The 230686-nt window shown below is 63.0% G+C and carries 201 protein-coding genes (1 of these 201 running past the window's edge); 88 read left to right on the forward strand and 113 right to left on the reverse strand.

Features of this window, described 5'->3' with window-relative positions:
• The 6 genes from Q5Z11_RS16960 to Q5Z11_RS16985 form a co-directional block, all read right to left on the reverse strand.
• Positions 1-526: the 5' portion of a DUF2242 domain-containing protein gene (locus Q5Z11_RS16960; protein WP_303747480.1), read on the reverse strand. 23 nt of this gene lie to the left of the window's left edge; only the first 526 of its 549 coding nucleotides appear in the window; its start codon is at positions 524-526; its stop codon lies beyond the left edge, outside the window.
• Positions 527-650: 124 nt separating this feature from the next.
• Positions 651-2822 carry a carboxy terminal-processing peptidase gene (locus Q5Z11_RS16965; protein WP_303747481.1) on the reverse strand — a complete coding sequence of 724 codons (2172 nt, stop codon included), beginning with the start codon at positions 2820-2822 and terminating at the stop codon, positions 651-653.
• Between the two features lie 207 nt (positions 2823-3029).
• Positions 3030-4040 (reverse strand): lipoyl synthase, encoded by a 1011-nt coding sequence (gene lipA / locus Q5Z11_RS16970; protein ID WP_303747482.1) that lies wholly within the window; start codon positions 4038-4040, stop codon positions 3030-3032.
• A 16-nt stretch (positions 4041-4056) separates the two neighbouring features.
• Positions 4057-4758 (reverse strand): lipoyl(octanoyl) transferase LipB, encoded by a 702-nt coding sequence (gene lipB, locus Q5Z11_RS16975; RefSeq protein ID WP_303747483.1) that lies wholly within the window; start codon positions 4756-4758, stop codon positions 4057-4059.
• Complete coding sequence (locus Q5Z11_RS16980) at positions 4746-5024, reverse strand: DUF493 family protein (protein WP_303747484.1); 279 nt, start codon at positions 5022-5024, stop codon at positions 4746-4748. Before Q5Z11_RS16980 ends, lipB begins: the two co-directional genes overlap by 13 nt.
• A gap of 342 nt (positions 5025-5366) precedes the next feature.
• Positions 5367-6344: a CsgG/HfaB family protein gene (locus Q5Z11_RS16985; RefSeq protein WP_303747485.1), complete on the reverse strand. Its 978-nt coding sequence runs from the start codon at positions 6342-6344 to the stop codon at positions 5367-5369.
• Positions 6345-7129: 785 nt separating this feature from the next.
• On the opposite strand from Q5Z11_RS16985, the gene Q5Z11_RS16990 reads away from it, so the two are divergent.
• On the forward strand, positions 7130-8179 hold the full coding sequence (locus Q5Z11_RS16990) for a lipid A deacylase LpxR family protein (protein WP_303747486.1): 1050 nt from the start codon (positions 7130-7132) through the stop codon (positions 8177-8179).
• A 1030-nt stretch (positions 8180-9209) separates the two neighbouring features.
• Here the strand turns inward: Q5Z11_RS16990 and Q5Z11_RS16995 are convergent.
• From Q5Z11_RS16995 to Q5Z11_RS17030, 8 genes are all read right to left on the reverse strand, one after another.
• Positions 9210-10424, reverse strand: a complete 1215-nt coding sequence (locus tag Q5Z11_RS16995; RefSeq protein ID WP_303747487.1) for a D-alanyl-D-alanine carboxypeptidase family protein — start codon at positions 10422-10424, stop codon at positions 9210-9212.
• 92 nt (positions 10425-10516) lie between these two features.
• Complete coding sequence (locus Q5Z11_RS17000) at positions 10517-11824, reverse strand: septal ring lytic transglycosylase RlpA family protein (protein WP_303747488.1); 1308 nt, start codon at positions 11822-11824, stop codon at positions 10517-10519.
• Positions 11821-12957, reverse strand: a complete 1137-nt coding sequence (mltB, locus tag Q5Z11_RS17005) for a lytic murein transglycosylase B (RefSeq protein WP_303747489.1) — start codon at positions 12955-12957, stop codon at positions 11821-11823. Before mltB ends, Q5Z11_RS17000 begins: the two co-directional genes overlap by 4 nt.
• Positions 12958-13425: 468 nt before the next feature.
• Complete coding sequence (rodA, locus tag Q5Z11_RS17010) at positions 13426-14532, reverse strand: rod shape-determining protein RodA (RefSeq protein WP_303747490.1); 1107 nt, start codon at positions 14530-14532, stop codon at positions 13426-13428.
• The gene (gene mrdA, locus Q5Z11_RS17015; protein WP_303747491.1) at positions 14529-16625 is read right to left on the reverse strand and encodes a penicillin-binding protein 2; all 2097 of its coding nucleotides are present in this window, start codon (positions 16623-16625) and stop codon (positions 14529-14531) included. The genes rodA and mrdA overlap by 4 nt, the downstream gene beginning before the upstream one ends.
• 3 nt (positions 16626-16628) lie before the next feature.
• Positions 16629-17114, reverse strand: a complete 486-nt coding sequence (mreD, locus tag Q5Z11_RS17020; RefSeq protein WP_303747492.1) for a rod shape-determining protein MreD — start codon at positions 17112-17114, stop codon at positions 16629-16631.
• A complete protein-coding gene (mreC, locus tag Q5Z11_RS17025) occupies positions 17111-18235 on the reverse strand; it encodes a rod shape-determining protein MreC (protein ID WP_303747493.1) in 1125 nt (374 codons plus the stop codon). The genes mreD and mreC overlap by 4 nt, the downstream gene beginning before the upstream one ends.
• 154 nt (positions 18236-18389) lie before the next feature.
• The gene (locus Q5Z11_RS17030; protein ID WP_005419402.1) at positions 18390-19436 is read right to left on the reverse strand and encodes a rod shape-determining protein; all 1047 of its coding nucleotides are present in this window, start codon (positions 19434-19436) and stop codon (positions 18390-18392) included.
• Positions 19437-19711: 275 nt separating this feature from the next.
• Here Q5Z11_RS17030 and Q5Z11_RS17035 point away from each other — a divergent pair, with 275 nt between their 5' ends.
• Positions 19712-20644 (forward strand): carbohydrate kinase family protein, encoded by a 933-nt coding sequence (locus Q5Z11_RS17035; protein WP_303747494.1) that lies wholly within the window; start codon positions 19712-19714, stop codon positions 20642-20644.
• 235 nt (positions 20645-20879) lie between these two features.
• On the opposite strand, the gene Q5Z11_RS17040 is transcribed toward Q5Z11_RS17035, so the two are convergent.
• The 3 genes from Q5Z11_RS17040 to Q5Z11_RS17050 all read right to left on the reverse strand — a co-directional run bounded on the left by Q5Z11_RS17040 (position 20880) and on the right by Q5Z11_RS17050 (position 23388).
• Positions 20880-21449: an HAD family hydrolase gene (locus Q5Z11_RS17040; RefSeq protein ID WP_303750076.1), complete on the reverse strand. Its 570-nt coding sequence runs from the start codon at positions 21447-21449 to the stop codon at positions 20880-20882.
• Positions 21450-21514: 65 nt separating this feature from the next.
• Positions 21515-22249, reverse strand: coding sequence for a hypothetical protein (locus Q5Z11_RS17045; RefSeq protein ID WP_303747495.1), 735 nt, complete (start codon positions 22247-22249; stop codon positions 21515-21517).
• Between the two features lie 101 nt (positions 22250-22350).
• A complete protein-coding gene (locus Q5Z11_RS17050; protein ID WP_405051617.1) occupies positions 22351-23388 on the reverse strand; it encodes an MBL fold metallo-hydrolase in 1038 nt (345 codons plus the stop codon).
• Positions 23389-23520: 132 nt separating this feature from the next.
• Here Q5Z11_RS17050 and Q5Z11_RS17055 point away from each other — a divergent pair, with 132 nt between their 5' ends.
• Together Q5Z11_RS17055 and Q5Z11_RS17060 are read left to right on the forward strand one after the other, a co-directional pair.
• Positions 23521-24144, forward strand: a complete 624-nt coding sequence (locus tag Q5Z11_RS17055; RefSeq protein WP_303747497.1) for a TetR/AcrR family transcriptional regulator — start codon at positions 23521-23523, stop codon at positions 24142-24144.
• 165 nt (positions 24145-24309) lie between these two features.
• The gene (locus Q5Z11_RS17060; RefSeq protein ID WP_303747498.1) at positions 24310-25623 is read left to right on the forward strand and encodes an acetamidase/formamidase family protein; all 1314 of its coding nucleotides are present in this window, start codon (positions 24310-24312) and stop codon (positions 25621-25623) included.
• Between the two features lie 285 nt (positions 25624-25908).
• Here Q5Z11_RS17060 and Q5Z11_RS17065 read toward each other — a convergent pair whose 3' ends face one another.
• From Q5Z11_RS17065 to ubiE, 3 genes are all read right to left on the reverse strand, one after another.
• Positions 25909-27861, reverse strand: a complete 1953-nt coding sequence (locus Q5Z11_RS17065) for a M1 family metallopeptidase (RefSeq protein WP_303747499.1) — start codon at positions 27859-27861, stop codon at positions 25909-25911.
• A gap of 182 nt (positions 27862-28043) precedes the next feature.
• A complete protein-coding gene (locus Q5Z11_RS17070; protein WP_303747500.1) occupies positions 28044-28289 on the reverse strand; it encodes a hypothetical protein in 246 nt (81 codons plus the stop codon).
• A 37-nt stretch (positions 28290-28326) separates the two neighbouring features.
• Positions 28327-29091 (reverse strand): bifunctional demethylmenaquinone methyltransferase/2-methoxy-6-polyprenyl-1,4-benzoquinol methylase UbiE, encoded by a 765-nt coding sequence (gene ubiE, locus Q5Z11_RS17075; RefSeq protein ID WP_303747501.1) that lies wholly within the window; start codon positions 29089-29091, stop codon positions 28327-28329.
• 92 nt (positions 29092-29183) lie between these two features.
• Between ubiE and Q5Z11_RS17080 the strand changes: the two genes are divergently transcribed.
• Entirely contained in the window at positions 29184-29636 is a 453-nt protein-coding gene (locus Q5Z11_RS17080; RefSeq protein WP_303747502.1) for a nucleoside deaminase, read from the forward strand.
• Between the two features lie 862 nt (positions 29637-30498).
• On the opposite strand, the gene smeE is transcribed toward Q5Z11_RS17080, so the two are convergent.
• Together smeE and Q5Z11_RS17095 are read right to left on the reverse strand one after the other, a co-directional pair.
• The gene (gene smeE, locus Q5Z11_RS17090) at positions 30499-33645 is read right to left on the reverse strand and encodes a multidrug efflux RND transporter permease subunit SmeE (protein ID WP_303747504.1); all 3147 of its coding nucleotides are present in this window, start codon (positions 33643-33645) and stop codon (positions 30499-30501) included.
• A 12-nt stretch (positions 33646-33657) separates the two neighbouring features.
• Positions 33658-34842 carry an efflux RND transporter periplasmic adaptor subunit gene (locus tag Q5Z11_RS17095; protein WP_303747505.1) on the reverse strand — a complete coding sequence of 395 codons (1185 nt, stop codon included), beginning with the start codon at positions 34840-34842 and terminating at the stop codon, positions 33658-33660.
• Between the two features lie 224 nt (positions 34843-35066).
• Between Q5Z11_RS17095 and Q5Z11_RS17100 the strand changes: the two genes are divergently transcribed.
• Positions 35067-35741 (forward strand): TetR family transcriptional regulator, encoded by a 675-nt coding sequence (locus Q5Z11_RS17100; RefSeq protein ID WP_303747506.1) that lies wholly within the window; start codon positions 35067-35069, stop codon positions 35739-35741.
• 281 nt (positions 35742-36022) lie between these two features.
• Here the strand turns inward: Q5Z11_RS17100 and hslU are convergent, their stop codons facing one another.
• The 6 genes from hslU to Q5Z11_RS17130 all read right to left on the reverse strand — a co-directional run bounded on the left by hslU (position 36023) and on the right by Q5Z11_RS17130 (position 40671).
• Positions 36023-37399, reverse strand: a complete 1377-nt coding sequence (gene hslU, locus Q5Z11_RS17105; RefSeq protein WP_303747507.1) for an ATP-dependent protease ATPase subunit HslU — start codon at positions 37397-37399, stop codon at positions 36023-36025.
• Between the two features lie 29 nt (positions 37400-37428).
• Positions 37429-37980 (reverse strand): ATP-dependent protease subunit HslV, encoded by a 552-nt coding sequence (gene hslV, locus Q5Z11_RS17110; RefSeq protein WP_055772387.1) that lies wholly within the window; start codon positions 37978-37980, stop codon positions 37429-37431.
• Positions 37981-38230: 250 nt separating this feature from the next.
• Entirely contained in the window at positions 38231-38512 is a 282-nt protein-coding gene (locus Q5Z11_RS17115) for a DUF3079 domain-containing protein (protein WP_303747508.1), read from the reverse strand.
• A 198-nt stretch (positions 38513-38710) separates the two neighbouring features.
• Positions 38711-39379 (reverse strand): vWA domain-containing protein, encoded by a 669-nt coding sequence (locus Q5Z11_RS17120; RefSeq protein ID WP_303747509.1) that lies wholly within the window; start codon positions 39377-39379, stop codon positions 38711-38713.
• Between the two features lie 220 nt (positions 39380-39599).
• Positions 39600-40046 carry a DUF1203 domain-containing protein gene (locus Q5Z11_RS17125; protein WP_345783895.1) on the reverse strand — a complete coding sequence of 149 codons (447 nt, stop codon included), beginning with the start codon at positions 40044-40046 and terminating at the stop codon, positions 39600-39602.
• A 154-nt stretch (positions 40047-40200) separates the two neighbouring features.
• Positions 40201-40671 (reverse strand): VOC family protein, encoded by a 471-nt coding sequence (locus tag Q5Z11_RS17130; RefSeq protein WP_303747511.1) that lies wholly within the window; start codon positions 40669-40671, stop codon positions 40201-40203.
• A 394-nt stretch (positions 40672-41065) separates the two neighbouring features.
• Between Q5Z11_RS17130 and Q5Z11_RS17135 the strand changes: the two genes are divergently transcribed.
• The 4 genes from Q5Z11_RS17135 (at position 41066) to Q5Z11_RS17150 (ending at position 45829) form a co-directional block, all read left to right on the forward strand.
• A complete protein-coding gene (locus Q5Z11_RS17135) occupies positions 41066-42520 on the forward strand; it encodes a serine hydrolase domain-containing protein (RefSeq protein WP_303747512.1) in 1455 nt (484 codons plus the stop codon).
• Between the two features lie 149 nt (positions 42521-42669).
• On the forward strand, positions 42670-43575 hold the full coding sequence (locus Q5Z11_RS17140; RefSeq protein WP_303747513.1) for a LysR family transcriptional regulator: 906 nt from the start codon (positions 42670-42672) through the stop codon (positions 43573-43575).
• Positions 43576-43807: 232 nt separating this feature from the next.
• A complete protein-coding gene (locus Q5Z11_RS17145; protein WP_303747514.1) occupies positions 43808-44821 on the forward strand; it encodes a cyclase family protein in 1014 nt (337 codons plus the stop codon).
• Positions 44822-45001: 180 nt separating this feature from the next.
• Entirely contained in the window at positions 45002-45829 is an 828-nt protein-coding gene (locus Q5Z11_RS17150) for a restriction endonuclease (RefSeq protein WP_303747515.1), read from the forward strand.
• Between the two features lie 42 nt (positions 45830-45871).
• Here the strand turns inward: Q5Z11_RS17150 and Q5Z11_RS17155 are convergent, their stop codons facing one another.
• The 5 genes from Q5Z11_RS17155 to Q5Z11_RS17175 all read right to left on the reverse strand — a co-directional run bounded on the left by Q5Z11_RS17155 (position 45872) and on the right by Q5Z11_RS17175 (position 51664).
• Positions 45872-46660: a hypothetical protein gene (locus Q5Z11_RS17155; RefSeq protein ID WP_303747516.1), complete on the reverse strand. Its 789-nt coding sequence runs from the start codon at positions 46658-46660 to the stop codon at positions 45872-45874.
• A gap of 15 nt (positions 46661-46675) precedes the next feature.
• Entirely contained in the window at positions 46676-46984 is a 309-nt protein-coding gene (locus Q5Z11_RS17160) for a hypothetical protein (RefSeq protein WP_303747517.1), read from the reverse strand.
• A gap of 72 nt (positions 46985-47056) precedes the next feature.
• Positions 47057-47578, reverse strand: coding sequence for a hypothetical protein (locus Q5Z11_RS17165; protein WP_303747518.1), 522 nt, complete (start codon positions 47576-47578; stop codon positions 47057-47059).
• Entirely contained in the window at positions 47568-48848 is a 1281-nt protein-coding gene (locus tag Q5Z11_RS17170; RefSeq protein WP_303747519.1) for a hypothetical protein, read from the reverse strand. Before Q5Z11_RS17170 ends, Q5Z11_RS17165 begins: the two co-directional genes overlap by 11 nt.
• Before the next feature lie 86 nt (positions 48849-48934).
• Positions 48935-51664: a type VI secretion system Vgr family protein gene (locus Q5Z11_RS17175; RefSeq protein WP_303747520.1), complete on the reverse strand. Its 2730-nt coding sequence runs from the start codon at positions 51662-51664 to the stop codon at positions 48935-48937.
• A 545-nt stretch (positions 51665-52209) separates the two neighbouring features.
• Between Q5Z11_RS17175 and Q5Z11_RS17180 the strand changes: the two genes are divergently transcribed.
• Positions 52210-52794, forward strand: a complete 585-nt coding sequence (locus tag Q5Z11_RS17180) for a hypothetical protein (RefSeq protein WP_303747521.1) — start codon at positions 52210-52212, stop codon at positions 52792-52794.
• Between the two features lie 33 nt (positions 52795-52827).
• Here Q5Z11_RS17180 and Q5Z11_RS17185 read toward each other — a convergent pair whose 3' ends face one another.
• Entirely contained in the window at positions 52828-54066 is a 1239-nt protein-coding gene (locus Q5Z11_RS17185) for a nuclear transport factor 2 family protein (RefSeq protein WP_303747522.1), read from the reverse strand.
• 94 nt (positions 54067-54160) lie between these two features.
• On the reverse strand, positions 54161-55204 hold the full coding sequence (locus Q5Z11_RS17190; protein WP_303747523.1) for a helix-turn-helix domain-containing protein: 1044 nt from the start codon (positions 55202-55204) through the stop codon (positions 54161-54163).
• A gap of 846 nt (positions 55205-56050) precedes the next feature.
• On the opposite strand from Q5Z11_RS17190, the gene Q5Z11_RS17195 reads away from it, so the two are divergent.
• Together Q5Z11_RS17195 and Q5Z11_RS17200 are read left to right on the forward strand one after the other, a co-directional pair.
• Entirely contained in the window at positions 56051-57064 is a 1014-nt protein-coding gene (locus Q5Z11_RS17195; RefSeq protein ID WP_303747524.1) for an SIR2 family protein, read from the forward strand.
• A 9-nt stretch (positions 57065-57073) separates the two neighbouring features.
• Complete coding sequence (locus Q5Z11_RS17200) at positions 57074-58801, forward strand: ATP-binding protein (protein ID WP_303747525.1); 1728 nt, start codon at positions 57074-57076, stop codon at positions 58799-58801.
• Between the two features lie 288 nt (positions 58802-59089).
• Here Q5Z11_RS17200 and xerC read toward each other — a convergent pair whose 3' ends face one another.
• The 6 genes from xerC to Q5Z11_RS17230 are packed head-to-tail and all read right to left on the reverse strand — an operon-like array spanning position 59090 to position 64347.
• The gene (gene xerC, locus Q5Z11_RS17205) at positions 59090-59968 is read right to left on the reverse strand and encodes a tyrosine recombinase XerC (protein WP_303747526.1); all 879 of its coding nucleotides are present in this window, start codon (positions 59966-59968) and stop codon (positions 59090-59092) included.
• Between the two features lie 16 nt (positions 59969-59984).
• The gene (locus Q5Z11_RS17210; protein ID WP_303747527.1) at positions 59985-60662 is read right to left on the reverse strand and encodes a DUF484 family protein; all 678 of its coding nucleotides are present in this window, start codon (positions 60660-60662) and stop codon (positions 59985-59987) included.
• Positions 60659-61510 (reverse strand): diaminopimelate epimerase, encoded by an 852-nt coding sequence (gene dapF, locus Q5Z11_RS17215; protein ID WP_303747528.1) that lies wholly within the window; start codon positions 61508-61510, stop codon positions 60659-60661. Before dapF ends, Q5Z11_RS17210 begins: the two co-directional genes overlap by 4 nt.
• Complete coding sequence (gene lptM / locus Q5Z11_RS17220) at positions 61503-61748, reverse strand: LPS translocon maturation chaperone LptM (protein ID WP_303747529.1); 246 nt, start codon at positions 61746-61748, stop codon at positions 61503-61505. The genes dapF and lptM overlap by 8 nt, the downstream gene beginning before the upstream one ends.
• Before the next feature lie 52 nt (positions 61749-61800).
• Positions 61801-62220 (reverse strand): YbaN family protein, encoded by a 420-nt coding sequence (locus Q5Z11_RS17225; protein WP_303747530.1) that lies wholly within the window; start codon positions 62218-62220, stop codon positions 61801-61803.
• Positions 62221-62238: 18 nt separating this feature from the next.
• On the reverse strand, positions 62239-64347 hold the full coding sequence (locus tag Q5Z11_RS17230; protein WP_303747531.1) for a S9 family peptidase: 2109 nt from the start codon (positions 64345-64347) through the stop codon (positions 62239-62241).
• A gap of 103 nt (positions 64348-64450) precedes the next feature.
• Between Q5Z11_RS17230 and Q5Z11_RS17235 the strand changes: the two genes are divergently transcribed.
• The gene (locus Q5Z11_RS17235; protein ID WP_303747532.1) at positions 64451-65653 is read left to right on the forward strand and encodes a pyridoxal phosphate-dependent aminotransferase; all 1203 of its coding nucleotides are present in this window, start codon (positions 64451-64453) and stop codon (positions 65651-65653) included.
• A gap of 628 nt (positions 65654-66281) precedes the next feature.
• Here Q5Z11_RS17235 and Q5Z11_RS17240 read toward each other — a convergent pair.
• Positions 66282-68381 carry a prolyl oligopeptidase family serine peptidase gene (locus tag Q5Z11_RS17240; protein ID WP_303747533.1) on the reverse strand — a complete coding sequence of 700 codons (2100 nt, stop codon included), beginning with the start codon at positions 68379-68381 and terminating at the stop codon, positions 66282-66284.
• A 68-nt stretch (positions 68382-68449) separates the two neighbouring features.
• Positions 68450-68767, reverse strand: a complete 318-nt coding sequence (locus tag Q5Z11_RS17245; RefSeq protein WP_303747534.1) for a hypothetical protein — start codon at positions 68765-68767, stop codon at positions 68450-68452.
• A 136-nt stretch (positions 68768-68903) separates the two neighbouring features.
• Here Q5Z11_RS17245 and Q5Z11_RS17250 point away from each other — a divergent pair, with 136 nt between their 5' ends.
• Complete coding sequence (locus Q5Z11_RS17250) at positions 68904-69503, forward strand: lipocalin family protein (RefSeq protein ID WP_303750077.1); 600 nt, start codon at positions 68904-68906, stop codon at positions 69501-69503.
• A 205-nt stretch (positions 69504-69708) separates the two neighbouring features.
• On the opposite strand, the gene Q5Z11_RS17255 is transcribed toward Q5Z11_RS17250, so the two are convergent.
• From Q5Z11_RS17255 to Q5Z11_RS17270, 4 genes are all read right to left on the reverse strand, one after another.
• Complete coding sequence (locus Q5Z11_RS17255) at positions 69709-70086, reverse strand: SH3 domain-containing protein (RefSeq protein WP_303747535.1); 378 nt, start codon at positions 70084-70086, stop codon at positions 69709-69711.
• A gap of 88 nt (positions 70087-70174) precedes the next feature.
• Entirely contained in the window at positions 70175-70831 is a 657-nt protein-coding gene (locus Q5Z11_RS17260) for a histidine phosphatase family protein (RefSeq protein WP_303747536.1), read from the reverse strand.
• A complete protein-coding gene (locus tag Q5Z11_RS17265) occupies positions 70831-72861 on the reverse strand; it encodes a M3 family metallopeptidase (protein WP_303747537.1) in 2031 nt (676 codons plus the stop codon). The genes Q5Z11_RS17260 and Q5Z11_RS17265 overlap by 1 nt, the downstream gene beginning before the upstream one ends.
• Positions 72862-72895: 34 nt before the next feature.
• Entirely contained in the window at positions 72896-74017 is a 1122-nt protein-coding gene (locus tag Q5Z11_RS17270) for a PLP-dependent cysteine synthase family protein (protein WP_303747538.1), read from the reverse strand.
• Positions 74018-74361: 344 nt separating this feature from the next.
• Here Q5Z11_RS17270 and Q5Z11_RS17275 point away from each other — a divergent pair, with 344 nt between their 5' ends.
• The 5 genes from Q5Z11_RS17275 (at position 74362) to Q5Z11_RS17295 (ending at position 78734) form a co-directional block, all read left to right on the forward strand.
• Positions 74362-74733: a hypothetical protein gene (locus Q5Z11_RS17275; protein WP_303747539.1), complete on the forward strand. Its 372-nt coding sequence runs from the start codon at positions 74362-74364 to the stop codon at positions 74731-74733.
• 120 nt (positions 74734-74853) lie between these two features.
• Positions 74854-76656, forward strand: a complete 1803-nt coding sequence (locus Q5Z11_RS17280; protein ID WP_303747540.1) for a copper resistance system multicopper oxidase — start codon at positions 74854-74856, stop codon at positions 76654-76656.
• Positions 76653-77774 carry a copper resistance protein B gene (locus tag Q5Z11_RS17285; protein ID WP_303747541.1) on the forward strand — a complete coding sequence of 374 codons (1122 nt, stop codon included), beginning with the start codon at positions 76653-76655 and terminating at the stop codon, positions 77772-77774. The genes Q5Z11_RS17280 and Q5Z11_RS17285 overlap by 4 nt, the downstream gene beginning before the upstream one ends.
• Before the next feature lie 61 nt (positions 77775-77835).
• The gene (locus Q5Z11_RS17290) at positions 77836-78135 is read left to right on the forward strand and encodes an EF-hand domain-containing protein (protein ID WP_303747542.1); all 300 of its coding nucleotides are present in this window, start codon (positions 77836-77838) and stop codon (positions 78133-78135) included.
• 59 nt (positions 78136-78194) lie between these two features.
• Positions 78195-78734 carry a DUF411 domain-containing protein gene (locus tag Q5Z11_RS17295; RefSeq protein ID WP_303747543.1) on the forward strand — a complete coding sequence of 180 codons (540 nt, stop codon included), beginning with the start codon at positions 78195-78197 and terminating at the stop codon, positions 78732-78734.
• A gap of 355 nt (positions 78735-79089) precedes the next feature.
• On the opposite strand, the gene Q5Z11_RS17300 is transcribed toward Q5Z11_RS17295, so the two are convergent.
• The 4 genes from Q5Z11_RS17300 to Q5Z11_RS17315 form a co-directional block, all read right to left on the reverse strand.
• On the reverse strand, positions 79090-80904 hold the full coding sequence (locus Q5Z11_RS17300) for a 2Fe-2S iron-sulfur cluster-binding protein (protein ID WP_303747544.1): 1815 nt from the start codon (positions 80902-80904) through the stop codon (positions 79090-79092).
• Positions 80901-81593, reverse strand: a complete 693-nt coding sequence (locus Q5Z11_RS17305) for a PepSY domain-containing protein (protein ID WP_303747545.1) — start codon at positions 81591-81593, stop codon at positions 80901-80903. Before Q5Z11_RS17305 ends, Q5Z11_RS17300 begins: the two co-directional genes overlap by 4 nt.
• 57 nt (positions 81594-81650) lie before the next feature.
• On the reverse strand, positions 81651-84365 hold the full coding sequence (locus Q5Z11_RS17310) for a TonB-dependent receptor (protein WP_303747546.1): 2715 nt from the start codon (positions 84363-84365) through the stop codon (positions 81651-81653).
• A gap of 96 nt (positions 84366-84461) precedes the next feature.
• Positions 84462-84899 (reverse strand): CopL family metal-binding regulatory protein, encoded by a 438-nt coding sequence (locus Q5Z11_RS17315; RefSeq protein ID WP_303747547.1) that lies wholly within the window; start codon positions 84897-84899, stop codon positions 84462-84464.
• Between the two features lie 391 nt (positions 84900-85290).
• Here Q5Z11_RS17315 and gloA point away from each other — a divergent pair, with 391 nt between their 5' ends.
• Complete coding sequence (gene gloA, locus Q5Z11_RS17320) at positions 85291-85818, forward strand: lactoylglutathione lyase (RefSeq protein ID WP_303747548.1); 528 nt, start codon at positions 85291-85293, stop codon at positions 85816-85818.
• A 78-nt stretch (positions 85819-85896) separates the two neighbouring features.
• Here gloA and Q5Z11_RS17325 read toward each other — a convergent pair whose 3' ends face one another.
• From Q5Z11_RS17325 to glmS, 11 genes are all read right to left on the reverse strand, one after another.
• Positions 85897-87240, reverse strand: coding sequence for a M16 family metallopeptidase (locus Q5Z11_RS17325; RefSeq protein ID WP_303747549.1), 1344 nt, complete (start codon positions 87238-87240; stop codon positions 85897-85899).
• The gene (locus tag Q5Z11_RS17330) at positions 87237-88592 is read right to left on the reverse strand and encodes a M16 family metallopeptidase (protein ID WP_303747550.1); all 1356 of its coding nucleotides are present in this window, start codon (positions 88590-88592) and stop codon (positions 87237-87239) included. Before Q5Z11_RS17330 ends, Q5Z11_RS17325 begins: the two co-directional genes overlap by 4 nt.
• Before the next feature lie 55 nt (positions 88593-88647).
• Entirely contained in the window at positions 88648-90768 is a 2121-nt protein-coding gene (locus Q5Z11_RS17335) for a protein-disulfide reductase DsbD family protein (RefSeq protein WP_303747551.1), read from the reverse strand.
• Positions 90752-92011 carry a TlpA disulfide reductase family protein gene (locus Q5Z11_RS17340; protein WP_303747552.1) on the reverse strand — a complete coding sequence of 420 codons (1260 nt, stop codon included), beginning with the start codon at positions 92009-92011 and terminating at the stop codon, positions 90752-90754. Before Q5Z11_RS17340 ends, Q5Z11_RS17335 begins: the two co-directional genes overlap by 17 nt.
• Positions 92012-92089: 78 nt before the next feature.
• A complete protein-coding gene (locus Q5Z11_RS17345) occupies positions 92090-95254 on the reverse strand; it encodes a TonB-dependent receptor (protein WP_303747553.1) in 3165 nt (1054 codons plus the stop codon).
• A gap of 149 nt (positions 95255-95403) precedes the next feature.
• Complete coding sequence (locus Q5Z11_RS17350; protein WP_303747554.1) at positions 95404-96540, reverse strand: FecR family protein; 1137 nt, start codon at positions 96538-96540, stop codon at positions 95404-95406.
• Between the two features lie 40 nt (positions 96541-96580).
• On the reverse strand, positions 96581-97099 hold the full coding sequence (locus Q5Z11_RS17355) for an RNA polymerase sigma factor (protein ID WP_303747555.1): 519 nt from the start codon (positions 97097-97099) through the stop codon (positions 96581-96583).
• 237 nt (positions 97100-97336) lie between these two features.
• On the reverse strand, positions 97337-100720 hold the full coding sequence (locus Q5Z11_RS17360; protein ID WP_303747556.1) for an autotransporter domain-containing protein: 3384 nt from the start codon (positions 100718-100720) through the stop codon (positions 97337-97339).
• Positions 100618-103962, reverse strand: a complete 3345-nt coding sequence (locus Q5Z11_RS17365; protein WP_303747557.1) for a DUF4347 domain-containing protein — start codon at positions 103960-103962, stop codon at positions 100618-100620. The genes Q5Z11_RS17360 and Q5Z11_RS17365 overlap by 103 nt, the downstream gene beginning before the upstream one ends.
• Positions 103959-104816: a sulfotransferase family protein gene (locus Q5Z11_RS17370; RefSeq protein ID WP_303747558.1), complete on the reverse strand. Its 858-nt coding sequence runs from the start codon at positions 104814-104816 to the stop codon at positions 103959-103961. The genes Q5Z11_RS17365 and Q5Z11_RS17370 overlap by 4 nt, the downstream gene beginning before the upstream one ends.
• Positions 104817-105222: 406 nt before the next feature.
• Entirely contained in the window at positions 105223-107055 is a 1833-nt protein-coding gene (gene glmS / locus Q5Z11_RS17375; protein ID WP_303747559.1) for a glutamine--fructose-6-phosphate transaminase (isomerizing), read from the reverse strand.
• A 215-nt stretch (positions 107056-107270) separates the two neighbouring features.
• On the opposite strand from glmS, the gene Q5Z11_RS17380 reads away from it, so the two are divergent.
• The 13 genes from Q5Z11_RS17380 to Q5Z11_RS17440 all read left to right on the forward strand — a co-directional run bounded on the left by Q5Z11_RS17380 (position 107271) and on the right by Q5Z11_RS17440 (position 123126).
• Entirely contained in the window at positions 107271-108539 is a 1269-nt protein-coding gene (locus Q5Z11_RS17380; protein ID WP_303747560.1) for an efflux RND transporter periplasmic adaptor subunit, read from the forward strand.
• Between the two features lie 169 nt (positions 108540-108708).
• On the forward strand, positions 108709-109434 hold the full coding sequence (locus Q5Z11_RS17385; protein ID WP_296247631.1) for an ABC transporter ATP-binding protein: 726 nt from the start codon (positions 108709-108711) through the stop codon (positions 109432-109434).
• 8 nt (positions 109435-109442) lie between these two features.
• Positions 109443-110774, forward strand: a complete 1332-nt coding sequence (locus Q5Z11_RS17390) for an ABC transporter permease (RefSeq protein WP_345783896.1) — start codon at positions 109443-109445, stop codon at positions 110772-110774.
• 3 nt (positions 110775-110777) lie between these two features.
• Positions 110778-112001, forward strand: a complete 1224-nt coding sequence (locus tag Q5Z11_RS17395; RefSeq protein ID WP_345783897.1) for an ABC transporter permease — start codon at positions 110778-110780, stop codon at positions 111999-112001.
• 17 nt (positions 112002-112018) lie between these two features.
• The gene (locus Q5Z11_RS17400; protein WP_303747561.1) at positions 112019-113323 is read left to right on the forward strand and encodes an ABC transporter permease; all 1305 of its coding nucleotides are present in this window, start codon (positions 112019-112021) and stop codon (positions 113321-113323) included.
• Between the two features lie 128 nt (positions 113324-113451).
• A complete protein-coding gene (locus tag Q5Z11_RS17405) occupies positions 113452-114675 on the forward strand; it encodes an ABC transporter permease (protein WP_296247626.1) in 1224 nt (407 codons plus the stop codon).
• Between the two features lie 22 nt (positions 114676-114697).
• Positions 114698-116008 (forward strand): ABC transporter permease, encoded by a 1311-nt coding sequence (locus Q5Z11_RS17410; RefSeq protein ID WP_303747562.1) that lies wholly within the window; start codon positions 114698-114700, stop codon positions 116006-116008.
• Positions 116009-116069: 61 nt separating this feature from the next.
• Complete coding sequence (locus Q5Z11_RS17415) at positions 116070-117287, forward strand: ABC transporter permease (RefSeq protein ID WP_303747563.1); 1218 nt, start codon at positions 116070-116072, stop codon at positions 117285-117287.
• Between the two features lie 30 nt (positions 117288-117317).
• Positions 117318-117809, forward strand: coding sequence for a nuclear transport factor 2 family protein (locus tag Q5Z11_RS17420; protein WP_303747564.1), 492 nt, complete (start codon positions 117318-117320; stop codon positions 117807-117809).
• Positions 117806-119137, forward strand: a complete 1332-nt coding sequence (locus tag Q5Z11_RS17425) for an ABC transporter permease (RefSeq protein WP_303747565.1) — start codon at positions 117806-117808, stop codon at positions 119135-119137. Before Q5Z11_RS17420 ends, Q5Z11_RS17425 begins: the two co-directional genes overlap by 4 nt.
• Before the next feature lie 13 nt (positions 119138-119150).
• Entirely contained in the window at positions 119151-120371 is a 1221-nt protein-coding gene (locus Q5Z11_RS17430) for an ABC transporter permease (protein WP_303747566.1), read from the forward strand.
• Positions 120372-120425: 54 nt separating this feature from the next.
• On the forward strand, positions 120426-121763 hold the full coding sequence (locus tag Q5Z11_RS17435) for a sigma-54-dependent transcriptional regulator (protein ID WP_303747567.1): 1338 nt from the start codon (positions 120426-120428) through the stop codon (positions 121761-121763).
• Between the two features lie 10 nt (positions 121764-121773).
• A complete protein-coding gene (locus Q5Z11_RS17440) occupies positions 121774-123126 on the forward strand; it encodes a sensor histidine kinase (RefSeq protein ID WP_303747568.1) in 1353 nt (450 codons plus the stop codon).
• A 146-nt stretch (positions 123127-123272) separates the two neighbouring features.
• Here Q5Z11_RS17440 and Q5Z11_RS17445 read toward each other — a convergent pair whose 3' ends face one another.
• Together Q5Z11_RS17445 and glmU are read right to left on the reverse strand one after the other, a co-directional pair.
• Positions 123273-123767, reverse strand: coding sequence for a GNAT family N-acetyltransferase (locus Q5Z11_RS17445; RefSeq protein ID WP_303747569.1), 495 nt, complete (start codon positions 123765-123767; stop codon positions 123273-123275).
• A 7-nt stretch (positions 123768-123774) separates the two neighbouring features.
• Entirely contained in the window at positions 123775-125142 is a 1368-nt protein-coding gene (glmU, locus tag Q5Z11_RS17450; protein ID WP_303747570.1) for a bifunctional UDP-N-acetylglucosamine diphosphorylase/glucosamine-1-phosphate N-acetyltransferase GlmU, read from the reverse strand.
• Between the two features lie 82 nt (positions 125143-125224).
• Between glmU and Q5Z11_RS17455 the strand changes: the two genes are divergently transcribed.
• Complete coding sequence (locus Q5Z11_RS17455) at positions 125225-125608, forward strand: GtrA family protein (RefSeq protein ID WP_303747571.1); 384 nt, start codon at positions 125225-125227, stop codon at positions 125606-125608.
• Positions 125609-125619: 11 nt separating this feature from the next.
• On the opposite strand, the gene Q5Z11_RS17460 is transcribed toward Q5Z11_RS17455, so the two are convergent.
• The 10 genes from Q5Z11_RS17460 to Q5Z11_RS17505 all read right to left on the reverse strand — a co-directional run bounded on the left by Q5Z11_RS17460 (position 125620) and on the right by Q5Z11_RS17505 (position 135069).
• Positions 125620-127827 (reverse strand): hypothetical protein, encoded by a 2208-nt coding sequence (locus Q5Z11_RS17460; protein ID WP_303747572.1) that lies wholly within the window; start codon positions 127825-127827, stop codon positions 125620-125622.
• A 79-nt stretch (positions 127828-127906) separates the two neighbouring features.
• Positions 127907-128329, reverse strand: coding sequence for a F0F1 ATP synthase subunit epsilon (locus tag Q5Z11_RS17465; protein WP_062167007.1), 423 nt, complete (start codon positions 128327-128329; stop codon positions 127907-127909).
• An 83-nt stretch (positions 128330-128412) separates the two neighbouring features.
• Positions 128413-129819, reverse strand: coding sequence for a F0F1 ATP synthase subunit beta (gene atpD / locus Q5Z11_RS17470; protein WP_282272807.1), 1407 nt, complete (start codon positions 129817-129819; stop codon positions 128413-128415).
• Between the two features lie 38 nt (positions 129820-129857).
• Positions 129858-130721, reverse strand: a complete 864-nt coding sequence (atpG, locus tag Q5Z11_RS17475) for a F0F1 ATP synthase subunit gamma (protein ID WP_057626866.1) — start codon at positions 130719-130721, stop codon at positions 129858-129860.
• A 77-nt stretch (positions 130722-130798) separates the two neighbouring features.
• Positions 130799-132346 carry a F0F1 ATP synthase subunit alpha gene (gene atpA / locus Q5Z11_RS17480; RefSeq protein WP_282272809.1) on the reverse strand — a complete coding sequence of 516 codons (1548 nt, stop codon included), beginning with the start codon at positions 132344-132346 and terminating at the stop codon, positions 130799-130801.
• Between the two features lie 44 nt (positions 132347-132390).
• Positions 132391-132918 carry a F0F1 ATP synthase subunit delta gene (locus tag Q5Z11_RS17485; protein WP_293715042.1) on the reverse strand — a complete coding sequence of 176 codons (528 nt, stop codon included), beginning with the start codon at positions 132916-132918 and terminating at the stop codon, positions 132391-132393.
• Between the two features lie 3 nt (positions 132919-132921).
• The gene (locus Q5Z11_RS17490) at positions 132922-133392 is read right to left on the reverse strand and encodes a F0F1 ATP synthase subunit B (protein WP_282272812.1); all 471 of its coding nucleotides are present in this window, start codon (positions 133390-133392) and stop codon (positions 132922-132924) included.
• Positions 133393-133503: 111 nt separating this feature from the next.
• The gene (atpE, locus tag Q5Z11_RS17495) at positions 133504-133806 is read right to left on the reverse strand and encodes a F0F1 ATP synthase subunit C (protein ID WP_054661978.1); all 303 of its coding nucleotides are present in this window, start codon (positions 133804-133806) and stop codon (positions 133504-133506) included.
• Between the two features lie 75 nt (positions 133807-133881).
• Complete coding sequence (gene atpB, locus Q5Z11_RS17500; protein ID WP_282273293.1) at positions 133882-134679, reverse strand: F0F1 ATP synthase subunit A; 798 nt, start codon at positions 134677-134679, stop codon at positions 133882-133884.
• A gap of 24 nt (positions 134680-134703) precedes the next feature.
• Complete coding sequence (locus Q5Z11_RS17505) at positions 134704-135069, reverse strand: hypothetical protein (protein WP_211263663.1); 366 nt, start codon at positions 135067-135069, stop codon at positions 134704-134706.
• A gap of 429 nt (positions 135070-135498) precedes the next feature.
• Here Q5Z11_RS17505 and Q5Z11_RS17510 point away from each other — a divergent pair, with 429 nt between their 5' ends.
• The gene (locus Q5Z11_RS17510; protein ID WP_303747573.1) at positions 135499-136323 is read left to right on the forward strand and encodes a hypothetical protein; all 825 of its coding nucleotides are present in this window, start codon (positions 135499-135501) and stop codon (positions 136321-136323) included.
• A 202-nt stretch (positions 136324-136525) separates the two neighbouring features.
• Here the strand turns inward: Q5Z11_RS17510 and lpdA are convergent, their stop codons facing one another.
• From lpdA to Q5Z11_RS17530, 4 genes are all read right to left on the reverse strand, one after another.
• Positions 136526-138676: a dihydrolipoyl dehydrogenase gene (gene lpdA / locus Q5Z11_RS17515; RefSeq protein ID WP_303747574.1), complete on the reverse strand. Its 2151-nt coding sequence runs from the start codon at positions 138674-138676 to the stop codon at positions 136526-136528.
• 17 nt (positions 138677-138693) lie between these two features.
• The gene (locus Q5Z11_RS17520; protein WP_303747575.1) at positions 138694-139341 is read right to left on the reverse strand and encodes a hypothetical protein; all 648 of its coding nucleotides are present in this window, start codon (positions 139339-139341) and stop codon (positions 138694-138696) included.
• 5 nt (positions 139342-139346) lie between these two features.
• Positions 139347-140723 (reverse strand): dihydrolipoyllysine-residue acetyltransferase, encoded by a 1377-nt coding sequence (locus tag Q5Z11_RS17525; RefSeq protein WP_303747576.1) that lies wholly within the window; start codon positions 140721-140723, stop codon positions 139347-139349.
• Positions 140724-140902: 179 nt separating this feature from the next.
• The gene (locus tag Q5Z11_RS17530) at positions 140903-141466 is read right to left on the reverse strand and encodes a DNA-deoxyinosine glycosylase (protein ID WP_303747577.1); all 564 of its coding nucleotides are present in this window, start codon (positions 141464-141466) and stop codon (positions 140903-140905) included.
• A gap of 200 nt (positions 141467-141666) precedes the next feature.
• On the opposite strand from Q5Z11_RS17530, the gene Q5Z11_RS17535 reads away from it, so the two are divergent.
• On the forward strand, positions 141667-142305 hold the full coding sequence (locus Q5Z11_RS17535) for an OmpW/AlkL family protein (RefSeq protein WP_303747578.1): 639 nt from the start codon (positions 141667-141669) through the stop codon (positions 142303-142305).
• Between the two features lie 169 nt (positions 142306-142474).
• Here the strand turns inward: Q5Z11_RS17535 and Q5Z11_RS17540 are convergent, their stop codons facing one another.
• From Q5Z11_RS17540 to Q5Z11_RS17565, 6 genes are all read right to left on the reverse strand, one after another.
• Entirely contained in the window at positions 142475-143239 is a 765-nt protein-coding gene (locus Q5Z11_RS17540) for a YiiX/YebB-like N1pC/P60 family cysteine hydrolase (RefSeq protein ID WP_303747579.1), read from the reverse strand.
• 64 nt (positions 143240-143303) lie between these two features.
• Positions 143304-143867: a DUF1453 domain-containing protein gene (locus Q5Z11_RS17545; protein ID WP_303747580.1), complete on the reverse strand. Its 564-nt coding sequence runs from the start codon at positions 143865-143867 to the stop codon at positions 143304-143306.
• Positions 143868-144181: 314 nt separating this feature from the next.
• Positions 144182-144976, reverse strand: coding sequence for a MetQ/NlpA family ABC transporter substrate-binding protein (locus Q5Z11_RS17550; protein ID WP_303747581.1), 795 nt, complete (start codon positions 144974-144976; stop codon positions 144182-144184).
• Positions 144977-145059: 83 nt separating this feature from the next.
• A complete protein-coding gene (locus tag Q5Z11_RS17555) occupies positions 145060-145752 on the reverse strand; it encodes a methionine ABC transporter permease (RefSeq protein WP_303747582.1) in 693 nt (230 codons plus the stop codon).
• Positions 145749-146756: a methionine ABC transporter ATP-binding protein gene (locus tag Q5Z11_RS17560; protein ID WP_303747583.1), complete on the reverse strand. Its 1008-nt coding sequence runs from the start codon at positions 146754-146756 to the stop codon at positions 145749-145751. The genes Q5Z11_RS17555 and Q5Z11_RS17560 overlap by 4 nt, the downstream gene beginning before the upstream one ends.
• A 296-nt stretch (positions 146757-147052) precedes the next feature.
• Positions 147053-147949 carry a DMT family transporter gene (locus tag Q5Z11_RS17565; RefSeq protein WP_303747584.1) on the reverse strand — a complete coding sequence of 299 codons (897 nt, stop codon included), beginning with the start codon at positions 147947-147949 and terminating at the stop codon, positions 147053-147055.
• Between the two features lie 92 nt (positions 147950-148041).
• Between Q5Z11_RS17565 and Q5Z11_RS17570 the strand changes: the two genes are divergently transcribed.
• From Q5Z11_RS17570 to Q5Z11_RS17590, 5 genes are all read left to right on the forward strand, one after another.
• Positions 148042-149160, forward strand: a complete 1119-nt coding sequence (locus Q5Z11_RS17570) for a serine hydrolase domain-containing protein (RefSeq protein ID WP_303747585.1) — start codon at positions 148042-148044, stop codon at positions 149158-149160.
• A gap of 82 nt (positions 149161-149242) precedes the next feature.
• Positions 149243-150124 (forward strand): DUF2145 domain-containing protein, encoded by an 882-nt coding sequence (locus tag Q5Z11_RS17575; RefSeq protein ID WP_303747586.1) that lies wholly within the window; start codon positions 149243-149245, stop codon positions 150122-150124.
• Positions 150121-150642: a hypothetical protein gene (locus tag Q5Z11_RS17580; RefSeq protein ID WP_303747587.1), complete on the forward strand. Its 522-nt coding sequence runs from the start codon at positions 150121-150123 to the stop codon at positions 150640-150642. Before Q5Z11_RS17575 ends, Q5Z11_RS17580 begins: the two co-directional genes overlap by 4 nt.
• 30 nt (positions 150643-150672) lie before the next feature.
• Complete coding sequence (locus Q5Z11_RS17585; RefSeq protein WP_303747588.1) at positions 150673-151173, forward strand: hypothetical protein; 501 nt, start codon at positions 150673-150675, stop codon at positions 151171-151173.
• 486 nt (positions 151174-151659) lie between these two features.
• The gene (locus Q5Z11_RS17590; RefSeq protein ID WP_303747589.1) at positions 151660-152223 is read left to right on the forward strand and encodes a queuosine precursor transporter; all 564 of its coding nucleotides are present in this window, start codon (positions 151660-151662) and stop codon (positions 152221-152223) included.
• A gap of 39 nt (positions 152224-152262) precedes the next feature.
• On the opposite strand, the gene glnE is transcribed toward Q5Z11_RS17590, so the two are convergent.
• Positions 152263-155088, reverse strand: coding sequence for a bifunctional [glutamate--ammonia ligase]-adenylyl-L-tyrosine phosphorylase/[glutamate--ammonia-ligase] adenylyltransferase (gene glnE, locus Q5Z11_RS17595; protein WP_303747590.1), 2826 nt, complete (start codon positions 155086-155088; stop codon positions 152263-152265).
• A gap of 281 nt (positions 155089-155369) precedes the next feature.
• Here glnE and Q5Z11_RS17600 point away from each other — a divergent pair, with 281 nt between their 5' ends.
• Positions 155370-156884: an acetyl-CoA hydrolase/transferase family protein gene (locus Q5Z11_RS17600; protein ID WP_303747591.1), complete on the forward strand. Its 1515-nt coding sequence runs from the start codon at positions 155370-155372 to the stop codon at positions 156882-156884.
• A 678-nt stretch (positions 156885-157562) separates the two neighbouring features.
• Here the strand turns inward: Q5Z11_RS17600 and Q5Z11_RS17605 are convergent.
• The 4 genes from Q5Z11_RS17605 to Q5Z11_RS17620 form a co-directional block, all read right to left on the reverse strand.
• Positions 157563-157898, reverse strand: coding sequence for a YegP family protein (locus tag Q5Z11_RS17605; RefSeq protein ID WP_303747592.1), 336 nt, complete (start codon positions 157896-157898; stop codon positions 157563-157565).
• 129 nt (positions 157899-158027) lie between these two features.
• A complete protein-coding gene (locus Q5Z11_RS17610) occupies positions 158028-158285 on the reverse strand; it encodes a GIY-YIG nuclease family protein (RefSeq protein WP_303747593.1) in 258 nt (85 codons plus the stop codon).
• Positions 158286-158306: 21 nt separating this feature from the next.
• Complete coding sequence (locus Q5Z11_RS17615) at positions 158307-158780, reverse strand: hypothetical protein (protein WP_303747594.1); 474 nt, start codon at positions 158778-158780, stop codon at positions 158307-158309.
• A 121-nt stretch (positions 158781-158901) separates the two neighbouring features.
• Positions 158902-159975 carry a 3-deoxy-7-phosphoheptulonate synthase gene (locus Q5Z11_RS17620; protein WP_303747595.1) on the reverse strand — a complete coding sequence of 358 codons (1074 nt, stop codon included), beginning with the start codon at positions 159973-159975 and terminating at the stop codon, positions 158902-158904.
• 527 nt (positions 159976-160502) lie between these two features.
• Here Q5Z11_RS17620 and trxC point away from each other — a divergent pair.
• Complete coding sequence (gene trxC, locus Q5Z11_RS17625) at positions 160503-160949, forward strand: thioredoxin TrxC (RefSeq protein WP_303747596.1); 447 nt, start codon at positions 160503-160505, stop codon at positions 160947-160949.
• A 444-nt stretch (positions 160950-161393) separates the two neighbouring features.
• Here trxC and groL read toward each other — a convergent pair whose 3' ends face one another.
• Entirely contained in the window at positions 161394-163040 is a 1647-nt protein-coding gene (gene groL / locus Q5Z11_RS17630; protein ID WP_303747597.1) for a chaperonin GroEL, read from the reverse strand.
• Positions 163041-163124: 84 nt separating this feature from the next.
• Positions 163125-163412: a co-chaperone GroES gene (locus Q5Z11_RS17635; RefSeq protein ID WP_057626824.1), complete on the reverse strand. Its 288-nt coding sequence runs from the start codon at positions 163410-163412 to the stop codon at positions 163125-163127.
• 434 nt (positions 163413-163846) lie between these two features.
• Between Q5Z11_RS17635 and Q5Z11_RS17640 the strand changes: the two genes are divergently transcribed.
• Positions 163847-164386 carry a hypothetical protein gene (locus Q5Z11_RS17640; protein WP_303747598.1) on the forward strand — a complete coding sequence of 180 codons (540 nt, stop codon included), beginning with the start codon at positions 163847-163849 and terminating at the stop codon, positions 164384-164386.
• Positions 164387-164559: 173 nt separating this feature from the next.
• On the opposite strand, the gene Q5Z11_RS17645 is transcribed toward Q5Z11_RS17640, so the two are convergent.
• The 5 genes from Q5Z11_RS17645 to Q5Z11_RS17665 are packed head-to-tail and all read right to left on the reverse strand — an operon-like array spanning position 164560 to position 168862.
• Positions 164560-166818 carry a hypothetical protein gene (locus Q5Z11_RS17645; protein WP_303747599.1) on the reverse strand — a complete coding sequence of 753 codons (2259 nt, stop codon included), beginning with the start codon at positions 166816-166818 and terminating at the stop codon, positions 164560-164562.
• Between the two features lie 20 nt (positions 166819-166838).
• Positions 166839-167540 (reverse strand): hypothetical protein, encoded by a 702-nt coding sequence (locus Q5Z11_RS17650; protein ID WP_303747600.1) that lies wholly within the window; start codon positions 167538-167540, stop codon positions 166839-166841.
• A gap of 2 nt (positions 167541-167542) precedes the next feature.
• Entirely contained in the window at positions 167543-167962 is a 420-nt protein-coding gene (locus Q5Z11_RS17655; protein ID WP_303747601.1) for a hypothetical protein, read from the reverse strand.
• On the reverse strand, positions 167946-168446 hold the full coding sequence (locus Q5Z11_RS17660) for a pilus assembly FimT family protein (RefSeq protein WP_303747602.1): 501 nt from the start codon (positions 168444-168446) through the stop codon (positions 167946-167948). The genes Q5Z11_RS17655 and Q5Z11_RS17660 overlap by 17 nt, the downstream gene beginning before the upstream one ends.
• The gene (locus Q5Z11_RS17665; protein WP_303747603.1) at positions 168443-168862 is read right to left on the reverse strand and encodes a type IV pilin protein; all 420 of its coding nucleotides are present in this window, start codon (positions 168860-168862) and stop codon (positions 168443-168445) included. Before Q5Z11_RS17665 ends, Q5Z11_RS17660 begins: the two co-directional genes overlap by 4 nt.
• A 187-nt stretch (positions 168863-169049) precedes the next feature.
• Here Q5Z11_RS17665 and cutA point away from each other — a divergent pair, with 187 nt between their 5' ends.
• The 3 genes from cutA to Q5Z11_RS17680 are packed head-to-tail and all read left to right on the forward strand — an operon-like array spanning position 169050 to position 172321.
• A complete protein-coding gene (cutA, locus tag Q5Z11_RS17670; RefSeq protein ID WP_303747604.1) occupies positions 169050-169373 on the forward strand; it encodes a divalent-cation tolerance protein CutA in 324 nt (107 codons plus the stop codon).
• Positions 169374-169376: 3 nt separating this feature from the next.
• Complete coding sequence (locus tag Q5Z11_RS17675; RefSeq protein ID WP_303747605.1) at positions 169377-171731, forward strand: protein-disulfide reductase DsbD family protein; 2355 nt, start codon at positions 169377-169379, stop codon at positions 171729-171731.
• Positions 171731-172321: a TlpA family protein disulfide reductase gene (locus tag Q5Z11_RS17680; protein ID WP_303747606.1), complete on the forward strand. Its 591-nt coding sequence runs from the start codon at positions 171731-171733 to the stop codon at positions 172319-172321. The genes Q5Z11_RS17675 and Q5Z11_RS17680 overlap by 1 nt, the downstream gene beginning before the upstream one ends.
• A gap of 484 nt (positions 172322-172805) precedes the next feature.
• Here Q5Z11_RS17680 and Q5Z11_RS17685 read toward each other — a convergent pair whose 3' ends face one another.
• The 12 genes from Q5Z11_RS17685 to Q5Z11_RS17740 form a co-directional block, all read right to left on the reverse strand.
• On the reverse strand, positions 172806-174368 hold the full coding sequence (locus tag Q5Z11_RS17685) for a sodium/sugar symporter (protein ID WP_303747607.1): 1563 nt from the start codon (positions 174366-174368) through the stop codon (positions 172806-172808).
• 119 nt (positions 174369-174487) lie between these two features.
• On the reverse strand, positions 174488-177064 hold the full coding sequence (locus Q5Z11_RS17690) for a glycoside hydrolase family 3 protein (RefSeq protein WP_303747608.1): 2577 nt from the start codon (positions 177062-177064) through the stop codon (positions 174488-174490).
• 2 nt (positions 177065-177066) lie between these two features.
• On the reverse strand, positions 177067-178476 hold the full coding sequence (locus Q5Z11_RS17695; protein ID WP_303747609.1) for a sugar porter family MFS transporter: 1410 nt from the start codon (positions 178474-178476) through the stop codon (positions 177067-177069).
• A 41-nt stretch (positions 178477-178517) separates the two neighbouring features.
• Positions 178518-179852 carry a xylose isomerase gene (gene xylA, locus Q5Z11_RS17700; RefSeq protein ID WP_303747610.1) on the reverse strand — a complete coding sequence of 445 codons (1335 nt, stop codon included), beginning with the start codon at positions 179850-179852 and terminating at the stop codon, positions 178518-178520.
• 38 nt (positions 179853-179890) lie between these two features.
• A complete protein-coding gene (gene xylB, locus Q5Z11_RS17705) occupies positions 179891-181384 on the reverse strand; it encodes a xylulokinase (RefSeq protein WP_303747611.1) in 1494 nt (497 codons plus the stop codon).
• Positions 181385-181412: 28 nt separating this feature from the next.
• Positions 181413-183794, reverse strand: a complete 2382-nt coding sequence (locus Q5Z11_RS17710; protein WP_405051706.1) for a glycoside hydrolase family 95 protein — start codon at positions 183792-183794, stop codon at positions 181413-181415.
• 97 nt (positions 183795-183891) lie between these two features.
• Complete coding sequence (locus tag Q5Z11_RS17715) at positions 183892-186762, reverse strand: TIM-barrel domain-containing protein (protein ID WP_303747612.1); 2871 nt, start codon at positions 186760-186762, stop codon at positions 183892-183894.
• A 52-nt stretch (positions 186763-186814) separates the two neighbouring features.
• Positions 186815-188506 carry a DUF5597 domain-containing protein gene (locus Q5Z11_RS17720; protein ID WP_303747613.1) on the reverse strand — a complete coding sequence of 564 codons (1692 nt, stop codon included), beginning with the start codon at positions 188504-188506 and terminating at the stop codon, positions 186815-186817.
• A 38-nt stretch (positions 188507-188544) separates the two neighbouring features.
• Positions 188545-190380: a sialate O-acetylesterase gene (locus tag Q5Z11_RS17725; protein WP_303750081.1), complete on the reverse strand. Its 1836-nt coding sequence runs from the start codon at positions 190378-190380 to the stop codon at positions 188545-188547.
• A gap of 83 nt (positions 190381-190463) precedes the next feature.
• The gene (locus Q5Z11_RS17730; protein ID WP_303747614.1) at positions 190464-192737 is read right to left on the reverse strand and encodes a sialidase family protein; all 2274 of its coding nucleotides are present in this window, start codon (positions 192735-192737) and stop codon (positions 190464-190466) included.
• Positions 192738-192765: 28 nt separating this feature from the next.
• Positions 192766-195702, reverse strand: coding sequence for a TonB-dependent receptor (locus Q5Z11_RS17735; protein WP_303747615.1), 2937 nt, complete (start codon positions 195700-195702; stop codon positions 192766-192768).
• A 306-nt stretch (positions 195703-196008) separates the two neighbouring features.
• Positions 196009-196962: a LysR substrate-binding domain-containing protein gene (locus Q5Z11_RS17740; RefSeq protein ID WP_303747616.1), complete on the reverse strand. Its 954-nt coding sequence runs from the start codon at positions 196960-196962 to the stop codon at positions 196009-196011.
• Positions 196963-197207: 245 nt separating this feature from the next.
• Between Q5Z11_RS17740 and Q5Z11_RS17745 the strand changes: the two genes are divergently transcribed.
• Genes Q5Z11_RS17745 through Q5Z11_RS17765 form a run of 5 tightly spaced genes read left to right on the forward strand, consistent with a single transcriptional unit; the run spans position 197208 to position 201522 of the window.
• Positions 197208-197942 carry an SDR family oxidoreductase gene (locus Q5Z11_RS17745; protein ID WP_303747617.1) on the forward strand — a complete coding sequence of 245 codons (735 nt, stop codon included), beginning with the start codon at positions 197208-197210 and terminating at the stop codon, positions 197940-197942.
• Position 197943: 1 nt separating this feature from the next.
• A complete protein-coding gene (locus Q5Z11_RS17750) occupies positions 197944-198561 on the forward strand; it encodes a 2-dehydro-3-deoxy-6-phosphogalactonate aldolase (RefSeq protein ID WP_303747618.1) in 618 nt (205 codons plus the stop codon).
• Entirely contained in the window at positions 198558-199709 is a 1152-nt protein-coding gene (dgoD, locus tag Q5Z11_RS17755) for a galactonate dehydratase (RefSeq protein WP_303747619.1), read from the forward strand. The genes Q5Z11_RS17750 and dgoD overlap by 4 nt, the downstream gene beginning before the upstream one ends.
• On the forward strand, positions 199703-200617 hold the full coding sequence (locus tag Q5Z11_RS17760) for an SMP-30/gluconolactonase/LRE family protein (RefSeq protein WP_303747620.1): 915 nt from the start codon (positions 199703-199705) through the stop codon (positions 200615-200617). Before dgoD ends, Q5Z11_RS17760 begins: the two co-directional genes overlap by 7 nt.
• On the forward strand, positions 200614-201522 hold the full coding sequence (locus tag Q5Z11_RS17765) for a 2-dehydro-3-deoxygalactonokinase (RefSeq protein ID WP_303747621.1): 909 nt from the start codon (positions 200614-200616) through the stop codon (positions 201520-201522). Before Q5Z11_RS17760 ends, Q5Z11_RS17765 begins: the two co-directional genes overlap by 4 nt.
• A gap of 187 nt (positions 201523-201709) precedes the next feature.
• Here Q5Z11_RS17765 and Q5Z11_RS17770 read toward each other — a convergent pair whose 3' ends face one another.
• The 3 genes from Q5Z11_RS17770 to Q5Z11_RS17780 form a co-directional block, all read right to left on the reverse strand.
• Entirely contained in the window at positions 201710-202090 is a 381-nt protein-coding gene (locus tag Q5Z11_RS17770) for a hypothetical protein (protein ID WP_303747622.1), read from the reverse strand.
• Positions 202091-202215: 125 nt separating this feature from the next.
• A complete protein-coding gene (locus tag Q5Z11_RS17775; RefSeq protein WP_303747623.1) occupies positions 202216-202407 on the reverse strand; it encodes a hypothetical protein in 192 nt (63 codons plus the stop codon).
• A 2-nt stretch (positions 202408-202409) separates the two neighbouring features.
• Positions 202410-203921: an FAD-dependent oxidoreductase gene (locus Q5Z11_RS17780; RefSeq protein WP_303747624.1), complete on the reverse strand. Its 1512-nt coding sequence runs from the start codon at positions 203919-203921 to the stop codon at positions 202410-202412.
• Positions 203922-204029: 108 nt separating this feature from the next.
• Here Q5Z11_RS17780 and Q5Z11_RS17785 point away from each other — a divergent pair, with 108 nt between their 5' ends.
• The 29 genes from Q5Z11_RS17785 (at position 204030) to Q5Z11_RS17920 (ending at position 223309) form a co-directional block, all read left to right on the forward strand.
• On the forward strand, positions 204030-204953 hold the full coding sequence (locus tag Q5Z11_RS17785; protein WP_303747625.1) for a LysR family transcriptional regulator: 924 nt from the start codon (positions 204030-204032) through the stop codon (positions 204951-204953).
• Positions 204954-205609: 656 nt separating this feature from the next.
• Positions 205610-205858, forward strand: coding sequence for a hypothetical protein (locus Q5Z11_RS17790; protein ID WP_303747626.1), 249 nt, complete (start codon positions 205610-205612; stop codon positions 205856-205858).
• Between the two features lie 96 nt (positions 205859-205954).
• A complete protein-coding gene (locus Q5Z11_RS17795) occupies positions 205955-206305 on the forward strand; it encodes a hypothetical protein (protein WP_303747627.1) in 351 nt (116 codons plus the stop codon).
• A gap of 350 nt (positions 206306-206655) precedes the next feature.
• On the forward strand, positions 206656-207204 hold the full coding sequence (locus Q5Z11_RS17800) for an MltR family transcriptional regulator (protein ID WP_303747628.1): 549 nt from the start codon (positions 206656-206658) through the stop codon (positions 207202-207204).
• An 85-nt stretch (positions 207205-207289) separates the two neighbouring features.
• Positions 207290-207880 (forward strand): hypothetical protein, encoded by a 591-nt coding sequence (locus Q5Z11_RS17805; RefSeq protein ID WP_303747629.1) that lies wholly within the window; start codon positions 207290-207292, stop codon positions 207878-207880.
• Between the two features lie 405 nt (positions 207881-208285).
• Positions 208286-208495, forward strand: a complete 210-nt coding sequence (locus Q5Z11_RS17810; RefSeq protein WP_303747630.1) for a hypothetical protein — start codon at positions 208286-208288, stop codon at positions 208493-208495.
• Positions 208496-208715: 220 nt separating this feature from the next.
• Positions 208716-209000, forward strand: a complete 285-nt coding sequence (locus Q5Z11_RS17815; protein ID WP_303747631.1) for a hypothetical protein — start codon at positions 208716-208718, stop codon at positions 208998-209000.
• Between the two features lie 441 nt (positions 209001-209441).
• Positions 209442-209915 (forward strand): hypothetical protein, encoded by a 474-nt coding sequence (locus Q5Z11_RS17820; RefSeq protein WP_303747632.1) that lies wholly within the window; start codon positions 209442-209444, stop codon positions 209913-209915.
• A 333-nt stretch (positions 209916-210248) separates the two neighbouring features.
• Entirely contained in the window at positions 210249-210575 is a 327-nt protein-coding gene (locus Q5Z11_RS17825; protein WP_303747633.1) for a hypothetical protein, read from the forward strand.
• 213 nt (positions 210576-210788) lie between these two features.
• Positions 210789-211913: a serine hydrolase domain-containing protein gene (locus tag Q5Z11_RS17830; protein WP_303747634.1), complete on the forward strand. Its 1125-nt coding sequence runs from the start codon at positions 210789-210791 to the stop codon at positions 211911-211913.
• 222 nt (positions 211914-212135) lie between these two features.
• Positions 212136-212309 (forward strand): hypothetical protein, encoded by a 174-nt coding sequence (locus tag Q5Z11_RS17835; protein WP_303747635.1) that lies wholly within the window; start codon positions 212136-212138, stop codon positions 212307-212309.
• A 113-nt stretch (positions 212310-212422) separates the two neighbouring features.
• Positions 212423-212704, forward strand: coding sequence for a hypothetical protein (locus Q5Z11_RS17840; RefSeq protein ID WP_303747636.1), 282 nt, complete (start codon positions 212423-212425; stop codon positions 212702-212704).
• Positions 212705-212980: 276 nt separating this feature from the next.
• A complete protein-coding gene (locus tag Q5Z11_RS20760) occupies positions 212981-213151 on the forward strand; it encodes a DUF6334 family protein (protein WP_405051618.1) in 171 nt (56 codons plus the stop codon).
• 321 nt (positions 213152-213472) lie between these two features.
• Positions 213473-213820, forward strand: a complete 348-nt coding sequence (locus tag Q5Z11_RS17845; RefSeq protein ID WP_303747637.1) for a hypothetical protein — start codon at positions 213473-213475, stop codon at positions 213818-213820.
• 60 nt (positions 213821-213880) lie between these two features.
• Positions 213881-214309 carry a hypothetical protein gene (locus Q5Z11_RS17850; RefSeq protein WP_303747638.1) on the forward strand — a complete coding sequence of 143 codons (429 nt, stop codon included), beginning with the start codon at positions 213881-213883 and terminating at the stop codon, positions 214307-214309.
• 110 nt (positions 214310-214419) lie between these two features.
• Entirely contained in the window at positions 214420-214722 is a 303-nt protein-coding gene (locus Q5Z11_RS17855) for a hypothetical protein (protein ID WP_303747639.1), read from the forward strand.
• A 748-nt stretch (positions 214723-215470) separates the two neighbouring features.
• Positions 215471-216088 (forward strand): DUF7822 domain-containing protein, encoded by a 618-nt coding sequence (locus Q5Z11_RS17860; protein WP_303747640.1) that lies wholly within the window; start codon positions 215471-215473, stop codon positions 216086-216088.
• A 282-nt stretch (positions 216089-216370) separates the two neighbouring features.
• Positions 216371-216724 carry a hypothetical protein gene (locus Q5Z11_RS17865; protein WP_303747641.1) on the forward strand — a complete coding sequence of 118 codons (354 nt, stop codon included), beginning with the start codon at positions 216371-216373 and terminating at the stop codon, positions 216722-216724.
• A 77-nt stretch (positions 216725-216801) separates the two neighbouring features.
• Positions 216802-217629, forward strand: coding sequence for a S1 family peptidase (locus tag Q5Z11_RS17870; protein ID WP_303747642.1), 828 nt, complete (start codon positions 216802-216804; stop codon positions 217627-217629).
• A 167-nt stretch (positions 217630-217796) separates the two neighbouring features.
• On the forward strand, positions 217797-218174 hold the full coding sequence (locus Q5Z11_RS17875; protein ID WP_303747643.1) for a DUF4124 domain-containing protein: 378 nt from the start codon (positions 217797-217799) through the stop codon (positions 218172-218174).
• Between the two features lie 204 nt (positions 218175-218378).
• A complete protein-coding gene (locus Q5Z11_RS17880) occupies positions 218379-218879 on the forward strand; it encodes a hypothetical protein (RefSeq protein ID WP_303747644.1) in 501 nt (166 codons plus the stop codon).
• Between the two features lie 85 nt (positions 218880-218964).
• A complete protein-coding gene (locus tag Q5Z11_RS17885) occupies positions 218965-219471 on the forward strand; it encodes a GNAT family N-acetyltransferase (protein WP_303750082.1) in 507 nt (168 codons plus the stop codon).
• Positions 219472-219685: 214 nt separating this feature from the next.
• Positions 219686-220084 (forward strand): hypothetical protein, encoded by a 399-nt coding sequence (locus Q5Z11_RS17890; protein WP_303747645.1) that lies wholly within the window; start codon positions 219686-219688, stop codon positions 220082-220084.
• A 74-nt stretch (positions 220085-220158) separates the two neighbouring features.
• Positions 220159-220548 (forward strand): lysozyme inhibitor LprI family protein, encoded by a 390-nt coding sequence (locus Q5Z11_RS17895; RefSeq protein ID WP_303747646.1) that lies wholly within the window; start codon positions 220159-220161, stop codon positions 220546-220548.
• A gap of 202 nt (positions 220549-220750) precedes the next feature.
• On the forward strand, positions 220751-221020 hold the full coding sequence (locus Q5Z11_RS17900) for a DUF2798 domain-containing protein (protein ID WP_303747647.1): 270 nt from the start codon (positions 220751-220753) through the stop codon (positions 221018-221020).
• 135 nt (positions 221021-221155) lie between these two features.
• Entirely contained in the window at positions 221156-221539 is a 384-nt protein-coding gene (locus Q5Z11_RS17905) for a YbjQ family protein (protein ID WP_303747648.1), read from the forward strand.
• Between the two features lie 112 nt (positions 221540-221651).
• Positions 221652-222071 carry a hypothetical protein gene (locus Q5Z11_RS17910; protein ID WP_303747649.1) on the forward strand — a complete coding sequence of 140 codons (420 nt, stop codon included), beginning with the start codon at positions 221652-221654 and terminating at the stop codon, positions 222069-222071.
• A 27-nt stretch (positions 222072-222098) separates the two neighbouring features.
• Positions 222099-222431 (forward strand): low molecular weight protein tyrosine phosphatase family protein, encoded by a 333-nt coding sequence (locus Q5Z11_RS17915; RefSeq protein WP_303747650.1) that lies wholly within the window; start codon positions 222099-222101, stop codon positions 222429-222431.
• Between the two features lie 215 nt (positions 222432-222646).
• Positions 222647-223309 (forward strand): Pr6Pr family membrane protein, encoded by a 663-nt coding sequence (locus tag Q5Z11_RS17920; protein ID WP_303747651.1) that lies wholly within the window; start codon positions 222647-222649, stop codon positions 223307-223309.
• A gap of 35 nt (positions 223310-223344) precedes the next feature.
• Here Q5Z11_RS17920 and Q5Z11_RS17925 read toward each other — a convergent pair whose 3' ends face one another.
• Complete coding sequence (locus tag Q5Z11_RS17925; RefSeq protein ID WP_303747652.1) at positions 223345-224019, reverse strand: DUF2306 domain-containing protein; 675 nt, start codon at positions 224017-224019, stop codon at positions 223345-223347.
• A 283-nt stretch (positions 224020-224302) separates the two neighbouring features.
• Here Q5Z11_RS17925 and Q5Z11_RS17930 point away from each other — a divergent pair, with 283 nt between their 5' ends.
• The 4 genes from Q5Z11_RS17930 to Q5Z11_RS17945 all read left to right on the forward strand — a co-directional run bounded on the left by Q5Z11_RS17930 (position 224303) and on the right by Q5Z11_RS17945 (position 228919).
• Complete coding sequence (locus tag Q5Z11_RS17930; protein ID WP_303747653.1) at positions 224303-226495, forward strand: TonB-dependent siderophore receptor; 2193 nt, start codon at positions 224303-224305, stop codon at positions 226493-226495.
• A gap of 119 nt (positions 226496-226614) precedes the next feature.
• Positions 226615-226929, forward strand: a complete 315-nt coding sequence (locus Q5Z11_RS17935; RefSeq protein ID WP_303747654.1) for an iron uptake protein — start codon at positions 226615-226617, stop codon at positions 226927-226929.
• Positions 226930-226941: 12 nt separating this feature from the next.
• On the forward strand, positions 226942-228603 hold the full coding sequence (locus Q5Z11_RS17940) for a PepSY-associated TM helix domain-containing protein (RefSeq protein WP_303747655.1): 1662 nt from the start codon (positions 226942-226944) through the stop codon (positions 228601-228603).
• Entirely contained in the window at positions 228596-228919 is a 324-nt protein-coding gene (locus Q5Z11_RS17945; RefSeq protein ID WP_303747656.1) for a DUF3325 domain-containing protein, read from the forward strand. The genes Q5Z11_RS17940 and Q5Z11_RS17945 overlap by 8 nt, the downstream gene beginning before the upstream one ends.
• Before the next feature lie 50 nt (positions 228920-228969).
• Here the strand turns inward: Q5Z11_RS17945 and Q5Z11_RS17950 are convergent, their stop codons facing one another.
• Positions 228970-229872: a LysR substrate-binding domain-containing protein gene (locus tag Q5Z11_RS17950; protein ID WP_303747657.1), complete on the reverse strand. Its 903-nt coding sequence runs from the start codon at positions 229870-229872 to the stop codon at positions 228970-228972.
• A gap of 98 nt (positions 229873-229970) precedes the next feature.
• On the opposite strand from Q5Z11_RS17950, the gene Q5Z11_RS17955 reads away from it, so the two are divergent.
• Together Q5Z11_RS17955 and Q5Z11_RS17960 are read left to right on the forward strand one after the other, a co-directional pair.
• Positions 229971-230180, forward strand: coding sequence for a hypothetical protein (locus Q5Z11_RS17955; protein ID WP_303747658.1), 210 nt, complete (start codon positions 229971-229973; stop codon positions 230178-230180).
• A gap of 71 nt (positions 230181-230251) precedes the next feature.
• A complete protein-coding gene (locus tag Q5Z11_RS17960; protein ID WP_303747659.1) occupies positions 230252-230575 on the forward strand; it encodes a hypothetical protein in 324 nt (107 codons plus the stop codon).
• Positions 230576-230686 lie beyond the last annotated feature (111 nt).

Here is a 230686-nt window from a genome sequence, read left to right on the forward strand (position 1 = left end):
CCGGCGGTGCCGCCTGCTCCACGTAGTACTGCAGGCGGCCGAAGAAATTGCGGTAGAACTGCGCGTCCTGCACGGTGCTGCTGGCAACCCGCACCAGCGAGTCGTCGTTGCTGCCGAACGGCAGCGACACCGAACCCAGCGCACCGACGCCGACGCTGGCCGAGGTGGGCGACTTCTTCAGCGCGTAACGGTCCTGCACCGCACTGACGAACACCTGCGCCTTGCCTGCACCCTGCGCCGCGCAGGACACCCGCAGCACCAGTTGCTCGTGTACCTCGTCCTTGGGCTGGAAGTTCTTGTTGCCTTCCACATTGCTGGCATCGGCGCGGGTGATCGCATAGCCCTGGCCGAGCAGTGCGCGGCGGGCAGCTTCGCAGGCCTGTGCCGGTGCAGCATCGATGCTGCGCGTATAGGTGTCGCCGGAATCGAAGGATTCGCGCAGCAGGGTGCTGTCGGCGGCTTTGCCGCCGCAACCAGCCAGCAGCAGGCTCACGCCACTCAGCGCATGCAGCAGATGTCGGCGCATGGGCACCTCCACAGTCAGCGTAGGCCCACAGCATAACGCCGCCAACGTAGGGCTACGTTGACGGCGTTGAATGCGTGCACAAGCTGTTGTCGCTGCGCTCAGCCCGGCTGTGCGCTGCGCGGTGTCAGTCGGCCCAGCGGCCCGGGCCGGTGGACTGCGGCAGCACCTGTGCCGACAGCGGACGGTCCTTTTCCAGCACGTTGAGGGCGTCGGCGAGGATCGATGCCGATTCCTTCAATAGCGGATCCGGACGCTTCTCGGCAGCCTTCTCGCGGGCGGCATCCTTGACGATGTCGCGCTCGTTGCCGGTCAGGCCGTCGTCGTTGCTGTCCTCGGCCAGCGGATCCAGCGGCAGGCCCAGGTCCTTGCGGATCTGCTGGCGCTGCTTGCGCTGTGCTTCCTGCTTGTCACGCTCGGTGCGGCGCTCGGCCTCATTGAGCGAGACGTACTTCTTGGCAGCCTCGGTGCGGAACTGCTGCACGTCCTCTTCCCACCACTGGAACTCACGGTCGGCGCGGATGCGCGTGGCGTGCAGGGTTTCCAGACGCGGCACGATCGGTGCGAAGTTGCCGTACTGGGTGTGCGGCACGGCAGCGATGCGGGTCCACGGCAACGCGTTGTCGTAGGTGCTCTCGCCAAACTCGCTGGCATCGACGCTGGCCGGGAAGGCCAGGTCCGGCACCACACCCTTGTGCTGGGTGCTGGAGCCGCTGACGCGGAAGAACTGGGCGATGGTCAGCTTGACCTGGCCAAAGCGTTCCTTCTCGCTGGCCGGCCAACGGTCCAACGGAACCACGTTCTGCACGGTGCCCTTGCCGAAGGTGGTTTCACCGATCACCAGGCCACGACCGTAGTCCTGGATGGCGCCAGCGAAAATCTCCGAGGCCGAGGCCGAACCACGGTTGATCAGCACTGCCAGTGGACCGTCCCAGGCCACGGCCGGGTTGCGGTCGCTGTTGACGGTGACACGGCCGCCGGACTCACGCACCTGCACCACCGGGCCCTGCTCGATGAACAGACCGGTCAACTCGATGGCTTCGTCCAGCGAACCGCCACCGTTGTTGCGCAGGTCCAGCACCACGCCGTCGATCTTGTCGGCCTTGAAGCCGGCCAGCAGCTTGGCCACGTCGCGGGTGGCGGAGGCGTAGTCGGCGGCATTGCGGCGACGGCCTTCGAAGTCCTGGTAGAAGGTCGGCAGCTTGACCACACCGATGCGGCGCTCCTGCTCGCCACCGACGCCCGGGATGGTCATGGTCTCGCCCTTGGCGGCCTGCTCGGACAGGCGGATCTTCTGCCGGGTCAGGGTCAGCATGCGGTGCTTGCCGTCCACGCCTTCGGCGGCCGGGATGTACTCCAGGCGCACCTGGGTGTCCTTGGCGCCACGGATCTTGCCGACCACATCATCGATGCGCCAGCCGATCACGTCCTCGACCGGACCGGAACGGCCCTGGCCAACGCCGACGATGCGATCACCGGCCTTGAGCGTGCCGTCCATCGCCACCGGGCCACCCGGCACGACTTCACGGATTACCACCATGTCGTCCTGGCGCTGCAGCTGGGCACCAATGCCCTCCAGCGACAGCGACATGGCCTGGTTGAAGTTCTCGGCCGTGCGCGGGGTGAAGTAATCGGTGTGCGGGTCGACGGCACTGGTGTAGGCGTTCATGTAGAACGAGAACACGTCCTCGCCCTTCAGCTCATTGATGGTCTTGAGCAGCGTGTCGTAACGCTTGTCCAGGGTCTTGCGGATGTCGGCGGCCGGCTTGCCGGCCAGCTTCAGCCGCAGCCAGTCGTTCTTGACCGACTTGCGCCACAGCTCGTCCAGCTCGGTGCTGGTCGCCCACGGCACGTCCTTGCGGTCGTAGTTGAAGCGTTCTTCAACGGTGAAATCCGGCTCCTGGCGCAGCAGGCGGCGGGCATAGGCCACGCGCTCACTAACACGCTGGCGGTACACCGCGAACACCTGGTAGGCAGGGTCCAATTCGCCGGAACGGATGGCATCGCCGGTCCGCGCGGCCAAGGGCGCGAAACGATCCACGTCCTCCTTGGTGAAGAACTGTTTGCCGCTGTCCAGCGACTCCAGGTAACGCTTGAACACGTCCTGCGAGGTCGCCGCGTCCAGCTGGCGCGGGCGGTAGGCGTAACGGCTGTCCGAAAGCAGGCCGTAGACCAGCTTGGAGGTGGTGGCCTGGTCGAGTGTCGCTGCCGAGGGCAAGGCCGAATCGGCGCGCGCCAGCAAGGCGGCGGGAGCGGTCAGCGCGAAGGCCAGCAGGAAAACGGGAACTCGGTAGTTCATCAAAGTACTCGTGGCACCGAATGTTGTGGGGAGACTGCGGGCAAGTACGACATGCCGACAGTGCCGAAAGTTTCGGCACTTGTCACCTTGCTCAGCTCCAGAGTAATCGCCGGCCCGTAGCAGTTTGTGAATCGCTGCGGTGGCGCCACTCGAATTGACGCGATCCCGGCTGCGGCGAAGGGCCGCAGCGGGATGTCAGGCTGTTGTTCAGACAGCGACGCCGGCACCAGCGGCCTGCTGGTCGGCATGGTAGGACGAACGCACCATCGGGCCGGAGGCGACGTGGGTGAAGCCCAGCTCGTAGCCGTAGTCCTCGAACGCCTTGTATTCCTCGGGCGTCCAGTAACGCAGCACCGGGTGGTGGTGGGCGGTCGGCTGCAGGTACTGGCCGATGGTCACCATTTCCACGTCGTGTGCGCGCAGGTCACGCAGGGTCGCCTGCACCTGCTCGAAGGTCTCGCCCAGGCCGAGCATGATGCCGGACTTGGTCGGCACGTTCGGGTGCTGTGCCTTGAAGTTCTTCAACAGGGTCAGCGACCACTGGTAATCCGCGCCCGGACGCACGTTGCGGTACAGGTCCGGCACGGTTTCGATGTTGTGGTTGAACACGTCCGGCGGGTTCTGCGCGAGGATTTCCAGCGCGCGCTCCATGCGGCCCTTGCCACGGAAGTCCGGGGTCAGCACTTCGATGCGGGTGCCGGGCGACTTGGCGCGGATGGCGCTGATGCAATCGACGAAGTGCTGGGCACCGCCGTCACGCAGGTCATCGCGGTCGACGCTGGTCACCACCACGTACTTCAGGCCCATGTCGGCCACGGTCTGGCCGAGGCTGGCCGGTTCGTTGGCATCCGGCGGCTTGGGCCGGCCGTGGGCAACGTCGCAGAACGAGCAGCGGCGGGTGCAGACTTCACCGAGGATCATGAAGGTCGCGGTGCCATGGCCGAAGCACTCGTGGATGTTCGGGCAGCTGGCTTCCTCGCACACCGTCACCAGGCGGTTCTCACGCAGCTTGGCCTTGAGGTTGGCCACGGCATTGCCCGAAGGAATGCGCACGCGGATCCACGAAGGCTTGCGCAGCACCGGCGCGTCGGCGAACTGCACCGGCGAGCGGTTGATCTTGTCACCGCCAAGCTGTTTGACACCGGCCTGCAACGGCGCGGACGGAATGTCGCCCTGCACGACCTGCAGGGGGATGGAGCGCGTGGTGGTTTCAGTCATGGCGTTATCAGCGGTCTCAGAGCCGCGTAGTCAGATCGGGCAGTTCGGGCGTCGGCTGCAAGGCCAGGCCGAACTGCTGGGCCAGATGGGACAGCAGCACCGACTTGACCGCTTCGATGCCCGAAGGACCGCCCAAGTCTAGCACCGAGGTCACCTGCATCCCGGCGTAACCGCAGGGGTTGATGCGGTGGAAGGGTTCCAGGTCCAGCGACACATTGAACGCCAGCCCGTGGAAACTGCAGCCGCGGCGCACGCGGATGCCGAGCGCGGCGATCTTGGCGCCGCCGACGTAGACACCGGGCGCGCCGTCCATGCGTTCAGCACCGATGTTCCATTCATCCAGCGTATCGATGATGGCCTGCTCGATCCGGCACACGTAATCACGCACACCGATGCCGAGCCGGCGCAGGTCCAGCAGCGGATAGACCACGATCTGCCCCGGCCCGTGATAGGTCACCTGGCCGCCACGGTCCACATGCAGCACCGGGATATCACCGGCCGCGAGCACGTGCTCGGGCTTGCCGGCCTGGCCCAGGGTGAACACCGGGTCATGCTCGACCACCCACAGTTCATCGGCGGTGGCGTCGCCACGGCTATCGGTGAACTGCTGCATGGCGTGCCAGACGGGCTCATAGCCCTGCCGGCCAAGATCGCGCAGCACTGCCGGACGCAGCGCCTTGCGCGGCGTCTCCACAGCACAGGTGGTTACAGCGTCCACTTCACTTCCGGATGCTCACGCATCGCCGTGTGGGCGGCGTCGTACTGCTCACGGCTGTCGGCCTTGAAGGCGATGCGCACCGAGACGTACTTGCCGTTGGAGGACTGTTTCCAGCTGATGCGCTCTTCCAGCACCTCGATACCGGCGCTTTGCAGCAGCTTGGGCAGCTCCGCCTCCAGACCGATGTTGGCCGCGCCCATGGCGCTGAGCTCAAAGGTGCCGGGGAACTGGAAGCCGTGTTCAGGGTTGTCGGACTTGATTTCCATGCCGCCATTATCGGGGCGAACGCCCACAAACCCAAGGCCACAGCCGAATTACAGCCTTCTACAGGCGCACGGTAGTGCCGAGCCATGCTCGGCAGAGGCTTTACCAGCAAAACCCATCTGTAGTGCCGAGCTATGCTCGGCAGAGGCTTTACCGGCAAAACCCATCTGTAGTGCCGAGCCATGCTCGGCAGAGGCTTTACCGGCAAAACCCATCTGTAGTGCCGAGCCATGCTCGGCAGAAGCTTTACCGGGCAAGCCCCTGCCGAGCATGGCTCGGCACTACAGCCCGGCAGAAACCAGAAAGGCCGCTTGCGCGGCCCTTCTGCGGGATAAACCCGGAACTTACTTGGACAGCTGCAGCAGGGTGGACGACACCCAACCGCGGTTACCCAGCTCGTCCTCGACTTCCCACATCACGCCTTCCTTGGTGCCGGTCGGGTACAGCATCATGCCGGCGTCCAGGGTGCGGACCGGTGCGCCGGTACCGCGCGCGTTGGCCAGCAGGCGACCTGCACGGGTCACCGTCACGGCCTGCTGTGCATTCGCGGCAGAAGCGTTGTCCGGCAGACCGCCCAGCTGGGCGATGATGTCGGTATAGGCCTGCAGGTAGGCCATGGTGATTACCTGGCCGATTTCGGTGTTGGCATAACCGCCAACGCCGGCTGCGCCCAGGCCGCTGCCGCCGAACAGGCCGCCGCCAGCACCGAAGCCCATGTCGCTCTTGCGGGCCGAACCCTCAGAGATGGCGACCTGCTCCGACGAACGCACGTCGGTCACGGTCAGCACCACGTCAGCGGTCTTGCTGGTGAAGTTCAAGCCACCCACCAGTGCACCGGCACGGCCACCGATCAGGCCGCCGAGCAGGCCACCAATGGCATTGCCACCGGCGTTGCTGTTCTGCGAGACCAGATCCGGAATCATCACGTAGTCAGCGGCCTTGATCTGGCCCTTGCCGACGTTGGAACGACCACGCAGGTCGCCGCTGGCTGCCAGTTCACGCTCGAACTGACCTGCGGCCATACCGGCGCCACGGTCGACCAGGGTGAAGCAGCGCGAACGGCTGACGAAGGCCTTGATCAGGCGCGACGGCGCCGGCAGCTGCTGGCCGGTCCACCAGTTGGTGGAGTCTTCCGGTTCGATCACCGACAAGGTACCGATCGGGCGCTGGCAGGTCGGGATCTGCGCGGCAGCCTGCTGGCGCTGTTGCTGCGCCTGGGTGCCCTTGGCCTTGAATGCAGCATGGGCCGGCTGGCTGCTGACAGCCGCAGCAATACCCAGAGTGATGACCGCTGCGGTGAGCGGCGAAAAAACGTTACGCATCTGATACTTCCCCATTAACCTGCACCTTACGAGGTGCGTTCCATTGGCTTAGAGACCTTGCGGTAAGACTCTGTCCCTGATGTTACCTAGCAGACGAGCACGGTCCGGTCCGCCGGAATCCTAACCCAGACCGGCGTCAGGATGCATGACGTTTTTTGTGAGGCGGCTCCCTTTATGGGGACTGAAGCCGCCCCTGCATCGGCATATCTGCCTGCAAAAAGGCGCTCAGGCGACCTTGGTCGGCACCGTTTCATTGCTACTGGCAATGCGCAAACCATTCTGCCGTGCCAGCCACCAGGGGCTTCTTTAGCGCAAAGAACCCCTACACATGCCCATTCAGGCCCGCCCAGGGAGGCGCACACCGCCGGCGAGGCACAGGGCCATGGACAAGCACCGGAAGCCGCGCCGGCTTTCGACTGAAGACAGGACTGGAGGCATGAACGCCAACGATGACGCCGTCCTGTCTGTATGACAGCGCGTCATCGCAGCGCATGCCCACCAACAACCTGCCATCCCAACGCTGACTGTCTCACCTGGGAAAACCTCCATCCCGCCAGACCGGTGAAAGCCAGGCGTGGAAAGCGGCGACAATGACGAGCGCAGTTGAACGCACCGCGCGCGTATCCGAAGCCCCCCCAGCGAAGATCCCGCACCTGGTCTGGTGCGCGCAAACGCCCACGAAAAGCCACCGTCACACCCACAACAATCTGTCCGCTCGATAGCGATATGCCGACCTGTAACGGATCACTAAGCTGCATGTCACTCTGCCGGCGAGGAGTCCGTACATGAAAAGAGGCACCCGACTGCTGTTGCTGATGGCAGGCAGCCTTGCAATCACCCCCGCCTGGGCAGCGCAACAGTGCGCACAAAGTGCCCTGAGCGATCATCCGCCTGCGATCAATTTCCGCGTCGACAACGACTTGCTCGGTGGCGCACAGCAGGACCAGGGATACACCAATGGCGCGATGTTCACGCTGGTCTCGCCAAACCTGCAGGATTACACCGACGACCCCTGCCTGCCGCGCCTCGCGCGTTGGATGAACGGTCACCTGGAGCGCCTGCATCCCGGCGAATTCCAACAGCAGAACATGATTTTCAGCTTCGGCCAGGGCTTGTACACGCCGACCGACAGCACCCGCAGCGACCTGATCGAAGATGACCGTCCGTATGCGGCGGTGTTGATGGTCAACTTCGGCTACAACGCGCGTAACGGCAACCACCTGCGCACCACCCAGTTGGCACTGGGAATGATTGGCCCATCCGCGCAGGGAAAGCAGGTGCAGGACGCTGTGCACAGCGTTCTTGGCGACGAGAAATTCATGGGCTGGGATAACCAGTTGCACGACGAACCGGTGTTCAAGCTTCTGCATGAGCGCATGCAACGCTGGCCTGCCGACGGCAATGCTGGAGGTTGGGGTTGGGATGCGATCAGCCACTGGGGTGGTGCCATCGGCAACCTGGCTACGTACGCGAATGTTGGTGGCGAAGTACGTTTCGGCTGGAAACTGCCTGACGACTTCGGCAGCTCGCCGATGCGTCCGGCCGGCGAAAACACCGCCCCCACCCGCCGCGGCCGCGCCGAAGGCTGGTCCAGCCATCTGTTCCTCACCAGCGATGCGCGTTGGGTAGTGCGCGACATCACCCTGGACGGCAACACCTTCCGCAACAGCCACAGCGTGGACAAGCGCCCGTTTGTAGGCGACATCGGTTATGGCGTTGCAGTGATGCGTGGCAAGTGGAAATTCGCGCTGGCGCGTTACCACCGCACCCGCGAGTTCGACGGGCAGAAAGAGACGCCGGTATTCGGCAGTTTCACCATCAGCCGCACGCTCTGATTGCAGCTGCCGGCGCAGCGCAGTTGCTGCGTTCTGTAGAAAGAGAAAAGCGCAAAAGCGCCCTCACCCCAACCCCTCTCCCGCACGCGGGAGAGGGGCTAGCAATGCGTCGGCTGCCAGTGCACTAGCCCCTCTCCCGCGTGCGGGAGAGGGGTTGGGGTGAGGGCGCTTTTGCTCCGGCTTTTGCTCCGGCTTTTGCTCCGGCTTCGGCTTCGGCTTTTGCTCCGGCTTCGGCTTCGGCTTTTGCTCTTCAGCTTTTGACTTACCGGGTCCCCTTCCGCAGCGACGGAGCTGGCAGACAAGACCCCGAACGGGGCGACGCACATGGATGTGCGTCGTTTTTCGACGAGACATGGATGTCTCGTCGAAAAATCCTGCCAGCGGAGTGGACCCGCGTCGCGTCGCGACGTGGGCGCGTAGGCAGGGTGTGCTTTCTTTGGGCCACCTTTCTTTGCACAAGCAAAGAAAGGTGTGCTCGCGCGCCGAAGGCGGGCGAAAGCCCTTGATCTTGATCTTGATCCTGATCTTGGTTGCGGTTGCGGTTGCGGTTGGAGCAAGAGCAAGAGCAAGAGCTTTCACTCCCCTTCGGGGAGCGAGTTACTTTTCTTTGCTTGTGCAAAGAAAAGATAACCAAAAGAAAGCACACCCTGCCTACGCGCCCACGTCGCTACGCGACGCGGGTTCACTCCGCCAGCGGGATTTTTCGACACGACATCCCTGTCGTGGCGAAAAACGACGTGCATCCATGCACGTCGCCCTTCGGGTTCTTCCCACTGGCTCCGTCGCTGCGGAAGGGGCCCGGTGGGTCAACGTCAAAGGCCGAAGCAACGACAACAGCAAAAGCTACCCCTTCCCGGCCCTCCCCTTGCCTGCGGCAAAGGGAGGGGGCGAAGCTGCAATCGGCGAGGGTGGGAGCGGAGCTGCGCCACTCTGTAGACAAAACAAAAGCGGCGTTGCTGCGTCCCATCGACCTGGATTCCAGTCGACAGAACACCGCAACGCCGCTCGGCTTTTCAGCCGATGAAAGCCCTTACTCGGACTTCCACCACATCATGAAGGCATCCCACAGACGCTTGAAGAAACCGCCCTCTTCCACCGCCTGCACAGCCACCAACGGCGCCTCGGCAACTACCTTGCCGTCCAGCGACACCTTGACCGTACCAATCTGCTGACCTGCAGTGATCGGCGCCACCAACTCCTTCGGCACGTCCATCGACGGCTTCAGATCGTTGTAACGGCCGCGCGGCACGCTCACCAACATCGGCTGCGCCACGCCCAACTGCACCTCATCGGCTGCGCCCTTCCACACATGCTGCGTGGTCACCGCCTTGCCCGGCTCATACATGCGATGGGTTTCGAAGAAACGGAAACCCCAATTCAACAACGCCAGGCTGTCGTCAGCACGCTGCTTCTCCGATGCACCGCCCATCAACACCGCCACCAGACGCTGGTCACCGCGCTGCGCCGAGCTCAGCAGGCAGTAGCCGGCAGCCGAGGTGTGGCCGGTCTTGATGCCGTCCACGCTCTGGTCACGCCACAACAGCAGGTTGCGGTTCGGCTGGGTGATCTTGCCTACCGTGAATTCCTTGATCTTGTTGTACGCATAGGTCTCCGGGTAATCACGCACGAAGGCGCGGCCCAGCAACGCCAGATCGTAGGCGCTGGACTGGTGACCCTCGGCGTTCAGGCCGTGTGCGTTGACGAAGTGCGAATCCTTCATGCCGATCTTGGCGGCGTAGCTGTTCATCAACGCCGCAAACGCTTCCTGACTGCCTGCGGCATGTTCGGCCAGCGCGATGGCCGCGTCGTTGCCGGACTGGATCGCCATGCCCTTTTCCATGTCTTCCAGACGCGCGGTCTGGTTGACCGGGAAGCCGCTGTAGCTGCCGTCGGTGCCTGCGCCGCCTTCGCGCCAGGCGCGCTCGCTCATCATCACCTGGTCGTCCGGCTTGATCTTGCCGGTCTTCATTTCCGCGGCAAGCACGTAGGAGGTCATCACCTTGGTGATGCTGGCCGGCGGCAGCGGCGTGTGGATGTTCTCGCCCGCCAGCACCTGGCCGGTGGCGTAATCCATCAGCACCCATGCCGTGGCCGTGGTCGGGACCGGTGCCGGCGGCGTTGCCACCTGTGCCGGAGCGGCAGCTGCGGCCGGCGCGGGGGTCGGCGTCGGGGTGGGTGTCTGGGCGGAGGCCAGACCCACGACGAGCGTGGTGGCCAGTGCAGCGGCGGCAAAGCGGAATTTCATCGGACAGGGGCCCTGATGGACGAGGAAGGAAAATTCGGGGAGTCATTGTAGGGCGACACCTGCCAGCTGGCGGCACCCCGGTATGGCTGGGGTTAATCGCGAACCACTTGCGGCAGGCCAAATCCAAGACCGGCAATGCGGCCGGCAAGTTCCGTGGCACTGCTGCTGTCGCTGGCCGGCACACGCAGGCGCCACAGGGTACGGCCACCACTGACGATGTCACTGAGGCTGGCCCCGACAATACCCGCCGACGTCAGCTGGCCCAAGGCCCGCGCAGCATTGTCGCGGCTGGAGAAACTGGCAACCTGCAGCAGGATAGCCCCCAGCGCGCGCGAAGCGGGGTCAGGCTGGGCCGAGGGCACGGCTTTGGGAACCGACGCTGCACCGCCCGCAACGCCCGGCGGCGGGGTGAACTGCAGCAATTCCGACGATGCCGGCAGCGCCTGAACGCTCACCGGCCCCGATGAAGTGGTGGCGGCGCTGGTGGTGGCTGGACGACCGGTGGCGACACGCACGCCGTTGTCCTTCATCCAGGTCTCGAAATGGTCGGCATTGCCAGCAACCGGACGTGCCGGTGCGCTCGGCAGCTTCTCCACCAGCTGGTCCATGCGACTGGGGCTGGCCGCTGCGGGCCGCGTTGCCGGTACAGCCGCGGCAACCGTCGCAGCCGCCCGTTCACGTCGGGCGCGACGGCTGTCGCCGGAGGCCTGCAGGTTTTCGCTGCCGGGGGTCAGTCCATGCACTTCTACCCGGCCGGTGCCGCGCTGGGTGATGCCCAGCCGCACTGCGGCGGCGTAGCTGAGATCGATGACGCGGCCTTCGTGGAACGGACCGCGATCGTTGACGCGCACGATCACCGATTCACCGTTGTCCAGGTTGGTCACCCGCGCGAAGCTCGGCAGCGGCAAGGTCTTGTGCGCGGCGGTGAAGGCGTACATGTCGTACACCTCACGGTTGGAGGTGAGGCGGCCGTGGAACTTCTGCCCGTAGTACGAGGCGGTGCCCTGTTCCACGTAGTTATCGACACGGTCCATGATCTGGTACTGCTTGCCCAGCACCGTATACGGCGAGCGATTGCCAACAGCCGAGCGCGCCTCGTTGGTCACCACCGGCTCGGGAATGCAGTCCACGTTGGGTATGTAGCTCGGCGTGGAGTCACTTACACCGGGCTTGTACAGGCCGCCAGCGGTGTAATTGCCACGGGTGGACAGGTCTTCCTGCGCCTTCGCATAAGGTGAGCCCTCCGGGCATTCACCGCGCGCACCGCCACGCCCGTGTACCACCGTTGCCGGCCGCGATGCCGAGCTCGCACCCGCACCGGGTGCCGACTTCTTGGGGGCGCTGCTGCAGGCGGCCAGCCCGAGCACGATCAACGCAGGGACCAGCCACTTGATGTTCATGCCGGGGGAAGCTCCTTGCCGGCGATGGCCTGGGACAGCTGGAACACGGCCATCGCGTACATTTTGGAGATGTTGTAACGGGTGATTGCGTAGTAGTTCTGGAAGCCCAGCCAGTACTGCTTGCCGTCACTGCCTTCCAGCGTTACCGGGGTGGCCTTGGCGTTCACCGCACGCACCGGCGTGATCGGCTGGTAACCGCGCGCAGCCAACTCGGTGACGGTGTAGGTCGGGGTCCAATCGGTGGGATTGAACTCCTCGAAGCCGGCCTGCAGCGTCGCCGGTACCGCCACGGTGCCGCCGCGGATCCAGCCACCCTTCTTGACGAAGTAATTGGCAATGGACGAGAACACGTCGTCATAGCTGTTGAACAGGTCACGGCGGCCATCGCCATTGCCGTCCACGGCGAAGTCCAGGTAGCTGGACGGCATGAACTGGCCCATGCCCATCGCACCGGCGTAACTGCCCTTGAGCGAGGTGATGTCGAGCTTTTCCAGTGCGCTCAGTTCGAACAGCTTGGCCAGCTCATCACGGAAGAACAGTTCGCGGCGCACTTCGCGCTCGAGCTTGGCCGGGTCGCCGCTGCGCGGGTACTTGAAGGCCAGTGTGTACAGCGCATCCAGCACGCGGTGGTTGCCGGCATTGCGGCCGTAGCTGGTCTCAACACCAATGATGGAAACGATCACCTCGGCCGGCACGCCGGTGCGTTCCTGCACCCGCATCAGCTCATCGCGATGCTGCGCCAGGAAGGCGCGGCCACCATCGATGCGGGCCTGGGTGATGAACATCGGCCGGTATTCGTTCCACGGCTTGACCCGCTCAGCCGGACGCGACATCGCGGCAATGATCGGCTCGCGGATCTGCGCCTGGGCCAGGGTGGCTTCGATATAGGCCGGATCAATGCGGTATTTGGCCGCCGTATCACGCACGAAATTGGCGCGGGCGATTTCGAACGGCACTGGCGTCAGGTCGACCGGCGGCAACGCAGCCTTGGCCTCGGGTACGGCTTCGGCGGGGCCGGTGCTCGGCTTGACCGGAGTTTCCGCCGGGGCCGGCAGGGGTGTAGGAGTCTTCGGCTGGGTTGCGCAGGCAACCATGCCAAGGGTGAGGCAGCAAACCAGGGCGCGTCTAATCATCGGGCGAGATTAGCAGGTCAAAGATGAATTTCCCGCAATAACACCATGAAACACAACAAGATTGAAGTAGAAAATACGCTTCGGCAGACGCCGCTATTGACCATGTTGGCCAAGCGCTTTCGATGAATGGGCGACGCAATGCAGCTGCGCGTGGAACGGCGCGAGCGCTGCGCAACGAGATCGGGCCCTGCAGCCAGCAGGAAAATGGAGCGCCGGTCATCTCCCCATCCCGCTGAGATGACCGACACTCGCGTCAGCGTCCGGAGGACCCGGGACGACGGCTCCCCCCGTCTTCCCGCCAGATGCCAACCTGCCAATCGCCCCATACGGCGAGCTGGCAATCACAGCGCTGACTGCGCGCCGGTGACGGGGCGTAGTGTGAAGGCTTGGTTAAGCCAGGTGTTTGATCTGGATCAAAGCTCGCAACATTGGCGCGGATCAATACGCGATCCGCGCAACAGCATTGCGTCAGCCGCCATGCACCGGCCGGTGCGCGCGCACCGCCATCACCAGGCCGAAGCCCGCCAGCAAGGACACCGCCGAGGTGCCGCCGTAACTGATCAGCGGCATCGGCACACCCACTACCGGCAGCAGGCCGGAGATCATGCCGCCGTTGACCAGGATGTAGACGAAGAACGCCAGGCCGGTGGCACCGGCCAGCAACCGCGAATAGGTATCGCGCGAATCCACCGCTATCCACAGGCAGCGCCCGATCACGAATAGGTATAGCGCCAGCACCAGGGCCACGCCGACCCAGCCGTATTCTTCGCTGAGCACCGAGAACGCGAAGTCGGTGGTCTGCTCGGGAATGAAGTTCAGGTGCGACTGCGAGCCCAGCCCCCAGCCCTTGCCGGTGAAGCCGCCGGAGCCAATGGCGATCTTGGACTGGATGATGTTCCAGCCCGCACCCAGCGCATCGCTCTCCGGGTCCAGGAACATCATGATGCGGTCCTTCTGGTAGGGCCGCAGCAGCCAGAACCAGGCAACCGGTGCGGCCGCGGCAACGCCACCCACGCCCACGCCCACCCACCACCAGGGCAAGCCGGCCAGCAGCAGCACGAAGGCACCGCTGGCGGCGATCAGCACGCCGGTACCGAAGTCCGGCTGCAGCATCACCAGCCCGGTCGGCACACCGATGATCACCGCTGCCACCAGCACCACCGGAATGCGCGGCGGCAAGGGCATTCGATTGAGATACCAGGCCACCATCATCGGCAGGCTGACCTTCAACAGCTCGGCCGGTTGCAGGTAGAACAGGCCAAGATTCAACCATTGCCGTCCGTATTTGCCGGTGCCGAGCACGAACACCGCCAGCAGCGGCAGCATTGAGAACGCGTAGATCATCGGCGTCCATGCACGGATGCGCAGGATCGACACCCGCGCAATCGCCCACATCGCCACCAGGCCCACTGCAAAGCGAGCGCCCTGCGCCATCACCAGGCCGCTGCCACCCGCACTGTCCAGCACCGACAGGCCAATGCCCATCAAGGCAAGCAAGGCAAACAGCAGCGGCCAATCCAGGCCGCGACTGAGCCGCTGGCCCATCTCCAAGGCCCAGCGCAGGAAATCCCTCATCGACGTGCCTCCGTTGGCGTTGCTGCCGGCGCGGCGGGACGCGCGCTTGCCGGTGCAACCCCGGGCAGCGCCTCTGGCGCTGGCTGCGGCGGCACACCCGGCAGCGGCGCCGGAGCGCCCACCATGATCGGCAGATCGGCGAACTGCGGCGCCACCTGCTCACCGCGTGCACGCCAGCTGGCATCTTCGGTATCAAACGTGGTCACGCCTACCGCCACCGTGCCGCGCTCGGCATCCAGCGGTTGCAGGCCTTCGGGCATCACCCCGAGCAACCAGGCATCAAACACCTTGCGTGCGATCGGCGCGGCGGCCGAACCACCGTAACCGCCACCTTCCACCGCGATGGCAATTGCGATCACCGGCTCCTCGGCAGGCGCAAAACCCACGAACAGCGCGCGGTGACGCAGGTGCATCGGCAGGCTGCGCGGATTCAACGCGGCCGTGCCCTTGCGGCTGATGACCTGCGCGGTGCCGGTCTTGCCGGCCATGTGGTACTGCGCACCGGCGGCCACACGCCAGCCACTGCCGCCGGGCTGCATGGTACCCATCATGCCCTCGCGCACTGCCTGCACATTGGCCGGATTGGGACTGATCGGCCTGCTCGCCGGCTGTGGCGTTGGTGCCCAGTCGTGGTCGAAGCCGGCGCGCTGCTCCATCACCAGATGCGGCGTACGCAGCTGGCCGGTGGCCAGACCACCAACACCGCGCACGAGCTGCAGCGGCGTCACCTTCCACAGCCCCTGGCCGATGCTGGCATTGACCGTGTCACCCGGATACCAGCGCTCCTTGTTGGCTTTGAGCTTGGCCGCCGGTGACGGCAGGATGCCGCCGATCTCACCGGCCAGATCGATGCCGGTTGGCTGGCCGAAGCCATAGCGGTTGCCCATGTAGTCGTCATAGCGCTCGATGCCCATGTCGATACCGAGCTGGTAGTAATAGGTATTGACCGACTGCGAGATGGATTTGCGCAGGTCGGTCCAGCCATGGCCGCCACGGTTGGCGTCACCCCAGCCACGGCTGACGCCGGGCAGGTAGAACATGCCGCGCGACAGGATCTTGTCTTCGGGTCGGCGCAGGCCGCTGTCCAGGCCAGCCAGGCCAAGGAAGGGCTTTACTGTCGAACCCGGTGCCACACCGCCCAGCACCAATCGATTGAACTGCGGCCGCGAGGGGTTCTCGTTGAGCGCCTTGAAGTCGGCATGGGAAATGCCGTTGACGAACAGATTGGGGTCGAACGACGGCAGGCTGACCATGGCCAGGATCTCGCCAGTGCGCGGATCGATCGCCACCGCCGAGCCTTCCTGCTCACCGAACGCCGCCACCATCGCGCGTTGCAGGTCAGCGTCGATCGACAGGCGCAGATCGGTGCCCGACTGCGCCGGCACCCGCCCAACCGTGCGGATCGCACGGCCCTGCACATTGGTCTCGACCTGCTCGTAGCCGATCTTGCCGCGCAGCTGGGTTTCGTAGAAACGCTCCAGCCCCGACTTGCCGATGTGGGTCAGCGCCGCATTGCCCTCGCCCAGCTCTTCCAGGTCCTTGTCATCGACACGGCCGACGTAGCCGATGATGTGGCCGAACAGATCGCCGTAGGGGTAACGCCGGGTCAGATAGGGTTCGAGCTCCACACCCGGGTAACGCCAGCGGTCCACCGCGAAGCGTGCCATCTCGTCGTCGCTGACCCGCAGTTTCAGCGTCACCGGCATGAAGCCGCGACGCGCCTTGCGTGATTGCTTGAAGCGCTCGATATCTTCCTCGCTGAGCGCGAAGATCTTCTGCAACCCGGCAAGAGTGGCGTCCATGTCCTGGACCTTGTCGGCGGTGACATCCAGGCGGAAGGCCGGCACGTTCTCCGCCAGCAGGCGGCCGTTGCGGTCGTAGATCAGGCCGCGCCCAGGCACCACCGGCCGCGCCTTGATGCGGTTGGCCTCGGAACGGGTGGCGTAGATATCGTGGTCCAGCACCTGCAGCTTGAAGTACCAGCCGGCGAGGAAACCCAGGGTCAGCAAAACACCGAGGAAGCCAATCGCGGCACGACGCCGGAACTGCTCGGCCTCGGCGTGCGGATTCTTGTTCTGGCGGCGCGAAGCCATGCGTCAGCGCCCGCGCTTGCCCAGTCGTACCGCGTCCAGCAGCACATACAGCGGCAACCACAGGGCCATGCCCAGCAGCGGCGCCACCCAGTAGCTCCACGGCAGCAAGGGCTCACCCACCAGCAGGTGGATGGCGGCATCGATCACGCGGTCGTTGAACAGCAGGCCGCCCATCGCCAAGGCCTGCTGGGATAGCGGGAAGAAGCGGATGCGGGCACGGAAGCGCTGCAGGATGAAGGCCATCATCACCAGCCGCAGTGCCTGCTCACCGAGAATTCCGCCAAACATCACATCGGCCAGCAAGCCGATGCAGAAGGCAAAGCCCAGCCCGACCTTGTCCGGGGTTTCGATCACCCAATAGGCCAGCACCAGCGCCAGCCAATACGGGCGCGCCGGCTGCAGCAGTTCCGGCAACGGGATCAGGGTCAGCAACAGGGCCAGCACGAAACTGACCGGCATTACCCAGCCCTTGGTGCGCAGACGACTCATGGGCGCACCTGCGGCGGGGTCGGGTTATCAGTGGTGACAGGCGCTGCCGGGCTGGTGGATTCGCTGGTTGGCGCCGTCGGCGCAGCTACGGCGGGCACCTGCCCTTCGGCAGCTGCCGGCACACTGGCAGCGGGCTGCGTTGCAGCCGGAGCCGTCTGGCTGGCTGCAGCATCCGTGGCGGGAACCACCGCGGCACCCATGCGATTGGCCGGTGCCGCTGGCGGGCCACCCGCCGTCGCATCCAGCGCGGGATCAACTGCAGTGCTGTCAGGCAACTGCGGCAGCGGCGGCACCGAGCGCAGCAACAACACGTTGCGGCCGCGGTCCAGCTTGGCCGCCGGTTCCAGCTCGCCGACCAGGAAGGCGTGGGTATCGTCCGGGCGCAGCTTGAGGATCTTGCCGACCGGGAAGCCGGCCGGGAAACGCCCACCGAGGCCGGAAGTGACGATCTCATCGCCGACTTCCACGCCAGCGCTGAGCGGAATATCACGAAGCTCCAGGCGGTCGCCACGGCCGTAGACAATCAGCCGTACGCCATTGCGCGCCACCGCCACCGGCACCGCGTGGTCCGGGTCGGTCAGCAGCAGCACGGTCGAATGCGCGGGCGTCACCGCTATCACCTGGCCCATCAGGCCACCGGCGTCGATCACCGCCTGGCCGACATGCACGCCGGCACTGCTGCCCGAATCCAGTACCAGTCGTTGTTTGACCGGGTCCAGGTCGATATCGAGGATGGGGGCCAGCTGTACGTCCAGGCCATTGCGTTCGGCCACGTTGAGCAGCTCGCGCAGCTGCGCGTTGTCCAAGGCAGCCGTCTGCAGGCGGGTCAACCGCGCGTTGGCGACCAGCAATTGGTTGCGCAGCTCGCGGTTCTCGCTGACCAGCTGGGTGTGGCTGGCGGCATTGTCCTTTACCGAGGCCCCAACCCGGCCCGGCACACCGGCCAAGGCCCAGATCGGCTGCACCAGCACATTGGCCTGGGCGCGCAGACGCGACATCCAGCCGCCCTGGTCGTCGAGCACGATCAAGGTGATGGCCAAGGCCAGGTACGCCAGCAGACGCAGCGTGCTGGCGGCGTCTCCCTGACGGGAGGCTACGGGAGGACCGGCGTAAGGGGGCACGGCAGAAGACTGGGAAGGATGGATCGGGAATGAAGAACGGAAACGGCGTGGCTTGCGTCACGCCGAGTGGTCGGGGAAACGAGTGCTGGGCAGTGGATCAAGATGCAGGAAGCCCTGCCCCATTCCCGATTCCCCATTCTCCATTCCCTCCGACTTATTCCGGCGCGAAGAACTCGTTGCCGTGCATGTCCACCAGCTCCAGCGCACGACCGCCACCGCGGGCCACACAGGTCAACGGGTCATCGGCCACCTGCACGTGCAGGCCGGTTTCCTCGGAGATAAGGCGATCCAGGTCGCGCAGCAGGGCGCCACCACCGGTCAGCACGATGCCGCGCTCGGCGACGTCGGCGCACAGTTCCGGCGGGGTCTGCTCCAGGGCCAGCTTGACCGCCGAGACGATGCCCGACAGCGGCTCGTGCAGGGCTTCCAGCACCTCGTTGGAGCTGATCTTGATCATCTTCGGCACGCCCTCGGCGAGGTTGCGGCCGGAGATTTCCATCTCGATCACTTCTGCCTGCGGGTAGGCGCAGCCCAGCTCCACCTTGATGCGCTCGGCGGTGGCTTCACCGATCAGCATGCCGTGGTTGCGGCGCACGTAATTGGTGATGGATTCGTCGAAGCGGTCGCCGCCGATGCGCACCGAGGCCGAATATACAATGCCGTTCAGCGAGATGACCGCAACTTCGGTGGTACCACCGCCGATATCGATGACCATCGAACCGCGCGCCTCGGTGACCGGCATGCCGGCACCGATCGCAGCAGCCATCGGCTCTTCGATCAGGAACACATCACGCGCACCGGCCTCCTCGGCCGATTCCTTGATGGCGCGACGCTCGACCTGGGTGGAGCCGGCCGGCACGCAGACCAGCACGCGCGGACTCGGGCGCAGCACGCGCGACTTGTGCACCTTCTTGATGAAATGCTTGAGCATCGCCTCGGTATAGGTGAAGTCGGCGATGACGCCGTCCTTCATCGGGCGGATGGTGGTGATATGGCCCGGGGTACGGCCAAGCATCTGCTTGGCCTCTGCGCCGACGGCAGCCACCGAACGGGTGCCACCGATGGCACGGTCCTGGCGCACGGCCACGACCGATGGCTCGTTCAGCACGATTCCCTGGCCGCGCACATAGATAAGGGTGTTGGCCGTGCCCAGGTCAATGGACAGGTCATTGGAGAACATGCCGCGCAGCTTCTTGAACATCTGGGGAGTGATCCTGACGGGTGCCGTGCCCACGCCGGTTGGCGAAAAAATGGGCAGAAAATGAGGGCAGTTAGCCTATCAACCCACCCCCGCCCGAGCAAGGAAAATCCTAGTGAATTCTGGGCTTTCGACCACTCCGGGCAGCTGCGGTACATCCTTGCTTCTGGCCGTGGGCCGTCGCAGCCGGTAACCTTACCCACTTTGGCGCGCAGTCGCGCCGGGTTGCCTGCGCGTGCGCGGTGGCCTTTTCCCTTTTACGTATAGGCCTGTACGCAATGTCCGCTTTGATCTGTGGTTCCCTTGCCTTTGACACCATCATGGTGTTCCCGGACCAGTTCAAGAACCACATCCTGCCGGACAAGGTGCACATCCTGAATGTGTCGTTCCTGGTCCCGCGCATGCGCCGCGAGCTGGGCGGCTGCGCCGGCAACATCGCCTACAACCTGAAGCTGCTGGGCGGCAGCCCGATCCCGATGGGCACCGTGGGCCAGGACTTCGGCCCGTACCGCGAGCACTTCGAGCGCATGGGCATCGACCTGAGCCAGGTGCGGGTGCTGGAAGACATGTTCACCCCGCAGTGCTTCATCACCACCGACCACGACAACAACCAGATCACCGCCTTCCACCCGGGCGCGATGATGCGTTCGCATGAGAACCACGTGCGCGACGTGCCGGGCGTCACTTTCGGCATCGTGGCCCCGGACGGCCGCGAAGGCATGATCCAGAACGCGGCCGAGTTCGTGGAATGCGGCATTCCCTTCATCTTCGACCCGGGCCAGGCGCTGCCGCTGTTCAACGGCCCCGAGCTGCGCGAGTTCATCGAGCAGGCCGACTACGTGGTCGTCAACGACTACGAATCCAACCTGCTGCAGGAACGCACCGGCTGGAACGAGAAGGACATCGTCGCCCGGACCAAGGCCTACATCACCACCCAGGGCCCGCGTGGCGCCATCATCCACACCCCGGAAAAGAGCTTCGACATCCCGCCGGCGCACGAGCGCCGCGTGGTCGACCCGACCGGTTGTGGCGACGCCTTCCGCGCCGGCCTGATCTACGGCATCGAGAAGGGCATGGATTGGCTGACCGTCGGCCGCATGAGCAACCTGATGGGCGCGCTCAAGGTTGAACACCCGGGCACGCAGAACCAGCGCTTCGACTTCGCCGAGTTCAACGACCAGTTCAAACAGCAATTCGGCTACGGCCTCTAAGAAAAAACGGCGCCTCGGCGCCGTTTTTTTTAACTGTAGTGCCGAGCTAGGCTCGGCAGAAGCCTTACCGGCAAGCCGCAGGCCGCATGACATCTGTAGGAGCGGCGTAAGCCGCGAAGCTGGTGATGCTGGATTACAGGCGAATTCGGCAATCTGATGGTGCGCGAGCTTCGCGGCTTACGCCGCTCCTACAAGAGGGTTTGCTGGTGACGCCCCAGCCGAGCATGGCTCGGCCCTACCCGGATTTTGCGGCCTGCCACTGCTGCAGCAACTGCACACAATCACGCAGCTGCCACTGCGCCATGCCCGGCCACGGATCATCCGGCACATTGATCAGGATGCCCGGCACCCCCGCCGCCTTTGCCGTGGCCAGGTCGTAGTAATGATCCCCGACCATCCGCATCTGCGCAGGCAACACCTGCCAGCGCTCGGCAAAGAACTGCAACCCAGCCGGTGACGGCTTGGGCTCCACTTCCCAGCGGCCGATGATTTCTTCGACGGCAAAGCACTCCGCCACGCCGATCGCCGCCAAGGTCACTTCCGCCAACTCGCGCGCATTGCGGGTAAGGATGCCCAGCCGGCAACCATCGGCATGCAGCGCGCGGATCAAGGCCACCGCTCCCGGCGCTGCGACCGATGCCTCGGCCAGCTCCCGCTCGTGCTGCATCAGCCAAGCGTGACTGTCAGCGGCCTGCTGCGCGGGAAGGCTGGCCAGATGATCGAGGATGTCCGCATCCGCAGGAATCTGCAGCTCGCGCCGGATCAATTCAAAGTCATGCACCGGCTCGGTCAGGGTGCCGTCCATGTCGAACACCCAATGACGGCTGGCGGCGACGTCGGACCGCCCCGCCACATCAGCGAGCACCTGGATCAATCCCAGTTCGGCATCTGGCTGCCGTCCAACCCGCCAACCTCGAACACCGCCTTGCGGGTGCCGCCGGCCTGCACCGGGAACTCGATCTCGATCACCGTGGCCTTGCGTGCCTGCCGCCACAGACCGCGGTTGTCATCAATGAACATGGCGATGGCCTCGTCGGTATCCGGGCGATGCGCAGCCATGTTGCGGGCCGGTGCACCATCGACGCTGACCTTGACCTGGCAGGCGCGGTAGCAGGCTTTGGCGAAGTCGCTGGACTGCAGCACCAGATAGGCGTGGCGCTTCCATTCCGGGTGATCGCGGAACACCAGGTTCACCTGCTTGGCGCCGGTGCTGTCCACTTCCACACGGTCCTTGCTGTAGATCGCCGCCGAACGCTGGGTACCGCCCTTGACCGGCACCTGGTTGTAATTCCACAGGGCCTGCATGCGGCGCAGCTCACTGGCTGCAGCGGCCTTTTCGCGGACCTCGGCAAAGCCCGGCTCGATGCGCTTGGCGGTCTCCGAATCCGGGAACTGATCGAGCAATGCAGCGCCATGGATGCGCGCCTTCTCCCAATCGGTGGCGGTGATCGCAGCGTCGTACAGCTTGCCGATGCCTTCAGCGTCGGCTTCGCGCTTGGCGCGCTCCTGCGCGGCGGCGGCCTCCTGCTGCTGGCGTTCGGCCTCCGGGTTGCTGCAGGCGGCCAGGGCAAAGGCGCAGAGCGCGCCGAGGATCAGTGGTTTCATCAAACAGCTCCGGTGAACATGGCGCCGAATCGGCGCGCGATGGGCTTCACTTTAGAGCATGTTGGGGATTGCGGATTGGCTTTGGCGCCATGCCACCAGTATCACTCCCCGCCCATCCGCCACCAATGCGTGGAAGGCGCCGGCGCACGGATATCCAGACGCTCACCCATCTGCGGCGCGGTCAGCAGCACGCCCTGCTCCGCCGCCAGTGCGGTGATCCGCTCGAACGGCTCGGTCCACGCATGCAGGGCCAGGTCGAACGTGCCGTTGTGGATCGGCATCATCACCTTGCCGCGCACATCCAGGTGCGCCTGCAGGCTCTGCTCCGGCTGCATGTGCACGCCGGGCCACTGTTCGTCGTAAGCACCGGTCTCGACCATCGCCAGGTCGAACGGACCGTAACGCTCGCCGATCTTCGCAAAGCCATCGAAGTAACCACTGTCGCCACTGAAGAAGATCCGCGTGCGACCGGTATCGATCACCCACGATGCCCACAAGGTGCGATTGCCGTCGGACAAGCCGCGACCGGAGAAGTGCTGCGCGGGTGTCGCCGCGATTTTCAGGCCTTCAATCCGCGTTTCCTGCCACCAGTCGAGCTGGGTAATCTTCTCCTGCGGCACGCCCCAGGCCAGCAGACGATCACCCACGCCCAGCGCGGTGACGAAGTGCCGCACCTTCGGTGCCAACGCCAATACCGCGTCATGGTCGAGATGATCGTAGTGGTCGTGGGAAATGATGACGCCGGTGATCTCGGGCAACTCGTCGATCGACAGCGGCGGCGCATGGAAGCGCTTCGGCCCCATGAACGAGAACGGCGACACCCGCTCGGAGAACACCGGATCGGTCAACCAGAAGTGTCCGTCCAGCTTCATCAGCATGGTCGAATGGCCCAGCCGCCACAGGCTGTCGTCGGGCGCGTCCAGCAAGGCCTGACGGGTCAAGGCCTGCACCGGGATCGCCACCTGCGGCGTGGCATCTGCCGGCTTGTCGAACAGGAAGCGCCACCACACCTTCACGCCACGCACGAAACCAAGCGGGGCCTGCTTGGCCACGTTGTGGAAACGCCCCTCGCCGTATTGCGGCGACTGGTCATAGGAAGCGGCGGGATGCGCACCGCAGGTCAGCAGGCCAATGGACATGGCAATCAGCACCGTAATGAGGAGGAGGAAACGAGGCAGGCGACGCTTCATGGCTGGGATTGCCGTTAAAAGTACACTGACGAGTCTACTTCCATTTCAAGGAAAGTAAACTGAACGGTGTAAAATGAGCGGATGACCGACTCCAAGCGCCCGCTCCGCCTGACCGACCGCAAACGCGAGGCCATCCTGCGCGCGGCAGTGGCCGAGTTCCGCGAGCTGGGCTTTGCCGGCACCAGCATGGACCGCGTCGCCGCCACCGCCGAGGTATCCAAGCGCACGGTCTACAACCACTTCGCCAGCAAGGACGAGCTGTTCACCGCCATCCTCTGGCAGCTGTGGGAAGCGAGCCAGTCGCTGGACGCCCTCGCCTACGATCCGGCCCAGCCACTGCGCGAGCAGTTGCTGGCCTTCGTCGCGCAGAAGCTGCGTCTGCTCAGCGACGCCAGCTTCATCGACCTGTCGCGGGTGGCCATGGCCGAGCTGGTGCATGCGCCGGAACGGGCGCGGGCGATGATGGACAAGCTGGCCGAGAAGGAGGAAGGCCTGACCACCTGGATACGCGCGGCACAGGCCGACCACCGCCTGCGCGACGACATCACCCCGGCCGAGGCCGCCCACCAGCTGCAGGGCATGGTCAAGGCATTCGCGTTCTGGCCACAGATCGCGATGGGCGCTGCGCCCTTGGATGACAGCGCCCAGCAACGGGTGATGCACGACTGCGTGGACATGTTCCTGGCGGTACGCGCCACGCCCTGAGTACGGCGCGGAGCCAGTCCGGCAGCCTGCCGCGGGGATCATCGCCCGGCTGCACGAACGACCGGAGTGACTACAGATGTAGTTACCTTTGACACTGCGGCAGCAAGGCTGCCATTCGTACACTCCGCGAACACGCCCATCGGGCCCTTCGCAGACACACGCAACGTGCGCACTTCACTGAAATGGTCTTCGCTGTTGTTGTCCGTACTGCCGCTCCACGCCCTCGCCGCCGAGCAATGGATCCTGGCCACCGATCTATGGGGCAACAGCGCCAAGCAGACCTTGAATCTGGACGTAAAAGGCGTGCGTGTCAGCGGGACACTGGGCGGTGATCCGATCAGCGGTACGTTGAACGGCAAGCAGCTGAAGTTCACCGCCACTGGCAGCGACGGTCAGGTCTATCACTACGACGGCCGCATCGACGGCAACCGCATGCAGGGCCGCAGCGACGAGCCGGACACCAACAACCGCAGCGCGCGTGCAGCACACGATTTCAGCGCGTGGCGGGTACCGGCACAGCCGGACAAGGCACCGCGCCTGCACGACTTCACGCCCAACGATTACTCCAATACCTTCAGCGCCGAGCGCGCCCCCGCATTGGTGATCTGGCCGGGCGACTCGGTGCGGACCAAGACCCTGGATTCCGGCGGTATCGACGAGCACGGCATCACCCGCGCACTGTTCGGCAACCCGCAGGTCGGACCGTTCTTCGTCGCCGGTGCCGAGCCCGGCGACACCCTGGCGATCACCATCAGCTCGCTGAAACTCAACCGCGACTACGCCGACAGCCTCGACGGCATCGTCGGCCGCCTGAAGACACCGCGCATCGCCACCGAAACCGCGACGCTTGGCAAGCCGGTCCGCTGGGAACTGGACCGCGTACGCGGCATGGCCCGCCCGCAAGGCGCCAGCGGCGCATTGAAGAACTTCGAGATCCCGGTCAAGCCGATGCTCGGCGGCCTCGCCGTTGCGCCGGGCTTCGGCTACCCGCCGTTCTCCACCGGCGACACCAGCGACTTCGGTGGCAACATGGATTTCAACGCCGTGGTCGAAGGCAACACGGTGTACCTGGAGGTGCAGCAGCCCGGCGCATTGCTGTATGTCGGCGATGGCCACGCGCTGCAGGGCGACGGCGAGACCAGCCAATGGGCGTTGGAGACATCGCTGGACGTGGTGCTGAAAGTTGAACTGATCAAGAAGCAGTCCATCGCCACGCCGCGCGTGGAATCGCCTACGCAGATCATGACCCTGGGCCAGGCCGGTTCGAGTGACGACGCGCTGCGGCTGGCGACGTCAGGGATGCTGCAGTGGCTGCGCCAGTCCTATGGCCTGGATATGTCGCAGGCAACGCAGGTGCTGGGCGTGGCAGTGCAGTACAACGTGGTCAATCTTGCTGGGCGTAGCGTTGGTGTGGCGGCGAAGATTGATAAGTCGGTGTTGAAGGGATTGCCGGTCGCTGCGGCAAAGAGCGGCAAATGAGGGCTGCGGTCGAAATCTGATTGCGGCTACGGCGCAGGAAGCCGACACGCCCGGGAGAGTCGTACAACCTGCTCAACACCGCCGCCATGTAGTGCCGAGCCATGCTCGGCAGAGGCCTTACCGGTAACGCCCAGCCGAGCATGGCTCGGCTCTACAAAAAGGCACCGCGCGAAGGATTCCGGGTGCGCTGCGCCTGCTCCGGATGCGAAGCCCTCAAACCTGGAGCAGCACAAAAACAAACGGCGAGCCGAAGCTCGCCGTTTGGATTGAAGCCAACTGAGCCAATTACTGCTTCGGCGCAGCTTCCTGCTTCGGTGCAGCTTCCGCCTTGGCGATCATGTCTTCCACCGAGGCGGTGGTGATCGGGTGGTAGCCCGGCTTGGCCTTGGCGAACACTTCCTTGGCGAAGGCCAGACCTTCCGGCGTCTTCAGCAGTTCAGCGTAGATCGGCAGCACCAGCTTGCGGCGGCCAACGGTCTGGATGAACTCGCCAGCAGCGGCCTGTGCATCGGTGTAGCCGCTGCGGATTGCCAGCGGGTACCAACGCATCGCGATTTCGCCGTTCGGGGTACCGGTGAAGTGATAACCCTTGTCCAGCACAGCCAGCTTCTCAATCGGCTGGGTAGCACCCAGACCATCGATGAAGCGCACCCATTCCTGGGTGTTCCACTCGCGGGTCACCTGGTTGCTCGGCAGCGCACTGCTGCCCAGGAAGGCGATGCGTGCAGTGTCGACCACGGCGAAGTTGCGCGAACGGGCCTTGCTGGCGAAGGCCGGGATGCCCGGCTCTTCCAGCCATGCCTTCAGCTCGGCCTCGGTGACCGCGGTCGGGTTCTTCGGCAGCAGGTTCTTCGTCATGTACTCGACGAACTGGTCGGTATTCGCGCTCTGGAAAGCATGGTCGTTGAACCAGCCACGCAGGAACGGATCAAACACCGCGCGACCAAAACGCTGCTCCAGGAACTGCAGGAACCACGCGCCCTTGACGTAGGCGACATTGCTCAGCGCTTCGTCCGGGTCACGCTCGTTGAGCGGCGGCAGTGCCAGCGCCTGGTCGGCCGGGCTCATGTCCTTCACTTCGTTGAGCAGATCGGTCTGGTCGATCTCGCGCTCCATCTCGGCCATCTCGGCGCCATACAGCGCCTCGGTGATGCGGCCCTGCACGTAGGTGGTGAAACCTTCGTTGAGCCAGATGTCCTTCCAGCTGGCGTTGGTCACCAGGTTGCCGGACCAGCTATGTGCCAGTTCGTGCGCGACCAGCGACACCAGCGACTTGTCGCCAACGATGACGGTCGGGGTAGCGAAGGTCAGGCGCGGGTTTTCCATGCCACCGAACGGGAACGACGGCGGCAGCACCAGCATGTCGTAACGGCCCCAGCGGTATTCGCCGTACAGGTTCTCGGCGGCACCGATCATCTTCTCGGTGTCCTCGAATTCCTTGGCGGCCTTGTTGACCATGGCCGGTTCAGCCCACACGCCGGAGCGCTCGGAGATCGGCTCGAACACCAGGTCACCGGCGGCGATGGCCAGCAGGTAGGACGGGATCGGCTGCGGCATCTTGAAGGCGTAATCGCCATCACGTGCAGCCTTCGGGTCATTGTCGGCGCTCATCAGCACCATCACGTCCGGGCGGCTGGTGACATGCGCGCTATAGGTGAAACGGACGCTCGGGGTGTCCTGCAGCGGCACCCATGAACGTGCGTGGATCGCCTGCGACTGGCTGAACATGAAGGGCAGCTTCTTGCCCTCGGTCATCGACGGCTCCAGCCACTGCAGGCCGGAGGCGGTCGGTGCGGTGTGGTAGGTGATGCGCACCGAGGTCGGCTGGGCCGGGGTTTCGATGCTCAGCTTGCTGCCGAACACCTTGTCAGCCGGCGCCAGCGCGAACTGCAGCGGCGTGGCTGCGCCGTCGGCAGCAACAGCCTCGACCTTCTCGACGCTCAGCTCGCGGGTGTCCAGCAGCAGCTGCTTGGCCGCCTTGTCCTTCCACTCCAGCGTGTAGGTGGCGGTACCGCCGATCTGCTTGGCGTCGAAATCGACCTTCAGATCCAGCGCCAGGTCCTTGATGACGACCTTGTCCGGTTCAGCGTAGGAGCTTTCATCGTGGCTGCGGCTGACGGTATTCACGGCGGCGGCGGGCTTCTGGGCGACGGGATCGGCGGTGGGGGCAGCGGGTTCTTTGGCACAGCCGGCGACAAGCGCCACGGCCAGGGGCAGCATCAGGAACGAAGAACGCATTGATCTGGAACCGGTTCAGGGGATAACCGCTGATTTTAAACCCGAAAGGCCGTGGCGGTTGCGGCGATGCGGCAAGCGGTACCCCGCGGGCTTTGCGGAAACTGCCGGATTGCGTGAATCAGCTCCCGCTCGAGGGCCAAGGTAGTGCCGAGCCATGCTCGGCAGGAGCTTTACCGGCTAGATCAAAAGCGCCCCTCATCCCAACCCTTCTCCCGCAAGCGGGAGAAGGGCCAAGGCAAAAGCTGGAGAACCAACCCCTCCCCTTGGCCTGCGGCCAAAGGGAGGGGGCAAAGGCGTAGTGCCGAGCCACGCTCGGCAGGGGCTTTACTGACAAAAGCAAAGGCAATGGCAAAAGCAAAAGCAAAGGCAAAGGCAAAGGCAAAGGCAAAGATCAACAGCATCACCCAACCTACAAAAAAGGCGGCCAATGGCCGCCTTTTCCTCAACACACCCAGCAAGCAAGCCTCAAAGCTTGTAACCCGAGTGAATCGAAACAATACCCGCGCTCAGGTTCTTGTAATGGCAACGGCCAAAACCCGCCTCCGTCATCATCGCCTTCAGCTCTTCCTGCGGCGGGTGCTTGCGGATGCTCTCGGCCAGGTACTGGTAGCTGTCGGCGTCACCGCGGGCGAACAGCTTGCCCAGCTTCGGCAGCACCTTGAACGAATGGAAATCGTAGACAGGCTTGAACCAGTCCACGGTCACTTCCGAGAACTCCAGCACGCGCGCCTGCCCGCCCACCTTCAGCACGCGGTACATCTCACGCAGCGCGGCTTCCTTGTCGGTCACATTGCGCAGGCCGAAGGAGATCGTCACCAGGTCGAAGCTCTGGTCCGGGAACGGCAGGGCCTCCGCGTTGAGCTGCACCCACTCGAAGCCCGATACCTGGCCGCGGTTGGTCAGACGGTCACGCCCCACCGACAACATGCCGGCGTTGATGTCGCCCAGCACCACGCTGCCCTCGGCGCCGATGCGCTCCTTCAGCAGCACCGCGATGTCACCGGTACCACCGGCCAGATCCAGCACGCGGTCGCCCGGCTTTACCTGCGCAGTGGCTACGAAGTAGCGCTTCCACAGCCGATGAATACCCAGGCTCATCAGGTCGTTCATCAGGTCGTAGTTGTCGGCCACGGAAGTGAACACCTGGCCGACAAGCTTCTGCTTGTCCTTGGCCGGTACATCGCGGAAGCCGAAGTGGGTGGTGCCGGTCTTGTAGGGGGATTCGCTCATGGCTGCGATTATCGCACCGACAGCCCGATTGCGCCGCCAGCAGGCTGAATCCGGCCGCTATGATGATCGCCACAGCACCACAAGGACCTTGCATGATCACCACCCCGGACTACCGCGCCCTGCTTGAAACCGCCATCGCCGAGGCCCGCCAGGGCCTGGCCGAAGGCGGCATCCCGATTGGCGCGGCGCTGTACCACAACGATGGCCGCCTGCTTGGCTGCGGCCACAACCGGCGCATCCAGGAGGGCGACCCGTCCATCCATGGCGAAACCGATGCCTTCCGCAAGGCTGGCCGCCAGCGCGGCTACCGCAACACCATCATGGTCACCACCCTGGCCCCGTGCTGGTACTGCAGTGGCCTGGTTCGCCAGTTCAATATCGGCACCGTGGTGGTGGGTGAATCGGTCAGTTTCCCCGGTGGAATCGACTGGTTGCGCGAAAACGGCGTGAACGTCATCGACCTGAATGACGCCAGCTGCATCGAGATGATGGGCCGCTATATCGCCGAGAACCCGGATGTCTGGAATGAAGATATCGGCGAATAACGTGACGTTATCTGAACAAATTCCCATTAATCTCATCGGTAAATTAGACGCTGTAGCCAGATCGTAAGAAAAACAGCGTTATGCTCGGGGTACAGGGGCACTGCCATCGAGGTGAAGCGATGTATACAACGCCCATCCAACACAGCAGTCGCCAATCCCTCCAGCGTGCTGGGGAGCAATTGCGACAGCAGTACGCACAACATCGCTGCTCGGCCCCGTTCTGGGATGCCTACCAACAGGTTCAACGTGAACTGGTAGCGGCATATCCGGAACACCAGGCCGAGCTCTGCAACCGCCTTGCGGTATTTGCCCAACGTCTGGGCGCGGTTGAGAAGGCTCAGTTACTTGAGCTGGCGGTTACCGAAGCATAGAAAAACCGGGCCTGGCCCGGTTTTTTTTGCTCCGATTCCGGTAGTGCCGAGCCATGCTCGGCAGGGGCTTCACCGGCAACCCATCAGGTTTGTAGGAGCGGCGTAAGCCGCGAAGCTGGCATCGCTGAAATGACCAGGTTATGGGTCACCTGACGAATCCCCGGCTTTGCAGCTTGTGCTGCCTGTTTTCGCTTGGAAAGCCTCTGCCGAGCATGGCTCGGCACTACGCCACTGCCTTTGGCCGAGCGCTTCTTGCCCCCTCCCTTTTGCGTAGCAAAGGGGAGGGGTTGGCTTTTGGGCTTTTCAGGCCCAGAGCTGCCCTCACCCCAACCCCCGCTCCGCGCCCCGGCCCTTGCGCTGGCGCAAGTTCGTTCAACAGGGGCACAAAACGATGGTCGGTAAACGCCCCTCTTTCACCCCGCAAGCGGGAGAGGGGCTGAAAAAACAAAAGGCGCCTTTCGGCGCCTTTTGCTTGCAACATCCCTGCCCTGTTACTGCTGCGGCAGGTCGCCGTTTTTGGCCAGCTGCTTGCGGTTGAACAAGCGCTGCACCACCACGAAGAACAGCGGGATGAAGAACAGGCCGAGCAAGGTGCCAACCACCATGCCGCCCAGCACGCCGGTACCGATGGCGCGCTGTGCACCCGAACCCGCGCCGGAGGCGATCGCCAGCGGCAACACGCCCAGGCCGAAGGCCAGCGAGGTCATGATGATCGGACGCAGACGGTCGCGGACCGCATGCATCGTCGCTTCGATCACGCCCGCACCCTTCTCCAGATGCTCCTTGGCGAACTCGACGATCAGGATCGCGTTCTTCGACGTCAAACCCACGGTGGTCAACATCGCCACCTGGAAGTACACGTCGCGCTCCATGCCGCGCATGGTGTTGGCCAGCACCGCACCGAGAATACCCAGCGGGGCAACCATCAGCACCGCGGTCGGCACGCTCCAGCTTTCATACAGCGCAGCCAGGCACAGGAACACGATCAGCAGCGACAGCGTGTACAGCAGCGGCGTCTGCGAACCGGCTTCGCGCTCCTGGTAGGACACGGCCGTCCACTCGATGCTGAAACCGGCCGGCAGCTGCTTGGCCAGCTTTTCCACTTCCAGCATGGCGTCGCCCGAGGCTACGCCCGGTGCGGCTTCGCCCTGGATTTCCAGTGCGGAGACACCGTTGTAACGCTCCAGACGCGGCGAGCCGTAATCCCAGCGCTGGCTGGCGAAGGCCGAGAACGGCACCATCTCGCCGGAGGTGTTCTTCACCGTCCACAGGTTGAAGTCTTCCGGGTTCATGCGGAAGCCGTCATCGGCCTGCACGTAGACGCGCTTGACGCGACCACGGTCGATGAAGTCATCGACGTAGCTCGAACCCCAGGCGGTGGCCAGCGTGCTGTTGATGGTGTCCAGCGACAGACCATGCGCACCGGCCTTGGCCACGTCGATGTCCAGACGCAGCTGCGGGGTATCGTCCAGACCGTTCGGGCGGACGTTGGCCAGCAGCTTGCTTTCACCTGCCATGCCCAGCAACTGGTTGCGTGCATTGACCAGCGCATCATGGCCAGCGCCGCTGTTGTCCTTCAGGAAGAAGGTGTAACCCGAGGCGATACCCAGCTCCGGCATGGCCGGCGGCGGGAAGGCGAAGATGAAGGCGTCCTTGATCTGGCCGAGTGCTGCCATCGCGCGGCCGGTGATCGGCCCGACGCCCTGGTCGGCACTGCGCTCGCTCCAGTCCTTGAGCTTGACGAAGGCCATGCCCGAGTTCTGGCCCATGCCGGAGAAGCTGAAGCCCTGCACCGAGAACACCGATTCAACCGCGTCCTTCTCGTTCTTCAGGAAGTGGTCTTCCAGCTTGTAGATCGACTCCAGGGTACGTTCCTGGGTAGCGCCAACCGGTGCGTTGACCAGCGCCATCAGGATGCCTTGGTCTTCATTGGGCAGGAACGAGCTGGGCAGGCGCACGAACAGCAGCCCCATCACCACCGCCAATGCCAGGAACACCGCCATGAAACGGCCCGGGCGATTGAGGATGCCGCGCACGCCACGCTGGTAGGTACCACTGGTGCGGTCGAAGCCGTTGTTGAACCAGTTGAAGAAGCGGCCCGAGATGCCCTTGTGGGCAACGTGGTGCTCGCCCTTCTTCAACGGCTTGAGCATGGTGGCGCACAGTGCCGGAGTCAGCACGATGGCGACCAGCACCGACAAGGCCATCGCCGAAACAATGGTCGCCGAGAACTGTCGGTAGATGACGCCGGTGGAGCCGCTCATGAAGGCCATCGGCACGAACACCGCCGACAGCACCAGGCCGATGCCGACCAGCGCGCCGGTGATCTGGCTCATCGACTTGCGGGTGGCTTCCAGCGGCGACAGTCCTTCCTCGGACATGATGCGCTCGACGTTCTCCACCACCACGATGGCGTCATCGACCAATAGACCGATCGCCAGCACCATCGCGAACATGGTCAGCATGTTGATGGAGAAACCCAGCACCGCGAGGATGCCGAAGGTACCCAGCAACACCACCGGCACGGCGATGGTCGGGATCAGGGTGGCGCGGAAGTTCTGCAGGAACAGGTACATCACCACGAACACCAGCACGATGGCCTCGAGCAGGGTCTTGACCACGCCCTTGATCGACACGCGCACGAACGGGGTGGTGTCGTACGGAATCACCGCCTTCATGCCGGCCGGGAAGTTGGCCTTCAGTTCGTCCAGGGTCTTGCTCACGCCTTCGGCGGTTTCCAGCGCGTTGGCGCCAGTTGCCAGGGTGATGGCCAGGCCGGAGGCCGGCTTGCCGTTGTAGCGGGTAACGAAGTCGTAGGTTTCAGCACCCAGCTCGACGCGGGCAACATCGCCCAGCTTCAAGGTGGAACCGTCACTTTCGGTGCGCACCACGATGTTGCGGAACTGTTCCGGCGTCTGCAGGCGGTCCTGCGCATTGATGGTGGCGTTGAGCTGCTGGCCCTTGATGGCCGGTGCACCACCCAACTGGCCCACGGCGACCTGCGCGTTCTGCGCCTTGACCGCGGCGGTGACCTCGTCAACCGAGACCTTGTAGGTCTGCAGCTTGGTCGGGTCCAGCCAGATACGCATGGCGTACTTGCCACCGAACACCTGGATCGAGCCCACACCCGGCACGCGGCTCAGCGGATCAACGATGTTGGAGCCGACGTAGTCGGAGATGTCGTTCTCATCCATGCTGCCGTCTTCGGAGACGAAGCCCAGCACGTTGAGGAAGCCCGAGCTCGACTTGGCAACGTTGATGCCCTGGCGCTGCACTTCCTGCGGCAACAAGGGCATCGCCAGCTGCAGCTTGTTCTGCACCTGCACCTGGGCGATGTCGGAGTTGGTGCCGCTCTCGAAGGTCAGGGTGATGCTGGCCTGGCCATTGGAGGAGCTGTTGGAAGAGAAGTACATCAGGCCGTCCAGGCCCTTCATGTTCTGCTCGATGATCTGCGTCACCGAGTCCTCGACCACCTTGGCCGACGCGCCCGGGTAGCTGGCGGAAATGGACACCGCAGGCGGCGCGACCTCTGGATACATCGAGATCGGCAGCTTGAGCATTGCCAGCGCGCCGGCAAGCATGATGATGATGGCGATGACCCACGCGAAGATGGGCCTGTCGATAAAGAAGCGTGCCATGTAGTTCTCCGCTTACTGCTTTTCAGCCGGCGCCGCGGCGGGCGCGGCAGCTGGCTTGGCGGCTTCGGCACCCTTCTCGGTGGCCTGCACCGGCATCCCCGGGCCAATCTTCTGCAGGCCTTCGACAATGACCTTGTCGCCAGCCTTCAGACCGTCCTCGACCAGCCACTTGTCGCCGATGGTGCGGCTGACCTTGACCGGGCGAACAGCGACCTTGCCTTCGGCATCGACCACCATCGCCGAGGTGTCACCCTTGGGATCGCGTGCAATACCCTGCATCGGCACCAGCAGCGCATTCGGACGCACGCCACTGCCCAGCACCGCACGCACGAACATGCCCGGCATCAGCACCTGGTCCGGATTCTCGACGCGCACGCGCATGGCGTAGCTGCCGGTGGCCGGATCAACGCTGACTTCGGAGAACTCCAGCTTGCCCTTGTGGGCAAAGGTGCTGCCGTCTTCCAGCACGATGTCGACCGGCAGCTCGGAGGCGCCCTCCAGGCGACCGGCGGCCAGTTCACGGCGCAGCTGCAGCAGCTCGGCCGAGGACTGGGTGACGTCGATATAGATCGGGTCCAGCTGGTTGATGGTGGCCAGCGGATCGGCCTGGCCGGCACTGACCAGCGCGCCCTGGGTGACCGAGGACTTGCCGATCTGGCCGCTGATCGGCGCGGTGATGCGGGCATAGCCCAGCGTCACGTTGGCCGCATCCAGCGATGCGCGGGCGGCCAGCACGTCGGCCTCGGCCTGCTTCCAGGCGGCCTGGGCGTTTTCGTCATCCTGCACACTGATCACCCGCGACTTGACCAGCTCGCTGCTGCGGCGCGCCGCCAGGCGAGCGGCACTGGCAGTGGCCTCGGCACGGGCCAGCTGGGCACGGGCGCTGTTGGCCTGGGCGCGGTAAGCGGCGTCATCCAGCTGGTACAGCGCATCGCCGGCCTTGACCACGCTGCCTTCGGTGAACAGGCGCTTGGCGACGATGCCGCTGACCTGCGGGCGCACTTCGGCGACCTGGTAGCCATTGGCACGGCCGGCCAGTTCGCGGGTCAGGGTGACGGTTTCCGGCTTCAAGGTGACCACGGTGACCTGGCCCGGGCCGCCCTGCTGCGGCTGCTCACCGCCGCCCTTGCAGGCAACGAGCGCGACGGTTAGTGCGAGGGAAAGCGCGACGAGACGGCAGCTGCTGATTCGAGACATGGGAGAGGCTCAATAAGGAAAAGTAGCGCCCGAGGACGGGAAAAGATGCCGTAGAAGCCGACGCAATCTGTAGTACATACGTTACGGGTACAACCGCACCGCCTGCTACTGCCACGTACAGCCTCGCCATCCTGTCAGGCAAGCTGCGGAAATATACATACATGCACGCATGTTTGTAAACGGCTACAATTCAGGTCGGTTTCATCCAGCACCTGCGCAACGCAATGGCCAGAAAAACCAAAGAAGAGGCAGCAGCCACCCGCGAAGGCATCCTTGATGCGGCCTTGGCGTGCTTCCACGAGCACGGCGTTGCCGGCACCTCGCTGGCGGCCATCGGCGAGCGCGCGGGCTATTCGCGTGGCGCGGTGTACTGGCACTTCAAGAACAAGACCGAAGTGCTGGAAGCGATGATCAACCGCGAGCGTGTGCCCTTCATCAAGCGCCTGCGCCAGACCTACTCGCCCCACCGCAATACCCCCATCCTGGACCTGCGTTCGGCGATGCTGGTGTCGCTGAGCGAGCTGGCCAACGATCCACAACTGCGCGACATGATGGAGATCATGTTGCGCAACGACCTGTCCACCGAAAGCGTGGCAATGCAGCAGCTGCAGCACGACAGCGTCGAGGAAGAGATGGCGATTTTCCGCCGCGCCTTTGAACGCGCGCGCGAGCTGGGCCAGCTTCGTGATGGAGTGGATACCGCCACAAGCGCGCGCATCCTGCACGCTGGCCTGACCGGCGTGCTGTACAGCGCCATGCTCGAGCCGACCCAGTTCGACCTGCAACGCGACAGCCGCGAGATGCTGGACGCGCTGATGGCGCACTACGTGAAGCCCGGTGTATTCGAACCCGGCGCAGATCCCACGCCGTTGCCACCACCAGACCCAGAAGAAGAATAAGCAAGCCCGTAGTGCCGAGCCATGCTCGGCAGAGGCCTTACCAGCCAAACTTGCAGAAGCCGTCGTTCCCTGTAGGAGCGGCGTAAGCCGCGAAGCAAGCGAAGGCAAAAGCACCCCTCCCAACCCTCCCCTTGCCTGCGGCAAAGGGAGGGCTAAGCGCAGCTCCGGTAGTGCCGAGCCATGCTCGGCAGGGGCATCACTCGCAATAACACCAACCAAAGCGCACAAAAAAACGGCGACACAATCGTGTCGCCGTCTTCAATTTCATCCGAACCCGCTAATCACAAAATATAGCGACTCAGATCCGGGTCCTTCACCAACTCACCCAGGTGCTTGTCCACATACGCCGGGTCAATCGCAATACTGTCGCCATCACGATCCGGTGCCTCATAGCTCAACGAATCCAGCAAGCGCTCCAACACCGTGTGCAACCTACGCGCACCAATATTCTCCTGCCGCTCGTTGACCTGGAACGCGATCTCCGCCAACCGATCCACCGCCTCGGCAGTGAAATTGACCTTGACGCCCTCGGTCGCCAACAAGGCTTCGTACTGCTTGGTCAGCGCCGCCTTCGGCTCGGTGAGAATGCGCACGAAATCATTCTTGCTCAGCGCTCCCAGCTCCACGCGGATCGGGAAACGGCCCTGCAGCTCGGGAATCAGATCGCTCGGCTTGGCCAGATGGAACGCACCGGAAGCAATGAACAGGATGTGGTCAGTCTTCACCGTGCCGTACTTTGTCGACACATTCGAGCCTTCCACCAGCGGCAGCAGGTCACGCTGCACGCCTTCGCGTGACACATCACCACCCGACGAACCGGCATCGCTACGCTTGGCAACCTTGTCGATCTCGTCGATAAAAACGATGCCATGCTGCTCACAGGCTTCAACCGCAGCCGTGCGGATATCGTCTTCGTTGACCAGCTTGCCAGCCTCTTCCTCGACCAACAGCGGGCGCGCGGCCTTGATGCTCAACGTGCGCTTGTTCGACTTGGCGCTGCCGAGATTGGCGAACATCGACTTCAGCTGCTGACCCATTTCCTCCATGCCAGGCGGGGTCATGATGTCCATGCTGACGTTGGCGGCGACGTCCAGTTCGATCTCGCGCTCGTCCAGCTCGCCGGCGCGCAGCATGCGGCGGAACTTGATGCGGGTTTCATTATCGGCAGCCGACGGCTCATTGCGCGCCGCTTCCGGATCAAAGCCAATGCCGACGCTGCGACGCGGCAGCAAGGCATCAAGAATGCGGTCCTCAGCTTTCTCTTCGGCCTGCGTGCGCACGCGCACCTTGGCCTGCTCGCGGTACAACTTGACCGCGGTATCGGCCAAGTCACGGATGATCTGCTCCACGTCCTTGCCGACGTAGCCGACCTCGGTGAAGCGGGTGGCTTCCACCTTGACGAACGGCGCATTGGCCAGCGTGGCCAGGCGGCGTGCGATTTCGGTCTTACCGACGCCGGTGGGACCGATCATCAGGATGTTCTTCGGCATCACTTCGTTGCGCAGCTCGACGGGCAGCTGCATGCGCCGCCAGCGGTTGCGCAGGGCGATGGCGACTGCACGCTTGGCGTCGTGCTGGCCGACGATATGACGGTCCAGCTCCTGCACGATTTCGCGCGGGGTCATGGTGGCGGAGGAAACTTCGATCTTGTGGCTCATGGGGTGCTCGCGATTGATGGCCGGAGAGCTCAGAGCTCTTCCACCACGACGTTGGTATTGGTGTAGATGCAGATACCGCCGGCGATGTTGATCGCCTCGGTGGCCACGCCACGTGCATCCAGATCGGTGTGCTTGAGCAGTGCGCGCGCCGCGCTGAGCGCGTAGGAACCACCGGAACCAATCGCGATGATGCCGTCTTCCGGCTCGATCACATCGCCGGTGCCGCTGATTATCAGCGAGGTTTCGCGGTCGGCAACCGCCAGCAGCGCCTCGAGCTTGCCGTAGCGGCGATCGGTGCGCCAATCCTTGGCCAGCTCCACCGCAGCGCGAGTCAGCTGGCCGTGCTTCTCAAGCTTGGCTTCAAACAATTCGAACAAGGTGAAGGCATCAGCGGCTGCACCGGCAAAACCGGCCAGCACCTGGCCATCACGGCCAAGCCGACGCACCTTGCGCGCATTGCCCTTCATCACCGTATGACCCAGGGTGACCTGACCATCGCCAGCAATCGCCACATGCTCGCCGCGACGCACGCAGCAGATGGTGGTGGCATGAAAAACATTCGGGTTCTGACTGGGGTCCATACGGCCTCCGGGATACTGTTCTCCGGTAATGGGGCCGGTCATCGCCGTGATCAAGTCTCCCCCCGCCAGCGACAGCCACCATTCAGAAAACCGACACCACATGTAGCGCCGAGCCATGCTCGGCAAAGGCCTTCCAAGCAATCCAACCGACCACCTTGTAGGAGCGGCGTGAGCCGCGAAGCTGGTGGTTTGTCAGGTTGCGGGTGTGTTTGTGAATCCGTTGGTCGCGGTTTCGCGGCTCACGCCGCTCCTACAACTTCTTCTCCAGCGCGGCCCTTCCCGGCCGCCCCGGCTCCGGCTCGATCCCCCACGCCAGATACCAATCCTCGCCCTGCAGCTCCGCCGGATGCTGCGTGCGCCCTGAACCATTGCCGCAGGCCAGCGCATCGGTCGCGCAATACTTGTCGCAGCCCCAGCAGATCCGCTCAGGATGTTTTGGATTCAACGGAAATGGCTTTGCCATCGCAGAACTCTCCACTCCAGGAGAGCAACCATGCGCCGCCAAGGCAATGCCCACCTTGATGTAAATCAAGCAACCCCAAGCGCGGTAGTGCCGAGCCATGCTCGGCAGAGGCCTTCCCAACAAACCCACCGCCCCCGCTTTTGTAGGAGCGGCGTAAGCCGCGAAGCCAAGAATCCTCCCGGCTACGGGCCGCAGGTCATTTCACCAATCTCAGCTTCGCGGCTCACGCCGTTCCCACAAAAAAGGGCAGGCAAGCTCGCCTCCGCACTACCTTGCCGCCCAGCCATCCGCGGATGTCGGGTTGCTCAACGGAACCGTATCGCCCGGCGCCGAAGCAACAACCGCGCGCATGGAACGGGATAACCAGCTGAAAAGCTCCGGAAACTGCAGTCCCTTCAACGTAAGCGGCGCACGCACCGATATCTGTCGCAGCGCATCCATCTCCGCACCTTCCATACCAACCGCGAAGAACTGGAAGTCCTTGTTGGCCTCACCTTCCCTCACCAGCTCAGCTGCGTGCTTGACGCTATCACTGGGCGCACCCGCGCTGATCAGGAACACCCATGGCCGGTAATAACTGAGACCTCTGCTTGTATACGCATCCTTGCGCTGGCGAATCAGTTCCAGGCCCTGTTCGATCGCTGCACCAAGCGGGGCACCAGCAGTACTGACAAGGAACGGCGGATAAAAACTCTCGGCGGCCACGAAATCAATGGCTGTCCGTACCGGGCCGTAAGTAACAATAGCTATATCAACGCGTTTCGCCGCCTCGGGATCGGCGTACAAAGCCTGCTTGAACTGCATCAGCCCAGCGTTGAGCATATCGATTCGCTGCCGCCCCATCGCTTCCGATGTATCCAGCAGCAACAAGCATGCACAACGGCTTTCCTGCGCGCCGGCAGAACCACCAGCCTCGTGCCCAGATCCAAAGCTCATAACGGAATCTCCATATTCGTAGCTTCAGTCTATTCGCAAAACCCCGCCCTGTAGTGCCGAGCCATGCTCGGCAGAAGCCTTCCAGGCAATCCAACAGCCACCCTGTAGGAGCGGCGTAAGCCGCGAAACCACCGCACCTACAGATCGCGCAAACACCCGCAACCTGACGAACCATCTGCTTCGCGGCTTACGCCGCTCCCACAAACTGCAGCCGGGTTCACTACACCCGGTCCGCCCTACACGCAAAACAACCATAACGTGCAAAATGCAGATGCACATACGCCACAGCAGCATCATCGAATACATCTTGCAGCCACTCGCCAACGTCTCTTCCATCGCAGACCTCGGCAAACGTGATCCGATCCTCCACGCTGTACGCCCGCAATGACATCAGCCGACGCTGCACCTGCGACGGCACATCATTGACCTGCAGTTCCGCACGCCCCACACCGCGCCGGACAAAGATCGGCCCACTCGCCCGGTACGGCGAATCGGCCGGTTGATGCTGGAAGGAAAGCAGCAACAGTTCCTCTCCCACCATCGCATCAGCAAGGCTGACCCGGCAGGGAAATCCTGAAGCCTCGGTAGCAGTGACGCGGGCAATCTGCCGCGCAGCAAGCGCGGCATCATCAAGCTGGAAAAGATCGGCGAACAGTGCGGGATTCAAACCGCTCAACAGGAAGGGGGACATGCGGCACTCCATGGATCAGGGAACCGCAACATCACACTCTCCGCAGGCTACTGCTCGCCATGATCAGACGCAGCATTCAATCGCCGGCAATAAGAATTCCATCGTCAATCGCTGCCGCCTGGCCCCTCCCCTACCGGCGCCCGCCGCTCACTCGGCTACCCGCTGCCCCAAGCTCCTGGGCGAGCCCGATCAGGATGCCCTCAACACCACGGATGTAGCACAGCCGATAGGTGTTCTCGTAGTTGACCACCTCATCGACCACCGACGCCCCCAGCTTCTTGAGCCGCTCAAGCGTGTCATCTATGTCCTCCACCGCGAACATGACGCGCAGGTAGCCCAGGGAATTCACCGGTGCTGCACGGTGATCGGATGCAATCGTCGGGGTATCGAACCTGGACAGCTCCAGCCTGCTGTGGCCATCGGGCGTGCACATCATCGCGATCTCGACACGCTGGTCGCGTAGGCCAGTAACCCGCCCGGCCCACTCACCTTCGATCGGCATGCGCCCCTCAAGCACCAGCCCCAGTTCGAGGAAGAACGCTATGGCGCCATCCAGATCCGCGACCACGATACCCACGTTGTCCATGCGCTTGACAGTCATGCGTGCTCCTCGGCTGCAGAAACCAGACGATGCGCAGCACAGAGGCTGCGAATTTGCGCGAGCCTACACCCTGAGCAGTGAAGCCAAGGCACTCCTGCCCACGGCGTCAGCAAGCAGGGACAGCAGCTTGCCGCCGTGACCAAAGCGGCAGCGGGGCCACGGCCGCTTCCCCAGCGCGGCGGCCACGCAAGTTCATCCGCAACAACGCCGCCCGCTCCCCATCCACGTCGCTTTGCACTTGCCAAGGGCCCTGCCCTCAACTAATCCTCGACACCAGATCCCAACCTCCAACGAGCCACTGACGATGCACCACGCAGCTACTGCCCCAAGCCCGCCGTCTGGCCGCGCCCGCAGCCTCCAGGTCCGCCATGTTGTAGCTGCGCTCGCGCTATTGTTGTTTGCACCCTGCACCTTGGCGCGCGCGCCGGCTGATGCGGCACCGGGGCAGGACAGCGCGCCGGAGGTTCAGGCCCGCATCGCCCGGGTCGAACAAACCCTTCTCACACCCGTCGTGGTCAAAGACGCCCCGATCCAGGCCATGCGCCTGAGCGAGCGCATGGCATTCCACAAGGTTCCCGCGGTCAGCATCGCCGTCATCAACAACGGGCGCGTCGAGTGGGCCCGCGCCTATGGCGAGCTCGATACCGGCAAGCACACACCCGCCCAAGCTGGCTCGCTGTTCCAGGCCGGGTCGATCAGCAAGTCGGTCAGCGCCATGGCCGCACTGCGGCTGGTCGAGCAGGGCAAGCTATCGCTCGACGTCGATGCGAACACGCAGCTCCACGGCTGGCAGGTACCCGCCAACCAGTTCACCCGGCAAAGCCCCGTCACGCTACGCAGGCTGCTCAACCATAGCGCCGGCATGACCGTGCATGGCTTCCATGGCTACGCACCGGACAAGCCGGTCCCCTCGCTGCTGCAGGTACTGGAAGGGCAAGCGCCGGCAAATTCGGACCCAGTCAGAGTCGAGTCCACACCCGGCAGCATTTGGAAGTATTCCGGTGGCGGCTACAGCGTGGCTCAGCTGATGATGATCGAGGCAGGCAAGCAGCCCTTCCCTGAGCTGCTGCAAGCGCTCGTCCTTGATCCGCTGGAAATGCACGACAGCACGTTCGCGCTGACGCTTCCGCCTGCATGGCAAACGCGGGCTGCGACCGCGTATCACAGCGATGGCGTCGCGGTGGTCGGCAACTGGCACTTGTATCCGGAATCGGCCGCCGCCGCGCTATGGACAACGCCTGCCGATCTGGCCAGGTTCGTAATCGATATCCAGCGTGCGCAAAACGGAACGTCGGGCAAGGTACTTTCCAGCGCCATGACCAGCACCATGCTTCGCCCCGAACTGGGCGACTACGGCTTGGGCTTGTTCATCAACAAGGTGGGCGAAGGCATCCGCTTCGGGCACTCCGGTGGCACCGATGGATTCCGCGCACAGGTCTATGGCTACACCCACACCGGGCAAGGTGTAGTGGTGATGACCAACAGCGACAACGGCGGCAGCTTGATTGACGAGATAGTGGCCAGCGTTGCCACTGTATACGGCTGGCCAGACCTCAAGCCCGTCGAGAAGGCCGCCATTGCCGCCGATCCCGCAGCCAATGCCGCCGTCGCCGGCGCCTACCAGTTGCTGGGCACGCCAGCGCATGTCACCGCCGAAGGCGACCGCCTGTACTTCCAGAGCGACCTGTTCGGGGCCGCTCGCATGGAGCTGCTTGCACAATCCAAGAGCAGGTTCTTCATGACGGCCAGTGACATGACGGTCGACTTCCAGCTGGGAGCCGACAACAAGGCCAGCGGCTTCTCCTTGCAACGAGGCGGCAGCACCTATGAAGCGACGCGACAGGAGTAGGACTACGCTGGCGGAACGTCGATCGCGAGCACTGCTGCCCGGTCGTATCGGCATCACGCAGGACTGTTGAAAGAAATCCCTGCAGCCTTCAAACCTGACTCTGACCCCGGTTTTCTTTACCCTGTGCGCGTTCTGTCGTGAGGCTTGCCGTGGATTCCTTCAACCTGATGCGTGCCTTCCGGCGGATTGTCGAGCGTGCCAGCCTGGCGCGTGCGGCCGAGGACCTTGGTATGTCGGCGGCGGGCTTGAGCAAGCAGCTGCGTGCGCTGGAAGCGCATCTGGGCGTGGTGCTGCTGCAGCGGACCACCCGCCGCATGAGCTTGACCGATACCGGCCAGGCCTATTACCTGGAGTGCTGCCGCCTGCTCGATGAGCTGGATGCGCTGGAACGCGGCATCGCCCAGCAGAGCGGCGAGGTCAGCGGACGGCTGCGGGTCAATGCACCGTTGTCGTTCGCGTTGAGCACGCTGTCGCCGTTGCTGCCACGGTTCCTGGCAGCGCACCCGCAGCTGGCATTGGACCTGGTGATGGAAGACCGGGTGGTGGACGCCGTGGGCGAAGGCTTTGATGTCTCGCTGCGGATACGCGCCGAGTTGCACGACTCCAGCCTGGTCGCACGCCGCCTGGCCTCCTTGCAGCAAGTGCTGTGCGCTGCGCCCGCCTATCTTCAACAGCATCCAGCGCCGACCACGGTGGCGCAGCTGGGCGAGCACGCATTGCTGGCCTATAGCCTGTCCGATTCGCCCGGCAGCTGGCCGCTGCACGGCCCCGATGGGCAGGTGACGGTAACCCAGCCGACCCGCGTCAGCGCCAACAACAGCCTGCTGCTGCGCGAGCTGCTGGTGGCCGGCACCGGCATCGGCGCACTGCCTTCCTTCCTGGCCGCACCCGCCTTGGCCAGCGGCCAGCTGCAGCAGGTGCTGCCGGATCATCACTACCCGCAGCGCATCGTCTACGCGGTCTACCCGACCCAACGCCACCTGCAGCCCAAGGTGCGCGCCTTCATCGACTTCCTGCACGACGCCCTGCCCCGCTGCGCCGGCCTGGATTGCTGACGTCCAGCGAATACTGAGCTGCCCGGCAGCCGCTGTTTCGCGCTGCGGCAGCTACCTAAGCTGCGTTCTCCCGCTGAGCCGGGCCTGATGTCAGTGCGCTGCCCTTACCAGCAACGCGACCGACAGCCGACGCATTGCGCGCGGCGACCCTGCTGCAAAACGGAGACCCGTGCACGCCACCGCGTGCCTGTTGCGACGCCATCGCGTCGTTCCCCGCACAGAGCTTTCCCCGATGAGTATCCGCAAACTCACTACCGCACTCGGCCTGCTGCTGGCCGCCACCGCACTGCCCTCGGCGGCCCACCCTTCAGCCACGGCCGAGTCACTCCGCTCCGGCCAGCAGGTCGGCGTCAGCCCCTGGGGCCCGAACGACGAGATCGGCCGGCTCAACCTGATCACCGAAGCATCACGCGCGGCGATCCTGTCGCGGGTGAGCGGCGGCAAGGTCTACGACCTGGCCACCGATTACTACGTCGGCATGCCGAGCTGGCAGGACGCCGGCGATCCGCATTACCAGTTCTGGATGACCCACACGCCGCAGGGCACGGTGATCGATGACCCGATGGGCGTGGGCGAAACAATGAACATCACCCGTAGCTACACCGGCACCGCGTTCTCGATGTACAGCCACACCGGCACGCATATCGACGCGCTCAATCACTTCGGCATCCACGGCAAGATCTGGAACGGCTTCGAGGCCAGCAAACACCTCGGTGATCGCGGCTGGAAGGTCACCGGCATCGAGAAGTTCCCACCGCTGGTTGCCCGCGGCATCCTGATCGACATCGCCGGCGCCAAGGGCGTGGACATGCTGCCAGACAGCTACCGCGTCACCCGCCAGGACCTGCAGGATGCACTGCGCCGGCAGAAGGTCAGCCTGCAGCAAGGCGACATCGTGCTGATCCGCACCGGACGCATGCAGCTCTTCAACCAACCCAAGGCCTATATGGCCAACCCGCCGGGCATGGGCCTGGATGCCGCACGCTTCCTGGTCGAGGACGGCGGCGCGATGATCGTGGGCGCCGACAACCTCAGCTTCGAGACCTTCCCCTCGGAAGTGGCCGACGACTACGTCCCGCTGCACACCTACCTGCTGGCCCAGCAAGGCGCACCGATCATCGAGCTGATCGCGCTGGACGAACTGGCCCGCGACAAGGTCTACGAGTTCGCCTTCATCGGCGGCCCACTGAAGATCCGCGGCGGTGACGCAGCCCCGCTACGCCCGATAGCGTTGCCAGTCCGATAACGCCCCGCCGCATTTGTAGGAGCGGCGTAAGCCGCGAAGCAAGAACACCACCAGCGCAACCAGCTGCCAAACACCCAACACAACAAGCTTCGCGCCTTACACCGCACTCCTACAAATCGACCAATCTGCTGACAACACCCAACCCAAGCGCTAAGTTGCCCTCTGGAACAGGGGGTTCGCATGGGACGCAGAACAAGACAATCTCCTATCGGCACATTGGCAACCATGCCGTGGCCAGTAGGCATCCTCGCAGGGATCATCGGCTTCATCCTGGTGCGCTACGGCATCCAATGGTTCCTGTCCCTTCAAGGCGGCATGCTGGCGCAAGCCTTTGCCCAACAATCCAGTCCTGTCTTCGCGCCGCTGGCATGGATGCTGCTCGGCATCTGCTGGATCGCGGCCCTGGCCTCCTACCTCAATGCCCGCAAACGTCGCCGCTTCCTGGACACACGCACCACGCTCGAAAGCCTGGCGGCCGGCGGCTGGCGCCAGTTCGAGCAGCTGGTAGGCGAAGCATTCCGCCGCCAGGGCTACGCGGTGGAAGAAACCGGACTAGGCGGTCCCGATGGCGGCATCGACCTCATCCTGCGCAAGGACGGCCGGCGCACGCTGGTGCAATGCAAACAGTGGAAGCGCCAACAGGTTGGCGTCAGCGTGGTGCGCGAGATGGCAGGGCTTCTTGCCCACCATCGAGCGCAGGCGGTGAAGATCATCTGCATCGGCAGCTATACCTCGGACGCGGAGGCATTCGCCAGAGGAAAGCCCATTGAACTGATCGGTGGAGAGCAGCTGCTGGAGATGATCCAGGCCGCGCAGCAGACGGATGCGCCACGGCGTCAGCCAGATCAACGTAACGAGCCGACATGGACACAGCCGCCAGCGGACACCTCCCCGCAACGCCAAGCATGCCCACGTTGTGGAAGTGCTCTCGTGCAGCGGACCAATAGACGCACCGGCGAGGGCTTCCTTGGATGCAGCCAGTTCCCAAGATGCAGAGGCAGCAGCTAAGGGCTGCAGCTTCCACTGTTGCCACGAAGCCACGAGTGACCATCAACCGATCCGTGGAGCGGCCTGGTCACTGGCCCACAGCCAGAAGGTGCTTCCCCAATCACTGCCCGCGATTTCAGGGAACAATTCTCCCTGTTTGAAATAGCGGCGCGAGCCTTGCGCAGGCGTATACCACCACCCGCTAACAGGTACCGCCTTTCCGGCAGGCACGCGCTCCGGGCGAAGATCAATGTTCGAGGCGCCGGAGTACGTGCCATCGATCTCCTCAAACTCGTCTTCGACCGCCTCTACGAAATACCATTCGCTTGGGCGATCTTCAAAGCATTCCGAGGCCACGAAGGAATTGGCGATATGGGCCTTATCTGCAGTTATGTACGACCAGTCGTAGGGGGTCATCCCGCGATTTCTATCCAGTATCTCGTACAGCCTCGCACTGTCTCCCCAAAGGCCGGCCCAGCCAATTTTCTGGACAACGCTTCGACCGAACTCGTTGAGGCTACTGGCTCCTATCAACTCGCCGCGGCCTCCCGTCCACGCAAACTGCAAAGCGCCATACGGATCTTCCTTCGGCACGTAAACGCCCGTACGCGGCGGAGGCTGATCCGTGAAAGCGACGATATCCTTGCTTACGCGGAACCGTGGAATCATGTGAGCGTCCACAAGTCCTTCATTCCAAACTATCCAGAACCAGAAGTCGTCCAGAGGGCTAAGCCTCCCCGCAACCGAGCTAATAAGACCGGCGTAGCTGAAAACCGAGACAGCTTCGTCCTTGAAAGCACTCTCCTGATCAGGAGTAGCCCAAGTCATGTGATGGCCGTACTCATCAAGCATTCGACCGCACTGGTTCTAACCCGCAGTCCTATACACTTCATTGGCCCTGAGTGCGATGGCTTCTAAAACACCCTCTCGAAACTCGATCAATGCAGGAAAGGCATGGGTCGAAAAGTGAGCGGCAGTGTCTAGCTGTTGCCAGTTCGCCACTGCCAACCCTAGCGAATCGAAAGGTGTTCGCTCATCTAGGAAACCGTTAGCCATGGCAATGAGCCTGTCGATCCTTCGCAGCAAGCCCAGTAGGTACTCATTCGAGGTGAAGTGATAAAGCAGGGTAGCTTGCCGCTTATGCCACGGATTGAGTCCAAAATTAATCGTAGACATGCACTTCTGCCTAGCTATCTAACCCCAAACTAAAATTTCTATGGCCCAAAAACTGAGGACGAAAGCACGCAATTAGTCACATTGATTCCTAGCGCCCCGCACCTGCCAACCATCACCGGTAACATGCAAATCCAGCTGGAGCGTGCATACATCATTGCTAACTTGAAGTATCGCTGCATCAGATTTTGAAATAGAAATCTTTACAAATTCCGCATAGAAACCAGAGGAGACGATCAGCTGCGCCATGTCGTCGGGCGATGCGATAACCGCCTCCCTGTCGAGCGGTCCCTCTTGGGCAGGAAAGCTCTCTGCAACGTAACTGATCGGCGAGATGATGAACTTCTTCATTTCCCTCTGATCCTCTTCGATTGCTCCGCGTGGACACGTCGCCAAGGAAGCCAGTGCCCACAAAGCTTCAGGATTGGAAGCGCTTGAGAATATCTCAGATTTAAGATTGTCTCGCGCCTGCGCCAAACAAGGTGTATCTACTGAATATTCATGCACCGAATCATGCGAAGGCGACGCATGACAGCCTTGCACTGAGAGCATCAGCATTGCAGCGACAACAACAAGTATAGCAATATTATTTTTCATCTAGATCCAATGCTGACACATGTAGATGATGCCGGTGAGTTGTATCCGTGCTGGCCCTTATCCAAGGATCAGCCTTGAAGCCACTGAGATTCTTGGAGTCACCAAACACAAACCCTTCAAATGCTAAATAGAGGGCAGATCTACTACGATTATTCTCATGCACATGGAATTTTCGAATTTCCTGACCCTGAGCTGTGCGATCATCAAAGTCATCGACAAAGACAACATCTAACGCTATACCCATTCGATGCAGTATCGATCCAAGCATCGGACGCCATGTACTGCTTAAGGTCAGCTCATCAACACCAGATTTCCACGCGGCCTCGATAACTCCCTTGTATGTAACGGGATTAGTGCGCCTTAGAACGTCACCTACAGTCACTGACTTACCTGCTCCCGTAGCGTTCGCAAATGCGCCCGCAGCATATCTGAGACGTATATTTACCACTGGCAAGTCGATATAGCATGCGTATTCACTATTACGAGAACCCGTAAGGCCGCGAACGTCTCCGTTGTATATTGGAGCCAGGACACGAGTCCAATCGGTGACGATTAACGACTCAGTGTCGCCTATGCGAGTGGGCCTCTGGTCCACCGGATAGGGAGATGTCTGGCCCCAAGGAGTTGGTCGTGGCGCTCCTGTGGTTGTTGCGGGAAAAGCAGCCGGAGCTTGCGGAGGCTCGATACGACTCCGCCCTCTATCCTCAGCATAAGGGCGCTGGATAGTTGTCGCTTCACAAAGGCGCCGAACGTCATCGAGGGTAAAAGCGTATGAAAAGCTCTTCCACACATCTCCTGTCAAGTAACCGATATGAGATTCATCTGCTAATTTAGTGGTTCCACCCTGCGAGTTTACTGGGTAATTGACTGATGTTGCGGCGGCAAGTTGCAGCCGATCCAGTCGCTTTTGGGGTAACTCGTGGATGATGATGAGCGTAGTTCCTACGCTATTCAACGCAGTTCTAAATAGAGGAGTGTGCCTTCTGTTTCTGAAGGCATCGTTACCAAGATAGATCTCGATCTCCTCGACATCAACAGGAACAGTTACTTCAACCGTATTAAATGGCGAGGCTCCAAGTCGGGAGAATGACGAACCTTTCGGTGTAGCGTGCAGGATCCGCGCAGCATCCCCAGATGCGGTGATGGCGTATGGAAGATTCTTTAAGTTGCTCGCACTTCCGGTAACGATTAGATCATTCCGATCACCGCCTGGCGCAGAAGCATCCAATGGAGCGGCTATAAATCGAAATTGGGCACGACGGGTTCCCACCCTTGCGGAAACCTGTTGCGTGTGATCGGTTGTAGCTGTCGCTCGAGACAAGGGTTCGCCCCGACTTCCATTCACAGCTGCCATGGTCAGCACTCCTTGCAATTTTCGATCTTAAAACCATCTTCCACCGGGGCCAGGAAGTCAGGGTAAAGTTCATAAGCTTCCCCTTTTTTTCCGAAAATTCTCTCGGTTTCACCTTTCTGATTGGTCGTCCCACGCGCCTCGCTCCCTGAGCCTCCCACTACTACATAAGAGAAATTTGGGATCGGACTTCCATACTCATCCTCGACAACAAACTGAACGCTAAACATGCCCGTCAGAACATTTGTCAAAGCATCGATAGGGAGATGCGGCAATTTGGTGGTGGTCGCGTTCCCTATCAGGAACCTATGATCCCCAGCCTTGACCTTGAACTCCCCCAAACAGCTGAACGCGATATCACCGTCCTCCAGCGTGACGGAGCTACTACCCGCCTGCAGCACGATCTTGTTCTTCGCAAGTACGTCGATACGGCTGTCAGTGGCAGTGATGGTGATCGCTTGTTCCGCCAGCACTTCCAGCTCCCCATCGTGCGCCTGCAGACTTACCGGGCCGTTGGCGGCAATCACGCGCACCGGGCCGCTTTGCGCGAACAGCGAAACTTGTCCGCCGGAGACGGTGGCGATGGTTTCGCCACTACTGGTGTGCAGGTCTTGTTGTACGGTGAGTTGCAGATTCTGACCGGCGTAGGCGATTGCGCTCGCTGTCGTGGTCCATGCGATGTGATTGGGGGCTTCGACCAGCAGCATTGGCTTGGCGAAACGCTCAACCGGCTCATCGCCAGGGTTGCGGCCATCGGAGGGTTTGAACGGCGATTGCCCGTTGACCTCACCTTCGAAGCGGCCATCGGCGTTGGGATCGGCCAGCTCGCGCAGCATGCCGGTGCTCTGCCATGCCGATAGTCCGGGCACTTGCTGTTGCTGCAACGTCTGCTGCATCTGCTCCAGGCTGCGCTCGGCGCCTTTGAGTTGGGCGACGACTTCGGCGTTGTCCATCACGGTGGATGCGGCGTGCTGTTGGGTGCTGGCTGACAGCAGTAGGCCTTCGCCTGCATGCACATTGCTCCAGCCCTGCGTTGCCAGCTCGAAGCCTTCGCCGCGCAGCGCGCCGCGTGCTTTGTTCTGGTGCTGGATCAGGTAGCCAAGCTCCAGTCGGCTATCGGCCAGCGAGCTGTGCAGGCGCGTACGCAGCTGGCCGGGCGTGTCATCAATCACCCATTGCTGGGTGCCGCTGCCGTCGTGTGCTTCGGTGTGCAGGCCGCTGAGCACGCCGGGGTGCTGGGCCTGCGCATCGATACCGCCGCCAAACGGCGGTTCGACTTCGCCGTTGTAGAGCTGGCCGGTTATGCGCGGCTGGTCGATATCGCCGTGCAGGAATTCCACCAGCACTTCGCTGCCGATACGCGGCAGAAATGCAGTGCCCCAGTTTGGCCCGGCTACCCATTCGACAACCGGCACCCAGCTGCCGCTGGTCTGGTCGCCGGGCGCGTGCCCGGGCTGGCTGCTGCCGGTGTCACTCAGGCCGCCCGGATTTGGCGCACTGCCGCGCTGCCAGTTGAACTGGATGCGCACTTGATGGTCGCGATTGGGGCTGAGCGCGGCGTTGGCAACGCCAACCACCCGCGCAGTCTGTGGACCGTGCAGGCTGGGCTTTTCTTGCGGCAGCGCTCGAACTGCGACCGAAGCATCGGTAGCGAGGAACTTGTTGCGGTAGCCGCCGCGCTCCAGCTCATTGTGGCCCAGCAGCTCGGCAATACCGCTTTCCAGATTGTTGACCGCCGCGTGGTGCACCACCAGCAGCTGGAAAGCCTGCGCTTCATGCTGTGGATGCTGGACAAGGCTGAAGCGACTGCCAGCTGCCAATCGGCGCTCACTGCCGCTACCGCTGTACAGCACCTGCGACACCCGAAGCGCATCCAGCCGTGCCTGCGCTTCACTTTGCGCCCAGCTCGATTCGGCGAAGCGGCCAGCGCGTGGCTGCACATAGACCTCAAGTGCAGGCAGATCATCGGTTGTGGCAGTGGCCTGCGCTGAGACGGCTTTGATCTGCTCGCTGTGCCAGCTAGCAACCGTGCTGCTGTTGGACACCAGCTGCTGACGCTCGGAAAATGCGCTGATGCCATCGGCGGATTCAGTTGCGGCAACGCGATGAAAGCGCACCGAGCCTGTATCAGGAAGTTCCGCCTGCGGCCCAAACACCACCAACGTGTGTGCACCCTCGCCGCCTTGCATCTGCTCGATGCGCCAAGCCAAGCCCGCCTCGGCAAGCAGGCGCGTCACGAATTCCCAGTCGGTCTCCCGGTACTGTGTGGTGATCGGCCGGCGCGGCAGCGCTTCAACATCGAAGCGATACGCGGCTTGCGGGTAATCGGCAAAAATCCGCTCGCAGATGCCGCGAATGTCCACGTCCTGGAAGATCACAGCGTTGCGGCGCAGGCGAAGCAAGGCGGTCCAAGGTTCAAGCACCAGTTGGTAACGGGCCAAACCACCATCGCTGCCGAGCTGTGCGACTTCCGTACACAAGCCATGCCATTGCCGCAGCGAGCCATCAGCTGCCCGCAGTTGCAAAGTCAGCGCCTGCTCGAGCCAAGCATCGATGTCCAGAAAGGCATCAGTGGAGAGGCAGTCGATCCGCAGGCGATGGTCGCCACAAACGCTCTCCTGTCCCTCAAAGCGTTCCACTACCAGGCCGTCATGCGGCCCCTGCAGTTGGATCAAACGATTGCGGTGCGACAGCGACGCCAATGAGGCGAGCAGTGCCGAGTTTCGGATATCCATATCGACTGACTCATAGCTAGGGCGAGATGCACGCGATGCCTCCAGTCATCGCGAGCGCGGACCGATTAAGCCATAGCGCATAGCTGATATTACCTTGGCACCGCATTTTTGAGACCTTTCTCGTGAAATCTGTCAGTACCGCTGTCAGCCACTTGTCTCGCTCACGGCGGGGGCCATTGCAGACATTGGGTGCTTACGTCTGCCTCTAATGCAGCAACTGAGCAAGCATGATTGCGTTGCCGATAACACCGCGCTTCTTGCTTTCGACCAAGGGCAGTCGTTAGCGACTGGCGTGTACAGTGACGAGCTCATCGCAGGTACGCCAACGCAAAAGGTCACGACATGAAGTCACTCCTCTCGGTGCTGCTCTTTGCCCTTGCTGTGGCCGCTTATGACCTTGCCTTGGCCAGCTTGGCGCCGCGTGCAGCTGGCCTCAGAACATGCCCTCTGCAAGCCTGCTGCTGGTGGGTGAGGTCCACGGCACCAACGAGGCACCAGCACTGATTGGCGACCTGGCATGCGCCAGCGCAACGTCCGGAAATCCAGTGGCAGTCGCGCTGGAGATTCCAATCGAAGAGCAGGCAAGCCTCGATAACTTCCTGGCAAGCAGGGGCTCAGATGCAGATCAGGCAACACTTCTAGCCAGCCGATTCTGGACACGCCAGCCCCAGGATGGGCGATCCAGCGCAGCCATGCTGAAACTGCTGCATCGTCTGCGAACACTGCGTGCGGAAGGCGCACGAATCAGCGTGCTGGCCGTCGACGATGGCATGCCAGGATCGAGGGACGCCGGCATGGCCACGCGCATCAGGGCAGCACACCACGCCGTGCCTGCGGTAATTGCGCTGCTGGGGAACGTCCATGCCAGTCGCGAAAAGGGCAGACAGTCGGCACCCGACCATGAGCCAGCCGGATACCTGCTGTCAGACCTGAATCCACACAGCCTCTATGTGCGCGGGCCGGCCGGCACAGCCTGGGTATGCGTGCCGGAATGCGGTATCACCTCGACCCCTGACAACCGCCACATTGGCGACAAGCGGGGCTACCTGCCGGCAGCTGGGTTGATACCCGGCTATGACGGCCTCTATGCGCCAGCGAGCAGCACGGCGTCACCTCCAGCTATCGACTGAAGGCGCCGTATTGGCTCGTGCCGCGGTGCGTCGTCACAATGTTGCTTGCAGAGCGTCGCAATCTGGCCCCAAACAACCCGACTCTGACCCCGGTTTCAGCTTCGCCTCCAAGCGCTGGATGATCGCAGCGACCACGCCACGGGTGGATTCCCAGTTCATGCCGGTGATGAGCCGGCCATCAACTTCCACGTGCGAAGTGCCGCGTGCGCCGTAGCTGAACTGGCCTTTGCTTCCGCGCAGGCGTTGCTCGATCGAAAACGGGAAGGTCTTGTAGTACGCCGCGCTCATGTCCTCGTAGGCATCGGGATAGCCGGTGACACGCTTTCCGCTGACCAGCGCGGAGCCATCCGACAGGGTCAGGTTTACCAACCCGGCGCTGCCGTGGCAGACCGCCGAGACGATGCCGCCGCGTTGCTCGTAGATCTGCACCGCCAAGCGTTGCATGCCAGGATGCTCGGCAACGCCATACATCGCGGCACTGCCGCCGATATACATCAGCGCGGCGTAGTCGCTGGCGGTCACCTCGTCGGGTCGGCGCGTGTTGGCCAGCGCCCACATCATATCGGCGTCATAGATGCCGGCCTTGTGCTCGCGGATGCTGGTGTCGATGTAAGCCAATGGCACGGCGCCACCTTCGGGGCTGACGAACTGCACGCCGTAGCCGGCCTCACGGAAGCCGGCATAGGCATGGATCAGCTCCGAGAAGCTGTTGCCGGCGCTCAGGCGGGTGCCGGGCATGGTGTCCACGTTGGACACCGCCAGCAGTACCTGGCGGCCATGGGCGGGTGCGGTTTCGCGGGTGGCGGTCTTGCTGATGATCAGCCAGCGCCCTTCCAGCTTCTTCAACAGGAACAGGTCAACGTAGCGCGCCTGATCCTTGCTGATCAGAATCTCCGCCTTGGCAGTGGCGATGGTGCCTTCGACCTCGATGCCGAGCAGGCGGCCGACACGGCCATTGAACTGCCCCGCGTTCTTGCCGAACCAGCTGCTGTATTCGGCGATGCCCACCTCGCGCATGCCGTCCGTGCCCTGGCTCAGGTATAGCCGTGCATCGGGATGAAAGGCGCTGCTGAGCCGATCGCTCTGGTTGTAGGAACTGCCGCGCAGGTAGTCCTCGATGACCACCGAGATCTCACGCTGATCCGCGACCGGATCGGCATGTGCCAGCCCGCCGAACCACAGCGCCAGGCTGGCCACGGCGAACCATCGGATGAGGCGTGCTGGCAGCGATAGCACACCGGCAGTGGCTGGCTTGGAACGCGTTACTGACATGATCAAGACTCCGCAGGATGGGTGCCCCGAAGTCTGCGGAATTCCTTTACGAATCAAATTACTGAAGCGTGTTTACGGACTCACCAAACACGTTTCAGGAGCCGGCCGCCAAGCGCGACTGGGCCTGCCGCCACGCCGCAGGCGTGGTCCCTTCCACCTTCTTGAAGCTACTGTAGAAGGTGGAGGTGGACAGGAAGCCGGACGCCTCCGCCACATCGTCCATCGATGCCGACGCCTGCGCGCGCAGCAACTGCTTGGCCGCCTCGATCCTGACCTGCGCCAGGTAGGGCTTGAAGGCGGTCTTGAGGTTGTCGTTGAGCAGCTGCGACAACCGGGCCGTGGGGATGTTGAGCCGCTTGGCCAGCTTGGCGAGGGTCAGACCCGCGTCCTTGTACAGACCTTCGTCGGCCATCAGCGCGTGCAGGGCACACAGCGTCGCCTCGGCTTCGCTGGGCGCGATCTTGCGGTCGCGGTAAGGCTCGGCGACCGGAGCAGGCTTACGCCGGGCAAGGGCAACGCTGATGCTCAGGTACAACACCAGCGAGAACGACAGCGCGCCGACGATGTAAGAGGTCAGCCCGGCGGTGGCATAGGCCAGCCAGATCACGCCCACGCCCACGATCACCGAGACAACATGGCTGCGGCTCAGTGCGCCGGGCGCCGCGTCGGCCCGACCTTGCTTGCCGCCGCGCAGGAACAGCCCGGCTGCTACCAGCAGACATACCAGCCAAATCACCTGGATGGAGGCCCACACCGGCCCAGCCCACAACCAGACGTTCTCGGTATAAGGCCAAGCGATACCAAAGACAGTCGCCAGCACCAGCAGGCCCAAGGCGATTGCCGCATCGTTCCGCGTCTGCCGCCCACCGGGATCAAGCCAGGCCCGCACGAAACCGATCAGGCAGATGCCGATGAAGAAACAGGCGGTCAGACCGACCTGCAGAACCAGCTTGGAGATATCGGGCCAGAAGTAGAACAGCAGGGACTTACCGGTGCGCAAGCTCAGCATCAGCACCAAAGCCGCCAGCCAGCGCTGGGCAGGCCTGACGGGCTTTCGGCATAGCAGGTAGACCGACAACGCCGCACCGTTGAAGACGCCCAAGCCAGCGAAGAAGAACAGCAGGTATGACGTCAGCATTGGTTCGTGGGTGCCGGAGAAGAAGCGGATTGGTTTGGTTGGTTTCAGAGCACGGAAGTATGTCTGCTTCGGGTTGTGGCGTCATGCCTAGGAGGTAGACGCTCAATCCGTCGTCGAGGACGAAGTGAACCTGACACCGTTACCTAGTTATCTACTACGACGACATTTCCGGTGACTAATTGAAGTCTCCGCTTCGATTCCGGCGCTGCACCGAGCGGTTGTGCTGCAAGAAAAGTAGCGAAGCGGCATTCAAACAACTCGCTGAAGTCCCCTTTCCTCCCTGACTCGTCTGTTCCTAACCGGACCTTTCTCTACTTACCTCTCACCGCCTTAATGACAACTTCTCGTCCAAGCGTTATGTTGAGAACCGGGACGGGGGTTCTTGCATGAAACGCAGAAAGAAGCGACGCAACTTGGTAGCCTTATTAGCGACGCATCGGTCGGCGTGCGGCAGTGGCGCCATAGTTGGGCTTGTAGCAGCAGCCTACGGCCCGCTCTGCCGGCCAGCCTGCGAAGATGAAATGCTCTCGCAAACATTTGCCAGTCAATTGGGCGCGGCACTCACGTCACCGACATCAATGATGCTCAGTTATTCTGCGGCACATCTCTTGCCATCTCACCTCGGCATGAGCAGTCACTGCCGCCTTTTCGATATGCACAAAAACATACACAGCCTCTCCTCTGGTGGCTGCCGGTGCTTTGAGCAACAGGCTACCGACGCAATCCCTTGCCAAGGCCGTAGCTTCGCAAAAACCGGATTAGGTGACCCTGACAGCGACATCGCCCATTGTCGCAAAACACCACGCCCCCACCTTTCACTAACTTTCCAATAATTGGGAAATTAAATTGCCTGATATAAATTACAAAAAACAAGCACAGGAATACTACGGCAAAGCTCCCGTCATTATCTTGGGGAGTGGTGCCTCGGCTGCGCATGGCATGTCAGGCATGGATGCACTTGCTAAGCACCTCGTCGCCAACACAGACATTTCTGACTTGTCGGATCATGAGCTGGAGGTATGGGACAAATTCTGCCGAATTTTGCACGACGGCATCGATCTGGAGAACGCACTGCATCAAATAACGGCTTCAGAAAAACTGACATCCCGTATCATCAAGGCCACTTGGGAACTAATCTACTCCGAAGACATTGATCTTTTTGAAAAAAGCCTGCAAAACAATAAGATGTTCCCGTTAAGTCGGCTTCTTGAACATATGTTCAGAAGTAACTTAAAAGCCATTAACATAGTGACTACTAATTACGATCGCTTGGCCGAATACGCGTGTGATCAAGGAAGATTTTACCACTACACCGGTTTCACCCACGGATTCTTCCGCCAACTTTCAACTCCAGCAGAGATTGCATCTGCCCGGAGAGTAAACATATGGAAAGTGCATGGCTCTCTGGATTGGTTCCAATCACCACTTGACGATACCATCGCACTTTCAAGCGCTCCTCGCGTTCCGAAAAATCACCAGCCTCAGATCGTTACACCCGGTACGCAGAAATATCAAAAAACGCATCTTGAGCCATTTCGATCGATCATAAACAGTGCCGATCAAGCCATTAATGGGGCGGGTTCTTATTTGTGCATCGGATACGGCTTCAACGACGAGCATATTCAGCCAAAATTGATGGCACGGTGCCTTCGACAGGACGCACCCATAACAATAATAACCTACAAACTTTCCGAATCGACTACCAATTTAATAGTCAATGGAAAAGCGCGAAATTTCCTGGCAATAGAGCGAGGAGAAACAGACAATCAGTCCATTATCTATTCATCCCAAAGCAAGACTCCTCTAAAGGTAGAAACGAATATCTGGAGTCTTGAAGGTTACCTATCACTAATAATGTAGGAATGAAATATGCCGATTTTCAAGTTTAAGGACGAACAGGCACTTGGCAAGGTTGCCTCCGTCGATACCACGAATGTAGTCATTGATGTAGAGGACGTGGATCTACTCAAAAGACTGCAAGTCAATCATCTCGCTGTATTGCAGAGCAGCCGACCCGGCCAGCACCTCATTGGCCTTATAACCCAGGTAACTCGGAAGAGGGGCATAGATGACATTATCGATGACGGCATTAATGCCCATACTCCCGAGTTAAATCTTTGCCGCATCGCACTTATCGGCACGATGTTAGATAGAGATGGCGACAGGGAGAACGTATTTCGCCGCACACTTGAGAGCGTTCCCGAAATCGACGCGAATTGCTTCCCCCTCGAGGGTGACAACCTCACCGCGTTCATGCGCACCCTCTCCAGCGTATCAAACAATGGAAACGCACTCACTCTTGGAAAATACACTCTGGACGAGCATGCAACCGCCTATCTAAATGGTAACAAGTTTTTTCAGCGTCATGCCTTCATTGGCGGCAGCACTGGCTCCGGAAAATCTTGGACAACCGCCAAGATAATCGAGCAGATGTCAGCCCTTGCTAGCGCAAACGCTATTGTATTCGACCTTCATGGTGAATATGCGCCTTTAACTGGCAAAGGCATTCAGCATTTCAAAGTAGCGGGCCCAGCTGACGTTGAAGCCAAGCGCACTATTGAAGACGGAGTTATCCATCTCCCGTATTGGCTACTTTCTTACGAAGCTCTTGTTTCTATGTTCGTCGATCGCAGTGATCAGAACGCCCCGAACCAAGCCATGATCATGGCGCGCGAGATAAACAGCGCAAAGCGTAATTACCTAAAAGACAACGATCAGCAGGATCTACTAAAGCACTTCACTGTTGATAGTCCAGTTCCGTTTGAGCTCGATCTTCTGATGAGCAAACTTAACGAAATAAATGTGGAGATGGTTGCTGGAGCGCGCGGCGATAAGCAGGGTGACTTCTACGGCAAACTCGCTCGAATGATCTCCCGGCTGGAGAACAAGATTTCAGATAGGCGCCTCGGCTTCATGTTCAACTGCGGCGGTGACGTTCTTGATTTCTCTTGGCTAGATAAATTCGCCACAGCCTTACTCGGCAGCACCGAAGAAAACGGCAAGGCCGGGATTAAAATAATCAACTTCTCTGAAGTTCCCTCTGACGTCCTACCGCTAATCGTGTCGCTTGTCGCTCGAGTGACGTTCTCAGTGCAGCAATGGACGCCGTCTGACGTGCGCCACCCCATTGCACTTCTTTGTGACGAGGCCCATTTGTATATGCCACAACGTAACAGCGCAGACGCGGCCGATGACATATCGTTAGATATATTCGAACGCATCGCAAAAGAAGGTCGAAAGTATGGCGTCAGCCTCGTTGTGATAAGCCAGCGTCCTTCCGAAGTAAATAAAACGATGCTCAGTCAATGCAGTAATTTCGTATCAATGAGGCTAACGAATGCTGAGGATCAGTCCGTTATCAAGCGCTTGCTTCCCGATAGCCTCGGCGGATTCAGCGACATATTGCCAACTCTTGACACTGGCGAGGCTCTTGTAGTCGGTGATGCTAGTTTGTTACCAAGTCGAATCAGGATCGACGAACCAGAGAACAAGCCAAACAGTGGGACCGTTAACTTCTGGGATGAATGGCAAGATCCAGTAAGTGATAAGCGTTTACTGATCGCCGTTGATAACTGGCGCAAGCAGAATATTCAATAACGACGATACTGGCAAGCCTCAAAATCACGAAACCCTTGAGTCCTGCCAGATGCATGGCAATTCCTCCCAGAGAGCGCTCCTAAAATCCATCATCCTCCCAGACTGTGCAAGTCACCCATGGCGGCCTCTTTCGAACGCGAGCTATCAAATAGAAAGCCCGCTCTTTCTGCAATGCATCTCACACCTTCACAGCAACACGCGTAATCATGAAGTATATTACCTATGCATATACCTCTCCATCGCCACGCCATATCAGGAGAAATAAACCCCAGCGGAGCTGACCTAAATTTAGCCCTTCCGCTTCGCCCGAGGATGCGCAGCATCATAAACCTTGGCCAGATGTTGGAAATCCAGATGCGTATATATCTGAGTGGTTGCAATATCCGCATGTCCCAGCAGTTCCTGCACTCCACGCAGATCGCCTGAGGATTCCAGAATATGGCTGGCGAAACTGTGCCGCAGCATATGCGGGTGCACGTTCTTGAACAGCCCTTGGCGTTGCGCTAGTTGCTTGATGCGTATCTGCACGGCGCGTTGGCTGATCGGGCCGCCGCTGCGGCCTGGAAATACCGGCTTCTCGCTTGTGCCGCTGCTTTCCCTGCGCCACTCCTGCAGTGCGTTCATTGCATGCGAGCCGACCGGCACGGTGCGTTCGCGGTTGCCTTTGCCGTGCACCAGCACGATGCCGCTTGCGGTGTCAAGATCGCGCCAGCGCATGGCACAGAGTTCGCTCAGGCGCAGGCCTGAGGAATAGAACAGTTCGAGCAGCGCGCGGTCGCGCAGGCCCAGCGGTGCGTCGGTGGGCAGTTCGACCAGTTGCACGGCTTCGTCGGCGTCCAGTACCTGCGGCAGTTTGCGCGGTGCTTTGGGCGCGCGCAGGCCGGCGGCGGGGCTGTTGTCGATGACGTTGTTCTTCAGCAGCCAGGCGTAGAAGCTGCGGCAGGCCGACAGGCGGCGCTGCAGGCTTTTGGCCGACAGGCCACGGCGGTGCTCGCTGGCGACGAACTCGCGCAGCTGGTCACCTTGCAGGGTTTGCGGATCGGCGACGTCATGCGCTTCGCACCATTGCGTGAGCGCGGCGAGGTCGCGCTGGTAGGCGTCCAGCGTGTGCGCCGACATGCGGCGCTCGACCTGCAGATAGGACAGGAATGCCTGGACGGCGCTCATCGCCGCGTCACTCCACTCAAGCGCTGCGGAAGCGCTGCAGGCCCGTCACCAACGATTCGCCCATCATGCGCAGGAACAGCGTGCCCATGCCGGGATAGAAACGGTTGGGGTCGTAGCTGCCTACCGCGATCAGGCCAACACCCGGCAACGGCAACAGTGCGGTGGACGACACTTCGTTTACCCGCTCGCCGTATAGCACATCATTCTTTTCCTGCTGCAGGCGGCCGCAGATGGGCTCGCCGTCCTGCAGGCAATCGTGGAACGCGGCCAGCCGTTGGTCGTCCTTGGCGATGACCTGCAGCCATGGCGCTTCAGCAAGTTCCGGCACGTCGTCGAAGGAGACGATGCGCACCAGGTCGCCGGCGAAATCTTCTTCCAACGAGGCAGCCATCGCACGCAGGGTGTCGGCGGCGCTGGTCTGGCGCATCAGCGCCAGGGTCAGCTGGTGGGTACGCACGGCCAGGCGTTCGTTGATCTGCGCGTTCGCGCCGAGGTCGGCCAAGCGCCGCGACAGCTCGCGGTTCTTGTCGCGCAGCACTTCCAGCTGGTAGCTGGCGAGCGAGGCGGTGGGGCCGTCGTCGCGCGGCACCACCATGGTCAGTGCCAGATCGGGGAACTGCTTGAGGAAGGTCGGATGACGCCGCAGCCAGGCTGCAACTTCATGGGCACCGATTTTCTCGACTGTGTCGTTCATCCCATCCACTCTCCGTCGAATACGAATGCTGCCGGGCCGGACATCACGATCTCGGCATCGTCTGCCGGCCATTGGATACGCAGGTCGCCACCGGGCAAGGAGATCAAGGCGTCACGCTGCAGGCGGCCGCGCTGCATCAGCACTACCGCGGCCGCGCAGGCACCGCTGCCACAGGCCAGGGTCTCGCCAACGCCGCGCTCGTAGACGCGCAGTCGGGCGTGGCCGGCATCCATTACCTGGGCGAAGCCGACGTTCACCGATTCCGGGAACGAGGGGTTCTGCTGCAGCAAGGGCCCTACCCGCTCTACCGGTGCGGCGTCGACCGAACCGACTTCCAGCACGGCGTGCGGGTTGCCCATCGACACGGCGCCGAAGCGCACGTTCTCGCCCTGCAGCGAGGTCATGTATTCCTCGCGTGCACGCGGGAAGCCCAGCAGCGGAATCTGTTCCGGCTCGAACTCGGGCTTGCCCATGGCCACGGCGTATTCGCCATTGGCCAGGCGCTGCACGGCGTGGGTGCGGGTGGGGCTGTCGATGATGAAGTCGTCGCCCTGCACCGCGCCGTCGCGTACCAGCCAGGCGGCCACGCAGCGCGCGCCATTGCCACATTGCTGCGAGGTGGAGCCGTCGGAGTTCCAGATGCGGTAGGACGCCACCGCGCCTTCGCTGCGCGGGGCTTCGATGGTCAGGATCTGGTCGCAGCCCACACCGCGATGGCGGTCGGCCAGCAGCGCTGCCTGTTCGGCATTCGGCGGCGCGCTGCCGTCACGCAGGTCCAACACCACGAAATCATTGCCGGCGCCATGCATCTTGCTGAAGCGCATGCGCCCTGTTGCCGACTTACTCATTTACGCCAGCACCACCGGTGGCGTCTTCCACGGCCTCGTCCGCCTTCTTGTCGGCGGCCGGATCGGTTTTGTCGGTGGCGGGGTCGGCAGCGGGCTGCTCGGCCGGGGTGACTTCCTGTTCCTCGATCGGCACCGGCTTCTGCGGCATCACCAAGGGGCCTTTGTTGCCGCAGGCACTGAGACCCAGCAGCAGGAAGGCCGCCGGGATGAGAATCAGGAAACGGGACGTCTTGTTCATCCCCGGAGTATAGCCACTGGACCGCGAAGTCCGAACCGCGGCCGCGCGCCGTTCAGCGTTCGCCCGGGGGCAAGGGGCGCAGCCACAGCCACAGGCAGACGCAGGCCATGATGCTGATCGAGGTCCACTTCACCCAGGCCAGCGGCACGCACCACAGGGTGATCAGGGCGCAGGCCAGCATGGTCAGGCTGGCCATCCACTTACCCTTGCGGCTGACCGCGCCGTGCGCCTGCCAGTCGCGGATGGCCGGACCGAAGCGTGGGTGGTCCAGCAGCCAACGGTGCAGCCGCTCGGAGCCATGTGAGGCCGCCCATGCCGAAATCAGCACGAAGACGGTGGTGGGCAGCCCCGGCACGAAGATGCCGACGATGCCCACGCCCAGGCTCACATAGGCCAGCAGCCACCACGCCCAGCGCAGGCGCGGTGGGCGCGTGCGTGGATCGGGAGGACCATTTGGCGGCGTATCAGGCATCGCTACGGGCCAACTGCGTCAGTCGGCCAGGCCCAGTTGCCCCAGCACGAAGGCGAAGGACTCGGCCTGTTCCTTGTACCGCTGGAAGCGGCCGGACTTGCCGCCGTGGCCCGCTTCCATGTTGGTGCGGAAGACGATCGGCGCGGTGCCGGTGTTGACGTCACGCAGCTTGGCCACCCACTTGGCCGGCTCCCAGTACTGCACCTGCGAATCCCACAGGCCGGTGCCGACGAACAGCGACGGATAGGCCTGGGCGGTGACGTTGTCGTACGGCGAGTACTTGAGCATGTAGTCGTAGTACGGCTTCTGCTCCGGGTTGCCCCACTCGTCGTACTCGTTGGTGGTCAGCGGGATGCTGGCGTCGAGCATGGTGGTGACCACGTCGACGAACGGCACCTGCGCAACCATTACCCGGTAGTCGCCCGGGGCCTGGTTGGCCACCGCGCCCATCAGCAGGCCACCGGCGCTGCCGCCCGAGGCCGCGACGCGGTCCTTGGCGGCGTAGCCCTGTGCGACCAGCGCGCGGGTGACGTCGACGAAATCGTTGAAGGTGTTCTGCTTGTGCAGCAGCTTGCCGTCGTCGTACCAGCTTCGGCCCATTTCCTGGCCGCCGCGGATGTGGGCGATGGCGTAGACCACGCCACGATTGAGCAGACTGACCACGCTCTGGTTGAAGTTGGGGTCCATCGACATGCCGTAGCTGCCGTAGGCGTACTGGTACAGGGCGGCAGTGCCGTCCTTCTTGAAGCCCTTCTTGTAGACCAGCGACACCGGGATGCGCGCGCCATCGCGGGCGGTCACCCAGACGCGCTCGGTTTCATACTTGCTCGAGTCATAGCCGATCACCGGCTGCTGCTTGAGCAGGCGGCGCTCGCCGGTCTTGACGTTGAGTTCGTAGGTGGTGGCCGGGGTGGTCAGCGAGGTGTAGCTGTAACGCAGCCATTCGGTTTCCGGCTCGGCGTTGACCGACAGGCCCATCGAGTAAGCCGGCTCATCGGCCTTGACGAACTCGCTGCGGCCATCGGCGAACAGCAGGCGCACGCGTTCCAGCGCTTCGGCACGTTCGGCGATGGCGGTATAGCCATCGAACAACTCGAAGCCTTCGATCAGCACCTGCGGATCGTGCTTGACCCAATCCTTCCACTGCTTGCGGTCAGTGGCACCTTCCGGCGCGGTGACCAGCTTGAAGTTGGTGGCGCCATCGGCATTGGTGCGGATCACCCACTGGCCGTTGTAATGGTCAGCGTCGTATTCGACGTCGCGCTCGCGCTTGGCCAGCACAGCGAACTCGCCCGGGTTGGCCGCAGAGGTGTAACGCAGCTCGGAGGACACGGTGCTGTCCACGCCGATGGTGATGAAGCGGTCGTCGCGGGTGCGGCCGATGCCCATGTAGAAGCTGTCGTCCTTCTCCTCATAGACCAGCACGTCGGCGCTGGCCGGGGTGCCGAGCACGTGCTTCTTGACGCGCACGGTGAGCAGGGTTTCCGGGTCGTTCTCGACGTAGAACAGCGTGCGGTTGTCATCGGCCCAGATCACATTGGCCGACACGCCCTCGATCACGTCGTCCAGCACCTTGCCGGTGGCCAGGTCCTTGAAGCGGATGGTGTACTGGCGGCGGCCGACAGAATCTTCGGCATAGGCCAGCAAGGTGTTGTCGCGACTGATGTCCATGTCGCTGACGGCGTAATAGCCCTTGCCCTCGGCCAGCACGTTGAGATCCAGCAGCACCTCTTCCGGCGCTTGCATGTCGCCCTTGCGGCGGGCGTGGATGGGGTAATCCTTGCCGGTCTCGTAGCGGGTGTAATACCAGTAGCCGCGCTCGCGGTAGGGCACGCTGGCATCGTCCTGCTTGATGCGGCCGACGATCTCGGCGTAGAGCTTGTCCTGCAGCGGCTTGAGCGGCGCCATCAGGGCGTCGGTGTAGGCGTTCTCGGCGTTGAGGTAGGCCAGCATCGCCGGCTCCTTGCGCTCGTCATCGCGCAGCCAGTAATACGCATCCTCGCGCTGCGCACCGAACGGCGCGGTCACCGTATGCGGGCGCTTCTCGACATCAGGCGGGGTGGGCTGGGACGCGGCGGCGGTATTGATCATCAGGCTTGCAACCAACAGGCAAAGAAGAGGTTTCATCAGGTTCACTCCGGAACAACGGTGGTGCATCCAGTGCTGCAGGCCACAGTGTGCCATGCCCGGCGCTTGCCCCGCTGCCATCAACGGCGCCTATCATGCAGCGATGAACACGCCCCACACCCCGCACGCCCCATACAGCCGCCGCAGTCAGGAGATCGCGCCCTTCCACGTCATGTCGCTGCTGGCCCGCGCCAACGCGCTGGAGCAGCAAGGGCATGACGTCATCCACCTGGAGATCGGCGAGCCGGACTTCACCACCGCCGAGCCCATCGTCCGCGCCGGCCAGGCTGCTTTGGCCGCTGGCCATACCCGCTATACCGCAGCGCGCGGCCTGCCTGCCCTACGCCAGGCCATTGCTGGCTTCTACGGCCAGCGCTACGGGCTGGATATCGACCCGGAGCGGATCCTGGTCACCCCGGGCGGCTCAGGCGCACTGCTGCTGGCCTCCAGCCTGCTGGTGGACCCGGACAAGCACTGGCTGTTGGCCGACCCCGGCTACCCCTGCAACCGGCATTTCCTGCGGCTGGTGGAAGGCGCGGCGCAGCTGGTGCCGGTTGGGCCTGAAAGTGGTTATCAGCTGACCCCTGAGTCGATTGCGGCCAATTGGAATGCCAGCAGTGTTGGGGCGTTGGTGGCTTCGCCTGCCAATCCGACCGGCACCACCTTGGATGCCGGGCAGTTGGCTGGCTTGTCTTCCGCACTGAAGGAGCGCGGTGGCCATCTGGTGGTGGATGAGATCTACCACGGGCTGACTTATGGCTTTGATGCGCCCAGCGTGCTGGAAGTGGATGACGAGGCGTTCGTGTTGAACAGCTTCTCCAAGTACTTCGGCATGACTGGCTGGCGCCTTGGCTGGCTGGTGGCGCCACCGCGCGCGGTGCCGGAGCTGGAGAAGCTTGCGCAGAACCTGTACATCAGCGCGCCGTCGATGGCGCAGCATGCAGCACTGGCGTGTTTCGAGCCGGAGACGATTGCGATCTTCGAGCAGCGTCGGGAGCAGTTCCGGCAGCGGAGCGACTATCTGTTGCCAGCGTTGCGGGCGCTTGGGTTCCGGATTGATGTGGAGCCGCAGGGTGCGTTCTACCTGTACTGCGATGTGAGCACGTTTACCGATGATGCGCAGGCGTTTTGTGCGCATTTCCTGGAGACCGAGCATGTGGCGTTTACGCCTGGCCTGGATTTTGGGAATTACCGGGCGAACCAGCATGTGCGGATTGCGTATACGCAGGATGTTGGGCGCTTGCAGGAGGCGGTGGAGCGGATTGGGCGGGGGTTGGAGAGCTGGTTGGCTGGGAAGGTTGGCTGAGGGTTGAGGGTTGAGGGTTGAGGGTTGAGGGTTGAGGGTTGAGGGCTGAGGGCTGAGGGCTGAGGGCTGAGGGCTAGAAGCTAGAAGCTAGAAGCTAGAAGCTAAAAGACTAGAGGCACCCCTCCCCAACCCTCCCCTTCGCCTACGGCTAAAGGGAGGGGGTAGAAGCGACAGCTGAAGCAAGGGCACAAGCCGCAAGCACAACTCAGCACTCATGCTTTGCTTGCTTGCAACTCCCTCCCTTTCGCCGCAGGCGAAGGGGAGGGTTGGGGAGGGGTGCTTTGGCTTTGGCTTTGGCTTTGGCTTTGGCTTTGGCTTTGGCTTTGGCTTTGGCTTTGGCATCTGCTTTGGCTTTGGCTCGGCTTTGGTTATTCCCTTCTCCCGCTTGCGGGGGAAGGTGCCCGGAGGGCGGATGGGGGGACGCTTTTGAGCTTTTGAGCTTTTGAGCTTTTGAGCTTTTGAGCTTTTGAGCTTTTGAGCTTGGAAGCAATTGCCTCAGTTCATCATCAGTACGCCGCTCTGCCCTCACCCCAACCCCTCTCCCGCAGGCGGGAGAGGGGCTTAAGCAGAAGCAAAAACAAACGCCACCTTTCGGTGGCGTTTGTTTTGCATCACTTCAAACCAAGCATCACTTCTTGCTCAGCTGTTCCCACAGGAAGCTGTAAGCCAGTGCCGACATATGCGCAGCCTGCGCATTGTTCGCCGCACCACCATGACCGCCTTCGATGTTCTCGTAGTAGGTCACGTCCTTGCCTGCGTCGATCATCTTGGCCGCCATCTTGCGTGCGTGGCCCGGGTGGACGCGGTCATCGCGGGTGGAGGTGGTGAACAGCACCGGCGGGTAGCTCTTGGCCGGGTCGAACAGGTGGTACGGCGAGAAGGTCTTGATGAAGTCCCAATCGGCCGTATCCGGGTTGCCGTACTCGGCCATCCACGAGGCGCCGGCCAGCAGGTGGCTATAGCGCTTCATGTCGAGCAGCGGAACCTGCACCACCACCGCACCGAACAGCTCCGGGTACTGGGTCAGCATGTTGCCGGTCAGCAGACCGCCGTTGCTGCCGCCCTGCACGCCCAGGTGCTTGGCCGAAGTGATGTTGCGGGTGACCAGATCCTGCGCCACCGCTGCCATGTCCTCATACGCCTTGTGGCGGTTCTGCTTCAGCGCCGCCTGGTGCCAGCGCGGGCCGTACTCGCCACCGCCGCGGATGTTGGCCACGACATACACGCCGCCCTTGTCCAGCCAGGAGCGACCCATGCCACCGGAATAACTCGGCGTCAGCGAGATTTCAAAGCCGCCGTAGCCGTACAGCAGGGTCGGGTTGGAGCCGTCCAGCTTCATCGCCTTGTCGTGCACCACGAAGTAAGGCACGCGGGTGCCATCCTTGCTGGTGGCGAAGTGCTGCTCGATCACCTTGTCGCTGGCGTCGAAGAACGCCGGCATGGTCTTGAGCACCTCCGGCTGCTTGCCGATCTCGGCAAGGGCCAGCGTGGTCGGGGTCAGGTAGTCGGTGACGGTCATCCACACCGCGTCGCTTTCGTCTGCGTCCACCGCGCCAACACCAATGGTGCCGAAGGCCGGTGCGCCGGTGAAATCGCTGCTTACCCAACCGTCCTTGCCGTGGGTCAGCACCTTCAGGCGATTCTTGACGTCGTCCAGCACGTTCAACACCACGTGCGACTTGGTCCAGGTGGTGCCGGCCAGCGAGGTGGTGTCGGTCGGCGCGAACAGCACGTCGAACTCGCGCTTGCCGGCCATGAAGTCATCGAACTTCGTCGCCAGCAGTGAACCGGCGGTGTAGGTCTTGCCGCCCACCGTCCACGGCTCACGCAGTTCCAGGGTCAGCCATTCGCGACGGACCCCCTTCTCGGCCGAGTTCGGCGCGTCGACCTTGGTCAGCTTGCCGTCGGCGCCGATCAGGAACAGCTCGTTGTTGTAGAAGGCAATCGTGCGGCTGACGAAGTTACGCTCGAAGCCGGGCGTATCGTCGTGCATCGCCGAAATGTACATGTCCTCCGGCTTGCCCTCGTACACCGTGGTTGCGGCGCTGATCGGGGTGCCGCGCTGCCAGCGCTTGACCACGCGCGGGTAGCCGGAGGTGGTCATCGAACCACTGCCGAAATCGGTGTAGACGAAGACGTTGTCCTGGTCGATCCAGCCCAGACCGCCCTTGGCCTCGGCGCGGAAGAAGCCGTCCTTGATCCAGTCCTTCTTCGAGACGTCGAACTCACGGGTGACATCCGCATCGGCGCCGCCGCGCGACAGCGCGATCAGGCAGCGGTTGTACTCCGGACGCAGGCAGTTGGCGCCGTGCCATACCCAGTTCTCGCCCTCGGCCTTGTTCAGTGCGTCCAGGTCCAGCACGGTTTCCCACAGCGGCTCGGCCTTGCGGTACTCGACCAACGTGGTACGGCGCCAGACGCCGCGCTCGTGCTGCTTGTCCTTCCAGAAGTTGTAGTAGTAATCGCCGATCTTCTCGACGCCCGGGATCTTGGCGTCCGAATCCAGCACTTCGCGGATACCGGCTTCCATCGCCTTGAACTGCGGGGTCACGGCCAGGCGGCCTTCGGACTTGGCGTTCTGCTCCTTCACCCAGCCCAGCTGTTTGTCGCCGGTAACGTCTTCCAGCCAGGCGTACTTGTCCTGGGAGTCGTCAGCGGCCATGGCGGCCCCGGCCAGGCCGGAAGAAAGCAGACCTGCCACAAGGCAGGCAGAGGTGAGTCGGGACATGTTGGCTCCATGCGGTCATAAGCCGCGAACGCTAACACAGCCCCTGCCCCGCCCCCACGTGTCGAAGGTCAGGCCGCCTGTGGCAGGCGGCGCCGGGCCGGGCGCCGGCCACGGGTGGCCTGCGGGCCGCGCTTACGCGGCTTGGCGTGGCGGTTCCGCCAAGCTGCGGGTAGGCGAAAGCGGTACAGCGCCCACCAGGCGGTGAGCGGCATGCCCAGCAGCCACAGTGGCAACCAGCCGATCCACTCGCTGTGGCCACGTGCCGCCGGCCATACCAGCACCAGCGCCATCCCGGCCAGCGCCGCTTGTCTGACGCAGCGCAACACCTGCGGATCGGGCGCTTCCTGGGCCTTACGGCGGGATGACGATGCGAGCGGCTTGGTCATGACGTTCTCCGGCAACATGGCTGTGTTGGAGTGCATCCTCGGTGGCCGCCATCTCACAGACTGCGACCTGCCATTGACGGGCGCATCATTGCCCGCCGAACATGCAGCCCTGACCTTCACTGGTGCCTTGCCCGTAATGCGACCGATTCCTGTCTTCCTGTCCGCCGTATTGTTGAGTCTCGCCCTGCCGCTGACCCCGGCCAATGCACAGGAGGCTGCTCCGGCGACGACGACGGTGGAGGGGATCGCCGAGGGCCCGATCGACCTGCAGCGCTTCATGGGCCGCTGGTATGTGATTGGCCGCGTGCCGAATTTCATCGAGCGCGGCCATGTCGCCAGCGTCAACACCTATACCCTGCGCGACGACAACAAGGTTTCCATCAAATATCAATTCCGCGAAGGTTTTGCCGAGCCGGAAGAAGAGATCGACATCCGCGCCAAGGTGGACGAAGAAAGCGGCAACCGCAGCTGGCGTACCTGGTTCTACCGGGTAGTGCCCACCCGTTCGCGCATTCTTGAGGTTGCTCCGGATTATTCCTGGGCACTGATTGGCTACCCGGGCCGCGAGATGGCATGGATCTTCGCCCGCGAGCCGGACATGGACAACGCCACCTACCGCCAGTTGGCCACGCGCCTGCGCGACAAGTACGACGTCAACACCGACAAGCTCAAGCGCGTGCCGCAGCACCAACAGCAGGTGGACAAGCTGGGCTTTGAAGTGCCGAACAAGAAGTAACAGGGTCGGCTTGATTCTGCCGTTGTAGGAGCGGCGTAAGCCGCGAAGCTGACGCTGCTGCAGCCGGCGAAGAGCTACCCCTCCCCAACCCTCCCCTCCGCCTTCGGCGCAAGGGAGGGGGCAAAGCGTAGTGCCGAGCCATGCTCGGCAGGGCTTTACCGGCAACGCCCCCAAGCCGAGCATGGCTCGGCACTACAGGTGCAGCTCACCCGCCGGGCTTTGCGGTCTCGATGACCACACCCAGCTGCTTGCCGGCATCGGCCAGCTTCACCTTCTTGCCGTCGCTGCGGGCGACCAGATAATCCGCCGCTACCCAGCCACTCTTGCCGTCCGCACGCACGTTGCACCATTGCAGGTCGTCCAGGCAGCGCTGCACTTCCACCGTGGTGCCCACCGGCAATACCGCCAGACGCTCTGCTCGCTGGTCCGGCGCACTGCGCAGGTTCAAGCCGTTGCTGACCTGGGCGGCAGGTTCATTGATCTGCGGCTGGAACCACAGCACCACGCCGATGATCGCCGCAGCCGCAGCGATACGCAGATACAGGCGCGGCCTGCCGTCAGTGGATTTGAACAACCTGTGCATGGCGAATACGGCGGGACCGATGCGGCCAGATGAAGCGTCTATGGTGACACGCCAAGCTTGAACCCACGCCGTTGCGGACGCAACGCGTTCAGGCAGCGCCGACATCCAGCGCCGCGAGCCGTGCAGTGCCGTCGCCTGCGGCAATTTCCAAGCTGTACACGCCGGCATTGGGCACATGCATCGCGGTCTGGAAGGCACGGAATGCCTGCATGTCCGCAGGCCTGTTCACCGCCCGTCCTTGCAGGCGCCAGGCCAGCAGGCCGATCCAGATGCCATGGCCCACGAATACGCTGCCATCGTCGAAGTCATGCAGGCGGGCCAGGAAGGCCTCAACCCGAGCCGCGAAATCATCGAAGCTGTCGGCAACATCGTCGTCACGATGTGCAGGATCGCCGCGCTGCCAGTATTCGCGTGCCAATACCGCCACGTCACCGGGCGCCTTGCCCTCGACAGTGGCAAGCGCCAGATAACTGAACTCGTCCAGTTCGGCGATCTCCTGCGCAGCAAGCCCGTGGGCATCGGCGAAGTACTCCGCCGTCTGCCGGGCACGCAGCATCTGTGAGCAGTACAGCTGCGCTGGTCGCAATGCCCAGTGCGCCAGAAGATCCTGCACCTGCTGCCGGCCCAATGCGCTGAGCGGAATCTCCCGATCAGCCATGGCGAACGCTCCCGCGTTGGCCATGCTCTGCCCATGCCGAACGAAGTACAGCGTCCGCGTTCCAGCCGGGGCGGACGCCACCTGCATCAGGCCGTCATGCCGCTATGCCGTAGAAGGGCATCAATCTGCGGCTCACGGCCACGGAAGGCGCGGAAGTTCTCGGCCGCACTGCGGCTACCGCCACGCGACAACACTTCATCGCGGAAACGCTTGCCGGTTTCGGCCAAGGCGCCCGGTGCTTCCTCGAACGCGGCATAGGCGTCGGCGCTGAGCACTTCGGCCCACTTGTAGCTGTAATAGCCGGCCGCATAGCCACCAGCGAAGATGTGGCTGAACTGATTGGCGAAGCGGTTCCAGGCCGGCGGGATGTTCACCGCCACTTCGCCGCGCACGCGTTCCAGCAGCTGCAGCACGCTTTCCTGTTCAGGCTGGTACTGGCTGTGCAGCAACATGTCGAACAGACCGAATTCCAGCTGGCGAACGGTGAACATACCGCTCTGGAAGTTCTTCGCGGCCAGCATCTTGTCGAACAGTTCGCGCGGCAGCGGCGCGCCGGTATCTACGTGCGCGGTCATCGCTTCCACCTGCTCCCACTCCCAACAGAAGTTCTCCATGAACTGGCTGGGAAGCTCCACTGCATCCCACTCCACGCCGTTGATACCGGCAACTGCCAGCTCACCGATGCGCGTCAGCAACTGATGCAGGCCATGGCCCATTTCGTGGAAGACGGTGGTGACTTCGTCATGACTGAAGGTCGCCGGCTTGCCGTCATTGCCGCGGCCGAAATTGCAGACCAGATAGACCAGCGGCGTCTGCACGCCAGTGGCGGTGACGCGACGGTTACGGCAATCGTCCATCCACGCACCACCGCGCTTGCCTTCGCGTGCGTACAGATCCATGTAGAACTGGCCGACCAGTGCGCCATCGGCATTCACCAGGCGGTAGAAACGCACGTCTTCGTGCCAGACCGGAGCGCTGTCCTGTTCCACCTTGAGTCCGTACAGGCGCTCAATCACGCCAAACAGGCCGGCCAGCACCTTGGGCTCGGTGAAGTACTGCTTCACTTCCTGCTCGGAGTAGCTGTAACGGGCCTGCTTGAGCTTCTCGGCCACATAGACCAGATCCCAAGCCTGCAGCTCATCCATGCCCAGTTCGTCGCGGGCGAACGCTTCCAGTTCGGCGCGGTCGCGCTGCGCATAGGGTTTTGCGCGTGCAGCCAGGTCACGCAGGAAGCTCAGCACCTGCGGCGCGTCGCTGGCCATCTTGGTGGCAATGGAATATTCGGCGTAGTTGTCGAAACCCACCAGTGCAGCCAGTTCGTTGCGCACGGCGAGGATGCGATCGATGTTGCCGGTGTTATCCAGCGCTGCATCGCCGAACTCCGATGCACGCACCGCATGCGCGCGATACAGCTGCTCGCGCAGCGCGCGGTTATCGGCATAGGTCTGCACCGGCAGATAGCACGGCATCTGCAGGGTCAGCTTGTAACCTTCGCGGCCATCCTTCTGCGCGGCAGCGCGGGCGCTGGCAATCACGTCGTCGGGCAGGCCCAGCAGGTCGTCGGCAACGTCCACGTACAGTGCGAACGCATCACCGGCATCGAGTACGTTCTGCGAGAACTTCGCCTGCAGGCCGGACAGCTCTTCCTGCAACTCGGCGAAGCGCGCCTTGCCGGCGTCGTCGAGCTCGGCACCACCAAGACGGAAATCGCGCAGTGCATTCTCCAGCGCCTTGCGCTGTGCTTCGTCATAGCTTGCAGCTTCCGGTGTGGCAGCCAGCAGTTTGTACTGTGCGTACAGCGCCGGGTTCTGCGCCACCGAGCTGCCGAAGCGGCTGATCTTCGGCAGGTTGGCGTTGTAGACCTCGCGCAGCTCCGGCGTGTTGACCACCGCCTGCAGGTGCGAGACCTGGCCCCAGGCGCGATACAAGCGCTCGGTAGCATCGTCCAGCGGCACCACGAAGTTCTCCCAGCTCACCGGCGCCACGGTTTCAGCGGCTTTCACCGCCGCTTCGGCCTCGGCCAGCAGCGTATCGACGGCCGGGGTGACGTGTTCGGCACGGATCGCGTCGAAACGCGGCAGGCCGGAAAAATCGAGCAGGGGATTGGTGGTGTTCACGGCATTCCTTCAAACAGTTCCGGCTGCGCCGGCATCAGACCTGATATGGCGACGCTTCCAGCCAGGCACAAGGCAGGGCCGGCATGCCCTGCCCGGCCACGGCCGTGGCCACCACCGCGTCGGCACCGACCACGTCGATGCCCTGCTGGCTGTACCAGTCCGGGTTGTAATAGCTGTGCGCGTAACGCTCGCCGGCATCGCAGAGGATGCTGACGATGGAACCATCACGGCCGGCATTGCGCATCTGCTGGGCGGCGAACAGCACGCCGATGAAGTTGGTGCCGGTGGAGCCACCGACGCGGCGTCCCAGGGTGGCACTGACATGGCGCATCGCAGCCAGGCTCAGCGCATCGCTGACCTTGACCATCGCATCGACACAGGTCGGGATGAAGCTGCGCTCCACGCGCGGGCGGCCGATGCCTTCCACGCGCGAACCGCCCTCACAAGTCATGTCACGCCAGTCGCGGCCTTCCAGTGCGGCGCAGTAGCCGTCGTAGAAGATCGACACTTCAGGGTCCGCGCAGAGAATGCGGGTGTCGTGGCGGCGGTAGCTGACGTAACGACCCAGGGTGGCGGCGGTGCCACCGGTACCCGGGCTGCAGACAATCCACTCCGGCACCGGATGCGGCTCCTCGGCCATCTGCTTGAAGATGGACTCGGCGATATTGTTGTTGGCGCGCCAGTCGGTAGCGCGCTCGGCGTAGGTGAACTGGTCCATGAAGTGGCCGCCGGTTTCGCGTGCCAATCGTTCGGATTCGCAGTTCAAGTCGCAGGCGCGCTGCACCAGATGGCAGCGGCCGCCGTGGAATTCGATGGCGGCGATCTTTTCCGGCGAGGTGCTGGCCGGGATCACCGCGATGAACGGCAGGCCCAGCAGGCGTGCGAAGTAGGCCTCGGATACCGCGGTGGAACCGCTGGAGGCCTCGATCACCGGGCAACCCTCGCGCAACCAGCCATTGGCCAGCGCGTACAGGAACAGCGAGCGGGCAAGCCGGTGCTTGAGGCTGCCGGTCGGGTGGCTGGATTCATCCTTCAGATAGACATCGATACCCGGGAAGCCCGGCAGGTCGATGGGAATCAGATGGGTATCGGCCGAGCGGTTGTAGTCGGCTTCAATCTTGTGGATGGCCGCCGCCACCCAATCACGCTGGGACATGGATCGCCACTTCTAGGTGAATGCTGCTGCCGATTCTACTTGGTTAGTCAAAACCGGGGTCAGAGTGCGATTTCGTGGCGAAACCGCACTCTGACCCCGGTTTTGACTTGGCTTCAGCTTCCGCCTTTCCTTCACGACCAAGCAAAAGCCAGAGCCAGAGCGATTCCCGCCTTCGCGGGAATGACGATCTGAAAGATTTCCGGTGAGAAAACCGGGGTCGAAAACCGGGGTCAGAGTCGGGTTTCTGCGAAACCCGACTCTGACCCCGGTTTTCTCACCAACCATTCAGCCCAGCCCGTACTCAGGAATGCTATGGTTCAGCCCTGATTCCGAACCTGAATCCCGTGCCGCGCATCCTGCTGACCCTGCTGCTGTGCCTGACCCTGATCGCTGGTGCGGTCGGTTCGGTCTGGTCTGCTACGGCGATGGCCATGCCGATGGCAAAACCGGGGTCAGAGTGCGGTTTCGGATCGAAACCGCACTCTGACCCCGGTTTTGCCATCGCTGACAGTGCGCATGATTGCTGCCAGCACGAAAAGGCCACTACGCCCTGCGCCAGCGGCGACCACTGCGACTGCCAGCAGCACTGCAACATGCTGCCCAGCGTCACGATGACCCGCCTTGCACCGATGCGCCATGCCTTGGCGCCGATGCCTGCACTCCCCTCTCGCGGCGACGTGGCCCCGGGCGAGCTCAACCGCCCTCCCATCGCCTGATTCCCGCGCCTTCTGGCGTCCGCAGATATCTGTGCCAAGGCCATCGCCCTGGTGCACCCTTGATCTGTTCAGGGCATGCAGCAACGCATCGTGATGCGGCTGTGTGACCGGGAGTTCCACATGTCTTCTGATTTCCTTTCCGATTCGCGCTCGGTACTGTCGCGACGACGCTTCGTGCAGGGCCTGGCGATTGGCGGCGTCGTTGCCGGTGCCGGCCTGGCGCGCATTCCGCCGGCTTTTGCCTCAGGCAGCGCCATGGCGGTGCCGCCGGTTGAGCTGCGCGGCACCGAGCTGAGCCTTGCGATTGGCCGCTCTGCGGTCAACTTCACCGACCGTACCCGCCCTGCCATTACCGTCAATGGTTCATTGCCCGCGCCTATCCTGCGCCTGCGTGAAGGCGATACGGTCAACCTGCGCGTCGCAAACACGCTCACCGACGAGATGACCTCCATCCACTGGCACGGCATCCTGCTGCCGGCCAACATGGACGGCGTGCCGGGGCTGAGCTTCAACGGCATCGCACCGGGTGAGGCCTATCAATACCGGTTCCAGCTCAAGCAATCCGGCACCTATTGGTATCACAGCCATTCGATGTTCCAGGAACAGGCCGGCCTGTACGGCGCACTGATCGTCGATCCGCTGGCACCGCCGCCTTATCACTTTGACCGCGAGCACGTGGTCATGCTCTCGGACTGGACCGACATGGACCCGACTGCGCTGTTCCGGCGCATGAAGAAGATGCCGATGCATGACAACACCTACCAGCGCACGGTGGGTGACTTCATGCGCGACGCCCGCAAGGACGGCCTGCGCGAGACGCTCAGCGACCGTGGCATGTGGGGTCGGATGCGGATGACGCCTTCCGACATCTCCGACATCAATGCCCACAGCTACACCTACCTGATGAACGGCACCGCCCCGGCCGGCAACTGGACTGGCCTGTTCCGCAGTGGTGAGAAGGTGTTGCTGCGCTTCATCAACGGCTCTGCGATGACTTACTTCGACGTACGCATCCCCGGTTTGAAAATGACCGTGGTCGCCGCCGACGGCCAGTACATCCATCCGGTCAGCATCGACGAGTTCCGCATTGCCCCGGCCGAGACCTTCGACGTGATCGTCGAACCGACCGGCCAAGACGCTTTCACCCTGTTTGCGCAGGACATGGGCCGCACCGGCTACGCCTGCGGCACGCTGGCAACGCGGCAGGGCCTGCAGGCGCCGATTCCGCAGATCGATCCGCGTCCGCTGCTGACCATGAGCGACATGGGCCATGACATGGGTGGCCATGGCGATCATGCCGGCATGGAAGGTGGTTGTGGCGCCAATATGGGTGCCAAGGGCATGGAAGGCGGCTGCGGTGCGGCGATGGGCCACGGTGCCCACGGCGGCGGCGACAAGTCGCCCAAGCACAAGCCCAGCGAAGCCGGTAACCCGCTGATCGACATGCAGACCGCGGCCACCGAGCCCAAGCTCGACGACCCCGGCATTGGCCTGCGCGACAACGGCCGCAAGGTGCTGACCTATGGCGCGATGCGTTCGCTGTTCGAAGACCCGGATGGACGCGAGCCCGGTCGCGAGATCGAACTGCATCTCACCGGTCACATGGAGAAGTTCGCTTGGAATTTCGACGGCATTCCCTTTGCCGGCGCCGAGCCCATCAGGTTGAACTACGGCGAGCGCATGCGCATCGTGCTGGTCAACGACACGATGATGCAGCACCCGATCCATCTGCACGGCGTATGGAGTGACCTGGAAAACGCCGACGGCGAGTTCCAGCTGCGCAAGCACACCATCGACATGCCGCCGGGCACACGTCGCAGCTACCGCGTGCGCGCCGATGCGCTGGGTCGCTGGGCCTTCCACTGCCATCTGCTGTACCACATGGAAGCGGGTATGATGCGCGAAGTGAGGATCGACGCATGAAGACCTTCTCTCACTCGCTGCTGTTCATCGCCCTGGCCGCCAGCGGCAGCGCCTTCGCGCAGGACCCGCATGCAGGCCACGCGGGGCATGCCGCTAAAGCAAAGCCAGCAGTGGATCCGCATGCCGCGCACAACATGCCCAAGACCAAGCCGGCCGATCCGCATGCCGCGCACCGTGGCCATGACAGCAAGGCCAAAGCTGCTGATCCACATGCAGGCCATGCCATGCCCGAGGCAGAGGATCACTCCAGCCACGGCGCGACAGCTGATCCGCACGCCGGCCATGCAATGCCCAAGGCGGAAGATCATTCCAGCCACGGCGCAGCAGCTGATCCGCATGCTGGCCATGCAATGCCAACCGATCCGCATGCTGGCCACAACATGCAGACCAGCAGCGACACGCCGCGCGAGCCGATCCCGACGCCGACCAAGCAGGACTTCGACGATGCCTTCCCGGTATTGAAGCCGCATGCGATGGAGCATGCGCCGTCGTTCAACAGCCTGGTGGTGTTCGATCACCTGGAAGCCTGGGACAACGCCCACGGCAGCGGCCAGGCCTGGGGCATCGACTCCTGGTTCGGCAATGACATCAATCGGCTGTGGATACGCAGCGAAGGCGAGCGCAGCGAGAACGCGCTCGGCGACTGGTCGGTGGATGCGCTGTACGGGCATTCGATCTCGCCCTGGTGGGACGTGGTGGCCGGTGTGCGGCAAGACAACAGCCGCGAGTCGCCGGACCTGACCCGCGCAGCCTTCGGCCTGCAGGGCATGTCGCCCTACAAGTTCGAGGTCTCGGCGATGGCCTATATCGGCGGACCGCGCAAGGCCGAGTTGGCCTTCGAGGTCGAATACGACGTGCTGCTGACCAACCGGCTGATCCTGCAGCCGGTGGTGGAAGCCAGCATCGTTGCCGATGACGATCCGCGCCGTGGTGTCGGCAAGGGCTTGAGCAGCGTGGAAGCAGGCCTGCGCCTGCGCTACGAATTCACCCGCAAGTTCGCGCCATATGTGGGTTTCGTGCACGAACGCGCGTTCGGCGATACCGCTGACATGCACCGTGATGCCGGCGAAGGCGTGAGTGAGTCGCGCTGGGTCGCCGGCGTGCGCTTCTGGTTCTGATTCGTAGTGGTGGCGTCGCATGCCGGCGCCATCCCCACTCTCCCAACAAGGAATACATTCGATGAAGTTCTTTATCCAGGCTGCACTGATCGGCGCGATCACCCTTGCTTCCATTTCCATCGCGCAGGCCCAACATGCAGGTCATGAGCACCATGCGCCGGCGGCCAAGCCTGCTGCAAAGGCACCGCAGGCCGATGCTGCGGCAACGTTCAAGCGCTTCGACGCCAACAAGGACGGCTTCATCAGCCGCGAGGAGCTGCCCAGCGATCACCCGCTGCTGCCGCACTTCGGCATGAGCGATGGCAACCGTGATGGCAAGCTCGACGCCAAGGAATTCGAGCGCGGCCTGTCGATGCTGTGACGCCCTACTGCCGCAGCGACCAGCGGTCGTTGCGGCGAACTGACCAAGGAATCAAGACCATGAAAATGCGTTCGAAACCGATGTTCTCGTTGCTGGTGCTGGCTGCCGGCACCTTGTTGATCAGTGCCTGCAATGCCAGTCCGTCGACTGCTAGCACGGCAGCAGCTGCGGTTGCTGCGGCACCTGCGAAGGCGGCTGACGCGGCACCGGCAACCAAGGCGTTGCCGTTGGTGGTTGTGCACAAGGACCCGAATTGCGGTTGCTGTGGTGGCTGGGCCGAGCATATGCAGGCCGCTGGCTTCCCGGTACAGCTCAATGACACCAGCGACATGATGGCTGTCAAACAGCGATTGGGAATAGGTGACGGCATGATGTCCTGCCACACCTCCGAGATCGACGGCTATGTGGTGGAAGGCCATGTGCCGGTCGAAGACATCAAGAAGCTGCTGGCTGAACGCCCGCAGGCACGTGGCCTCGTGTTGCCGGGCATGCCGGTGGGTACGCCGGGCATGGAATCGCCGGATGGTTATCGTCAGGCGTTTACGGTTGCATTGCTCGGCAATGATGGTTCGTTGAGCGAGTTCTCAAAGCACGAGTGATCTGCTTAAGCCCTTCTCCCGCTTGCGGGGTGAGATGGGCAGCTTGCGAACCACTGGTTCGCTGCCCGTCGAACGCCCTTGCGCCAGCGCAAGGGCCGGGGCGCGGAGCGGGGGTTGGGGTGAGGGAAAGCTTTTAGCTAAGCAAAGTCAAAAGCTCCCCTCATCCGCCCTCCGGGCACCTTCTCCCGCAAGCGGGAGAAGGGAATATCCAGAGCCGAAGCCGAAGCCGAAGCCGAAGCCGAAGCCGAAGCAACAGCAAAAGCAAAAGCAACAACAAAAGCAACAACAACAGCAACAACAGCAACAGCTGCAGATCTCTGACATCTGCAGCCGCAACAGCCAGACCCGAAACTACTCAGATTTTGAAGTCATCAAACGCAACCCGCTCATCCGCAACACCCAGCTTGCGCAGCAGCTGCCTGGTTGCCGCCAACATCGCCGGCGGGCCACACAGATAGAACTCGCATCCGGCCAGATCCGGATGCTGCTTCAATAGATCCTCATGCATCGCTTCATGCACACGCCGTGCATCGGCTCCCTGCCCCGACCACACCGGGTGCCAGCTGAAGTTGGCATGCTCATGCGCCCGCTCCTGCATCTGCTCGACATAGGGGCAATCACGCTCGCCACGGGCGCCGTACCAGTAATGCAAACGTTCGCCACCACCTTCATCCAGCCGCTGTTGGATCAGCGCACGTAGCGGCGCCATGCCCGCACCAGCGCCAATGAAGATCTTCTCGCGCTCACTGCCGCTCAGTGCGAAATCACCAAACGGACCGCTGTAGCGAACACGATCACCTTCATGCAACGTATAGGCATAGGTCGAGCCCTTGCCTGGCGGATGCTTGCGGTTCTCCTGCCAACCGGGACTGAAGCGCACCAGCAGCACCAAACCGCCGTCCGCGTTCGACATCGGCGTTGCCAGCGAATACGAGCGCCGCACTGCGGCCTTGTTCTGCAGGGTCGCAGGCAAGGACAGTGCCTTCCAATCCTCGTCATGCTCGGCCGGGTACCACACCGCAGTGCGCGGCAACTCGTACTCGGGCACGTGCAGCTGCAGATAGCAACCTGGCTGGAACTGCGCATCCGCGGCCTGCTCCGGGCGTAGATGGATCTCTCGCAGGAACGGGGTCACCGCGACGACCTTCTCGACAATGGCCCAGTGCTCGGTCCACAGGCTGGCACCACCGGCCACTTCGATCTCGACATCTTCATCCACCTGCAGGTTGCAGGCCAACCGGCAGCCGACCTTGCGTTTTGCTTCGGGCACGTGCGCGCGATCGGCCGCCGTCGCCTTGCCGGCACCGGAGCGCACTCGCACCTCGCATAGACCGCAGCTCTGGCCGCCACCACAGTTGGAGGGAAGATTGATGCCCTCGCGCGCCAGTGCCACGTAGACGCTATCGCCACTGGCCACCTCGACCGTACGCAGATGCGCGCCGCCCGGTGCGTAGACCATCAGCTGCCGACGCGAACGCCAGCGCCGCGGGATGAACTCCTGCAGGTGAAAACTGGCGATCAGCAACCACACCCCGGTCAGCGCCAACCACAGGCCGCCGATACCCATGCCCACCACCAGCGGGTTGTTGAAGTTGACCCGGCTGCTGTAGTCCATGATGTGCAGCATCCAGAAGATGTCGAACAACCGCCACGTCGCGTTGCGATGTTCCATCACCTGGCCACTGTGCGCGGAGACATAAATGCTGGTGTCCTGCGCATCGTTGAAATCCACCCGCCAAACCGGATCCGGGTTGGCCCGGGTTTCCAGCGTCTTTTCCAGATACCGCGGCGCGGCTGCGACACCATCACCGGCATACGCGGCCTGCGCAACTTTCGCCGCGATCGCCGCATCGATACTGATGCGCTCGCCGTCGCGGGCATCGATGACCTCGGTGCCTTCCGGTGACTGCAGGCGGTACACCGGCTGTTGCAACAACCAGCCACTGTCCAGCGTTGCCGCCTCACCCTTGGCTGCAGCCAGCGCTACGCTCGGCGACACTGCCGTGGCCGGCCACGCAGGATTGGCGACAGCCGCTGCTTGCTGGGCACTGCCTTCGATCTTGTCCGGATCAAGCAGGCTCATCATCAGGCCACTGCCCAACCAGACCACGAACTGCAGGCCGACGATCAGGCCCACCCACTTGTGCAGGGTCCGCATCCAGGGCGTCATGCGTTCCTCCGCTTGCCGAAGCTGTAAAACAGCAGCCAGATGCCGCTGAGGGCGAAGCCCAGGCCAATGATCGAGGCGACCCGCAACAAGGTGTTGTTGACGTCGGTGCGGTTCTCGTAATCCATGATGTGCAACATCCACACGAAGTCGAACACGCGCCATAGATCATGCCGGCGTGCTAGCAGCTCACCGCTGTCCGGCGAAAGGTACAGCGTGCTGTCGCCGCGGCCGCTGAAATGCACCGCCCACATCGGCACCGGCCGCGTCTTTACTTCTGACGGCGCGCGGGTGATCCATTCCACTCGCTCCACTTCGCCTTCCCCCTGGTACAGCGACTGCGCCAGCGCGATGGCCTGCTCGCGATCCATCGGTGCCAGACGCTCGCCGCTGGCGGCATCCACCAGGTATTTCTGCCTGCCCTGGCGAATCTCATAGACCTCGCGCTCCAGCACATGCTTGAGCCGAAACGATTCCATCTGCGGATAGCGTGTGGCCAGCACATCGGCGCTAACGCGCGCAGTCTGCGCCGGCAGCGGTGTGCCATGCACATGTGCGAGGTGGTCGCCATGGATCACGTCCAGCGGCACCACGGTCATGTAGACACCGCTGAGCATCCACAGCAGTGCCTGCACGCCGATCACCAGGCCGATCCATTTGTGGGCACGGCGTGCCCAGAATGCGGGTTTCATCAACATCGTCCTCGTTCAATGAAGCGCCCCGCCGCGGCTGCGACGGGGCGCATCCAATCACCAGCGGTAGCCGATGCGTGCGTACCAGCGGCGACCCAGCAGGTCGTAGGTCATCGTATCGGTGTTGGCATCGGTATAGCTCTGGATGAACGGCGGCTTCTTGTCGAAGACGTTGTCCAGGCCCAGCGATACATCCAGCGCCTTGCTCACCGCGTACTTGAGCTGCAGGTTGTGATAGAACACCGACGGCGCGTGGTCACCGATGTCACCGCGTGCCGCGTTGATGTCATCAGCACGACCGATGTACTGCGTGCTCCAGCTACCCGACCATTGGTCGCGCGAGGCATTGACCGAGACCAGGCCGCGCCACTTGGCATAGCTGCCGCGGCCGCCGGTGATCTTGCCTGCGTATTCGATCAGGTCGGCGCCATCGTACGGCCGCACGTCATAGCGCTGCAGATAGGACACATCGGCACTGACGCTGGCATCGAAGCCGGCTGCCTTGAACTCATACAGCGCGCCGAAGTCGTAGCCGGTGACATGCTCGTTGGCGGCATTGACCGGCTGCGAGGACAGGAAGTCGACTTCGCCGGTGCGCGGATTGCGGGTGAAGTTGCTGGCATCGCAGAACGGATGCACCAGCCCCGGGGTGTTGTAGCAGATGGCCAGTTTGGTGGAACCATCGATGCGCTGGATCGCGTGCTTGATGCGGATATTGTAGTAATCCAGCGTCAAGGTCAGCCCGGACAGGAACTCCGGCGTCCACACCACGCCAGCGGTGAACGAGGTGGCGTCTTCCGGCTCCAGCGCCGAGTTTCCGCCCGAGGTGGTGAGGATGGTATTACCCGGCTGTACATAGCCAGCCGTCACGCCATAGGCCTGGCAGTTGGCACGCACGGTGGAACCAGACGGCAGCGCCGACCAGTTGCTGCACGGATCGGTGGTGGTCAGGTTGCCTTCGGCCACGCCGCCAAACAGTTCCGGGATGTTCGGGATGCGGAATGCAGTGGCATAGGTGCTGCGAACTTTCAGCGAGGGATTGATCTGCCAGTCCAGCCCGGCCTTGTAGTTGTAATCGCGGCCGAACAGATCGTAGTCCGAGGCACGCCCGGCCAGATTCAGATACAGCGAATCAGCGATGACATTGTCCTGCAGCAGCGGAATCGCCAACTCTGCAAAGACCTCCTTGGCGGTGTATTCACCGGCAATCGGATCCTGCTGGTTGGTGTTGCCGATGCCGAGCACGGTCAACGGATCGGGATTACGCCAGCCGCGTTCCTTGCGCACTTCCACGCCGGCAGCGAAGCCTACCCAACCTGCAGGCAGCTCGAAGATCTGTCCGCTCAGGTTGGCAGTGAAACTCTTCTGTTCGTTGCCGCCGGTATCGCGCGAGGTGTAGAGGATGTAGTCGAGCACTTCGCGACTCAGATCGCCATAGCCGAGATAGTCGCCGCAGGGAATCGCTGCGCCCGGCACCGGGCTGCAGACGCTGCGGTTCAAGGTCTGCTCGACACGATCAAGATTGGCGACGTTGTCCGAACCATCAACGCCGGTGTTGCGGCCCCAGTTCAAGGCCGCCGACCAGTCCCAGCCAGTGCCGAACTGGCCCTTCACTCCGACCAGGCCACGGAAAGTATTCACCTCCTGCGAGAAATGGCGCGGACCGGCTTCTTCCAGGCGACGGCGCTGCAACAGCAGGTCCTGTCCGGTCGGGTTGGTCGGGTGATTGGCGGCGATGTTGATCGGCCGGTACACACCCAAACCGCCCGGTGCGGCCAGCTGGTCGGATTGGCGGTTGGTGTACATCAGCTCGGTGAACACGGTGGTGTTCTCGCTGAGCTGGTTGTCACCGAACACGCTGATGCTGATGCGCTTGATCGGATTGACCGCGTTGAGCGTGGGGTTGCCGTTGTAGTTGTGCTTGGCGGCCGAGTACGGTTCGTAGAAATCGCCGTTGCCGCCCAGTACCTGGTTGAAGTTGACGCGGCTGCCATCGGCCAGCAGCGCGCGGCCACCCACCGTGGTGGAACTGCCCGAGCACACCAGCTTGCCGTCCACTTCGGACAGGCCGCAGGGCGCACGCGACGCCATGTTCACCGTGCCGCCTTCGGCGTAGTTGATGCCGGCCATCAGCGAGCCGCGCTCGCTGGTGACGCCCCAGGCCAGGTCAACGGCGGTTTCATCACCATCGCCACGCGTGGTCTGGCCGTAGCGCACTGCCGCTTCGGCGCCGTCGAATCCCTGCTTGGTGATGATGTTGACCACGCCAGCCACCGCATCAGCGCCGTAGATGGCCGACGCGCCGTCCTTGAGCACTTCAACGCGCTCGATCAGCGCTACCGGGATCATGTTCAGATCGACCGAGCTGTTGGCGCCGGTACCGCCATTGACGATGCGGCGACCATTGAGCAGCACCAGGGTGCGGTTGATGCCGAGGCCGCGCAGGTTGACCTGGGTGGTGCCATAGCCATTCTCGGCCCAGTAGGCATTGCTCTGGCTGCCGGCAAAACCGGCCGAGGCCGGCAGGCGCTGCAGCAGCGTGTCCACCGAAGTGGCACCGGAGCGTTCGATGGCCTGTGCGTCGATCACGCTGACCGGGCCTACGCCCGACAACTGCGCGCGCTTGATGTGGCTGCCGGTGACCTGCACGGCATCCAGCGTGCGGGCGGCTTCATTCGGGGGTTGCGCGTCCTGCGCGTTGGCGGTGTGGACGGCGGTGGCACACAGCAGCGTGCCAATGGCCGCAGCCAAGGCTTGGGGCTTCAAATACATGTTCTCTCTCGCTGGGATTCTGTCTCGGGGCGATAGCCGCGGTCGCGGGCGCGAGCACGGTTCACTACTACGTCGTGGTGACGCGAGAACAACCGCTCAGACGATGGGAGGTCGGAAGACGCGGGACAGCCTGCCCGCCGGCAATACCAGCGCCGGCAATGGCGTATCGGCAGATACCGGCGGATGCGCACCGGCGAACAACAGCGCCGTCGCGGGGGGATAGATGGTGAACACACACAGGCATTCGCAGCCGACGCTGTCAGCGCAGCTGCAGTCATCGGCATGGCTGGAAGTCGACTTGCCAGCGTGCTCGTCGTGGCCGCTGCCAGCTGTTGCGCCCGGCGCTGCCGACGTGCGATTCACCAAATCACTTCGAACCGGATTGCAGCTGGCACTGGCCGCGCGGGTGATCCCGGCAACCGACGGAGCCCGGTCCGCATGCAGCACCATGCGCGTGCTCGCCCATGCACCGAGCACGCCTTCGACGGCGAGCACCAGCATCAGCAGCAACGGCAGCCACACACGGTAGGACATGAAGTTCCGGACAGCCTCTTTATTTGTATATACATACAATGAATAACGCGAGCAGCGAAACCTTGTCAACCGCCGTTGCTCACGTCATGGCTCCGTCCGTGGTGGCATTCCCTGCCAACAATCCGCGCAGGCCTTGCGCCAGCGTCACTCCCAGCGCACATCAGGCGATGCATGCGCGCTTCATCAAAAACAGGGGAACAACGACTATCCTGCGACGCAGCATAGCCAGCGCGCGCGCAGCCGCCTAGCCGTGGAAGGTATGCCGTTGATGATTTTTTGTATCGACGCATGCAAGCTGGGCTAGCGATTTGAAATGCAACTTTTTGCATGAGCGTTACGCTGCCACGGCAGCGCACCCGCCCCCCCCATTCATCGCAACAGGATAGTTTTCATGAGCCTTCAAACCCTTGCTCAACAGCCTGGCGTCGCTGCCCAGGTGCCGACCGAAACCAATGGCTTCGTGTTCAACCACACGATGCTGCGGGTCAAGGACATCCGCGCCTCGCTGGATTTCTACACCCGCGTGCTTGGCTTCCAGCTGATCGACCAGCGTGATTTCGCCGAGGCGCAGTTCAGCCTGTACTTCCTGGCCTATGTGCCTACCGGCGTGCAGGTGCCGCAGGACGATGCCGAGCGCCGCCTGTGGATGGCCGGCATTCCCGGTGTGCTGGAACTCACCCACAACCATGGCACCGAGAACCAGGAAGGCCCGGTCTACCACGACGGCAACAGCGACCCGCGCGGCTTCGGCCACATCTGCGTCTCGGTGCCGGAACTGGAAGCAGCCTGTGCCCGTTTCGAGGAGCTGGGCGTGCCGTTCCAGAAGCGCCTCAGCGATGGCCGCATGAAGAGCCTGGCCTTCATCAAGGACCCGGACGGTTATTGGGTTGAGATCATTTCCAATAGCGTGCGCGCCTGACCAGCGCATGGTCTTGAAACAACAAACGCCGGCATAAGCCGGCGTTTGTTGGTGTCGAACCACTTGGCAGAGATCGACTTACTTGGTGAAGGTGCCGGCCTTGACCAGCACCATCTTCTGCGGATCCACGTACTTGCGGATCACGCCATTGACCTGCTCCAGCGTCACCGACTGGATCGCCTGCGGGTAGTTGTCCAGCCATGCCAGGCCAACACCGCGCTCAACCGTGCCGATGATCGCGGCCGACATGCCGTCGGTATTGCCCAGGCCAACCTGGTAGCTGCCGACCATCGCCTGCTTGCGTGCGTCCAGCTCTTCGGCAGTGATGCCGTCCTTCCACCAGCGCTGCAGTTCGCGGCGGGTGCTGGCGATGCCCTTGTCCATCAGCTCCGGTGCAAACGTGGTGCTGATGCCCAGGCCGCCGTCCATGTAATCACTGCCCAGCAGATTGCCGCCGATGCCGTAGGTCAGGCCTTCCTTCGCCCGCACCGCCGCCATCAGGCGACCGGTGAAGCCTGAACCGAGTACGTCCACGCCCACCGTCATCGGCAGGTAGTCGGCATCGGTGTAGCGCAGGCCGGTGGCCTGGCCCAGGAACACGCTGACGCTGGCCTTGTCCTTCATCGCGATGCTGTGCTCGGCGGCCTTGGCCGGCAGCCGTGCCGGAGCATCACGCAGATAGTCCACGCCGCCGCTCCAGCCGTTGAAGCCGTGTGCAACCGCGGTTTCAATCGCCTTGGCATCGACGTCACCGGCAAACACCAGGGTCATGTGCGCCGGGCCGTAGTACTTGGCGTGGAAGGCCTTGATCTGCTCCAGCGTTACCTGCGGCACCGCCTTGAGCATGGCTTCGCGCGGTACCGGTGCGTTGATGCTGCCGGCGGGGAAGATGCTGAGCATCATCGTCTCACGCGCCATCGTGCCCGGATTGTCGCTGGCCTGGCGCAATGCCGCTTCCAGCTGCACCTTGGCCTTGGTCAGTTCATCGGCGGTGAAGGACGGCTCACGCAGCTGCTCTGCGAGCAGGTCGAGCACGGTCGGCAGATCCTGCTTCAGGCTCTTGCCGTAGATCCCGATGCGCGCCGCGCTGGGGCTGAAAGACAACTGCGCACCGATGCCATCGAGCGTGTCGGAAATGGCGAACTTGTCGCGGCGGGTGGTGCCGGCTTCCAGCAGCATCGCGGTCAGCGTCGGCACCGCCGGGTTGTCGGCCTTGGCGGCGAGGAAGGCATCACCCAGCGGCATCGAGCCGGTGAAGGTGACCACGTCCTTGACCCCCATCGGGTAGACGATCAGGTCAATGCCCGCGGCCTTGGCGTGCACGGCGCTGTCGGCAACACCGGCCTGGGCGGCGAATGCGGCAAGGCTGGACAGTGCAGCCAGAGCCAGCGGAATCAGTCGAATGCGTTTTGCGTTGTTCACTTGCTGCTCTCCGGCACGAACCAGCCAACCGTGCTCTGCTCTGCGGTGAAATACTTGCCGGCGACGCGCTGCACGTCGGCCGGGGTGACTTTCTCAAGATCCTTCAGGGCGCTGGAATACAGGGTCCAATCACCCATCGCGATGAACTCGTTGAGCGCATCGGCGGCCTGATCGGTGCCATCGCGGCGGTAGGCTTCCTCGGCGCGGTACGGACCAAGCACGCGCTTGATTTCCTCGACGCTGACGCCATCGCGGGCGACCTTGGCGATCTCGTCGCGGACGATCTTCTCGATCTCTTCGTGCTTGCTGTCCGGGGCCAGCGCCACGCTCAGCATGAACAGGCTGGGATCACGCTGCTGGTACATGCCGCCGGATACCGCCACCGCCTTGCTGGTGTCCACCAGCGCACGCTGCAGGCGGGCGCTGCGGCCGCCCTGCAACACCAGCTCCAGCACGTTCAGTGCGGGAATGTCCTTGTCCAGGCCGGCCGGGGCCTTGTACGCCATCATCACCGTGCCGGTCTCACCAGCACGACGCAGCGTCACCCGACGCTCGCCCTGCTGCTCCGGTTCGGTGGTGTAGACCTCGGGAATGGCATGCGGCGAGCGCGGCACCTTGCCGAACTTCTCACCGATGCTGGCCAACACCTTGGCACTGTCGATATCGCCGACCACGGTGACGGTGGCATTGTTCGGCCAGTAGAAGGTGTCGTAGAACGCACGCAGCTTCTCGATGGACACCTTCTCGATATCGCTGCGCCAGCCGATCACCGGATGGTGGTACGGATGCGCGTTGTAGGCGGTCGCCCACATCAGCTTCATCAAGGCGCCATTGGGATTGTTCTCGTTGCGCTCGTATTCGTTGCGCACCACGGTCATTTCGCTCTGGCGGTCCTTCTCGCGCAGCAGCAGGCCGCGCATGCGGTCGGCCTCGATGGCGATGTAACCGTCCAGCGCGGCCGGCGGCAGCGTGGCGTAGTAGTTGGTGCGATCCAGCGAAGTGGTTGCATTGAAGCCGGCACCGACGCGGTCCAGGTAGGTATCGACGTTGTTCTCGCCGTCGAAGTTGGTGCTGCCCATGAACATCAGGTGCTCGAGCAGGTGGGTGCCGCCGGTGGTACCGGTCACCTCGTTGCGCGAACCGACCCGGTAGGTCATCTGGAAGGTCACCACCGGTGCGGCGTGGTTGGGCAGCAGCAGGACGCTCAAGCCATTGGCGTCGAGCCGGTACTCGTCGATGCCATCGGCGGATTTTACGTAAGTGAAGCCATTGACCTTGACCGGCTCGGCCGAGGCAGCAGCTGCCATCAAGCCCAGCGCAAGGCCGGCGCACAACAGGCGTTGCGAAATCATGCGTTGCGTTCTCTCTAGATGCGCCCGGAGGCGCGGGGAAAGTCGGGGCGGGAGTTCAATCCCGTCCTGGTGGGGTAGCGTTGTCCAGCGCGGAGAGCACGATCTCCGGCGTGAGTACCTCGGGCAGTTCGCGCGGCGGGCCGCCACCGGCCGGATAGGCCAGGTTGAACGGCACCGCGCTGCGGTTCCAACGTTCCAGCTCGGCGGTGATCAGTGGATCGGCATTGGTCCAGTCGGCCTTCAACGCGACCACCTCGTTGTCGCGGAAATAGTCGTTCACCCGTGCCGCGGCGAACACCACCTTCTTGTTGACCTGGCAGGTAGCGCACCAGCGCGCAGTGAAATCGACGTAGATCGGGCGACCTTCGGCCTGCAGCTTCTGCACGCGTTCGCTGCTCCAGGTTTCCCATTGCAGCGCCTCAGGTGCCGCTGCACGCGGCCAGCCAAACAGCACCGCCGCAGCCAACACCAGCACGCCGGCAACCGCACTGAGCTTTGCGCGGCTACCGCGTGCACCGGGACGGGTGCCGCGGCCGTACAGCCACAGACCGAAACCCAGCAGTGACAATGCGAGCAAGGCATTGAGCAGGGCCGCTTCGTGCAACTGCCCGGCCAGCACCCACAGCAGGTAGCCGACGGTGGCATACAGCGGGAAGGCCATCAGCTGCTTGAAGGTTTCCATCCACGCGCCCGGGCGCGGCAACAGTTTGACCAGCGACGGGAATACCGACAGCAGCAGGTACGGCAGCGCCAGCCCCAGCGCGATCGCAGTGAACACCACGAACGACTGTGCCGTTGGCAAGGCCAGCGCTGCACCCAGCGCAGGTGCCAGGAACGGTGCACTGCACGGTGTTGCCACCACGGTGGCGAGCATGCCGCTGAAGAAGCTGCCGGTTACGCCGCTGCGCGACTGCAGGCCCGAGCCAACACTGGTGGCACGCATGCCAACCTCGAACACGCCGCTGAGGTTCATCGCGAAGGCCAGCATCACCAGCGCCAGCACGAACACGAACGACGCCGACTGCAGCTGGAAGCCCCAGCCCAGTTGCTGCCCGCCTTCGCGCAACACCGCCAGCACGCCGGCCAATGCCCAGAACGACAACAGCACGCCAGCGGTGAACGACAGCGCATGCAGGCTGACCTTGCGCCTGTCGTTACCCGCCTGCTCGATGAAACCAACCACCTTCAGGCCAAGCACCGGGAACACGCAGGGCATCAGGTTGAGGATCAGCCCGCCGAGCACTGCGAACAGCAACACCAACAGCGACAACTGCGCGCCATCATTGCCTGTGGCCGAAGCCGGTACCGCAGCCAGGTCGGCCGTGCCGACCAAGGCAGTCGCCTCGGCCTCGGCCACGAACGGCAACTCGATGCTGACACCACGGTAGACGCCCTGTGCATCGGTATAGGCCAGCACGCCGCGCAGCGCCGCATCGGCCGGCATGGTCTCGGCCGGGTCCAGCGGCAGCTTCAGCAAGGCGCGTGCACCGCGATTGCCGATGGTCTGCGGCACCTTGTAGGAAACGAATTCGTCGGCCGGGAAGAAGTGCAATTCGGCGATATCGGCCGGTGCAGCCACGCGCAGGGTCAGGTCGCCCTGCTCGCGGGTCGCCGCCAGCTGCCAGCCTTCGCTGGAGCTCGGCATCGGCAATGCCGCCAGCGCCGTCTGCACATCGGCATCGGGCTCTGGCGGATCCGCGCTGACCGGCACACTCAAACTGACTGTCGCCTTGCCCGGGATGCACACGGTCTCGCACATCAGCCAGCGTGCCTGCGCCTTCAGCTCGACCGCACTACCCGGCTTCAGGTCAGCCGGGGCGATCAGCCGCACCGGCAGATACGACAGGCCTTCGTAACCGTGGCCGGTGATGTTGCCTTCGCGGTCGCGGACCAGAATTGGTGTTGGCCACTGGATCGCCTCGGCGGTCCAGCCCGGCGGCAGCTCCCACATCAACTTGGTCGGCAGGCCGGTACCGGCGTTCTTCCAGAAGCTGTGCCAATGCGGATCGTGCTGCATGCGCAGGGCCAGTTGCAGCGGCTGCCCAGGCTGCACCGAGCGCTGCGCAGTTACCAGCTCGGCCTGCACCTGCGCCAGCACGCTGCCAGGCAGCAGCACGCCGAGCAGCAGCAATGCACTCAGCGCGGCGCGGCGGATGACATCAACGTGCAGGCGCATCTTCAACCTTCTTGATCTGCGCGCGCACTGCACGCTCGACGTCCCACTCGCGCATGCCGACGCCGACGATGGTGCCGTCACCGGCGATCAGGTAGTTCTGCGGCAACTGCACCACGCCATAGGTCTGCGCGGCATTGTCCTCGAAGCCCGGCGCCTGCAGGTTGATCCACGGCAGATCATTGCTGCCGCCCTCTTCCTGCATGGCCTTGGTCCAGTCCGCCTTGTCTTCATCCAGTGACACGGCGTAGATCTCGAAGCCGTGTGCATGGAACTCGCGGTAGACCTTCAGCAGATGCGGGAACTCGCCACGGCACGGGCCACACCAGGACGCCCAGAAATCGAGCAGCACCAGCTTGTTGCGCGCCAGCACCTCGGACAGCTTGACCACCTTGCCGTCCACGCCGACCGCTTCGATGTCGGCATAAGGCTTGCCCGGGCCGAACTTCTCGGCCAGTTGCTGGGTCTTGGCGTAGTCGGCGGCCGCCTGCTCCATCTGCACGATCAAGGGATGCGCGCCGAGCTCCTGCTTGTAGCTGGCCAGCAGCTGCGCACGACGGGCCACGTCGTAGCGCTTCCAATCGTAGTTTTCGCTCAGCACCAACAGCTTGAGCAGCGTCGGCTCGGCACCGTCGAGGATGACCGCGTCGTAGTCGTTCCTGACTTTGGCCAGGGCAGCGAACGGCGCAGCCACCGAATCGCGCGCAGCCTTCATCGCCGCTTCGTCGTTTTCATCGACGCCGTCGAAGGCCTTGTGGTTGGCTTCGCGGTTGGCATTGTAGGCGGCCACGTAAGCTGGATCTTCCAGATAGCCGTAAACCCGCTCGGTCAGAATGCCGCCCTTGGCCACCGGGCCCAGCGCGCCGGCTCCGATGCGCAGCTCGCCCGGCTCCAGCACCAGCTTCACCGAGCCTTGATTACCCACCATCAGTACCGCCGGTACGGCCTGCTTGACCTCACCACTGAGAACGAAGGCGCCGCCCTGCGCGGTGGCCGTGGCCACCGGCTCAACATGCAGCGGGTCGGTCGCCGCCGACGGCACCAGCAGCTTGAGCTCGGTGCCATCTGCCAGCCCCGGCAGCGTGCCGCGGATGCTGTACGCACCGCTGCTTGCGGGCGCGGCGGCGGCGTCCAGGCCTGGAGCGGCAGGCGGGGATTGCGATTGGCTGCAGGCAGTGAGGCCGAGTGCAGCAACGACCGCGCTGGCCAGCAGGCAGGCGCGCAGGGTGTTGGCGATGGATTTCATGTATTTCCTTGCAATGGATGCAGCGCGCCGCCGACGAGGGATCGGCGCGCCGCGTTGTTACGGAGCAACTGCTTGGCGTCAGAACTCTTTCTTGATGTCCAGATAGAGCACGCGGCCGCGGATGTTCACGCGGTTGGAGACGAAGCCCGATAGGTTGTCGACGAACGGATAGTCGCGGTCGAACATGTTCTGCACGCCCATGCGCGCGGTCACCCCACCCAACCAACCATCACGCTGATGCTTGCGATAGCCGACCTGCGCATCGAAGGTTGTGTAGGACGCCGAACGCGTACGCGGATTTTCATTGGGGATGAAATCGTTGTAATCGGTGGCGGTGGCCGACAACGGATACAGCACGCGGTGCGCAGCGCTGTAATGGCTGCCCAGCGACGCGAACCACGCGTTGCCTTCCCAGCCGACGAACAGGTCACCGGCCCACTTGCTCGGCCCCAGCTCACTGTCCGCATAGCTCAGCGTCGGCATCGACGCCAGCGAACGCGAGGTCAGTTCCAGCGTGCGCACGGCATTAAGCTCGATGCGCCAGTCACCCCAGTCATTACCGAAGTAGTAACTGGCGGTGGTATCGATGCTGCGCGAACGACGACCGAGGAAGTTGATCGCGCGGTTGTCCCACAGCATCACCCCGTTCTCGCCCAGAGTGAAGGTCCCTTCGGGCATCTTGCTGATGTCCTTGAAGATCTCCGAATAGGTCAGCCCGGACAGCGGATCACCGATGTAGTTGTCGAAGGTGGTGCGGTTATAGGTAGCCGACAGCTGCAGGCCGGCGGCGAAACCCGGTACCCAGTCGAAGCCATAGGTCACCACGCTGGCCACCTGCGGCTTCAGGTTCGCATTGGGACCACTGAGCGCGACGATCTGGGTGACCCCATCCGGTAGCTGGCCGCCATTGAACAGCACGCGTGCGGTGTAGTCGTCCATGATCAGCTGGCCGAACTGCTGCTGCGCCTGTGGCACCAGGAAGGACTCGCCCCAGGTGGCGCGCAGACGCAGCTGATCGATTGGTTTCCACGCCAAACGTGCCAAGGGACTGGTGCGGCTGAAGCTGCGCGACACCGTGCTGTCACTACCGGTGATTCCACCGGAGCCGTCATTGTTCACGCCGGTCAGCTGCTCGACATCGAAGCCACCGAGCTCGCCCAGCCCAGCCGACCAATCACGCAAGGCGCTGTCGCCGCGCTGGTCGAAGCGCTCGTAGCGGGCAGCAACGGTCAGGCTGAGCAGCTTGGCCAGCGGCTGATCCTTCAATAGCGGGATGCCGATTTCGGTAAACAGCGCCTCGGATTTACCGGTGCTCTCTGAAGTCAGCTGCTCACCGAGATTGCTCTCGTAGTTGTAGCGCTGCTCACGGTGCTGTGCGCCGACCGCCGCTTCGATCCTGCCTGCGGGCAGCTGGAACAGCTCACCACGAGTCAGCAGGTCGACGGTATTGGCACGCGACTGGAAACGATAGACATGGCGTTCGACCAGGCTCTGCAGCAACTGGCGGTTGCGCGCGACGATGGCATCGTTGCTGCCGTCGCCAAACACGTTCAAGCCATTGAGCACTTCCAGTGTGCGCGCATAGCCATCAGCGCCCATCGAGCCGGTCAGGTCCATCAAGGCGGTGGTGGTGCCCTTTTCGCGGCCGGTGCTGAAGGTCGCTTCGTAGTCCCAGCCCTTGGCGAACGGCAGTTTGCCGTTGATGCCGACATGCGCGTCGCTGTTGGTCTGCTTCTGGTCTTCGCTCAGGTTCATGCCCTCGAACTCGCGTTCGAAGGAATAGCCCACCAATACGTCGCTGCCAAAGTTGTTGTATGGATTGCTCTCGGGAACGTAGGTGTTGTAGCCCTCCTCGAAGATGCTGAAGTCGAACAGCGTCGGCCGCCAGTTCTCCTTGTTGACCTGGCGCACATGGCTGATGCCGTAGTTCAGCTGCGTGGTTTCACCGAGATCGTGCACGCCGCTGATGCGGACATAGCGGTTATCGACCTTGGGGCCGATGCGGCTGCGCTCATAGGTCGACGGTGCAGTGGCCGGGTCATAGGCGAGCAGACTGTCCGGATCCAGCGCAGTGCCATCCTGGCCGCCGGGAATCACCCCGAGCGCCTCGCCCATGAAGTGGTAGTCGATGCCGAAGTCCAGCGACTCATAGACCACACCAGGCTGGCCCTTGTTGCGGGTGCGGCCGTTGACGCCCCCCCGGTCGGTGAAATCACCGCGGCCGTTCGGACCGACATGGATCAGGCTGGTGACATCGGCAGGCAGCGTGCGCTCAAGCCCGACTGCGGCAGTAACGTGGCCACTGCCATAGCCGAAGGTGCGGGCCAGATCCAGCCGCGACACATCGGCACCGGTGCTGGAATTCTCATGCCGCAGCTGTGCGGTGGTGCCATCGTAGGACTTCTTCAGCACGATGTTGATCACACCGGCCACGGCGTCGGAGCCATAGATGGCGCTGGCGCCGTCGCTGAGTACTTCGATGCGCTCGATCTGCGACACCGGGATCGAGGAAATATCGGTATAGGCGCCCTGCGCCTGTGCCGAGCCGCTGCGGCGGCGGCCATCCACCAGGATCAGCGTGGAGCGGCTACCCAGGCCACGCAGGTTGGCACCGGACGAACCCAGCCCGGACACACCATCGCCATAGGAACTGCCGAACTCCTTTTCGCCCAGCGCGCGCGAGGCGCTGGTGCGGTTGGAGAAGTTCTGCGGCAGGTTGCGTAGTACGTCCTCGATCGAGGCGTAGCCACGGCTTTCGATCAGCTGTGAATCGATCACGATCAGCGGTGACGCCGGATCGATGTTCTTCAAATAGGTACCGGTGACATTGATCGTCTCCAGCGTTTCCGCACTACCTCCATCCTGTTCAACTACATCGCCTGCGCTACTGCGCGGGCGGATGGCGACAGTTTTTGCGTTGATGAATTCATGCGCATACGCAGTTGGTGCGAGCAGCTGCTGCAGGGCCGTCGCCGCGTCCATCTGGCCACTGACCACGCCGCTCTGCACGCCGCTGCCTGCATTGCCGGCGTAGACCACCTGCAAGCCGGACTGCTCGGCAAACACTTCAAGCGCCGACGCCAGTGACTGCGCAGGAATATCAAACTTGAATACCGCTGCACCGGCCACTGTATCGGTCGCCGTTGCTGACTGTGCCATCGCCACATTGCCGGTGCCGACCAGCAGCGCTAGCGCCACCGCCTTCACCAACGCGTGCTTATGAAGAATAGTGCTGGACCCCATGGATAATTCGCCCCCGAAAGACATCGAATGGTTACCGAGCAACCGGAGCCGCCTTGCGCGGAACCAGCCTCTTGTTACATCCGTGTGTCCAAGTGCGAAGAAAGGGTACTCACTACCGCAAATATTTTTTCGGATACCTGCATTGCCACCTACTGACGACTGCCGCGGCTGCCGATCACGCTGCGATCAGCCTGTCGACTGACCTGCAATTGTGAGCAGCACTCCAGGAACTGCAGGAAGGAATCGGCATCATCTGCATGGAACACGCCGCTGTAGCGCTGCTCGCGTATCAATGGATCGGTGACCACGATCGGGCGCGGGTTGTAGCGATTGAACTCACTGACGATGTCGGCGAGCGTGTCGTTGCGGAAGCTCAGGCGGCGCTTGCCATCGACCGGTTCGTTCGACACCTCCAGCGGCATCCGCAGCATGGCCTGTTGGCCTTGCGGAATGCGCGCCTGCTCACCGGCCGACAGTGCCGCCGGGCGACCCAGTGATTCGACCTTGGCCTTGCCCGCCTCCAATGTGGACGCATCGTCGCGCCACAGCGATTCCAGCCAGTTGCTGTTCGCCGTCACCTTGACCTTGCCCTCACTGACCGCCACCAGGGTGCCGGACGGCAGGCGGTTGACGGTGAAACGTGTACCTACCGCCTGCACGGTGTTGTCGCCGGCGTGCACGCGGAACGGGCGGCTGCTGTCGTGCGCTACGTCGAAGGTGGCCTCGCCATCACGCAGCTCGATGTCGCGTACACCCGCGCTGAAGCGCACAGCGATATACGAAGCCGGTGCCAAGGTGACCATCGAGCCATCGGCCAGGGCGATGCTGCGCTGCTCACCGACCGCGCTGGCGTACTGATAAACCGGCACTTCCGGTTGCAGCAGGGTCCAGCTGCCCGCAAGCAACGCACAGGCGGCAACGCCCGCTGCCAGCGCCCAACCCAGCCTGCGACGGCGCCCACGTGCGGCAGGTTTACGTTCCTGCAGCCTTGGCGCCGTTACAGCGCTGGGCGCATCGTGCAGCGGCACTACGTTGTCCATTGCCTGCGCCTGTGCCAACACCGCGTCCAGATCGAAGGCCTGCAGCGCGGCGCTGGAGGCCAGCTCGCGCTGCACCAGCTGTGCCATCAGCAGTTCTTCCAGGTGCAGCGGCGAACGCGCCACCCAGGCGGCAAAGCCGGCGCGGTCCGCATCGCTGGGCGTGTCGCCCATGACCTGCAGCCACTCCGCCGCCTCGCGTGCGGCGCGCTCCCGGCTCTGTTGCGGCGATGTGCGATAGATATTCATGGTTTCACCCGCCCTGCGTCTCGCAGGATCAACATCCTGTTCATCGTTCCAAGCTCGCGCGTACGTGCGCCAGCGCTTCGACACTGTATTTCTTCACCGTATGCACGCTCAGCCCCAGCTTCTGCGCGATCTGCACATGGCTCAGGCCTTCGCGCCGCTCCAGCAGCAGCACCGCCAGCCGGTTGGCCGGCAGCTGCGCAAGCGCATCGCCCACCTGGCGCTCGAAGAAGCCGCCACCTTCGCTGAAAGCCGCCTGCCCCGGGTTCTCGGCTACCGCCTCCACCACGGTCGAGTCGTACAGCAGCCTGCCCTGACGCTGGCGCATGTTGAACTCGCTGGCTACGTGCGCGGCGATGCCATAGATGTAGGCCAGTGGATTGCGCACGGTCTCGATGTTCTGCACGCGCAGCAGGCGCAGGTAGACCTCCTGCACCAGGTCGCCCAGGTCCTGCGCCTCGGCCACCCGCCGGCGCAGGTAGCGGTGCAGCTCGGCGCTGTAGTCGTGGACCGCGCGGGCAGCGAAATCGCGCCCGGGCTGTTCGTGTTCAGCCGGCACCATCACCGCCCCCACGTCGCCTGCGTCCCCGGCTTTTCCACTTTGTCATCACCAGCTCCCAATGGCAGGGGCCGCAGACATGGTGCCCCTTCGACCATGCAGTGCGTGGCAAGGGGCGATTTGGGTACTTCCGGAAAGCAATTGATTCAGCCTGCGATCACCTGGCCGCGCAGCTTAGCGGGCCCGGAACGAAGACGCCCGGCACTTGGCCGGGCGTTTTCGTTCAGCTATCGCGATGGGTTACGGGAAGGCCTCACCGCGCTGACTGCCGCCGGGACGCCTGCAACGGCGCCCCTTGCAGTCGTCGAGTGCCGATTCCCCAACCTGCCCAGGCATCATGCCAGCGCCCATCCCGCCGCTGCCGTAGCTGATGCGCAGGCCGACGCTGTTGCTGGCTGCGCTGTTGCTGCCCTGGTCGCGTCCGAACAGCAGCGAGATCAGCCAGCCACGATTGGTCTTCACATCGAAGCCCGCTGCCGCAGTCACCATGTTGTCGGCATACGCCTGCATGTCCAGCACATAGCCGCCAGCACTGGGCTGCTGCACGTAGTTCATCCACGCATCGCCGGTGTTGGACAGCGACTGGCGGTACTCCAGCTTCCAGAACGGACGCAGCGACACCCGCTCGCCCTGCCAGCTGTAGCTGCCATCGAAGCCCACGGCCAGACCGCTGTTGCTGACGGTCTGCTCGGCATAGGCCAGGTCATGCACGCCCAAGCCATGCTCGCGGTAGCCGTCCAGGCGGCTGCGGCTGCCATCGAAGCGGCCGTAGCCGGACAGGCTGTAAGCACCATGTTGTTGCTGGTAACCGAAGGTCAGCGCACCGAAGGTCTGGCTGCCATCACGCTGGCCCAGCGCCATCGTGCCCGCCACGCTGCTCCAGCGCGCGACATCGAAGTCCAGCTGGCCCTGCGCCACAACGCCGTCAACGAACAGGTGTTCGCCCGCACGCCACAGGCCATACATCGCCAGCGAGTACTGGTCGGCATCCATCCGCGAGGGCGAGGCATCGAAGCGCGTGCGGTTGCGGCCCAGGCTGGCGGCCATGCCGAGCAGGCCGTTGTCACCGAAGCTGCGGTCCACACCCAGGCTGATGCCGTCGGTGTTGAAGTCGAAGCTGCCACCACGCTGCTGGCCGCTGTTGCCGAAGGTGGCGGTACCGGACATCCAGCCACCCCAACCGCTCGGCATGCCCGTGAAGTGGTTGACCGGCAGCTTCACCGGCACCGACATGCCCTGCCCAAGCAGATCGCCTGCATAGGCCAGGGTCAGCGCCGCCGACGACGCGTTCTCACCCGAGCGTACCTGCTGCAGGCGCGACTGGATGTTGCCCAGCTGCACGCGTGCGAAGCGCACGCTGGCGTCCACCTGTGCCTGCAATCCACCACGCACCTCGGCATCCAGGGTCGGATCCGGGCGTGCACTGACCGTCAGCTCCACTTCAACCGTCGCCGCGGTATAGCTGCCCTGCGCCTGCTGCGTGGCCACCAGGGTCGCCGCACCTGGCCCCACCAGGGTAACGGTGCGGCCACTGACCGTTGCCACCGAGGCATTGCTGCTGCTGAACGTGAAAGCGCCCTGACTGTCGCTGCGCGGATCGACCAGATCGAACGCGGCTTCGCCATAGATCTTGCTCAGCGGCTGCATCCACTGCAGCGTTGGCGTGGCGGCGGCAATGGCTACCTCAAGGCGTGCCTGCGGCGCGGCCTGGTACATCGCATTACCTGCCTGGTCCGCGTTCAACACGCAGGTGCCTGCTGCCAGCATCGTCACCTGCGCAGCGGACACCGAACAGACGCTGGGCGAGCCACTGCTGAACTGCACCGGATTGCCGGAACCACCACCAGTAGCCAAAGCGGTGAAGCTACCTCCCTTCACGAACTCCGGCAGCGCCGGATCGGTATGGATGTTGGTGATTTCCTGCGCGCTCAGGTCGACTTTCAAGGTCACCGGAGCGGCGCCGGTGAAACCGTTGGCATCGGTCACCTGCAGGGTGAAGGCGTAGCTGCCCGCGGCCTGCGGTTCGCCGGAGAAAGTGCCGTCCGCCGCCAATGACAGGCCCGGCGGCAACTGGCCGCTCATCACCATGAAGCGATACGGCGCGGTACCACCACGTGCCATCAATGCCTGGGTGTAGTCCTGATCGCCGCTGGCGGGCGGCAGTACGCTCAGGTCCAGCTCCACCTGCGCGGCATCCACTTCCAGGTTGTACGGCTGCGCAACTTGGAACGGCCCGGTTCCACTGCTGCTGTCGGTCGCGGTGATGGTGACGTTGAAGCTGCCCACCTGGGTTGGTGTACCGCTCAACACACCGGCGCTGGACAGCGTGATGCCGGTGGGCAGGCTGCCACTGCTGACAACGTAGCTGTACGGCCCGGTGCCACCGCTGGCGAGCAGCGTCTGCGAGTACGGCGTACTGGCCCGCGCCGCCTGCAGCGCAGTGGTGGACATGCTCAGTGTTGGTGACGTCACGGTGACGTCCACCCGTGCCGGCGTGGAGGTGCTGTATGCATCCTTGGCCGCATAGGTGAACTGGTCCGGGCCCGCATAGCCTGGCTGCGGCTGGTAGCTGATCGAGGTACCGCTGACCGTCGCGGTGCCGTGGGTCGGCTGCGACATGATCAACACTTCATCCGCGCTGCCGGTGATCGACAGGTTGATGCTGGTGGGCGATGCGCCGTAACCGATGTTCTGGCTGACATCATTGGCCTGCAGCAGCGGAATGGTGCTGATCTGGTTGGAGACCGCAGATGGCGAGCCAATGCCGACCGCATTGGTCGCGGTCACCGTGAAGGTATAGCTGGTTGCCGGGCTGAGCCCATTGAACGTAATCGGGCTACCCGAGCCAGTCTTGGTCAGCCCACCGGGACTGGCGGTCACCGTATACGAGGAAATCGCGCTACCGCCATTGCTGGCTGGCGCGGTGAAATTGATCTCGGCCGTGTCAATGCCCTGCGCGACGGCCGTACCGATGACGGGCGCGCCCGGCACCACGGCGTTCACCGTGAAGCTGCGGGTTACCTGAGCAGCGGCCAGATAGCTGCCGTTGCCGCCCTGGTCGGCATTGATGGTGCAGGTGCCGGCGGTCAGGAAGGTGAGCGCACCACCGCTGGTGATGGTGCATACGTTCGTCGTGCTGGAACTGAACGTCGGCGTCAGGCCGGAATCGGAGGTAGCGGTCAGCGTCGGCGTGGTGCCGAAGTTCTGGGCCCCCGGGTTGTTGAACGTGATGGTCTGGGTCGCCGCAGGCGTCGCCGGATTCGAGGCACTGGAGGCCGGCCCGGTACCCGCGCTGTTGTCGGCAGTGACGGTGAAGGTATAGGACTGACCGTTGGTAAGGCCGCTCACAACGATTGGCGAACCAGCGCCGTTGACCGGCGCGACATCAGCCGGGCTGACGGTGACGGTGTAACCGGTGATGGTGGTGCCACCCGTGTAGGCAGGTGCCACGAAGGCCACGCTGGTCTGGTTGTCGCCGGCAGTTGACACCACCGAGGTGGGCGCACCAGGAACAACCGCGTTCACCGTGAATGTGCGGCTGACCTGTGTCGCCGCCAGATAACTGCTGTCACCTGCCTGGTCAGCGTTGATCGTGCAGCTGCCCGCCGTAACAAAAGTGAGCACGCCCTGGCTGGTGACAGTGCACACGCCGGTAGTTGAGGAGGTGAAGGTAACGTCCAATCCCGAGGTCGCAGACACCCCCCGTTGATGACACGCAGGTCCGGCGTCGAGCCGAAGTTCTGCGCGCCCGGGTTGGCGAAGGTGATGGTCTGGGGCGCGGCGGGAATGACGGAGTTGCTAGCGGATGAGGCGACGCCGGTGCCCGCCGAATTGGTCGCAGTCACCGTGAAAGTATAGGAAACGCCGTTGGTCAGCCCGGTCACGGTGATCGGCGAGGAAGAACCAACTTCGGTAATCCCACCGGGGTTTGCGGTGACGGTATAACCGTTCGGCGAGATGGCCGCGCCACCGGTGCTTGCCGGCGCAGTGAAGGTCACCGTTGCCTGCTGGTCACCCGCCGTCGCCGTGCCGATGGTCGGCGCAGCAGGCACGATCGCATTGACCGTGAAACTACGGGTAACGGTAGAAGCAGCGTTCGTCGACGAATTACCCGCCTGGTCGGCATCGATGGTGCAGGTGCCAGCGGAAACGAAGGTCAGTGCACCGCCACGGGTGATGGTGCAAACGCCGGTCGTGGACGAGGTGAAGTCAATTGCGAAGCCCGTCGCTGCCCCACCTATTGCAAAGGCAGAGCTGGCAGTCAGCGTAGGCGTAGCACCGAAGTTGTAGCTGCTCGGCTGGGCGAAGGTAATGATCTGGTTGGCTTTGGGAGTGACGGGGTTGGATGCGCCGGAAGCACTGCCGGTGCCAATGGCATTCGTCGCGGTCACGCTGAACGTATAGGCCGTGCCGTTGGTCAGGCTACCAACGGTGATGACACAGGCCGTCGGACCGGCACAGCTACCGGTTGCACCGCCTGGGTTGGCGGTTGCGGTATAGCTTGTGATTGCCGAACCACCACTGCTGCCCGGTGCGGTGAAAGTCACCGTAGCTTGCGTGTCACCAGCCGTCGCCGTCCCGATGGCAGGTGCACCCGGCGCAGTTGGTACAGCAACGGTATGGGTACTGCCACTGCTGTAGGACGGAATCGCGTTGCCCGCATCATCGACGATGTTGGTGGAACCGTTGAGATTCACCTTGAGGGTGCCACTGCCGGTGATGCTGGCAATGTTCACGTTGACCGAGGTACCGCTGGATGCGGAGACGCTGGCAATGGTGCCGGTAGCAGTTCCCGTCCCCACCAGGATGAAGTCGTCGGTGGACACATTCATCACCGCCTCATCGAAGGTCACGGTGAATGCCATCGACGTATCCGTCGACGCCGGTGAGCCGGTGACAGCGATGCTGGTGACAGAGGGTGGGTTGTTGTCCACCGTCGCATTGGTGGTGTCGCCGGTTGTCGTCGCATTGCCCGCATTGTCGGTGGCCGTGACACTGACATTGCGATTGGTGGCATCGATGCTGCCAGAAACGATCGTATAGGTTGCCGTCCAGGTGCCCGAGCTATTGGTGGCTGCGACTGCCGCACCACCACCGAACTCGGAGAAGTTCACGGTGACGCCGGAAATGGTGTCGGTGTTGTTGTCACCGCCGGCGGTATTGTTCCAGGTGGCGGTGACTGTATCGCCGATCTTGTAGGCACCGCTGGTCCCAGTAGCACCGCTGATGCTGATCCGCGCGTCGGTCACCGTTGGCGCGATATTGTCCACGGTTGCATTGGTGGTGTCCGCGGCTGTGGTGCTGCCACCGGCATTCGTCGCAGTGACGCTGATGTTGCGGTTGGTTGCATCAATGGAGCCTGCCGCAATGGTGTAAGCAGCGGTCCAGATGCCACCAATATTCGACGCAGCCACGGCCGCGCCACCACCAAACTGACTGAAGTCCATGGTAACGGCGGTGATCGTTGGATTGTTATCGCCGCTGGCCGAACTATTCCAGGTGGCGGTGACCACATCATTTATCTTGTAAGTATTGCCCGCAGACGACGCGCCACTGATGCTGATCCACGCATCACTGACAATTGGTGGCGCGGGAGTGTTCAAGGCGCCTGCTACCGAGAAACTCTGAAAGCTGAAAAATGCCGGCTCATCGTTCGGGGTCTGACCAGTGCATGTCGTTGAGCAATCGAATAGAAGCTTGAATCCTTTCAGCTTCTTCCCCAAAAATCCGCCAAGATTGCCGCTATTGAAAACGAAGCTGTCTTCGCCGGGCGTTCCGGACAGCGCCGCTGATGTCACGGTCCCACCGCTTTGCAAATAGCCAACAATACGGACATTGGTAAATTGGGATGCTCTTCCACTCAACGCTGCCGGCGCCTCGAAGCCGTGTACACCCGTCAACTCGAACGCGGTTGTGTTGACTCCGTCGGCACGTACGTAGAAGTAGTTCCCAGTGGCGCCAAGCGTGTTTGGAGAATAGAGATATTGATTACCACCGTAGGAGTACTTACCAATTGTGCCCCCAGCCTTGGTCGTCACGGTGAAATCCGATGACGAAATCGTTCGACTGCCAAAGCCGCCCCAGCCCTCCGCATCGGTGAACCCCTTCATCCCGTCAGTCGCAATCAGTACATCGGAGAATTCCCGCAGGGCCTTCTCCGAGAAAGCCAGCCCAACCGCAACGTCTCCGCGCTGCACTTCCAACTCCCAATCACCACCCAACGCCACGGCACCAGTAAGGTTGCTGGACGCTGCCACATCCATCCCGGTTTCACTACGGACGATGTCCAGCAGTGCACCGCCATCGGCGTTGGCAGCCAGATCACAGCCATAGAACAGCAGATCCGCGCCCTCACGAACGGAAGTACGCAGCGCCTGCAGTGCGCCCAGCTCTGCATGCAAGGATTCGGCGGTTATACGGCTGCTGCCCAGTTGCAGCGCACCTGGACTGGCATGCGACACCACATGGATCGCGGCGAGGTCCCGATATCCCCGCAGCGCCTGCACCAGCTGCGGCAACCCGGGATGACCCGCGTCGATCTCAACCACACCGACACCGGGATTGAGCCCCGCGTAAAGCGTGGCCCGGTCCTGCACCGAGCTGTCGATCACCACCAGCTCGGTGATGCCTGCATGCTGCTGGATGGCCAGCGCGTCGCTGGCTTCCTCCAGGTTGGGCCGCTGCTTGTGGCTGGTGGCCTTGCCAAGCGGCAGGCTTGCGACAGCATCCCCCTGCCCCACCCGCATGTAGCTGCGCGGCTGGTAACCGCCACGCATCAGGTAGCCACCTGCCGCAGAAGAAGCGGCGGCATGCGCCGAGAACGGGAGCAACAGCGTGGATAGTGCGCCGAGCAGTGCGTGCTTCATGGGATGGCCTTGGTGATGAGTGGAGCCTGGGTCTCGGAACGTCGGGCGGCGATGATGCCCGCCGAGCTGCCCGTCTGGTCCTGCCAGAAATCCATGTCCTGGTATTTGTTGAAAAGATCCGGCGGCAGGATGCTGCGCCGGGTCTTGAACTCGACTTTGCGGCGCACGTCGTGCAGCCCTTTCACACCCAACTGCTGGTCGAAGCTCTCTTCGGCGTACTCGACGTTGTCGAAATCGTGCGCGAACTCCGCTTCACCCAGGAACTGGTAGACCAGCTGCATGGTGCGTTCCGGATGACGGCTCAGCAGTTCGTAGTCCACCAGCAGCAGGCGCTCGGAGAACTCGCCGTAATACGCTTCCTTCAAAGCAGTCCAGGCACCACCAACCACACCGCCGGCACTGATCAGCTGCTCGCAGCGGCTGTACACGGTCTGCCGTGTGGCTGGGTTGTACATCCGGCTGTAGTCGAATGGGTTGCGCCGGTGGATAGCCTCGAAGCTGTCCATCACCCAAGCCGGGTTGCGCACGCAGCAGATGACCTTGAAGTCCGGTACCAGCCCGGCCAGTTGGTGCATGCGCGCGGTCCACTGCCGGTTGGTGTCGAACACCAGCTGCGCCGGGGTATCGGCGTAATAGGCACCAAGGATGGCGTTGCAGATGGCCTTGCGCTTGGCCTCGTCGAAGAACGCCGCCGATTCGCCGCCCGCGCCCATCTGTTCCAGCGCACCATTGAGCAGGCCGGCGACCGGGCTGCTCATGGCCGCATGGAAGCGTGGGTTCTGCCGCAGGATGCCGGCCAGCAGGGTCGAGCCGGAACGTGGCAGGCCAGCAATGAAGTGGTAACGCCGGCTCATGCGCGCGGCTCCGCGGCCACCGCACGGGCGGCAGCCATCGGATAGCAGCGGACGCGCACCACCCAAGCTGGCGGCACGCCTTTAGCAACACACATACAGCCCCCTGTCATGACATCCCCACCGGCAGCACCGGCTTTTTTTGCTCGCTCTATTGGGTTAACCGGCAAAAGCGGCGCGCCACGATCACGCCATTTGTGAAATCAATCACACTTCCGAGTTGCCGAACCCAAGAACGCTCCCGGCGCGAACTGTGACCGAAATCCAGAGCGCCGTCTGTAGGGGCCACCCGGACACCCCACAAAGCAAAAGCCCGGCGCTGGGCCGGGCTTCTAGCAACGTCGGGGAGAGAGGACCGGGCTGCTGGATGTGATTATCCGCAGCCTCGGTTACACCCACGTGACAGATATCACTCTACGGTAACGCTCTTGGCCAGGTTGCGCGGCTTGTCGACGTCGGTGCCGCGTGCCAGGGCGGTGTGATAGGCCAACATCTGCACCGGGATGGTGTGCACGATGGCGCTGAGCACGCCAGCATGACGCGGGGTACGGATCACATGCACGCCTTCGGAGGCGTTGAAGTTGCTGTCCTGGTCGGTGAACACGAACAGCTCGCCACCGCGCGCACGCACCTCCTGCATGTTGGATTTCACTTTCTCCAGCAGGCTGTCGTTGGGCGCGATCACCACCACCGGCATTTCCGCATCCACCAGCGCCAGCGGGCCGTGCTTGAGCTCGCCGGCCGGGTAGGCCTCGGCGTGGATATAGGAGATTTCCTTGAGCTTGAGCGCGCCTTCCAGCGCGATCGGGTAATGCAGGCCGCGGCCAAGGAACAAGGCGTTCGACTTGCCGGCAAAACGCTCGGCCCAGGCGATGATCTGCGGCTCCAGGTTCAAGGCGTGTTGCACGCTGCCCGGCAGATGCCGCAGCTGCTCCAGATAACCACTCTCCTGCTCGGCATCAACCTTGCCATGCAGCTTGCCCAGCACCACGGTCAGCTGGAACAGCGCGGCCAGCTGGGTAGTGAAGGCCTTGGTCGAGGCCACGCCGATCTCGGCGCCGGCGCGGGTATAGCAGACCAGCTCGCTGGCACGCGGAATCGCGCTCTCCGGCACGTTGCAGATCGATAGCGTATGCGTGTGTCCCAGCGACTTGGCGTACTTGAGCGCTTCCATCGTGTCCAGGGTTTCGCCGGACTGGGAGATGGTGACGATCAGGTGCCTGGGGTTGGCATAGGCGGCGCGGTAACGGTATTCGCTGGCGATTTCCACGCTGCACGGCAGGCCGGCGATGGCCTCGATCCAGTAACGCGCGGTCAGGCCAGCGTAGTAGCTGGTGCCGCAGGCCAGGATCTGCACGCCTTCGATGTCCTTGAACACCGCTTCGGCATTCTTGCCGAACAACGCTGCCGGAAAACCACCCGCATCAATCGCCGCCTCGATGGTGTCGGCCAGCGCGCGCGGCTGCTCATGGATTTCCTTCTGCATGAAGTGGCGGTACGGGCCCAGCTCCAGCGAAGCCAGCGAGACGTCCGACATGCGCTGCTCGCGCTGCGCCGGGGCGTTGTTGGCATCGAACACGCGCACGCCCTGACGGGTCAGTTCGGCGGTGTCGCCCTCTTCCAGGAACATCACCCGGCGGGTGGCCTGCAGGATGGCCGATACGTCGGAGGCGACGAAGTTCTCGCCATCGCCCAGGCCGACCAGCAACGGGCAGCCCATGCGTGCCACCACCATGCGTCCGGGTTCGTTCTCGCTGATTACCGCCAATGCGTAGGCACCGGTCAATTCCTTGACCGTGCGCTGCAGCGCGCTGAGCAGGTCGTCGTGATCGGCCTTGAGGTGATGGTGGATCAGGTGTGCGATCACCTCGGTATCGGTCTGCGACTCGAATACATAGCCCAACGCCAGCAGCTTCTCGCGCTGCTCCTCGTGGTTCTCGATGATGCCGTTGTGCACCAGCGCCACGCCCTGGCTGATATGCGGATGGGCATTGGATTCGGTGACACCACCGTGGGTGGCCCAGCGGGTATGGCCGATGCCCAGCACCGAATGGAACTGTTCGGCGATGGCCGCCCCTTCCATTTCAGCGACGCGGCCGGTGCGACGCACGCGGCGAATGTGCTCGCCATCCAGCACGGCGATGCCCGAGGAATCGTAGCCGCGGTATTCCAGCCGCTTGAGTCCTTCAATCAATACCGGAACCACATCGCGATCAGCGATCGCCCCAACAATCCCGCACATGGCCTACCCATTGGTAATTACGAGCGGACATTCTAAGTCAGCTGGATCAGACAACCAGCGGACATGTCGGGACATCGGCACCCGGACACTGTCCGCGCGAGCGTCCGCGGACACCCGGACACTCACATCACTGAATATTTTCCAAACAAATTCAATACCTTGGAGTTGGCACGCGATCTGCTTAATGGATAACAAACCCAGCAGCGAAGCCGACGATGATCCGCGACACCTCCGCCCAGGACCAGGTAAGTACCCAGCGCCCGCAACCCGTGTGGCGTCGCTACATGTGGCCGGCGTTGATCACCGTGGTGGTGGTCGCCGGCATTGGCTACGTCGTCAGCAACTGGCTGGGCGCCAGCCGCTCGTTCGACGGTGACCGCCTGCGCATCGCCGAGGTCAAGCGCGGCGACCTGGTCCGCGACATCGCCGCCGATGGCCGCGTCATCGCTGCCAACAGCCCGGTGCTGTACGCCATCTCCGCCGGTACCGTGACCTTGAAGGTGGTCGCCGGTGACGTGGTCAAGCAGGGCCAGGAGCTGGCGGTGATCGACAGCCCGGAACTGCGCAGCAAGCTGGCCCAGGAGCAGGCAACCCTGGCCGGCCTGGAAGCCGAAGCCAGCCGCGCCGCACTGGACGCCACCCTGGCCCGCGCCACCGGCGCCAAGCTGTCCGACCAGGCCGGACTGGTGCGCACCGCAGCCCAGCGCGACCTGGAACGCTACCAGCGCGGCTTCGATGGCGGCGCGGTGCCGCAGGTCGATCTGGCCAAGGCCCAGGACGAGCTGAAGAAAGCCCAGATCGAACTGCAGCACGCCCAGCAGGACGCCAGCCTGCAAAGCCAGGGAGCAACCCTGGATGCACGCAACAAGCGCCTGCTGGCCGATCGCCAGCAGGCGGTAGTGGACGAAGTGAAGCGCCAGGTCGATGCACTGACCCTGCGCGCACCCTTCGATGGCCAGGTTGGCCAGGTGCAGGCCACCCAGCACACCCAGGTCGCCACCAACGCCCCGATCCTGGGCGTGGTCGATCTGTCGCGCTTCGAAATCGAAATCAAGGTGCCGGAAAGCTTCGCCCGTGACCTGGCCATCGGCATGCCGGCCCAGCTCACCAGCGGTTCGGGCCAACCGTTCCCGGGTGAGATCGCCGCGGTGTCGCCGGAAGTGGTCAACGGCGAAGTCGTCGCCCGCCTGCGCTTCTCCGACAAGCAGCCGCCCGGCCTGCGCCAGAGCCAGCGCATGAGCGCACGCATCCTGCTCGATACCCGCAACAACGTGCTCAAGGTCGAGCGCGGCCCGTTCGTCGAGCAGTCCGGTGGTCGCTACGCCTATGTACTGAGCGGCAGCACCGCGGTGCGTCGCCCGATCCAGACCGGTGTCAGCAGCCTGGGCGAAGTTGAAATCGTCTCCGGCCTGCAGCCGGGCGAAAAGATCGTTGTCTCCGGTGCGGACCTGTTCGGCGATATCGAACGCGTATCGATCAATTGATTCAAAGCCGGGAGTCGAGAGTCGGGGTGAAGAAGCTGCAGTTGTCCGGGTTGTCGTGAACCCTGCCGCCAACGCTGAAACGCTCGACTCCCTGGCCCCCGCCCAACTGCTGCTCTGCTTCACCGTCCCGCTCCACCATCCACATTCCCCGTCGCTGAAAGGAATACCCATGCTCCATATGCAATCCGTCTCCAAGGTCTTCCGTACCGAACAGGTCGAAACCCATGCGCTGCGTTCGCTGGACCTGCATGTGCGCGAAGGCGAATTCGTCGCGGTCACCGGCCCCTCGGGCTCGGGCAAGACCACCTTCCTCAACATCGCCGGCCTGCTGGAAACCTTCACCAGCGGCCAGTACCTGCTTGATGGCCAGGACGTCAGCCACCTCGGCGATGACGCCCGCTCGCGCCTGCGCAACCAGAAGATCGGCTTCATCTTCCAGGGCTTCAACCTGATCCCCGACCTCAACCTGTTCGACAACGTCGATGTGCCGCTGCGCTACCGCGGCATGCCGTCGGCCGAGCGCAAGCAGCGCATCGAGAAGGCCTTGAGTGATGTCGGCCTGGGTTCGCGCATGAAGCACTACCCGGCAGAACTGTCCGGCGGTCAGCAGCAGCGTGCGGCAATCGCCCGCGCCCTGGCTGGCAGCCCGCGCCTGCTGCTGGCCGACGAACCGACCGGTAACCTCGATACGCAGATGGCACGTGGCGTCATGGAGCTGCTGGAGGAGATCAACAGCCAGGGCACCACCATCGTCATGGTGACCCATGATCCGGAACTGGCCGCACGCGCCCAGCGCAACGTGCACATCGTCGATGGCCAGGCCACCGACCTGATCCGCGAGCCGGTGCTGGCCCACGCCGCGCGCATCGCCGCCGTTGCCGACAACCAGGGCTGATCGCGCGCATGTCGCTGTTTGCCTACCACCTCCGCCAAGGCCTGCGCAGTCTGCGCCGCACTCCCGTGCTCACCGCACTGATGGTCCTGTCGATTGCGATGGGCATTGGTGCATCGATGACCACGCTGACGGTAAAGCACCTGCTCTCCGGCGATCCCCTGCCCGGTCGCAGTGGGCAGATCTATTACCCGCAGGTGGATGCATCGGTGCGGGGTGAGCGGGCCCGCCGCGAACCGTTGGACATGCTCGACTACACCTCGGCGACGGACCTGTGGCGTGACGGTCCTGCCGATCGCAAGGCTTTGGTGGTGGACAGCCCCGTCAAGTTATCCGCTCCCGGTAGCCAAGAGCCGGCGATGATGACCACGTTGCTGTCCACCACCGCCGATTTCTTCCCGATGTTCCAGGTACCGATGGCCTACGGCGCCGGCTGGTCGGCCGAGGATGACCAGCGCCGCGCCCGCGTGGCGGTGATCTCCTCGGAGTTGAACCAGCGCCTGTTCGATGGCAAGGACAGCACCGGCAAGATGCTGCGCATCCGCGGCAGCGAAGTGCGCATCATCGGCGTGCTCAAGCCGTGGCGTCCATCGCCCCTGTTCTACACCGTCGCCGGTGGCCGCTTCGCACAGGGCGATACGGCCGACTACTACCGTCCGGTCGAAGACGTGATGGTGCCGTTCTTCACCGGCCTGCAGATCAACGCCGGCAACTTCCAGCAGTTCACCTGCAACACGCTGCCGGAGAAGCCGGGCCATCTGGAAAACACCGACTGCGTGTGGCTGCAGTTGTGGGTGCAGTTGAACGACGCGGCCAAGGTCACTGCCTACCAGCAGCACCTGCAGGCCTATGTGCAGCAACAACAGCAGCTGGGCCGCATCAGCCAGCCAGAGCTGATGCGCCTGCGCAGCCTGATGGAGTGGATGGATTACAACGGCGTGGTGCCGCGTGACGTCAAGCTGCAGGCATGGATCGCGCTGGCCTTCCTGGTGATCTGCCTGTTCAACACCATCGGCCTGCTGCTGGCCAAGTTCCTGCGCCGCACCGGCGAGATCGGCGTGCTGCGCGCACTCGGCGCGACCCGCGCGATGGTGTTCCAGCAATGCCTGATAGAGGCGGCGCTGATCGGTGTTGGCGGCGCGGTGCTGGGATTGCTGTTCACCCTGATCGGGCTGTGGAGCATCCGCCAGCAGCCACTGGCCTATGCCGACATGGTGCAGCTGGACATGACCATGCTTGGTATCACCTTCGCCACCGCAGTGGTGACCACCGTAATTGCTGGACTGCTGCCGGCGCTGCGCGCCGCCCGCATCGATCCGGCCCTGCAGATCAAGGCGCTGTAAGCGATGACCCTGGACATCAAACCCATCATCAGCACGTTGTCGCGGCATCGCATCGCCGCAAGCCTGATCGTGCTGGAAATCGCGCTGGCCTGCGCGGTGCTGTGCAATGCCCTGTTCCTGGCCGCCTCGCGGATGGAGCTGATCGGCATGAACAGCGGCGTCGACGAGGCTTCCATCGCGACACTGAGCCTGCTCGACTGTGACTCCTGCAAAGAGGTGGACGTGAACAGCCGCTGGTTGCAGCAGCTTCGTGGCCAGGCCGGCGTACAGGCGGTGGGTGTACTCAACGCCGTACCGTTTGGCCAGCGCGCCGGCACCGCTGGCGTCTCGCTGGATCGGGAAGGCAAGCACCATGGCGGCGTGCCGCATTTCTACCTGATGGATGCAGGCGCCATCGACGCTTTGCAATTGAAGCCGGTGCAGGGCCGCATGTTCAACGAGGCCGACTACCAGCCGGTGGAGAATTTCCTGCCCGCGAATGCCCAGGTATGGATCACCCAGGCCTTTGCCAAGCACCTGTGGCCGGATCAGGACCCGCTGGGCAAGCAGTTGTGGATGGGCGACTACCAGCTCACCGTGGCCGGTGTACTGGCGCATTTCTCGCGCCCGGACCCGGGCCGCAGCGAGAACGGTCTGGCTGGTATGGAGTGGTCGGTGATCGTGCCGGTGACCACCGATGCGCAGGCAGGTACCTATGTGATGCGTGCCAACCCGCGTGACCTGCAACGCATCGTCAGCGACGCCGTCGCCGCCGCGCCCAAGGTCACGCCGGAGGCGATCATCTCCGCCGACTACAGCAAGACGCTGCAGCAACTGCGCGAGGTCTACTTCCAGCAGGACCGCAGCATGACCCGCCTGCTGCTTGGGATCTGCCTGGTGATGCTGCTGGTCACCGCGCTGGGCATCATCGGTCTGGCCAGCTTCTGGGTGCAGCAACGCACCAAGCAGATCGGCGTGCGCCGCGCACTGGGTGCGACACGCCGCCAGATCATCAGCTACTTCCAGACCGAAAACCTGCTGCTGACCACGGCCGGCATCGCCATCGGCATGTTGCTGGCCTATGCCGGCAACCTGCTGCTGATGAATTACTTCGAAATTCCCCGGCTGCCGCTGTATTACCTGCCGCTGGGTGCCGTACTGCTGTTCCTGCTGGGCCAGGCCGCCGTCATCGGCCCTGCCCTGCGTGCTGCTTCCATCCCGCCCATCGTCGCCACGCGCAGCGCCTGAGCTGCCAAGGATCGTCCATGTTCAGTTACTACTTCAAACTTGCGCTGCGCAGCTTCGGCCGCAACAAGATCCTGACCGCACTGATGGTGTTGGCCATCGCGCTCGGCATCGGTGCGGCGATGACCACCTTGACGGTGTTCAAGGTGCTCTCCGGCGACCCGATCCCGCACAAGAGCGATCGCCTGTTCTATGTGCAGCTGGATCCCTACACCAAGGAAGGCTACAAGCCGGGCGAAGAGCCCGAGATGCAGATGACGCGCTTCGACTCCGAAGAACTGCTGCGGCAGAAGAAGGCGCCGCGCCAGGCAATGATGACCGGCGGCGGCGGCATCGTCGATCCGCGCATCGACGCACTCAAGCCCTTCAGCATCAGCATGCGTTACACCTCTGCCGACTTCTTCCCGATGTTCGATACGCCGTTCGCGTTCGGCCAGGGCTGGAGCAGCGACGAGGACCAGGGCCGCAGCCGCGTCGCGGTGATCAGCGACACCCTCAATGACAAGTTGTTCAAGGGCGAAAACAGCGTCGGCAAGGAAGTACTGGTCGAAGGCAATGCCATGCGCATCGTCGGCGTGCTCAAGGAATGGAAGCCTGCTCCCAAGTTCTACGACCTGTACTCGGGCAAGTTCGACTCCGAGGAGGATGTCTACCTGCCCTTCAGCACCGCGCTGGAACTCAAGCTGGGCCGCAATGGCAGCATGAACTGCTTCGGCCGCGAGCTGGTCAATGACGCCACCGCACTGAATGTGCCGTGCTCGTGGATCCAGTACTGGGTCGAGCTGAACTCGCCCGGCGATGCCAAGGACTTCAAGGCCTACCTGGACAACTACTCCGAGCAGCAGCGCACTGCCGGCCGCTTCGAGCGCCCGGCCAACACCCGCCTGCGTGATGTCATGGACCTGATGGAATACCGCAACGCAGTGCCGGGCGACGTGCGCCTGCAGATGTGGCTGGCCTTCGGCTTCCTGCTGGTCTGCCTGGTCAATACCGTTGGCCTGTTGCTGGCCAAGTTCCTGCGTCGCAGCGGTGAGATCGGCGTGCGCCGTGCACTGGGCGCCAGCCGCGCCGAAATCTTCAAGCAGTGCCTGATCGAGGCCGGCACGATTGGCCTGGCCGGCGGCCTGCTCGGACTGGTATTCGCCTTGTTTGGCCTGTGGGCGGTACGCCAGCGGCCGGCCGAATACGCCTCGCTCGCCCACCTGGATGGCTCGATGCTGCTGGTCACCTTCGCCCTGGCGGTGCTGGCCAGCATGCTGGCCGGCATCCTGCCTGCCTGGCGCGCCATGCAGGTAACCCCGGCATTGCAGCTCAAGAGCCAGTAACGCCATTACCCCCTCCCTTGCGCAACGCGCAGGGGAGCGCCGGGGAGGGGTGCTTTGGCAGTTGCTCTCGCCCTCGCCTCTCCCAACCAAACCCCATTCCCAGCTCCACGCTTCCCCGGAGAAACCTCATGGAAATCCGCCCCATCCTCTCCACGCTGTCGCGGCACAAGACAGCCGCCGCACTGATCGTGCTGGAGATCGCGCTGAGCTGCGCCATCATCTGCAACGCACTGTTCATCGTGTCGCAGCGCATCGACGCCATGCAGCTGGCAAGTGGCATCGATGACAACCACCTGATCGAAATCGGCCTGAGCGGCATTGGTGAGCAGGTTGATGCCGACGCCCGCACTGCCGAGGACATCGCCTCGCTGCGCGGCATCCCCGGCGTCGAGAGCGTGGCCATCGTCAACCAGCTGCCGTTCCAGGGCGGCTCCTGGAACACCTCACTGGCAGCCACCGCGGAGCCCGAAGCGCAGTCGATCAATGGCGCCCAGTACATGGTGGGCGAGAACGCGCTCAAGACCCTGGGAGTCAAGCTGGTCGCCGGCCGCGATTTCAATGCCGATGAATACCAGAGCAGCGATGTACTGGAGAAGGTGGAAGACCTGGGCAAGCTGAAAGCACCGGCCATCCTCACCGAAGCCATGGCCAAGCAGTTCTTCCCGGACGGCAATGCGGTGGGCAAGACCCTGTACATGGCCAACATCCCGGTCACCGTGGTGGGCGTGGCGCAGACCCTGCTGCGGCCGAACATGCAGAACAACAACCGCACGTATTCGATCATCTTCCCGATCCGCATGAACTTCTCCAACGGCGGCCGCTACATCCTGCGCGTCACCGAGCAGGGACGCCGTGACGAGGTGCTGAAGCAGGCGCTGGCGACGCTGGACAAGAACGATCCGAACCGCCTGGTCTGGACCAAGCAGACCGTTGAGGAGAAGCGTGCCAAGAACTTCGCCAATGACCGCGACATGATCGGCCTGCTGCTGATCGTCAGTGGCCTGCTGTTGCTGGTAACCGCGCTGGGCATCATCGGCCTGGCCAGCTTCTGGGTGCAGCAGCGCACCAAACAGATCGGCATCCGTCGTGCGCTGGGTGCCACCCGCGCGCAGATCCTGCGTTACTTCCAGACCGAGAACTTCCTGCTCGCCGGCATCGGCATCGTGGTCGGCATGCTGCTGGCCTACCTGCTCAACCAGTGGCTGATGGGCCGCTACGAGCTGCCGCGCCTGCCGCTGCTGTACCTGCCGGTGGGTGCGGTGCTGCTGTGGCTGCTGGGTCAGATCGCGGTGTTCGGCCCGGCCCGCAAGGCCGCATCGATTCCACCGGCGGTGGCTACCCGCAGCACCTGATCTGAAAGCGCAAGGAAGGGACATGTTCGGCTATTACCTGCAACTGGCCTGGCGCGGCTTCGGCCGCAACAAGGTGCTGACCACCTTGATGGTGCTGACCATCGCGGTGGGTATCGGCGCGACCATGACCACCCTCGGCCTGTACGTCGTGCTGTCGGGGGATCCGATTCCACACAAGAGCAAGCAGCTGTTCTACCCGCAGCTGGAACCGCGCAGTCTCGGCAAGGACGCCACGCTGGAGCAGGATCCCTTGGGTCAGATGACCCGCTACGACGCCGAGGAGTTGCTGCGGCAGAAGCGCGGCGACCGGCAGGCGCTGATGAGCGCCGGTTCGGTGACGGTGCTGCCCGCTGGCAGCACCGCACAGCCGTTCCGGGCGATGACGCGCTACACCTCGGCGGATTTCTTCCCGATGTTCGAGGTGCCGCTGGCGGCCGGCAATGCATGGAGCGCGGCTGAGGATGATGGCCGTGCGCTGGTTGCGGTCATTGATCGCAAGCTGGCACAGCGGCTGTACGGCAGCGAGGACGTGATCGGCAAGGAGTTGCGCCTGCCACAAGGCGTGTTCCGCGTGGTTGGTCTTCTCGGCAACTGGAAGCCAGCACCGCGCTTCTATGACCTGACCAGTCAACGCTACGGTGGCGCCGAACAGGTGCTGCTGCCGTTTTCAACCTCGCGCGCACTGAAGCTGGACACCCAGGGAAACATGAACTGCTGGGGCAGCAGCAATGATGCAGAAGGCAATCGCGGCCTCACCGCACCCTGCGCATGGCTGCAGTACTGGGTGGAGCTGGACACGCCAGACAAGGCCCGCGACTACCTGAAGTACTTGGCTGATTATTCCGAAACCCAGCGCGCAAGCGGCCGCTTCGAGCGCCCCACCAATGTGCGCCTGCATGATGTGATGGGCTGGCTGGACTTCAACCGCATCGTGCCCAACGACGTGCGCCTGCAGATGTGGCTGGCCTTCGGCTTCCTGCTGGTGTGCCTGATCAATACCGTCAGCCTGCTGCTGGCCAAGTTCCTGCGCCGCAGCGGCGAGATCGGCGTGCGCCGCTCGCTCGGCGCTTCACGTGCGGACATCTTCAAACAATGCCTGACCGAAGCTGGCTTCATCGGACTGGCCGGCGGTGTATTGGGGCTGGGCTTCGCGGCGATGGGCTTGTGGCTGATCCGCCAGCAACCGGACGAGTACGCAAAGCTGGCGCAGATGGACACGACCACCTTGTGGATGACTTTCGTGCTGGCGGTCGGTGTGAGCCTGATCGCCGGCCTGCTGCCGGCCTGGCGGGCCATGCAGATTCCTCCCGCACTGCAGCTCAAGAGCCAGTGACGCGGTGGCATTGAATCCCCCCCGTCAGCAACGGCAGCTTTCGCCGCCACGGAGAACACCTTTGGACATCCGCCCTACCCTGTCGATGCTGTCCCGCCAGAAGATTGCCGCACTGCTGGTGGTGTTCGAGATCGCGATCAGCTGCGCCATCATCTGCAACGCTGTTTTCATCATCAGCAACCGCGTTGCGCAGATCCAGCTGCACAGTGGCGTGGCCGAGGATGAGCTGGTCTACCTGGCCACCAGCAGCCTGCTGCCGGACGTCAACTACGACGCCCTGCGCAAGCAGGACCTGGCGGCACTTGCCGCCGTACCCGGCGTAAAGGCAGTCAGCAGCATCAACCAGATTCCTTATGGCAGCAATGTCTGGGGCTCGGGCATACGCCTGCTGTCGGAGCAGACGCGCCCAACCGTACACGCCACCAATTACATGGACGACGGCCAGTTGCTGCCGACGTTTGGCCTGCGAGTGCGCGAGGGTCGCGCATTCAAGCCCGACGAATACCTGGAGAACAGCGCCTTCGTCGGTGGCGACGCCGATCCTGTAGTACCCAGCGTGCTACTGAGCCACGCGTTGGCCAACACCCTGTTCCCGAACGGCAATGCGGTGGGCAGGAATATCTATGTCTGGGGCAACAAACCGACCCAGGTGGTGGGCCTGATCGATGATCTGCTGGCACCGGGCCAGGCTGGCGAGTTCAGCGGCCGCTTTGACAGCATGGTATTCCCGGTCCGCGTTTCCAACGGTGCCTATGCCCTGCGCACCAGCCCGGAACTGCGCGAGTCCGTATTGAAGGCGGCCATTGCCGCACTCAACAAGGCCGACCCCAACCGCATCATCGAGGAACAGGGCACGGTGGCGCGCATGCGCGATGACTTCCATCATCGCGATCGCTCGGTGATCTGGCTGCTGCTGGCGGTCTGCATCGCACTGTTGGCGGTCACCGCGTTCGGCATCGTCGGCCTTGCCAGCTTCTGGGTGCAGCAGCGCACGCGCCAGATCGGCATACGTCGTGCCCTGGGGGCAACCCGCAAGCACATCCTGCGCGCTTTCCAGCTGGAGAACCTGCTGCTGAGCAGCGCCGGCATCGTCGTCGGCCTGCTTCTGGCCTATGCACTGAACATATTGCTGATGAGCCGCTACGAGCTACCGCGGCTGCCATTGATGTACCTGCCCATCGCGGCGGTACTGCTGTTGCTGCTGGGGCAGATCGCCGTGCTTGGCCCCGCGCGGCGCGCGGCGTCGGTGCCACCGGCGGTGGCCACACGCGCTGCCTGATCACTTTTGAATGCTTACTGGAGTCGCCCAATGAAAACCAAGCTGACCTGCCTGCTGCTGATGCTCTGCTCGCTACCGTTGATGTCCGCGCATGCCGCTGATGCCGACAACGCCAGCCTGCACGACACCATCGCCGCACTCGATCACGGCATGTTCGATAGCTTCAATCACTGCAGCGATCCAGCCCAGTTCGAAAGGCATGCGGGCTATTTCGATACGGCGGTCGAGTTCTACCACGACAATGGCGGTGTCACCTGGACCCGCGACGCCATGCTGGCGAACACCCGCAAGCACGCCTGCGGCAACTACACCCGGCAGTTGCTGCCAGGCACGCTGGAGGTATTCCCGATCAAGGACTTCGGCGCCATCGAACAAGGCCAGCACCAATTCTGCGATCTGAAGGGCGAACACTGTGATGGCGTGGCCGACTTCGTCATCATCTGGCGCCTGCGTGATGGTCAGTGGCAGGCAACGCGGGTCCTGAGCTATGCGCACCGCGCAGCGGCAGGACCCACGCCATGAACTACACGCTGGAAACCGGACTGCGTGGTTGCATCCGCCACCCAAGGACGATGGCACTCGTCGTACTCACCCTTGCCCTGGGCCTGGCCTCGGTGATGACCATGCTCACGCTATTGTCGGTATTGGCCGCCGACCCGCTGCCCGGCATCAGCCACAACCTGCACCTGGCCTGGGCAGACTCACGCGAGGCGGCAAAAAGTGGTGAAAGCGACAGCTACGGTGACGGCTCCCCGGTGCCGCCACTGTGGAAGCTGGCCGACGTGCAGGCGATGCGCCAGCTACGCCCGGATGTCCCGCAGGTGGCCTTGCTCACCGCCCCGCTGACCGTCAGCAACATCGACAACACGCTCAGCAAGAACGTTTCGACGAGCCTGGCCATCGGCCCGATGCTGCAGGTATTCGGCGTACCGCTGCGCTACGGGCGTTCCTGGACAGCGGAAGAAGAAGCCGCACGTACACCGGTGGTGATCATCAGCCGCGCACTCAGCCAGCACCTGCTGGGGCGCGAAGACGGCACCGGCGCCGAGATCCGTGTGGGCAAGCACAACTTCCGCGTCATCGGCATCAGCGAGCGCTGGGCGCCGCGTCCGCGCCCGCATTTTCTGCCTTCAAACAATGCCGGCTGGGAAGGCGATGGCGATGAGCTGTTCGCACCCGCCGAGGCGGTGCTGGCGTCAGGCGCGGAGATCACCAGCACCCGCATCTGCGATGGCAATGGCTTCGGCGGCTTCCGCTTCGATCAGATCGACACCCAGCAATGCCGCTGGCTGGTGCTGTGGGCGGAATTGAAGGATGCACAGCAGCGCGACAACTACGCACAAAGCCTGCAGAGTTTTGCTGCCGATCGCCATGCCGCTGGCATATTCGCGCGCGCAGCCAACACCCGCCTGCAATCGATGGCGCAGTGGTTGCATACCAACCGCGTGGTGCCAGACAGCGTGCGCTTGAACCTGTGGCTTGCAACGGGCTTGTTGGTGCTGTGCCTGGTCAATGTCGCCGGCCTGCTGGCAGCGCGCTTCCTGCGCCGTGCCGGTGAGCACGGTGTGCGCCGGGTGCTGGGTGCGCCGCGTGGCGCCATCATCGCCGCCTGTCTGGTCGAGTCCACCCTGGCGGGCTTGCTGGGCGGATTGCTGGCATTGCCGCTGACGCTGGGCGGCCTGTGGCTGATGCGGCAACAAGGTGAAGCCTACTCATCACTGGCCCGGCTGAGCCCTGCGCTGTTTGCGGGCCTGCTGTTGATGGCGGTTGTGACTGGCGTGGTCGTTGGACTGCTACCCGCCATCCGTGCCGCGCGCCAGGAACCCGCGTTGCAGGTCAAAACCCTATGAAAAAGGCCAAGGCATGAATCCCCTGCTCTCCTCCATGCGCCGCCAGCCGCTGATGCCCTGGTTGATCGTGCTGCAGATCACCGTGGCCTGCGCCATCCTTTGCAATACCCTGTTCCTGCTGGCACAGCAGGCCGGGCCGTTGTTGATCGACGACGGCATCGCCGACAAGGAAGTCATCGTCATCGACCAGATCGTGCGCCCGGATGGCAACTGGACCGCCGCACAAGCCAGCGCCGGTGCCGATGCACTGGCAGCAATTCCAGGCGTGAAGCGTGCTACCGCGGTGGTCGGCGCACCGATGCGCGAGACCTTGACCATGGTCTACGACCTCAAGCCAGCCAACGGCCCAACCGTGCAGGCCAGCGGCTTCATTGGAACGAAGCTGATCGACACGCTTGGCCTGCAGCTCAGCCGTGGCCGCGACTTCCTCGCCGACGAATACGCCGACCTGCAGCTCGGTGATGATGCAAACGCTGCCAGCACGCCCATCATCATCACCGAGGCTTTGGGCCGAATCCTGTTCGATGGCAATCCGGTCGGGCAGGCGCTCACCTCTGGCGATGGCAGCAGCCACTATGTAGTCGTCGGTGTTGTCGCCCACCTGCTGCGCTACCAGCTCAGCGAGTTGGACGACGGCAAAGCCGAGTACGCCATCCTGTTGCCACGGCGTCCGGCCGGCTTGCCACTACTGAGTTTCGTGGTACGCGCCGAGGCCGATCAGCGCGATGCGGTGATCAAGGCCGCGCCCGGCGTACTGCAGACGGTCTATGCCGGGCAGATGGCGAAGAGCTTCAACCCGGTCGTGTCCAGTTACGAGCAGTTGCGCAGCAACGGCATGCGCAACCGCCGCGCAGCGGTATGGCTGCTGCTCACGGTCAACGCGGTTGTCGCCACCATCACCTTGATCGGCATCGCCAGCCTCAGCGGCTACTGGATACAGCAACGCACCCGCCAGATCGGCATCCGCCGTGCCCTCGGCGCCACTCGCAGCCAGGTGATGCGCCACTTCCTCGCCGAGAACCTGCTGCTGACCGTCGGTGGGCTGCTGATCGGCCTGCTGCTGGCGTTGCTGATCAACCAGTGGTTGATGCAGCATTACGAGCTGCCACGGCTGCCATGGGCCTACCTGCTGGTTGCCGGCGGCTTGATGTTGCTGCTCGGGCAAGTCGCGGTCGCGGCACCGGCACGGCGTGCAGCGCAATTGCCACCTGCCAGCGCGACCCGCAGCGTGTAATGTGCTGACTTCAGCGCCAGCGCTGCGTCCCCTCATATCCTTCTGCGACAACCGATGCCACAGATCCTGATCATCGACGACAACACCGCCGTGGCCACCGCGTTGGACGTGCTGTTCTCCCTGCACGACATCGACACCCGCCACGCCACCTCGCCCGAGCAGGGCCTGGCGATGCTGGCCGAGCATGAATTCGATCTGGTCCTGCAGGACATGAACTTCACCGCCGACACCACTTCCGGCGAGGAAGGCCAGGATCTGTTCCGGCGCATCCGCCAGGCGCATCCGGACCTGCCGGTGATCCTGCTCACGGCGTGGACCCACCTGGACAGTGCGGTGGAACTGGTCAAGGCCGGCGCCTCCGACTACCTGGCCAAGCCCTGGGATGACGGCCGCCTGCTGACCACGGTCAACAACCTGCTGGAACTGGCCGAGGCGCGGCGCGAGCTGGCCCGCCGCCGTGCCCGCGAGCAGCGCCAGCAGCAGGCCTTGCACGATCGCTACGATCTGCGCGGGCTGGTATTCGCCGATCCGTCCAGCGAGCGCATCATCGCCCTCGCCTGCCAGGTCGCGCGCTCCGAGCTGCCGGTGCTGATCACCGGTCCCAACGGTGCCGGCAAGGAAAAGATCGCCGAGATCATCCAGGCCAACTCGGCGCACAAGAAAGGCCCGTTCGTCGCGCTGAACTGCGGCGCCATTCCCTCCGAGTTGATCGAGGCCGAACTGTTCGGTACCGAGGCCGGCGCCTACACCGGCGCCAACAAGGCCCGCGAGGGCAAGTTCGAGGCAGCCGATGGCGGCACCTTGTTCCTGGATGAGATCGGCAACCTGTCGCTGACCGGGCAGATGAAACTGCTGCGCGTGCTGGAGACCGGACGCTTCGAGCGACTGGGTTCCAACCGCGAACGGCAGGTCAAGGTCCGCGTGGTCAGTGCCACCAATGCCGACCTGCCAGCAATGATCCGCGCCGGCAGCTTCCGCGAAGATCTCTACTACCGGCTCAATACCGTCGAGCTGAGCCTGCCGCCGCTGGCCGAACGGCGCGAGGACATCCTGCCGCTGGCGCAATACTTCCTCGCCGATGGCAAGCCGCTGTCGGCACCTGCGCTACATGCACTGCAGCGCCACAACTGGCCGGGCAATGTGCGCGAGCTGCGCAATGTGATCCAGCGCGCCGCCCTGCTTGCGCAGGGCCCGCGCATTGAAGTTGCCGACCTGAACCTGCCACGCGCGCCCGCGCGCCCCACCGCAGCTGCAGACGAACCCGATCGCGAGCACATCGTCAGCGCGCTGGAGCGTGCCGGCGGCGTCATCGCCCAAGCCGCCGCCGAGCTCGGCCTGAGCCGGCAGGCGCTATACCGTCGTATGGATCGCCACGGCATCCCGCGCGAGTGAGCACCGATCAGTGAAAACGCGCTCCTTTACCTTCACCCTGTTCCTGCGCCTGCTGCCGGTGCTGGCGCTGGCTGCGGCCTTGCCGTGGTTCCTGGCCTACTGGATGGATCGCGGTTGGGTGGTGGTGAGCGTTTCCACCGTGTTCCTGCTGGCTGCGATGTGGTGGGCGCTGAGTCGCGCCACCGCGCCGATCCGCTCGCTGCTGCGGGCACTGGCCGGCACCACCAGCAGTTACCGCGATGGCGAATTCAACTTCGGTGTGCATTGGCGCGGCCATGACGAATTCGCACAGCTGGTGCAGGCCCATGCCGAGCTGGGTGATGTGCTGCGCGAGCAGCGGCAATCGCTGGTGCAGCGCGAGCTGCTGCTCGACACCATGGTGCAGAACACGCCGGTAGCAATGCTGCTGCTCACCGATGGTGGCGATGGCGTACAGCGTGTGACCTTCTCCAACACTGCGGCACGCAAGCTGCTGCACGGTGGCTGGAAGCTTGAAGGCCAGCGCATGCACGAGTTGCTGGAGAACATGCCGATCGAGCTGCGCAATGCCATCGCCCGCGGCGGCGACAGCCTGTTCGCGGTGCGTGATCCGGATGCGGCCGAAGACGATGATGACGACGAGCAGATCTACCACCTGTCGCGTCGTGCCTTCCATTTGAATGGTCGCCCGCACGAATTGCTGCTGCTGCGCCTGCTCACCGCCGAGCTGCGCCGCCAGGAAGTGCAGACCTGGAAGAAGGTGATCCGTGTCATCAGCCATGAACTCAATAATTCGTTGGCACCGATTGCCTCGCTGGCGCATTCCGGCGCCGAACTGGTACGACGCGGCCGCCATGATCGTCTTGAAGATATCTTCGGCACCGTGGAAGAACGCGCGCGTCACCTGGAGGGTTTCATTCGTGGTTATGCGCGCTTTGCCAAGCTGCCGCAGCCGCAGCTGCAGACCGTTGCCTGGAGCCAATTCCTGCATGGTCTGCAGCAGCAGATCCATTTCCGGATGGCGCCGATGGTCGACGAGCAGTACAGCCGCCTGGATCAATCACAGTTCTCGCAGGCGTTGCTGAACCTGCTGAAGAATGCGCACGAAGCAGGCGCCGACAATGGCGCGCCGGATGATTCGGTGGAAGTTCGCATCGCGCGACTGCCCAACTGGCTGCGCATCGAGGTATTGGATCGCGGCACCGGCATGAACGAGGCGGTGCTGCAGAACGCCTTGATGCCGTTCTATTCAACCAAGCGCAATGGCACGGGTTTGGGTTTGGCATTGACCCGCGAGATCATCGAAGCACATGGCGGTCGCATCTCATTGCAGAACCGCAAGGACGGCGGCCTGTGCGTGGCGATCCTGCTGCCGCATGACTAAAGCCATGCTTTTTGTAGGAGCGGCGTAAGCCGCGAAGCTGACATGGCATCCGTGCCAGTTAGACCGAAGATCTGAAGTATCCCGGCTTCGCGGCTTACGCCGCTCCTACAAAAGCTTGAGCCGCTCCCACAAGGAATGGCTTGTACCTATGCCAACTGCCGCTGCATAGCCAGACGCAGCTCCATTGGAAAACCTGCCGCGGCCTCCGCCGCCATCACTTCGCGCATGCCCGTACTCCATGCATGCGATGGCCATTCACTGAAGCCCTCGCTGGCATAGAAGGGCGCGTTCCAGGCCACGTCGCTCAAGGTGGTGAGCACCGCCCGGTGATGTCCGGATGCCCTCGCCTGCTGCAACGCGTGCCGCAGCAAGGCACGGCCGAGGCCTTTGCGGCCGTGCGCCGGTGCAACGTCCATCTGCTGGATATGGAAATCCTCACCGAGCACACCCGCCATCAGGTAGCCGCCCAGCTCCTGCTCGCTGGCAACCACCCACAGCATTCCGCGCTGCCAAGCCTGCGCGAACAATGCTGGTTCAGTTGGGCTCGCAGCGAATACCGCGGCGGCGGGATGTCCCCGCAGACGCTCGCCCGCCCGCGCTTCGATCAATGGCAGCAGCGCGAGCTCATCGCGCTGCGCCAACCTTGGCTCAGGATTTTTTGACAGGGCGCGTCCAGCCTTCAAGCGTCTGCTGGCGTGTGCGTGCCAACGTCAATTTGCCTTCCGGTGCGTTGCGGGTAATTACCGAGCCGGCGCCAATCGTAGCGCCATCCTCGATCGTCACCGGCGCCACCAGCGAGCTGTTCGAGCCGACAAAGACCTTGTCACCAATCGTGGTCTGGAACTTGTTCACGCCATCGTAGTTGCAGGTGATGGTGCCGGCACCAATGTTGGTACCGCTACCGATCACCACGTCGCCCAGATAGGTCAGATGGTTGGCCTTGCTGCCCTTGCCCAATGTCGCCTTCTTGGTTTCCACGAAGTTGCCGACGTGCACGCCATCTGCCAGGACGGTGCCCGGGCGCAGGCGCGCGAATGGGCCAATCTGGGCGGCGCCTTCGCTGACGACCCCTTCCAGATCGCAATGCGGGCGCACTTCGGTGCCGGCGCCGAGTTTGACGTCCTTGAGCCGCACGAAGGCTCCAATGCTGACGCCATCGCCGAGCTCGACCTCGCCTTCCAGGATCACGTTGGCATCGATCTGCACATCACGTCCGACCTTGACCGTACCGCGCTGGTCAAAACGCGACGGATCCAGCAGGCGTGCACCCTGCTCGCACAACGCCTTGGCCGCACGCAACTGCCATGCACGCTCCAGCTGCGACAGCTGCCAAGGGTCGTTCGCCCCTTCCGCTTCCTGCGCGTCGCCGACCAGCACCAGTTCGGCTGGCGCGTATTCGCTGGCGGCCGAGGCGAACACGTCGGTCAGGTAATACTCGCCCTGCGCATTGCGGTTGGAGAGGCCCGACAGCCAGCGGCGTAGCGCGGTGGATTCGGCGGTGATGATGCCGGTGTTCACCGTGCGGATACGCTTCTGCTCATCGTTGGCATCCTTCTGCTCGACGATAGCCGCGACCTTGCCTTCCGCGTCGCGGACGATGCGGCCGTAACCACTGGGGTCGTCCAGCTCGGCGACCAGCACGGCCAGGCGCGGGCCATTCTTCAACAATGCGCTCAAGGTCTGCGCGCGCATCAAGGGCACATCGCCGTACAGCACCAGCACCTGTGCGGTATCCGGCACCTGCGGCATGGCCTGCTGCACGGCGTGGCCGGTACCCAATTGCTGGCTCTGTTCGGCCCATAGCAGGTCCTGCTGCTCGGCGAAGGCAGCACGCACGGCTTCACCACCGTGGCCGTAAACGACATGGATGCCGGCCGGCTGCAGTTCGCGCGCGGTAGCGATCACGTGGGCCAGCATCGGCTGCCCGGCGATGGGTTGCAGCACCTTGGGCAACAGCGATTTCATGCGCTTGCCGGCACCGGCGGCGAGAATGATGACGTGCAGCGGCTGGGTCATGCCTGGAACTTCCTTCGAGAGTCTCTGGATTCTAAGCGCATGGGGTTAGCATTGCAGGCCACCCGCAGGAGCCACCGATTCAATGAGCCTGTTCCGCCAAGGCAGCCAGTACGTCGCCATTGGCCTGCTGCAGCTGCTGCTGGACTGGATTGTCTTCGTCGTGGCGACTGCTGCAGGCATTCCCGTCGCCCCCGGGAATGTAATCGGTCGTGTCAGTGGTGCCTTGCTTGGTTTCTGGCTCAACGGACGCTACACGTTCGCCCAGAATGGCATTCAGTCGCACGGCTGGAGGCGCTTACTCTGCTTTCTGGCAGTGTGGTTGCCAATGACCATATTCAGTACCTGGGCGGTCAACTGGGCGGCCCAAAGCCTGGGCATACAGCTTGCGTGGCTTGCAAAGCCTATCGTCGAAGGCTGCTTGGCCGTCGTCAGCTTCGTTCTGTTCCGCCACGTAGTGTTCCGTTGAGCGCCAAGTCGTCAACCATCCCCGCGTGAACGCTCAAGCAAGCCGACCCGCCATAGTTGCAGGGGGCTGTATCGCAGCATCAGCTCGTGCTCGCCTGCGGGAACGCAAACTGCCCGGAACAGCCCATTGCCTTGCTGAACTGGCAAACGCATGTCGGCGACCTCCGCCACCCAGCCTGGGGCGTTGATCTCATTGATGACGACCCAAGCAGGTGACTCAGCCTTCACATGCAGAATCATCTTGCTGGCTTCGTAGCGCCGAACGACCATCTCCGCACGCCCACTTTCCACATCTGGGCAGGTGGTGGCTGCTTCCATCGGTAACCACTGTGTGTCGGTGAAATTGGTCTGATTGAACTCCACAGCCGGTGGGTAGCGGCCAGCATGGCGCTTGACGGTCCGAGGATTCAGGAGCCGCGGTAATATCGTGTCCCGCTCCAGAACCTGTAACGATGGGCCAATGGGCTTGGCTCCTTCAAAAGGCATGGACGCCAGGATCCAATGCAGGCCGAGCAGGTCATACACAGGGGCGTGGAAATCCGGGGCCCATTCGGTAGCTCGTTTGCTTCCGACATCACCCATGGGACTCTCTGGCATTCCGACCATCGTCAGGTACGCCATGTCCTGTAACGGGTTGTAACCATTGACCAAGGCAAGCCCATGGACTGCCGCACCGTTAGTGAGCAGATCAATCCCGAAGACAGCGGCTCGCTCGGGTATGCCGTCCGATTGCTTTACCACCAGAAAGCGATAGGCCTCATGTCCGCGCCCAGCGCGCTCTGAGGCCATGTCTTGCCGCTTCATGCTCAACGAATTGAACTTCGTCGAGATGTTGAACAGCAACATGTCCAGAATGATCAAGCCAATCACTGCACCTGCCTTGACTACTGGAAGCCGCATTTGCCGAACCACCATTGCGCCCAGCAGCACCGTTACCAAAATCCACAGCAGCCCCAGCGGGCGGCGGTTACTCCATGCCAGCCCGCATGCGAGGAGCAGCAGTACCCCCACAACAATAATGGACGGCCAATGCGGGACAAGCTGTCGATCCCGCAGTGCCTGCTGCATCGCCTGCGCAGCCAGCCACGCAGCCGCAGGCACCGTCAAGAACAGCGCATCGCTTGGCCGCCGGAACAAATCCAATCCCGGCAACCATGAGAACAACCAAGGGAAAAGAAGCGTTGTCCGGCCGACAGCAAATACCACGGCACCTACCAGGACCAGCAGCGCCAAACGCGCACGACCGGGCTGATTCCGTACAACCTGCCCTCCCCACAGCAGCCACAGTGCCAATGGCGCGGCACCAAAGTACAGGTAGTCCGTGGTTATATCGCCGAAAGCCCAGCTCTCTCCGCGGCCCTGCGAGAAGAAGCCCCCCGAAAGCACGGTTACAACGGATTGCCAGTGCAACGCGCCATCCGCCGCGGCATCCAATGACATCTGGATGCGGTTGGTCTCCCCCAGATATGCAAGCGTCGACAGCCATTGCGGCGCACTGATGAGACATGCCAACAACGCAACCAACGCGAGCTGGAGCACCAACAACCATCGCCGCTTCCCGGCCAACGCAACCGCGCCTGTCGCATAAGCGATGCAACCAACAATGACAAAGTAAGTTACCTGCGTCAGTTGCAGAGCGCACAACCCACCGACGATGCCAGCGAGTACCGCGTCGGCCCAGTGCTGCTCCTTGCGCAAGCGCGAGAGTGCGAGCCAGAGCCACGGCAACATGCAATAGGTGATGATCATCGGTGTGTGCTGCAGCCGAGATGCGGCTACGCCACCGAACATGATCACGACGGCGAACAACAGCTGCGGCAACTGCTGAAGCTGGTAGTGGCGCGCAACACGCAGTGCACCCAAGCCAGCGAGCAGCACATGCAGCATCACCACGAAGCCGAACCAATGCAGCGACGTGGGCGCCAACATCATTGGAACGACCATGGTCGGCTGCAGGGTCATCATCTGCGGGTCAGCCAGCTGCGGATACCCCCCGTACAGATACGGATTCCACCAAGGTGCCGCCAATTGGCGGAACTGCGCTGCTGCGAAGCTCACGGCCGGGAAGAACTGCTGCACTGCATCGAATGGAATCGAGCGGATGCCACTCAACCATGGCAGGGATAGCAGCATCCAAACCGCGCCCAACTTGGCATCCGTTGAGCGCTTCAACCACTGCCAGACGCTTCCGTTCGTCACCGCATGCACGCCGTGGTCCATCCTTTCCCCGTCCTTGCTTGATATATGAAAATGCCGGCCAAAGTGGCCGGCATTTTTTTGATCGTGCTCGTTCGCAGCCTCAGTGCTTGAGGTTGCGGCGCAGACGCTCCAGGGCTTGCAGCTGGGCGGTGATCTCGGCCAGCTTCTGCTGTGCCTCGGCCAGTTCCATGGCTTCGCCACGGTGCGCCAGCACGCGCTCTGCTTCTTCCTTGGCCTTGCGCACCGATGCTTCATCGATGTCGGTGGCGCGGATGGCGGTGTCAGCCAGCACGGTCACGACCTGCGGCTGTACTTCCAGGATGCCGCCGGAAATGGCGAAATCCAGGTGCTCGCCTGCAGCGGTGGTAACCACGACCTTGCCCGGCTTCAGACGGGTGATCAGCGGTGCGTGCTTGGGCGCGATGCCCAGCTCGCCCAGCTCACCGGTGGCCACGACCAGGGTCGCTTCGCCGCTGAAGATCTGCTGCTCGGCACTGACGATGTCGCAACGGATGGTGCTCATGGATCTCTCTTCGCCTGGTTGGGTGGGCCTGCGCCCACCGCAGGTTGCCGCGTGGGCGGAGCACGCTCCGCCCTACGTGGTGATTAGGCCTTTTCAGCCATCTTCTTGGCCTTCTCGACCGCTTCTTCGATGCCGCCGACCATGTAGAACGCCTGCTCCGGCAGGTGGTCGTATTCGCCATCGACGATGGCCTTGAAGCCACGGATGGTGTCCTTCAGCGGCACGTACTTGCCCGGCGAGCCGGTGAACACTTCGGCCACGTGGAACGGCTGGCTGAAGAAGCGCTCGATCTTACGGGCGCGCGACACGGCTTCCTTGTCTTCCTGGGACAGTTCGTCCATACCCAGGATGGCAATGATGTCCTTCAGTTCCTTGTACTTCTGCAGGGTCTGCTGGACGCGCTGTGCGGTGTCGTAGTGCTCGGTACCGATGACCTGCGGATCCATCTGACGCGAGGTCGAGTCCAGCGGATCCACGGCCGGGTAGATACCCAGCGAGGCGATCGAACGCGACAGGGTCACGGTCGAATCCAAGTGGGCGAACGTGGTGGCCGGCGACGGATCGGTCAAGTCATCGGCGGGCACGTACACGGCCTGGATCGAGGTGATCGAGCCGGACTTGGTCGAGGTGATGCGCTCCTGCAGGACGCCCATTTCCTCAGCCAGGGTCGGCTGGTAACCCACGGCCGACGGCATACGACCCAGCAGTGCCGACACTTCGGTACCGGCCAGGGTGTAACGGTAGATGTTGTCGACGAACAGCAGCACGTCCTTGCCCTTGCCGCTGGCGTCCTTCTCATCACGGAAGTACTCCGCCATGGTCAGGCCGGTCAATGCGACGCGCAGACGGTTGCCCGGCGGCTCGTTCATCTGGCCGTACACCATCGCCACCTTGTCGAGGACGTTGGAGTCCTTCATTTCGTGGTAGAAGTCGTTGCCCTCACGGGTACGCTCACCCACGCCGGCGAACACGGACAGACCGCTGTGCGCCTTGGCGATGTTGTTGATCAGCTCCATCATGTTGACGGTCTTGCCTACGCCGGCGCCGCCGAACAGGCCGACCTTGCCGCCCTTGGCGAACGGGCACATCAGGTCGATGACCTTGATGCCGGTTTCCAGCAGCTCGGTCGAGGAAGACTGGTCTTCATACGACGGGGCCGAACGGTGGATTTCCCAGCTGTCCGAAGCCTGCACCGGGCCGGCTTCGTCGATCGGGCGACCCAGCACGTCCATGATGCGGCCCAGGGTGCCAGCACCGACCGGCACCGAGATGGCGCGGTTGGTGTTGGTGGCAACCAGGCCACGCTTCAGGCCGTCGGTCGAGCCCAGCGCAATCGCGCGGACGATACCGTCACCCAGCTGCTGCTGGACTTCCAGCGTGATTTCGGTGTTGTCGACCTTCAGCGCGTCGTACACCTTCGGCACGTCGGTGCGCGGGAATTCGACGTCGACGACCGCGCCGATGATCTGAACGATCTTGCCCTGACTCATTGCTGCATCCTCTAAATGTGTGCTGTTGACTGCGCGCGTTAGACCGCTGCCGCGCCGCTGACGATTTCGGAGATTTCCTGGGTGATCGCTGCCTGGCGGGCCTTGTTGTAGACCAGCTGCAGGGTTCCGATCATCTTGTTCGCGTTGTCGCTTGCCGCCTTCATCGCCACCATGCGAGCTGCGTGCTCGGAGGCAACATTCTCCAGCACCGCCTGATACACCAACGATTCGATGTAGCGGGTGATCACGTGCTCAAGCACGGTTGCCGCGTCAGGCTCGTACAGGTAATCCCAGTCGTGCGAAGCCACCTGCTTTTCGGCGGCCGGCAACGGCAGCAGCTGGTCGAAGCTGGCCTTCTGCGTCATCGTGTTGATGAAGCGGTTGTAGACCAGGTAGACGCGGTCAACCTTGCCTTCGGTGAAGGCATCCAGCATGACCTTGATCACGCCGATCAGCGTTTCCAGCTTGGGCTGGTCGCCGATGTTGGCCACCGAGGCGGCCATGTTGACGTTGACGCGACGGAAGAACGCGCCGGCCTTCTGGCCAACGGTCACCACGTCGATCTCGGCGCCCTTGTCCTGCCAGTCGCGCATTTCCGCGACCGTCTTGCGGAACAGGTTGTTGTTCAGGCCGCCGGCCAGACCGCGATCGGAGGAGATCACGATGTAACCCACGCGCTTGACCTGCTCACGCTCGACCAGGAACGGGTGCTGGAAATCGGTGCTGGCCTGGGCCAGGTGACCGATCACCTGCTTCATCGCCTGCGCGTACGGACGCGAGGTCTTCATCCGATCCTGCGCCTTGCGGATCTTGGAGGCCGAGACCATTTCGAGCGCGCGCGTCACCTTGCGGGTGTTCTGCACGCTCTTGATCTTGGTTTTGATTTCGCGTCCGCTTGCCATCTCTTATTCCCGTAGAGCGGGGCTGTGCCCCGCTTTATCAGTGTGAAGCGGAGCAAGGCTCCGCTCTACATACGCTCTTACCAGGTGCCGGTGCTCTTGAAATCGGCGATGCCCTTCTTGAAGGCAGCTTCGATGTCGTCGTTCCAGGCGCCGGTGCTGTTGATCTTGGAGGTCAACTCACCTGCGGTGTTGGCGAAGTGGGCGTGCAGGCCGGCTTCGAACGAGAGCAGCTTGTTGACCGGCACGTCGTCGAGGAAGCCCTCGTTGACGGCGTAGATCGACAGCGCCTGGTCGGCGATCGACATCGGTGCGTACTGCTTCTGCTTCATCAGCTCGGTGACGCGCTGACCGCGCTCCAGCTGCTTGCGGGTGGCTTCGTCAAGGTCGGAAGCGAACTGCGCGAACGCAGCCAGCTCACGGTACTGGGCCAGCGAGATACGGATGCCGCCGGACAGCTTCTTGATGATCTTGGTCTGGGCCGAGCCACCGACGCGCGACACCGAGATACCGGCGTTGACGGCCGGACGGATACCGGCGTTGAACAGGTCGGTTTCCAGGAAGATCTGGCCGTCGGTGATCGAGATCACGTTGGTCGGAACGAACGCGGAAACGTCGCCAGCCTGGGTTTCGATGATCGGCAGTGCGGTCAGCGAACCGGTCTTGCCGGTGACGGCGCCGTTGGTGAACTTCTCGACATACTCTTCCGACACGCGAGCAGCGCGCTCGAGCAGGCGGGAGTGCAGGTAGAACACGTCACCCGGGTAGGCTTCGCGGCCCGGCGGGCGCTTCAGCAGCAGCGAGATCTGGCGGTAGGCAACAGCCTGCTTGGACAGATCGTCGTACACGATCAGGGCGTCTTCGCCGCGGTCCATGAAGTACTCACCCATGGTGCAGCCAGCGTAGGCGCTGATGTACTGCATCGCAGCCGATTCGGAAGCGGTGGCAGCCACGACCACGGTGTGGGCCAGGGCGCCGTTCTCTTCCAGCTTGCGCACGATGTTGGCAACGGTCGAGGCCTTCTGGCCGATCGCTACGTACACGCACTTGATGCCGGTGCCCTTCTGGTTGATCACGGCATCGATCGCCATCGCGGTCTTGCCGGTCTGGCGGTCACCGATGATCAGCTCGCGCTGGCCACGGCCGATCGGGATCATCGAGTCAACCGACTTGTAACCGGTCTGCACCGGCTGGTCGACCGACTTGCGCCAGATCACGCCCGGAGCAACACGCTCCACCGGGGCGGTCAGCGCGGTGCCCAGCGGGCCCTTGCCGTCGATCGGCTCACCCAGCGCGTTGACAACGCGGCCGAGCATTTCCGGGCCAACCGGCACTTCCAGGATGCGGCCGGTGGTCTTGGCCACGTCGCCTTCGCGCAGGTTCTGGTAGTCGCCCAGGACCACGGCGCCGACCGAGTCGCGCTCCAGGTTCAGTGCCAGGGCAAAGGTGTTGTTCGGCAGTTCGATCATTTCGCCCTGCATCACGTCGGCCAGACCGAAGATGCGCACGATGCCGTCGGACACGCTGGTGACGGTGCCTTCGTTGCGCGATTCCGCGGACAGGGCGACCTTCTCGATGCGGGTCTTGATCAGTTCGCTGATTTCAGAGGGGTTGAGCGTGGTAGCCATCGTCAAGTCCTAGTGCCGGCTTGTGGCCGGACGGTAATGTGAATTCAGTGTGCGAGCGCGGTCTGCAGGCGCGACAGCTTGCCCTTGAGCGAGCCATCGATGACCACGTCGCCGGCATCGATCACGGCGCCGCCGATCAGCGAAGCGTCCACCGCGGTCGATACCTCGACGTCGCGGCCGAAACGCTTGCGCAGCGCAGCCTTGATCTTGTCCAGTTCCTCGCCCGACAGTTCGGCGGCCGAGGTGACGGTGGCCTTGACCACGTGTTCGGCTTCAGCGCGCAGCTGCTCGAACAAACCGGAAATTTCCGGCAGTTGCTGCAGGCGGCGGCCTTCGGCCAGCAGGGCCAGGAAGCGACCGTAGGTCTCGCTGGTCGCGTCCGGGGTCAGCAGGGCGACGGCATCGCCGCGGCTCAGCTGCGGATTCGACAGCAAGGCCGACACGCGCGGATCGGCTGCAACGCGGGCGGAGAACGCAAGCGCGTCCGACCACGGCGCGAACTTGCCTTCCTCACGCGCAATCGCGAAAGCGGCGCGGGCGTACGGGCGGGCAAGCGTGAGGGCCTGGCTCATCGATCAGATCTCCGCAGCCAGCTCGTCGAGCAGCGCCTTGTGGGCGTTGGCATCGATTTCGCGCTTGAGCAGCTTTTCGGCACCGGTCACGGCCAGGGCGGACACCTGCTTGCGCAGATCTTCGCGGGCACGGTTGGCGGCAGCGTCGATTTCAGCCTGGGCCAGTTCTTTCTGGCGGGTGGCTTCGGCGATGGCTTCGTTCTTGGCGGCTTCAACGATCTGGTTCGCACGGGCATGCGCCTGGTCGATGATCTCGTTGGCCTTGCCACGGGCTTCTTTCAGTGCCTCGTTGACCTTTACTTCCGCCTGCGCCAGATCTTTCTGGCTGCGGTCGGCAGCGGCCAAGCCCTCAGCGATCTTCTGCTGGCGCTCTTCAATGGCCTTCAACAACGGCGGCCAGATCTTGGTCGCGATGATCCAGATCAGCAACGCAAAGGCCAGGGCCTGTGCAAAGAGGGTGAGATTGATATTCATGATTAGCTCGATCGCTGGTGTCGGGGGTGGCTGCGCCGCCAAGGCGGCGCAACCGAACCTTCATCCGAAGTCGGGCGCCGACAGGCACCCGACCGTCTCACTGCAGCTGGATCAGCCTGCCAGCTTGGCGGCTTCGGCCAGCAGAGCAGCAGCCAGCGGGTTGGCGAAGGCCAGCAGCAGGCCAACGGCGACCGAAATGATGAACGCGGCGTCGATCAGGCCGGCGGTGATGAACATGCGGACCTGCAGGACCGGGATCAGTTCCGGCTGGCGAGCGGCCGACTCCAGGAACTTACCAGCCATGATGGCCAGACCGAGGCCAGCGCCCAGTGCGGCCAGGCCGATCATGATGCCGACGGCAAGGGCGGTGGAGCTCTGAACTTGGGCGAGGTTGGTCAGGACGGCGAAGTACATGGTTATCTCCAGGAACTTTAAGTAGCTAAGGGTGATGAAACGGATGAAGGTTGAAACTGGGTGAAGCTTGTAACTTTAGTGACTGTCTTCCGACAGGCTCAAGTACACGATGGTCAACATCATGAAGATGAAGGCCTGCAGCGGGATCACCAGCAGGTGGAACAGCATCCAGCCGAAGCCGAACACGCCACCGGCAACGGCACCGAACACGCCGGCACCGCCCAGCACCCAGATCAGCAGGAAAACGATTTCGCCGCCGAACATGTTGCCGAACAGTCGCATCGCCAGGGAGATCGGCTTGCTCAGCCACTCGACGATGTTGAGGATCAGGTTGAACGGCATCATCCACTTGCCGAACGGGGCCGTCAGGAATTCCTTGACGAAACCGCCGATGCCCTTGGACTTCAGCGCGAAGAAGATCATCAGGATGAACACGCTGATCGACATGCCCAGGGTGGCATTGACGTCGGCGGTCGGCACCGGCTTCCAGTAATGGATGCCTGCCAGCTCAAGCGGCTTGGCGATGAAATCGGCCGGGATCATCTTGATGAGGTTCATCAACAGGATCCAGAAGAAGATGGTGATCGCGATGGGCGTGATCAGCTTGCTCTTGCCGTGGTAGGTGTCCTTGGCCTGGCGGTCAACGAACTCCAGGCAGATTTCAACGAACGCTTGCCACTTGCCCGGCACGCCGGCGGTGGCCTTGCGGGTTGCCATCCAGAAGGCGAACACCATCAGCAGGCCCATCAGGACCGCGGTGACGATGGTATCGACGTGGATCATCCAGAAACCACCGCCCTCACCGACCGGAGCGGTCAGATTCTGCAGGTGATGCTGGATGTACGTGGTAGGAGTTAGAGCCTCGCCCGCCATGTGTCCGGAACCTTTATGAGTGAATCAACGTCTGGCCAGAGCCAGAACCTGGAACATCAGCGCCACTGGAATTGCCGCCAGCAGTGCCAAAGGAGGAAGTCGCCACCAGAAAAAAGCCATTCCCAGTACGGCAACAATCAGCACAATCTTCAGCACGAACCCCAGGAACAGGCGGACCATTGCTGAACCAGCGGCCTGAACGCCGCCACCGAGCCCTACCCACGCGGCCAGCGCCGTCCCTGCTACCACCGCCAGGCCCGAAACAAGGGCGCCCAGCGCATGCTTTGGCCCCACGAAGAGGAAGGCCAGAGCCAGGACCACCACTGCGACCAGCGGGTATACCGCGGCGCGCAACATCAGTCGCCGACCCGCGTCAACGGAGTTCAGCACGTCAAAGTGTCCTGCTTCAGGTAAAGGGAAGAGCCGAATCGCGCAAAGGCGTCTCGTCGAGCCGCGAAAGTATAACAGCGGGACAATTTGCGAGACAACCGGCATTTGTCCCCATTTGACTATGCAAGTTGCCGCAATATCACGTTTTTTCCCCCAATGCGCGGCCATCGAGCAAGTCCGCGGGACAATAAATATTGCACCGCAGCACGGGAACTTCCCCCCGCCCCGCCGGTCAGACCTACGCAGTCCGCCACCCGCTACCTCGTCGGGCGCGTGCGCAGGCTCGGGTGAGGTGGTGTCGCACGCCCTCGGCGGCACCACCTCGCCGCAATTGATCCCCGCCTACACATTGTCTGCACGCTGCGCTCACCGTTCTCTACATCGGATCGGCGATGGTCAGTTGCTCCAAAGCAACAAGCAGGCAATGGCATGCGCAATCACCGCTTCATTCTCGCACTGGCTCCATGTGCACTGGCACTGGCCCTGACCCATTCGTTACCCGCGCACGCCGCCGAAGGCGACCCGCGCTTCACCGTGCGGCTTGGCGCGATGAACATCGACACCGACAACACCATCCGCGGCAGCACCACGGTTGCCGGCCAGGACGTGGATCTGTCGGAGGATTTCAGCCTCGGCGGCAAGGAATGGGAGCCACGCATCGACGGCCTGTTCCGCATCAGCGACCGCCAGCGCCTGATCTTCGATTACTTCAAGTACGACAAGGACCGCCGCGAGACGCTGGATGAAGGCATCAGCTGGGGCGACACCACGGTGCCCGCAGGCAGCTTCGTGAAGGGTGAATTGAAGTACCAGGTTGCAACGCTGGTTTACGACTACTCGGTGGTCGACGGTGATCGCTTTGATTTCGGCCTGCAGCTTGGTGCCGAGTACGCCAAGATCAGCGCCGACGCTTACGCCGATGTCGGTGATGTCTACCAGGGCCGCTTCCTCAACGAGAAGGCCGACGGCATCGCACCGGTGGTTGGCGCGCGCCTGACCTTCACTCCCTCGGAGAACTGGCTGATCAACCTGCAGGGCCAGTACCTCAATACCAGCTGGGGCAACTTCGACGACTATAAGGGCGACCTGAGCCGCGCCAACGCAATCGTGCAATACAACTTCAACAAGAACTTCGGCATCTTCGCCGGCTATGACTGGTTCAAGCTGGATGTTGACCAGAAAGGCAGCGACGGTGTGATCGGTTTGAAGCAGGAGTTCAAGGGCCCGGTTGCGGGTGTGAGTTTGTCGTTCTGACGCGCCACCTGTAGTGCCGAGCCATGCTCGGCAGGGGCTATACCGGGAAGGCTTCTGCCGAGCATGGCTCGGCACTACAAATGAAGCACCACCGGTAACGCCTCAGCCGAGCATGGCTCGGCTCTACAAATGAAGCATCGCTGCGCTCTATACATCGCGCACAAATGAAAAGGGCCGCTTAGCGGCCCTTTTCAATCTTCGATTACTTCTTCTTCGGGATATACAGATCGGTGATGGTGCCGTCGTAGATCTCCGAGGCCATCGCTACCGACTCACTCAAGGTCGGATGCGCGTGGATGGTGTGGCCGATGTCCTCGGCCTCCGCACCCATCTCGATGGCCAGGCCGATCTCGGCCAGCAATTCACCGGCATGCACGCCGACGATGGCTCCACCGATCACGCGGTGGGTTTCTTCGTCGAAGATCAGCTTGGTGAAGCCTTCGGTGCGGGCAATACCAATTGCGCGACCACTGGCCGCCCACGGGAACTTGGCCACGCCTACCTTCAAACCCTTGGCCTTGGCCTCGGTCTCGGTGACGCCAACCCAGGCGATTTCCGGGTTGGTGTACGCCACCGACGGAATCACCCGCGCGACCCATTCCTTCTTCTCGCCGAAGGCAACTTCAGCAGCCAGCTTGCCTTCGTGCGTGGCCTTGTGCGCCAGCATCGGGTTACCAACGATGTCGCCGATGGCAAAGATGTGCGGCACGTTGGTGCGCATCTGCCGATCAACCGGAATGAAGCCACGGTCGGTGACTTCGACGCCAGCCTTGTCGGCATCGATCTTCTTGCCGTTGGCCGAGCGGCCGACGGCGACCAGCACGCGATCAAACGTGCCGCTTTCCATCGCCGGCTTCTCGCCTTCGGTGGCGGCTTCGAAGGTCACGGTGATGCCCTTGGCATCGGCGCTGACGCCCGAAGCCTTGGTCTTCAGATGAACTTCGATGCCCTGCTTCTTCAGGCGGTCGGCCAGCGGCTTTACCAGGTCCTTGTCGGCGCCCGGCATCAGCTGGTCCATGAACTCGACCACGGTCACCTTGGAACCCAGGGCGCTGTACACGGTCGCCATTTCCAGGCCGATGATGCCGCCGCCCACAACCAGCAGCGAACCCGGCACTTCAGCCAGTTCCAGTGCATCGGTGGAGTCCATCACGCGCTTGTCTTCCCACGGGAAGTTCGGCAGCTTCACCGCCTGCGAACCGGCAGCGATGATGCACTGCTCGAAGCGCAGCAGCTGGGTCTTGCCGTCGTCGCCGACGATCTCCAGCTCATTGGCCGAGACGAACTTGGCCAGACCGTGCACGGTGCGGATCTTGCGCTGCTTGGCCATGCCGGCCAGGCCCTTGGTCAGCTGACCGACGACCTTTTCCTTGTAACCGCGCAGCTTGTCCAGGCTGATCTTCGGCGCGCCGTATTCGATGCCCAGTTCGTCGGCATGCGCGGCGTGATCGATGATTTCAGCGGCGTGCAGCAGCGCCTTGGACGGGATGCAGCCGACGTTGAGGCAGACGCCGCCGAGGCTGGCGTAACGCTCGATCAACACGGTATCCATGCCCAGGTCGGCAGCGCGGAAGGCAGCGGTATAGCCGCCCGGGCCTGCGCCCAGCACCACGATGCGGCACTCGATGTCGGCAGTGCGGCCGCTGGACGGCAGCGCCTTGGCGGCGACCGCCGGGTCCGGCGCGCGGTGCGACGGGGTCACCGGCGGCTTGCTGCCCGGGGCCGCCTTGGCAGCAGCCGGTGCGGCGCCAGCAGCGCCTTCCAGCACCACCACCACGTCACCAACCGACAGCTTGTCATCGAGCTTGACCTTGATTTCCTTGACCACACCATCGGCCGAGGACGGCACTTCCAGCGTCGCCTTGTCCGATTCCAGCGTGACCAGGCCCTGGTCCTTCTTCACCGTGTCGCCGACAGCGACCAGGATCTCGATCACCGGCACGTTCTGGTAATCGCCGATATCCGGCACCTTGACCTCGATCGGGCCGGATGCAGCCGGGGCAGCAGCGGCAACCGGCGCGCTGACGGCTGCCGGAGCGGCTGCAGCGGCGGGCTGTGCAGCCGGTGCGGGAGCGGCAGCCGGGGCTGGCGCCGCGACCGGGGCAGCGCCCTCGCCTTCGGCTTCCAGGATCACCACCACATCGCCCTCGGACAGTTTGTCGTCGAGCTTGACCTTGATTTCCTTGACCACACCCGCGGCCGAGGACGGCACTTCCAGCGTGGCCTTGTCCGACTCCAGCGTGACCAGACCCTGGTCCTTCTTCACCGTGTCGCCCACGGCCACCAGAATCTCGATCACCGGCACGTCGTTGTAGTCGCCAATGTCCGGAACCTTGATTTCAATCGTCGCCATTGTTTTCTCCTGTGGGCTCAGCCGGCGTCGCCGACAAGCCGTTCATGCATCTTGTCGAGCGCGCGTTCGATGTTGGCGTAGCGCTTCTCGTACTTTTTGTCTTTGCTGTGGGCCAGTTCGGTCAGCAGCGCCGCCTGTTCCTGCAGCGCTTCAAGCTGGCCGCACGTCGGCCGTTGACCGCTGTAACGCTCACCGTTGACGGTGAAGGACAGCACCTCGCCATCGGTGACCGGCGCACGTGCCGCCACCTCGGACGAGGCCAGGGCCTTGCCCCAGACCTCGACCAGGCGCTGCGCCAGTGCATCGGGCAATGGCGCCTGGGCGAACTCGGGCTCCTGGTCCAGCTGCAGGTTGACGCCACCGCGCCCGCCCGTGGTGCTCCAGCTGTAGATACGCTTGTCGGCCATGCCGGCCAGCACCATCCAGCCGCCGGTGGCGGCATCGCGGCGCAGCAGCACCTGCGATTCCACCCCTCGGGCCGGCAACACCAACAGCGACAGACCATCTTCGGCCTGGCCACCAAGCAGACTGGTCGCGGCCTGGCCGTAGTTGCCCACCGCCGGCGGCCAACCCTCGCCGACCACCGGCAGGCACTGGCTGGCGGCCAGCGCCGGGCCCGTCAGGGCAGCCAGCACCAGCGCCAGCAGGGCGCGTCGTGGCGCCACTGGCGTCACAGCAGCACGCGCCGCATGTCGGCCAGCACCTGCGACAGGTAGGTGGTGAAACGGGCCGCCAGGGCGCCGTCGATGACGCGGTGGTCGTAGCTCAGCGACAGCGGCAGCATCAGCTTCGGGGCGAATTCCTTGCCGTTCCAGACCGGCTGGATGGACGACTTGGAGACACCGAGGATGGCCACTTCCGGCGCATTCACGATCGGGGTGAAGGCGGTGCCACCAATGCCGCCCAGCGAGCTGATCGAGAAGCAGCCGCCGCTCATGTCAGCCGGGCCGAGCTTGCCGTCACGCGCCTTCTTGGCCAGTTCACCGCTTTCCTGGGCGATCTGCACCACGCCCTTCTTGTCGACGTCACGGATCACCGGCACGACCAGGCCGCTCGGCGTATCAGCGGCAAAGCCGATGTTGAAGTACTTCTTCAGGGTCAGGTTCTCGCCGCTGGCATCCAGCGAAGCGTTGAACTCGGGGAATTTCTTCAGCGCGGCGGCGCTGGCCTTGATCAGGAAGGCTAGCATGGTCAGCTTGATGCCAGCCTTCTCGTTTTCCTTGTTCAGGGCCACGCGCAGGCCTTCCAGATCGGTGATGTCAGCCTGCTCGAACTGGGTGACGTGCGGGATCATCGCCCAGTTGCGGGCCAGGTTGGCGCCGGAGATCTTCTTGATGCGCGACAGCTGCACCACTTCGGTCTCGCCGAACTTGCTGAAGTCGACCTTCGGCCACGGCAGCAGGTTCAGGCCGCCACCGGCAGCAGCCGGAGCACCGGCGCTGGCAACAACGCCACCGGACAGTGCGCCCTTGACGAACTTCTGCACGTCGCCCTTGGTGATGCGGCCGCCCTTCTCGGTGCCCTTGACCTGCTGCAGGTCCACGCCCAGTTCACGGGCGAACACGCGCACGGCCGGGCTGGCATACGGCACATTGGCCGGCAGCACGCCTTCGGCGTTGAACTGCACCGGCGGGGTGGCCGGCTTGCTGGTGGTGACCGCGTCTTCCTGGGCGATTTCGCGCTGGGCCAGCTTGTCGGCGACCGGGGCAACCGCCACCGGCTCGACCTTGGTGCCGGTCTCGACAGCGGCTTCGACCTTGGCCGGAGCAGCCGGCGCGGCAGCGGCGGCGGGCTTGGCAGCCTCTTCGCTGACTTCGATCAGGGCCACGACCTTGCCCTCGGACAGGCCGTCACCGACCTTGACCTTCAATTCCTTGACCACACCGGCGTAGGCCGACGGTACTTCCATCGTCGCCTTGTCCGACTCCAGCGTGACCAGACCCTGGTCCTTCTTGACCGTATCGCCAACCGCGACCAGCACTTCGATCACCGGAATGTCGCTGTAGTCACCGATATCGGGGACAAGTGCTTCCTTGATTTCGGCCATGAACTACTCCAGCAACAATGAGGGAATCCCCTATTGTGGCGTTAGCGGGCCGCAGCGCCAACCGCTACAAGCGAATTCGCCTGCGTATGTCCCCGGACAAGGCCGCGCCAGATCCGTCGTGACGGCCGTATTTTCCGTCCCCGGGCGCGGTTTGTGCGTTGCAGACTGTCTTGCCTGTCCTAGCCAGCCAAACCATTTGTTGCAGGCGATACCACCGTGTTTGGCGCATTCAACCAAGGCTGCAGCGCTTGCCACTGCCCAGTCAGGCGCGGCAACGACCACGCCGCATTGGCCGGACTGGTCGAAGGCAGGGCCAGTACCGGCAGCGCAGCCGCCAAAGGCGGCAAAGCCGGTGCGATCCATCGCTGGAACGCACTGTGTGCCGCAGCGCCGTTACAGGCGATGGCCCGCAGCTCGGGCAGACCGGCCAGCAGCGGTGCAATCGGATTTGGCACTTCGCTGCCGCGCACGATGGCCGCATCCAGACTGCCGGCGCGCTGGCATTGCCCGATCACATCCCATAAGCCAACGCCGGCTTGTTGCAGGCACTGCATACGCTGTGGATAAGGCAGCTGCGCATCGAAGCCGCACAACGCCGCCATCAACGGCCAGAAGCGATTGCGTGGATGCGCGTAATAACGCGATTCATCAAGTGATATCGCACCTGGCATCGAGCCCAGCACCAGCACGCGGCAAGCGGCATTCACCTGCGCTGGCAGGCCCTGCAGCAGATCACCACTCATCACGCGCAGCACAACATCGTGAATGGAAATTTTTGTTGAAGCTTCGTGTCCATGGGATCCCTCTGTTTTTCGCTGAACGCAGTAGTACTGAAAAACCCCTGCGTTTAGAGCGATTCATCTTGCCATCGTTAGGGTGGCCACGCCCCATAACGAGGGCCTTGATAACAACGTAGTCCTGATCGCAACACGAGGAGTTAGTCATGCGTTCCATCAAAATTCTCAGCCTTGCCACGCTCGGCGCACTGGCGCTGTCTTCCACCGCATTTGCGCAGGATGGCAATGGCGATACCGCATCAGGCAAGCATTTTGCCGTGGTTGGCGGCATCAGCCTGCTGCAGCCGAAGAACGATCCGATCGACGGTATTGGCAAAGTCGATGGCGGCCCGGCACCGACGATCAGCGCCAGCTACTACTTCAACGACAACTTCGCCGTTGAACTGTGGGGCGCAGCCGACAAGTTCGACCACCGCGTGCGCACCGATGGCGGCGCCAAGGTTGGCAGCGTCGAGCAGCAGCCGCTTGCACTGAGCGCGCAGTACCACTTCGGCCAGGCGGACAACGTGTTCCGTCCGTTCGTTGGCCTGGGTTACTACGAGTCGAACTTCAGCAACGAGAAGATCGACGGCCTGAGCAGCACCGGCAACCACGTTGGCGTTGAAACCGCCAAGGGCGCAATCGGCACCGTCGGCGTCGACATGAACATCAACTCGACCTGGTTTGCCCGCGCTGACGCACGTTACATGCAGTCGCGCCCTGACCTGCGCATTGCTGGCCAGAATGCAGGCGAGCTGAAGCTGGATCCGTGGACCGTGGGCTTCGGCCTGGGTGCACGCTTCTAAGCGACAACGTTCCTGGCAACACCGTTGTAGATTCAATGCAGTGGTAGTAAGTGAAACACGGGCCGTTCGCGGCCCGTTTTTTTTTATGTCGCTGATCAAAGCCAAAGCCGGAGCAAGAGCTACCCCTCCCCAGCCCTCCCCTGCCCCTACGGGGCAAGGGAGGGGGGGATCATGGGCTGCCGTCATCACTCCACTGCAGCGCCAGATAATCGAAGTTGTGCTGTAGCCGGGGCTTCACCACATCGAAGAACGGCGACACATCGAAGTCGCGCGGCGTGTACAGGCTGTAGTTGCGGATATGCAGGATCTCCTGCGACTGCTCGGCGCCACCTACCTGCGCCAGCACCGTCTCGATCTCCGGCAGGATCGGGTAGCGGATCGACTCGAAGGCCTGCGCCAGCAAGGTCGAACAGATGGCCTTGGTCGGCTCACCACTGCCCAGCGCGATCAGGCGCCGACGCATATGACCGGGCACTGGCGGCTGCCTGATCAGGTAACGCGCCAGATCGAACACGTTCTTCAGGTCATAGCTGTAACCCAGCCTTGCCCGCATGAAGCCCACCAGCTGATCCACCACCACCGGCGACAAACCCTGCGGACGACAGATGCGGGTGTGCTGATTGGCGAATTCGGTCAGCGGTATCCGCCGCACGCCTTGTTCCACATCCACGTCGATCAGCATCGGCTGCGGCTTGCCACCTTCCAGTAGCGGCTCTTCGCCGATGTACAGCGCCGCATGCGACCAGGTGGACTGGCTCAGGTATTTGATTGCTGTGGAGAAGCGGCTATTGCCCTCTACCAGCAACACATCACCACGCCGCAAGGTACTCAGCAACATGGCCGGGTCGCTGGTGGACGGCCGCATCTGGTTGGCGCGTGGCTGTGCCAGGAAGTGCGCCAAGCGGCGCCCGAAAAACTGCAGCAAACCCATCAACGATCTCCGTCAGTGTCCGCACCAGACTAGCCGTGACAGCCCCCGCCCGCCATCGGTCACAAGCTCAGCGCGGGCTGCGGTCAAAGCCGCGGTAGCGTTGATGATGGCGAACCCTACGCCGCAGCAGCCAGGCGTACATGCCCGCATAACCGAGCAGCAAGGCCGCCATCGCCAGCAGACCGGCATGGCTGAGCCAACCCGATTCCGGCCACGGCACGCTGTTCACCGATGCCTGCCAGCCCTGCACCATGCCGGCGACCACGCGCACCACGATCATTGCGGTCAACGCCAGCACCAGCCAGGTATTGGGCATGTAATGCAGCGCCTCCGGGCCGGGCTCGAAGCGGGTCAGGTAGTGGCCGAGCACACCGACCAGCAGGCCTGCCAACCAGCCCAGCGCGGCGTAGGACCAGGCGCCCGGCCACCAGAAGCCGGCGATGCCGACGAACACCGCGAACAGGCCGGTGGACACCAGCGTCGCCCAGTAGTTGAAGATGATCAGCCAGGGCCGCGCCTGCCGGCGCGCGCCTCCGCTGCGCACGCGCTGCCACAGCGACAGCGGCATCAGCAGCAACATGATCGCGACGAAAACCAGTATCGCCAGCGGCAGAGCGAACAGCAGTGGCATGGGCCTGATCCGTTGATGCAGGCCCAAAGATTACGCCATGCCGAATACCGGTAGTGCCGAGCCATGCTCGGCAGAGGCTTTACCAGCATTCCCAACCCGTAGTGCCGAGCCATGCTCGGCAGGGGCTTTACCGGGCCCCAAACCTGTAGGAGCGGCGTAAGCCACGAAGCAAGCGCACCACCGGATCGCAACGTCGCGCGCACCTGTGGCGATATCGGCTTCGCGGCTTACGCCGCTCCCACATTGGGCTGCCGGTAGAGCCCCTGCCGAGCATGGCTCGGCACTACAGGGCAGTCCCGGTCCAGCGGTGAAGCTTAGAACGCCGGCAGTACCGCGCCCTTGTACTTCTGCTCGATGAAAGCCTTCACTTCCGGACTGGTCAGAGCCTTGGCCAGCTTCTGCACGCGGGCGTCATCCTTGTTGTCCGGGCGCGCGACCAGGAAGTTCACGTACGGCGACTCGCTGCTTTCAATCGCCAGTGCGTCCTTGGTCGGGTTCAGGCCGGCATCCAGCGCGTAATTGGTGTTGATCAGGGCCAGATCGACCTGGTCCAGCACGCGCGGCAGCATCGCCGAATCCAGCTCGCGGAACTTGAGCTGCTTCGGGTTCTCGGTGATGTCACGTTGGGTGGACAATGCGTTGCTCGGGTCCTTGAGCTTGATGACACCGGCGGTGTCCAGCAGGATCAGCGCGCGGCTGTTGTTGCTGGGGTCATTCGGGATCACCACGTCAGCGCCGTTGGGCAGTTCAGCCAGCGACTTGAAGCGACGCGAATAGGCACCGAACGGCTCGATATGCACGCCGGTGACGGTGACCAGATCGGTCTTGCGGTCCAGGTTGTAAGCCTTGAGGTAAGGCTCGGTCTGGAAGTAATTGACGTCCACCTGCTTCTGCACCAGCTGGTCATTGGGCTGCACGTAGTCGTTGAACACGCGCACGTCGAGCTTGACGCCTTCCTTCTCCAGCAGCGGCTTGACCACCTGCAGAATCTCGGCATGCGGCACGGCGGTGGCGGCGACCACCAGCTTGGACTCGTCGGCGGCAGGCTTGCCGCAGGCAGACAGGGCCAGCACGGCGGCAATCAGGGGAAAGGTGAGCAGCTTGTTCATCGGTAACGAGATCCCGTGGGGAAGGATGGTGTGGACATACGCTAACAGGCCGGCACGCAACGTGCCGGCCCGCAGTCATTCCATTACTTGCGGCTGTAATGCGTAACCAGGCGGTCGCCGAGCATCTGCAGCAGCTGCACCAGCACCAGCAGCAGTACCACGGTAACCAGTGCCACGTCGGTGTGCGAACGCTGGTAGCCATCGCGGAAGGCCAGGTCGCCGAGGCCGCCGGAGCCAATCGCACCGCCCATTGCGGTGAAGCCGATCAAGGCGATGGTGGTGACGGTGGCACCGGCGATCAGGCCCGGTCGCGCTTCCGGCAGCAGTACCTTGAAGACCAGCTGTTTGGTGGTCGCACCCATTGCCTGGCTGGCTTCGATCACGCCACGGTCGACTTCACGCAGTGCGGTTTCCACCAGACGCGCGTAGAACGGTGCAGCGCCAACCACCAACGGCAGGATCGCGCCACGCACACCCAGCGAAGTGCCCATCATCGCCAGCGTCACCGGGATCAGCACGATCATCAGGATGATGAAGGGCACCGAGCGCAGCAGGTTCACCAACAAGGCAGTGATGCCGTAGACCACCGGCTTGCGGTGCAGCTGCGGCGAGCCGGTCAGGAACAGCAGCACGCCCAGCGGCAGGCCAATGGCCAGGGTCAATGGCAGCGAGCCGGCCAGCATCAGCAAGGTGTCGATGGTGGCCTGGCCGATATCGGCCCACTTGCCAGCATCCAGATGGCGGAAGAAGCCTTCCGCGGCAGTTGCAATGATCATCGGCGCAGCTCCTCGACGTGCACACCAGCAGCGATGAAGGCTGCCTGCGCGGCGTTCTGGTCGCCGCCTACCAGGGCCACGGTCAGCTGGCCGTAGGGCGTGTCCTTGATGCGGTCGATGCGGCCGGTAAGGATGTTGTAGTCCACCCCCGTGTCGCGGGCGATGCGCCCCAACAACGGTTCGTAAGTGCCTTCACCGAGGAAGGTCAGACGCACGATGCGACCACCGACGGCAGCGAAATCGCGCAGCTGCTCGCCTTCGTCCACATGTTCGGACTCGGAGACGAAACGACGGGTAGTCGTGTGCCGGGGATGCAGGAAGACCTCGGTGACCGGGCCCATCTCCACCATGTGGCCTGCATCGAGCACGGCAACGCGGTCGCAGACGCGGCGGATCACATCCATTTCGTGGGTGATCAGCACGATGGTCAGGCCCAGCTCGCGGTTGATCTTGGCCAGCAGCGCCAACACCGAGGCGGTGGTCTGCGGGTCCAGCGCGCTGGTGGCCTCGTCGCACAGCAGGATCTGCGGGCGCGTGGCCAGCGCGCGGGCAATGCCGACACGCTGCTTCTGCCCGCCGGACAGCTGCGACGGATACTTGGCCGCATGCTCTTCCAGCCCGACCATGCGCAGCAGCTCGGCCACGCGGGCGTCGATCTCGGCCTTGGGCGTGCCGGCCAGTTCCAGCGGGAAGGCCACATTGGCCGCGACGGTACGTGCCGACAGCAGGTTGAAGTGCTGGAAGATCATGCCGATGCGTCGGCGCAGCGCGCGCAGGCCGTCGGCGTCCAGCGCGGTGGCGTCCTGGCCATCGATCAGCACCTGCCCGCCGCTTGGTTCTTCCAGGCGGTTGATCAGGCGGATCAGGGTCGACTTGCCGGCACCGGAGTGGCCGATGATGCCGAACACTTCGCCGGCCTGGATCTTCAGGTCGAGCGGATGCAGCGCGGTGATCGCGCGGCCGTCGACGGCATAAGCTTTCTGCAGGTGCTGGAACTCGATCACTGCCAGGGCAACCGGAGGGCATAAGTAAGGGGCGTGCAGCCTAGCAGCGCCGGGGCCCCGGCGCGCGTGCCGCAAACCGGAATCTTATTCCTTTTGGTTCTAAGCGAAACCAGTCGGGGATATGGTGGGGGGTAGTTCTGTTTGTGGGAGCGGCGTCAGCCGCGAAGCAGATGGACCACCAGATCGCGGCAATACCTGTTCATATGGCATCACCAGCTTCGCGGCTGACACCGCTCCTACAGTTCCTCCCCCTCCCTTTGGCGAAGCCAAGGGGAGGGCTGGGGAGGGGTCGGCTTTCAGGGATGATCAATCTGATCCGGCCGCTGCGCCCGCTGCACGCGTTCACGGTGCAGCAGGTACAGGCCGCTGGCGACGATGATGCCGGCGCCGATCCAGGTCCAGCGGTCGGGCAGCTTCTGCCAGAGCAGCACGTCCCAGCCGATCACCCAGACCAGCCCGGTGTACTCCAGCGGCGCGATCATCGAGGCCTGGCCCAGCTGGAATGCCCGGGTCAGCGCGATCTGGCCCAAGGCCCCGGCCAGGCCCATGCCGGCGATCAGCGCGGCGTGCTTCCACTGCAGCGGCTGCCACTGCGGCCAGGCCAGCAGGCCGGCGCCGATCGCCATGATCAGCAGGAACCAGACCACCATCGATTGCGGGGTATCCGTACGGGTCAGCAGGCTGACCGTGACCGCCGCGATTGCGTAAGCCGTCGCCGCCAGCAGCACCATCAGGCCCGGGAACGAGATGAAACCATCCACGCCCGGGCGCAGCACCACCAGCACGCCGATCAGGCCGATGCCGATGGCGACCCAACGCCGCGGCCCCACGTGCTCACCCAGCAAGGGCACCGACAGTGCCGCTACCAGCAAGGGCGCGACAAAGTAGATCGTATAAGCAGTGGACAACGACAAGGTGCGCAGCGCATAGACGAAGCAGCCGATCATCACCATGCCGAGCACGCCGCGCAGCAGATGCAGGCCCCAACGTACCGGGATGATCGAGCGCGGCCCAGCGGTGGCAAGCACCCATACAAGGACGAACGGCAGCGAGGCTGCACCGCGCAGCATGGTGACCTGCAGGGTGGGATAACTGCTGGACAGCATCTTCATGCCAGCGTCCATGCAGGAGAAGAAAGCGACAGCGGCCAGCATCCAGATGATGGCCCGCACGGGGGATTTGGTAGGCGACATGGCGCCATTATCCGCTGCCGGGGCCCTGCTTGCAGACTGTCAGCAGTAATGGGCGATGTTATGTTCTGGCCATCCCCAACCTGGGCCCGACCATGCGCAAACCACTGAAGCATCCAGCTGCCGCGCCTCGCCTGCTGCGTTTTGCCCCGTTGCTGCTCGCTGTCGTGCCCTGGGTTGCCACTGCCGCGCAGGCACCCAGCGCTGAAGCGCTGGCACAGTTGGATGGCTTTGCGCTGGGGCTGCAGGCCGCCGGCCAGTTCTCGGGCACGGTGTTGATCGCCAGCGGCGATGAGGTGGTGTTCGAGAAAGCCTATGGCGCGCGCGATGAGCAGCAGGAAGCACCGCTGCAGGTGAATGACCGCTTCAACCTGGCTTCGGCCGGCAAGATGTTCACCAGCGTGGCGATCCTGCAGCAGATCGCCGCCGGTCGCCTCAACCTGGACAGCAAGGTCGGCGAGGTGCTCAAGGACTACCCCAATCGTCAGTTCGCCACTGAGGTGACCGTCCGCCAACTGCTGACGCATAGCGCCGGTGCGGGCGATATCGACGAGCTTTTTGGCGCCGAACACAGTGCCGATCGCGCACGACTGGGCAGCCTGGAGGAGATGGTCGCACTGCATGCCGGGCGCGCCCCGGAGTTCGCGCCCGGCAGCGCGCAGAAGTACGGCAACTTCGGCTACCTGGTATTGGGGCGGATGCTGGAAGTCCTCTCCGGGCAGGATTTCGAAAGCTACATCCGCCAGCACGTGCTGCAACCGGCCGGCATGCAAGATACCGGCTTCGTGGCCTGCGACGATCCCGCTGCCGATCTGGCACGGGCGTATGCGGAGGTGGATGGCAAGCGTGTGCGCAACTGCGCCACCCAACCCAACCGTGGCCTGCCCGCCGGTGGCGAAGTGGGCAATGCGCGCGACATGTTCCGCTTCGTGCAGGCTTTGAATGCCGGCAAGCTGCTGCCAGCGGCACTGTTCGGACAGGCCACGCAAACCCAACGCGAATTCATGGGCCTGGGATTCTTTGCCACCGGCTACGGCAAGGACGTGCCGGCCCGCGACTTCCGCTGGGGCCATGGTGGCAGCACCGACGGTGTCTGCACCGACGTGCGCCATTACCCGGCAACCGGCGAGACCGTGATCGTGCTGTCCAACAAGGATGCGCCGGCCTGTTTTGCGGTTTCCGGCCTGCTGCACGCGCAGTGGAAGCAGCCTTGAACGAAAGACAGCCGCAGGCCTCGCCGCAGCTTTGCCCGCTCCTAACGAATATTTCCCAAGCACCATGCAAGGATGCGCGCCGATGAAACCTCGCACCACACTATTGCTGGCTCTCTCACTGAGTCTGGCCACCCTCGCCGCCCCGGCATTCGCGCAACCGGCCTGCAGCCCACGCTATCCGCCGCCGACCACGATTGCCGCCATGTTCGACATGGCAGCGGTCACCGCCGATACGCTCGATGCCCTGCCCGGCGTGGATGTGGCTATCGCTGCGCGTGGCGGCCAGGACCTGAGCAAGTACGGGCTGCGCCATAGCCACCTTGCCTTCCTGGTGCGCAACGACGCCGGCAGCTGGGACGTGGTGCACCTGCTCAACCGCTGCAAGACCGACAGCTCCGACCTGTACCGCGAAGGTTTGGTGAACCTGGTTGGCGAAAGCTCGATCACCACCGACCTGCGGGTTGGCATTCCCACGCCGGAAGTCCGCGCAGCGTTGAAGGCATTGCTTGCCGGCGCTGCACCACGGGCACGTGCACTGCATGAGCCGCGCTACAGCATGCTGGCCTATCCCGGCAGCAGCGAGTACCAGAACTCCAACCAATGGATCCTGGAAGTCGCCGCAGCGGCAATGGCGCAGGCCGCAGGCGATGCGCCCCTCGCTGACCGCGACAGCGCCTTGGCCTGGCTCAAGCAGAAGGGCTATACGCCGTCACGCATGCACATCGGCATCGGCAAGCGGCTGGGTGCGCGTTTCCTTGCCGACAACGTGGCAGTTACCGATCACCCGGCCAGCGAACGCATCTCCGGCAACTACTCGGTGGTGACAGTGGAGTCGGTGTTCGACTTCCTGCATCGCAGTGGTGCGCTGGAACGCGAACTTGCCGTCGCCCATCAAACACCCGTGCCGGCAATGACCGGAAGCAACACGCAAGCCCCAACACGTCAGCAGGAAGCGACCCCATGAAGCATTTGTTCAACAGCGGCATCCTCGCCGTTACCATCGCCGCCAGCCTTGGCCTCACCACGGGTGAAGTCCGCGCAGGCGAAATCAACGGCTCACAAGCCTCCGTGCTGGTGACTGGTTCCAGCGTGGTGATGGTGGTGTCCGGCCCGATCTTCCTGTCTGCGGCAGGCGTGCGCGGTGCAGCCGACATGTCCAAGGAATCCAGCGAACGCCGCGAGGAGAAGCGTCGCGCCAGCGCCGGTCCGCTGCCTGACCTGGAAGTGAAATCGGTGGAGACCGCCGCCGATGGCGGCCGCCGCGTCACCCTGGAAGATCCAGCCAATGCCGAGAACCGCGCCACCCTGCAGTGGCCAAAGCGCGAAGATGATCCGGCGGCCGGTTTCACGGTTGGCAGCAAAGTCGCTTTCCAGCCGAGCCCGCAGGGCGCCGGTTGGATGCTGCGTAATCCGGAGGGCGCTGCATTGGCGTTCGTGCCCACCATCGAGGCGGTGGATGAGAGCCGCACGCAGACCTTGTGATCGCGCATTTGTTCCTTTGAGGAGTATTTGATGAAAACCCTGCTTTCCGTTGCCTGCGTCGTGGCAGTCAGTTGCCTGTCGGTAACCGCACCTGCCCGCGCTGGCGCCGACCTGAATCGTTCCGAGGTCTCCACGCTGGTGACCTCGGCCGGCGCATCGATGCTGGTGTCCGCACCGTTGCTGCTGGTGGCATCAGCTGCCGACAAGTCGTCCGCAACCTCAGGTGAGCGTCAGACCCGCCGCATCAACGCTGGTCCGCTGCCGGACATGAAGGTCGAAGCGATTACCCAGGATGCCGATGGCGGCCGCAGCGTGGCGCTCGCCGATCCTTTGGATGCGGCCAACACCGCATCTCTGCATTGGCCACAGCGAGAGGACAACCCGGCCGGGAACTTCGTGCTCGGGCAGACGGTGGCGTTCACGCCGAGCCCGCAAGGTGCGGGTTGGATGGTGCGGGCTGAAGATGGCGCGGTGCTGACCTTTGTGCCGGCGATTGAAGCGGCGTCGGTGAGTCATAGCGGGAAGCTTTGAGGCTGCGGTGCTTCGAGGCTCCAGATCGTAGAAATGTCTGAAGCATCCCTTCTCCTGCTTGCGGGAGAAGGTGCCCGAAGGGCGGATGAGGGCGCTTTGGCATTGGCTTTTGTAATTTGAAGCTCAAGCGCCCGCAGGGCTGACAGCACAAGCAAAAGCTGCCCTCACCCCAACCCCTCTCCCGCCATGCGGGAGAGGGGCTCAGTCAGCTTGATCGCAGGCAGCATGCACTCCTGCGGCCGTTGTCATCTGGCGCTCAAACGCCAGCAAAGCCAACCGCACAAGCAAAAGCTGCCCTCACCCCAACCCCTCTCCCGTGAACGGGAGAGGGGCTCAGTCTGCTTGATTGCTGGCAATGTGCACTCCTGCCGCCGTTGACATCCGCCTCGACCACACCAGCTACAATAGGCATCGACCTGCCTTTCCAGGCACGGCCCCTCCCCCTTCTATCGATGCAGTGCCCACCGGCGCTGCCTGTGCCTGTTCATGTCCTCACATCCGTCCATCCGCTTCGCCCCGCTTACCCCCACCTCGCTGCTGCTGGCCGTGCTGGCAATGGGCGCCGTGGTGCTGGGCTCGAATGTGCTGGTGCAGTACCCGATCAATGACTGGCTCACCTGGGGCGCTTTCAGCTACCCGGTCGCCTTCCTGGTCAGCAACCTGATCAATCGCCGCTTCGGCCCACAGGCGGCTCGCCGCGTGGCCTGGGCCGGCTTTGCGGTGGCGGTGGTGCTGTCGGTGTGGATCGCCACGCCACGTATCGCGGTTGCCTCGTGCTCGGCCTTCATCGTCGCGCAGCTGCTGGACATCACCGTGTTCGACCGGCTGCGCGCCGGCAACTGGTGGCGTGCGCCGATGGTGGCCACCACCTGCAGCGCCACCGTCGATACCGCCATCTTCTGGTCGATCGCCTTTGCCGGCTCGCAGCTGCCGTGGCTCAGCTGGGCCGCAGGCGATCTGGCGGTGAAGCTGGCCATCGGCGTGTGCCTGTTGGCACCGTTCCGCGCCCTGCTGTGGAAGATGGCGCCGCTGCGCGGCAATACCCGCTGAGCGCTGCAGCCCGGTACCAAGCCGGGCTGCTTTCCAGCATCACTCCGCGTGCTTGCCCGGTTCGAAGGGCAGCCCCTGCGCAATCGCTGCGGCGCTGATCGCCGCGCATGCCGCTTCTATCCCAGGCGTCGGCACGGCAATACGTGGGCGCCGGTCCAAGGTGCAGCTCAGGCCCACATCCAGCAGCGTCGCATGCGCCTCATGCAGCGCCTGCGCCGTGGCTTCCGGCAACCAACCTGCCGCCGCCAATGCGGAAATCAGCAACGGGGTTGCCCTCGGTTCGCATAGCGACGGCGTGTGTTGTGCCTGCGACAGCACGCCGGTCTGCAGCACGAACTCCAGGTCGACCAGACCACCCGCGCCCTGCTTCAAGTCCAGACGTCCAGCATCGCTGCGGTCCAGCTCAGCGCGCATGCGCGCACGCATCTTCAGCACGTCGCCGAACAACACCTCATGCTCACGCGCGCGGCCCAGCGTCAGTGCACGTACCTGCTCAAAATCCGCCAGCAGCGATGCATCACCGGCCACGCCACGCGCGCGTACCAGTGCCTGATGCTCCCAGGTCCAGGCGCGTTCGCGCTGGTACTCGGTATAGCTTGCCAGTGACGACACCAGCGCGCCCTTGCCGCCGTCCGGGCGCAGGCGCACATCGATGTCGTACAGGCGGCCGGCGGCGGTCACCGCACCGAGCAAGGCCATCACCTTCTGCGCAAGACGGGCAAACCAGCGGCCGCTGTCCAAGGGACGCGGACCATTGCTGCCGTCGCTGCCAGCCGGGCTGTCGTACAGGAACACCAGGTCCAGATCCGAACCGAAGCCCAGCTCAACGCCGCCGAGGCTGCCGTAACCGATGATCGCAAAGCGTCCGCCGAGCACTTCACCATGCGCCTGCAGCATGTCGGCATGCGCCATCTGCAGCACGGTCACCACCACCGCATCGGCCAACTGCGCCAGTTGCTGCGTGCAGTCCACCGCACGCTGGCGGCCATCGTGGAAGGCCAAGGCCATGCGGAAGCTCAGCGCGAGTCGCACTTCATTGAGTGCGCGCAGTGCTGCTTCCGGGTCATCGATCTGCAGGGCGCTGGCGCAGGCGTCCTGCATTTCCTGCGCGTCCGGCATTGGTCCGGCGACGCGGGTATCCAGCAACTCGTCCAGCAGCAGCGGGAACGCGACCAGCCGCTCGGACAACAAGGCGCTGCGTGCCAGCACGTTGACCAGCCGCGTCAGGGCGCTGGGTTGTTCGTCCAGCAGCGCCAGATAGCTGGTGCGGCGCAGGATGGCCTGCAGCAGGCCGAGCACGCGGCGCAGCGCGGCATCGGGTTGCGGCGATCGGGTGGCGGCATGCAGCAGTGCCGGCAACACCCGGTCCAGACGCGCACGTGCGCTGTCGGACAGTGACTTCACACCCAGCGACTGGGCGAACTCGCGCAGCGATTGATCTGCGCCATTGGCATCGGCGAAGCCGGCTTCGGCCAGCACCTCGGCGCTGCCGCCGCCGGGCAGCACCCGCCAATAGCTGGACAGCACATCCGGTGCCGCCTGGCCCTGGCGCGGCGCAAGCAATGCACCGAATTCAACGCTGACGCGTTCGCGCTGTTCGTTCAGGGCTGCAAGCAAGGCATCCCAATCCGCATAGCCGAGGCCGAGGGCGACGCGGCTGCGATCCAGCGGGTCGTTGGGCAGGCAGTGCGTCTGCGCGTCGCGCAGCATCTGCAGGCGGTTCTCGACGCGGCGCAGGAAGCGATAGGCCTGGATCAGGTCATTGCCATCCGCGGCTGCCATCTGCCCGCCTTCGACCAGCGCGCGCAGCGCAGGCAACAAGCGTCGCTCGCGCAAGGCCGCCTCGCGGCCGCCGCGGATCAGCTGCAAGGCCTGGGCGAGGAACTCGATCTCGCGGATGCCACCGGGGCCCCGCTTGATGTCATCCAGCCGATCCTTGCGCGCGACCTCGGCGGTGATCGCCGCTTTCATTTCGCGCAGGCCATCAAGCGCGGTGAAGTCGAGGTAACGGCGGTAGACGAAGGGGCGCAGCGTCTCCAGCCACGCTTCACCGGCAGCGATGTCGCCGGCGACCGCGCGCGCCTTGATCCAGGCGTAGCGCTCCCAGTCGCGGCCTTCGCGCTGGAAATACTGGTCCATGCCGGCGAATGACAACGCGACCCGGCCAGCCGTGCCGAACGGTCGCAGGCGCAGATCGACGCGGTGGCTGAAGCCTTCTGCGGTGGTTTCGTCCAGCAGCCGCGCCAGGCGCTGACCCAGCCGCGCGAAATACTCCTCGGCCGCCAGCGGACGCGCACCATCGGACTCGCCGTTGTGCGGGTAGGCGTAGACCAGATCGATATCGGAAGAGAAATTCAGCTCGCCACCGCCGAGCTTGCCCAGCCCGAACACCACCAACTGCTGTGTGCTGCCAGCGGCGTCGCGAACCACGCCGTGGCGGCTGGCGAACTCCTGTTCCAGCGCTGTCAGCGCAAGTTGCAGGCATTCCTCGGCCAGACGGGTAGCGCCAGCCAGGGTGGCATCGACGTCATCGAGCTCGAGCAGATCGCGCCAGATCAGCCGGGTCGAGGCCGCGGCGCGGTAACGGCGCAGCTGGGTTGGCCAAGCAGTGGGTTGCAGCGGGTCCAGCTCAGGCAGCGGCAAGGGCGCGGGATCGGCCTGACCCAGCAGCTGCAGCAGCTCCGGCTGCCGGCACAGGGTATCGATGGCGAAATCACTGGTGATCGCCAGTTGCCGCAGGCCGGCCTCGAATTCCCTGGATTGCGGCCATTGCGCCGGGTCAGGCGCGGCCAGCTTGAGCCGGCTCAAGGCGCGTTCGACTACAGGCTGAACAGATTCAGATGCTGCGGGGGCGATTTGGTTCATCCACCGATTCTGGCATCTGTGGGCGAGCAGTCGCCATCTCCGGGGATCAGGCAATAAAAAAGCCCGCTGACAGCGAACTGTCAGCGGGCCTTGCTCCCTCCCCCACGTCGGGATGCAGGGCGATCCTGCCGGGTGCGCAGACAACTTGCACGCTGCAGTGCAAAACAATACTGGGGAGTACAAGAGCACTGGATCCGTAATGACCATTCCACCAAGGTCCAACCCCCCTGTTCACGCCGAAGGGCGATAATCGGGTATTCCCCCAACAAACCGTAGTCGTCATGTCTGTCGAACGCATCTTGGACCCGCGCCTGCGCGACCGCATCGTTTCCGCCGAACAAGCCGCGGCCCTCATCCAGCCCGGCGAAACCGTGGCCATGAGCGGCTTCACCGGTTCGGGTTACCCCAAGGCGGTGCCGCTGGCGCTGGCGCAGCGCATTGAAGAGGTGCACGCCGCAGGCCAGCCGTTCAAGATCAAGCTGATGACCGGCGCGTCGACTGCACCGGAGCTTGATGGCGCGCTAGCCAAGGCCGACGCCATCGCGATGCGCATGCCGTTCCAGACCGACCCGGATGCACGCAAGCGCATCAACGAAGGCACGCTGGACTACATCGACATCCATCTTTCGCACGTTGCCCAGCACGTGTGGTTTGGCTTCTACGGTGAAATCGATACTGCGGTCGTCGAAGTCTCGGCGATTCGCGAAGACGGTTCGCTGGTGCCCTCCACCTCGGTCGGCAACAACAAGACCTGGCTGGACCTGGCCAAGAAGGTGATCATCGAGGTCAACGAATGGCAGCCCGCCGACATCGAGGGCATGCACGACATCTACTACGGCACGGCGCTGCCGCCGCACCGCAAGCCGATCCCGCTGATCCACGCCAATGACCGCATCGGCCAGACCACGCTGGACGTGGACCCGGACAAGATCGTGGCGGTGGTGCGTACCAATGGGCCGGACCGCAACAGTCCGTTCAAGCCCATCGATGAGGACAGCCGCCAGATCGCCGGCTACCTGATCGAGTTCCTCAAGCACGAAGTAGCCAAGGGCCGCCTGCCGGCCAACCTGCTGCCGTTGCAGTCGGGCGTGGGCAATATTCCCAATGCGGTGCTGGCTGGCCTGGCCGAAAGCGGCCTGCGCGGCCTGACCTCGTTCACCGAGGTGATCCAGGACGGCATGCTGGACCTGCTCAAGTCCGGCGTGCTCGAGTACGCCTCCTGCACCGGTTTTGCGCTGAGTCCGGAGGCGAACGAAGAGTTCAAGCGCAACATCAAGTTCTATCGTGAGCGCATCATCATGCGCACGCAGGAGATCTCCAATCATCCGGAACTGGTGCGCCGCCTCGGCTGCATCGGCATGAACGGCATGATCGAGGTGGACCTGTACGGCAACGTCAACTCCACCCATGTGATGGGCAGCCGCATCATGAACGGCATCGGCGGCTCCGGTGACTTCACCCGCAATGGCTTCCTGTCCACCTTCCTGAGCCCGTCGATGGCCAAGGGCGGTTCGATCTCGGCGATCGTGCCGATGGTCAGCCATGTGGACCACACCGAGCACGATGTCTCGATCATCGTCACCGAGCAGGGCCTGGCCGACCTGCGCGGCCTGCCGCCGCGTGCACGCGCGCGCCAGGTGATCGACAACTGTGCGCATCCGGATTACCGCGACCAGCTCAACGATTACTTCGACCGCGCCTGCCGCGACAGCTATGGCAAGCACACGCCGCACCTGCTGCCGGAAGCCCTGTCCTGGCATCAGCGCTACATCGACACCGGCAGCATGAAGGCCTGAAGCCCCTCTTGTAGTGCCGAGCCATGCTCGGCAGGGGCTTTGCCAGCGAAAAGCCGCCCTCACCCCAACCCCTCTCCCGTACACGGGAGAGGGGCTAAAGCTGAAGGTCTGAAGACCCACCTGTAGTGCCGAGCCATGCTCGGCAAGGGGCTTTACCAGCGAAAAGCTGCCCTCACCCCAACCCCCGCTCCGCGCCCCGGCCCTTGCGCTGGCGCAAGGTCGTTCGAATGGCTGCGAACCTTTGGTTCGCAAGCAGCCCTTCTCACCCCGCAAACGGGAGAGGGGCTAAAGCTGAAGGCCTGAAGCTCCACCTGTAGTGCCGAGCCATGCTCGGCAAGGGCTTAACCAGCGAAAAGCCGCCCTCACCCCAACCCCCGCTCCGCGCCCCGGCCCTTGCGCTGGCGCAAGGTCGTTCGAATGGCTGCGAACCTTTGGTTCGCAAGCAGCCCTTCTCACCCCGCAAACGGGAGAGGGGCTAAAGCTGAAGGCCTGAAGCTCCACCTGTAGTGCCGAGCCATGCTCGGCAGGGGCTTAACCAGCGAAAAGTCGCCCTCACCCCAACCCCTCTCCCGCTCGCGGGAGAGGGGCTCAAAGCGTAGTGCCGAGCATGGCTCGGCACTACAAATTAAAAACCCCGGGCTTTGCCCGGGGTTTTTCAACAACGCAGCTACAACACCGCTACGCCGTCTTGTCCTTGATCGTGGTGCCAGGACCATTGCCCTTTACGCTGGTGATGCCAGCTTCGCGCGCGGCCTGCGAGGCATACATCTGGCTACTGCCGATCACCTGGTGGTTGGCTGCTTTCAGATTGAAATGGTAGCGACCGTCACTGGCGGTCTTGCGCTCGTAATGCGCTTCATCCGGGCTGTTCTTCTGCACCGAGGCGATGCCGTTCTCCGCCGCAGCACGGGTGGTGTAACGCTCGCTGGTCAGGATGACCTCGGCGTTGCCTGCCTTGAGCACGAAGTAGAACTGACCGTCGCTGCTCTTGTCCAACTCATACCAACCTGCCATTGCAATACCCCACTTGAGGATGATGCCGGCACGCCGCCGCCCTGCTTGCGCAGCCGCATGCGTGGCTGTTGCCCGGGTGACCGGACGTTGGAAGCCGCAAGCTGCCGCGGCTACAGCTGCGACTCTACCTCAATCTTCTGTCCGTTCCAGCCATGCCAGCTTGCGCTCGCGCGGCAGCTGCTTGATCTGCCATTCGGCGCGCGAAGCGGCCGAGCGGTCGGCATAGGCACGACTGGCCAGTATGCGCAGCGGCGGGTGCGCGCGGGTGTAGCGCGCCCCCTTGCCGGCAGCATGGGCCAGGAAACGGGCTTCAACATCGGTCGTGATACCTGCGTAGTAACTGCCATCGCGGCATTCCAGCAGGTATAGAAACCAACCGCCCTTCACCTGGCCCCGCTCCATCCAGACTTACAGGCTGGCTGCGTCAGCAATCTTGCACAGGCCTTCGCCCACTGCCTTGTTGGAGGTCATCTGACCACCCTTGATGCTGAAACGCACTTCAACGCGAACGCTGCCGTCAGGCTGGCGACGCACGGTGGTGCGCAGCGGAACGGTCGAACCACCACCACCACGCACCGGGTTCTCGGCGGCGATGTAGCCGGTGGTCTCGTTCGGGTAGATACCGACCATGCCTTCGGCTTCGATCGCGGCCACGGTCTTGGCGAACGCGACCGGGTAGCTGACACCTTCATGGTCGGTCGAGGCCAGGAACTGCTTGCCGCTGGTGAAGCCACCGGCCACCGACAGGTTCTGCAGGCAGCCACTGCCCGAATCAAAAACTTCCTTCTTGGCCAGCGCCAGCGACGGGACCAGCATCAAAGCCAGCGCCATGGTGCACATACGGAAACGCATCAGTTCCTTCTCCTTGGAGCGGTGATTCATAGGCTTTCCTGCAGGAGAAGGTGCTCCCCCTGTCCCCACGGCAGGCGGGAGGCCTACCACCTCCCGCCGGGTAAACTACTTGGACTGTCCGCTATGCGCCAGTGAAACTGTCACGGATTCCTCAGGCAGCCGCCTCCAGCTGGGCGCGACGGCGGGCGCGCACCGCATCGGCCAGGCGCTCCAGCACCTGCACGGTGCTGTCCCAATCGATGCAGCCATCGGTGATGCTCTGGCCGTAGACCAGCGGCTGGCCTTCGACCAGATCCTGGCGGCCGGCAACCAGATGGCTCTCGACCATCACCCCGACAATGCGCTGCTCACCGGCTTCCAGCTGGCTGGCGATGTCGTCGATCACCTTGGGCTGGTTTTCCGGCTTCTTGCTGCTGTTGGCATGGCTGGCGTCGATCATCAGCCGCGCCGGCAGCTGCGACTTGCCCAGCACGTCGCTGGCGGCCTGCACGCTGGCAGCATCGTAGTTCGGGGTCTTGCCGCCGCGCAGGATCACATGGCAGTCAGGATTGCCCTGGGTCGCGACGATGGCGGTGCCACCTTCCTTGGTCACCGACAGGAAGTGGTGCGGGTGCGAGGCTGCACCGACTGCGTCGGCTGCGATCTTCACATCACCGGTGGTGCCGTTCTTGAAGCCAACCGGGCACGACAGGCCCGAGGCCAGCTCACGGTGCACCTGGCTCTCGGTGGTACGTGCGCCAATCGCGCCCCAGGCCACCAGGTCGGCGATGTACTGCGGGGAGATCACGTCCAGGAACTCCACGCCGGCCGGCAGGCCAAGACGATTGATGTCACGCAGCAGGCCGCGCGCTACGCGCAGGCCCTTGTTGATGTTGAAGCTGCCATCCAGGTCCGGATCATTGATCAGGCCCTTCCAGCCCACCGTGGTGCGCGGCTTCTCGAAGTACACGCGCATGACGATCTCGAGTTCGCCGCTGAGCGCATCGCGCAGCGGGCGCAGGCGCTGGGCGTATTCCATCGCCGCAATCGGGTCGTGGATCGAGCAGGGGCCAACCACGACGGCGAGACGGTCGTCCTGGCCATGCAGGATGCGATGCAGCGAGGCACGCGCGTCGGCCACGGTCTGCGAGGCTTCCTCATCGCAGGGCAGCAGCGCCAACAACTGCGCCGGCGAGGTCAGGGGTTCAAGTTTGCGGATGCGCAGATCGTCGGTATGGGGGGGCATGGCGGGGGGTCTCCAGTTCAAAGCAGTGAATGGTTCTGCCCCCAGCGTGGCGGCATTAAAAAAGCCGCCAGGTTCGCTGGCGGCTTTTCGGGAATGCATCTGAAAGTTTCTTCAGGGTAAGCGCAGTCCTTCCTCCGCCAGCGGCTTGGGAAAGTAGTACCAAAAATAAAAGCTGGCGCGGGCTGCGTTCATGGGGAGCATTGATAACACGGTTTTTTGTGCGATGCGACAGTTACAGAGGCAACAGACCTGCAACGTCGACTGGTTCAGCTTTGGCGAATGGGCAATGGCAGCTCGTCATTCAGCCTTTCAAACAGCTGTTGAATCGGCCAGCGACATCTGCGGGAGCTGCAATCAACAGGCCCTTCTGACACCGCGACCGCGCACGCATCTGAGCCGTGGCCTGTCGCAATGTCTGCGCTGCTATCGTTCATCCCGCGCGGAAATGCGCGTTCCACAGGTAGCTGGACAATCGGCTCGTCGTGGCAGCGATACTGGCAGCTGGTTCAGCGCACAAAGTCATTCCGATGAACGACACCACTTCCGAACTGCTGCAGATCGCCTGCCCGCATTGCAACGCCGTCAACCGCGTCCCTGCCGCCCGCTTGAGCCAGGCACCGTCATGCGGTCGCTGCCATCAGGCCTTGTTTGCCGCAGCGCCAATGGTCTTGGACGCAAGCGCGTTTGAAGCACACGCCAACCGTTCGCAGATCCCCTTGCTGGTGGATTTCTGGGCCAGCTGGTGCGGTCCCTGCCGGCAGATGGCACCGGAATTCGCGAAGGCCGCCGGGCAACTGGAGCCGCACATGCGCCTGGGCAAACTGGATACGGAAGCCGAGCCGGCCATCGCCACGCGCTATGGCATCCGCAGCATTCCGACGATGGTGCTGATCCAGGGAGGACGCGAGATTGCGCGCCAATCAGGCGCCATGCCAGCCAGCAGCATCGTGCAGTGGGCGAGCAAGCACCTGTAGTGCCGAGCCATGCTCGGCAGAGGCGTTCCCGGTAAAGCTCCTGCCGAGCATGGCTCGGCACTACTGGCATGGTCGGTAAAGCTCCTGCCGAGCATGGCTCGGCACTACTGGCATTATCGGTAAGGCCCCTGCCGGGCATGGCTCGGCGCTACTGGCATTGCCGGTAAAGCCCCTGCCGAGCATGGCTCGGCACTACTGGCATTGTCGGTAAGGCTCCTGCCGAGCATGGCTCGGCACTACGGTTGGGTGCTGGTGTTTGTGGGAGCGGCGTGAGCCGCGAGGCTGGTGCTGCTTGAAAGGCCGCGGAGCTACCCCTCCCCGGCCCTCCCCTTGCCTGCGGCAAAGGGAGGGGGCACGGCCGACGAAGGGAGGGAACAACAAAACAAAACCCCGCCTTGCGGCGGGGTTTTGTGTACTACAAGCAGCGGTGAAGCTGCGGTGGACTTAGAAGTCCATGCCGCCCATGCCACCCATGCCGCCCATACCGCCGCCGCCCATGGCCGGCTCGTCCTTCTTCGGAGCTTCGGCAACCATGGCTTCGGTGGTGATCATCAGGCCAGCGATCGAGGCTGCGTTCTGCAGTGCCGAACGGGTCACCTTGGTCGGGTCCAGGATGCCGAATTCCAGCATGTCGCCGAATTCGCCGGAAGCGGCGTTGTAGCCGAAGCTGCCGGTGCCTTCCTTGACCTTGTTGACGATGACCGACGGCTCTTCACCGGCGTTGGCAACGATTTCGCGCAGCGGGGCTTCCATCGCGCGCAGGGCGATCTGGATGCCATGGTTCTGGTCTTCGTTGTTGCCCTTCAGGCCAGCCAGTGCGGAAACAGCGCGCACCAGGGCGACGCCGCCGCCCGGGACCACGCCTTCTTCGACGGCTGCGCGGGTAGCGTGCAGGGCGTCGTCAACGCGGTCCTTCTTTTCCTTCATTTCGATTTCGGTCGATGCACCGACCTTGATCACGGCAACGCCGCCGGCCAGCTTGGCAACGCGTTCCTGCAGCTTCTCGCGATCGTAGTCCGAAGAGGTTTCTTCGATCTGGGTCTTGATCTGCTTGACGCGCGATTCGATGGCAGCGGTATCGCCGGCGCCGTCGATGACGGTGGTGTTTTCCTTGGAGACCTGCACCTTCTTGGCGCGGCCCAGGTCCTTGATGGTGGCCTTTTCCAGCGACAGGCCAACTTCTTCGGAGATCACGGTGCCGCCGGTCAGCACGGCCATGTCTTCCAGCATCGCCTTGCGACGGTCGCCGAAGCCCGGTGCCTTGACGGCCACGACCTTGACGATGCCACGGATGGTGTTGACCACCAGGGTAGCCAGCGCTTCGCCTTCGATGTCTTCAGCGATGATCAGCAGCGGCTTGCCTGCCTTGGCGACGCCTTCCAGCACCGGCAGCAGGTCACGCACGTTGGAGATCTTCTTGTCGTGCAGCAGGATGTACGGGTCATCCAGGTCAGCGGTCTGCGACTGCTGGTTGTTGATGAAGTACGGGGACAGGTAGCCGCGGTCGAACTGCATGCCCTCGACGACGTCCAGCTCGTTTTCCAGGCCCGAGCCTTCTTCAACGGTGATCACGCCTTCCTTGCCAACCTTCTTCATCGCTTCGGCGATGATGTTGCCGATCGACTCGTCCGAGTTGGCCGAGATGGTGCCGACCTGGGCAATTGCCTTGTCGTCAGCGGTCGGCTTGGAGATGTTCTTCAGCTCGGCGACGGCGGCGATAACGGCCTTGTCGATACCGCGCTTCAGGTCCATCGGGTTCATGCCGGCAGCAACAGCCTTGGCGCCTTCGCGGATCAGGGCCTGGGCCAGCACGGTGGCGGTGGTGGTGCCGTCGCCAGCGTCGTCATTGGTGCGCGAAGCAACTTCCTTCACCATCTGCGCGCCCATGTTCTCGAACTTGTCAGCCAGTTCGATTTCCTTGGCGACGGACACGCCGTCCTTGGTGATGGTCGGGGCGCCGAAGCTCTTCTCGAGCACGACGTTGCGGCCCTTCGGGCCCAGGGTTGCCTTGACGGCATTGGCGAGAACGTTGACGCCGCGCACCATGCGCGAACGGGCGTCTTCACCGAAACGAATATCCTTGGCAGCCATTGCGATTACCTCTGAGTAGAGCCGAGCCGAGCTCGGCTGCTTTTATCGGGAAAGGGGTTTTACAGGAACAGGTGGCGCGGCAGCTCAGCCGATGACGGCAAGCACGTCGTCTTCGCGCAGCACCTTGTACTCGACGCCTTCGGCCTTGTAGGACGAACCGGCGTACTGGCCGTAGATGACCTTGTCGCCAACCTTCAGCGAGGGGGCGCGCACCGAACCGTTGTCCAGCGGCTTGCCCGGGCCCACGGCCACGACTTCACCCTTGGTGGACTTTTCCTTGGCCGAATCCGGGATCAGGATGCCGCCGGCGGAGATTTCGTCGGCTTCGATCGGCTTGACCACAACGCGGTCGTGAAGCGGCTTGATGCTCATGAAGGACCTCTTAAGTAATTGATTGGCCTGAAATTCCGGCAACACCGGCTGGGAAACAGGGGGATGCCGGCATCACGCGTAAAAAGGCCCGTCGTGCGGGCTTGGTTGGGAGATGGGGCTGGCTGGGGGCCTTTCAAGGGCAGGCCGGCAAATAGATTGGCGCGGCCCCGCCCGGCCAATCCCCGGCCCCGCGGCACCCTGCGGGGCTCGGGCTGAAAGAAAAATGACGCAATCCGGCTGCCTTCGATGATTCCCGGGTTTCGACCAGGCAATCACCCGCCACTGCAATCGCGCCCCAACCGGGACCGCCGTCCGCGTGAGCTGCGAAGCATTGGCCATCCGCATCGTGGACGTCGTCCCTGCCGAACAAACCCATGACGCTATGATCCAAGGGCTGTGTATGGATGCCAATTTCAATGTCAAAGGAGAAACGAATGAAAGTGCTGTCTCGATTTGCCCCGTTGTTGCTCGTCTTTCTCGCCGCCTGTAGCCAGCTGACCGGTCCGTCCGCCAGCGAGTACATGGACGCCAACATCAGCAACTGGAACGGCCTGATTGCCAAGGTCAACGATTGGAGCGGCGGCAACGACGCCGAGCGCCTGACCCAGGCCATGGCTGAGCGCAAGAACCTGGCCAGTTTCAAGTCCCGGCTTGGCAATGCGCGCCAGGAAGCGGTGAACATGCGCGACCAGATGAAGGTCCTCAAGACACCGGACGATGCCACCGAGCTGCATGCCAAGCTGGTGTTGTCGCTGGAAGAGGCGGTGATCTGGTACGACGCCATGCTCAAGCTGACCGACCTGCCCGATGGTTTCAGCAACGAACAGGCGACGCCTTTGCTCGAAGCAGTCGACGAGACCGGCACCAGGTTCGACAAGCTCACCGATGAGCTGGACCAGATGCAGGATGCCTACGCCAGGAAGCACCGCATCAACCTGACCCGCACCGAGTTACCGACGGCGAGCGAGGGCTGATCGTCGCTGCACGCAACAATGGCGCGCAGGACGCTGCTCACTTTGATGCAGCGCCTGCGTCGTCGCTGCTGATCTTCGGACTTAAAAAAAATGGCGCGCTCCGGGGATGACGGAACACGCCATGGCAAAAGAGAACCGCCCGGACTACAGGCTGAACTACTTTTTTAGGGATATCAGAGGTAACGCGACCACTGCACCGAGGCGCTGGCCGGGCTTGCCGGCAAGCCACCGCTGCCGGTGCTGCATACCGGGAGCAGGTTCAAGCCACCACCGCTGGGCACATCAACCGCGATGCCACCGGCGGAGATCTTGGTGTCGGCGGTCTGGTTGCTGCCTACCGTCAAGCTGCCATGAATGGTCACCGTGGCCCCGCTGGTCGACAACTGCTTGCCCAGCATCACGCTGCCACGCATTACCCAGCCCGCGATGTCTGCAGCGCCCTCGGCGATGATGGTGGTGTTGGCAATCGGCAGGCCCTGGTAGGTCTGCGGTTTGCCATCGGCGCCCTGCCCTTCCCACTCCACCAGCTGCGAGCGGCTGGCGCACAGATTGGTCGGGTAGAAGTCGCCGCCACAGACCTTGGTCGCACCGGCGAAGTTCGGCGCGATCAGATCGCGGTGGCCAGCGGTGGTGAGGGTGACGTTGCCGCCACAGGTGGCCTGGCTCGGGTCATCACAACCGCGCACCACCACAGTGTTGAGGAAGTCGGTACTGGTACCGTCGATCTTCACCGACTGGTCGAACCACAGCACGCCAACCGGCATCTTGGTGACGCCATGCAGCAACCAGCTGCCATCGCTCTGCCGGGCCTTCAGGCAGCCTTTTTCATTGGTGTAGTTGCAGGTCATCAGTTCCTGCAGGATCGCCAACTGCGCGGGGCTGGGGTTGCTCAACGGGTACACACCGTCGATGGAATCACCATTGGCGCGCTTCACATTGCGGATCGTCAGCTGTGCGGCACCGTCAACCGTGCTGAAGGCGTAGTTGGCCATGGCCAGGAAGTTGTCGGCATCCACCGGCTTGACCCGCGCTTCGCAGTACGGGATGCCGGGCAGGCCCGGACTGGTGCCGGCCTGCCTGGTCTGCACGTTGTTCACCGGCATGTTGAGGTTGCCGGCAAGCCGGCCCGAGCCGCTCACCGAGACCTGGTTGACCGTCATGTCACCGCCACCGAGCAGGTTTTTCACCGTGCCCGATGTCATGGCGATGGTGCCGCTGGCCCAGAGCGTCTCGTACTTGCCGCTCCAACCCGACACGGTGACGTTGTAGCCCCACAGCTGGCCGACCGTGAGCGTTGCCAGGCCAACCGTGCCGCCGGCAATACGCGTGGAACGGAAGCTGAGCGCATCCGGCAGGCTGACAGTGTCCGCACCCTTCAGGCGCTCGGCAGTTGCCGCACCGGTTACCAGACCGGTGCTGGCATCGACGTTCACCAGCGGCGCGCCGGCACTGTCCTGCGCACTGAAATCCAGGAGGAACTGGCTCTGGTCAGCCAGGGTTATCACCGCATGACCACCGTTCACTGGCGCAACGGTGCCCGTCACCCATGGCGTGCCGCCGGTCACGGTGGAGGAAATCAAGTGGCCGCCGACTTCGGCCGTGCCGATCAACGCGGTGCCGGAGTAAACGCCGACCGCATACGCGCCAGCCTTGATCGCCGCGTAACTACCGCCACCGACACCGCTGCCGATCTCGACATTGCGTGCCCACAGCGTGGTTCCGTTGGGATTGCCCATGCCATTGATGCGGATGGTGCCTTCCGAATACAGGTGACCGTTGTCGGTGATGCCGCCACCGCTCAATGACACATCGCCCTTGACGCAACCGGAGATGCGCGCGGTCGAGCCACCGCCAATCGTCAGGTTGCCGGCAACCACGATGTTCTCGTAGTCCACCGAGTTGGTGACGTCGAGCTTGCCGCCGCTGTAATCCAGGTTGCCGTTGAACACCATCGGTGCCTTGGGCATGGACGCGCACACCGGCGGAATGCCCGGTGTGCCGCTACCCGGCACCACGTCATAGATCACCTCGACGGTGGCGGTGGTCAACGCACTGCCGACGCCCGCGGTGCCGATGACCTGGGCACTGACCCGGTATTGGTTGCTGCCGGTAGCCTCGATCGATGTCACCGTGGCAGCGCGCACACCCAGCGCTTCAAGGCCACTGACCTGCTTTGCATCGTTGCCCACCCAACCCGGCCACACCGTGGTTTCCACCTGCAGCAGATACAGCCGCAGCGCTTCCACGCCGCGCCACGCGGCAGCCTGTGCGGCCGTGGCCGAATGCGTGGTGAGCTGCTGGGACTGGGTGCCACGCAGCGAGTAGATCGTCGCCGCGACGGTGACCGATACCGCCAACCCCACCATCAGGACGATCAACAACGTGGCCACGCCGCGTTGTCGCTTCGGTGCGGAAAAGTGGTTCCTGTCCATGCGTACACGTTCCTTATGCATCAGATGGTCACTGCAAGATTTGGCAGGCAGGCCAGGAACAGATGGCTGCTGGCATCACTGCGCTCCAGCGCCAACTGCTGCCCGACTGCCGCGGTAGGCGTGGTACTGAAATCCTGTTGCATGTACGGCAGGCATTGCCGCTGCCCTTTCAGCGAGAACACGTAGCCAGGGGCGAGGGTCATCGCGCCGACTTCCTCTTCGCCTGCCGCGAACGCACTACCGTCCTTCTGCGCCGGGGTGAAGAAGGCTGCACTGCCGGCAAGCAGATGCCGTTCGTTGCTGTTCCATGCGGCCACTTCGGCATCGCTGCAAGCCTTGGGGGTGAAGCGGTACAGGCCTTCGCCATCGACCAGGCGCAGGCCCGAGCAGACGTAACCGGCGGCGGTGAGCTCGGTCTTGTAGCGCCAGACCAACTCCTTGCCTGCATCACGAACGTAGAGCTTGCTGTTCAAACTGTCGGCCGCTGGCACGCCAAAACCAGCGCCCTGCAGTTCGATCTGCGCCGACAACAACGCCGCCGATACCTGGCCATCGCGCAAGGCCGATCGTGATGCATTGGCCGAGACCTCAACCATGGTCTTGTACAACGTCATCATCGCGGCAATGGTGATCAGCGAGATCACCAGCCCTACCAGCATGCTGATCAGACTCTGCCCGACTTGCTGCTGGCGGCCGATCCGGGAGGCTGTGTGCGCGCGCATGTTCATTGCTTCGTTGACACCAGCAGATCGGGGTCGTTCTCGTTGGCGCCCTTGCTGCCGAGATCGGTAGCCGCAACCGTCAGGTCTACCCGCTGCGGGGCATCCACGCTGCGTGCAACGCCTGCCATGGCGATCGTCGCAGTGGCTGCCTCGCAACTGACCGCCGCGTTCTTGGACTCACCGTTGGGCATGCTGATCTCCAGCGTGCCGCTGCCACACAGGCCCACGCCCTGGGTCTGCAAGCTGTCGCGCAGACGCTCGACCACCAGGTTTTCCACCTTGGCATCGCGCTGGCTGTTCATTACCTCGGCCATGACATGGGCCAGACCCGCGCCGATGACGCTGGTGATGAGAACGCCCACCATGGCTTCCAACATGATGTCGCCGCGCTGGCGGCGCGGTGGATCAAAGCAGATCGACATAGAGCGGGTCCTGGCTGTTCATGCCAATGGCAATACGCGAATGGGTGATACCGCTGGTGCAGCTGGTGGCAGCAGGCAGGCGCCGACCGCGGTTGTCGAATGCCACGCAGGAGAGCAGGTCGGCCGAGCTTTGCAGCGCATCGGCATCGGCGTAGTCCTCAGCGCCAACCAAGCGGTACTCGCCACCGCGCGGCAGCTCGCCCTGCCACAGCACTTCAGTGCCGTCGCCGCGCAGAATCTGCAGGCTGCGATCACTCTGCTGCAGGCGCGCCGACACAGCGGCTCCGGTGACGTGTTCGGGATTGCGCAGGGCCAGCGAGCGCGTCTGCGACACCGCCTCCCACAGCAGGTTGCGGGCCTGCATCTGCCGGTTGCTGTCGATCCACTGCAGCGTGAACGGCACACCTGCCAAGGCCAGCACCGCCATTACCGCCAGGGTCACCATCAATTCGATCAGTGAAAAACCCGTGGCGCGCCGGCTCATGGCCAGTCGCTCAGGCCGGCGCAGTTGCCGGAGATGGTTCGGCTATTGCCCGCCCCCAGCTTCAAGGTGCAGCCACTGGCCTTGCCCAAGGCACTGCCGGCAACCGCCTTCAACTCGTAACCGCCGCTGCCGGCGGTGTAGGTATAGGTGAACTGGCCGGCCTTGGTGGCCGCGTTCCATCCCTTCTTGGCCGCCGCATCGGTGGCCGGATAGCCCAGCGTGCGCTGGCGGTGGTTCTCGACCGTACTGGACAGCGCCATCAAATCACTTTGCGCCGTGCGGATCTTGCTGCGCAGGACGTAGTCCGAATACAGCGGCAATGCGATCGAGGCCAGGATCGCGATGATGGCCACGACGATCATCAGCTCGATCAACGTGAAGCCCTGACTGGAAACCCGGTTGTTGCGTTGTTCCATACGCCCCCCTGAAGAGCCTTGCGAACACCTGCACCTGTCGTCGAATGGCGCCTTGTAAGATCTGGCCCTCGTCTTTAATCAGATGAAGGCCGCGTGAAATTGTGACGCAGCGCAATATACAATCCGTGACATCGATGTCAACTGTTCCATTCAAAAGTGTCTGAACGGCTTCTGCGACAATGGCCGGATGGACGTAAGACTGGTCTTCTGCACCTGCCCCGATGATCAAACCGCACAGACCCTGGCTCGGCTCCTGGTCGAGCAGCGTTTGGCTGCGTGTGTGAACTTGTTGCCCGCGATGCGGTCTGTGTACCGCTGGCAGGAGCAGATTGAACAAGCTGAAGAGATTCAGCTGGTTATCAAAACCTGTGCTGATCGGCTGGACGCCTTGAGCGCCGCCATCAGGCAGCACCACCCCTATGAATTGCCGGAGATCGTTGCGATCTCCCCCAGCGCCGGCTTGCCGGCGTATCTGGACTGGATCCGGGCGCAGACCCGGGAGGAAACATAATTAATGATGCTGTTGCGACGATTTGCCGCTTTCTGCCTGCTCTCCCTGGCCGCGCTGCCGGCGCTGGCCATCAGTGAAAAAGATCTGCTTCCGGTCGACCAGGCGTTTGCCCTGCGCGCCGACGCGCCCAGCCGCGACCGCATCGAGCTGCGTTGGGACATCGCCCCGGGCTATTACCTGTACCACCACCGCACCAGCGTCAAAGCCGGCCCCGGCTTCACCGCCGGCGCGCTGCAGATGCCGCAGGGCGAGAAGAAGCACGACGAATTCTTCGGCGATGTGGAGACCTACCACCGCCAACTGCGCGCAGTCCTGCCCGGCAGCGCCGAACCCGGCGCCACCAGCGTCACCCTCGAAGTCCGCTACCAGGGCTGTGCCGATGCCGGCGTGTGCTATCCGCCGCAGAAGCGCATGGTTGAAGTGAGGCTGCCTGCCGCAGCTGGCGCCGCATCCGCGGCTGCCGCAGCGCCCGCTGCACCGATCTTCAACCCGCTGGCGGGCAACGCCGGTGGTGGCCTCAACCTGCCCGGTGCCCCCGCCGTGCAGGGCCTGCCGCTGCCGTCAGAGAAAGCCTTCGGCTTCGAAGCCATCGTCGACAACGGCAACCGCCTGCTGCTGCGCTTCTCGCCAGCGCCGGGCTATTACTTGTACCGCGACCGCACCTCGCTGGCGCTGGAAGGCGCCGACGGCGTCCGCGCCGGCCGCCCACAATGGCCAGCGGGCAAGCCCTACCGCGATGAGCACTTCGGCAACGTGGTGGTCTACTTCGACCAGGTCGACGTACCGCTGCCGCTGCGCCGCGACAAGCCGGACGCAACTCCGGCCACCCTGGTTGTCACCTTCCAGGGCTGCCAGACCGATGGCATCTGCTATCCGCCAATGACCCGCCGGGTGCGGCTGTCGCTGCCGGTGGGCAAGGTTTCGTCGAAGGAAAAGGAAGAACTGGCGGTCGCGCCGCTGGTGATTCCGCCATTGCCGACTGGCAAGAAGGGCGAAGTCACCCCGCTGCCGTTGATCGACCCGGCCAACCCGCCGGCACCGCAGCCGCTGGTCGTACGCCCGGCCGCCGAAGCCGCCAGTCTTGCCGAAGCCGCACCGGATGCATCGGCCGACAACACCAGCCGCAGCCAACCGCCTGCCGAGACAGCTGGCAGCAGCTCCCTGCTGTGGATCCTGCTGCTGGCGCTGGCCGGTGGTCTGATCCTGAACCTGATGCCCTGCGTACTGCCGATCCTGTCGCTGAAGGTGCTGGGCGTGGCACAGAGCGGTGAGAGCCGCCAGCGCGCCCGCAACCACGCGCTCTGGTATACGGCCGGCGTACTGGTCGCGTTTGCTGCCGTCGGTGGCCTGGTGCTTGCGCTGCGCGCAGCCGGGCAGGCGGCTGGCTGGGGCTTCCAGCTGCAGCATCCGTGGTTCATCGCCGCGCTGGTGTACCTGATGTTCGCGGTGGGCCTGAGCCTGTCCGGCTTGTTCACCCTTGGCGGCAATGCTGGCCAGTTGGGTCAGAACCTTGCCAGCCGCAGCGGCCCAACCGGCGACTTCTTCACCGGCGTCCTCGCCTGCGTGGTTGCCAGCCCCTGCATCGCCCCATTCATGGGCCCGGCACTGGCCTACGCCTTCACCGCGCCGCCGGCCTTGGCGCTGCTGGTATTCCTGGCACTGGGCCTGGGCCTGGCGCTGCCCTTCCTGTTGATCGGCTTTGTGCCGGCACTGGCCAAGCGCCTGCCCAAGCCGGGTGCATGGATGGAAACCTTCAAGCACGTGATGGCTTTCCCGATGTACCTCACCGCCATCTGGCTGTTGTGGGTGCTGGGCAAGCAGCGTGGTATCGATGCGATGGGCCTGATGCTTATCGGCATGACCCTGCTTGCCCTGGGCCTGTGGTGGTTTGAACGCAGCCGCTGGCACAGCCGCCGGATCGGCATGGTGCTGGGCGCGGTGATCGCACTGCTGGCGCTGGTGCCGGTGTGGGGCGTGACCCGCCTGCCGCCACCGGGCGCTGCTGCCGCCAGCGAAGGCACGGTGGCCTACTCGCCGCAGATGCTCGACCGCCTGCGTGCCGACAACCGCGTGGTGTTCGTCAACATGACCGCCGACTGGTGCGTCACCTGCAAGGCCAACGAGCGCAACGTGCTGGACCACGACAAGTTCCGCGACACGCTCAAGCGGGTCAACGCGGTGTACATGCGCGGTGACTGGACCAATGTTGATCCACAGATCAGCGCCTTCCTCGACCAGCACAAGGCGGTCGGCGTGCCGCTGTACGTGGTCTATGGCCCGGGCGCACCACCGCGCGTACTGCCGACCGTACTGACCCAGTCGGTGGCAGAAGAAGCGCTGCTGCGCGCGGCCCGCTGATGCGTCGCGCCGTGTGGTGGGTGGCAGGTATCGCCGCAGCGGCCGGGCTGTCGGCCGGTGCATGGCTGAGCCGCCCCACCACGCCGCCACTGCCATCGATGAGCACGCCTTCCGCGCCGCTGAAGTCAAAAACGCCGGTGCAGGGTGTGCGTGTTGGTGAGCTGATGCCTTCGTTCACCCTGCCCGATCTGGATGGCATGCCGGTGCAGTTCCCGGACAAGTTCAGGGGCAAGCCGCTGTTGATCAATGTATGGGCAAGCTGGTGTGCACCATGCATCGAAGAGATGCCGGAGCTGGCGCGGTTCGCCGCGCGTCATGCCGATACTGGGCCGCAGGTGGTGGGGTTGGCCTTGGACACACCGGAAGCGGTGTTGGATTTTCTCGGCAACGTGCCGGTGTACTACCCGATCGTGATCGAGACGCCGGGGCCGAATGATGCCAGCGTCAAGCTTGGGAACGCGCAGGGCCTGCTGCCTTACAGCGTATTGGTTGATGCGCAGGGGCGCGTGCTCAAGCAGAAGCTTGGGCCGTTCAAGGCGGGTGAGATTGATGCTTGGTTTGCGGGTGTGGAGCCTGCGGCTACGCAGTGACCCTGCAAGTCTTGGATTGATTGTTGCGGTTTTGATTGGTGGCACGGGTAAGTGCATCGCAGCCGGGGTGTGGTCGGTGCCAAGAGCCAAGAGCTCCCCTCATCCGCCCCTTTCGGGGCACCTTCTCCCGCAAGCGGGAGAAGGGACACTGTTTCGCTCACGCTCAGCTACAACTGACGCATCCCTTGCTCTTCACTTTCCCGCTAATTCTCCGCATTGCTCTGCTCTGCTCTGCTTTGCTCAGCTTTGCTTTGCTCAGCTTTGCTTTGCTCGTGCTTTGCATCCCTTCTCCCGCCTGCGGGAGAAGGTGCCCCGAAGGGGCGGATGAGGGGAAGCTTTGCTCTGAAGCTTTGCTCTGAAGCTTTGCTCTGAAGCTTTGCTCTGATGCTTTGCTCTGATGCTTTGCCCCAGCTTCTACAAGATGCTTCTGCTCCTCACCCTCTCCCCAACCCCTCTCCCGGAGGGAGAGGGGCTCAAGCTCAGATCACCAGAACACCGCGTACAGTGCGATCAGGATGGCGATAACCGCCACCGCGCCGACGTTGAACACACCACCCGTGCGGTAATCCACATCGCGGGTAGTGATGATGTCCTTCTCCGGTGCCGCCGGTGTCAACAGTGAAACACCCACGGCCAAAGCCAGCGCCAGCAGGAACACCAATCCAACACGGTCGATGAAGGGCAACGCCGGCCAGGCCAGCTTCAACACGATCGACAACACGAACGAACCAATCGCCGCCGACAGTGCACCAGCCTCATTGGCACGCTTCCAGAACAGGCCCAGCATGAAGATCACCACGATGCCCGGGGTGAAGAAGCCGGTGTATTCCTGGATGTACTGGAAGGCCTGGTCGAAGCTGCCCAGCAAGGGCTTGGCGGTGAGAATACCCAGCACCACCGCCACCACCGCAGCGATGCGACCCACACGCACCAGCTTGGTCTGATCCGCTTCGGGATTGCGCTTGGCGTAGAAATCCAGGGTGAAGATGGTCGCCACCGAATTGATCTTCGATGCCAGCGAGGCCACGATGGCCGCCACCAGCGCGGCAAACACCAGGCCAAGTACACCGGTCGGCAGCATCCGCATCATCGTCGGATACGCCTGGTCCGGCTTGTCCAGGTTCGGTGCCAGCATCACTGCGGCGATACCCGGCAATACCACGATCACCGGCATCAACAGCTTCAGGAACGCAGCAAACAACACGCCCTTCTGTGCTTCACCGATGCTCTTGGCTGCCAGCGCACGCTGGATGATGTACTGGTTGAAGCCCCAGTAGCTGATGTTCATGATCCACAGGCCGCCGAGCAGCACGCTCAGGCCCGGCAGATCCTTGTAGAAGGGATTGTCCTTGCTGAGGATCATTTCGAAATGACCCGGCTGCGCCTGCCACAGTTTGTTGAAGCCAGCGATGATGCCGGCGCCATCACCAAGCTGGTTCAAGGTCAGCCCGGCAACGAACAGGCCGCCGAGCACCAGCAGGGTGACCTGCACGATGTCGGTAGGCGCGACGGCCTTCAGTCCGCCGTACAGCTGGTACAGCAGCGCGAACACGCCGATCAGCACCACCGCGGTCATCTGGTCGATGCCGGTGACCTGGTTGACCGCTACCGCACCCAGCCACAGGATCGAGGTGACGTTGACGAACACGTACAGGCCCAGCCAGAACACCGCCATCACCGTGCGGATGCGCGCGCCGTAACGCTGCTCCAGGAACTGCGGCATGGTGTAGATGCCGTTGCGCAGGAACACCGGCAGGAACCACTTGCCGACGATCAACAACGTCAATGCAGCCATCCACTCATACGAGGCCACCGCCAGACCGATCGCATAGCCCGAGCCGGACATGCCGATGATCTGCTCGGCGGAAATATTCGCCGCGATCAACGATGCGCCGATCGCCCACCACGGCAATGACTTGCTGGCCAGGAAGTAGTCCTTGGCGTCCTTGCTGTGCCCGGCTTTCTCCCGCGACACCCATTGCGCAAGGACGAAGATACCGGCCAGGTAGACCAGTACGATCGCGATATCCAACGTACCCAAACCCATCTCATCACTCCCTGTTGTGCACCGACCGGGCTGTCATCCCTGCGCCCTTTCGCTACCGACCCCAACGGGCCACATCATCAGGTGCGCCGGCACCCTCCCGTACCGGCGCTTTCGCCGTTTCAGCGTGTTGCGCAGTCTACGTTTACCTCGGCCTCACCGGCAGCGCCAAGGGCGATCCGTGATACCGAGATATCCGCAACAGCAGCACTTTCCAGCTCGGCGGCACGCTGCAGCTTGGACAGATCCGCGCCGCCGGCAGCAAAGCATTTGAGCGGCACGCCAACGCTGACCCATTTGCCCGCCGGGATCGCTGCCAAGGTGGATTGCAGATCCACCTTGGCAGCACAGCCGGCACCGCAGCCGACGCCTACCGTCAACGGCGCGCTTACCGCCGCATCACGACGCAGGGTGAGCTGCAGCTGCACATCGCCGTTGCTCTCACGGGTGACATCGATCGGTGTCGCTGCAATCAGCGCGAACTTTGCCAGCGCCGTGCCCGACCACTTCAGGCGGCGCGCGTCTTCCTGCGCCTTGTGATCGCCTGCGGTCATCTTCAAGCTGCCGTCGGCCAGCACGGTCGGCACGGTGGTGGCTGGCATGTCAGGCTGCGAAGCGCTGGACAACTGCAGCGCCATGCCCAGCGACGGGCGGCCCTTGGCGAAGTACACGCCGCTGCCGGCCTGCTCACCGGTCACGCCGGAGTCTTCCGGCAGCGCTGCCACATCTCCCTTGTCGGCGTAGCTCAGGCCGTGGCCGAACTTGTACAGCGGGTTGTGGCCCGGCTTGTTGACCGCCGAGTCGATCGCGGTGCGCGGCCAGGAGAAGCTGAGCTTGCCCTTGAAGTCGTGGTTGACGCTGCCATCGGCCTTGCGCAGCAGCACATCGGCGATACCTGCGCCTTCCGAACCTGGCAACCAGGCCGCGACGAAGGCGTCGGAGGCATTGATCTCGCGGTTCATCCACAACGGACGACCGCTGATGAACACCGCCACCACCGGAACGCCTTCACTCTTCAGGCGCTTGAGCAGTTCCAGGTCGGCATCGTTGCCCGGCTTGTACAGCAGGTTGGGGATGTCACCCTGGAATTCGGCATAAGGCTCTTCGCCGAACACCACCACCGCCACATCCGGCTTGGTCTTGTACTTGCCATCGACCGCCAGCTCGGCGCTGCCACCAGCAGCACTGACTTCACGCTGCAGGCCTTCCCAGATGGTGTCGGCATTGGGGAAGTCGGCACGGGTGGTACCGGTGCCCTGCCAGTTCAAGGTCCAGCCACCGGCCTGCTTGCCGATGTTGTCGGCGCCATCACCGGCCACCAGCACCTTCTGGTCGGCGCGCAGCGGCAGGATGCCATTGTTGTTCTTCAGCAACACCAGCGATTCGCGCACGGCCTGACGGGCGACCGCACGATGCTCGGCTGCACCCAGCAATTCAAACTTGCCGCCCAACGCGCGCGCCGAAGGCTTGGGTGCATCGAACAGGTTCATGCGGAACTTCACCCGCAGCACGCGACGCACGGCGTCATCCAGGCGCTCGGTCGAGAGCTTGCCCGACTTCACCGCGGCAACGGTGGACTCGTACATGCCCTTCCAGCTGTCGGTGGCCATCGCCATGTCCAGGCCAGCGTCATAGGTGGCCGGGCAATCGGTGGTGCTGCAACCGGGAATCTGGCCGTGGCCATTCCAGTCGCCGACCACGAAGCCGCCGTAGTTCATGCGGCCCTTCAGCACGTCGGTCAGCAGCGGCTTGTGGCCGTGCATCTTGACCCCGTGGAAGCTGTTGAACGAAGCCATCACCGACTGTGCACCGGCCTTGATGGCGGTGACGTAACCGGCGCTGTGGACATCGCGCAGCTCGGCCTCACTGACCGCGGTATCGCCCTGGTCCTTGCCGTCGGTGGTGCCGCCGTCGCCGACGAAATGCTTGACCGACACCATCACGTGCTTGTCGTCGAGGAAGTCCGGCGCGCCGACCTTGCCCTGCAGGCCTTCGACCATCGCCGCGGCGAACTCGGCCACCAGCTGCGGGTTCTCCGAATAGCCTTCGTAGGCGCGGCCCCAGCGCACGTCCTGCGGCACCGCCACGGTCGGCGCGAACGCCCACTCCATGCCGGTGGCGCGGGTTTCGGCGGCGGTGATCTGGCCGATGCGGCGCTGCAGTTCAACGTTGCGGGTTGCGCCCAGACCAACGTTGTGCGGGAACAGCGTCGCGCCCACCACGTTGCTCTGGCCGTGCATCGCATCGATACCGAACAGGAGCGGGATCGCCTTGCCGCCGGTCGAGGTATCCATCGACGCGGCCCAGAAATCATCGGCCACCTGCAGCCAATCCTTTGCCGGCGCGTTGTACTTGCCACCCGGGTCGGAGCTGCCACCGGCCAGGATCGAGCCCAGCCGATACTTGCGTACGTCCTCCGGGGTAATGCTGGCCAGATCGCCCTGCACCAGCTGGCCGACCTTCTCCTCCAGCGTCATCGTCGCCAGCAGATCGTTGACGCGCTTCTCCAGCGCCGGATCTTCCGCCAGCGGCCATTCCACCACCGGCCACTGTTCCGGATGGATCGTGCCGTCATACGCGGCATCGGCCGTGGCCGCCTGCGGTGCAGCCTTGTCGCCGCTGTTGCAGCCGGCCAGCACCGCGATACCCACTGCCAGCGCACCAACCAGGGCAGCGCGGCGTGTCGAAACCTTCATCATCTTCAACCCTCCATCTGCTCGAGCGAACGACCCTTGGTCTCTCGCACGAACTTGATAACAAAGAACACCGAGATCACCGCCGATACCAGGTAGATGCTGTACGTCGACGCCAGACCAATGCCGGCCAGCAGCATCGGGAAGGTCACCGTGACGATGAAATTCGCCGTCCACTGCGCCGCACCGGCAACCGCCAGCGCCGAGCCACGGATCTGGTTGGGGAACATCTCGCCCAGCATCACCCACATCACCGGACCCCAGGACACGTTGAAAAACACCACGTAGGCATTGGCCGCGACCAGCGCCAGCGTGCCCATGCCGCCGGGCAGCTGCAGATGGCCGTCCACCATCGAACCGCTGGCGAAGGCGTAGACCACCAGCGCCAGCGATACCGCCATGCCACTGGAACCGATCCACAGCAGCGGCTTGCGGCCGATCTTGTCGATCAACAACACGGTGACGATGCAGGCACCGATGCTGAGCGCGCCGGACAACACATTGATCAGCAGCGCATCACTCTCGGAGAAGCCCACCGCCTGCCACAGCACCGCGCCGTAATAGAACACCACGTTGATGCCTACCAGCTGCTGGAACACCGCAAGGCCAATGCCCACCCAGACGATCGGGCGGATCTTGCGGGTGGCCTTGTCGACCAGATCCGACAACTGCGGGCGGTGGTGGTCCTGCGACAACGACGCGTCGATCTCGCCCAGCGTGGCCTGCGCCTGCTCGGCACCGAACAGGCGGGTCAGCACGGCCAGTGCTTCGTCCTTGCGGCGCTTGACCACCAGGAAGCGCGGGCTTTCCGGGATGAACAGCAACAGCAGCAGGAACAGCAGCGACGGGATCGCCTGCATCCAGAACATCCAGCGCCATGCGGCCTGGCCAGCCCACAGCGGCTCGGTCGAGGCGCCAGCGGCCTTGGCCAGCAGGTAGTTGCTGAGGAAGGCGATGAACAGGCCGGAGATGATCGCGATCTGCTGCACCGTGGCCAGCCGACCGCGGTAACGCGCCGGTGCAACCTCGGCGATATAGGCCGGCGACATCACGCTGGCCGCACCCACCGCGAACCCACCGACCACGCGCGCGGCGATGAACACCAGCGAGCTGTGCGCACCGCCGGCACCCAAGGCCGACAGCAGGAACAGCACCGCCGAGATGATCAACACCGAGCGTCGGCCCAGCCGATCGGCAAGACGGCCGGCAAAGAACGCGCCGATCGCACAGCCCAGCAGCATCGAAGCCACTTCAAAGCCCAGCTGCGCCTCGGTGGAACCAAAGGCCTGCTTCAGGCCATCGACGGTGCCGTTGATCACGCCACTGTCGAAGCCGAACAGGAACCCGCCTATCGTCGCCACCACGCTGATCAATACGATCAGCGCGGTGTTTTCCTTGTTTGCTGCTGACTGCCCCATCCCCTCACCCTCTTTGTCTGGTTATGTCGTCGGCCTGGTGCTCAGCGCAGCAGGTATTGGTTGAGCAGGTTCTCGTAGCGCTCCTGCTTGCCGCTGGCCTGCACCGGTTCGCCGTTGCCGGCCGCGAGCTTGGCCAAGTCGGCCAGGCCCAGCTTGCCGCTGGCGAAGTCCTTGCCGGCGCCGGCATCGAAGCTGGCGTAACGCTGTGCGCGCCACTGTTCCCACGGCGAGTCATTGAGCAGGCCGTGGGCCACTTCCAGACCGCGTGCGAACGCATCCATGCCACCGACGTGGGCAATGAACAGGTCTTCCATGTCGGTGGATTCGCGGCGCGGCTTGGCATCGAAGTTCAGGCCGCCGACCAGGCCGCCCTGGCGCAGCACCACCAGCATCGCGCCGACGGTGTCGTACAGGTCGGTCGGGAACTGGTCGGTGTCCCAGCCGTTCTGCGCGTTGCCACGGTTGGCATCGATGCTGCCGAGCAGGCCGTGATCGGAGGCGACCTGCAGGTCGTGCTCGAAGGTGTGGCCGGACAGCGTGGCGTGGTTGGCCTCGATGTTGAGCATGAAGTCGTCCTGCAGGCCATTGGCCTTGAGGAAGCCGGCGACGGTTGCCGAGTCGAAATCGTACTGGTGCTTCATCGGCTCCATTGGCTTGGGTTCGATGAAGAACTTGCCGGTGAAGCCGATGCTGCGGCCGTAGTCGCGCGCGGCGCTGAGGAAGCGTGCGAAATGCTCGAGCTCGCGCTTCATGTTGGTGTTGTGCAGGCTGGCATACCCTTCGCGGCCACCCCAGAACACGAAGTGCTCGCCACCCAGTTCAACCGTGGCTTCCAGCGCAGCCTTGACCTGCACCGCGGCGCGGCTGACCACGTTGAAATCCGGGTTGGTCGCCGCGCCGTTCATGTAACGCGGGTGCGAGAACAGGTTGGCGGTGCCCCACAGCAGCTTGGTGCCGGTCGCCTGCTGGCGTTGCTTGGCCAGCGCCACCACGTGCTTGAGATTCTTTTCGTAGGTACCGATGTCATCGGCGTCCGGCGCCATGTCGACGTCGTGGAAGCAGTAGTACGGCACACCGAGCTTGGTGAAGAACTCGAACGCCGCATCGACCTTGGCCTCGGCGGTGGCCATGGCATCGCCCTTCTCCCACGGGAAGCGGCGCGTGCCCGGGCCGAACGGATCGGCACCGGCGTTGCAGAAGGTGTGCCAGTAGCAGGCAGCGAAGCGCAGGTGCTCGCGCATGCTCTTGCCACCGACCAGCTTGTCCGCGTCATAGACCTTGAACGCCAAAGGGTTGTCCGAGTCGCGACCCTCGAACGGGATCTGGCCGATGCCGGGGAAATACTCGGTGGCGCCGATGAAGGGCTGCTTGCTCATGGTGCGAATTCCTGTGTCGACAAACTACGGGGAAAGAATCAACCGCGGTACAGCGGCATGACGGCGTGCAGGTGTTGCAGGTAGCGCTGGTAGGCCAGCGCATAGGCCGCGTTGCGCGCGCCGTCAGGCGTGGCAGTGGCTGCGGCATCGGGGGTTACATGGGTGGCCGCGAGTGTGGCCAGGGATGCGTCGTTGCCGGCGCTGCGCTGCAATGCCCACAGCGCCTGCAGGGCCGCACCGAATGCGGCGCCTTCGGACTGCTGCGGCACTTCCACCGGCAGGCCGAATACATCGGCGACCATCTGTCGCCAGGCAGCGCTGTTGCTGCCGCCACCGGTCAGCACGATGCGGTCGAAGCGCATGCCGGCGTCGACGAAGGCGTCAAAGCCGTACTTCAGTGCATAGGTCGCTCCCTCCATCGCTGCGCGGTAGAAGTGCGAGGGGTTCATGGTGGTGGCGTCCAGGCCAGCCAGCACACCCTTGCCCAGCGGCAGGTCGGGGGTGCGCTCGCCATTGAGGAAGGGCAGCATCACCAGCCCATCTGCGCCCGGCGTGGTCGCATTGATATGCGCATCGCCGTCGCGGCTGCTGAAGCCGAACATGCGCGCCACCTGCTCGGTGACCACGGTGCAGTTCATCGTGCAGATCAGCGGCAACCAACCGCCGCTGGACGAACAGAACGCCGCCCATGCGCCGCCGGCATCCACCACCGGCACATTGGAACTGGCGAACAAGGTGCCCGACGTGCCCAGGCTCATCGCCAGCTTGCCCGGCGCAACGCAGCCGGTGCCGATCGCGGCCATCATGTTGTCACCGCCGCCCGCGCCAATCTTCACCGTGGCCCGCAAGCCCAGGCGTGCTGCAGCTGCGGGCGCGATATCGAACAGGGCATCGGCGTCCACCAGTGGCGGCAGGCAGGCAGCGAGATCGCGGTTGGCATCGGTCGCCTTCAGCAGTTCCGGCGACCACTGACGCGTGCGCACATCCAGCCAGCCGGTGCCCGAGGCATCGCCGTGCTCGCAGTAGTACTGGCCGGTCAGCACGAAGTTCAGGTAGTCGTGCGGCAGCAGGATATGCGCCAGCTTTGCGTAAGCCTCCGGCCGGTGTTTGGCCGTCCATGGCAGCTTGGAGGCGGTGTAGCCTGCAAGGATGGGGTTGCCGGCCAGTTCGATGCAGCGCTGCGCGCCGCCGGCCGCGTCCATGATCCGTGCGCATTCGGCGCTGCTGCTGGTGTCGCACCACAGCTTGGCCGGCGCCAGCACCTTGCCGTCCGCATCCAGCGCGACGAAGCCATGCTGCTGGCCCGACACCGCCAGCGCCTGCACCTGCTGGCGCAGCTGCGGGTCGATGCGGGCGAAGCAATCCTCCATCGCCACGACCCACGCTGCCGGGTCCTGCTCGCGGCTGCCGTCATCGGCACTGTGCAGCTGCAGCGGCGCGCTGGCCGTGGCCAGCAACTGCCGTTGCGCGGCGTCGTAGACCACGACTTTCAGGCTCTGCGTGCCCGCGTCGATACCGGCGACGATGCTCATGCCGCGCACCAACGGGAAGCAAGGTGACTCATGCAAGACTCCATTGACCGTCGTGCAGCTGCGCGGTGATGCGCTGGCCGGCACGCAGGTCCAGTTTCAGTTCGTGGGTTTGGTAAACGAGGTTGAAGGCGCCGCCGCGTTCGGCCAGCAGGCTGACCTGCTGCAGGCGGCCTGCGCTCCACTGCAGGTCGAGCACGCCGGCATTGCGCACACGCACGCCCTGCAAGGTGCCCTGCGCCAGTTCGGCCGGCAGCGCAGGCAGCAGGAACACCGCCCCGCCCCAGCTCTGCACCAGCATCTCGACGATGCCGGCGGCGCCACCGAAATTGCCGTCGATCTGGAACGGCGGATGTGCGTCGAACAGGTTTGGATAGCTGCGCTGCGGTGCCAGCAGCAGGCGCAGGATCTGCAGGCAACGCTGGCCTTCGCCCAGCCGCGCCCACAGGTTCAGGCGCCAGGCGATGCCCCAGCCGGTCGCTTCGTCACCGCGCAGTTCCAGGGTGCGGCGTGCGGCGGCGCTGAGCTCGGGTGTGTCGCGGCGGTTGATCTGGCTGGACGGGTGCAGGCCATACAGATGCGAGACGTGGCGATGCTGCAGTTCCGGCGCCTGCATGTCCCAATCCTGCTGCCATTCCATCAACTGGCCGGCGCGCCCGACCCGGTTCGGCGGCAGCTGCGCACGCAGCGTGTCCAGTTGTGCGGCGAAGGCGTGATCGGTATCGAGCAGGCGAGCGGCTTCGATGCATTGGCCGAACAGGTCGCGCAGCAGCTGCGCATCCATGCTCGGCCCGGCGCAGATCGCCGCGCCGTGCGGATGCTGGTTCTCCGGCGAGATCGACGGCACCGTGACCTGGTGGCCGGTGTTCGGATCGCGCTGCAGGCTGTTGACGAAAAACAGCGCCGCGCCCTTGAACAGCGGCCAGACCTGGCGCAGGTAAACCGGGTCGCGGCCATAGTCCCACCGGTCCCACAGCTGCTGCAACAGCCACGCGCCGCCAGTCGGCCACAGTGCCCACTGCGCGCCATCGGGCGGCGTGCTGACGCGCCACAGGTCGGTGTTGTTGTGCACCACCCAGCCATCGACGCCGTACATCTGCTGCGCGGTGAGCGCGCCGCTGCGGGCCAGTTCGCCGATCATCCGCTGCAAGGGCTCCACGCATTCGGGCAAGGCCGCCGCTTCGGCCGGCCAGTAGTTCATCTGCGTGTTGATGTTGAGCGTGTACTTGCTCTCCCACGGCGGGTCCATCAGATCGTTCCAGATGCCCTGCAGGTTGGCCGGCTGGGTGCCGGGACGCGAGCTGCAGATCAACAGGTAACGGGCATAGGCGTGGTACAGCGCGACCAGTGCCGGATCATCACCGCTGGCAAAAGCCGCGATGCGTTCGTCGGTAGGCTTGTCGGCGGCAACAGTGCGGCCCAGGTCCAGGCGCATGCGCCGGTACAGGCGCTGGTGTTCGGCCAGGTGATCGGCGCGCAGCTGCGCGGCGCTTCTGCCTGCGGCCTTGGACAACTGTGCGGCGGTGATCGCTTCCGGATCGCCGCCGACGTCATCGAAGGCGCGGTAGCTGGTGGCGGCGACCAGTCGCAGTTCCAGCTCACGCACGCCGTCGAAGGCGATGTGATCGGTGTTGATGCGCAGCTTGCCGCCAACGTGGCGTACCTGCACACGGAACGCAAAACGCAGCTTGCCGGGCACACCGTCGCGCGACACGTTGTGGCCGCTGACCAGCCAACCATCGTCGGTGGCCGTCGTACTGGTTGCGTGCTCGTTGGCGGTGCGGATGAAACCGCCCATCGGCTCACCGTCTTCCACGGTGTAGCGCAACACCAGGCATTGATCGACCGGCGAGATGAACACCTCGCGGCGATGCAGGCCGGCACCGGCACGGAAGCTGGTGCGGGCAATAGCCGCATCCAGATCCAGCTCGCGGCGGTAATCGCTGATGCCTTCCAGGCGATGGAACTCCAGCCACAGGTTGCCCAACGGCTGGTACGGCATCTGTTTGACCGGCCGCGAGATCAGCGTCTCGTTGGCCAGTGCTTCTGCGGCGGCATAGTCACCGGCGAAGACCAGCTCACGCACGCGCTGCACGCTGTCGCGCGCTCGCGGGTTGACCGCGCTGTACGGGCCACCGGCGTAGAGCGTGTCTTCATTGAGTTGCAGGCGCTCGTTGGCGACGCCACCGAACACCATCGCGCCAAGCCGGCCATTGCCCAGCGGCAAGGCCTCCACCCAGCTGCGCGCCGGCTGCCGATACCACAGCAGGTCGGCGGCCGACGCCGCGACTTCCGGTGTCGCGGCCTGCAGCATGCCGGCCAGCGGCAGGTTGCCGACGGCCAGCGCGGCCGCCGCGCCCTTGAACAGCGCACGGCGGCCGGGCTGTGCCAGCCCGGCGCTTTCAGTGGTCATCCCGACGACCGGGGCAGGACCGTTTGCAGCGTTCATTCCGGCCCTCCCAGACTCAAATGTCCACCGGTTTCCATAATGCCGAACTCGGCTGCCGCTGTCAGCGGGCAGCCGGACGGGTGATGGCCTGCGCCTTGCCGTCGTAACGCACCACCACGTCGGCCTTGGGCTCCAGCGTGCCAATGCCGTCACGCGGGCCATCGACCCAGCGCACGCGCAGCTCGCGCTTGTCCTGCATGCCCGGGTAACTGCCCTCGCGCGCACCGATGCTCAGCACGCCCTTGGACTGGTCCCACTGCAGCGCGATGCGGCTGGACTGGCCACGCTCGTAGCCATAGTTGCGGCCGTTGTCCTCGTACAGCGAGAAGCTGCCGTCGGCGCCGGTATAGACCTCGATGGTGACCGGTGCGTTGGGCTGCTCGTCGACGTACTGCTGGACCACGGTGCGCGGGACGATGGAGCCGGCACGCACGAACAGCGGGCTGCGCTCCAGCGGTGCGGCAGCGGTGATGGTCTGGCCACCGGCATGACGCTCGCCGGTGTTGAAGTCGATCCAGCTGGTGCCGGCCGGCAGGTAGACCTGGCGGCTGGTGGCCTTGAACTCGGTCACCGGCGCAACCAGGAAGGCCGGGCCGAACAGGTACTGGTCGGCGATGTCACGCACCTTGGGGTCGGCCGGGAAGTCCATCGCCATCGCGCGCAGGATGGTGCCGTCCTTCTGCCAGGTATCACCGGCCAGGGTGTAGATGTAGGGCAGCAGCGTGTAACGCAGCTTCAGGTAGTGGACGAAGCTGTTGTAGTGCGCCGAGCCTTCCGGGGCGATTTCCCAGATCTCGCGGTACGGGAACTGGCCGTGCAGGCGGAACACCGGCACGAAGGCGCCGTACTGGAACCAGCGCAGGCTCATCTCGCGCCACTCCGGCAGGTGCGCCGGGTCCTTGTCGATGAAGCGCTGCTCCGGCGAGAAGCCACCGATGTCGAAGCTGACGTTCGGCGCACCGGCCATCGAGGCATTGACCAGGCCGGAGATCTGCTCGCGCATGTCGTCCCAGCGCGGCACGATGTCACCGCTCCAGAACGCCGCACCGGCGCGCTGCTGGCCGGCGAAGTAAGCACGCGAGAGGATGAACACGCGCTTGTCCGGATCGACCTCGCGCGAGCCTTCGTACACGCCTTCGGAATGCACCAGCGGATAGGAGTTGAAGTACTCCACCGAGGAACCGATCGCGGTCGGCGTGGTGCGCGCCTTGCGCTCACCGATGTCGATGTTGCTGTGCAGGTCCGGCTCGGAGGCGTCCAGCCACCAGGCGTCGATGCCACGACTGTTGAGCTTCTCGTTGACCTGGCGCCAGAAGATATCGCGGCCCTTCTGCGAGTACGGGTCGTAGAAGGAATTCAGGTAGCCCTTGCCGATCCAGTCCAGCTCGCCGACTTCGACGTTGCGGTGGTACATGGCACCGGCGGCGTCGAGTTCCTTGTAGTTGGCGGTGGTCGGGTAGAACTTCGGCCACACCGAAATCATGATCTGCGCGTTCTGGTCGTGCACGTGCTTGATCATGCCGGTCGGGTCCGGGAAGTTCTTACTGTCGAAGTCGTGCGAGCCCCAGGCGTCTTCCGGCCAGTACGACCAGTCGAGCACGATGGCGTCGATCGGCAGCTTGCGGCGGCGGTACTCGTCCAGCGCACCGGTCAGCTCGTCCTGGGTCTTGTAGCGCTCGCGGCTCTGCCAGAAGCCATACGACCACTTCGGCAGCAGCACGGCCTTGCCGGTCAGTTCGCGGTAGCCGGCGATCAGTTCGTCGGCATTGCTGCCGGTAACCACGTAGTAGTCGATCATCTGCCCAGCTTCGGACCAGATCGAAAGATCATTCGCCTCGGCGGCGGGCAGCGGGTCGCGATGCAGCAGCGCGATATAGGCCGGATCGATCGCGTCCCATTCCACCTTCACCTGATGCTTCTGGCCCGGCTGCAGGTCCAGCGCGAACTCGTGGTGCCACGGGTTCCAGTTCTGCCGCCAGCGGTCGATCACCAGCTTGCCGTCGATGTAGACCTTGGCGTACTCGCTGTTGTACATCGAGAACGTGTGGCGACCGCCCTGCTTGGCTTCGATGGCGCCTTCCCACACCACCTGGGTACGGCCGCCCTGGGCCTTGTTCCAGCCGTCGGCGGGCAGCGCCTTCAGGTCCTTGATGTACTGGTAGTTGATCTCATTCTCGCGACGCACCACACGCTGCTGGCCATCGAACGAATAGGTCGCGGTGAATGCACCCGGCTTGCCCTGCGCGTCATAGACCACCAGGTCTTCCTGCAGCGGCCGCAGGCCCTTGGGGTCGCCGTAACGGGTGATCGAGTTGTTGTCCCAGAGGATGCCGTAGTTGCGGCTGGAGATCAGGTAGGGAATGGCGTTGTCGATGTTGTGCTGGAGCAGTTCGACATCGCGGCCCTTGAGGTTCATCCAGCCCTGCTGGTGCAGGCCGGTGCCGTACAGCGCTTCGCCTTCGACCGAATCGAAGCGCTGGCGCACGCTGTACATCGGCTTGCCTTCCACCTGCCCGGCGCTGAAATCACGCGTTGCGGCCGACTCGGCAAGCAGCGGCTTGCCGGCGGCATCGAAGAAGCTGACGCGGCCATCGGCCAGGGCTACCTGCGCGGAGATGCCCGCGGCCTTCAGGGTCACTGCGCTGGCGTCCTGGCTGACCTCGAATGCCGGCACCGGCGCACTGTTGGCCACGCGCATCAGGCTGGGGCTGCGCTGGAAATCACCATCCACGTCCGCGCTGACGCGCACGATGCGGTCGTCCACCAACTGCAGGCGCACATCGGCGGCCTTGGCATCGGCCGGGCGCACGATCACACCATCGGCCTGGCGCTCCACGGTCTGTGCCGATGCGGCCAGCGGCGCCATCGCGGCGGCCACGGCCAGTGCCAGCAGGCTGGTGCGCAGCCGCGCGTGCTTGTTCTGCAACATCATTGGATCTCCCTCCGTTGGGGCGCCTGGTTGGCGCCTTGCTGTATGCGACTGCTCAGTACGTGGCCAGCTTCACCCGCAGCAACTGCGGTGCGCTGGAGAAATTGAGGCCGTAATCGGTCTGGTCACCGTTCCAGCGGCGGCGGAACTTCCACTCGCCGTCGACATAGGTGCCTTCATCCACCGAGTGGTAGATCTGCCGTTCGGCCACCGCCGGATCGGCCGCCACCAGGCTGATGCGCGCGTGCGCACCGGTGACCAGGAATTCATCCGCTGCCAGCTGCACCACCAGCGCCCGGCCAATCGGCTCGGGGTTGCCCGGCGGCTCGCCCTGGAACCAGAACTGCGGCACGCCATAGGTGATCACCGCGTTCCACTTGTCGTCGATCTTCAGGGTCTGCACGGCCTGCCCTGGCTGCTCGGCGGTGGCGCGCACCTTGCCCTCGAAGCTGGCCTTGGCGATCACCCCGGCAGCCGGCGCCACCAGGCGATAGTTGAGCGCGAACGGCTCCAGCGTCTCCGGATTCATGGCCCGTGCGCCGAGTGGATAGTTGGAGTACTTGGAGTAGTCGATGCCGAACGGCGACCAGCCGATGGCCTGGTGGCCCAACGCGGAGAAGAAATAACGCGCGTACTCCTCGCGGTTGCCGGTCTCGGCGACGAACAGCGGATTGTCGGCGCGCGAATAGCGCTCCAGCACCGTGGTGTACATCGTGTACTCGGGCATGTAGATGTCCGGCGCCAACAGGTCGATGTTCGGCGCTGCTGCCTTGTACACGTCCAGCACGTTGTCGGTTGGGCCACCGCTGGCGTACTGGCCGGGCTGGCCCGGGTTGAACGGGCCGCGCAATGCTGCATTGACCAGCATCGGCAAGTTGTACTCGGCCTTGCCGGCGGCAGCGACCTGGTCGATGTAATGGGCGATATGCCAGGCATGGAAGAACTCGTCGGCATCGGCCCCGAACACGTCGCGCCACGTCCCCGGCTGCTTGCCCAGCTTCTTCAGCAAGGCCTCGGGCACCGCCGCATCGAAGTCCTTCTGCGCAAGCGGCGAGAAATCACGCACGCTGCCATAGGTGCCCGGCTCGTTCTGCGGCTGCACCATGATCACGGTGTGCTGCGGGTCCTTGGCCTTGAGGTGACGCATCAGCTGCACGAAGGCCTTGCGGTCTGCCTCCAGGGTTGCCGGTGCATGCGGCGACAACGAGTTGAGGGTGCGGCCATCGGCGGTGATCACGCGTGGGAAGCGCTGGTTGTCCAGCTTCACCCACTCCGGCGCGTAGTTCGGGCCGTTGTTCTTCCAGGTGGCGAACCACAGCAGGATCAACCGCACTTTCTTTTCGCGGGCCTGCTCCAGCAGGGTATCGACGAAGGCGAAATCGAACTCGCCCTCCTTGGCTTCCACCTGCTCCCAGCCTACCGGCACCATCACCGTGTTCGGCTTGACGATGTCGATGGCCGGCCATACGTCGTCCAGCGCCTGCGGGTAGTTGCTGGAGTTGTTGACCTGCGCGCCAAGGATCAGGAACGGCTTGCCATCGACGAACAAGGCATGGCGACCATTCTCGGTGACCACGCGCGGCAGTTCCGCTGCTGCGGCCGAGGTCGCGGCTGCAGCCTTGGCTTCGCCACCTTGCGCTGCGGGTGCGTCCGGGCTGGCGCCGCCACAGGCAGCCAACAGCAATGCCATCGCGGTTGCGAGCAGGCCACCGGTGACCGGCGCGGAACGTTGGAAAGTCAGCTTCATGGTCGTTTCCTTTTGCTTCATGCAGGTAGTCCGCACGGTCATGGCCCGGTGCGGAAAGGTGACGCCGGCAAGCCGGTGGCACCTGTCAGGTTGGCGCCCTGCGCGGTATCGCTCCAGCCGTAGCGTGCGGCCACCGGCGCCTTCACCGCGCTGCTCTGCAGGATCACCCGGTTGCCATCGATGCGTGCCTGCGCGCGATGGAAATGCCCATCACTGCCAGCAACCTCAAAGCCCTTCAGTTCACCGCCACCGCCTACCTGCAATGGCGCAGCGCCCGCGTCAAAACGCAGCACCACGCTGTTGCCCTGCACGTCATGGCCGACATGGCTCGGGCCGGATGCAACGACCGTGCTGTCGCCATAAACCAGCTTCCCTGCGGCGAGCGCCAGGCGATCGCCAACGGTACGCTTGTTGCGCGGGTGGATATCGTGCACATCACCAACGTCGGTGATCACCACTTGCGCGGTGGCTGGCAGCGACAGCGTGGCGCTCTGCGATTCGCGCAGCAGCGCCCACGGGCTTTCGATCGCCACATCATCGGCATCGCGTTGGTCCGCACCGGACGAGAACGGCGCCAGCTGCACCCACAGGAACGGCAGCGCAGGTGCCTTCCACCGTGCGCGCCATTGCGTGATCAATGCAGGGAACTGCTGCCGGTACGTCTGTGCCTGCGGCAAGGTGTTGGCGTTGGATTCGCCCTGGTACCAGAGCACGCCGCGCACGCCGTAATCCTGCAGTGGATGGATCATCGCGTTGTAGAGAAGGGTTGGGTGCTGGTTCTTGTCATCGACCAGCGCGACCTGTGCGCTCTCGACGCGGAAGCTCCAGCCATCCAGCGCACGCGCGGCCGCGCCCTGCGGCTGCACGAACACTTCACTGGCTTCGCCGTGGATGCCACCACCGCCACCGAAGTCCTGCACGCGCACCGCGACATGGTTGAGGCCGGCATGCAAAGCGGACGCGGGCACGCTGTAGCGACGCGCCAGGTTGTACTGCAGCTTGGTTTCGCCGACCTGCTGGCCGTTGACCCAGGTGGTATCGCTGTCGTCGATGCGGCCCACGCCCAGGGTCACGCCCATGGCGGCTTCATCGGCACTGAGACGGAAGCTGGCGCGGTACCAGGCAACGCCGTCCATGCCATTCCAGCCCTGGCTTTCCCACAGGCCGGGCACGGTGATGGTGGTCCACTGCGCCGCATCGACATCGGCCTCATGCCAGTGGCTGGCATCTGCCGGCAGCTGCGGCCAGCGCGCAAGGTTGGCGTGGGTAACCTGCAATGCCTTGGCATCGGCGTCGCGCAATGCAGCTGCCTGCGCGGCCAGCGCGGCGCTGTCCAGGCCATGCGTTGCTGCGTCGGTCCATGCTTCGATGGTGCTGCCGCCCCAGGTGCTGTCGATGATGCCTACCGCTACACCGGTGCGCGCGCGCAGCTGCTGTGCGAAGTAATACGCCACTGCCGAGAAATCACCGGCAGTGCGGGGATTTGCCTGCCGCCAGTCGCCGCCAGTGAGCTGCCACTGCGGTGCGCCGGCCCACGACTTGGGAATCTTGAAATGGCGGATCAGCGGATCATTGGCAGCTGCTATCGCCGCCTCGGCGCCATCGGTCTGGGCCAGTGGCCATTCCATGTTGGACTGGCCCGAGGCCAGCCACACTTCACCGACGTAGACGTCATGCAACTGCTTTGGCACAGCCTTGTCGTCGATGCTCAGCACATACGGGCCGCCAGCCGGTAGCGCAGCCAACTGCGCACGCCAGTTGCCGTCGGCAGCGGCCTTCACCGTCACCTGCCTGCCAGCGAAATCGATGCGTACCTGTGCACCCGGTGCAGCCTTGCCCCATACGGGCAAGGGCTGGTCACGCTGCAGCACCATGCCGTCGGCGAACACGCGCGGCAGCTCAACTGCCTGTGCACTACTGGCAAGCGCTGCCAGGCCAATCACTGCGAACAACGGTTTCAATTCGATTCTCCGTACCAGATGCCACGGCCTTCGGTGCCGAAATAGATGCGGCCGGGAATGCGCGTATCACCGGTGACGTGACGGATCACGCCGCCAAAGCGCTGCGCGTCGTTGTCGATGCGGGTCCAGCGGCGGCCACCATTGTCCGAGCGGTACAGGCCACGCTTGCCGGCCATTTCGCCGAATACGAACAGCACCGGCGTGTCACCGTCCTTGAGCGGCTTGCCCAGCCCGACCGAGAACACGTTGTCCAGGCCTTCCACACGGCGCAGCTTGCCCGGCGACCAGTGCAACAGGCCTCGCCAACCAGCGGCAACCCAGGCCTCACCGGCCTGCCACGGATTCGGTCGGATCTCGGCACGGAACCAATCACCCACCGCGCCGACGCCGGCCTCGGCCTGACGGAATTCCACGCCGCCGTCGCCACTGACATACAGCGCGCCACTGACCGGATCGAAGCCGTAGTACACGCCTGCCTCCAGCTTGTCCGCTTCCACCACCGCATTCTTCGGCAGGCCTTTCACCGCCTGCCAGCGGCCGCCGAAATCGGCACTGAGCCAATGGCCGCCATTGCGGGTCTGCCAGATCACCCGCTTGCCATCGGCGGCCAGGGTGATGCGGCCTGCACCTTCGCCATCGGGTGGCTCGTGCGCGAATGCCGTCCAGTTGCGGCCGCCATCCTTCGACCAGGCCGCGCGCACCGCGCCTTCGGGGCGGTCATGGAAATAGCCGGTACGCACCATCAGCTGCGGTGCCTGCCCGGCATAGGCAAGGCTTTCGGTATTGGAGAAGCGCACGCCGGAAAACCGCTGCTGTGGCGTGTCCAGATCGTCATGCACGAAGCCGTCAATGTCGCCCAGGCCACTGACCAGGTGCGCGCCCTGCGGCGGGCTTACCAGCGCCAGCGGAACGGTCTCCTCGAAGCCGGCCAGCGGGAAACGCCAGGTCAGGCGCTTGCCTTCGTCGAAGCTGCGCAGGTCGCGCGTATCCCAGATGCCGTAGCCGGTGACGAACTGCAGGTGGCCAGGGTCGTGCGGATCGATCGCCAGCACGCCGATCCAATGCGGCCGTGCTTCCTCGGTCCACGGTGCATGGGAGTGGTCGAAGTCGGCGCGCGTGGACAGCGCGGTCCAGCTGCGGCCGCCATCGACGCTGCGGAAGATGTCGTCATGCGGCGCGAAGCGGTTGAAGGTGCTGGCGACGATGCGCTGCGGGTCCTGCGGATCAACCGCCACCGCGCCCCAGCCGAAGCCGTCGCCATGCAGATCGCTGGACTGCGGTACCGGGGTGATGTCGGTCCATGCACCGTCGCGCGGATCAAAGCGCCACAGCGCACCGTTGTTCATGGTGTTGGGACCGGGCTGGTCGCCGTAGCTCAGCAACCAGCGGCCCAGGCTGTCGCGCACCATGTGGTTGGGACGCAAGCCGGTCGGCTGGCCCGGAACCGCCTGCCAGCTGCTGCCGGCATCGTCGGAGCGGTACAGCGCGGTCTGCTGGGTCGAGACGCCGGCGTACACCGTGCGCGATGCACCGTCGCCACCCTTGCTGTCGGGTTCGAAATTGATGAAGGCCACGCCGATGGCCTGCGCACCGCCCCAGCTCTGCGCGGTGGCTGCGGTGGATTTGGCGATTGCCGGGAACGAGGTCAACTCGCTCCAGCTGATACCACCGTCGGCACTGCGCCACACGCCATTGGCACGGGTACCGAACAACAGCACCTTGCCGTCATTCGGGTCCACCGCCAGGCGCTCACCATTGGCGCGGCCCAATTCGTTGCCGCCCATCTTGAAGGGCAGTTCGGTGCGCTGGAAACTCTGCCCGCGGTCGTTCGAACGCAGGATCACGCCGTTGCTGCCGCGCTCGTGCAGGTAGGTGCCCACCGCCATGTACAGGCGTTCGGGGTCGGCCGGATCGACGGCCATGCTTTCCACGCCGAAACGGCCCTGGTCGCTGGCGTCCATCCAGTCCAGCAGGGGTTGCCAGCGCTGCTGCGCCGGCTCCCAGCGGTAGGCGCCTCCGATATCGGTGCGCGCGTACTGCAGCCCCTGTTGCTGCGGATGGAAGACCAGCCCGGTAACGAAACCACCGCCGCCGATGGCGACGTTGTGCCACTGGTACCCAGGTTCCGCAGCAGCCTGCGCCGCCGGGATGCAGAGCACGGTTGGCAGCAGCAATGCCGCTGCCGCCAACCATCGCCGCAGATATCCTGCGCTGGTGGTAGCCGCCTGCCGCTGCGTGCTACCCGTGTTGAAGCGCCTGATACCTGCCATACCGCACCTCCGTCTACCCAAGCCGCGTTTACAGATCCAGGTTGGCCCGGATGCTCATGCCGTAACGGCGATCATTGATGTACCAGCCATTCGGACGACTGCTGCTGCCGTAGTAGTCCGAGCGCACCTCATCGAGCAGGTTGGTGCCGTCAATCGTCAGTGACCAGATCTCGTTGAGGTTGATGCGCAGCGACGCATCCAGCTGGCCGGTGGCGTCGTGGTACTGCGGCACGTGGCCGGCATTCGGCGGACGCGTGGTGACCAGCCAGGTATCACGCCAGTTGTAGGCGGCGCGGAACGAAACGCGGGACTTTTCGTACATCAGCACCACGTTGTAGCTGTTCTTGGACAGGCCTTCCAACGGCAGGTAGGAGATCTCCACGCCATCGGTGCCTGCAGCATCCGGTGCCGGTGCCTTGCTGTCCACGTAGGTGTAGTTGGCTTCGAAACCCAGGCCATCCAGCACGCCTGGCAGGAAAGTGAAGAACTGGCGGTAGCCGAGCTCCAGACCCTTGATCTTGCCGTCCTTGCCATTCGAACGCGTCTGCAGCTGGAACTCACGCACGCACTCGGCGCTGACGCAGGCGCGGGTCTCGCCAGTGGTCGAGCCCTCCAGCGGCACGTCGAAGTTGGCGTCGTAGTAATTGGCCGCGATGGTGTCGTAGTAGTAGAAGCCCTTCACCTTCTTGTAGAACGCGGTGCCGTACAGCATCGAGCCCTGGCCGAAATACCATTCCAGCGAGGTATCGAACTGGTTGGAATACATCGGCTTCAGGTAAGGATTGCCACGGCTGGCATAGGACACGCCGCCGGTATTGAAGTCGAAGAAGGTGTCGTTGAGGTAGACGTAGGGATCGAGCAGATCGAAGTCCGGGCGCGACATCGCACGCGAGGCAGCCACGCGCCACTGCAGGCTGTCGGTCAGGAACATGCGGAAGTTCAGGCTCGGCAGAACATCGGTATAGGAGTTGGTGACGTCGATCTTCGCCACCTCGTTCGACGGCGAGTTCTGTTCCAGCTCGTAACCCTTGACCGAGGTTTCGGTGCGCACCACGCGTACGCCAACGTTGGCATCCCAGGGGAAGCGCGCGTCGTCCTGGCCCATGCGCAGCATCGCGTATGCGGCATAGGTGTTCTCGGTGTAGTCGCGGATGTCGGTGGTCGGGTTGTAGGCAACCGGATCGTGGCCGAACATGCGCACGGTGTTCTCGTAATCAGCAACCATCTGGTCGCAGGCCACGTAGCCGGTCGGCAGGCCACTGGCGCCACGGAAATGGTCGGTGAACGGGAACAGCCGGTAGCAGGCGTCCGGATAGTCCTTGAACGGTGCTGCCGAGAAACTGCCCCAGGCGTTGTCGGTGCCGGCCGGGGCGATCTTCTGCCAGTTCCAGCCCGAGCTGCGGGTGATGGCCGAGCGATCGGTATAGCGCACGCCCATGCGCAGGTCATTGAGCAGGTCGCTGTCGAGGAAATCCCAGCGCAGGTCGGCGCGCCAGGAGAACTGGTCAGCGTCGTTGTTGTCGCGCTTGTCCAGGTGCGAGTACCAGCCACCGTAGTTGCTGATGTCGCTCATATAGCCGTCGATCGGCTTGCCGGTGTCGCGGTCCAGCACGGTCACGGTCGGGTACTTGCCGGTCATGTCCACGCGTACCGGCGGCACGCCGTACAGCCCGGACCAGCCGCGCCAGTCATCCGGATCCACCTGGCCGGCGAGCAGGTCAACCCAGTAGTTGACGCTCTCGGTGGTGGCATCGATGTACTGGAAATCGGTGGACAGGTGGAGGTTGTCGTTGACCTGCCACTTGCCGCCCAATGCAAGATCGGTGGTGACCGAGTTGCGCCAATCCATGCGCGAGGTGGTGGTCACCAGTGCATTGTTGAAGGTGCCGTACTCGAACTCACCGTTGCCATCGAAGCCGAACGGGTCGTTGAAGTTCTCATAGCCCGGAATGCTCGGCGAGACGAAGCCCCAGCCGTTGCCGGACCAGTTCACCAGGTCCTGGGTATTGTTGTTGAGGTTGCCCACACGCACGCTGTATTCGCGGTTGCGGAACTTGTAGTCAGAGCGCAGGCCGGTGGCGTACAGCTCGATGTCGTCGTTGGGCTTCCATTGCAGGGCGATGTACTGGCCGTCGCGCTCACGGTCACCGAAGTGGCTGTACATGCCCACTTCGCTGGGCACCACTACTTCCTTGCCTTCGTAGCCGGGCACATCGTCATAGGCCAGGTAGCTGCCCATGTTGATGCGGTCTTCCCGGTACTGGCCTTCCTGATGGGCAACATTGAACAGCACGCCGAACTCGCCGGCATTGGTGTTCCAGCGGTTGGAGAACAGGAACGAGGCCGACGGCTGCACCGAATCGCGCAGGTCCCACTTGTTGACGGTGAAACTGCCGGACAGCTTCATGCCTTCCTGGTCGAACGGCATGCGCGTACGCAGGTTGACCAGGCCACCGAGGCCGCCTTCTATCAATTCGGCGCTGGGGTTCTTGTAGACATCCACACCGCCCAGCAGTTCGGCCGGCACGTCTTCCCAGCTCAGCGCACGGCCACTGTTGGCGGTGAAGATGTCACGGCCATTGAGCTCGCTGCGCACCTGGGTGAGGCCGCGCACCATGATGTCGCTGCCCTCGCCCTTGTTGCGGGTGATCTGCACGCCGGTAATGCGCTGCAGGGCTTCGGCGACGTTGTTGTCGGGCAGCTTGCCGATGTCTTCGGCAACGATTGAATCAACGATCTGGTCGCTGGTTTCCTTGATCACCTGCGCCTTGGTCAGGCTGCCACGGGTGCCGGTGACCTGGACCTTGTCGAGCTCGGTGGCCTTGGCGGGCGCGGCGTCCTGCGCCTGTGCAGCTGCGGACAACAGCAGCGCGACACTCAGGGCAAGCACAGTGGGTTGCAGACCGGTACACGCACGACGGCGCGCACTATTGGCCACCGTAAGGCGGCGCTGGAACGTTGACATGAGTGTTCCCTCCCAGGACACATGACGACGATTGAGTTGTCCCAGCACCGACGTCATTGCGCCTTTGGCACCAGGTGAAGCAGATTGAAAACCGCGTACTAACGCACCCCGCGCTAGCGAGGCACTCGACTAACCGCTCTTCACATCCTTCGTTGCCGGTGGATTCGCCTCCATCCCCTGTGCCTGCGACCACCGACCCTGATACCGATGGCCATCGACCATCACGGCGGCGAGCATAGGCGCGGGTACACATGCCCGACCAATGAAAAAATGCGCAGGATGTATATCGGAAGCGAATACCCCGGTTCAGGCGACCGGCGGGTACAACCTCCGCGCGGTTGACCGCAGCGCCTCCAGCACGCGCTCGGCGCCGGGGGACAGCAACTGGTCGCGGCGGCGGATGATGCCGAAGAACTCCATGCGCACGTCCAGTGCGATCGGCAAGACCAGCATCTGCCCGGTCTGCAGGTAGGGCGCGACCGACTCGGCCGGCAACGCGGTCAACATGTCGCTGTGCCGCAACAGATGGATGGTGACCGGCAGCGAGGTGGTCTCGACGATGTTCTGCGGCGGCACCAGGCCATGCTCCAGGAACACCGCGTCCAACCGCGAGCGCAGCACACTGCCATCGGGCGGCATGATCCAGCCGTAGTCGACCAGGTCGCCGTAGCTGACGCGTTTGCGCCCGGCCAAGGGATGGCCGGCACGGACAATCACCGAGTGCGGTTCGTCCGCCAGCGGCTCGAATTCCAGCTCACTGCTGCCCTCGGCACCCATGATGCGGCCGACCACGATGTCGAGTTGGCCGTCGAGCAGCTTGGCCACCAGCGGCCGGCTGTAGTCCATCTCGATCCGAATCAGGATGTCGGGGAAGTCGCGCTTGAGCGCGGCCACCGCCTGCGGCACCAGGTTGGTGCCCGGGTTGACCACGGTGCCGATGGCAGCCTGGCCGGTACGGCCACTGCGCAGCGCGGCGATCTCGTCCTGGGCGCGGCCGATCTCCGACAGCGCAGAGCGCGCGCGGCGGATCAGCACCTGCCCGTACCAGGTCGGTTCCACCCCGCGCGCATGCCGCTCGAACAGCGGCACGCCCAGCAGGTCCTCCATTTCAGCCAGCAGCTTGGACGCCGCCGGCTGGGTCATATTGGCCGCCTCGGCCGCGCGCAGCACCGAGCGTTGCTCGTAGAGATGCAGCAGCAGCAACAGGTGACGGGTCTTCAAACGGGTGGCATTGAACCAGCCGGTGGTGGGTTGAACCATGCGTGTCGATCCCCTCGACGGAGTAGCTATTCGCCCAGCGAATACATTACGACAAAAATTTCATTTGTCGCACATAGGTTCTCACGCAAGGCTATGCCACGCTTCCGTCAGCACCGCTGCCGCCCTGCCGGGCCGGCGCGGCCAGTACCGACAGCAGGCTCCAGGGAGAAAGGGATGAAGGTTTCAGGATCAGCCAGCGCCAGCAGCGCGGGCGGCCACTGTGTTTGCCGGGCCGGAGGCAGCCGATGAGCGCTCGCCTGGCCGGCAAGGTGGCAGTGGTGACCGGTGCCGCCAGCGGCATCGGCGCGGCCATCGCGCGCCTGTTCGTCAACGAAGGCGCGCAGGTGGTCGGCATCGACCTGATTGCCGCCGACGCCGACGGTTTCGAGCTGCTGCAGGGCGACATCACCGATGCCGCCGCGATGCGCGGCCTGATCGAAGCCACCCTCACCCGCCATGGCCGCATCGATGTGCTGGTCAACAATGCCGGCGCCGATGTGTTCTCCGATCCGCTGGCATTGGATGACGCGCAGTGGCAGCGCTGCTTCGCCTTGAACCTGGAAGGTGCCTGGCAGCTGTGCAAGGCCGTGCTGCCCGGCATGGTCGTGCAACAGGCTGGCGCCATCGTCAACATCGCCTCGGTGCATGGCCACAAGATCATTCGCGGTGCGTTCCCATATCCCGTGGCCAAGCACGCCTTGATCGGCATGACCCGTTCGCTCGGCGTCGAATACGCCGCGCACGGCATCCGCGTGAACTCGATTTCGCCGGGTTTGATCCTGGTGCCGCGCATCGAAGCCTGGTTCGAGCGCGAGCCCGGCGCTCGCGAACGCCAGACCGCGCTGCTGCCCCCGCGCCGCATCGGCAGCCCGGAAGAAGTAGCGTATACCGCGCTGTTCCTGGCCAGCGACGAAGCGCGCTTCATCAACGCCACCGACATCCTGATCGATGGCGGCCGCTCACAGGTTTACCACGACTGACATGACCGCCCTGCCTTTCCAGTTGCCCTTGATCGCGATCCTGCGCGGCATCACGCCGGGTGAGGTGGATGCACATGTCGATGCACTGGTCGAGGAAGGCTTCGACGCGATCGAGATACCAAGCAACTCGCCAGGCTGGGAGCAGAGCGTGCAACGCAGCGTGCAGCGCCACGGCCAGCACGCCTGCATCGGCGCTGGCACGGTGGTGCTGCCCGAACACATCGACGCGCTGTTGCGTGCCGGCGGCCGCTTGATGGTCACGCCCAATACCGACCCGCAGCTGATCCAACGCGCCGTTGCCGAAGGACTGCTGGTGGCAGCCGGTTTTGCCACTGCCAGCGAAGCATTCCAGGCACTGCGCGCAGGCGCGCAGATGCTGAAGCTGTTCCCCGCATCCGTTCACGGCCCCGCACTAATCCGCGCCCTGCGCAGCGTGCTGCCGCCCGTACCTCTTTTCGCCGTCGGTGGCGTCTCCCCCGCAACCCTGGCCAGCTATCTTTCCGCTGGTTGTCAGGGTGCGGGCACCGGCGGTGACCTTTATCAACCCGGCCAATCGGTGCAGACCACCCGCGATAACGCGCGTGCTTTCCGCCAGGCCTACCTGGACTACTCGGCATGAAGATCGTGCGTCTGACCACCTACCAGGCCGCGCCGCGCTGGTTGTTCCTCAAGATCGAGACCGACGAAGGCATCAGCGGCTGGGGCGAACCGGTGATCGAAGGCCGCGCCGCCACCGTCGAGGCGGCGGTGCACGAACTGGGCGATTACCTGATCGGCAAGGATCCAGCACGCATCAACGACCTGTGGCAGGTGCTGTACCGCGGCGGCTTCTACCGCGGCGGCGCGATCCTGATGAGCGCCATTGCCGGCATCGACCAAGCGCTGTGGGACATCAAGGGCAAGGCGCTGGGCGTGCCGGTCTACCAACTGCTCGGCGGCCTGGTGCGCGATCGCATGAAGACGTACCGCTGGGTTGGCGGCGACCGCCCGGCCGATATCGTCAACCAGATGCGGCACTACAAGTCACTGGGTTATGACACCTTCAAGTTCAACGGCACCGAGGAACTGAAGATGATCGACAGCCCGCGCGCCGTAGACACTGCCATCGAGAAAGTCGCCACCATCCGCGACGCACTCGGCAACAGCGTGGATTTCGGCATCGACTTCCACGGCCGGGTGAGTGCACCGATGGCGCGTGTGCTGCTGAAGGAACTGGCACCATACCGTCCGTTGTTCGTCGAAGAGCCGGTGCTGCCGGAGCAATGGGAGTACTACCGCCCGCTGTCCGAAATCAGCAGCATTCCACTGGCGGCTGGCGAGCGCATGTATTCGCGCACCGAGTTCAAGCCGGTGTTGGCTGCCGGTGGCCTGTCCATCCTGCAGCCGGATCTGTCGCACGCAGGTGGCATCAGCGAATGCCACAAAATCGCCGCCATGGCCGAGGCACATGACGTCGCACTGGCACCGCATTGCCCACTCGGGCCGGTGGCGCTGGCCGCCTGCCTGCAGCTGGACTTCGTCGCCCACAACGCGGTGCTGCAGGAACAGAGCATCGGCATCCACTACAACGAAGGTGCGGACCTGCTGGATTACGTCATCAACAAGGACGACTTCGCCTGCGATGCGCAAGGCTGTATCTCCGCCCTGCCTAAACCGGGGTTGGGCGTGGAGATCGACGAAGCACGCCTGATCGAAGCCAACAAGAATCCGCCGCGCTGGCGTAATCCGCTGTGGCGCCACAGCGACGGCAGCGTGGCCGAATGGTAAGTGACGCAGGTGTTGAGGTAGCACATGCCGAACTGCTGGTAGACAGCCGTTGCGAGCTGGGCGAAGGCATCCTCTGGTGCGACCGCCGCAAGGTCCTGTACTGGACCGACATCCTGGCCGCGCGCCTGTGGCGCCACGATCCAGCCAGCGGCCACAGCCAGTACTGGCAACTGCACGAACCGCTGGGTTGCCTTGCCCTGGCCAGCGACGGCCGCCTGCTGCTGGGCCTGGCCAATGGCCTGCATGCAGCCGATCCGGAAGCACAGCTGCAGGACCGTGAACTCCGCCTGCAACTGCTGGCACAGGTGGAAGCAGACAACCACGATACCCGCATCAATGACGGCCGTGCCGACCGCCACGGCAACTTCGTATTCGGCACCAAGAGCGAGTATGCGGACGGGCGCCGCGCCGGCAGCTTCTATCAATGGAGCGCGCAGCACGGCCTGCGTCGCCTGCCCTTGCCGCCAGCGACGATTCCCAATGCGATCTGCTTCAGTCCCGAAGGCACGCGCATCTACTTCTGCGACTCACCGCAGGCCAACATCATCACTGGCCGCTACGACCCGGATAGCGCCCAGGTTACGGATTTGCAGGCGTTCGCTGCGTTAAGTGAACCCGGAGTCGAGCCGGACGGTGCGGTTATCGATGCGCAAGGCCGCATGTGGAACGCGCACTGGGCCGCTGGCCGGGTGACCTGCTACTCCGCTGATGGCGACATCGAACAACAAGTTCATATCCCAACCCAGAATGCGTCCTGCTGTTTTGTAGCGCCCGGCGCGCTGTACATAAGCAGCGCTCGCATCGGTCTGGATACAGCCGCACTCACGGCACAACCCAGCGCTGGCGGCATCTTTGTCTGGAAGCATCCGCAATTGAACGCCAGCGTAGACCGCGTGGAGTTGCCATGATCGCCGTGGACTGGGGCACCAGCAGCCTGCGTCTGTATCGGCTGGACGACGACGGCCACGTCTGCGAGCGCCGCCGCAGCGAACGCGGCCTGCAAGCCAGCGCTGGACAGTTTGAAGCCGTGTTGGCCGAGGAGATCGCCGGCTGGAATGACCCACTGCTGATCCTGTCCGGCATGGTCGGCAGCCGCAGCGGCTGGCGGGAAGTGCCCTACCTGCCCTGCCCCGCCGGCATCGATGACCTGGCAAATGCACTCGTTCCCTTGCAGGCATCCGCGTTGGCTGATCGCGCACTATGGATCGTGCCAGGCGTCAGCGACACCGGCAGTGACGCCGTACCCGATGTAATGCGCGGTGAAGAAACCCAGCTAGCTGCGTTATTGGCGGTACTGCCGCGAGGCAATCATGTGGTCTGCCTGCCCGGCACGCACAGCAAATGGGTTTCGGTGGCTGACGGCAAGGTACGCCGGCTGACCACGGCGTTGACCGGTGAGCTGTATGCGGTCCTGCGCAACCACAGCCTGCTGGGCAAGCTGATGCCCGAAGACGACAGCCGCTTCGACGCCTGGGCATTTGAAAGCGGGCTCAAACGCAGTCGCCAGACAGGCGGACTTCTGCACCATCTGTTCGGTGTTCGCACGCTTGGCTTGTTCAACGAGATGGAAGGCAGCGCATTGCCTTCCTATCTATCCGGCCTGCTGATTGGACACGAGATACTGGCCTCCGGCGTACTCGAGCACACACCGCGTCTGTCGCAGGTACACCTGATCGGTAATGACCGCTTGCTGGCGCTGTATGCGCAGGCACTGATTTCCTGGGGCATCGGCGTGCAAAGGCACCCGGAAGATCTGGCTGCGCGCGGTATGTATGCGTTGTGGCAGCGGCGGTTGGAGTTGGCCGGCATTTGAGCTGTAACGCGTTGAGTGGCGGAGCTGAGCTGGGTGACGAGCTACGTCACCGCATGTAGCTCGTATTGGTGCGTTCTTTCTCTGCCAGTCCCGCCGTTGAAAAGCTCACGTCAACCGAAAATGGTCTGATGGAAGCCAAGTCGGCTTTAGCTTTTGGCTTTTGGCTTTAGCTTTTGGCTTTTGGCTTTTAGCTTTTGGCTTTTGGCTTTTGGCTTTTGGCTTTTGGCTTTTGGCTTTTAGCTTTTGGCTTTTGGCTTTTGGCTTCAGGCTTCAGGCTTCGGGCTTTGGCATTGGCTTTGGGCTTTGGGCTTTGGGCTTCTGCCTTTGCTTTGGCCTTTGCTTTGGCCTTTGCTGTGGCCTTTGCTGTGGCCTTGGCTTTGGCCTTGGCTTTGGCCTTGGCTTTGGCCCTGGCTTTGGCCCTGGCTTTGGCCCTGGCTTTGGCCCTGGCTTTGGCCCTGGCTTTGGCACCTATCCCTTCTCCCGCCTGCGGGAGAAGGTGCCCCGAAGGGGCGGATGAGGGGGCTCTTGGCTCTTTAGCTCGTGCAATATCCGATGCAGCGAAAAGCAAAACATAACTGCACGGTTCTTCGCACCGCCCCCTCACCCCAACCCCTCTCCCGCCTGCGGGAGAGGGGCTTCAAGAAAAAACAAGCAAGAGCCAGAAGCAAAGGCCTCAAGCAACCTCGCTTTGGCTTACCTCTTGAATAACAACGCCAACACACTCGGCCGCAGCGCCAGCTTCATCATCTGCCGAAACTCTGCAGGCGTCAGACTGGTCTTGCACGGCAACATGCCGGCCACACCATCCATCACCAGCAGGCCGTCTTCAGCCTTCACGTCATTGATACGCACATCCAGCTTCATCGCAGGGGTGGCAACCTTCATGCTCAACCCTCCCAGTTGCCAAGGCCGATAATCTCGCGACCGGCAGCACGCCCAGAGATCATCGCTTCAGTCAGGTACGAACCGTTCTGATAAAGATCGGAGAACATCGAGCCCATCTCACCAGCTTCATACAAACGCGGAATGCGCTTGCCATCATGGTCCAACACTTCTGATTTGATATTGCGTCGCGCGCCACCACCGGTGCACACGATCACCGGATCAACCCGCATGCCATAGAACGGTGCCTGCACGATCGGGAACAAGGTCTCCGGGTTACGCCCGAAATCGGCATCATTCTTCGCGACACAAGCGGCGTTGTAGCGCTCCACCTCCGCCCGCAGCTTGGCCGGATCGCGGTTGATCTTCACCGCCAGTTCTTCCAGCGTATCGGCCTTCTGGATCCAGCCCTTCTCCACTTCCACCGAATTGTCTTCGGACCACTTGTAGCCACCCACCACCGGGTTCCAACTCATCACTTCCACCACCAGCTTGTTGTACTGGCAGGTGATGGCATCAAAGATCATATGCACCGGCTGCGCACGGTAATGCGGGGTATCCACCCAATGACCGTGCTTCTTTTCCTTGTAATGCGTGAGCTGCAGCTCCGCGGTTTCGTTGTAGAAACGCTCGGTGTTGGCGTCCACCTCGATCCAACTGAAGCTCTGCCAGAAGAAGTTGCGCAGGAAGCCATTGACGAAGCCTTCCGGCTTGAAGCCCGGCCAGATACCGCCGGACTGGCCCTGGTTGCGCATATGCCATAGATCGGCGCCAGCTTTCTGCAGGATCTTGATACCGTCGCCAGTGTTGTGCGGCGTACCCAGCGGCGCCGGGTTTGCCAGACCGAAGTAATTGCGTTGCATATCCAGGTTGGCTTCAAAACCACCGGTCGCCATCACCACACCCTTGTTGGCACGGATCGCCACCCGCTGACCGTTCTGCTCGGCGATGACGCCGAACACTTCCAGCGTATCCGGGTCCTGCACCAGATCCTTGAGCGGCGATTCGTATGCGATCTGGATGCGCGGGCGCAGGCGGATGTTCTCGCGGAACGCCAGGTACACGCCGGACGGGATCGGCAGGATGGTGGCGGTGCAATGCACGGCCTCACGTGCACCAAACTCCGGGAACTCCAGCACCGCGTCGCGCTCGGAGAAGCCGGTGCCGTGGATGAACTGCGCACCGGCTTGGGCCGCACGCTCCTGGATCCATGGTTCCAGCGCTTCCATCGCCTCCGACCACGGCACCAACATGTCTTCCGGGATCGGGTTGGCCACACTCATCTTGCGCTGGTATTCGGCCAGCACCTTTGCGTTCTTGGTGATCAGCAACGACTGCCCGGCAACGCGGCTGTTGCCACCGGTCTCAGCCTCATTGGCCTTTTCCAGAATGAGGATGGACAGATTGGGATCCAGATCGTGCGCCTCGATGGCGGCGGACATGGCGGCCAGGCCGAAGCCGGCGATGACGAGGTCGTACTGCTGGTCCCACTGTTTGATGGCGTTGCGACTGGCCATGGTTCCCCTCCGGGAGATTGCGATGACCCGACTATCGATGGACTACCCAGCCAACCGCCAACCAATTCGAGTACGATCCACAACCATTGGTTGTTACCGCGTACCGCCATGGATCTCCGTCAGCTCCGCTACTTCCTGTCCGTGGTCGAACACGGCAGCTTTACCCGCGCCGCCGCCGCCACCGGCCGCACCCAGCAGGCCCTGAGCAAGGGCATCCAGGCGCTGGAACAACAACTGGGCGCGCGTCTGTTCGAACGCGGCAGTCGTGAGGCCAGGCTCACCGACGTGGGCCGCCTGCTGATCGAGCACGCCCAGCCTGCCCACGACGCCGTCCGCCGATTCGAGGACCGCCTGCAGGAACTGCAGACCGGCGCCGAAGGGCAGGTTCGCATCGGCACCGGCCCCAGCACTGCCGGCTCGCTGGTCGCCCCTGCGGTGCTAGCCCTGCGCCGCCACTGGCCGAAGATCGGCATCCACGTCAGCGGCGGCATCCTGCCCGAACTGCTGCCCAACCTGCTCGCACGCGAGCTGGACGCAGTGGTCACCCTGCACACCTTTGGCGATGGCGACCCCGACCCACGCATCAACAGCGAAGTGTTGATGCACGACGAATACCGCGTGCTCGCCAGCGTGCGTCACCCATTGGCAAGGCAACGCGACATCACCCCGGCACAGCTGCTGGAGCAGGCATGGATATTCGGTCGCCGCCTTGGCGCGGTGGAAGCCGCGTTCCGCCAACGCTTCCATGAAGCCGGGCTGGAACCACCGCTCAACACCATGGAAAGTGGCTCACCAGAATTCATGCGCGCGATGATTCGTGACGGTGGCTATCTCACGTTGCTGCCCAGCCGCCTGGCACAGGCCGAACTGCTTGCCGGGCATTGGGTGAAGCTGGATGCACCCGGGTTTGCGTGGCAACGGCCAGTGATGGTTTACACCCGCGATGGCGAGCCACAGAGCGCGCCGCTGGCGAGGTTTCTGCAGGCGCTGCGGAATGCTGCGGAACTGGCGCGAGTGCGAGAGGTGGAGTGAGGTCTTCGAAGCGAAACCAACACAGTCCAAGCGTCAGTACGCCTGCAGGGATAGGGTGTATTCGATATCACTGTGGAAAAGCGGCACTTAACCGCAGGGGAGAAGGTGATCGCAAGTCGCGCCAAAGATCGCAAGCCCTTGTTTGCAGGGGAAATAATATACATTTAAAAGCGAACTTAAAGTTGGCATACTCGGTTTTACACCGCTTTTAGGCGGTCTAATAAGAGTTAGGCCGGATAGAGAGATTATGGATCGTCCCAGAGCAGTCACAATCTCCGTATTGGCAAGCGCAGCCGCCTGCGCTGCCGGCATGATCCATTTGTTTGCTACAAAGTGGACAAACGCCTCATTCATCACCTTAGTGGTTTGGGCGTTTGCCTCATGGCTGGTTTTTCTCTACCTGCGAGCAATTTGGCGCGGCCGTAGATGGGCGTGGTGGCTGCAGTTGTTCTTTGGTGCTTACGGACTACTCTCCCTTCCTTGGCTAAGCATTCCTGTGGGCGTTCCTTCGGCTCTCTACATCAGTCAGTACGTCGTTTGCACAATCGCTACCGCATTGCTCTTACCTGCCGCGTCTCGTGCATGGTTCCGGCCTAACAATTCATTCAAGCCGAACCCGCTTCGCGGGTCGGCTTAATTCCAGAGTTAGGCCTCACATGACAGTTTCAAGAGAATCCCTCCCTGAAGCACTTGTAGTGGTTGAGCGCGACGGAGTTCATCGCATCGAGATTCGAGAGGTGCTTCAAGACGGTGCCTCTTGCTTCCTTGTCTTTGCCAGATCAGACGGTACAGAGGTGCAAGTTCCAATTGATGCGGAAAAGCTCAAGAAGACAGTAGACGGGCGGGTGCCTGCGGATTTGATCTACAACGGCGGAGCACTCATCGCACCACAGCAAGATGTTTGAGATCTCGTAGGCCTTCCCAGAGGAGTGAGGCCTAACCATTCATTCAAGCCGAACCCGCTTCGCGGGTCGGCTTAATTCCAGAGTTAGGCGCTCAGCATGCACAATTGGTCAAAGCTCTGGATATGGTCGTCTGCCGCCGCTTTGGTCGCCCGCATCATTGCGCTGCTTACGGTCTCAACAGATCCTGTAACCTTTGTGGCGTCAGTTTGGCTCGGTGCATCACTGGCCTTTCTAGCTTGCGATAGCCTCAGTTTCTCAGGCAGCTTCCCGAGCGCAAAAGATCTTGGCATTAAGCTATATGGGCTATTTTTCGTGCTCTTGGTTGATTGGCTTTTCCGTGGTGGCATCGTAGGCAACGATCATGACTTGGGCGCAATTTCCTTCTTATTCGTCTTGACGTTCACTGCGTATATGTACAGCCGCTGGCGCAAATTGGGGCGCGCCTAACAATTCATTCAAGCCGAACTCGCTTCGCGAGTCGGCTTAATTCCGGAGTTAGGCGCAAAATTGCCATGACGGACTCTCCAGAGCAAGGGTACCAAGAGACGGTAACGTGTGAGCCACGCCAAGATGAGGGGCTCATTTTCATCAAGGTCGTAACAATGCCTCATGAAGGTGCGGTGGAGTTCGACGTGGCACAGGCCCGCTCGTTTGCACAGCAAATACTATCGGCAGTCGATGATGTTGAGGCTGGCTGGGTAGGCAAATCAGCGGGGCCACAGGATGCTTGCGGCGCCTAACAGTTCATTCAAGCCGAACCCGCTTCGCGGGTCGGCTTAATTCCAGAGTTAGGTCTCATGGACAGTTCTGAAGACGCCCAATTCACGGAAGTAATGGCCTTTCGGAGATCTCTGGATGCGGAGACAGATCGGGGGTGCGCCCTTATGGCCGCCGCATTCCTCGACACGGAGCTTGAGAAGCTACTCAGGTCACTCCTTGTCGAGGATGAGAGGATTGCTGACGAGCTGCTGAGCCAAAGCAAGCCCATTGGCACCTTCTCTTCCCGCATTGACTTGTCTTTTATGCTTGGGCTCATCAGTCCGCTAAGTCGCCGCGACCTCCACCTTGTTCGGAAGATCAGAAACACATTTGGCCATACTCATCAACCTGTAGGGTTTGATGATCAAGCTATTGCCAATCGTTGTAGAGAGCTTACGCACCATCTGCGTGATGGCGGCGACCCTTGCCGAAAGCTGTTTATCTCATCGGCAGTAGGGCTTCTAGCAATAATGCATAGCGGAATGAGAGGCCGGGAACGTCTCGCGGCACGGGAGAACCCAGACCTTGATCTAGCCAAGTTTAAGGCCGATCAAATAGCAAAAGAGACACTTGCGAGAAAGCCGTGATGACACCAAACAATTCATTCAAGCCGAACCCGCTCCGCGGGTCGCTTAATTCAGACGTTAGGTCGCATGACAGGGGTCCGGCATTTTGACTATTAAGACCCAATCCGAGGCATTGTTCGAGATGTTCTGCCAACAGAATCTTCTCAATTGGGAGCGAGTCCCAACGAGCACCGCCAAGACTCACGACTTCAATCTCCAACTCGGCGCTTCTACGGTCGCTGTCGAGATAGAGCAAATTGAGAGCCTTCGAGGCTTCAATCCGTCGGGAGTTAGCTCAAGAGTTGTCGGATCGCACGCCCGCCACAAGATCACGGAGGCCCGGGGGCAACTACAGCTAGCTGCACAATCTGGCGCACCTACCATCCTTCTGATTCACAACACCATTGATCCAATGCAGCTCTTTGGTACAGAGCAGCATGACTTTATTGGCGCCATGTACGGCGAGCTCACGGTGCACATCCTCGACGGCTCACTAGGCCGCCCCTTCCATGGGCGCAATGCCAAGCTGCGCTCCAATGCAAACACTTCATTCAGTGGCGTCGGCCACCTTATGCGTCACGGCACGGGGGCCAAGATCACTGTGTATGAAAATATCTATGCGGCCTACCCGCTACCCTTCGAACAAATCCCCAGATGCATTGACGTCGTGCGTGTGGCCGTAGAGGATGCGGCCTAACAGTTCATTCAAGCCGACTGCCACTTCGCGGCAGCGGCTTAATTCCAGAGTTAGGCCAACGACCAAAACGCGATGCTCGAACAGTCAGCATCAGTGCTGGTTCCGGCATATGAGAGGATCTACGGGCCTCTTAAGGGCTCTTTGAGCGACACATTCGAGCTCGTTGGCATTGGGGTTCCGCTTGATGCCGATGCAAGCAACCCATGGCTGCTTCAGTTTGAAACAGTTGGCGGTCGATACGCTCTGTTTACCATTCACTTCAAAAACGGGGTAGCTGCGCGCTACGATCATGACACCTGACAATTTGTTCAAGCTGAACTCGCTTCACGGGTCCGCTCAATTCCGGAACAGGTCGCTATGTGGCAACGCCGGCAACTCAGACAAACCATAATCAGCACCGGTTGCGTGGGCGCCCTGTTTGGCATCCTGCCCGTCCTTGGGCTGCTGGCGTCCCGTTCGGAGCTCCAGCACCTTCCAAGCTATTCCCGGCCACTCTTCGCCCAAGCGATTGATCTGGGTCTTCTGTTTGTAGGCAGCGTCCTGTTCTGCATCATCGTGTTTGGCCTGCTTCCAATGGCGGTGCAGTACGTCTTTATCTGGATGGGGCGCCGCTGAACTGCGCGCGCTTGATAGTTTGTTCCAGCAGACCTTACTTCGCTTTTCCGCTCAATCCAGGTATCAGATGCCAGCAACAGCCACTCGTCGAAGAGCTGCTTACTCGCCTCGCAAGCGCTTTTGGCTGGCCAGCGTTTCAGCGCCCTTGCCTGCCATCGCCGCTGCGCACCTGATGCCCATCACGACTATTCCAGTGTTAGCCGCATGCTGGCTATTGGCTATGCACTGGGTATTGGTAACCCACTCGCCATCCGGTCGGCTCGCTGACGTATCGTTCTCGCGCCTGCTCCTGGTCACCCTCGGCCTCTCGACCGCCATCGTCATTTCCGGGGCCATTGCTGCCGTTGCTTCAACCGGCCTGGCCCTGCACGGCAGGTTCCTGGCGGCCAGCAATTCCTTCATGCCGTACACGCCGACGGTAAGACCATTGGCCTTGCCAGCAAGGTTTGCATCCGTGCGCGCCAACACTTCATTCAAGCCAAACCCGCTATCCGACATCGCCTGACTCCAGAGCCCGCAGACACAGACATGATCGTAATCCTACTCGCTTACATGCTGGCCGCTGGTACTCCGACTGGTGCAGCTTCGGAGCGTCCCGAGCTTCAATGCAATACCGGGCCCGCAACCAAGCAATTCGGCTCTACCAGTTGGCTGGTCTACGCCTGCGATGATGATCGCTCGGTTGTGGTGGTCGCCGCTCCGCCCAGCCCGGCATCGCCCTTCGTCTTCGTTGTCACTCCGAACGGCACCGGTGGAATTGAACTTCACGGTGAGGGCACTGGCGAAAGGTCGGCCACACAACCGGCCTATGACAGCCTCAGCTCAATTTCCTCCACAGAGTTGTCTGCCCTATGGCAGCAGGCCAAGCAAGCCGGTGGCAACTAGGCTGTCCCTCAAGCTTTCATTCAAGCCGAACCAACTTATTTATTCCGGAGTTAAGCATCAGATGAAAAGGATACAGATCTGTTGGCTGATGCTTCTTTCTGCAATTCCTGGGACGACATTGGCCAGAGGCTCGATTGACTTCTGTACGCTCTCGACGCTGAAGGAACCTGTCAGTAATTCCCTGACAACGTTTACATTCATCGATGCTTTCCCACATGGCAGCAGCGCCACTTCCACCGAGTGTCCCCGACAACGTCTCTCGATAGAGTTTGCTATTGGAAACGATGCCAGAGCAAAAAACTTCTATACCATGGTTTTCCGCAGACCTTCCAAGCTATCCGGGCTGCGCGAGATCCAGGCAGCTGTCGACTATTCCCCCGGCGGCATCGTCGTGAAGCGGATACATCAGTACAGAGAGCTGACCGATGAAGAAGCTGAAGTTTTTATGCCGAAGTTTTCTCCACAGGAGGAGGAAATCATTCGAAAGGCCCTGGGCGATGCCGCGAATGCTGCAGACTCAGCTGCCAATCGGTAATAACATGACTATTCAATCACGTCGAGTTTGTTTCGCGGTTAGCCAAGTTCCACAACTTCGCCAGCACCACAAGAATGTCGGAAACTGGCTGGTGAGCTGACCAGGTTCAGTACAATATGAGGTGATTTATGTGGCGCCTGAGCTCGCTCGACGCCCTGGGCAGGCGGGAACGCTTCAGCATCACAACCCTCTGGAATCCCAACGCCAGGACGCACGCAGGCCTGTTGCGAGCGAAGATCACCACATTGAAGTTGGCCCCTGATATCAATCAGTCCATTGAAACGGAAGCCGCTTCGTAGGCACGCATGATCTCGAACTCAAGTACCCAACGGCATGCCCTCAATACCAGTACGTATCACGAGCTTCGTCGACGACCATTTCCCTGGCTTTGTCGAATGCCTTCTTGTCGACGCAGCCGGCACGAACCACATATTCGTTGAAAAGGCGCCGGTTGTGAGCGTCAGCAACCTGTCATTCACCAGCACCTACCCTTGCGACGGGAGCATCGCCTGCACAATCATCGCTGCATGGATGGACATTGACGGTCAGGCACTGGTGCGGGTCAGCACCGCCCAGCCCTGGGCAATGGAATCAACCAATGGGCAGACCGAGTTTGTACTTTTTGACACACAGGTCCGCAACTCTGAAGCGGGGAGCTGACCTTGCACACAGACCCAACGCACGGACTAGTGCGCGCCATTCTCCACTCCGCACGCCCATAAACGCCATCCCAATTCAAGTGCTGTAACCACTACGGCGCCGCCGTAGGTATTCGGCTACCTTAGGAGCCCGTCCCTATCCCACTACAAGCGCCGACGCATGCAAGCGACTTCGATGGCCCTTCGAAACAGGTGTTGGCTCTACTTTTGCATCTTGGCAGCGGCACTGCTTGGCGCGGGTTGCAAGGGCGCTCCAGCTCCTGCGAAAGACCTTGGAACGGACATCGATGAAGTGGCCGCAACGCTGATCAAACAGCCGTTGCTCCACTCGACTTCGATTGCAGTGGTGTATCGGGGCAAGGAGTTCATTCGCCACCGCGGCGATATGGTTGCAGGTACCCCAGGACCTCCCAGTGATGCGACGCTCTACGAAATCGGCTCCTTGAGCAAGACACTGGCAGGAACCTTGGCTGCGAATGCCGTCCTGGAGCACAAGATCAGCCTGGACGACGATATCCGGATGTATCTGCAGGGCGACTATCCGAACCTGCAGTACAAGGGCGAACCAATCCGCATACGCCACCTGCTGTCGCACACCAGCGGGTTGCCGAACATGCTGCCGGAGCGCGCCAACACCGTACTCGCCGACTTCACCGACCGGCGTACGCCCGCTGAGCTCAATGCCATCTATGCCGGCTACGGAAAGACTGAGTTCTTCGGGGACCTGCATGCTGTCGAGATTGGCCGAGCGCCCGGGAAGGAGTACGCGTATTCCAGTACCGGGACCGAACTGGTGGCACACGTATTGGAAGTCGTCTACAAGAAAGACTACGAGTCACTTTTGCGTGGGTTCCTGCAAGAGTCCGTGGCGATGACGGATGCCAAGATCCGCCTTGGCGATGCTGACGCGGCCCGGCTTGCGGTTGGCTATCACAGTGACAATCCGGTGCCGACCACGGCAATGCCGCAACTCCCATGGGGTGCATCCGGGAATGTGAAAGCCACGGTTCCGGAAATGGCGAAGTACCTGCGATTCCAGATTGCCAATGGGCCTGTCGTCGAGGAATCACATCGTACGCTGCTGAACTTCGACCCCGAGTTCGGTATCGGCTATTTCTGGAACATCGTCAGCGGCGATCGCTTGAAGGGCACCTACTACGCCCATCATGGTGGCGTGCCCCGCTCGCAGTGCTACATCTACATCATCCCGAAGTACCAGCTTGGCATATTCGTCATTACCAACCAGAGCGGTGACCAGACCGCACGCGCCATGGAGACGGCGATCGATACCTTGGTCGAGAGAATCGCGGCGCGCGAGAATGCAGATCGCAAGGCTTAGCCCTGCAGCGTGAACCTGCCCCGGACTCAAGCCCCCCCCGGAGGCATTGCCCGGCAGCAGGCATTCCTGATGGTGGCGGCTGACAGCCCCCTCCCCCCGCCAACGCTTCACGGCTCTGTGCAATCCCAGCTTCAGATCACGGCCAACGGATTCAGTTGCTTATGGAGAAACATCTGCGTACTTTCCAGATTCTTGGCAAGTCCTCCTAGGGGAGTAGGTCATATGTCGGGCAAGAAGATCTCGGGTTTGATCGGCATGGTGGTTGGTGCCGCGTGGTTCGCAGTGAATGTCCGTCATTTCAACGAGGATGGATTTGTCGCAATCGGAATGCCGCTGATCATTTTCGTACTCGGGCTGGTGCACTTCATCAAGGCGCGCAGCCAATCTGCGCGATAACCGGAAAGCAACTATCAACTCGGCGCCGGCGCTTCGCCAAACGGCTTGGGCCAAGCATCAACCACCATACAGTCACTCGCACAACAGAGTGGACACGCTGATACCGACCAATCATGACGCACCTTTATCGCTATATCCCGATCTGGCGTCGAATCGAGAATGGAGCAGTCCTCTATCGCGCATTCGAGGTGATCGGCCTTGGCTACTCCGTTCAGAGCAAAGATTTCTTTTATGCGGACGCACTGAAAGATTGCACGGCGTCAATGGAAGCTCAATTCCTGGAGCTACTCATAGAGCAGGCCCCAGACGAAAGGTGCGGAACTTCGGCGACGATTGAAGCCGCTGTACTGGAATTCGAGCAGCAATTTTTTCACCTGCCGAATTCTGGCCGGTGAACTCAAGCAGAAGCCGCCCCAATAGCCAGCATCAGGAAAACAGGAATCAACCTCAGTGATCCAATTGATTCGCCAGGCATGCAACGACGGTGGAAAACTTGAACAAGTCCTTGAGTCGTCGTTCCAACCACACTCTCGGTTGATAGATGGATTGGAGCTGAGGTTTGAGACGTTGACACTCTGCATCACCGCGGTGGCTGAGGACGACACGATCGCCCTGTCACTTGGTAGCTTGGATCGCCAGTCAGTCAAGTCTTCCAATAGGTTCCTGTCCCAGTGTCTCGGCAAACCGTTCAATGGGCATGGCTTACAACCAATCAACAGGGATATACCGATGGGATTCGCTTGGAGTTCCAAGACCAGAGTGGAGCGGCGGCTGTTATCTTGGATATCGTCGTTGCAGCGTCAGTCCTCAATTTTTACAAGGTCGAGCCAATCGAGCTCTGAGCATTCCTGCGCACTCCAGTCGCATTTGGGTCCAGCTCTTTCCTTGAATCACCACCATCATGGATCTGCCGACCTTCTTGCCAACGACTGAAATCACCCTTTAAACATTTACCATCGCCTAGCAACCCCCCGATACATTGCGCCTTTACCGTTGACCTCAGCTATCAGCTATCAGCTATTAGACGCTTGGAAAGGGCCGTACTTCCAGGATGCTTCTCCGACACACGCGCCGAACATCGATGAGCTCAGGCACGCCGCTTGACGACCATCTGCAATTCGTCAAGCTGCGCATGGATTCTTAACCGAGGATATTGGTCACAGATGAATCAGGATGATGCAATAGAAATCTACGAAGCAGCTACAACGCTTCTATCGCTTAGTATGCTCGTTGTTGCCGCGATTGTATTCTGGCTGCAGTTCCGCTCTTACCGTCGCACGCATCATCCCAGCCTGATTCCGCTACTGACCTCTACCGCGCTGACCGGCGTCCTCGTTCTTCTGAGCATGCTGGCTCAGCACTACTGGCTTTCCGGTCCCCTGGGGCTTTACCTGTTCTTGATCAGCCTCCCAGTGGCCTTCATCCAGATGGCTCTTGGCACATATGGCACCGCAAAGCTGCTGCTCGCATTCGAAGGGAGGTCAGCAAATGGCGACAGGTTCGATGCCTGACAACCTCAAGCTCAGGTCCGTGATGCTACGCGACGCCTGTCGGATATAGGGAATCACACCATGCGCTTCTGGCAGCGATCCGCGATTTCGATCCTGGCACTCCTTGCACTGCTCATCGCAGCACCCGGCCTTTTTTATGTCATCGGGCTTTCCAAAGTGCACGGACGCCCAACCCCTGCTGATCCAGCGCTCTTCAGCCGCAACGAGATTGCTGCAGCGTGGGCACAATGTCATGAAAAAATTCCTATCGCGGCGGCTGCAACCAACCCATGGAGCGTTGCTGGCAACTTGCTGTTCGGCAGTCCTGACCATGCACCCCCCGGCGAGCGAGCGTCTTGGCGTATCGCCGGCGCTCACAACGCAGCCTCCCACCTGCAAAGCAACACCGCTTGGCACATCTCTGGGAGCGCGCTAACCATCTGGATTACCCGGCATTGGTCCGCCGACCAAATAGGTGCCACGATTGCTCGGGACAGACTGTGCAAGTGAAGCCGGAAGACACTCCTAGCTGATTCCGCTTTGTTCCGCACGCAAGCTGCAGTATTTATCATTGCCGATCATCATCATCACAGCTCAACCTGATTCGGACCCTAGACGCCATGCCCCAGATCCGTTGCAAACGCGTCGTCTTCTTTTCTCCCTGCGACGAGAACAGCTTCTTCAGCTGGGCGCGAAGCATTCCCGTGGTTGAAGAGGTTTACGGGGAGTTGGACGAGACTGTAATTTCATTGGCGTCTGCCGAAACCACCGATGAATCGCTACGTAAGCTGATCGCTTTGCTTCATCGTTACGACATCGATATGGGGCAGTTTTCGGCATTTGAGACGAAAGAGAACTCGCACTGGTTCCGCAGCCCGAGAAGTTTCTGGCACCAGCGTGTATTCGGCGTATCGAGTTCATGACGCATCAACTCTCCACCTATGACCGGGCACTTCGATTGACCTGCATTCGAAATCATCATCGATCCAGTAGGTGCCAGCCCAGGCAATCACTACAGCTCAACCACTGGACGAAACGATGAGAGCACTCGCAAGCCTTGCCATCGTAGTAGGGATCGCTGCAGCAGGCCTCGCGCTCATCGCCTTCTTCGGCCTGCTTCCGGTCGACGTAATGCTGTCGGCTGAGACTCGAGCCACATCCGGCTACCTGCGCGCCATCCCAACTGCCGCCCGGTACATTGACTACCTCACAGGCGCGCTATTCCTCGGTGGCTTGGCACTTTCGGCTGCAGGTCTTTTGTTCCGTCACAGGCTTCGTAGCAACGATTCGCGCTAAGTACGCATTCAAACCCGGCCCGCCCTGCAGAGCACCGCCGTGGAAGCCCTGCAAGCACGATCAATGTCCTCACAATGCGCGCTTGCAGGCGTCGCACTTGATATCACCGTCAGCATCGAGACAACCGCTTCAATTCCAGCCAGGACCGTTAAGTTCAAGTTGGTGCGAAGGCAGCATGGCTAAATCCAGTATCTTGGCTGATCGTTTGAATGCAGCTTTGAACCAACGCCGCAATCATCGCGCGCACTTACGCCGAAGCCATGGCCGCCGTTATAGTAATCGGCGGTCGCAATGCATTGGCCTTGCAAGCGCGGATGATACCAATCGTCCTTGCCAGGCAGACTCAACCCCCACACTGAACTTTCAAGGACGAAGATGGCTAATCGCAGCTACCTGTATGCAGGCAATGGGCTTGGCCATGATGGTGGATCGCCGGAACATCGCCGCATCACCGGCATTTCCGAGTGGAACTATGGCATCCCGTTGATCTACAAGATCCTGATGTCGGGTAACCCCAGGATTGTTCAATCCTCGATCTGGGTTGACGCTGGAAACATCGCCATCACCAGCAGCTATGATCTTGGCGTGGCACGTCTTTCGCAGTTCCTTGACCGGATCACGCTCCCGGAGGCACTGGAGCTGAAGCAGGAAGCACTAGCATTTCTTGCTGAGAATCGCCGTGAATATTTCTTGCTTGAATGCGGTGAGATTTACGATATGGGCGAGGAGGAGCTTGAGGACCAGAACTCGCAACTGTTCAACGAACTGGGCTTCCTCGAGCCCCAGATTGAAGAAGCGCTTGGGATGTTGCAGCCCACGCTCCCGGTCACCGAACCGGCGACGCAGGACAAGCAGGGATGGCTGGCGCGTATTTTCGGAGCAAAGACCCCTCCTGCACCGCCAATCGAGCGCGAAAAGCCCGCCGAAAAGCTCTACCCGCTTGGACTCGGGAACTGGTCAACTGTTCTTTACTTCGATCTCCGGTCGAAGTGAAAATCCATCGGGAGTGGCCGGCCTCTCTGTCGCCAGGCGACCTCATGCTTCACGAAGTGGACATCAGCTGCCAATCTGCATGAGAGAGAGATGGGCTCTCGGACCTAGCTTGGCTACTCGCTGGTACTTCTGCAACGCGCACCAACGCATTGCCGCTAAGCAAGAGCGGCAGCGGGGCGATAGCCACTGGTTCTTTCGGCCTTGGTGTTTGCATACAAGTCATGGCCCGAAGGGGCTTCAAACCAAATTTATATTTCCAGAACATAGAAGAAAGAGTCATTCATGAAAAAGATCTTTGCCGTTGCCCTTGTATCGACCTCCCTCTTCGCATTCGGCAGCCGCGCTGCAGACAACAAACTGATCGAGCGCAGCTGGGTGAAGGTCGATGAGAACCACGCAGAGCTGGAGCACGCAGGCCGCAGCTATGCGTTGGATACCTACATCGTGATGTTCCAGCAGCCGTACTACATTCACGTACGTGCAACGGATAAGCAGGCGCTTGTACCCGATGAACTGGTGGACATGGCAAGCGAGTACATCAAGCCGCGCGGGTGCACACAGCCGCTGGAGCGACGCAGTGACCTTGATCGCAGCAATGCCGAAGGTACCGAGCTTGTGCTCGGCTTCCAGTGCTGAATCAGCTGCCTGATCGCCGCATCGAACTTGCTGCCGCCCACTAACCCAGCCCTCGTCGTTCAAATGGACTTCAACCCATGAAGCAACTGCTGGTACTGATCTTCCTGCTCGCGGCTTCATCCCCCGCCAGCGCCATCGTCATTCGCCACGATGTGGACGATGCGAAGTACCGGGTTGCCGCCGACGAGTATCCGGCGCTGGTCGACATGCCAGGCGAAGGACACGGCAGTCTGGTTGCTCCGCAGTGGGCGGTCACCGCTGCGCATACCCTGCCCCAGCACACCGAGCTCAAGCAGGTGGTGATCAACGGGCTGCCACGCGAGGTTGAGCGCGTCGTCATCCACCCTGGTTACAGGACGCTGCCGCAGACCTTGATCGACCAGGCCACGGCCAGCGGCGAGGCGATGTTGATCGTGGTTTTCCTGGCTGCATCGGATGACATCGCGCTGATCAAACTGAGCAAGCCCGTGACCGATGTAGCTCCGGTGGCTTCTTACCGGGGCGGCGATGAGGCTGGCCAGGTCATCAAGCTGATCGGCAAAGGTGCCACCGGCACGGGTGACATCGGGCATGATCCCGGCGGCCCAAACCGCACCGAACTGCGTCGCGCCTTCAACAAGGTCAGCAGCGCCTACGACCGCTGGCTCTGCTATGTGTTCGATGCGCCACCCTCGGCCCTGCCGCTTGAAGGCGTGCTCGGAAACGGGGATAGCGGCGGCCCCGCCTTGTTGCAGAGCGGCGATCAATGGCTGCTCGCTGGGCTGGGCTCCTGGAAGGTCGTGCAGGGCAACGTGTTGACCGCACGGCCCGGGCGCTACGGCCAGGTCGCCTGCAACGTCCGCATGAGCCATTACGCTGATTGGATGGATGGCGTCATGTCGGAACAGGCCCCAGCCACGAAGTGAGTCTGCGCGCGGCGCATGCTCCTGCACCCCTGCTGCTGGTCGCTGCCGCTGACAGCGCCTCGCAGGTCTGCAGCTGCCGTTTGCGAAAAACGCGCAGCGGTTCCGGATTGCAAAACCGCGACCGGACATAATCAGCGCCCCTATTCATGATTTGCCATGGAGCTTCAATGACAAAGGCTTGTCTCCCCCTGTTCGCCTCCGCCGTTCTCTATTTCAGCATCCCGGCGGCGCAGGCCCAGCCTGTGTACAAGTGCACGGGGCCGAAGGGCGAAACCAGCTACCAGTCCATTCCCTGCCGCGAAGGCGAAACCTCCTCGCGCCGGTATGCCTCGCCCTCTCCATCCAACCCGACGCAGGCCATCAGCGCCGCCCCGACCGGGCCGGATCAGCGGCGCGTGCAGGTTCGCTATACAACAACCGCAGGCAACGAGGGCTGTGATGGCGCCAAGGCCATGCGCACCGCGGCCTTGGGTGCGGCGGGGTCGCAGGCAACGGCCGATATGCGGGCCAGCCTGGACCAGCAGGTCAGCACTGCCTGCAGGTAGCAGAGCCGGCGGGTCGCGCGGCACGCGGACTGCGCAAGGCAGCGCTGCATGGCGCATGCGCGGAGCAAGCCCTGCCCTCCACGAAGAAGTGATTGAACCTGTCCGCGATACGTTCAATCATCGTCTGGCTCGCCGCCGTTCCAGAGCCAATGCGCTGCATCCCATGGGCGCGAGCAGGCCACTGCCGTACAAGGAATCCGTGCAATGCGATTCTCCAGCCAGATGCTCGTGCTCGCGCTGTTCCTGCCGCTGGGTGCCGCCGCCCAGAGCGAAGGCGCGCTGAAAGTAGACAGCTCGCAGGTCGTCGGCCTGACCGCACTGCTGGAAGCGCAGCCGCGCCACCCGGAGGCGACCAGCATCCGCGCCCTGCTGCTGGAATGGGAGGACAGCACCAAGGACGTGGTGGACTACGTCTGCCCGGACGTGCTGACGCCGGTGCCCGGCACTGGCATCCCCAATGGTCCGGAGCTGCTGGCCCAGTTCATCTTCGGCAGCGCTGCCTTCCAGATCGCCAACCCATCGCAGAAAGGTGCGCTGCAGCCCTCACAGCTGGCCGGCATGCGCAGCATGCTCAAGGCTTACAAGGCCCTGCTCGCCACCGATCCCGGCGCACGCATCCAACGCTTTGATGCGCTGGCAGCGATGGATGCGGCAGGTACGCTCCCTGCCTATCTGGAGCCGATTGTTACGCTTGGTTGCAAGTAGTCAGGTGCGCGCAAGCTGATCGCCGGCTTCGTGCGTATGCTTCTACTTCTGAACCAACCACCGCACATGCAGTACCGTGAGCATCATGAACATCCAGATCCGACCGGAAACACCCGCCGACATCGCAACCATCGACGCGGTCACCGCAGCCGCGTTCCTGGAGGCGCCGCATACCGATCACACCGAGCAGTTCATCGTGGCCGCATTGCGCCGCTCCGGGCAGCTCACCGTCTCTCTTGTGGCCGAACAATCGGGCGTAGTTGTTGGCCACGTCGCAGTATCGCCGGTGACCATCGACGACGCGGATAGCGGTTGGTACGGGCTTGGGCCGGTATCGGTCGTGCCGGAGTTGCAGGGCAAGGGCATCGGCACCCAGCTGATCGACGCAGCACTCGATAAGCTTCGCGTACTTGCTGCAGGCGGTTGCGTGGTGCTTGGCGATCCTGGCTACTACGCGCGGTTCGGATTCAAGGCCACGGACGCGCTCACCTTGCCGGGCGTTCCTGCCGAATACTTCCAGGCGCTTTCATTTGGTGCTCCGGCGCTACAGGGAACGGTTGCTTACCACGCGTCCTTTTCGGCGCAGGAATGAGCATCCAGCGCGGGCCTGCTTGCAGCGTTGTGGAACGCGATGGTCGAACAATGTCAGCGTCATCTGCGTTTTCGTCTCAACTGGCTTTCTGCTGTTGACTCCAGACACCGATACCTTGCTGCCAATGGCGTTCATTGGCAGAGTTGCCAAGATTCAATACTCCAGCCATCAACCATCCCGCTGATCTGCCATCTACACGCATAGAAAGGACTCCATGATGAAAAACACAAGCACACATGGCACTGCCCGCAACCCCTTGCAACTGCAGGCGATGCTGCACCGTAGCCGCCTCGTGCTGCTGGGCCTCTTTTGCACTATGGTGCTGGCCGCCTGTGGCAAGCCGGTACCTGCAGACAAGCAGGCCTATGTCGGCACCTGGGAATCGGACACTACATCCTTGCTCATCGACGCAGGTGGGCGCGTCATCTACAAGCATCAACCCAGCCCGTCGGTGAGCAAGTCACTGGATGCACCGATCAAGTCCTACGAAGGCAACGATTTCATCGCCGGCGTGGGCCCGTTGACCACGCGATTCGTGGTGTCGGTACCGCCGCATCAAGTGGATGGCAGCTGGAAGATGACGGTCGATGGGCAGGAGCTCACACGGCGCTGAGTCGTTTGCCCTTCGTAGATTCGCGAAGACGATAACCACGGCAGCTGCGGCTGCCCAAGCAAAGGCGTTGCACGATGCGAACCAATGCAGTTTCCCTGCTGTTGCTTGCAGGCTTGGCGTGGCCCGCTGCCGCCACGCCGGTGGACCACCAGCAAGCCTATAACGACTGCCTGTCCAAGGCCGGCCAGATCAACAACGGCACGGTGGAGGCCTGCTCGTCGGTGACCTCGGAGCATGCGAAAGCGGAGATGACACGTCTCTATCGCGCCTTCAACAGCAAGTTGCTTGCGGAAAACGCGGGCGATGCAGCAAAGCTCGAGCGCGCGCAGAAAGCCTGGCTGGTGTACCGGGACCTGCATTGCGAACTCGCCGGCTCGTATGTCGGCTCGCCGATGTATTCGTTCTGCCCGATGCAGCTGAACATCGACCGGGTCATTGAACTGCGCGAGTTGGTTGGGCAATGAAGCGCACTGCCTTGCCGGCAACAATATTGAAGCGCTTGCCAGAAGCATGACCAGCTCCTAAGATCTGCGCGTCCTCGCGATTCAAGCGACGGCCGTAAGCGTTTACGTCAACCAACGCGCCCATCAACTCCGGCATTGCCGGGGCTGTTCACCCATCCGTGGGTGATAGGCGCCATTGCTTGACCGGATCCAGGAGATCACCGTGAACGCTACAAACAGAACCACCATCGCATTTGGCATTCCCAAGCTTCCCTCGCGCTACGGCGCCTTGGTCATGCCCTTGCTGCTGTCCATCCTGATGACCTGCGTCGTCTCTCTGATCAGCACCCTGAAGAGCATTGGCATGTCGCCGCTGCTCGGCTCCAAGTGGCTCGCTGCCTGGGGCATTTCGTGGCTGGTCGCCTTCCCCATCCTGCTGTTGCTGTTGCCGGTCGTGCGCAAGGCAACTGCAGCCTTGGTGCGAACCACCTGAGCTGCAAGCACCCGGCCCGCTGTGCGGGCCGGGCTTCAACATTGGCTGCATCGCAAGACTGCGCCCCCTTCTTGGTGCTGCCCCACGCATGCATTCATACTGCGGTTTCCCTGATCCGCCACGCCAGCACCCACCATGACCGATCCGTACAACACCTCGTCCGGCCGCACGCCTCCCGCGTTGCTCAATGACGCGATGATCACCACCGCGCTGGAGCTGCCGGGTTATCGTGCCATGCGCAATCTCGGCCTGGTCCGCGGCATTACCGTGCGTTCACGCTCCATCGTCGGCAACTTCCTGGGCGGGCTGCAGACCATCTTCGGCGGCAACATCACCATCTACACGGAGCTGTGCGAGCAGGCCCGCGATGAAACCTACCGCGACATGGTTACCCATGCCCGGCAACTAGGTGCCAATGCAATCATCGGTGTGCGTTATGACGCTACCGAGCTGATGACCGGGCTCACCGAGGTGCTCTGCTACGGAACCGCCGTTGTGGTCGAGGCGGAATCGCGCTGATTGCGATGTCGCAGGCAGGCAATGCAATCCACGTCCCGCCGTTTGAAGCGAAATATTTACTCCATGCGTTGAAACAGCGCGCGGCTTCACCCCTTGAATCACGATGGATCGCATGCGAACGAAGATACTCGCCCAATTGATCGGCTTCGTGGTGGTCGCACCAAGCACGCTGGTGGCGCTGTTTTACAGCGCCTTGGGCTTATTGTTTGCAGTCGATGCGATCCGAAGCGACGAACACGTTGCCAGCGCTGTACTGGTGCTGCTCTGTTTGTTTGCTGGCTGGTTCGGCATCTTTGCACTGTGGCGGGCCTACTATCTTCTCGCCGGCGGCCAACGGAGCTTCAGCAGGAGATTCCTCTGGATCGGCTTCGGCTGTGGCGGTCTGGTGTCGGCCGTGCTGATTGCAGTGGTGAATGGGTCGCTGCTGTTCCGAGCACTGTTCTTCGGCTGGCCAATGCTGGCTGTCATCGCGTTCACCGTGATGCTCCTGCGAACCGACTACCGCGCTACTTCTCCTGAACCTGGCAGCTGATCAACAGCATCCACCGGTATCTCCTCCATGCCCCGCAATGTTCTTTTCATCTGCACCCAGAACCGCCTGCGCAGCCCAACCGGCGAGCAGGTGTTCGCCGACTGGCCCGGCATTGAAACGCAGTCGGCCGGGCTGGGCAATGACGCCAATACGCCGGTGTCACCCGAGTTGCTGCATTGGGCGGACCTGATCTTCGTGATGGAAAAAGCCCATCGCAACAAGCTGTCAAAGAAGTTCCGCGCACATCTGGATGGCAAGCGGGTGATCTGCCTCGACATCCCGGATGACTACGACTACATGGACCCGGTGCTGGTGCAGTTGCTGAAGCACAAGGTCAGCCGGTTTTTTCCGGTTGCTTGATTGGGTGGCTTTGAAGCCTGCTCAGCCTTGGCCATTGCCTGCGTGTGCCGGCAACGCTGCTTCGTCACCCTCTCCCCAACCCCTCTCCCGTAAAGGGAGAGGGGCTTTGTTGGCTGCGACCTGTTGGGGTGCTTGCTTGCGGGTCGAGCCTTCGTGGTGCGCCCTGCTGAGTTAGTCTTCTCCGGGAGCGGCGACTGAACGCTGCCAGAGAGCCGATGACAATGAAGCCTCCTGCACCCAACAAGGTGATGCTCGCGGTACTGGCAGCTGTCGCGTGGATGGCGCTGCTGCTGCAGCTTTATCTGTCCATCGAATTGGCGCACGCCAATGGCCATGGCGCGATCCATGGCGTCTTCGCCTTTCTTGCCTATTTCACCGTATTGACCAACCTGTTCGTCGCCCTTGCGGCGACGCTGCCGCTGGCCGCGGAAATGTCGCGCCCAGGCCGGTTCTTCGCCAGACCCAGCGTACTGGGCTGTGCGACCACCTCGATCGTCATGGTCGGCGCGGGTTATCACCTGCTGTTGCGCAATGCCTGGAATCCTCAGGGATTGCAGCTGATTACCGACTACCTGCTGCATTACGTGGTGCCGCTGTGTGCGCTTGCCTACTGGATCGCATCCGCCAGCCGATTCCCGCTTGGCCGGTCCGCGCCATTGAAGTGGTGCATCTATCCGATCGGCTATCTGCTCTACGCCCTGGTCCGCGGCGGACTGACCAGCATGTATCCGTATTACTTCATCGATGCCGCCAGCATCGGTTATGTCCGGGTAATCACCTATGCAGCAGCCATGCTGGCGGCGTTCTTCGTGGTTGGCCTCGTCATTCGTTTCATCGCGGTACTTCGCGGTGCACCCCGGTCAACCGTTGAGCACTGAAACCTGCCTCGCCCTTGGCCTTGTCCGGCCAACCATCAGCCCGCCGTAGCTGCAGACGATTGCGTCATCCCCCGCCACTTCGTCCACGCGTTTGAAAGCAGCCCATGCAGCAACAAAGGCAGCATCCAGCTGGTCCACAACAGCAGTGCAATCGCGTCCGGGCTGGGTGCGCGGCCGCTCGCAATCCAGGCGGGTAACAGCAGCCGGAACAGCACCGGTGCCAGCGTTACCAGATAGGCCCGCGTCATCCAGCGGCGATGCCTTGCGACCTGGCCGCGACGGATGCTGAGCATCGCCAGCAAGGCCGTGATCAACCAGGCCAGCGCGGTGCCGGCGAACGCCGTGGTGATCGACGCAGGTGCAGGGGAAGTGGCGATCAAACCCACCGCAGCAGCACACGCCACCAGCATGCCCCCGATATAACAGCGCCCCAACCAGCGATGCAGGCGCGGCCACGCACGCGGCCAGCGTGTCAGGAATTGCAGCGGCCCAAGCACAATCCCCAGCACACCACCGCCGATGTGCAACCACAGCCAACTACGACGTGACCAGTACATCCCGTAGTGCTCGGGGTCCAGATGCCGGTATTGGCCATGGACGGCGAGCAGGAAATGCAGGCTCAAGGCCGCCAGCGCCAGCCAGAGCAGCAGCCAGGCGAGGCGCCACAGGCCACCGCGGCGTTCGGGAACTGCATGCAGCGCGTCGGACATGGTCACCTCAGCCGGGGCGTCGAGCGGAGCATACAAGGAGCGGCCAGAGCACGTCCGGTGCCCCCCGGTCAGGGTTCGACAGACGCGTTTTGCCTGGACCGTGCCCTCCCAGGCAGCCCTTCGCACCAAACTGACTGGCTCAATAGTTGCAAAATGCAAATCATTCGCATTTAATTTCGCCCTGACAACGCCGCCCGCCCGAGCGCAGTTCTGCCCCGCACCGGAAGCGGGCACCGCCCCCGCCTGTGGCCATTCCGCTGCTTCCCCCTGTTCAGGCCTGCTCATGCACCCCAATCGCAACTGCCTCCGCCCGGCTGACGCCGCTGGTAACCCGTTCCTGTTCCGCAACGCCCGCACCCGCCTGCAGGCCGCCATCTGCCTGGTCCTGGCCAGCAGCTGCGGCATCGCCATGGCCGCGCCGCAGAGCGCATCTGGCGCTGCCTCCGGCGCGGAAAATGACACCGCTACCCAACTGGATACCGTGCGCGTGGTCTCGCAGCGCGCCAACCGGGTCAGCAACGGTGCCACCAACCTGGACCTGGACATCAAGGAAACCCCGCAGTCGATCAGCCTGGTCAGCGCTGAGCAGATGCAGCAGTTCGGCGTCGACAACCTCAATGACGCGCTGCGCCTGGCCACCGGCATCCAGGTCGAGGAGTGGGAAACCAACCGCACCAATTACGTGGCGCGCGGTTTTGACATCAAGAACACCCAGATCGACGGCGTCGGCCTGCCCAATGACTGGGGCATCGTCACCGGCGCGATGGATGCCTTCGGCTACGAAAAGCTTGAGGTGATCCGCGGCGCCAACGGCCTGCTCACCGGCGTGGGCAATGCCTCGGGCACCATCAACTACGTGCGCAAGCGCCCCACCAACGAGGCAAAGGGCCAGCTGGGCGTCAGCGTCGGCTCCTGGGGCAAGCGCCGTGTCGAGATCGACTACTCCACGCCGTTCACCGATGATGGCCGTTGGGCCGGTCGGGTGGCGGCTGCGCATGAAGACGCCGACTCCTACCTGCGCGGCTTCAATACCGACCGCAACTTCTTCTACGGCGTGGTCGATGGCCAGATCGGCGACAACGGCACGCTGGCCTTGGGCTACTCATGGCAGAAGGCCAACAGCGACCAGAACATGTGGGGCGCGCTGACCTTCGTCAACGCCGACGGCAGCCAGGCATCCTGGCGCCGCAGCGCCTCCACCACCCAGGATTGGACCTACTGGGATACCAAGACTGAAACCGCCTTTGCCGAATACACCCACCAGCTGGGCGCGGACTGGCAGGTCAAGGCCTCGTACAACTACCGCAAGATCGGCAGTGACGACCAGCTGTTCTTCGCCTACACCACCACCGGACTGGATCCGCTGACCAGCGAAGGCCTGGTGGGCTGGTCGTACAAGGGCATCGACGAGGGCAGCTCGCATCTGGGCGACATCACCTTGAACGGCCACTTCCAGCTGTTCGGCCGCGAGCAGGAAGCCATGTTCGGCTTCAGCGTCGCCAAGAGCGAGGAGACCACCTGGGACCACCCGGTCGACAGCAGCGATCCTTCGTTTGGCGCCCTGCCCGCCTTCCCCTACGCCGGCAACGCCATTGCCGAGCCGCAGTGGGGGCCGCGCACCAAGGCCAACTGGACCAACCAGCGCCTGAAGCGCGGTTATGGCGCAACCCGCCTGAGCTTCACTGACCGCTTCAAGTCGGTGATCGGCTTCAACTGGGCCGAATACCACCGTGATGGCTATAACAGCGTGTCCTTCAACCAGACCGAAGACAACATCAGCCCCTACGCCGGCCTGACCTGGGACTTCAACGACAAGGTGCTCGGCTATGTCAGCTACTCCGACATCTACCAGCCGCAGGACCAGTACGACATCAACCATGTCTACCTGGACCCGACCAAGGGCGTGAACTACGAAGTAGGCGTCAAGGCCGAATGGCTGGACCGCCGCCTGCTGACCACGCTGGCGCTGTTCAAGGCCAAGCAGGAAAACCTGTCCACGTATGGCGGTTATGACTTCGCCACCGCCAACTACTGGTACTACGGCGTGGACGTGGAGTCCAAGGGCGTCGAGTTCGAAGCCACCGGCAAGCTCAGCGACAACACCAACCTGGTATTCGGCTATACCCAGCTGAAGATGAGCAACCAGGACGGCGGCAGCACCTACACCTGGGTGCCGCGCCGCACCGCCAACCTGATGCTGACCTCGCGCCTGCCGAACTACGAGGCGCTGTCCTTCGGCCTGGGCGGCCGCTGGCAGAGCGACACCTCCACCAAGGAGAGCTACACCAACATGGTGGTGCGCCAGGGCAGCTATGCGGTGCTGAATGCGTTCGTCGCATGGGACGTGCTGCCCAATGCCACGATACGCGCCAACATCAACAATATTACCGACCAGAAGTACATCAACAGCCTGTACCAGATTGGTTACTACGGTGCCCCGCGGAACTACCAGCTGAGTTTTGACTGGCGCTTCTGAGTGCTGCGGATAGGATCGCAGTAGCAGCTTTTGGCTTTTGCTCCATCCCTCTCCCCTTGCGGGAGAGGGGCTTCAAACGAAGCTCCACCCGAACTGATACCCGAGACACCACCACCGCCATGTCCCAACCAACCACCATCACTGCTCCTTCCCGCTCGCGCCAACAGGTCGTGCTGCGGGTGCTGGCCGCAATGCTCGGCGGCTATGTCTTCGCATGGGGCACGGTGGCCATGGCTACCAGTCTGCTGTTCGCCGCCAAACTCGACTTCCACGATGCCGAATTCCTGGGCACCTTCATCGGCCTGGTCACCTACGTGGTGGTCTTCCTGTGGAGCATCGCGACCAAGCGCCTGTTGCGCATCTGGATCGTGCTGCTCGGCGGCGGCCTGTTGATGGCAGGGATTGCCTCACTCGTACAATCCCTGCTGGTATGAGCGGAGAAGTCCATGTTCAATAGTTTCCGGCAAGCAATGGCGTGGCTGCATACCTGGTTCGGCCTGGTGCTCGGTTTCGTATTGATGGCAGCGTTCTTCTTTGGCGCGCTGTCCGTCTTCGACCGTGAAATCGACCGCTGGGCGATTCCCGCCACGCGCATCGAAGCGCAGCCGATGCCGTCCTTCGAGAAGATCCTGCGGCCTGCGTTCGAGCGCATGCAGCCGACCAAGGAGGCCATCGATGCGATGCGTCCGCTGGTCAACGGGCCCATGCCCACGCACTTCGACAAGGTCGCCAGCTGGAGCGCGTACACCACCCACCGCGATCCGGTGCTGGCCCTGTATGCCGGCTACCAGGTGCCCAATGCCAAGGACCCGGAAGAACTGATCTGGGCCTACGCCACCATTGATCCGCGCAACGGCAGCGTGCTGCCGGACGATCATCTGAAGATCGGCAGTGGCTTCTTTTTCCCGCTGCACTACGGCCTGACCCTGGACTGGAAGAACCTGGGCATCTGGATCGTCGGCTTCTCCGCCCTGGTGATGCTGGCCGCGTTGATCAGCGGCGTGGTGATGCACAGGAAGATCTTCCGCGAATTCTTCACCTTTCGCCCCGACAAGGCCCGCCTGCGCAGTGTGCTGGACCTGCACAACCTCACCGGCGTGGTTGCCTTGCCGTTCCATTTCTTTTTCGCGCTGACCGGCCTGCTGATCTTCGCCGGCACCTATTATTTTCCGGTCGGCCACACCCAGCTGCACGACCTGCATGACCTGCACGAGCGGGTGGAAGCGCAGGAAACTGGTCTGCCGCACCAGCGTGCAGGCGTCGCTGCTGGGCTGGCATCAGTGGATGCGATGGTCGCGCAGGCGCAGCGGCGCTGGGAGGCCAATGACAAGGCCGGCGACGTCGGTTTCCTGGTGCTGCAGCATGTTGGCGATGCCAATGGCTACGTCAGCGTCTACCGCGCCGGCACCGATCGCATCGCACTGGTAGGCGATGGCATCCACTTCAAATCCTCCGACGGCAAGCTGATCCGCGAAGATCCGGCCGCCACGCCGGTAGCACGCATGGCCGAGTTCCTCACCGGCCTGCATTTGCAGCACTTCCGCCATTGGCTGCTGCGCTGGCTATACGTGCTCGGCGGGCTTGCTGGTGCAGTGTGCATTGCCACCGGCTTCATCTTCTTCGTCGAGAAACGCAAGCGTCAGCACGCCCTGCAGGGCAGCCAGGGCGCGCGCATCGTGGATGCGCTGGCAGTGACCACGGTAACCGGCATGGTCCTGGCCACGCTCGGCATCCTGATCGCCAACCGCCTGCTGCCCGAAGCGCTGCCCGGCCGTGGCGACTGGGAGCGCTATGCGTTCTGGGCAGTGTGGGCGCTGGCGCTGGTACATGCCGGCATGCGCGGCGCGCCGGTGGCACGCGGCCTGACCAACCCGGCATGGCGCGAGCAGACCTGGGCCATCGCAGTGATGGCCGTCGCAGCCGTGGCATTGAACTGGATCACCACCGGTGACCATCTGCTGCGCACGCTGTCGCGCGGCTACTGGCCGGTGGCTGGCATCGACCTGTTCCTGCTTGGCAGCGCGGTGATTGCCGTACTGACCGCACGCAAGCTGGGCCAGCGCGCGCATGCCAAACACGCCGCACATCGCGAGAATGCACATGCCTGAGCCCTTGTCCGCCAACCTGATGCTCGCTGCTGCTTTGTTGACCAGCCTTACCGGCATGGCCTGGCTGGCGCTGTCGATGCAGGTACATGCCGCACAGGTATGGCAGCGCCAGCCCTCGCCCGCCGTCCTGCGCCTGCTGCGCATCCTCGGTAGCTGCAGCATCGGCGTTGCACTGGTTTTCTGCCTGGCCGTGGATCACGCCACGATGGCGGTGCTGGTATGGGTAATGGCCTTGAGCGGTGCTGCCCTGCTGGTGGCGTTTACGCTGTCCTCGCAGCCGCAGCGGCTGCGTGTTCTGGCGCCGTGGATCAAGTAAACGAGCAAGCCGATCGCTGCAAGTCGCGGTTGCATGTGCCGACACGCGGATCACTGCTGGGGCTGTTCACCCATCAGCACTCGGTACTCGGCGGCTTCCGCATGCAGCCATTGCCGGAAGGCCTGGAAACCAGCATGGTCCTTCGATCGTTCCGGATAGACCAGCCAGTGCGACCAGGCCGTCTTCAACCGGTGAGCGGACAGCAACTGCAACTGGCCTGACTGCAGCAGCAGCTGCGCGCGCGTCACCCGCCCAAGCGCAACGCCAACGCCTTCCAAGGCCGCACGGTGGTGCGATTCGGAGTCATCGAAGATCGCAACGTAACGCTTGGGCGCATTCGCGCCGGTCAAGGCGAACCAGCGGTCCCACTCGCCATCCGGGTCACCCAGCAACGGCCACTCCGCCAGCGGCTTCGCGCCAATGCCGCCCATGCGCTCCACGAGTGCCGGGCTGGCCATCGGCACCAGCCACTCATCGATCAAGGGCTCGGCGATCACTCCCGGCCAGCGACCATCACCGATACGCATCGCGCCATCGAACTGCAGCTGCCGCTCGAAATCGATCAGTAGCTGATTGGATTGCAGGTTGATCTCGATCTGCGGATACGCCGCCACGAAACGGCCAAGGCGTGGCACCAGCCAAGCCGATGCCATCGTCGGCACCGCGCTGATCGACAACACGCAATCGCGGCGCGCCTGGAACGGGCGGAAGACCTCGTTGATCGCATCCAGGTGGGGGCCGATCTGATCGAGCAGGCGTCGCCCTTCCTGCGTCGGCGCCACGCCGCGTGCCTGCCGCAGCAACAGCGGATAGCCGAGCCGCTGCTCCAGCTGTCGCATCTGGTGGCTCAAGGCGCTGACGGTGACATTCATCGCCTCGGCAGCGCGCGACATGTTGCCCATGCGTGCGGCAAGCACGAAGCCCTGCAGGAACTGGAGTGGCGGCCTGGACATTAAACTTGAGTTTTACTCAATACTTGATTGAAGGATGCTCGCTTTTCCGGACTATAGCCCGGAACTAACCTCAAATCCTCTCAACAAGGAGTAGGGAAATGAGCGTGTATACCGACCTGCTGTTCATGCAAGGACATATCGTCAATGTCGAGCTGGCGAGGCAGCTGGCGGGGGAAGGCGAATCCAACAGCCCGGCTCGAAAGGTGGCTGCTACCAGCAAGCTGTGCTCGGGCGAACAAGGCCAGGCGGCATCCAATGAAACGGAACGCGCCACGCGCCACCTGGCCGATACCTGTTCGAACCGGTGAACGGTTCGCAGCAAGTAGCGCACATGAGACGCGGCCCATCAGCCTGCCCGCTACTTGCTATGGTTCAACAAATGAAAACCCACAACTGGCGCGGCCGAGCGGCCGCCTTGCTTACCGCCGTCGTGATCCTGTGCATCGTCTCCAACCCGGAACTGGCCACCTTGGTGCCTGTGCTGGATGCGCTGGGATTGGAGCTGCTGTTCGCGCTTTTCTCCGCCCAGCTGATGGTGATCTTTTCGGACGTAGTGCTGCCGTATGCGCGGCATTTCCATCAGCGCTGGGGTAGGCGCGCGTTGAAGCCGGTTGGTGATGCGCTGCTGTGTGCAGCCGGCGGCTATCTGCGGCAATTGGTGGGGCATGTACGACTTGCAGGGGTGCCAGCGCGGCTTGGTTGAGCGCGGATTGGGGTTCATCTGTAGGAGCGGCGTAAGCCGCGAAGCTGACGGAATTGAAGCCATCCGCATCTTTGCCAACTGATGATGTATCGGCTTCGCGGCTTACGCCGC

Origin of the sequence: Stenotrophomonas sp. 610A2 (assembly GCF_030549615.1) — a bacterium.
GTDB lineage: Bacteria > Pseudomonadota > Gammaproteobacteria > Xanthomonadales > Xanthomonadaceae > Stenotrophomonas > Stenotrophomonas pigmentata.

Excerpts from the sequence above, each read along its gene's own strand:
- Q5Z11_RS17155 (WP_303747516.1), bottom strand. The coding sequence starts at position 46,660 with ATGCTTGATGAGTACGGCCATCACATGACTTGGGCTACTCCTGATCAG.
- Q5Z11_RS17230 (WP_303747531.1), bottom strand. The coding sequence starts at position 64,347 with ATGAAACCTCTTCTTTGCCTGTTGGTTGCAAGCCTGATGATCAATACC.
- Q5Z11_RS17750 (WP_303747618.1), top strand. The coding sequence starts at position 197,944 with ATGACCGCCCTGCCTTTCCAGTTGCCCTTGATCGCGATCCTGCGCGGC.
- Q5Z11_RS17365 (WP_303747557.1), bottom strand. The coding sequence starts at position 103,962 with ATGAAGCACGCACTGCTCGGCGCACTATCCACGCTGTTGCTCCCGTTC.
- Q5Z11_RS17685 (WP_303747607.1), bottom strand. The coding sequence starts at position 174,368 with ATGGGTTTGGGTACGTTGGATATCGCGATCGTACTGGTCTACCTGGCC.
- Q5Z11_RS17935 (WP_303747654.1), top strand. The coding sequence starts at position 226,615 with ATGTCCCAACCAACCACCATCACTGCTCCTTCCCGCTCGCGCCAACAG.
- hslV (WP_055772387.1), bottom strand. The coding sequence starts at position 37,980 with ATGGACCCCAGTCAGAACCCGAATGTTTTTCATGCCACCACCATCTGC.
- Q5Z11_RS17950 (WP_303747657.1), bottom strand. The coding sequence starts at position 229,872 with ATGTCCAGGCCGCCACTCCAGTTCCTGCAGGGCTTCGTGCTTGCCGCA.
- Q5Z11_RS17745 (WP_303747617.1), top strand. The coding sequence starts at position 197,208 with ATGAGCGCTCGCCTGGCCGGCAAGGTGGCAGTGGTGACCGGTGCCGCC.
- hslU (WP_303747507.1), bottom strand. The coding sequence starts at position 37,399 with ATGAGCCACAAGATCGAAGTTTCCTCCGCCACCATGACCCCGCGCGAA.
- Q5Z11_RS17850 (WP_303747638.1), top strand. The coding sequence starts at position 213,881 with ATGCGCTTCTGGCAGCGATCCGCGATTTCGATCCTGGCACTCCTTGCA.
- Q5Z11_RS17165 (WP_303747518.1), bottom strand. The coding sequence starts at position 47,578 with ATGAAAAATAATATTGCTATACTTGTTGTTGTCGCTGCAATGCTGATG.
- Q5Z11_RS17535 (WP_303747578.1), top strand. The coding sequence starts at position 141,667 with ATGCGTTCCATCAAAATTCTCAGCCTTGCCACGCTCGGCGCACTGGCG.
- ubiE (WP_303747501.1), bottom strand. The coding sequence starts at position 29,091 with ATGAGCGAATCCCCCTACAAGACCGGCACCACCCACTTCGGCTTCCGC.
- Q5Z11_RS17465 (WP_062167007.1), bottom strand. The coding sequence starts at position 128,329 with ATGAGCACCATCCGTTGCGACATCGTCAGTGCCGAGCAGCAGATCTTC.
- Q5Z11_RS17840 (WP_303747636.1), top strand. The coding sequence starts at position 212,423 with ATGACGCACCTTTATCGCTATATCCCGATCTGGCGTCGAATCGAGAAT.
- Q5Z11_RS17660 (WP_303747602.1), bottom strand. The coding sequence starts at position 168,446 with ATGAGCCGGCGCGCCACGGGTTTTTCACTGATCGAATTGATGGTGACC.
- Q5Z11_RS17675 (WP_303747605.1), top strand. The coding sequence starts at position 169,377 with ATGATGCTGTTGCGACGATTTGCCGCTTTCTGCCTGCTCTCCCTGGCC.
- Q5Z11_RS17665 (WP_303747603.1), bottom strand. The coding sequence starts at position 168,862 with ATGGAACAACGCAACAACCGGGTTTCCAGTCAGGGCTTCACGTTGATC.
- lpdA (WP_303747574.1), bottom strand. The coding sequence starts at position 138,676 with ATGGCGACGATTGAAATCAAGGTTCCGGACATTGGCGACTACAACGAC.
- Q5Z11_RS17930 (WP_303747653.1), top strand. The coding sequence starts at position 224,303 with ATGCACCCCAATCGCAACTGCCTCCGCCCGGCTGACGCCGCTGGTAAC.
- dapF (WP_303747528.1), bottom strand. The coding sequence starts at position 61,510 with ATGAGTAAGTCGGCAACAGGGCGCATGCGCTTCAGCAAGATGCATGGC.
- Q5Z11_RS17785 (WP_303747625.1), top strand. The coding sequence starts at position 204,030 with ATGGATCTCCGTCAGCTCCGCTACTTCCTGTCCGTGGTCGAACACGGC.
- Q5Z11_RS17300 (WP_303747544.1), bottom strand. The coding sequence starts at position 80,904 with ATGACGCCCTGGATGCGGACCCTGCACAAGTGGGTGGGCCTGATCGTC.
- atpA (WP_282272809.1), bottom strand. The coding sequence starts at position 132,346 with ATGGCTACCACGCTCAACCCCTCTGAAATCAGCGAACTGATCAAGACC.
- Q5Z11_RS17425 (WP_303747565.1), top strand. The coding sequence starts at position 117,806 with ATGAACTACACGCTGGAAACCGGACTGCGTGGTTGCATCCGCCACCCA.
- dgoD (WP_303747619.1), top strand. The coding sequence starts at position 198,558 with ATGAAGATCGTGCGTCTGACCACCTACCAGGCCGCGCCGCGCTGGTTG.
- Q5Z11_RS17550 (WP_303747581.1), bottom strand. The coding sequence starts at position 144,976 with ATGAACAAGCTGCTCACCTTTCCCCTGATTGCCGCCGTGCTGGCCCTG.
- Q5Z11_RS17340 (WP_303747552.1), bottom strand. The coding sequence starts at position 92,011 with ATGAAATCCATCGCCAACACCCTGCGCGCCTGCCTGCTGGCCAGCGCG.
- atpG (WP_057626866.1), bottom strand. The coding sequence starts at position 130,721 with ATGGCAAGCGGACGCGAAATCAAAACCAAGATCAAGAGCGTGCAGAAC.
- Q5Z11_RS17920 (WP_303747651.1), top strand. The coding sequence starts at position 222,647 with ATGACAATGAAGCCTCCTGCACCCAACAAGGTGATGCTCGCGGTACTG.
- mrdA (WP_303747491.1), bottom strand. The coding sequence starts at position 16,625 with ATGGCTTCGCGCCGCCAGAACAAGAATCCGCACGCCGAGGCCGAGCAG.
- Q5Z11_RS17380 (WP_303747560.1), top strand. The coding sequence starts at position 107,271 with ATGATCCGCGACACCTCCGCCCAGGACCAGGTAAGTACCCAGCGCCCG.
- Q5Z11_RS17510 (WP_303747573.1), top strand. The coding sequence starts at position 135,499 with ATGCGCAATCACCGCTTCATTCTCGCACTGGCTCCATGTGCACTGGCA.
- Q5Z11_RS17765 (WP_303747621.1), top strand. The coding sequence starts at position 200,614 with ATGATCGCCGTGGACTGGGGCACCAGCAGCCTGCGTCTGTATCGGCTG.
- glnE (WP_303747590.1), bottom strand. The coding sequence starts at position 155,088 with ATGAACCAAATCGCCCCCGCAGCATCTGAATCTGTTCAGCCTGTAGTC.
- Q5Z11_RS17290 (WP_303747542.1), top strand. The coding sequence starts at position 77,836 with ATGAAGTTCTTTATCCAGGCTGCACTGATCGGCGCGATCACCCTTGCT.
- Q5Z11_RS17860 (WP_303747640.1), top strand. The coding sequence starts at position 215,471 with ATGGCTAATCGCAGCTACCTGTATGCAGGCAATGGGCTTGGCCATGAT.
- Q5Z11_RS17575 (WP_303747586.1), top strand. The coding sequence starts at position 149,243 with ATGAAACCTCGCACCACACTATTGCTGGCTCTCTCACTGAGTCTGGCC.
- Q5Z11_RS16985 (WP_303747485.1), bottom strand. The coding sequence starts at position 6,344 with ATGCGTAACGTTTTTTCGCCGCTCACCGCAGCGGTCATCACTCTGGGT.
- Q5Z11_RS17590 (WP_303747589.1), top strand. The coding sequence starts at position 151,660 with ATGTCCTCACATCCGTCCATCCGCTTCGCCCCGCTTACCCCCACCTCG.
- Q5Z11_RS17605 (WP_303747592.1), bottom strand. The coding sequence starts at position 157,898 with ATGGCAGGTTGGTATGAGTTGGACAAGAGCAGCGACGGTCAGTTCTAC.
- Q5Z11_RS17315 (WP_303747547.1), bottom strand. The coding sequence starts at position 84,899 with ATGTCCTACCGTGTGTGGCTGCCGTTGCTGCTGATGCTGGTGCTCGCC.
- Q5Z11_RS16965 (WP_303747481.1), bottom strand. The coding sequence starts at position 2,822 with ATGAACTACCGAGTTCCCGTTTTCCTGCTGGCCTTCGCGCTGACCGCT.
- glmU (WP_303747570.1), bottom strand. The coding sequence starts at position 125,142 with ATGACCCAGCCGCTGCACGTCATCATTCTCGCCGCCGGTGCCGGCAAG.
- smeE (WP_303747504.1), bottom strand. The coding sequence starts at position 33,645 with ATGGCACGCTTCTTTATCGACAGGCCCATCTTCGCGTGGGTCATCGCC.
- Q5Z11_RS17640 (WP_303747598.1), top strand. The coding sequence starts at position 163,847 with ATGAAAGTGCTGTCTCGATTTGCCCCGTTGTTGCTCGTCTTTCTCGCC.
- Q5Z11_RS17940 (WP_303747655.1), top strand. The coding sequence starts at position 226,942 with ATGTTCAATAGTTTCCGGCAAGCAATGGCGTGGCTGCATACCTGGTTC.
- Q5Z11_RS17555 (WP_303747582.1), bottom strand. The coding sequence starts at position 145,752 with ATGATCATTGCAACTGCCGCGGAAGGCTTCTTCCGCCATCTGGATGCT.
- Q5Z11_RS17460 (WP_303747572.1), bottom strand. The coding sequence starts at position 127,827 with ATGGACCACGGCGTGCATGCGGTGACGAACGGAAGCGTCTGGCAGTGG.
- Q5Z11_RS17405 (WP_296247626.1), top strand. The coding sequence starts at position 113,452 with ATGGAAATCCGCCCCATCCTCTCCACGCTGTCGCGGCACAAGACAGCC.
- Q5Z11_RS17485 (WP_293715042.1), bottom strand. The coding sequence starts at position 132,918 with ATGAGCCAGGCCCTCACGCTTGCCCGCCCGTACGCCCGCGCCGCTTTC.
- Q5Z11_RS17620 (WP_303747595.1), bottom strand. The coding sequence starts at position 159,975 with ATGCCCCCCCATACCGACGATCTGCGCATCCGCAAACTTGAACCCCTG.
- Q5Z11_RS17295 (WP_303747543.1), top strand. The coding sequence starts at position 78,195 with ATGAAAATGCGTTCGAAACCGATGTTCTCGTTGCTGGTGCTGGCTGCC.
- Q5Z11_RS17455 (WP_303747571.1), top strand. The coding sequence starts at position 125,225 with ATGAGCCTGTTCCGCCAAGGCAGCCAGTACGTCGCCATTGGCCTGCTG.
- Q5Z11_RS17880 (WP_303747644.1), top strand. The coding sequence starts at position 218,379 with ATGCGATTCTCCAGCCAGATGCTCGTGCTCGCGCTGTTCCTGCCGCTG.
- Q5Z11_RS17260 (WP_303747536.1), bottom strand. The coding sequence starts at position 70,831 with ATGCAGGTGGCGTCCGCCCCGGCTGGAACGCGGACGCTGTACTTCGTT.
- Q5Z11_RS16995 (WP_303747487.1), bottom strand. The coding sequence starts at position 10,424 with ATGAAATTCCGCTTTGCCGCCGCTGCACTGGCCACCACGCTCGTCGTG.
- Q5Z11_RS17780 (WP_303747624.1), bottom strand. The coding sequence starts at position 203,921 with ATGGCCAGTCGCAACGCCATCAAACAGTGGGACCAGCAGTACGACCTC.
- cutA (WP_303747604.1), top strand. The coding sequence starts at position 169,050 with ATGGACGTAAGACTGGTCTTCTGCACCTGCCCCGATGATCAAACCGCA.
- Q5Z11_RS17690 (WP_303747608.1), bottom strand. The coding sequence starts at position 177,064 with ATGATGAAGGTTTCGACACGCCGCGCTGCCCTGGTTGGTGCGCTGGCA.
- Q5Z11_RS17385 (WP_296247631.1), top strand. The coding sequence starts at position 108,709 with ATGCTCCATATGCAATCCGTCTCCAAGGTCTTCCGTACCGAACAGGTC.
- Q5Z11_RS17045 (WP_303747495.1), bottom strand. The coding sequence starts at position 22,249 with ATGAAACCACTGATCCTCGGCGCGCTCTGCGCCTTTGCCCTGGCCGCC.
- Q5Z11_RS17390 (WP_345783896.1), top strand. The coding sequence starts at position 109,443 with ATGTCGCTGTTTGCCTACCACCTCCGCCAAGGCCTGCGCAGTCTGCGC.
- Q5Z11_RS17715 (WP_303747612.1), bottom strand. The coding sequence starts at position 186,762 with ATGATGTTGCAGAACAAGCACGCGCGGCTGCGCACCAGCCTGCTGGCA.
- rodA (WP_303747490.1), bottom strand. The coding sequence starts at position 14,532 with ATGAGGGATTTCCTGCGCTGGGCCTTGGAGATGGGCCAGCGGCTCAGT.
- Q5Z11_RS17650 (WP_303747600.1), bottom strand. The coding sequence starts at position 167,540 with ATGCGCGCGCACACAGCCTCCCGGATCGGCCGCCAGCAGCAAGTCGGG.
- Q5Z11_RS17615 (WP_303747594.1), bottom strand. The coding sequence starts at position 158,780 with ATGAATCACCGCTCCAAGGAGAAGGAACTGATGCGTTTCCGTATGTGC.
- Q5Z11_RS17845 (WP_303747637.1), top strand. The coding sequence starts at position 213,473 with ATGAATCAGGATGATGCAATAGAAATCTACGAAGCAGCTACAACGCTT.
- atpE (WP_054661978.1), bottom strand. The coding sequence starts at position 133,806 with ATGTACTTCGCCGTCCTGACCAACCTCGCCCAAGTTCAGAGCTCCACC.
- Q5Z11_RS17210 (WP_303747527.1), bottom strand. The coding sequence starts at position 60,662 with ATGAACGACACAGTCGAGAAAATCGGTGCCCATGAAGTTGCAGCCTGG.
- Q5Z11_RS17725 (WP_303750081.1), bottom strand. The coding sequence starts at position 190,380 with ATGGTGCTGCAGCGTGACCAGCCCTTGCCCGTATGGGGCAAGGCTGCA.
- Q5Z11_RS17410 (WP_303747562.1), top strand. The coding sequence starts at position 114,698 with ATGTTCGGCTATTACCTGCAACTGGCCTGGCGCGGCTTCGGCCGCAAC.
- gloA (WP_303747548.1), top strand. The coding sequence starts at position 85,291 with ATGAGCCTTCAAACCCTTGCTCAACAGCCTGGCGTCGCTGCCCAGGTG.
- Q5Z11_RS17710 (WP_405051706.1), bottom strand. The coding sequence starts at position 183,794 with ATGACCACTGAAAGCGCCGGGCTGGCACAGCCCGGCCGCCGTGCGCTG.
- Q5Z11_RS17000 (WP_303747488.1), bottom strand. The coding sequence starts at position 11,824 with ATGAACATCAAGTGGCTGGTCCCTGCGTTGATCGTGCTCGGGCTGGCC.
- Q5Z11_RS17960 (WP_303747659.1), top strand. The coding sequence starts at position 230,252 with ATGAAAACCCACAACTGGCGCGGCCGAGCGGCCGCCTTGCTTACCGCC.
- Q5Z11_RS17795 (WP_303747627.1), top strand. The coding sequence starts at position 205,955 with ATGCACAATTGGTCAAAGCTCTGGATATGGTCGTCTGCCGCCGCTTTG.
- Q5Z11_RS17120 (WP_303747509.1), bottom strand. The coding sequence starts at position 39,379 with ATGAGCTTTGGATCTGGGCACGAGGCTGGTGGTTCTGCCGGCGCGCAG.
- Q5Z11_RS17910 (WP_303747649.1), top strand. The coding sequence starts at position 221,652 with ATGCGAACGAAGATACTCGCCCAATTGATCGGCTTCGTGGTGGTCGCA.
- Q5Z11_RS17790 (WP_303747626.1), top strand. The coding sequence starts at position 205,610 with ATGACAGTTTCAAGAGAATCCCTCCCTGAAGCACTTGTAGTGGTTGAG.
- Q5Z11_RS17720 (WP_303747613.1), bottom strand. The coding sequence starts at position 188,506 with ATGAAGCTGACTTTCCAACGTTCCGCGCCGGTCACCGGTGGCCTGCTC.
- trxC (WP_303747596.1), top strand. The coding sequence starts at position 160,503 with ATGAACGACACCACTTCCGAACTGCTGCAGATCGCCTGCCCGCATTGC.
- Q5Z11_RS17245 (WP_303747534.1), bottom strand. The coding sequence starts at position 68,767 with ATGACCAAGCCGCTCGCATCGTCATCCCGCCGTAAGGCCCAGGAAGCG.
- Q5Z11_RS16980 (WP_303747484.1), bottom strand. The coding sequence starts at position 5,024 with ATGGAAATCAAGTCCGACAACCCTGAACACGGCTTCCAGTTCCCCGGC.
- lptM (WP_303747529.1), bottom strand. The coding sequence starts at position 61,748 with ATGAACAAGACGTCCCGTTTCCTGATTCTCATCCCGGCGGCCTTCCTG.
- Q5Z11_RS17565 (WP_303747584.1), bottom strand. The coding sequence starts at position 147,949 with ATGTCGCCTACCAAATCCCCCGTGCGGGCCATCATCTGGATGCTGGCC.
- Q5Z11_RS17240 (WP_303747533.1), bottom strand. The coding sequence starts at position 68,381 with ATGTCCCGACTCACCTCTGCCTGCCTTGTGGCAGGTCTGCTTTCTTCC.
- Q5Z11_RS17305 (WP_303747545.1), bottom strand. The coding sequence starts at position 81,593 with ATGAAACCCGCATTCTGGGCACGCCGTGCCCACAAATGGATCGGCCTG.
- Q5Z11_RS17905 (WP_303747648.1), top strand. The coding sequence starts at position 221,156 with ATGACCGATCCGTACAACACCTCGTCCGGCCGCACGCCTCCCGCGTTG.
- xerC (WP_303747526.1), bottom strand. The coding sequence starts at position 59,968 with ATGAGCGCCGTCCAGGCATTCCTGTCCTATCTGCAGGTCGAGCGCCGC.
- Q5Z11_RS17145 (WP_303747514.1), top strand. The coding sequence starts at position 43,808 with ATGAGTATCCGCAAACTCACTACCGCACTCGGCCTGCTGCTGGCCGCC.
- lipA (WP_303747482.1), bottom strand. The coding sequence starts at position 4,040 with ATGACTGAAACCACCACGCGCTCCATCCCCCTGCAGGTCGTGCAGGGC.
- Q5Z11_RS17395 (WP_345783897.1), top strand. The coding sequence starts at position 110,778 with ATGACCCTGGACATCAAACCCATCATCAGCACGTTGTCGCGGCATCGC.
- Q5Z11_RS17890 (WP_303747645.1), top strand. The coding sequence starts at position 219,686 with ATGATGAAAAACACAAGCACACATGGCACTGCCCGCAACCCCTTGCAA.
- Q5Z11_RS17270 (WP_303747538.1), bottom strand. The coding sequence starts at position 74,017 with ATGTCCCAGCGTGATTGGGTGGCGGCGGCCATCCACAAGATTGAAGCC.
- groL (WP_303747597.1), bottom strand. The coding sequence starts at position 163,040 with ATGGCTGCCAAGGATATTCGTTTCGGTGAAGACGCCCGTTCGCGCATG.
- Q5Z11_RS17255 (WP_303747535.1), bottom strand. The coding sequence starts at position 70,086 with ATGCACAGGTTGTTCAAATCCACTGACGGCAGGCCGCGCCTGTATCTG.
- Q5Z11_RS17285 (WP_303747541.1), top strand. The coding sequence starts at position 76,653 with ATGAAGACCTTCTCTCACTCGCTGCTGTTCATCGCCCTGGCCGCCAGC.
- Q5Z11_RS17895 (WP_303747646.1), top strand. The coding sequence starts at position 220,159 with ATGCGAACCAATGCAGTTTCCCTGCTGTTGCTTGCAGGCTTGGCGTGG.
- Q5Z11_RS17815 (WP_303747631.1), top strand. The coding sequence starts at position 208,716 with ATGCACTGGGTATTGGTAACCCACTCGCCATCCGGTCGGCTCGCTGAC.
- Q5Z11_RS17635 (WP_057626824.1), bottom strand. The coding sequence starts at position 163,412 with ATGAGCATCAAGCCGCTTCACGACCGCGTTGTGGTCAAGCCGATCGAA.
- Q5Z11_RS17330 (WP_303747550.1), bottom strand. The coding sequence starts at position 88,592 with ATGATTTCGCAACGCCTGTTGTGCGCCGGCCTTGCGCTGGGCTTGATG.
- Q5Z11_RS17580 (WP_303747587.1), top strand. The coding sequence starts at position 150,121 with ATGAAGCATTTGTTCAACAGCGGCATCCTCGCCGTTACCATCGCCGCC.
- Q5Z11_RS17600 (WP_303747591.1), top strand. The coding sequence starts at position 155,370 with ATGTCTGTCGAACGCATCTTGGACCCGCGCCTGCGCGACCGCATCGTT.
- Q5Z11_RS17915 (WP_303747650.1), top strand. The coding sequence starts at position 222,099 with ATGCCCCGCAATGTTCTTTTCATCTGCACCCAGAACCGCCTGCGCAGC.
- Q5Z11_RS17570 (WP_303747585.1), top strand. The coding sequence starts at position 148,042 with ATGCGCAAACCACTGAAGCATCCAGCTGCCGCGCCTCGCCTGCTGCGT.
- Q5Z11_RS17355 (WP_303747555.1), bottom strand. The coding sequence starts at position 97,099 with ATGGTGCCGGCTGAACACGAACAGCCCGGGCGCGATTTCGCTGCCCGC.
- Q5Z11_RS17185 (WP_303747522.1), bottom strand. The coding sequence starts at position 54,066 with ATGTCAGTAACGCGTTCCAAGCCAGCCACTGCCGGTGTGCTATCGCTG.
- Q5Z11_RS17175 (WP_303747520.1), bottom strand. The coding sequence starts at position 51,664 with ATGGATATCCGAAACTCGGCACTGCTCGCCTCATTGGCGTCGCTGTCG.
- Q5Z11_RS17875 (WP_303747643.1), top strand. The coding sequence starts at position 217,797 with ATGACAAAGGCTTGTCTCCCCCTGTTCGCCTCCGCCGTTCTCTATTTC.
- Q5Z11_RS17490 (WP_282272812.1), bottom strand. The coding sequence starts at position 133,392 with ATGAATATCAATCTCACCCTCTTTGCACAGGCCCTGGCCTTTGCGTTG.
- Q5Z11_RS17545 (WP_303747580.1), bottom strand. The coding sequence starts at position 143,867 with ATGCCACTGCTGTTCGCTCTGCCGCTGGCGATACTGGTTTTCGTCGCG.
- Q5Z11_RS17095 (WP_303747505.1), bottom strand. The coding sequence starts at position 34,842 with ATGTCTCGAATCAGCAGCTGCCGTCTCGTCGCGCTTTCCCTCGCACTA.
- Q5Z11_RS17435 (WP_303747567.1), top strand. The coding sequence starts at position 120,426 with ATGCCACAGATCCTGATCATCGACGACAACACCGCCGTGGCCACCGCG.
- Q5Z11_RS17775 (WP_303747623.1), bottom strand. The coding sequence starts at position 202,407 with ATGAAGGTTGCCACCCCTGCGATGAAGCTGGATGTGCGTATCAATGAC.
- Q5Z11_RS17955 (WP_303747658.1), top strand. The coding sequence starts at position 229,971 with ATGAGCGTGTATACCGACCTGCTGTTCATGCAAGGACATATCGTCAAT.
- Q5Z11_RS17280 (WP_303747540.1), top strand. The coding sequence starts at position 74,854 with ATGTCTTCTGATTTCCTTTCCGATTCGCGCTCGGTACTGTCGCGACGA.
- Q5Z11_RS17150 (WP_303747515.1), top strand. The coding sequence starts at position 45,002 with ATGGGACGCAGAACAAGACAATCTCCTATCGGCACATTGGCAACCATG.
- Q5Z11_RS17160 (WP_303747517.1), bottom strand. The coding sequence starts at position 46,984 with ATGTCTACGATTAATTTTGGACTCAATCCGTGGCATAAGCGGCAAGCT.
- Q5Z11_RS17525 (WP_303747576.1), bottom strand. The coding sequence starts at position 140,723 with ATGGCCGAAATCAAGGAAGCACTTGTCCCCGATATCGGTGACTACAGC.
- Q5Z11_RS17350 (WP_303747554.1), bottom strand. The coding sequence starts at position 96,540 with ATGAATATCTATCGCACATCGCCGCAACAGAGCCGGGAGCGCGCCGCA.
- glmS (WP_303747559.1), bottom strand. The coding sequence starts at position 107,055 with ATGTGCGGGATTGTTGGGGCGATCGCTGATCGCGATGTGGTTCCGGTA.
- Q5Z11_RS17645 (WP_303747599.1), bottom strand. The coding sequence starts at position 166,818 with ATGGACAGGAACCACTTTTCCGCACCGAAGCGACAACGCGGCGTGGCC.
- Q5Z11_RS17740 (WP_303747616.1), bottom strand. The coding sequence starts at position 196,962 with ATGGTTCAACCCACCACCGGCTGGTTCAATGCCACCCGTTTGAAGACC.
- Q5Z11_RS17695 (WP_303747609.1), bottom strand. The coding sequence starts at position 178,476 with ATGGGGCAGTCAGCAGCAAACAAGGAAAACACCGCGCTGATCGTATTG.
- Q5Z11_RS17080 (WP_303747502.1), top strand. The coding sequence starts at position 29,184 with ATGATCACCACCCCGGACTACCGCGCCCTGCTTGAAACCGCCATCGCC.
- Q5Z11_RS17730 (WP_303747614.1), bottom strand. The coding sequence starts at position 192,737 with ATGGCAGGTATCAGGCGCTTCAACACGGGTAGCACGCAGCGGCAGGCG.
- Q5Z11_RS17760 (WP_303747620.1), top strand. The coding sequence starts at position 199,703 with ATGGTAAGTGACGCAGGTGTTGAGGTAGCACATGCCGAACTGCTGGTA.
- Q5Z11_RS17400 (WP_303747561.1), top strand. The coding sequence starts at position 112,019 with ATGTTCAGTTACTACTTCAAACTTGCGCTGCGCAGCTTCGGCCGCAAC.
- Q5Z11_RS17345 (WP_303747553.1), bottom strand. The coding sequence starts at position 95,254 with ATGGGGTCCAGCACTATTCTTCATAAGCACGCGTTGGTGAAGGCGGTG.
- Q5Z11_RS17825 (WP_303747633.1), top strand. The coding sequence starts at position 210,249 with ATGCCCTCAATACCAGTACGTATCACGAGCTTCGTCGACGACCATTTC.
- Q5Z11_RS17420 (WP_303747564.1), top strand. The coding sequence starts at position 117,318 with ATGAAAACCAAGCTGACCTGCCTGCTGCTGATGCTCTGCTCGCTACCG.
- Q5Z11_RS17200 (WP_303747525.1), top strand. The coding sequence starts at position 57,074 with ATGCCGATTTTCAAGTTTAAGGACGAACAGGCACTTGGCAAGGTTGCC.
- Q5Z11_RS17865 (WP_303747641.1), top strand. The coding sequence starts at position 216,371 with ATGAAAAAGATCTTTGCCGTTGCCCTTGTATCGACCTCCCTCTTCGCA.
- xylB (WP_303747611.1), bottom strand. The coding sequence starts at position 181,384 with ATGAGCATCGTCGCCGGTATCGACGCGGGCACGCAGAGCCTGAAAGTC.
- Q5Z11_RS17885 (WP_303750082.1), top strand. The coding sequence starts at position 218,965 with ATGAACATCCAGATCCGACCGGAAACACCCGCCGACATCGCAACCATC.
- Q5Z11_RS17130 (WP_303747511.1), bottom strand. The coding sequence starts at position 40,671 with ATGACTGTCAAGCGCATGGACAACGTGGGTATCGTGGTCGCGGATCTG.
- Q5Z11_RS17655 (WP_303747601.1), bottom strand. The coding sequence starts at position 167,962 with ATGTCGATCTGCTTTGATCCACCGCGCCGCCAGCGCGGCGACATCATG.
- Q5Z11_RS17870 (WP_303747642.1), top strand. The coding sequence starts at position 216,802 with ATGAAGCAACTGCTGGTACTGATCTTCCTGCTCGCGGCTTCATCCCCC.
- Q5Z11_RS17370 (WP_303747558.1), bottom strand. The coding sequence starts at position 104,816 with ATGAGCCGGCGTTACCACTTCATTGCTGGCCTGCCACGTTCCGGCTCG.
- Q5Z11_RS17065 (WP_303747499.1), bottom strand. The coding sequence starts at position 27,861 with ATGCGTTCTTCGTTCCTGATGCTGCCCCTGGCCGTGGCGCTTGTCGCC.
- Q5Z11_RS17820 (WP_303747632.1), top strand. The coding sequence starts at position 209,442 with ATGAAAAGGATACAGATCTGTTGGCTGATGCTTCTTTCTGCAATTCCT.
- atpB (WP_282273293.1), bottom strand. The coding sequence starts at position 134,679 with ATGGCGGGCGAGGCTCTAACTCCTACCACGTACATCCAGCATCACCTG.
- Q5Z11_RS17585 (WP_303747588.1), top strand. The coding sequence starts at position 150,673 with ATGAAAACCCTGCTTTCCGTTGCCTGCGTCGTGGCAGTCAGTTGCCTG.
- Q5Z11_RS17030 (WP_005419402.1), bottom strand. The coding sequence starts at position 19,436 with ATGTTCAAGAAGCTGCGCGGCATGTTCTCCAATGACCTGTCCATTGAC.
- Q5Z11_RS17835 (WP_303747635.1), top strand. The coding sequence starts at position 212,136 with ATGTCGGGCAAGAAGATCTCGGGTTTGATCGGCATGGTGGTTGGTGCC.
- Q5Z11_RS17225 (WP_303747530.1), bottom strand. The coding sequence starts at position 62,220 with ATGCCTGATACGCCGCCAAATGGTCCTCCCGATCCACGCACGCGCCCA.
- Q5Z11_RS17250 (WP_303750077.1), top strand. The coding sequence starts at position 68,904 with ATGCGACCGATTCCTGTCTTCCTGTCCGCCGTATTGTTGAGTCTCGCC.
- xylA (WP_303747610.1), bottom strand. The coding sequence starts at position 179,852 with ATGAGCAAGCAGCCCTTCATCGGCGCCACCGAGTATTTCCCCGGCATC.
- Q5Z11_RS17430 (WP_303747566.1), top strand. The coding sequence starts at position 119,151 with ATGAATCCCCTGCTCTCCTCCATGCGCCGCCAGCCGCTGATGCCCTGG.
- Q5Z11_RS16990 (WP_303747486.1), top strand. The coding sequence starts at position 7,130 with ATGAAAAGAGGCACCCGACTGCTGTTGCTGATGGCAGGCAGCCTTGCA.
- mreD (WP_303747492.1), bottom strand. The coding sequence starts at position 17,114 with ATGAGTCGTCTGCGCACCAAGGGCTGGGTAATGCCGGTCAGTTTCGTG.
- Q5Z11_RS17335 (WP_303747551.1), bottom strand. The coding sequence starts at position 90,768 with ATGCGCCTGCACGTTGATGTCATCCGCCGCGCCGCGCTGAGTGCATTG.
- Q5Z11_RS17235 (WP_303747532.1), top strand. The coding sequence starts at position 64,451 with ATGAACACGCCCCACACCCCGCACGCCCCATACAGCCGCCGCAGTCAG.
- Q5Z11_RS17735 (WP_303747615.1), bottom strand. The coding sequence starts at position 195,702 with ATGTCAACGTTCCAGCGCCGCCTTACGGTGGCCAATAGTGCGCGCCGT.
- Q5Z11_RS17190 (WP_303747523.1), bottom strand. The coding sequence starts at position 55,204 with ATGCTGACGTCATACCTGCTGTTCTTCTTCGCTGGCTTGGGCGTCTTC.
- Q5Z11_RS17530 (WP_303747577.1), bottom strand. The coding sequence starts at position 141,466 with ATGAGTGGTGATCTGCTGCAGGGCCTGCCAGCGCAGGTGAATGCCGCT.
- Q5Z11_RS17310 (WP_303747546.1), bottom strand. The coding sequence starts at position 84,365 with ATGTATTTGAAGCCCCAAGCCTTGGCTGCGGCCATTGGCACGCTGCTG.
- Q5Z11_RS17945 (WP_303747656.1), top strand. The coding sequence starts at position 228,596 with ATGCCTGAGCCCTTGTCCGCCAACCTGATGCTCGCTGCTGCTTTGTTG.
- atpD (WP_282272807.1), bottom strand. The coding sequence starts at position 129,819 with ATGAGTCAGGGCAAGATCGTTCAGATCATCGGCGCGGTCGTCGACGTC.
- mltB (WP_303747489.1), bottom strand. The coding sequence starts at position 12,957 with ATGATTAGACGCGCCCTGGTTTGCTGCCTCACCCTTGGCATGGTTGCC.
- Q5Z11_RS17055 (WP_303747497.1), top strand. The coding sequence starts at position 23,521 with ATGACCGACTCCAAGCGCCCGCTCCGCCTGACCGACCGCAAACGCGAG.
- Q5Z11_RS17040 (WP_303750076.1), bottom strand. The coding sequence starts at position 21,449 with ATGGACGGCACCCTGACCGAGCCGGTGCATGACTTTGAATTGATCCGG.
- Q5Z11_RS17035 (WP_303747494.1), top strand. The coding sequence starts at position 19,712 with ATGTCCGCTTTGATCTGTGGTTCCCTTGCCTTTGACACCATCATGGTG.
- Q5Z11_RS17050 (WP_405051617.1), bottom strand. The coding sequence starts at position 23,388 with ATGTCCATTGGCCTGCTGACCTGCGGTGCGCATCCCGCCGCTTCCTAT.
- Q5Z11_RS17100 (WP_303747506.1), top strand. The coding sequence starts at position 35,067 with ATGGCCAGAAAAACCAAAGAAGAGGCAGCAGCCACCCGCGAAGGCATC.
- Q5Z11_RS17680 (WP_303747606.1), top strand. The coding sequence starts at position 171,731 with ATGCGTCGCGCCGTGTGGTGGGTGGCAGGTATCGCCGCAGCGGCCGGG.
- Q5Z11_RS17925 (WP_303747652.1), bottom strand. The coding sequence starts at position 224,019 with ATGTCCGACGCGCTGCATGCAGTTCCCGAACGCCGCGGTGGCCTGTGG.
- Q5Z11_RS17855 (WP_303747639.1), top strand. The coding sequence starts at position 214,420 with ATGCCCCAGATCCGTTGCAAACGCGTCGTCTTCTTTTCTCCCTGCGAC.
- Q5Z11_RS17800 (WP_303747628.1), top strand. The coding sequence starts at position 206,656 with ATGGACAGTTCTGAAGACGCCCAATTCACGGAAGTAATGGCCTTTCGG.